Below are 225398 nucleotides of genomic sequence, written 5' to 3'. Positions count from 1 at the left end.
GCCGAGGGCATCGGCCGCGGGCGCAGCGGCAGCACGTCCGGGTTGTCGCGCCGCTCGGCCACCTGGCGCAGCGCGTCCTCGACGTCGATCTCCATCGCCGACGCGACGGCGAGCCGGTCGAGCGCGCCGTCGAGCGTGCGGAGGAGCGCCGCATCCCCGGGATGCGCGTCGAGCCACGCCCGGACGCGCGCCGCCTCGTCGTCCGGGCTCTCCCCGGCGAGATAGCGGGCGAGCGTCTCCCACTCGGGGGGAGACGAGTGGTCGCCGATGGTGGTGGGACCGCGCATGCCCCTATATACACCGCATCCGGGGAACTACCCTATGCCGAACCCGGAGCCCGATCGCGGAGTATCAGAGCCCGTCGCGCCGTCCATTCAGTGGCGCGATCCCGCGCCCTCACCGCGCTTCATGTCCGCTGCCGCGCCGGCCGCACCCGAGCAAGACGACCGAAGCCTCCTCGAGCGGCTGCGGCGCGACGACACGACCGCGTTCGACGAGATCTTCCGGACGTGGTACGCGCCGCTGGTGCGCATGGCGGACGCGATGGTGCACAGCCGGGCGATCGCCGAGGAGCTCGTGCAGGACGTGATGCTCGAGCTGTGGCGCCGCCGCGCGCACCTCGCCCCCGACGGCTCGCCGCAGGCGTACCTGTTCCAGTCGACGCGCAACCGGGCGCTGAACCACCTCCGCCACGGCCGCATCGTCGAGCGCACCGCGCCGCTCGTCGCGCGCGAGTCCGAGCGCTTCCCGACCGCCGACGGGCGCGTCGCCGAGGCGGAGATCCAGGCCGCGCTCCGCGAGGCGGTCGACGCGCTCCCCACGCGCTGCCGTCAGGTGTTCGAGATGAGCCGCGTGCAGGGGCTCAAGTACGGCGAGATCGCGCAGCTCCTCGGCGTCTCCGTGAAGGCCGTCGAGGCGCAGATGGGCAAGGCGCTCCGCACGCTGCGCGAGCGGCTCGCGCCGTGGATGCCGAACGGCGACGCGCTCTGACCGCCTAACGGTTCGGCCCGACGCGTCGGCCTAACGCTTCGACGGCGGCCGGCGCGCCTCGACGATCGCCGCGACGCGCGCCTCGCCCTCCGCGCGCAGCCCGTCGATCACGCCGGCGATGTCGGCCGCGGGGCGGTTCTGGCTCATCTTCCACTTCCCCTCGAGCCGCGCGATCTCGAGCTCCATGCCGACGATGTCGCGCGCCTGCTTCTCGACGTAGCCCGGCGGCGTGTCGTCGATCGACCAGGGGTGCGCACGCGACGCCTCGTGCCGCGCCGTCAGCTCGGCCACGTGCCGGCGCACGGCGTCCAGGTCGTCGACGAGCCGCAGCGTGCCGGTGGCGTGCACCGCGACGTAGTTCCACGTCGGCACCACGCGCCCGTGCTCCCGCTTCGACGCGTACCACTCCGGCGTCACGTACGCGTGCGGCCCGGCGAAGATGACCAGCGCCTCGGTGTCGGGGCCGAGCGACGCGTGCGGGTTCGCGCGGGCGACGTGGCCGCGCAGCGTGCCGAGCGGGCCGCGCGTGCGGTCGAGGACGAGCGGCAGGTGCGTCGCGAACAGCGACGGCGCCGCGGTCACGAGCACACCGAACGGGTGCGCGTCGACGAAGTCGAGCAGCACCTCGGAACTGTCCTCGGCGAACGCGGGCGGGACGTACATGGAGGGATGATACCTGCTTCCGCGGTTTCCGGCTCCTACTCTCCCCACAGCTCCCGCGTGAGCGTCGTCCCGTCCGGCTGATGCACCACGATCGTGAGCGGGCGCTGGATCGGCGGGTCGACGTGCAGCGGCTCGCCGTACAGCGCGACGATCGCCTGCGTGCAGGCGATGCCGGCGCCCGTCGTCCGCTCGCCGATCGCGGTGACGTCCATGCGTGCGCCCGCGCGCGCGACCTCGAACCGCACGAAGCGGTGGCACCCGTTCGGGCCGACGTGGGCCCAGACGAGCTGCTCCGCCGCGAGCGCTCCCGGGAACGCGGTGTAGCCGGTGAGCGAGTCCACGCGGATGACGAACGACTCGGTCCGCGGCCCGGTGACGAGCGAGCAGCCGGCGGCCGCCGCGCTGGCGACGGCGGCGGCGAGGAGGGCGAGGAGCGTGAGGCGGCGCGGCATTCTACGTTGCTCATACTACCTCGACACCGAATCGTGCCGTCACTCCGCGCCCGCTGCATGTCGGCCGCCGTGCGCCTCCTCGTCCGCACCCGCGACTGGGGTGACGAGCGCGCGCTCGCGCGCCGCGCCCGGCGGCTGTTCGGCACGCCCCCCGCCGTGGCGTGGATGGCGACGCCCGGCCTGCGCCGCGAGCGGGTGCGCGCCGCGGGCGTCCGCGGCGAGTGGATCGTCCCGCCCCGCGCGGAGCCGGGGGTCGTGCTGTACCTGCACGGCGGCGGCTACGTCGCGTGCTCGCCGGCCACCCACCGGCCGATCACCGCCGCCCTCGCGCGGCGTACCGGCCGGCGCGTGCTCGCCGTCGACTACCGGCTGGCGCCGGAGCACCGCTTCCCGGCGGCGGTGAACGACGTGACGGCGGCCTACCGATGGCTGCTCGACGCGGGCACGCCGCCGCACGCCATCGCGCTCGCCGGGGACTCGGCCGGCGGCGGGCTCGTGCTCGCGCTCCTCGCCCGGTGCCGCGCCGCCGGCGTGCCGATGCCCGCCTGCGCCGTGTGCATCTCGCCGTGGACCGACCTCACGGGCAGCGGCGACTCCGTGCGCGCGAACGCGGGACGCGACGCGATGTTCGAGCCCGAGAACCTCGACGCGTTCGCCCGCGCGTACCTCGGCGACGCGTCGCCGATCGACGCCGAGGCGTCGCCGCTGTTCGCCGAGCCGGCGGGGCTGCCGCCGCTGCTCCTGCAGGTCGGCTCGACGGAGCTCCTGCTCGACGACGCGCGGCGCGTGCACGAGCGGGTGCGCGCCGCGGGCGGCGTTAGTCACCTTGAGGTCTACGACGACGTGCCGCACGGCTGGCAGATGCTCGTCGGCTTCGTGCCCGAGGCCACGGCGGCGCTGCGCAGCGCCGCGGCGTTCGTGTGCGAGCACCTGGCGGCCGCTCGGACATGACGCACGACGTGTGACGCGTCATCTTTCGACCGTGCGCACACGTCTCCTCGCTCTCGTCGTCGCGGTGATCGCGGCGCCGTCGTCGCTCGCCGCGCAGCAGGCGCCCGCGCCCGCCGGCGCGACCGGCGGGCCGCTCGTGCGGTTGTCCACGCCGACCATCGTCGAGCGGCCGCGCGTCGTCGGCACGCTCCTCGACGTCAGCGCCGACGCGCTCTCCGTGCGCACCGGGACGGGCGAGACGGTGGTGGTGCCGCGGCCGCTCGTGCGCCGCTACGAGGTGAGCCGCGGCCGCCTGCCGCGCGGCCCCGCCGTGCGCCGCGCCGTGCTCGTCGGGCTTGCGCTAGGCGCCGTGGCGGGCGCGGTGTTCACTCCCGACCACGCCGAGGGCGAGTCGAGCCGCGTGATGCCCTACACCCTCACCGGCGCGGCGATCGGCGGCGCGGTGGGCGGCGTGTTCGGGAGCGTGAACCGGCCGGAGCGCTGGGAGCGCACGGAGCTGCCGACGGCGCCCTGAGACGACGCGGCGTCGTTCGATCACCCGATCCGATCGTACAGCTTGGCCCCGAGAAGCCCGACGGCCGTCCCCACGCCCGCCCCCGCCACGACGTCGACGCCATAGTGCAGGCTCCCGTACACCGCGCCTAAGGCCAGCGCCAGCGTGCATACCGCGCACGCCGCGCCGAGCGGGCGCGAGGCACGGAGCACGGCGAGCGTCTGCGCGAGCGACACCGCGACGTGCGACGACGGGAACGCGGTGCCGCGCGACGAGCCGGCGCGCAGCAGCCGCTCCACCGCGCGCCGCACCGGGCCGTCGGGGATCGTCGTCGGCACGGGCCACTCGAACCACGGGCCCTGGACCGGGAAGCACACGAACACCGCGTAGCAGCACACGAACGCGAGCATGACGGTGAAGGCGGACACGGCGAACGCGCGCCGGCGGCCGCGCGCGAACAGCAGCAGCGGCGGGCCGAAGATCAGCGCGTAGTACGAGAGGTAGCCCGCGTGCAGCGTCTCGCTGAGCCAGCGCCACGGCGCCGCCGCGCTGAACGTGCGCGCCGGGCTCGCGCCGAACAGGCCGTGCTCCCAGCCGAGGACCCGCGCGTCGTGCATCGCCGTGCCGAACCCCGCGGCGACGTGCGGCAGCTCGTTGTAGAGCGCCGGCACGAGGAGCAGCGGGATCCAGGGCAGCCATGCCGCGATGCGCGAGTGCCCGTGCCGCGGCCGTGCCCCCCAGCCGGTCAGCAGCAGCATCGTCGCGTGCGCCCCGAGCCGGGTCGCCGAGGTACGGTCGAGCGCCACGGCGACCACGAGCGGCACCAGGGTGACCGCGAGGTAGGCCGCGACGAGCGCGTTCGCCGGCTCCCAGCTGGGATCCCACGCGGTCGGGGGGTACGGCGCGACGTGCGCGCGGCGGGCGGGGTGCGACGGCGGGGCCGCGGCCGGAGGTGGGGGAGGGGGGGCCGCGACGCCGCGGGAGGGGACCGCGGTCATGCCCGAATCTACATCCGTTAGCGTGCTTGTCCCAACACACCCTTCTCCCCTAATGTACGCGGGACGTTTCCCCCACCCGAGTTTCATGCCTCTCGAGATCGTGCCGGTCGAGACGGCGCGCGATCTTCGCCGCTTCATCGACGTTCCCTGGCACGTGTACGACCCGAAAGAGCACCCGCAGTGGGTGCCGCCGCTGCGACTCGGGGTCCGTGACACGCTGGACGATCGGAAACACCCCTTCTATCGACAGGGGGCGCGGGCGCTGTTCATCGCCCGCCGCGACGGCAAGCCGGTGGGGCGCATCGCCGCGATCGAGAACCGGGCGCACAACGCGTACTACGGCGACCGCACCGGGTTCTTCGGGTTCTTCGAGGCGAAGGACGACCAGGAGGCGGCCAGCGCCCTGTTCGACCGGGCGGCCGAGTGGCTCCGCGCGCGGGGGCTGACGTCGATGCGCGGGCCGTTCAACCCGTCGATCAACTACGAGTGCGGGGTCCTCGTCGGCGGCTACGAGCATCACCCGATGCTCATGACGATCTGGAACCCGCCGTACTACGACTGCCTGCTGAAGCGCGCCGGCTTCAAAGGGGTGAAGGAGCTGCTCGGCTGGTGGTTCCCGGCGACGGAGCTGGACTACAAGCTCCCCGAGGGCTACGCCCGCCATGCCGAGCGGGCGCGCGAGAAGACGAACGTCGTCTTCCGCGACCTCGAGCCGAAGCAGTTCGCGCGCGACATCAAGGTCTGCTGGGACGTCTACAATTCGGCGTGGGAGGAGAACTGGGGCTTCGTCCCGATGTCGAAGCCGGAGTTCGACCACCTCGGCAGGGACCTGAAGCAGATCGTCGATCCCCACTTCGCGTTCGCCGCGGAGGTGGACGGCGAGCCGGCGGGGATCGCGATCGCGGTCCCCGACTACAACGAGATCTTCAAGCGCATCCCGAGCGGGCGGCTCTTCCCGACGGGGATCTTCAAGCTGCTCACGGGGGCGAAGCGACTGCACACCGCGCGCATCATCGTGCTCGGCGTGAAGAAGGAGCATCGCACGCGCGGCATCTTCGCGCTGTTCCTCGACGAGTTCATGCGACGCGGGAAGAAGTACGGGATGACGGGTGGTGAGGCGTCGTGGGTGCTCGAGGACAACATCCTGATGTCCCGTCCGCTCGAATCGATCGGCGCGCGGCCCTATCGCCGCTGGCGGATCTACGAGCGACCGTTGGGCGCACCCGACGCACCGGTTTCTGGAGGCAACGCATGACCCTCGCGCACAAGCTCGTCGACGACTCGTACGGGCCCCCGACGGCCGCACCGCGCAAGACGCTGTTCGACAAGGCGGCGTCGTACACCGCCGCGCGCGAGGTGCAGGCGGCCGGCGTCTACCCGTACTACGCCCCGATCGAGGAGTCGACGACCTCCGAGGTGCGCATCGGGGGGCAGTGGAAGGTCATGCTCGGGTCGAACAACTACCTCGGGCTGACGCACCACCCGGAGGTGCTCGCGGCGTGCGAGCGGGCGCTGCACAAGTACGGCTCGGGCTCCACCGGCAGCCGGCTGCTGAACGGCACGCTCGACCTGCACGGAGAGCTCGAGCACCGGCTCGCGAAGCTGTTCCGCAAGGAGGCGGCGCTCGTCTTCACGACCGGCTTCCAGGTGAGCCTCGGCGTCATCGCGACGCTCGTCGGCCGCGGTGACCACGCGTTCCTCGACAAGCTCGATCACGCGTGCATCGTGGACGGCGCGCGGCTCGCGTTAGGCGAGGTGCACCGCTACGCGCACAACGACATCGCGCAGCTCGAGCGGCAGCTCGCCGCGGCGCCGGAGGAGGCGGGGAAGCTCGTCGTCACCGACGGCGTGTTCTCGATGGAGGGCACGATCGCCGACCTGCCGGGGCTCTGCGAGGTGACGCGCCGCCACGGCGCCGCGCTCCTCGTCGACGACGCGCACGCGTTAGGCGTCCTCGGCGAGGACGGCTCGGGCACGGCGCGCCACTTCGGCCTCGACGACCAGGTCGACATGGTGATGGCCACGTTCTCGAAGTCGCTCGCCTCGGTCGGCGGCGTCGTCGCGGGGCCGGAGGACGCGCTGCACTATCTGCGGCACCACGCGCGCGCGCTGATCTTCACCGCGAGCATGCCGCCCGCGTCGGTCGCGGGCACCCTCGCCGCGCTCGACATCATGGCGAAGGAGCCGGAGCGCCGCACGCGGCTGTGGGCGAACACGCGCCGCATGTCGGAGGGGCTCCGCGCGGCGGGGCTCGACGCGGGCCCGGGCGAGACGCCGATCATCCCGGTGGTCGTCGGCGCGCTGCCGCGCACGCTGAAGATCTGGCGCTTCCTGTTCGACGCCGGCGTGTTCGTGCACCCGGTGGTGCCCCCCGCCGTGCCGCCGAACGAGTGCAAGATCCGGCTGTCGATGACCGCCGAGCACACGTTCGAGCAGATCGACCGCGTCGTCGAGGCGTTCGCCGAGGCCGTCAAGCGCGTTCCGGCCTGACCGGTGCGGCGGTGTCGATGCGTCGGCGCTGGTGCGGCGGCTCTGAAGCGGCGGCCCTGATCCCGCGCGCGCTCAGCGCCGCCGTATCGGCGCCGCCGTATCAGCGCCGACGCATCGGCGCCGCCTAACGGACCAGCGGTGCGCATCGCGCTCGTCTCCGACATGTACCTGCCGCGCCGCGGCGGGATCGAGCTGCACCTCGCCGACCTCGCCGCGCGCCTGCGCGGCGCGGGCCACGCGGTGGACGTCCTCACGCCGACGCCGGGGCCCATGGATCTGGGCGTGCGGCGGCTCGCGCTGCCGCTGCTGCCCGGGACCGGCGTGACGATCGACCCGCGGCTGGTCGGCGCGCTCGGGCGCGCGCTCGACGCGGGGCGCTACGACGTGGCGCACTGCCACGCGAGCGTGTTCTCGCCCGCGGCGTGGGCGGCGATGTGGGCGGCGCGGCGCCGCGGCGTGCCCGCGGTGCTCACGTTCCACTCGGTGCTGCGCACGTCGGCCCACTACCTCGGCGCCGCGTACCGAGCGTTAGGCGCCGCCCGCTGGCCGCTCGCCGTCACCGGCGTGAGCGAGATCGTCGCCGGCCAGGCGCGTCGCGTCGCGCCGGGCGCGCCGGTGGGCGTGCTGCCCAACGCGGTCGACCTCGCGTGGTGGCGCGCCGGTACGGTGGCCGACGGGCGCGCGGGTGCGCTGCGCCTCGCGTGCGCCATGCGCCTGACGCGCAAGAAGCGGCCGGCCGCGCTGCTCCGCGCCGTCGCGGCGGTCAGCCGCGCACTCCCCGACGTGCGGCTCCGCCTCACGCTCGCCGGCGAGGGCTCGGCGCGCCCGGCGCTCGAGCGCCTCGTCGCGCGGCTCGGGCTCGGCGACGTCGTGCGGCTGCCGGGGTGGCTCTCGCGTCCCGCGCTGCGCGAGCTGTACCACGCCTCGGACGCGTTCGTGCTGCCGACGGTGGACGAGTCGTTCGGCATCGCCGCGCTCGAGGCGCGCGCCGCGGGGCTGCCCGTGCTCGCCCGCCGCGGCACGGGCGTCGGCGACTTCGTGCGCGATGGTGCGCACGGCTACCTCGTCGCGTCGGACGACGAGACGGTCGACCGTCTCATCGCGCTGGGCCGCGACCCGCTCCGCCTCGCGGCGCTCGCCGCGCGCTCGCGGGCCGAGCCCGTCGCCGCGTACGACTGGAGCGCCGTCGTCGCGCGGCACGAGGCGGTGTACGCGTCGGTGAGCGATCGCGGGGCAGCGAAGCGCGTCGCGCCGCGACGCGCCGCGGCGCGTTAGGCATGTCCGACGTCGCGGCGCCATCCGGCGCGACGCGCGCGCTCGCCGTCGACAGCCCGGTCGGGCGGCTGCTCCTCACCGCCGACGACGCGGGGCTCGTCGGCGTGTGGTTCGAGGAGAACCGCCACGGCGCGCCGCCATCGGATCTCGCCGCGCCCGCGCTCGGGCACGACGCCGCGTCGCGCACGCTCGACGCCGCGCGCGTGCAGCTCGCCGAGTACTTCGCCGGCGCACGCACGACGTTCGAACTCCCGCTCGCGCCGCGTGGCACGCCGTTCCAGCGCCGCGTGTGGATGGCGCTCCGCGACATCCCGTACGGGCGGACGATCAGCTACCTCGACCTCGCGCGCCGCGTCGGCGACGTGCGGGCGACGCGCGCCGTGGGCGCGGCGAACGGCCGCAACCCGCTGCCGATCGTCGTACCGTGCCACCGCGTGATCGGCACCGACGGGTCGCTCACCGGCTTCGGCGGCGGCATCGCGCGCAAGCAGTGGCTGCTCGCGCACGAAGGGGCGCTGTTGCTCTGACGGTTCAAGTCCACGCGGCCCGCAGCCGATACCTCCCGGCATGCGCCTGCGTCGTTCTCTGCTCCTCGTCCTCGCCGCGGCCGTGGCGTGCACCGACACGACGCTTGGCCCGGCCTCGGGCGGCGGCAGCGCCGTCGAGATGCCCGTCGAGCTCCTTCCCGCGGTCGCTGACCCGACGCCGCCGGCGCCGGAGGCCGCCGCTCGCACGCTCGTCATGCTCGACGAGGAGGGCACCGAGCCGGTGCTCGCGGTCGCGCGCGCGCTGCTCGCCGACCATGCCCCCGACGCCGGCGCGCGGGCCGACTCGATCGAGCCGCTGCTCGCGTCGCGTGGCTTCGTCGCACCGCTCACGCCGACGGAGGCCGCGGCGGTGGCGGGCGACGCGCGCGTGGCGTACTCGGAGCCGCCGCGCACGGTGACGCTGGACGACGTCGCGGCGTGGACCGCGCCGGTGGGACGAGGCGTGTTCGGTCAGCACACCGCGCTGCTCGGCCTCTCCGCGCCCCCGTGGGCGCTCGACCGCATCACGCAGCGCGCGCTGCCGCTCGACGGCGCGGCGACGTTCACCGGCGACGGCGACGGCGTCACGATCTACGTCGTCGACACCGGCGTCCGCGCGTCGCACGCCGAGTACGCGGGACGCGTGACGTACGGGCCGGACTACATCGACGGCGGCACGACGAGCGGCGACTGCAACGGGCACGGCACCAAGGTCGCCTCCGACGCCGCCGGCGCGACGATGGGCACCGCGCGCCAGGCCGACATCGTCGCCGTGCGCGTGCTGGACTGCGCGGGGAGCGGATCGTCGGTCGGCATCGTGCAGGCGATCGACTGGGTGATCGATCAGGTGCGCCGGCACCCGGGTCCGGCGGTGATCAACATGTCGTTAGGCATCACCGGCGTGTGCGTGCCGGTGAACCAGGCGGTCGCGCAGGCGACGCAGGCGGGCATCGCCGTCGTCGTCGCGGCGGGCAACAGCGACGCGAACGCGTGCGGCTTCAGCCCCGCCGGCGAGCCGACCGCGATCACCGTCGGCGCGACCGACGTGTCCGACAATCGCGCGAGCTTCTCGAACTGGGGCAGCTGCGTGGATCTGTGGGCGCCGGGCGCGAACGTCGACGGCGCCGACGCGTCGGGCGACCACGCCTACGCGCCGTGGAGCGGGACGTCGGCCGCCTCGCCGTACGCCGCCGGCGTGGCCACGCTGTACCTCGCGCAGTTCCCCGCGGCGACGCCGGCGCAGGTGAGCGCGGCACTCGGCGCGGGCGCGACGTCCGGCGCGATCCGCGGCGCGAACGTGACGAACAACCGGCTGCTCTATCTCCCCGCCAGCGGGAGCGCGCCGAACCCCGGCACGGCGGGCGGCACCCCGGGCACGTTCGTCTCGCCGCCGACGGCGCGCGCGTCGATCACCTGCGCGCGGCGCTCGTGCACGTTCGACGGCCGCGCATCGACCGACGCGGAGCGCATCGCGAAATGGGCGTGGACGTACGGCGAGACGGGGACGGGCTCGACGGCGACGACGACGCACAAGTACCAGGTGGACGGCACCTACATCGCGCGCCTGACGGTGACGAACGCGCGCGGCCTCACCGCCTCGCGCCAGGACACCGTACGCGTGACCGACGGTGCGCCGACCGCGCGCGCGACGGTGACGTGCACCGGCTGGACGTGCCGGTTCGATGCGTCGCGCAGCACCGACGACGGGAAGGTGACGCGCTACGCGTGGACCTACGGCGACGGCAGCGCCAGCGCGGGCACTGCGACGTCGCACGCCTACCGCACCGCCGGCACGTACGCCGCCACGCTCACCGTCACCGACGACGTGGGACAGTCGTCGCAGGTGCAGATCTCCGCCGCCACGACGCCGCGCCCGCCGACGGCGACGGCGCGCGTCACGTGCACCGGCCGCACCTGCACGTTCGACGCGTCCGCGTCGCGCGACGACATCGGGATCGCGTCGTATACGTGGGACTTCCTCGACGGGTCGCTGCAGACCGGCGGACGCGTGACGCGGAGCTACTCGACCGCGGGGACGAAGCAGTTCCGGCTCACGGTGCTCAACACGTCGAACATCGCGACGACGGTGACGGGGAAGTTCACGCTGCGGTGAGGGCGCGGACGGGATCGACAGGATCCGCGGCTCCTTGTTGGACAGGATGACACGACGGACAGGATGAACACCAACAACGAAGCAGTTGTTGTTGGTGTTCATCCTGTCCGTCATGTCATCCTGTCACTGCAACGGAATCGCCCCGCATGCAATGAAAAGGACGCGTCTGTGACCATGGACGTGGCGAGAATCGAGACTGTCCCTGGCTGAGATGGTCTCCTCCTGTCCTGCGATCATGGAGCACGAGGCGCAGACGCGTGTGATCATCGGTTGCGCGATGACCGTCCACCGGGCACTGGGGCCCGGTTTTCTCGAGTCGGTATACAAGAACGCGCTCACGTACGAGCTGCGTCTCGCCGGCATGAGCGTGGAGCGTGAGAAGCCGCTCGAGGTACGCTACCGCGGCGTCATGATCGGCGCCTTCAACGCCGACATCCTCGTCGACGAGCGTCTGCTGGTCGAGGCCAAAGCCGTGCGCGCGCTCGCCCCGTCGCACGAGGTCCAGACCGTCAATTACCTCACCGCGGCCGGCCTCGACACCGGGCTTCTGCTCAACTTCGGTGCGCCGCGGCTCGAGTTCCGGCGGAAATGGCGCGAGTACCGGAAGCGCGCGTCGACAGGATGAGAGACGAGCCTAACAAAAGGCAGACAGGATGATAACAGGACGGACAGGAGAAGAACCCAACACCAAGAGCAGCGCGCTTGTTGGTTCTCCTCTCCGTCCTGTCATCCTGTCCGACAAAGAGCCCTGGGCTCCTGTCCATCCTGTCGACTCACCGCACGGCGCCCGCCGCCCCCGCGCGCCGCGGGTCGGCCCCCGCCGTCACCGTGCCGCGCCCGAACGTGATCGCCGCGCCGTAGCCCTCGCGCAGCTCGCCGGGGAGCGACACGAACTGCAGCCGGTAGCCTAACGCCTGCAGCCGGCGCATCGCGGCGGGGGCGAAGCCGTCCTCGAGCTGCACGGCCGGCCCGTCCGGCCCGCGCCCGCTCGGCAGGAAGCGCGGCAGCTCGAGCGCGCGCTGCGCGTCGAGCTTTCCGTCCACCGCGCCGACGAGCGTCTGGTACACCGCCGATCCGATCCACGCGTTGCCCGCCGCGCCGACCGCGAGCACCGGGCGCGCGTCGGGCCCCGCGCCGTCGAGCACGATCGTCGGCGCGAGCGTCGAGCCGTGCCGCGCGTTCGGCAGGCGTGCGCCGTACTCCGCCGGGTCGGTGCCGTACGACGTGAGCTTGTCGTTGTACAGGAAGCCGAGCCCCGGCGAGACGTAGAAGTTGCCGCCCCACGTGCCTAACGTCTGCGTCACCGCGACGACGTTGCCCTCTGCGTCGGCCACGGTGAACGCGGTCGTGCCGGCAGAGTGGCAGGCGGTGACCTCGCGCGCGTGCTCCGGGCCGCACGGTGACTCGGCAACGGCATCGACCGCAGAGGACGCAGAGGACGCAGAGGAAACCATCGAATTGGTTCTCCTCTGCGTCCTCTGCGTCCTCTGCGGTTCAATTGTCGTCTTCGCGGGCTCGCACGGCAGCGTCACCGCGCGCGACGGATCGAAGCAGCGCGCGCGCGCCCGCGCCGTGTCGCGGCTCGTGAACGGCGTCACGTCCACCGGCCACAGCCCGGGGTCGGCGATGCGCCCGCGCGTGCTCGGCACGAGCTGCCACGCGGCGAGCATCGCGTGCAGCGTCGCGGCGTCGTCGGGGTACGGGCGCGGCGTCGGCGCGAGCTGCTCGAGGATCTGGAGCTGCGAGACGAGCGACGCGCCCCCGGACACCGGCGGTGCGCTCGACCACACCGTCAGGCCGCGGTACGTGCCGCCCACCGGCTCGCGCTCCGCCGCGTAGTAGCGCGCGAGGTCCGTCAGGCGCATCGCGTTCCCCTGGCCGCGCAGGTCCTGCACGAGCCGGCGCGCCACCTCGCCGCGATAGAAGCCGTCCGCGCCGCGCGCCGCGATCTGCTCGAGCACCCACGCGAGGTCGGGGTTGCGCACCGTGTCGCCGACGCCCAACGGACGACCCTCGCGAAAGAACAGCGCGCGGCTGCCGGCGTATTTCATGAAGTGCGCGCGCTCGGTGGCGAGCGTCGTCGCGAGGCCCTCGCTCACGGCGTAGCCGCCGCGCGCGGCGCGGATCGCCGGCGCGAGCAGCTCGGCCCACGGGATCTTGCCGCTGCCGAACCGCTTCCACGCGGTGTGCATCCCCGCGACGGTGCCCGGCACCACGGGCAGCACGGGGCCGTCGTCCGGATAGCGGCCGTTCACGAGCAGCGCGCCGTCGTCGAGCGTCGCCTCCTCGGGCACGCGTCCCATGAACTCGACGAGCGCCGGTCGCGCCATCCCGCGCTGCCGGACGAGCATCTCGCCGTAGCCGCCGACGCCGCTCGCGTCCGGCTCCACGACGCCTAACGCGAACGACACCGCGACGGCCGCGTCGACGACGTTGCCGCCGCGCCGCAGGATCTCCAGCCCGGCCGCCGTCGCCACCGGATGCGCGCTCGACACCGCGGCACGCCCCGTCGCGCTCGCGCGGAGCGGGGGCCGCTCCAGCATCGCGCGGTGGATCACGTCCTCCAGCGTGGAGTCGCTCGCCGCGGCGAGCGCCGCGGGGCGCAGCCGGTCGCGCACCGCCTCCCACGCGCGGCGTCGGTCGCGCGCCGAGTCGCCCGCGAAGTAGAGCGCGGCCGTGCGCGTCCACGCGCGGTCGAACGCCTCCGCGTTGCGCTCCGCGCGCGGCCGGTCGAGCGCGATCGCGCGCGGGGCGAGCGAGGCGTCCACCGCGGCCGGCGCGTCGATGGTCCACAGCCCCGCGGTGTCGCGCGCGTCGCGCAGCCGCTCGCCGACGTCGCGTGCGGGGTCGCGCAGCCGATCCGGGTCGCCGTTGTAGCCCGGCGCGTCGTCGCCTAACGGCGCGAGCGCGATCGTGCGGCCGTCGGGCGACCACGCGGGCGCGGCGCGGCGCGCGCTCACGAGGTTCACGTAGCGGCCGTCGAGCGGCGTCACGAACACGCCGCGCGTGCCGCCCGACACGCCGGCGAACGCGAGCCGGTCCCCCGCCGGTGCCCACGCCGGGCGCTCGGCCGGCTGGCCGGTCAGCACCGTGCTGTCGGAGAGCACGCTGTCGCCGCCGGCGAGACGACGCACGCGGATCCGTGCGCCACGCTCGTCGGGCGCGATCGACACGAGCCGCGCGCCGTCGGGAGAGAACGCCGGCCACCGCTCCGGCGCGTCGCCGCGCCCGAGGCGCCGCTCCTCGCCGTTAGGCAGCCGGATCCAGAGCCGCGCCGCGGCGCCCTGGCCGCGCACGAACGCGACGCGCCCGTCCGGCGCCACGCTCGGCTCGCCCTCCGGCTCCGGCGCCGTCGTGAGCCGCTCCGGCGCGCCCGCCGCGCCGTCGGCGCCCACGCGCACGCGCCACAGATCGAATCCGCCGGCGCGGTCGGACGCGAAGACGAGCGCCGCGCCGTCGCGCGTCCATGCCGGCTCGCGGTCCCACGCGGCGCCCGACGTGACGCGGATCCAGCGCACCGCGTTAGGCGCCGTCGTCACCGGCGCGGCGCTCACCCACAGGTCGCCGTCGACGGCGATCGCGAGCCGGCCGTCGGGCGCGTAGGCGGGGGTGCGGGCGGTGCCGGGAAGCGTGGGTTGCAGGGCGAGGGCGGCGAGAACGGCGAGCGAGTGCATCACAGAGCGGTGCGAGTGAAGGCGGTGGCGCGGTCGGAATTGGCGGAGGTGCGCAGGGGAGGGCAAGCGGCGTTGCAGGCTCCGAAAGCACGCGGTATCATGAAAATGGGTCACTATTTCATGAGGATGCAACGTGCCGCCGCGACGCGTGAGCGAAGCCAGTCCCGTGCAGGTCTACCTCGGCCCCGAGGAGCAGGCACGGCTCGCGGAGCTGGCGGAGCACCTGAAGGCGACGAAGTCCGAGGTGCTGCGTCGCGGGCTGCTGGCGCTGGAGCGTGAGTTGGGCGATCCCCGGGACCACCCCGCGCTGAGGCTGATCGGAATGATCAAGGACGGGGCGCCGTACCCTGATCCCTCCGGGCTCGATCCCGCCCGCGATCACGATCGGTACCTCGCCGACATGGAGGAGCGGAGTTGGCACACGTCGAGAACGCTGCCGCGCGCGGAGCCCGACAAGCCCGGGAGACGTCGCCGTGCCCGGTGAGCTCTTCGTCGACACGAGTGCGTGGTATCCGATCCTCGACCAGAAGAATCCCGCGCACGACGCCGTGGTCGGGCCGTATCGCGCGCTGCTCGGTCAGCGGCGTCGTCTCGTGACCACGAACCTCGTGGTGGTGGAGAGCCACGCGCTGCTGCTGCGACGCGAAGGACGTCGGACAGCACTCGCCGCCCTGCGCGGAATCGATCGTTCGACGGATGTCGTCGTCCACAGCACGCGCGAGCTCGAAGTCGCCGCCCGCCGAGACTGGCTCGAGCGCTACGCCGACCAGGACCTCTCGCTCACCGACGCGGTAAGCTTCGCCGTGATGCGACAGCGCGGGATCGAGGAGGCGCTGACGCTCGATCACCACTTCGCGATCGCGGGATTCCGCGTGCTCCCGGCGTGAGCGCCTGACCGCCCGTCCCCGCTCACTTGCGCGCCCTCCACGCCCGGGCGCATCGTCTTGGGGAGGTCCGCCGCCCGACCGCACTTCGTGGAGTCGCGTATGAGAGTCGCCGCGCCGTTCACCACCGCCGACGCCACCGGCACGTTCGACCAGCGCCCGCGCGACGAGGAGCTCGATCTCCACGGCCTCACGCACCCCGGGCGCGTGCGGTCGGAGAACCAGGACCAGTTCCTCCTGTGCACCGTGCACCCGCAGGTCGTGGTGCACGGCACGAGCCTCCCCGATCCACGCGCGCTCTCGCTGCGCGGCCAGCGGCTCGCCACGATCATGCTCGTCGCGGACGGCGTGGCGGGGAGCGCGGCGGGGCGCCTCGCGAGCCAGCTCACGACCGAGGCCGTGACGCGGTACGTGTCGCACAGCCTGCGGCGCTACCACACCGCGGGCTCGCCCACGGAGGGCGAGTTCGTCGCCGAGCTGCGCGACGCGGCGATCGAGGCGCACGAGGTCGTGCGCGCCGAGGCGCAGAACGCGCTCGACGGGCAGGAGATGGCGACGACACTCTCGTTAGGCGTCGTCGTGTGGCCGTGGCTCTACGTCGTGCAGGTCGGCGACAGCCGGTGCTACCTCTTCCAGGACGGCGCGCTGCGCCAGGTCACGCGCGACCAGACGCTCGCGCAGGACCTCGTCGACCGCGGCGTGCTCCCCGCCGAGCGCGCGCAGCAGTCGCCGCTGAGCCACGTGCTGTCGAGCGCGATCGGCGCCGCGGAGGCGGCGCCCGAGGTCACACGCGTCGACATCCGCCAGCGCGGCAGCGTCGTCCTCGTCTGCAGCGACGGCCTCACGAAGCACGTCCGCGACGACGAGATCGCCGCCCACCTCGAACGCATGACCTCCGCCGAGCAGGCGTGCCGCGACCTGCTCCAGCTCGCGCTCGACCGCGGCGGGACCGACAACGTCACGCTCGTCATCGGTCGCGCGCTGCGGCAGCCGAACGACCCCTGAGCGTCAGCGCTGCTCGGACGTCGCGGCGCGGCGGTCGGCGGCGCGGTTCGCCTCGTCCTCCACGGTCTTCAGCACGTCGCGCCACGCGAACCGCTTCCCGCTGCCGCGCACCCAGTAGTCCATCCACGCCATCTCCACCGTGGACTTGAAGAGCTGGTTGCGCGGGTCCGGGATGCCGTGCGTGCTCCCCGGGTAGACGTAGAACTCGGTGGGAACGCCGAGCCGCTTGAGCGCCATGTGCAGCTCCTCGCTCTGCGGCCGCGGCACGCGCGGGTCCCCCTCGACGACGTGGATCATCGTCGGCGTCTTCGCGTTCTTGATGTACTTCAGCGGCGATTGGTTCCAGTACGCGTCGAAATCCTCGTACGGCAGCTTGTCGCCGAGGTAGAACTGCCGCACGCGCTGCATGTCGCTCTCGGCGAACATCGAGATCCAGTTCGCCGTGCCGGCGCCGGTGCTGATCGCCTTGAACCGGTCGGTGTGCGTGAGGATCCAGTTGGACCAGTGGCCGCCCGCGCTCCAGCCGAGCACCCCCATCCGGTCCGCGTCGACGACGCCGGCGGCGATGAGCGAGTCGACACCGGCCATGATGTCCTGGTAGCCGGGGTCGAAGTAGTTGCCGACGATCCCGGTCTTGAACGCCTGCCCGTAGTTCGTCGACCCGCGGTAGTTCGGGCAGAGCACCGCGTATCCGGCGCCGGCGTAGACCTGCGCGCCGTAGCACGGGTTGAACGACAGGACGTCGGCGCCGGCCGGGCCGCCGTGGATCGCGACGATGAGCGGGTAGCGCGTGCCCGGCTGGTAGCCCACCGGCGTGACGAGCAGCCCGCCGACGTGCGTGCCGTCCTTCGACCGCCACCCGATCTCGCGCTCCTCGCCTAACGCGAAGCCCCGCACCTGCGGGTTCGCGTCCGTGAGCTGCTTCCACGCCGCGCGGTTGCCGATCTGGTCGAGCGGCGGGACGGCGAACAGCACGTTCGGCGTCGACGGGTCGGCGTAGGTGACGAGTACGCGCTTCGAGTCCTCGTCGCGCGTGACGCGGACGGAGGCGCTCTCGCGCGTGACCTGGCGCACCGTCCCCTTCGCGACGTCGAGCGCGAGGAGCTGGTTCGTCGCCCGCACGCCGTCGTTGAAGTAGATCGTCTTCGAGTCGGGCGCCCAGAAGTCGACGCTCACGTCGCCGTCGTAGTCGGTGCCGAGCTTGCGCCACTGCCCGCCGCGGTCGTCGACGCGGCGCAGGTACACGCGCGTGTCGTTCAGCGAGTAGCGCGTGAGGTCGTCGGGCGCGGCGAACGCCACCCACTGCCCGTCGGGGGAGAAGCTCGGCGCGCTCTCGCCGACCTCGCGATTGTTCGTGAGGCGCTCCATGCGGCCCGTCGCGACCTCGAGCAGCCAGTTGTCGGCGTAGTCGTTCTCCTCGGTGATGTTGCGCTCGTAGCGGTTCGCCGACGCGCCGCGGAAGCCGACCCACTTGCCGTCGTCGGAGATCGTGAACGACGCCACCGAGAACGTCGTGTCGCGCGTGAGCCGCGTGACGCGCGACGGGTCGAGGTCGATCGCCCACAGGCTCGACGGCGGCACCGCCATGTTGCGCACGCTCACCGTGAACCGCTTCTCGCGGCGCAGCTTCTCGTCGAGGTCCACCGTGTCGGCGGTGACGAAGTAGATGCGCTTCGAGTCCGGCGCCCACCGCCACAGCCCGACTCCCGCCGGCTGGCGCGTGAGCTGCTCGGCGCGCAGCGAGTCGACCACCGCGCCGCCCCCCGACACGAGCGCGGCAACCGGGAGCCGGTAGAGCTGCTCCTCGCCCGCGCGCCCGCTGCGGTAGGCGAGCCAGCGGCCGTCCTTGCTGAACGCGAACGTCGACACGCCGTCGCGCGCGTCGGTGATCCGTCGGGCCTCGCCGCCGTCGGGGTGCATGAGGTAGAGCTGGTTGCGGCCGCCGGCCGCGCCGGGGCCGGGCGTGGGTGCCGCGTTCGGTGTCGCGTTAGGCGTCGCGGCCGGCGCGTCCCGGTCGGACGCGAAGACGAAGAACGAGCCGTCGCGCGACCAGGTCGGGTTCGTCTCGTTCTTGTCCTTCGTGAACGTGAGCTGCCGCGTCGACGACAGCCCCTGCTCGGCGCTCACCACGAACACGTCGCTCTGCCGCCGCGCGTTCTGCCAGTCCGGGAACGACACCGTGTAGAGCACCCAGCGGCCGTCGGGGCTCGGCGCGGCGCCGCCCACCTGGCGGATCTGCTGCACGTCGAGCCAGGTCATCGGGCGCTTGGCCTGCGCGCCTAACGACGACGCGGCGACGGCGAGGAGGAGCGGGATGCGGAGCTGCATGGGTGTTCTCGAAGAGGGGATGACGTTCCCGGACTCCGAGAAGCTACGGGCGCGCACGGGCGCCTTCCAGCAGGGCGGCGGCGCGCGCTCAGCGCCGCCCGAACCAGAGACCGAGCGCGAGGCCGAGCGCGAGCGTCGCGACACACAGCGCGACGACCAGCCACGGCCCGACGCCCCCGGCCGCCGCGCGCTCCGGCGCGGTGGCCGCACTCGGCGCGGCGGCCGACGCGGCGGGGGCTTCCTGCGTCGCGCCGAGCGGGATCGCGTCGAGCGCCTGGATCACCTCCGCCGCCGACTGCGGGCGATCGGTCGGGCGCTTCTCGAGGAGCCGGCCGACGAGCGCGGCGAGCGCGTTAGGCAGATCCGCGCGACGCCGCGCGACCGGCTCCGGCTTCTCGGTGACGTGCGCGGCGAGCATCGCCTGCGGCGCCCGGCCGGCGAACGGGTGGCGGCCGGCGAGGATCTCGTAGGCGAGCACGCCGAGCGCGTAGAGATCCGCGCGGTGGTCCACGCTCGGGTCCGCGGCCGCCTGCTCGGGCGACATGTACGACGGGGTGCCCAACGCCACGCCCGCCGACGTGAACGGCCGCCCCTCCGACGCGCCGCCGTCGTGCGACGCGGCGACGGCCTTCGCGATGCCGAAGTCCACGACGTGCGCGTGCCCGTCGGCGATGAGGATGTTGTCCGGCTTGAGGTCGCGGTGCACGATGCCGCGGCCGTGCGCGTACGCGAGCGCGTCGGCGATCTCGCGCAGCAGCTTCACGGCCGGCGTCAGCGGGAACGCCCCCTCGCGGTCGATGCGCGCGCGCAGCGACTCGCCCTCGACGAGCGGCATCGTGTAGTAGAGCAGCCGCCGGTGCTCGCCGGCCGTGAGCAGCGGCACGACGTGCGGGTGGCGCAGCTGGGCGATGAGCTGCACCTCGCGGCGGAAGCGCGCGCCGCTCAGCCCTCCGCTCATCTCCGGCGGCAGCACCTTCACGACGACGGAGCGGCCGAGCGTCGTCTCGGTGGCGACGAACACGCGCGACATCCCCGCGCCGCGCAGCTCGCGGTCGACCGTGTAGCGCTCGCCGAGCGCCTCCTGCAAGCGGTCGCGCAGCTGCGCGCGGAAGCTCGTCACGCGCCCTCCACGGTGCCTAACGCGCGCGGCACGCGAAGCTCGCTTCCGCGTCCGTGCTGCCCGAGCCCGTGTACACGGCGCGCTGCGGGTAGGCGCACAGCGGCCGCGAGCGCGTCACGCGGCCCGTGGTGTCGCGCTTGACCGCCACGATGCGCTCCGGCGCGCGCCCGTGCTCCACCCAGTCCACGACGGTGCGCAGCCACGGCGCCTGGTCGGGCCCCGCGCCGCCGGCGCAGTGGAGCACGCCCGGCATGAGGAACAGCCGCGCGTAGTCCGGCGCCGCCGGGTCGCGCGCGCGCACCTGGTCGTAGTAGTCGATCGTGGCGAGCGGGTTGAGCGCGGGATCGGCCCATCCGTGGTAGAGCAGCAGCTTCCCCTTCCGCGCGGCGAAGCGCGACAGGTCGGGATCCACCGCGTCGAGGAACGACGCCGTGCGACGCGTGTCGGCGAGCATGCGCGCGCGGTCGTAGCGGCTGTAGTCCCACGTCGAGTCGCCGAACGTGAGGTAGCGCGCGCCCTGGATCGCGAACATCGCCTGCGCGTTCGGCGCGCCGAGCGACCGGATCAGCGCGGTGTCGCTGCCCGTGATCCACGCCGGCCATCCCTCGGCGAACGCCTCGCCGCCGAACGGCTGTCCGGGATAGATCACGGCGCCGCGCGCGTCGGTGGTCGGCGCGTAGATCGTGACGATCGCCGCGCGCTGTGCCCGCGTGAGGCAGTCGGGCGCCGCGCGGTCCGACGGGCAGGCCTTGATCGACGCGACCGCGAAGTGGCAGTCGCGCGGATCGTCGATGACGCCGTCGGTGACGCCGTCGATCGCGTCGCACGCGTCGAGCACCTTGCGCGACAGCAGGTCGAGGCTCGCCTGCGTCACGACCGGCGTGCGGAACGTGCGCGGCGTGGGATACGTCGCCTGGAGGTTCTTCACGAACGAGATCCCGATGCGCGTGAACTGCGCGGCGGGCGCGCCGGCGATGACGCCGTCGAAGTCGTCCGGGTAGCGCTGTACCTCCATGAGCGCCTGCCGCCCGCCGTTGGAGCAGCCGGCGAAGTAGGCGTAGCGCGGCTCCACGCCGTAGTACGCCTTCGCGAGCACCTTCGCGACCTCCACGGTGCGGTGCACGCCGACGTACGCGTAGTCGAGCTGCCGCTCCACGTCGTTCAGCGCCCATCGCGCGCTGCCGCCGTCGTCGTCGTGGCCGGTGTCGGTCGTGACCGCGACGTAGCCCTGGTTCGCGGTCGCGAGCGCGCCGCGGTTGAGCGAGCCGGCGAATCCACCGTTGCCGCCCATGTACAGTCGCCCCGTCCACGCGTCCGGGAGCACGACGACGAACCGGATCGCCTTGCCGACGACGCCGGCGACCCGGCAGTGCGGCACGCGCGCGTCGTCGTCGCGGCTCGGCGCGCGCACGTCGTCGACCGCGGTGAGGCGCACGTCGGGGAGGCGGAGCGCGCGCAGGCCGGTGCAGCCGCCGGCCGGCGCGCGCAGCGTGTCCGCGCCCCCCTGTGCCTGCTGCGCGGCGGAGGGTGCGGCGAGCGCCGCGGTGAGAGCGAGTCCGATGAGAGGCGTGACGGTCAGGCGCATGCGGACGCGGGCTTGGCCGCGCGCCTAACGATCGCCGAGGGGCGCGCTCGCGCCGAAGGTACTGCGAGCGAGGGCAGGAGGGCAGGAGGGCGAATCGAAGGGCAAGAGGCCAGGAGGGCAGGAGGGCACGAGAGGCGAATGCTCCTGCCCTCCTGCCCTCCTGCCCTCCTGCCCTGGCTCGTTCCGTGCGGCGCTCGATCGGGCTCCGCCGCTAGCGCTCGGGGGATCCCTCCGATAGGGTAAGAGCTTCACCCGCCGTCGCCCGCCATCGACGTGAACGACGCCCCGCCGCAGTCCGCCGACCCGAACGCCTCCGGCGAGAAGAACGCGCCCGGCGGGCTCTCCGCGACCCCGTCGGGGCTGTCGGACCTCTATCGGCTCCTCGTCGAGAGCGTCCGCGACTACGCCATCTTCGCGCTCGACCCGCAGGGGCACGTCCTGAGCTGGAACCCCGGCGCGGAGCGGTTCAAAGGCTACAAGGCGCACGAGATCCTCGGCAAGCACTTCTCGATCTTCTATCCCCAGGAGAAGATCGACGAGCGGTTCCCGTGGAAGGAGCTCGAGGTCGCGGGCCGCGAGGGGCGGTTCGAGGACGAAGGATGGCGCGTGCGGAAGGACGGCACGCAGTTCTGGGCGAACGTCGTCATCACCGCGCTGCGCGACGCGACGGGGCAGCTGGTCGGCTTCGCGAAGGTCACGCGCGACCTGACCGATCGGCGCCGGGCGGAGGAGGCGCTGCGCGTCAGCGAGGAGCACTTCCGGCTCCTCGTCGAGGCGGTGCGCGATTACGGCATCATCATGCTCGACCCGGACGGCCGCATCGCGAGCTGGAACGAGGGGGCCGAGCGCGTCATGGGCTACACGGCGGCGGAGATCGTCGGCCAGCCGCTCGCCACGCTCTACCCGGCCGAGGACGTCGCCGCCGGCAAGCCGGAGCGCGAGCTCGAGATCGCGGCGCGCGAGCGGCGATTCGAGGAGGAAGCGTGGCGGCTTCGCAAGGACGGCTCGCGCTTCTGGGCGAGCGTCGTCGTCACGCCGGTGGAGAACCACGAGGGAGCGCTCATCGGCTTCGCGAAGGTGACGCGCGACCTCACGGAGCGGCGCGAGGCCGGCGAGCGCGCGCTCGCCGCCGCGCGCCGCATCGCCGCCGAGGAGGCGGCGCGCAGCGCGGCGGAGGCCCAGGCGTCGGAGCTGCGCACGCTCGCCGACCGGCTGCGCGAGCAGACCGAGGAGCTCGAGCGCCGCAACCGCGAGGCGGAGGAGGCGAACCGCGCGAAGCTCGACTTCCTGCGCGCGATGAGCCACGAGCTGCGCACGCCGCTGAACGCCATCGGCGGCTACGCGGAGCTCCTCGCGCTCGGCGTGCGGGGCGCGCTGAACGGCGCGCAGACCGACGACGTGGAGCGGATCCGCCGCAGCCAGCGCCACCTGTTAGGCATCATCAACGACATCCTGAACTTCGCGCGGCTCGACGCCGGGCAGCTGACGTACGACCTCGTCGACGTGCCGGTGGCGGACATGCTCGACGACGTGGTGCCGATGATCGAGCCGCAGGCGAGCCTGAAGGCGATCCACTTCGGCCTCGAGCCGTGCCCGCGCACGCTGCGCGTGCATGCCGACCGCGCGAAGGTGGAGCAGATCCTCCTCAACCTGCTGTCGAACGCCGTGAAGTTCACGCTGCCCGACGGCAACGTATCGGTCGGCTGCGAGGCGCACGACGGCGTGGTGACGATCGCCGTGCGCGACACCGGCGTCGGCATCCCGGCGGACAAGCTCGAGGCCATCTTCGAGCCGTTCGTGCAGGTCGGCCGCAGCCTCGCCCGCCCCACCGAGGGCACGGGGCTCGGCCTCGCCATCAGCCGCGAGCTCGCGCGCGCCATGCGCGGCGATCTCACCGTGCGCTCCGTGGAAGGGCGGGGCTCGGCGTTCGAGCTCACGCTGCCGCGCGCCTAACGAACAGGGCAGGAGGGCAGGAGGGCGAGAGGGCAGGAGAGCCGATAGCTCTCCTGCCCTCGCGTTTCGCGCGCCCTCCTGCCCTCCTGCCCTGTCACTTCGGGATGCGGTCCCGGTACGAGCGGCTCAGCTTCAGGCGGACGCCGCCGGTGAGCACCACGACGTGGTCGCCCGTGCGGCGCGGCACCACCTCGCGCACCCGGTCGAGGTTCACGATCGCCGAGCGGTGCACGCGCGCGAAGCCGTGCGGGGCCAGCCGCTGCTCGAGCACCGCCATCTTCTCGCGCAGCATGTGGCGGCTCCCCGCTGCGTGGATGCGCGCGTAGTTGCCGAGCGCCTCGACGTAGTCGATGTCGGGGATGCGCACGAAGATCCCCTTGCCGCGGTCCTTCACGTAGATGCGGTCGGCCATCGGGTCCGCGGCGGGCGGCGCGTCGGCGCCCGGCGCGAGCGACGTCGCGAGCGCGAGCAGCCGCACGTGCGCGTCGGCGAGCGCCGCGGTGCGTCGCGTCTCGCGGGCGCGCTCCACCGCCGCGACGAGCCGCGCGGGGTCGACCGGCTTCAGCACGTAGTCCACCGCGTGCACCTCGAACGCGCGCACCGCGTACTCGTCGAACGCCGTCACGAACACGACGAGCGGCGGCGCGACGTTGGGCGCCTGCCGCGCCACGTCGGCCAGCCGCGCCAAGACCCCGAAGCCGTCGAGCTCCGGCATCTGCACGTCGAGCAGCAGCAGGTCGGGCGCGAGCCGCGGCACGAGATCGAGCGCCTCGCCGCCGGAGCTGGCTTCGGCGATCACGGTGACGCCCGGCACGGCGCCGAGCAGACGGCGCAGCCGCTGGCGCGCGAGGCGCTCGTCGTCGACCACGAGCACGCGCAGCGCCGCGTGCGTCCGCGCGGCGGTCGCCGCCGCGGGCACGCTGGCCGTGACGTCCACGGGAGCCGAGATCATCAGGACACCGTCGGTGAGAAGGGAAGACGCACCGCCGCGACCGCGCCGCGCCGGCCGCCGTCGGCGCTCGCCGCGCGCAGCTCGAACGCCTGCGCGTCGCCGTAGAGGTGCCGCAGCCGCTCGCGCGTCGTGCGGAGCCCCACGCCGCCCGGGCGCGCGCCGTTCGGGCCGTTAGGCCCGTTAGGCCCGTTGGACGTGTGCCGCAGCCCCGCGCCGTCGTCGCGCACCTCGACGCGCAGCCACTCGCCGTCGCGCCACGCGGCGATCTCCACGCGGCCGCCGTCGGCCGTCCGCTCGACGCCGTGGCGCACCGCGTTCTCCACGAGCGGCTGCAGCAGGAACGACGGCACCTTCGCGTCGAGCACGTCCGGCGCGATCGCGGTCGACACCGTCAGACGCTCGTCGAGCCGCGTGGCGACGATCGCGAGGTACTCGTCCACGCACGCCAGCTCCTCGCGCAGCGGCACCTCCTGCCGGTCGCCGGCGGCGAGCGAGCGGCGGAGCAGCCCGCCGAGCGCCGTCACCGTGCGGTCCGCCGCCTGCGCGTCGACGTGCACGAGCTCCGCGATCGCGTTCAGCGTGTTGAACAGGAAGTGCGGGCGCAGCTGTGCGTTGAGCGCGGCGAGCTTCGCGTCGGCGAGCTCCGTGGCGAGCGCCGCCGCGGCGAGCTGCCGGTCGCGCGCCTCCTCCGCGTGGCGCGCGGCGATGCCGATCGCCACGAGCACCAGATAGCTCGCCTCGTTCGCGAACAGCCGCCGCGCGAACTCGGTGGCGAGGCCGAGCTGCGGCGCGCTCCCGCCGAGGTACGGCTGGAGGCTCCACATCAGCACGGCGTCGAGCAGCGCGAACGCCAGCGCCGACGCCACGTGCAGCAGCCCCCGGCTCACCCACCGCGCGCGGTCCACCGGGTAGTCGCGTCCGAGGTCCATGATGGCGGGCGTGAACAGCGCCCAGATCCACATGTCCACGAACATCTTGATCACCCATCCCGCCTCCTGCCCGCCGCCGGTGAGGCGTGCCTGCTGCATGAGCACCACGCCGGCGAGCGTCCACCCCGCGAAGGCGAGCCCGTACCGCCGCCACCCCCGCCCGAACGCGGGACGCGCCGCCTGCGCCGCGCGGCTCGCGGCGGCCACGGCGGCGAGCTGCCGGGGCGGGGAAGCGGCGAGGGTCGTGGACGCGGGGTGGGACATCGTGAAGCGAGACGCGGGCGGGGGAGCGGCGACATCGAACGACGATCACCATGCCGTGGCGCGGCGACGGTCGGCGGCGCAAGATGCTACGGTACGACGTGGCGTGCACGGGTGATGCGCCGCGTCGGGTGACGAGACGCCGGCGCGCGGTGACGAGCGGTTTCCTCTCCTTTCCCCGCAGTTCCCTTCGCAGCCTCGGGCGACCGCTGCGCGTCGCCGCGCTCTGCGCGTTCGCCGCGTGCTGCGGGTACGTGGGCGCCGCGCGCATCGCGCTCGGACAGGACGCGCCGCCCCGGCCCGCCGCCACGCTGACCTGCCGTGTAGACCCGGCGGTCGAGCTGCTGTCGGTGCTCACGACGCTCGCCGGTCCGCGCGGCGACCGCCCGCCGCTCGCCCACGCGTACGCGCGCGAGGCGCTGGACCGGTTCGGGCCGTACGCCGACCACCTCGCGGTGCGCCGCGCCGCCGCCATCGCCGACCGCGGCCTCGAGGACTTCGTGGCGCAGGTCGCGGCGCGCGTCGGCCCGCCGCCAGGGCTCGTCGAGCGGCCGCCGATCTACGCCGTCGGCGACGGCCCGGTATCGGTCTCGGCGGACACGATCCGCGCGCTCGTCGCGGCGGCCCGCGACTTCGCGCGCCGCACGAGCTTCATGGACTTCTACCGGGAGCACGCGGCGCTGTATCGCACGCTGTGCGACCGGGTGCTCGCCGACAGCGTGCTCGCCACGGCGCCGACGCGCGTGGCGCGGTTCTTCGGTCTGTCGTCGGCCGCGTACGAGCTGGTGCTCATGCCGCTCGTGCCGCGGCTCGGCGTCGCGCCCCCCGGCGTGCGCGCGGGGCCGCGCGCGACGCTCACGGCGTACGTCGGCCCCGCGGGCGGGCGCGACGGCGGTGATCCGGTGTTCCGCACCGGGTGGTCGATCGAGCGCGTGGTGCTGCACGAGTTCGCGCACCAGCACGTGAACTCCGCGGTGTACGGCGCGGCGTCGTCGCTGGCGCGGTCGCGCACGTTGCTCGCCCCGGTGCGCGCGCGACTCTGGCGCGCCGACCACGTCGCGTCGTGGCCCGGTGCGGTGACGGAGACCGTCGTGCGCGCCGCGGTGGCCGAGATGCGCGGCGACGCGGCGGGCGACGCGGCCGAGCGCGACGAGCTGCGCGAGCAACGCACGCTCGGCTTCTCCTTCGTCGACTCGGTGGCGGCGACGCTGCGGACCGCGCGGCGCCCCGACGCGCCGCCTAACGGGACCGCGCCTAACGTCTCGGCGCACGACGCGCGGTGGTGGCCCGGCGCGATGCGCCGCGTCGTCGCCATGCTCGACCGCGCGGCCGCGTCGCCGCATCGGGACGAGCTGAGCGACCCGCCGTTCGACGCGGGCATGGCGCACGCGCTCATCGCGGCGGCGCCGGACTCGGTGCTCATCATCCTGCCGACGGAGGAACGCGACGCCGCGCTGCAGGACTCGCTGCGCGCGCACGTGGAGCGCATGCGCGACCGCTTCGTGCGACACGCGACGATCGTCACCGACCGCGAGGCGCTCGCGCGCGACTTCCGCGGCTGGACGCTGTGGGCGATCGGCACGCTCGACGGCAACGCGTGGCTGCGCGCGCACGCCGCGGAGCTGCCGGTCGCCGTGGACCGCGAGCGGATCGTCACCGACTCGGCGTACCGCGGCGAGGGACTCGTCTTCGTCGGCGCGCAGCCGAGCCCCCTCGATGCCCGGCGCGCGCTGATCGTGACCGTGGGGCAGCGCGTGGACGAGCTGGCGCGGGGATGGTGGATCTTCAGCTCCGACTATGCGGTGGTGGACGGGACGCGCGTGCTGACGCGCGGCACGTACACGGTGGAGGGGGGGCGGCGGCGGTTCGTGCCGACGATGGGGGTGGATACGAGTGGGGTGGTGGGGCGGCAGCCGTAGCGCGGAACGGCGGGACGACCGACGGCGGGACGACCGACGGCGGGACGAGCGACGGCGGGACGATCCACTGCGGGACGATTCACTGCGGGACGATCCACTGCGGGACGATCCACTGCCGGCGCGTACCTAGGTCCCAGGGGGGCTCCCCCCCCTTCGCCCAAGGTGCTATGCGCGCGAAGGACCGCCGTACCAATCGAACGCCGATCGGATCCCTTCTGAACGCACGCCGATCCCGCGGTCGACCGTCCCGCCGTATCAATTCCTCATGCCCCTCCCGTCCCGCCTCCGCGCCGCCGCGCTCGCCCTCCTCCTCGCCGCCCCCGCCGCTGCCCAGCCGCGTTCGACGCTCGACGCGCTCGTCGACGCCGAGGACGCGCGCGCCGCGACGCCCGCGCAGCTCGCGCTGCTGCGTGCCGGGCTGCGCGACGCGTCGCCTGTCGTACGACGCGTCGCCGCGCGCGCGCTCGGACGCTTGGAGCGCGACGCGCTCGTCCCCGATCTCGTCGCCGCGCTCGACGACCGCGACGCCGGCGTGCGCGCGGCGGCGGCCGAGGCGCTGATCGCGGCCACCGCGCACGGCGACGCGCCCGCGGCGCGCGCGGCCGTGCTCGCGCATCTCGCCGCCGAGCGCGACCCCAGCGCATCGGCGTCGCTCGCCGAGGCCGCGGGATGGATCGCGGTCGCCGACACGGCCAGCGTGCGCGCCGCGGCCGACGCGCTGGCCGCGCGCTCCGACGAGCGCGCGGCGCACGGCGCGGCGCGCGGACTGTACGGGCTCGCGCGGCAGCCGGCGGCGCGCGGCGCGCTTCCCGCGTCCGCCGTCGCGCGGCTGTCGGCGCTCGTCTCGCGGCGCCGCGCCAGCAGTGGCCGCGACGACGTCGAGACCCGCGAGCTCGCGGCGCTGGCGCTCGTCGCCGCGCAGCAGGCGCCGGAGTCGGTGCTGGCGACCGCGCTCGACGACGACGCGCCCGCGGTCCGCACCGTCGCGGCGCGCGCGGTCGCGACGATGCGCGACAGCACCGCCGCGGAGCGGATCGCACGTCGCGCGCTCGCCGATCCGGCGGCGCCGGTGCGCACGTTCGCCGTCGGCGCGTTCGCGCGGCGATTCGCCGGGCGACGCGGCTGCGCGCCCTACCTCGCCGCGGCGGCCGACCTCGACCTCACGGTGCGGCTGCAGGCCCTCGATGCGTTAGGCACCGCGTGCGCCGGCGTCGACTCGGCCGTCGCGCTGCTCGACCGGGTGGCCGGATCGCTCGGTGGGTCTGGCTCGTGGCACGCGCCGGCACACGCGCTCGTCGCGCTCGCGGCGCTCGATCCCGTGCGCGCCCGCGCGCGACTCGGCGCGTTCGAGCGGAGCACGGACTTCTTCGTGCGCGACTATGCGGCGCGCGCGGCGGCGCGGGTGCGCGACACCACCGCGCTGCGCCGCCTGGCCGCCGATGCGCACGCGAACGTGCGCACCGCCGCGCTCGCCGGGCTCTCCGAGACGCTGGGCCACGCGGCCGACGACGTCTACGTCGCCGCGCTCGGCGGCGCCGACTCACAGCAGCTGCAGACCGCGGCGAAGGCGCTGGAGCGGAGCCGCGACCCGCGCGCGCTGCCGGCGCTGCTCGACGCGCTCGACCGCGTGAGCGCGGCGCGCAGCGAGACGTCGCGCGATGCGCGGGTCGCGCTGCTCGAGCGCGCGCGTGAGCTCGGCGACTCGTCGACCGTTAGGCGCATCGCGCGCTACGTCGCCGACTTCGACACGCTCGTCGCGGCGCGCGCGGCCGACGCGATCGGTGCGTGGACCGGCCGCCGTCCCACACCGGCGCCCGTGCCGCTCGCCCGCGCGCCGGTGCCCGACGCCGCCGAGCGGGCCGCGCTCGCCCGGGCGCGCGTGACGCTGGAGATGGCGGACGGCGGGACGATCGTGATCCGCCTCTTCCCCGACGACGCGCCGACGAACACGGCGCGGTTCGCGCGCCTCGCCCGCGACGGCCGGCTCGACGGCCTGACGTTCCACCGCGTCGTCGCGCCGCGCTTCGTGCAGGGGCTCAGCCCCGGCGCGAACGAGTACGCCGGCTGGGGCCCGTACACGCGCGACGAGCTCGCGCGCCCCAACCGCCGCGGTGCCGTCGGCCTCTCCACGCGCGGCCGCGACACCGGCGACGGCCAGATCTTCATCGACGTCGGCGACGTCTTCGAGCTGGATCACAACTACACGATCCTCGGCGAGGTCGTCTCCGGCATGGAGATCCTCGACCGCATGCAGGAAGGCGCGCGCGTCCGACGCGCGACGGTGCGTTAGGCCGTTCGTTAGGCGCGCAGCGTCGCGAACTTCTGGCGGAACTTCGCCAGCTTCGGCGCGATCACCACCTGGCAGTACGGCTGCCGGCCGTTGCGCGCGTAGTAGTCCTGGTGGTACCGCTCCGCCGCGTAGAACCGGTCGAGCGGCTCCAGCGTCGTGACGACCGGGTCCCGGAACGCGCCGTCGCGCTGCAGCTCCGCGATGACCTCCTCGGCCACGCGCCGTTGCGCCTCGTCGCGGTACAGCACCGTCGACCGGTACTGCGTGCCCACGTCGGCGCCCTGCCGGTTCAGCGTCGTCGGGTCGTGCGTCGCGAAGAACACCTCCAGCAGGTCGCGATACGACACCACGCTCGGGTCGTACGTCACCTGCACCACCTCGGCGTGCCCCGTACGCCCGCTGCACACCGCCTCGTAGCTCGGGTCGGGCACCGTGCCGCCGGCGTACCCCGATTCCACCTTCTCCACGCCGCGCAGCTCCTTGAACACCGCCTCGGTGCACCAGAAGCAGCCGCCGCCGAACGTGGCGACCTCTCTCGCGTTCGTCTCGGTCTCCATCACTCCTCCTCCCCGTCCTCCCACTGAATGTCGTCCCCCACCCGGATGGTTCCGTCGTCGAGCACCTCGGCGAACGCGCCGCCGCGCCATTCCGGGAACATCGTCGCGCGCAGCCCCGGAAGCGCCTCCTCCATCCGCTCGCACGGCTTCGTCTCCCCATAGACGCGGAGACGACAGCCGCCGACGCGGAGCACCCGGCCGCGCGACCGCGCGAGCGGGAAGCCGCTCACCATCACGTTCGCGCGGCGCGTCGTCGGCGGCAGCGCGGCGCCGAGCTCGCGCATCATCGCGTCCCAGGCCTCGCGCTCGATGAGCGTGACCTGCCGCTTGCCGCCCTGGTTCGCGTTCCCGACGAGCCCGCGCCCGGCCACCAGACTGGCCTCGGCCACCGCATCCATCGGCCCGCGGCGCATCCGCTTGAGCCAGATGCCCTCGACGCGGCCACTCATACCCCGATCGCGTCGTCGCGGATCAACCCCTCGCGCGTCGCCCGCTCGATCGCCGCGCAGACCCACGGCCAGAGGTTCGGGCAGCCGCGCTCGATCGGACCCATGCGCCGCTCCACGCGGCTCCGCGTCACCCCCGCCGCCTGCCAGCTCCCGCCCCCCGTCGCGAGGTTCGCGAGCAACGGCTGCAGCCGGTCGAGCGCGTTCGCGAACCGCGCCGTCGGCGTCTCCCCCTCCTCGAACTCGTCCCACAGCGCCCGCAGCGCGATCCCCTGGTCGGTCGGCAGGAGGCCGAACACCCGCGCGGCGGCGGCCTGCTCCCGCTCCGCCTTGTCGACGTAGCCCGCGGTGTCGTACGCGAACGTGTCGCCCGCGTCGATCTCCACGACGTCGTGCACCAGACACATCTGCACGGCGCGCGACACCTCCGCGCCCGACGGCGCGTACTCGCTGAGCACGAGCGCCATCGCCGCGAGGTGCCACGAGTGCTCGGCGCTGTTCTCCGGGCGCGAGCCGTCGTGGAGCGTGGTGCGGCGCAGCACCCCCTTCAGCCGGTCGATCTCGCGGACGAAGGCGAGCTGCCGCTCCAGGCGCTGGCCGGCCTCGTGCGGGGTAAGAACGGTAGTCATGGGAGAGGTCGCTCGGCAGGCGCTTCCGGCGCCCGTCCAGAGAGGGCAAGATAGAGCGCCCGCCGAGAGGTCGTCAGTCGCCACGCCAGTACGAGGAGCACTGCTTGAGACGGAACCGCCCGCTGCGCGTGGCGCTCGTGTGCGACTGGTATCTCCCCCGCGTCGGCGGCATCGAGACCCACGTCTCGGACCTCGCGCGCCAGCTCGCGAGCGCCGGCCACGCGGTGGACATCGTCACGACGGCGGCCGGACGGCGCACCGGCTCCCGCGTCGACGTGCGCGGGGGTGCGGCGCTCCGCTCGCCGGCCGGCGTCCGCGTGGTGCGGCTCGACGTGCCCCTGCTCCCGCGCGTCGAGATCGCCTGCGGACCCGGGATCCGCGACGCGGTCGGCGCCGCGCTCGCCGCCGGCGGCTACGACGTGGTGCATTGCCACACGAGTGTCCTCTCCCCACTCGCGTTCGCCGCCGCGTACCGCGCCCAGGCGCTGGGGCTTCCCTGCGTCGTCACCCACCACTCGGTGCTCGCGCGCTCGGCCCGCGTGCTCTCGGCCGTCGACCGGTTCGTCGGATGGTCGCGCTGGCCGGTACTGTACTCGGCCGTCAGCCCGCTCGTCGCGGACGAGATCCGCGAGCTCGCCCCCGCGCTCGACGTGCGGGTGCTGCCGAACGCCATCCGGCCGCAGGTCTGGGCGGTGCCGCCGCGGAGCCCGTCGCCGGCGGATCGCGAGCCCGGCGTGGTCCACGTCGCGTCGGTCATGCGCCTCGCCCACCGGAAGCGCCCGCGCGCGCTCGTCGGCATCGCCGAGCGAGTGGTGGCCGAGCTCCCGCCGGGGCTGCGGGTGCGGTTCCGCATCGCCGGCGACGGGCCGGCGCGATCGATCGTCGAGCGGCAGATCCGCCGCGCGGGGCTGGAGAACGTGGTGGAGCTGCTGGGGTGGCGCCCTCGTGCCGCGTTACGGGCGCTGTACGCCGCGAGCGATCTGTTCGTGCTGCCGTCGGTGCTGGAATCGTTCGGCATCGCCGCGCTCGAGGCGCGGTGCGCCGGGCTGCCCGTCGTGGCCATGCGGCGCGCCGGGGTCGCGGGATTCGTGCGCCACGAGCGCGAGGGCCTGCTCGCGGAGGACGACGCGGACATGGCCGCGCAGATCGTCCGACTCGCGACGGACGAGCAGCTGCGCCGCGCCATCACGCGCCACAATCGCAGCACCATCCCGGCGGAGACGTGGGACGCCGTCCTCGCCCGCCACGAGGCCCTGTACGCCGAGGCGATCGCGATGCGCGGGCTGCCGATTCCCCAGGTGCGACCCGCGCCGCGTCGGGCTCGGGCAGCGGGTCGCCTGGGCTGAGTCTCAGGCCGCCCCGGCGGGCGCCGGCTTGGCGCGCGCGAGCTGGTCGCGGAGGTCGAGGACGGTGGCGTCGTGCGACTCGTGCTCCCCGAACTCGTAGCGCCGCTCCTCGCCCGCCTCGTTGATGAACAGCCGGTAGCCGGGGCCCGCGCGAGCGGGGGACATGTCCTTGTGCCGCCACCGCTCGCCCTGCTCGGTGTGGAACGCCACGAAGCCGTCGGCGAGCGGCTCCAATCGATTGTGGGACATGCGAAGCCTCCCTGCGGTTGGTGGGTCTTCGGTGACGCGCGACGCGAACCTCAGGCGATGCGACCCCCGTGCCTGCCGACTCGCGGCTCGGTTCGTGCCTTTTTGCTGGCCCCGGCCCGTGGCCGGGCTCACACACCGAGACACGAGAGGGAGCGACATATGCGCTGGAGCGCCGGCGGACGGAGCTCGAACCTGGAAGACCGGCGCGGCATGAGCGCCGGCGGCGGCGGATTCGGATTCGGCCGCGGGATGGGCATCGGCGGCACCGTGATCCTGCTGATCCTGAGCCTCATCTTCGGCCGCGACTTCATCGGCGGCTCGGACGGCGGGGGCGCCGCGTACCCCGACCAGACCACGGCCTCCGGCGGGGAGGTCGGACCGGTCCGGTCCACCCCCGAAGAGGAGCGCGCCGTGGACTTCACCTCGGCCGTGCTCGACAGCGTCCAGAACACGTGGCACCGCATCCTGCCGCAGGAGACCGGACGCCAGTACCAGGACGCGAAGCTCGTGCTGTACCGCGACGCCGTGCGCACGGGCTGCGGCACCGCGCCGTCGTCGGTCGGTCCATTCTACTGCCCGATGGACCAGAAGGTCTACATCGATCTGAGCTTCTACGACGAGCTCCGGCAGCGCTTCGGCGCGCCCGGCGACTTCGCGCAGGCGTACGTGATCGCGCACGAGTTGGGGCACCACGTGCAGCATCTGTTAGGCACCGACGAGAAGGTGCAGCAGCTCCAGCAGTCGCGCCCCGATCTGAAGAACGCGGCCTCGGTGCGCCTCGAGCTGCAGGCGGACTGCTACGCCGGCGTGTGGGCGAAGTCCGACCAGAACGTGATCGAGCCCGGCGACATCGACGAAGCGCTCGCCGCCGCCTCCGCCGTCGGCGACGACCGGCTGCAGCGCGCGGCGCGCGGCTCGGTGAACCCCGACACGTTCACGCACGGCACCGCGGCGCAGCGCTCGGCGTGGTTCAAGCGCGGCTTCGACTCCGGCGACGTGAAGTCGTGCGACACGTTCTCCGGAACCTGAACTGCCGCTGCGTGGCTGCGTGGCTGCGTGACGGACAGTCCACGCAGCTACGCAGCTACGCAGCTACGCAGCTACGCAGCCGCCGACGAGCGCCGCCTGACGAGGAGCCCCCGGATCTCCTCCCACGACAGCAGCAGCCATCCGCAGCCGGCGAGCGGCAGCAGGTAGCACAGGTGCCCCGCGACACTGAGCGCGAACGCGACGTCGCGCGGCACGTGCAGGTAGGTGTAGACGAAGAACCCGGCCGCCTCGTACACGCCGAGGTTGCCCGGCGACGCGCTCGCCGCCGAGGCGATGTTCACCGCGGCGAGCGCCAGGAACGGGCTCCCGGCCGCCGGCGACACGCCGAACGCGCGCTCGACCGCGAACCAGCCACCGGCCTCGGCGAGCTTCATCAGGAGCGCGATCAGCAGGCCTAACGCGAAGCGCCCCGGCGAGCGAAGCGACACGAGGCTCGCCGCCCAGTTCTCGAGGAACGTGCGCAGCCGCGCCAGGCGGTTGGCCCGCGGCCTCACGCGCCGCTCGTGCTCCGGCGCCCCGTGCGTCTCCGACACGACCGTGCGCGCGCGCATGCGCCGCGACGAGCTCACCGCCGAGACGACGAGCACCACGATCAGCACCACGACGCCGATCGTCATGCCGACGAGCGCGTCGTGCATCCACCGCGGCAGCGGCGCCACGTGCGCGGCGACGAACAGCATCGCGAGCTTGGCGATCCCCTCGACCATCTGATGCTGCGCGAGCACGGAGAGCGCGACCGCCATCCCGACGCCGCCGCGCTCGGCCAGCAGCCCCACTCCCGCCGCCTGGCCGAGGAATGCGGGCGCCGTGTTCGTCGCCGTCGTCGTGAGCGCGGTGACCTCGAACATGCGGCCGAACGACACGCGGCAGTCGTCGGGGAGGAACACGAGCGACTGCCACGCCCACAGGACGAGGATCGAGAGATTGGAGAGGGCCGCGGCGGCGAGCCACGGCACGCTCGCCTGCCGCAGCGCGTGCACCGTGCGCTGCCAGCCGATGGCGTGGAACGCCACGGCGATGAGCGCTGTGGCGACGACCCACGTGCCGAGCGCGATCCACCGCTTCGCCGCCGGCGAGAGCCGCTGCAGCAGGTTCCCGCGCGGTGGCGGCGCGGGGGTCGGGGCCGGGGCGGCGGCGACGGTCATGCCGCCTCGGCGAGCGCCCGCATGGTCGTGAACCGCGCGCCGCGCCCGGCGAGGAAGCGCAGCACGGCGCGCACCCGGCGGAGCGCGGTCTCGCCCGTCGCGAAGCGGCAGTCGAGCCGCAGATCGGTGTGACGGAGGTCCACGAACTCCCACGGGTGCACGAACAGCACCAGCGGCCCGTCGAGCGCACGGAGGTAGGCCTCGCGGAGCGGCCGCGGCAGTCGAAGCACCGACGACGTCACCGACGCCGGGACGCGCGTGAGCGGAGGGGGCGGCACGGCGCGGCGGTCGCGCCGCCAGTACGCCGCCTTGTACCGCGCCTGCGACGAGTCGAGCGTGAACCCGGCGTCGGCGAGGAAGCGGAGGTAGCCGTCGGGGAAGACGAGGTTCGGGGCGCGGAACGACGTCACCGGCGCGTGCCGGCGGAGCACCGCGGCCGACGTCTCGATCTCCTCACGTGCCTCGTCCGGCCGCAGGTCCGGGAACTTGCGATGCGTGTGGCCGTGGCAGCCGAGCTCGTGGCCGCCGGCGACGATCGCGTCGATGCGATCGGGGTACCGTTCCGCGACGACGCCGGTGCTGAAGAACGTCGCCGGCACCCCCTCCTCGCGGAGCAGGGCAAGCAACGGCCCGGTCGCCTCCTCGACGCCGCGGAACGTGTCCGTCATGTACGGCGGGCAGTCCGGCTCGTAGTCGACGGTGAAGCAGACATCCGGAGCGCGCCGCATGGCCGGGGGGTGCCGCGTGGGGTGCCGCGTGGGTTGACGCATTCGTATGAAGCGTGAATCATCGCGCACCGCCGGGTTCGCAGGAAGCCGCCCGCGGCGCGGGTTGCAGATTGCTGTTGTAACAGATATATTTCATGCCATGACCAGTCGCCTCCAAGTCGAGCTGAAGCAGACCAAGCCGTTCCCGTCGCGCGCGAGCGAGGCGACGCTGGGGCTGCTGCGCACGGCGGCCATCATCGAGCACGCGCAGCAGGAAGCGCTGCGACCGTTCGGGATCACCGGCACGCAGTACAACGTGCTGCGCATCCTGCGCGGCGCCGGCGACGCGGGGCTGTGCGGCCGCGAGGTCGGGGAGCGCATGATCACCCGGGTGCCCGACATCCCGCGCCTGCTGGAGCGCATGGAGGAGGCGGGGCTCATCAACCGCACGCGCGACTCCGACGACCGCCGGCACGTCATCGCCCGCATCACCGCGGCGGGGCTGCGGGTGATCGACGACGTGGCCCCGGTGCTCGACGCGCTCGAGCGGCGCTTCTTCGGCGACGTCGCCCCGGAGCTGGTCGACGGGCTGATCGACGCGCTCGACGAGGTGCGGGCGCGCTGAGCGCGCCCTTTTTTTGCCCATATATCTGTTGCAACACATACAGCCGAGCACGGAGTCAATGGAGCATCGGATGACGGAGACGACCGGCGCCGCGGCGCCGCTGCGGATCGTGGCGATCGCGGGAAGCCTGAGGCACGGCTCGTGGAACCGCCGGCTGCTGGAGGCGGCGCAGGCGCTCGCCCCATCCGGTGTGCGCATCGACATCGTGGACCTGGCCGACGTGCCGCTCTACGACGGCGACCAGGACACGGACGAGACGCGTCCGGCCGCCGTGGGCCGCCTGAAGCAGCTCGTCGCCGACGCGGACGGCGTGCTGTTCTCGACGCCGGAGTTCAATCACAGCGTCCCCGGCGTGCTCCAGAACGCGATCGATTGGGTGTCGCGTCCCGCGATGCGGTCGCCGCTCGCCGGCAAGCCGGTCGCGATCATGGGCGCCTCCCCCGGCGCGCTCGGCGCCGCCCGCGCGCAGCAGCAGCTGAAGCTCGTGCTGATGTCGACGCTCGCCCACGTCCTCCCGCACCCCGGCGTGTCGGTGGCGATGGTGGCCGAGAAGTTCGACGCGGCGGGAGAGCTCGTGCACGAGCCGACGCGCCAGTTCCTGGCGGCGTTCCTCGCCCAGTTCTCGACGTGGATCCGGCAGGTCGGGCGACCGGCGTCAGCGGCGGCGTGACGCGCTACACTTCGAGGCGTTCGATCACACGCCTCGAATCGACGTCCCATGCCTAACGTTCATCCGGTCATCACCGGGCTCGCGTCATCGCTCGTGCTCGCGACGCTCGCCGCCTGCCACGTCAGCGTGAACGTCGGCAACACGACCGGCGACGTGCCCGGCATGAGTGCCATCACGGAATCGGATCTCCGGCGCGACCTGTTCGCGATGGCGTCCGACTCGATGCGCGGCCGCGAGGCGGGGACGCCCGACGAGCTGCGCGCCGCGGCGTGGGTGGCCGAGCGCGCCCGCGAGGCCGGGCTGCGGCCGGCCGGCGACGACGGCACGTACTTCCAGTGGTGGCCGATGCGCCGCGTGCGCCCGTCCGACGAGTCGCGCGTGCTGCTCGACGGAGCGCCGCTCGTGCTCTGGCGCGACGTGTCGATCACCGCCGCCGTCGACACGACGCTCGACCTGTCGCTCGTCTGGGTCGGCACCGCCGGCGCCGACTCGCTCCGCCGGCTCGACCTGCGCGGCAAGGCGGTGGCGGCGATGATCGTCCCGCCGGCGCGGCCGCCGGTGTCGTGGATCAGCCTCCGTCCGTGGCGCTACGGCGGGCTCGCGATCCGCGAGCGCGCGGCCGCGCTCACCGCCGCGGGCGCCGCCGCGGTGCTGCTCGTCGCCGACGACTCGGCGAACGACGTCTTCCCGACGCTCGCCGTGCAGAACCGGCGCGGGACGTTCAACGTCGACACGACGGGCGCCGCCCGCGTGCCCGCGCGTGCACCGGTGCTGTGGGCGCCTAACGCGATGCGCGACCGCGTCGCCCGCGCCGGCCGGCTCGCGCTCACGCTGCGCGCGGAGAGCTTCGTCTACCCGTCGGCGAACGTGGTCGCGGTGGCGCCGGGGCGCGACAACCGGCTCGGCGGCGAGTACGTGCTGTTCAGCGGCCACCACGACCACGACGGCGTGCGCAACACGATCGCCGGCGACTCGATCTGGAACGGCGCCGACGACAACGCCACGGTGAGCGTCGCGATGCTCGCGATCGGGCGCGCGTTCGTGAAGGCGCCCGGACGGCGCGCTGCGCTGTTCGTGTGGCACGGCGCCGAGGAGCGCGGGCTGCTCGGCTCCCGCTGGTACGCCGCGCACCCCACGGTGCCGCGCGAGCGCATCGTCGCGGTGCTGAACGGCGACATGATCGGCCGCAACGCCCCCGACAGCGCCGCGCTGCTCGGTGTGCAGCCGCCGCACCGCAACTCCGCCGAGCTGGCGCAGATCGCGCTGGACGCGAACGCCCGCGTCACCGGATTCAAGCTGGACACGATCTGGGACCGCCCGACGCATCCCGAGGGATGGTACTTCCGCAGCGACCACCTGCCGTACGCGCGCGCCGGGATCCCGTCACTGATGTTCAGCACCCTGCTGCACGCCGACTATCACACGCCGCGCGACGAGCCGTCGCGCATCGACGTGCCGAAGCTCGCGCGGATGACGCGGTGGATGTACGCCACGGGGTGGGCGGTGGCGGAGCGCGGAGCGCGGCCGGCGGTGGACCCGGGGTTCCGGCTGGAGCGGTAAGGAGAGGGCAGGAGGGCAGGAGGGCAGGAGGGCAGGAGGGCAAGAGGGCAAGAGGGCAAGAGGGCAAGAGGGCAAGAGGGCACGAGGGCAGGAGAGAATCGGAATCTCTCCTGCCCTCGTGCCCTCCTGCCCTCTTGCCCTGCTGTCCTCGTCAGCTCCCCGACCGGGCGGGATCCTTCGAGCCGACCGCCTCGTTGCGGACGCGGGCCATGATCATGGCGAGCTCCCGCTCGTACTGCGTGCGCTCCTCGGACGTCCAGAGGTTGCCCTGCGTCGCGTGGCGGATGGACGCCATCATCTCATCGATCAGCTCACGCAGGGCGAGGTTCTGACGGCGCTCGCTCGCCGGGCGCTCGGAGCCGTCGGGACCTGGCGAATTGGATCGGTCGGCCATGGCTTGGGGGGAGGTGGGGGGATGGGACCGTCAAGGTAACCCTCTACACCGCCTGGTGAAACGTTTGCGTGCTCAAGATCCCTGCCGCGAGCGACGACATTCACGAGCGATGGACCCCGCCGCCGGACGGGGCCCCGCTCGTCCCCGTCTTTCTCATGTCGCCGTCATCGTTGCACGTCTACGCCGCCCTCGCACGCTGGGCCCGCCCCCTCGGTTTCCGCGGCAAGCTGATGCTCGCCGCCGCCCTGGGTGCGGTGCTCCCCGTGGCCGCCCTCGTCGCGCTGTTCGCGACGCGGTCGGGCGGCGCGGACGCGTCGCCGGCGATGGCGCTGCTCGTGGTGGCGCTCGGCGCCACGCTCGGGGGCCTCGTCGCCGGGCGGCTCGTGACCGGGCTGGCGGAGCCGGTGCTCCTGACGGCGGCGGCGCTGCGCGCGTACCTCGTCCAGTTCGTCCGCCCGCAGCTCCCGACGGAGCACACCGGCGACGAGGCGGGGACCCTGATGGCGGACGTGCAGCACGCCGTGGAGCGCCTCGACGACATCGTCGTGCACGTCGCGACCTACGACCGGCTCACGGGGCTCCCGAACCGCGCGCTGTTCCGCGACCAGGTGCGCCACGCGCTCGCCCAGTCGCGCCGCGACGGCCGGCCGGTGGCGGTGCTCGTGCTCGACGTCGACGGCTTCCAGAACGTGAACCTCGCGCTCGGCCACGCCGGCGGCGACGCGCTGCTCACGGCGGCGGCGCAGCGGCTGAGCGCCGTGCTCCGCGAGACCGACGTGCTGGCGCGGATGGACGGCGACGAGTTCGCGATCCTCTGCACCGGTCCGGCGACCGTGGAGGGGATCGACATGCTGGCCCGCCGCATCGTGGAGGCACTCGGCCGGCCGTTCGAGATCATGGAGCGCGAGGTCGCCGTCGGGGCGAGCATCGGCATCACCATCTTCCCGACCGACAACGGTTCGGTGGAGCAGCTCATCGGCAACGCGACGAGCGCGCTGAAGACGGTGCAGCGCGCCGGCGGCAGCGGGCACCGGTTCTTCTCGCTGGAGCTGAACACGCGCCTCCACCTGCGGCTCGCGCTGGAGGCCGACCTGCGCCACGCGCTCGACCGCGGCCAGCTGCTGCTCCACTACCAGCCGAAGGTCGACGTCGTCTCCGGGCGAGTGCTCGGCTTCGAGGCGCTGCTCCGCTGGCAGCATCCGGAGCGCGGCCTGATCTCGCCGGCGGAGTTCATCCCGGTGGCGGAGGAGACCGGCCTCATCGTGCCGATCGGCGCGTGGGTGCTGCACGAGGCGTGTCGCCAGGCGCGCGCATGGCAGCACGCGGGGATGCCGCCGGTGTCGGTGTCGGTGAATCTCTCGGCGCGGCAGTTCAAGCAGCAGGACCTCGTCGCCGTGGTGCGCGCGGCGCTCGACGCGACGGGGCTCGACCCGGCGCGGCTCGAGCTCGAGGTGACCGAGAGCATCCTGATGGACGACACGAAGCGCACGGTGCAGATGCTCCAGGCGCTGCGCGAGGAAGGCATCACGATCTCGCTCGACGACTTCGGCACGGGTTACTCGTCGCTCGGCTACCTGAAGCACTTCCCGATCGACTGCATCAAGCTCGACAAGAGCTTCGTGCGCGACGCGGTGACGGACGCGCAGAGCGGCGCGATCACGTCGGCGGTCATCGCGCTCGGCCACTCGCTCGGGCTCACGGTGGTGGCGGAGGGCGTCGAGACGGTGGAGCAACTCGAGTATCTCGCCGAACGGTCGTGCGACGTGGTGCAGGGCTTCCTGTTCGGCCGCCCGATGGAGGGGACGCGGATCGCCGAGGTCGTCGGGGACCTGGGGTGCCTCGCCGCCTGATACGGCGGGATGTCTGCGGCGGGACGTCTACGGCGGGACGTCTACGGCGGGACGTCTACGGCGGGACGTCTACGGCGGGACGTCTACGGCGGGACGTCTACGGCGGGACGTCTACGGCGGGACGTCTACGGCGGGACGTCTACGGCGGGACGTCTACGGCGGGACGTCTACGGCGGGACGTCTACGGCGGGACGTCTACGGCGGGACGTCTACGGCGGGACGTCTACGGCGGGGAACTTCCCGCGGTGGATCGTCCCGCCGTTTTTCGTCCCGCCGTCGATCGTCCCGCCGTCGATCGTCCCGCCGTCGATCGTCCCGCCGTCGATCGTCCCGCCGTTAGGTCGCCGTTTCGTCCCAAGTGTCTGGACGCTCGGGAGAGCCTGGGCCAAGATGGTCCGCATCTCACCCGGATCAGGAGGCCCCATGCGTTCCCGACTTCTCGCGGCGGCGGCGCTCGGCGTGGTCGCGGTGGCGAGCCCGCTCGTCGGCCAGCCGCCTAACGCCGTCCGCGGGCTGCAGGTGCCCGTGGAGTACCACAAGCTGCCGAACGGCCTGCGGGTCGTGCTCTCTCCCGACCGCACGATCCCGACGACCGTGGTCGGCGTGTACTACGGCGTGGGGTTCCGCAACGAGCCGAAGGACCGCACCGGCTTCGCGCACCTGTTCGAGCACCTCATGTTCCAGGGCTCGCGGAACCTCGGGAAGATGGAGTTCATCAAGCTCGTGGAATCGAGCGGCGGGATCCTGAACGGGTCGACGCGCTTCGACTTCACGAACTACTTCGAGGTGGTACCGTCGAACACGCTCGAGCGCGCGCTGTGGGCCGAGGCCGACCGCATGCGCGGGCTGGCGATCACGCAGGACAACCTCGTGAACCAGCAGGGCGTGGTGAAGAACGAGGTGCGCGTGAACGTGCTGAACCAGCCGTACGGCGGGTTCCCGTGGCTCGACATGCCGCAGCACGCGAACACGAACTGGCAGAACGCGCACAACTTCTACGGCGACCTCACGGATCTCGACGCCGCGACGCTGACCGACGCGCAGGCGTTCTTCAAGACGTACTACGCGCCGAACAACGCCGCGCTCGTCGTCACCGGCGACTTCGATCCGTCGCAGGCGCTCGCGTGGGTGCGGAAGTACTTCGCCGAGATCCCGTCGCAGCCGCAGCCGCCGGCGCCGGATCTCTCCGAGCCGCGGCAGACGGCGGAGAAGCGCGCCACGCGCCCCGATCCGCTCGCGAAGCGGCCCGCGTTAGGCATCGCGTACCACGTGCCGGAGCGCTGGACGCCGGAGTGGTTCGCGTTCGGGCTGCTCGACCAGATCCTCGCGCAGGGGCGCGACTCGCGGCTCTACGACGCGGTGGTGCGCAAGCGCGCGCTCGCCGGCGGCGTGGGTGCGGGGATCAACGTGGGCCTCGGCAACATGTTCAACTACAAGGGGCCGATGCTCTACATCCTCAGCGCGATCCACGATCCCGACAAGAGCGCCGACACGCTCGTCGCCGTGATCGACTCGACGATCGGCACGCTGCGCGACGCCCCGGTGGACCGCGCGACGCTCGACCGCGCGCTCGTGAAGATGCGCTCCAACCTGTACGCGCAGATGGAGGCGCTCGCCGGCTTCGGCAAGGCGGACATGCTCGCGTCGTTCGCGCTGTTCGACGACGACCCCGCGCGCATCAACCGTCTGGAGGCCGGGTTCGCCGCGGTGACGCCGGAGCTGCTGCAGCGCACGGCCCAGGAGTACCTGCGGCCGACGAACCGCACGATCCTCACCGTCGTGCCCGCGCCGGCCGCGGGCGCGAAGTCGAGCCAGTGAGCGGAGGCCTAACGATGCGTACGATCATCCATGCGACCACGCTCACCGTGCTGGCATCGGTCGCGGCCGCGCAGCAACCCGTCACGAAGGACGCGCCGGCCGGCCCGCGCGAGCAGCCGCCCGCGCTCGCGCCCGCGCGGGACTTCAAGCTCCCCGCGCCGACGCGGCTCACGCTGCCCAACGGCATGCGCGTCGCGCTCGTCCCGTTCGGCACGATCCCGAAGGCCACCGTGCGGCTGTACGTGCGCACGGGCAACATCGACGAGCGGTCGGACCAGACGTGGCTCGCCGATCTCACTGGCGACCTGATGGTCGAGGGCACGGCGACCCGCACCGCGCGGCAGATCGCCGAGGAGACCGCGGCGATGGGCGGCTCGCTCGGCATCGGCGTCGGCACCGACCAGACCAACATCGGCGGCGAGGTGCTCGGCGAGCGCGCGCCGGACATGGTGCGCCTCGTGGCCGACGTCGTGCGGCATCCGGCGTTCCCGGCGAGCGAGCTGCCGCGCCTGAAGGCGAACCGGCTGCGCAGCCTCGCCGTGCAGCGCAGCCAGGCGCAGACGCTCGCCTCCGAGCGGTTCGCGCAGGTGATGTACGGCGACCACCCGTACGGCCGCTTCTACCCGACCGAGGCGCAGCTCCAGGGCTACACGGTGGACGAGGTGAAGGCGTTCCACGCGGCGAACTACGGCGCCGCGCGCGCCACGCTGTACGTCGTGGGCGTGTACGACCGCGCGGCGGTGGAGCGCGCGGTGCGCGAGGCGTTCGGCGACTGGGCGGCGGGCGCGCCGCCGACGAAGAATCCGCCGACGCCGGTGGCGAAGCGCTCCGTCGCGCTCATCGATCGGCCGGACGCGGTGCAGTCGACGATCATCGTCGGGCTGCCGGTCCCCGACCCGTCGAACCCCGACTACACGAAGCTCGTCGTCACCGACGCGCTGCTCGGCGGCGCGTTCGGGTCGCGCATCACGAGCAACATCCGCGAGCAGAAGGGCTACACGTACTCGCCGTTCAGCTTCATCAACACGCACGTCGGCGACGCGTACTGGGCGGAGCAGGCGGACGTGACGACGAACGTCACGGGCGCCTCGCTCACGGAGATCTTCAAGGAGGTCGACCGCCTGCAGGCCGAGGCGCCGCCGGCCCAGGAGCTTGGCGGGATCAAGAACAACCTCGCCGGCGTGTTCGTGCTGCAGAACGGCTCGCGCGCGGGGATCACGTCGCAGCTCCAGTTCGTGAACCTGAACGGCCTCGGCGAGGACTACCTCACCGGGTACGTGAAACGCGTGCTCGCGGTGACGCCGGAGGACGTGCAGCAGACCGCGCGGAAGTATCTCGACAAGAGCAAGATGACGCTCGTCGTGGTGGGCGATAAGAAGACGGTGGAGGCGCAGCTCGCGCCGTTCGTGCCCACCGTGCCGTGAAGCCAACTCGTTAGGCATCCGCGCGCCACCTCAGGCCCTCGCTCGAGAGACGGCTCCCCGTGTTCGGATGGCGGATCGAACGATCCACCGATCCGCCGACCCGCCATCCAAACCTGGGAGCCATCTCTCGCGAGGAGACGTGAGCCGGCGCACGGCACGATGCGCGTCTACGGGATCGCCGCGTCGTCGATCAGCCGCAGCATGACCTGGTAGCGCGGCCACTCGCGCGCCTCCTGCGGCTCGTCGTCGTCGGGCTCCGGCGGATCCGGTAGATCCGGGATCTCGTCGAGCAGCGCGTCGACTTCGGGATCCCAGGCGTCGGCCTCGAGATCGTCCATCCATTCCGGCTCCGGCTCGTCGGGAAGCGGCGTCTCGTGCGCCACCGCGAGCAGATGCTCGGAATCCTGCACCCAGAGGTCCTCGGTGGGCACGACCTCTCCATCGGGGCCGCGCAGCTCGAGCGAGAGCTCGGCGTGCGAGTCGTGCGCCGCCGGCAGCAGCGTCTCGCCGAGTGGCGTGGGCTGCAGGTCGCCGGCGCGGTGGCGCGGCAGGGCGCGGGCCCAGGCGAGGTCCGTCGTGCCGAGCAGACGGCCGTGGCTCCAGAGCGTGTACATCGAGCGAGACCTCCGACGAGTGTGCGTGTAGAATCCGAAGACCACCCGGATCGACCGGATCCGGGCGTCGCACGCCGTGTCGAAACCGCTGCACCCGGAGCCCGATGCTCGCCGCCGCCCGTCACCTGACCGTCGCCGCACTCGTCACGCTCGCCGCCTGTTCGTCGGACGCCGTCGTCGCGCCGCCGATCGACGGAGGGTCGACGGGACTGACCGTCACCGTGCCCGCCGCGCCCGCGCCGAACCTCGCCGGGCGGGGCGATCTCGTGTCGAGCAGCGCGGGGCCCCGCACGCCGCGGGTCCTCGTCGCGACGACGCTCGCGCTCACCGGCGCGTCGCGCGCGTTCTCGGCGCGCTACGACGCGCAGCCGTACGTCGTGCGCTACCGCACGCCGAACGTCGAGGGGCAGCTCGTGACGGCGAGCGGCGCGGTGTGGATCCCGGTCGGCGCGACGGGTGCGCTGCCGCTGGTCGTGTACACGCACGGCACGGAGACGAGCAAGAGCGAGGCGCCGTCCAATCTGTTAGGCACCGCGGAGGGGGACGTGTTCGGCGCGCTCTACGCGTCGGACGGCTCGGTGGTGGCGGAGCCGGACTACCTCGGACTCGGCGTCGCGGGAGCGGGGCAGTACCACCCGTACCTGCACGTGCAGAGCGAGGCGTCGGCGGCGGTGGATCTGCTGCGCGCGGCCCGCGCGCTGGCGACGCAGCTGGGGACTCCGCTCGCCGCGGGGAGCCTGTTCGTCACCGGCTACTCGCAGGGCGGCGGCGCGGCGATGGGGCTGTTCCGCGAGCTGGAGAGGAACTACGCGACGGAGTTTCCCGTGCTCGGCGCGGCGCCGATGTCGGGGCCCTACGACCTCGAGTCCACCGCGCGCACGATGCTCGAGCGGAACGAGGACTATCACGTCACGGCGGTGTACACGGCGTATCTCACGGCGACGCTCGACACGGTGTATCGCATGGCGCCGAAGCTCTCCGACCTCATCGCGCCGCCGTACGACGTGATCGCCGCCCACCTGCGCGACGGCGTGGCGACGAGCGGCGAGCTCGCGCAGCTGCCGTCGCACGCGCGTGACGTGCTGCGCGCCGACGTGGTGCAGGCGATGCTCGCGAACAAGGACCACCCGTTCTGGGCCGCGACGCGCGACAACAACACGTACGACTGGACGCCCCGCGCGCCGCTGCGTATCTACTACGGCGGCGCCGACAAGGACGTCTACCCGGCGAACGCGCTCACCGCGGAGACGCGGATGCGCGCGAACGGAGCGCGCAACGTCGCCGCCGTGAACGTCGGCGCGAACCTCGACCACGCCGGCGCGGTGCTGCCGGCGACGATCGCGGGGCGGATCTTTCTCGACTCGCTGCGGCGCGGGCTGATCGCTCGGTAATCTGCGGACTACTGCCGTAGCCCGAGCTGCCTAACGCGGATATCCGCGCCAGAGCCACTCCAGCGCCTCGGGCAGCGTCTGCGCCTTCACGGCACGGTCGCAGTGCCCGGCGTCGCGCGCGAACACGAACTGGTAGCGGTAGCCCTTCGCCGCGAGCGCGGCGGCCATGCGCTCGTTCGCGTCGACCCAGTCGTGCATGCCGTCGCGCATGACGTTCGGGTTGTACAGGTCGCGGTCGCCGACGTGCATCCAGACGCGGATCGGCTTCGGCGGCGACTGCGGGACGAGGCGCTCGTGGAGCGTCCACGCCCCGTGCGGCATCGCCGAGTCGTGCGGCCACTGCTGGTTCACGAACGTGCCCGAGTACGACAGCACGCGGTGGTACCACTCGGGGTGATACCACGCCATGATGAACGCCGCCGCGGCGCCGGAGCTGCACCCCATCGTCGCACGCCCGTCGGGGTCTCGCGTCAGGCGTACGCCGTACTGCCGCTCGACGAGCGGCAGCACCTCGCGCTCCACGAACTCCGCGTAGCGCCCCGACATCGTGTCGTACTCGAGCCCGCGCTCGCTTCCCTGCGCGTCGCCGCCGCCGTTGCCGATCGACACGGCGATCATCGGCGGCACGCGGTGCTCGGCGATGAGGTTGTCGAGCGTCGCGAACAGCAGCGGGTCGGGGCCGTCGGCGCCGACGAGGAGCGGCGCGGCGCTGCCGGGGACGTACTGCGCGGGCACGTAGACGTCGACGCGACGCGTCCACGGCGCGGCGCGGCTCGTCGTGACGACGAGCGACGCCGGATCGTTCGGGTCGGGCGTGCCGAACGTGCCCGAGTCGCGCGCGACGCCGGGGAAGAGGCGGCTCTCCTCGGAGCGCATGGTGAAGGTGTGCACCGTGCCGCGCGGCACGCCGTCGCGCGCGAGCGTCTCCGGCGCCGGCGCGTGTGTGGGGCCGAGCACGAAGTTGCCATCGCGATCGACCGGTGGCAGCGCGCCGTCGGGGAGGTCGGTCGACGGCACGTAGCCCGGCGCGTGCGGGTCGCGCGTCGGCGGCGTGGGACGCGGCGTCTGCGCGGCAGCCGTCCACGCGGTCGCCGTCGTCACGATCACCAGAGTCGCGAAGGTTCTCATCTCTCGCGGGTTGGCTCCACGTACGAAACTCTGTAGGACTGAAGAAGGACTGAAGGAGGACTGAAGCAGGACACTTGAAAGGTTCCTTCTTCAGTCCTCCTTCAGTCCTTCTTCAGTCCCACGGAAACACGTACGTGGAGCCCAGGAGGCGCGCCGAGCCACGCGTCACCCGGCGGCGTTGTCGACGATCCACATCGTGCGCTCCCGCCCGCGCACGCGCGCCGCCGGCAGCTCGGTGTCTCCCGCGCGCACCGCGTCGACGATGTACTTCTTCTCCGCGCCGGTGGCGAGGACGAGGATCTCCGTGGCGCCGGTGAGCGCGGGGAAGGTGAGCGTCACGCGCGGGACGAGCGGCTTCGCGGTCGGCGGCGCGGGGTCCACGGGCACGGCCCACCGGTCGGTCACGTCGAGCGCGGGGTGTCCGGGGAAGAGCGACGCCGTGTGCCCCTCCGTGCCGACGCCGAGCAGCACGAGGTCGAAGCCCTCGCCGCCCGTGCCCAACGCGCCGAACGCGTCGCGCAGCATCGCGTCGTACGCCTCGGCCGCGGCGGCGGCGCCGAGCTCTCCGGGGATGCGGCGCACGTTCTCGGGCGGGATCGGCACGCGCGAGAGCAGCGCGTCGTGCGCCATGCGGTAGTTGCTCGCCGCGTCGTCGGGCGGCACGCACCGCTCGTCGCCGAACCACACGTCGACGAGGTTCCACGGCAGTCGCGCCGCGTCGGAGGCGGCGAGGCGCGCGTAGAGCGCGCGCGGCGTGCTGCCGCCCGCGAGCGCGACGGCGCAGCGGCCGTGCCGCTCGACCGCATGCAGCACCGCGTCGCCGACGAGCGCCTCGGCGGCCTGCGTGAGCGCGTCGGCGTCGGCCACCACGCGCACGACCGGCGCGGCGCCCGCAAGGTCGTTAGGCGCCGTCATCGCGCGGCCCGCGTGCCGCGCGGCGCCGCGCTCCCGTCACCGGGGAGCGGCGCGCGCGACGAGATGAGCTCCGCCTCGATCGGGCCCCACGTGCCCGCGGGGTACGGGTACACCGCGCGCCGCCCGTCGAGCAGCGGCGCGTAGAGCGCCCAGCTCGTCTCCACCTCGTCGGCGTGCACGAACAGCGTCTGGTCGCCCAACAGCAGGTCGAGGATCAGCGTCTGGTACGCCTCGGGAAGCACGGCGAACTCCTCGTCGTAGCTGAAGTGCAGCGGCAGGCGGCGCAGCCGGAACGGCTCGCCGGGCGCCTTCACGTCGAAGAACAGCGAGAACCCCTCGTTCGGCTGCAGCGTGACGAGCAGCGTGTTGCGATGGAGCTCGTCGGCGACGACGGAGCGGAACATCCACACCGGCGCGCGACGGAACTTGATCTCGATCTCGGTCAGCCGGCGCGGCATGCGCTTGCCGGTGCGCAGGTAGAACGGCACGCCCTGCCACCGCCAGTTCTCGAGGTGCAGCGTGAGCGCGGCGAACGTCTCGGTGCGCGAGTCGGGGGCGACGCCGGGCTCCTCGCGATACCCGGCGACGTCCTTGCCGTCGATCTGTCCCGGCTCGTACTGCCCGAGCACCGCGTCCTCCGGCGAGATCGGCCGGATGGAGCGCAGCACCTTGATCTTCTCGGCGCGGATGGCGGCGGCGTCGAGCCCCGACGGCACGTCCATCGCCACGAGCGTGAGGAGCTGCGTGAGGTGGCTCTGCACCATGTCGCGCAGCGCGCCCGCCGACTCGTAGTAGCCGGCGCGCTTCTCGACGCCGAGCTCCTCGGCCACGGTGATGGTGACGCTCTCGATGCGGTCGCGGTCCCACAGCGACTCGAACATCGCGTTGGCGAACCGGAAGACGATCAGGTTCTGGACCGTCTCTTTGCCGAGGTAGTGGTCGATGCGGTAGATCTGCGACTCGTCGAAGCAGCGGTGCACGAGGTCGTTCAGCGCGCGCGCGGAGGCGAGATCGCGGCCGAACGGCTTCTCGATGACGAGGCGCGTCCAGCCGGGGCCGTGGTTCAGCCCCACGGCGCCGAGCTTCTCGACGGTGGGCGGGAAGGCGCCGGGCGGCAGCGACAGGTAGAACGTGCGGTTCCCCGGCAGCGAGTGCTCCTGCTCCAGCGCGGTGATGCGCTCGACGAGCGGCGCGTAGTCCTCGTCGACGTCCTGGAAGTACACGTACTTCGACACCCACTCCTGCAGCGCGGCGGCGTCCGCGTTCGGATCGGCGCCGCGCACCGCTTCGAGCGTGATCTGGCGGAACGCGTCGTCCTCGATGTTGTCGTCGCGCGTGACGCCGAGGACGTAGAGGCCCTGCTTCGTGAAGCCCTGCGCGTGGAGCTGCCAGAGCGCCGGGAGGATCTTGCGACGCGACAGATCGCCGGTGGCGCCGAAGATGACGAACAGGCTCGGATCCGGCTCGTGGTGCGGCAACTCGCCGGTGGAGTAGTCGCCGTCGCCGCGGGCGGACTGGTTAGGCAGCGGCATCGCTCAGCCCTCGCGCTTGATGGCGTGACCGCCGAACTGGTTGCGCATCGCGGCCAGCAGCTTGTCGGTGAACGACTCGGCGTCGCGCGAGCGCAGGCGGGCGATGAGCGAGTGCGTGATGACCGGCGCCGGCACGTCGAGATCGATCGCCTCGGCCACCGTCCAGCGTCCCTCGCCGGAGTCGCTGACGTACGGCGCGATGCCGTCCATCGTCGGGTTCTCGGCCAGCGCGCGCGCGGTGAGATCGAGGAGCCACGAGCGCACCACGCTGCCCTCGCGCCAGATCTCGGCGACCTGCGCGAGGTCGAGAGCGAACTCCTTCTTGTGCTGCATGATGCTGAACCCTTCGGCGAACGCCTGCATCATGCCGTACTCGATGCCGTTGTGCACCATCTTCGTGAAGTGGCCGCTGCCGACGGGACCGACGTGGCCCCAGCCGGTGTTAGGCCCCGGCGCGAGCGTCTCGAAGAGGGGGCGCAGCCGCCCGACGGCCGCGTCGTCGCCGCCGACCATGAGGCTGTAGCCGTTGGCGAGCCCCCACACGCCGCCGCTCGTGCCGCAGTCGATGAAACTCACGCCGCGCTCGGCGCACTTCGCGCCGCGTCGCATGGAGTCCTTGTAGTTGCTGTTGCCGCCGTCGATGATGGCGTCGCCCTGCTGCAGCATGCCGAGCAGCGTGTCGACCATCTGCTCGGTGGGGTCGCCGGCGGGGATCATGATCCACACGGCGCGCGGCGCGTCGAGCGATCGGACCAGCGCCTCGAGCGACTCGGCGCCGGTGATCCCGGACTGGCCGGCCGCGGTCTTCTGCGTGGCCTCGGGCGAGCGGTCCCACGCCGCCACCTGGTGTCCACCCCGCGCCAGCCGCGTCGCCATGTTGGCGCCCATGCGGCCGAGTCCCACCATCGCGATCTGCATGTGTTCTCCGGGATGACTTGCCGCGCGGGAGCACTGATTCGGAACCGATGCCCGCGCCTCGTGGATTCTGCGTGCGGCGGAGGCCGGGCGGTAGACGTTGCGAGGCGGACTCGAGCCCCGGGGCTCTGGTCGGACGGCGAGAGGCGGTGCAATCTCACGCGGGGACGCGGGGACGCGGAGAAACACCTTCGCTGGGTGTGTTGACCGCAGAGGACGCAGCGGGCCGCAGAGGTCTGCCCTTTTGAATTGAACCACGGAGGACACGGAGGACACGGAGGAAGCCAATCGAAGTGGTTCTCCTCTGTGTCCTCTGTGCCCTCCGTGGTTCAAGGTTTTGGGGTGCTCTGCGGCCCTCTGCGCCCTCTGCGGTTCGAACTCGAAGAGCCCGGAGCCGACCATGTCCGAGTCGTGGAACCGCATCGCGCATCTCGCCGATCTGCCGGGCGACGGACCGTTCGCGCTGTCGGCGGACGGCGTGGATCTCGTGGTCGTACGCGTGCGCGGCGAGCACCACGCGTACGCCGGCCGGTGCCCGCACCAGGGCGCGCTGCTCGGCGAGGGAGAGCTCGACGGCGACGCGCTGGTGTGCCGCAACCACCGGTGGCGATTCGACGCGGCGACGGGGGCGCGGCAGGGCGGGCCGGAGTGCCTCGCGCGATGCCCGCTGGCGCGGCGCGGGGACGAGCTGTGGGCCGACACGTCGGCGCTGCGCGAGACGGCGGCGAGCGCCGCTCCGGCGCGCGCGCATCGCCGGCTCGAAGACCTGCCGGGACCTCGACCGCTGCCGATCGTCGGCAACCTGCACCAGATCGACATCTCGCGCGTGCACGAGACGGTGGAGCGGTGGGCGGCGGAGTACGGCCCGCTGTTCCTCTACCGCGTGGGGCCGAACCGCATCCTCACCGTGTCGCGCCCCGAGCTGATCGAGCCGATCCTGCGCGACCGGCCGGAGACGTTCCGGCGCTCGCCGAACATCGCGCCGGTGTTCCGCGAGCTCGGCGTGGCGGGCCTGTTCTCGGCCGAAGGCGACGCATGGCGCCCGCAGCGACGGCTCGCGATGCAGGCGCTGTCGCACCGCAACCTGCGCGGCTTCTACGCGACGCTCGCCGACGTGACGGCGCGGCTGCGGCGCCGCTGGGAGGCGAAGGCCGACGCCGGCGCCACGCTCGACGTCGCGGAGGAGATGAAGCGGTTCACCGTCGACGTCACGAGCATGCTCGTGTTCGGGCGCGACGTCGACACGATCGGCCGCGACGACGACGCGATCCAGCGGCACCTCGGGCAGGTGTTCCCGGCGTTCAACCGGCGGCTGTTCGCGCTGCTCCCGACGTGGCGGTGGGTGCGCCTGCCGGCGGACCGACGCGTGGACCGCGCCGTCGCGGAGCTGCGCGTGTGGCTGCGCGACCTGGTGGCGGAGACGCGCGCGCGGCTCGCCGCCGAGCCGTCGCGCGCCGAGGCGCCGCAGAACTTCCTCGAGTCGATGCTCGCGGCGCGCGACGCGGACGGGAACCCGTTCCCCGACGAGGTGATCTTCGGCAACGCGATGACGATGCTGCTCGCCGGCGAGGACACGACGGCGTACACGCTCGCGTGGGCCGTGCACCAGCTGTGCGACGCGCCCGACGTGGTGGAGCGGCTGCGCGCCGAGGCCGACGCGGCGGGCATCGGGTCGGGCGCAGCGCCGCCGGACATCGAGGCGGCGGATCGGCTCGCGTACGCGGGCGCGGTGGCGAACGAGACGATGCGCCTGCGTCCGGTCGCGCCCGTGGTGCTGCTCGCGGCGACGCGCGACGTGGTGATCGGCGACGTCGCCGTGCCGAAGGGAACGTGGGTGGCGCTGCTCACGCGGCCGCCAGCGGTGGACGCGCGGCACTTCGGCGACCCGGCCGCGTTCCGGCCGGAGCGGTGGCTGCCTAACGGGCAGCTGCCTAACGGCTCGCTGCCTAACGGAGGACCGCTGGCGCACGATCCGTCGGTGTTCCTGCCGTTCGGGTCGGGGCCGCGGATCTGCCCGGGGCGGTCGCTCGCGCTGCTCGAGATGCGGCTCGTGCTCGCGACGCTCTACTCGGCGTTCGACGTGGAGCGCGCGGACGGGGCGAGCGACGTGCGCGAGGCGTTCGCGTTCACGATGCACCCGGTGGGGCTGCGGGTGCGGCTGCGTCGCCGGGCGGCTCTCACGGCGCCCGGGCTGCCGTCGCTCAGGGGCGCTCGTCCGGACGCGGCGGCCACTTCACGCGGTCGAGCGCCTTGACGAGCGCGGCGCCGACGTCGGCGGCCATCGAGTCGGGCGACGTGCTCGCCGGCGTGCGCGCGGTGCGGACGCTGAACGGGAAGCCGCGCGCGGCGTCGTGGATGACGGCGACGACGCCGACGGTGGAGTCGCGCTGCACGGTGACGAGGCCGCCGAGGACCGCGCCGCTGTGCGTGACGGCGGCGAGCGCGCCCTCGGGGAGCCCCATGCGCTGCACGTCCTTCACCGTCGACGGGTCGATCGCCTCGTAGCCGTCGCGCTGGGAGATCGCGCGTCGGGTCGCGGCCGTCACCGCGCCGGCGAGGCCGCGCAGGTCCGGGCGCCCGGTGCCGTCGCCGAGGTCGAGCACGAGCACGCGGCGCACGCCCGGCTTCGGCGGCGGGAGCCGCTCGCCGAGCTTCGCGATCCACGCCGCGGCCTCGCTGCGCAGCGCGTCCTCGCGCGCCACGCGCGGGTCGACGCGCATCTCGAAGCGGGAACCGACGCCGGCCACCGCGCCCGCGGCGCCCGAGGCACCCGCCCGGGCGAGCGCGGACATGGTGGCGGAGTCGGGGACCATGCGCCGCAGGTCGGGCATGCCGACGATGACGCGACCCGGCCCCGGGCCATGGCCGCGCGCGAGCCCCATGGCCGCATCGCGGAGCGAGTCGGCGAAGTGCTGCCACGACACGGCGCGCAGCGACTCGGCCTGCTGCGGGGCCATGGGCTTCGCGTCCTTCGCGCGGCGCGCCCGCTCCTCGCCGGCGAGCCGGCGCTCGACGGCGGCGGCGATCGCGAGCGAGTCGTCGCGGGTGAGGCGCGGCGTGACGACGGGCACGGCGGGCGCGGGCACCGCGGGCGCGGATACGGCGGGCGCGACCACCCCGGCGGGTGCGGCCGGCGCGTTAGGCACCTTCGGCGTCGCGGCGCCGCGGTCGCCGAGGCCGCGCACGACCGCCCATCCGCCGAGGAGGACGAGCGCCATGCCGAGCAGCGCGCCGCCGAGGACCGCGGTGGGGCGGCGGTGCGACGCCGAAGGCGCCGGAAGTCGGGTCGTCGTCGCCTCGGCGGCACCGGCCGGCAGGGGCGCCGTGAGCACGTTAGGCACGGTGCCTAACGGTGCGGTGACGGGCGCGGTCTCCGGCGGCGTGATGCCGCCGAGCACCGCGTCGGCCGGCGTGCCGCCGCCCGGCGTGACGTGGTACGCCGCCGCCTCGAGCGCGCCGAGCAGATCCTCCGCCGACGCGGGGCGCTGCGCAGGCTCCTTCGCGAGGCACCGCTCGATGACCGCGGAGAGCGCGGCCGGCACGTCGGGGCGCAGCGTGTGGAGCGCGGTCGGCACGCGCGTGAGCTGCGCGGCGAGCGTCGCCTGCGGCGAGTCGGCGGTGAACGGCGACTGGCCGACGAGCAGCTCGTAGGCGAGCAGCCCGGCGGCGTACAGGTCCACCCGATGATCGGCCGCGGGGTCGGCGGCGAGCTGCTCGGGGGCCATGTAGGCCGGCGTGCCGATCGCGAGCCCGGTGGACGTGGTGCCGGCGGCGAACACCCCGCCGGTGCTCTGGCGCGCCGCGCTGAGCGCCTTCGCCACGCCGAAGTCGGTGACGAGGGCGTGGTTGCCGAGCATGAGGACGTTGCCCGGCTTCACGTCGCGGTGGATGACGCCGCGCGCGTGGGCGTGGGCGAGCGCCTCGACGACGTCGTGCAGGATGCGCACGACCTCGCGCACGGTGAAGCGGCGCCCCCGGGCAAGGGCGGCGCGCACCGACTCGCCCTCGATGAACGGCATCGTGTAGTACATCGACCCGGCGACCTCGCCGGCGGCGAGCAGCGGGACGATGTGCGGATGCTGGAGCCGCGCGGCGAGCTGGATCTCGCGGAGGAACCGGTCGCGGTTCATGCCGGCGGCCCACTCGAGCGGCAGCACCTTCACGACGACGGTGCGGCCGAGGGCGGGCTCCTCGGCCACGAACACGCGGCTCATGCCGCCGCCATGGAGCTCCCGTCCGAGGACGTAGGCCGGCGCGAGGGCGGCGGCGAGGGCGTCGCGGAAGCTGTCGTCGGCGCCGGGCGCGCCGCCGGAGGGCGCGCTCAGCGCGTCACCGGAATCGGTCACGTCGGCGGTCCGGCGAGGGGGGGCATGGGGACGATAGTACACGGTCCGCGCAGGGCGGGGTAGCGGCGGCATGGCCGTTCGACACCGGGCGGGAGGGGAGCGTTGCAGGGCTTCCCGCACGGCGGCGCTCCAGCACGGCGGTTCCTCACCGGCGGTTCCGATACCACGGGAGGGGCCGATAGTTCGGGGCGGTGCGGCGGGGTGGGTGCTGCGGGGCCGCACCGGCGGGCCGGTCGCTGTATCGATCGCGCGGTGTCCGCCCCGCACCGGAACCGGCGGTGAGGAACCACCCTATCGAAACCGCCCGATCGGACCGGCGGGATCAGGTCGGAGGCCGTAGCCGCCCGAGAATCCTCCGCCGCACCCCCGGGATGAGCACGCCGCCGAGTCCCGTCGCCACGAGCACCAGCGTGCGCGGCTCGGGCACCACGGCGCCCGGCGGCGGCCCGTCGGCGACGAGCGCGAGCTGCTCGCAGTCGCCGCGCGATGCGGTGCCGCCGACGAGGCACTCGTAGCTCGCGCCGCCCGGACCGTTCCGTCCCTTGAAGAACACCGCGACGTCGTCGCCGCGCGGGTCCCAGGTCTCGACCGTCGTGAAGCTCGTCTCGAACCACCCGTCGTTCGCCGCGCGGTCGGTGATCGCGTACCCGTCGCAGCCGTCGACGGGGGTCATCCAGAGGCGGTTGCTGCCGCCGGGCAGGGTGCCGATCCGCGCGCAGCTGCTGGCGATGCCGCCCGAGATGCCCCTGCCGTTGTCGACGCCGAAATCGACGTCGACCCCGCCGCCGTTCTGCCTGTCATCGAAGCGCTGCCACGACGCTGGCGCGACGCTGGTAGCGCTCGGCTGCCACCACGAGCCCGTCGTCGCGCCCGTCGTCCGGGTGAACGTCCCCGCCGCCGCGGCGATGCCGTCGAAGCCGACCGTCGTCAGCACCCACGAGCCAGCGCTCGCGGTGCCGTCGTGGGCGAGCGACGGATCGCCCGACACGTTGCGCACCCGGACGACGGTGCTCGTACCAATGACCTCGACCTGGATGCTCGCGCACATGAGGGTCGTCGCGGTCGGCCCGCCGCACGCGTCCCAGGTGCGCGTCAGTGCCACCGCCCCCGGCGTGACGATCGTCGTCGGGATGGTCGCGATGACACCGCCCGTCGTCGTGCCGACCGTCGTGGGAGCGCTGGTCGCGCTCGCCGTACCGGTCGTCGCCGTCGGGATCGACGCCGTCGGGGCCGTCGCCGTCGGGGTCGTCGGGGTCGTCGGGGTCGTCACCGATGCGGCGGCCACGGCGCTCTGCGCCGACGCCTGCACGACCGCGGTGCTCGACGCGTTCGAGGCGTTCGAGGCGCTCTTCTTCGCGCCGCCGCTGCGGCTCGACCGGCTCGACTGCGCGCCGAGGATCGCCGGGGGGACCACGGCGATCGCGAGCAGCACGGGGAGCGGAAGGAGGCGGGAGAGGCGCATGCTGGTGGGGACGGAGCCGCGCGCCGACGACGTGCGGCCCGCACACCAGTGAGTCTCGACCGCTGGGTGCCGCTACTTGAGGGAGAGGATCCACCGAGGACGCCGTACCGGGGAGAACGTCACGACGACGCCCGCCGCGGGCGCCGTCAGCGCATCGTCAGCGGCGCGGTCGCGTCGAGCAGGATGCGCCAGCCGCCGTCGGGCTGCCGCTCCCACACGCGCACGTAGTTCCCCTCCTCGGTGAGCGCGCCGGCCGCCGTCCGCCGCTCGTACGCCCCGTACGCCACCCCGAAGTCCCCCGACCGCGCCATCCGCAGGTCGGTGATCTGCGACGCGAAGCGGGCGTCCGCGTCGCGCGCCGCCAGCACGGTGCGCACCGAGTCCACGCCGACGAACGGCAGCGCGCCGGTGCGCAGGAGATGTATGTCGGGCAGCGCCACTCTCGCCACCGCCGCGGCCTGTCCGTCGGCGCGGGCGGCCGCCGCCAGCCCGCGGTCCGCGATGAACAGCGTCGCTCGGCTCGCGTCCACCGCGCCGGGGCCGCCGCGCGGCCGGCCGTCGCCGGTCGGCTGGTGCGGGGCGAACGTCACCTCCGGCGCCTGCGGCCCGGGGACGGTGAGCTGGAGCAGCATCCTCCACGGCGCCGTCGCCGCGGTGCGCGTCCACACGGTGACGTACTGCCCGGTGGCCGAGGAGTCGGGCCCCGTGGAGTGGAACGCGATCGGTCCCGTCGTCACGCCCAGGCTGCCGTCGGCGGAGACGGCGCCCCACGCCGGTGCCCAGGTGAACTCCCCCGGCGGGAACGTCGACGCGGCGACCCACGCGCGGGCGCCGACCGGGCGCGGGCGGAACAGGATCGCGTCGTCGGCGAGCGTGGCGAGCAGCGCGTCCTTCCACCCGCGGTCGTGGCCGAGCCGCGCGAACGCGACGTCGGCGTCGGCGAGCGCGCGCACGGCGGCGACGGCGGTCGTGGGGCGTGGTGCCGCGGCGGTCGACGGCACGGGACGACGCGTGGCACCACCGGCCGGCTTCGGCGCCGGCACGGGATCCTTCGTGACGCGGACCTGGGCGTGCGCGGCCGACGCGCCGAGCACCGAGACGACCGTGGCGAGGAGGACGGAGCGGGACATCGGGTTCGTCAATCGGGTGAGGCGGGGGCGAGCGTCAGCGCGCCGCGGTGCTCGCGCAGCGATCGGCGCCACTCCACGTGGCCCGCAATCGCGAGGCCGAGGAAGATCACGTACAGCACGGCGAACTCGTAGAGATGCTTGTACGCGAGCAGCGGCACGTAGACGATGTCCACGGCGATCCACACGGCCCAGTTCTCGAGCAGCTTGCGCGTCATCATCCACTGCGCGACGAGGCTCGCCGCGGTGAGCGATGCATCGAGATAGGGCCAGCTCGCGTTCGTCAGCCGCGCGGCGATGGTGCCGAGGATCGCCGCGGTCACCACACCGACGAGGACGAGCAGCGGCACCTGCTGCCGCGGCGTGCGCGAGACCGGCAGCTCGGTGCGGTTCTCGCCGCCGTGCAGCCACTCGTACCACCCGTAGACCGACAGCGCGGCGTAGACGACCTGCAGCCCCATGTCGGAGTACAGCCGCGCCGCGAAGTAGACGGGCACCGAGAGGAGCACGTTCACGAGCGCGGTCGGCCAGCTCCAGATGTTCTCGCGCGTGCTGAGCCACACGCTGACGATGCCGAACAGCGTGGCGACGATCTCCAGCGCGCGGGCGCGGACGATCTCCAGCAGGGGGCCGAGTTCCATGCCGAATGATACCCAGCCCCCCGCCGGTCACGACCCCCGCTTCAGCGCGTCGAGCGCGCGCTCCAGGTTCGGCTGGTTCGCGCGCTGGTCGGGCGGCACGTTGCGCAGCGCGGTCTCCCAGCTCGCGATCGCGCGCTTCCGGTCGCCTAACGCGGCGTAGCCCCGCGCGAGCCCGGCGTAGGTCCAGAACCGCTCGTCGGGGTGGAGCTGCCGGTTCGCGAGGAAGACGGCCATCGCCCGATCGGTGCGGCCGGCGGCGAGCGTGCGCATGCCGTACTGGTGCACCGCGCGCACGTCCGTGTCGGGGAGGCGGATCGCGCGATCCATCAGCGTGTCGGCGTCCGCGATGCGCCCCATCGCGGTGAGCACCGCCGCCTTCGTCTGCAGCGTCGAGAAGTCCGCGCGGCCGGCCGCCGCGTTGCGGAACGGCTCGGCGATCGCGCGGTTGGCCCACACGAGCGCCTCGTCGAGGTGCACCCGGTGGTCGGCGGCGAACTGCGCGGCCGCCTGCCAGCTGCGGTAGTCGAAGCCCGGCCACCCGCGCAGGTCGCGCCCCATCTGCGCGGCGTACAGCTCGTTCACGTTCGGCACGTCGATGCGGAGCGGGACGCGCTTGGTCTCCCACTGCAGGTACGCCGTCGCGGCGTTAGGCAGCCGGTCGTCGAACCCGTAGGTGAGGAACTCGGTGAACGGCGCGTCCTGCGGCGGCGCGGGGACGCGGAGCACGACGTCGCTCGAGTCGTACTGGAACGCGCCCCAGCCCGGCGCGCTCGAGACGATCCACGTCCACGGGCCGGTCCGCGCGAGCTCGAGGAACAGCGCGTACGTCCCCGCCTTCAGCACGTGGTCGCCGACGGTGACGTCGTGCGACACGGTGAGCGTCGTGCTCTCGTTCGCTCCGGCGCGCCACGGCGCGGCGCGCGACGGGCCGAACCCCTCGTCGTACAGCCCATACGGGATCAGCTCTCCCCAGATGTGTCCCGTGCGCTCGCGCCCCTGGAAGTGCACGCGCGGGCTGTGGTAGGCGATGGTGACCTTCACGAGCCCGATCCACTGCGACACTTCGGCGCGCTGGTTGTCGCCGTTCGGCGGCGTCGCGAGCTCGCTGCGCTCCTGTGCGCCGCCGCGCGACGCGAGCGTGCAGGCGACGACGAGCGTGGCCAGGATCCGTCTCATCGGGGCACCTCCGGTTCGGGACGCCGAGCGTAGCGTCGAGGGCGCGGCGATGGCGAGCCGGCGGGGACGAGGCGTCGTCGCGCGGGCCGAGACGCTGGCCGTGCCCTGGCCGTCGACGTTAGCGTAGCGGCGTCCACCCGCATCCTGCCTCGTGTCCCACGCCGAAAGCGACACGTTCGCGCTCGTCGACACGTTCCCCGCGTCGCTCGTGTGGGGGCTCGCGATCGCGGCGGCGGTGGAGACGGTCGGCCTGCACCTCTGGCTCGCGCCGCGGCACCCCGTGGCGGCGTGGGTGCTCGTCGCGCTCACGGTGCTCTCGGTGGTGTGGGTCGCGGCCGAGCGGCGCGCGGTCGCGCGGCGGCCGATCGTGGTGGACGGGCGCACGCTCGTGCTGCGCGCGGGGAGCCGCCTGCACGCGCGGCTCGATCTCGCCGCCGACGTCGCATCGGTGGAGCGCCTCACGTGGCGCACGCTACCGCCGCCGACGGGCGACTACCTGAACACGGCGAAGCCCGGGGAGCCCAACGTGCTCGTCACGCTCCGCCGGCCGACGGCCGTGCGCCTCGCGTTAGGCATCACGAGGACCGTGACGCGCGTCGGCGTCGCCGTCGCGGAGCCGGATCGCTTCGTGGCGGTGGTGCGCCCCCTCGAAGCTCCACGTACGAGTTCGTGTGGGACTGAAGAGGGACTGAAGGAGGACTGAAGAAGGACCAACAACAAAGACGTTGTGGTTGGTCCTTCTTCAGTCTCCCTTCAGTCCTTCTTCAGTCCTGGAGAAGCACGTACGTGGAGTCCTGAAGGGCGCACCGCCTAACGCACGCCGGCGAGCGACAGCACGAGCAGCGCCGCCCACTGCGGCCCGAGCCACCCGCTGGGGCCGTCCTCGTACGACTCGCCGAGCGAGTGCGAGCCGAGCCCCCGCCCGCCGCCGTCGAGCGTCACGGCAGGCCCGCCCAGTGACATGGCGATGTTCGCGTCGGTGCTCGACGCGTCGAGCTCCGGCGTGAAGCCCACGGTGCGGCCGGCGGCGAGCGCGGCCCGCACGATCGGCGCGTCGTCCCCCTGCGCCGACGCCGGACGGAGCCCGAGGTCGGTGAACGTCGCCGCGAGCGGCACGGTGGAGCGCGGCCAGCGCGCCTTCTCCGCGGCGACCGCGGAGTCCACCGCCGCGTGCAGCATCCGGTCGAGGCGCGACAGCTCCTGCGGCGACTCGCTCCGCAGATCCACCTCCATCGACACCTCGGCGGGGATGGAGTTCACCGTCTGGCCGCCGCTCACGATCCCGACGTTGAACGTCGCCTTCGGCTTCGTGGGCACCGGGAAGTCGGCGATGCGCGCCATCGCGCGTCCCATGGCGTGCGCGGGGTTCGGCATGCCGAACGCGCCGTAGCTGTGGCCACCCGGTCCCTTGAACGCGACCCGGTAGCGCACGCTCCCCACCGCGCGGCTCGTGAGCGTGTTGCCGCCGCCGTCGACGGAGATGAAGTAGTCGATGGAGTCCTTCAGCGGCGACGCGAAGATCCGTCGCACGCCGCGCAGGTTGCCGGGGCCCTCCTCGCCGACGGTGGCGACGAACAGGATGCGCCCCGCGGTCTGCACGCGCGCGGCGTCGAGCGCGCGGCCGACGGCGAGGATGACGGCGAGCCCGCGGCAGTCGTCGCCGATGCCGGGCCCGGTGAGCTTCACGCCGGTCGCCGCGCTCGAGTCGCGCTTCACGTGCACGTCGGTGCCGTCGGGGAACACGGTGTCGAGGTGCGCGGAGAGCAGCACGGTCGGGCCGGCGCCGCTCCCCGGCCGCTCGCCGATCACGTTCCCCTCGGCGTCGACGCGCACGTTGCGGAGCCCCATCGCCTCGAAGCGCCGCTTCAGCTCCGCGCCGCGCGCCGCCTCCTTGAACGGCGGCGCGGGGATCTCGCACACGGCGGTCTGCTGGGCGAGCGTCCACGCGTTCGTCGCGCGGAGCGTGTCGAGCGCGCGCCTAACGGCGGGCAGGGTGGCGAGGCGCGCGGGATCCGACGGCGCGGTCGGCGCGTCCTTCTTCACGGGCTGCGCGGCGAGCGGCGCGGCGAGCAGGGCGAGGGGGAGCAGGGTTCGCATGCCCTACACGAAACACGGCGGCTCGGCGAACTGCAATCTCACGCGGAGGCGCGGAGGACGCGGAGAGCGGCTCCTCGAATTGAACCGCAGAGGGCCGCAGAGAACGGCAACTACTTCAACGGCTTTTTACCACGGAGGACACAGAGGACACGGAGGAAACCAACTCTCTTTGAAGGGTTCTCCTCTGTGTCCTCCGTGTCCTCTGTGGTTCAATACGAAGCGGCAGTCCTCTGCGGCCCTCTGCGGCCCTCTGCGGCTCAAACGTGTTCCCCGCGACTTCGCACGCGGTCACTGCATCGCGCGGCTCTTCGCGAACTTCACGTCCACGCCGAGGTTCTTCGCCGCGAACGCCCACAGGTCCGCCTGCTCGGCGATCGTGCGGTCGAGCGGGCGGTAGCCGTGGCTTCCCTGCGCCTCGATGCGGATCAGCGTCGGGCGGTCGCAGCCCTGCGCGGCCTGCAGCGCCGACGCGTACTTGAACGAGTGGCCCGGCACCACGCGGTCGTCGTGGTCGGCGGTGGTGACGAGCGTCGCCGGGTAGCAGGTGCCCGGCTTCAGGTTGTGCAGCGGCGAGTACTTCGCGAGCGTCTGGAACTGCTGCGGGTCGTCGGCGGAGCCGTACTCCGGCACCCAGAACACGCCGGCCGAGAATTTGTGGTAGCGCAGCATGTCCATCACACCCACCTGCGGGATGGCGACGGCGAACAGATCCGGACGCTGGTTCATCACCGCGCCGACGAGCAGCCCGCCGTTCGACCCGCCGCGGATCGCGAGCTTCGCGGGCGACGTGTACTTCCGGTCGACGAGGTACTCGGCGGCGGCGATGAAGTCGTCGAACACGTTCTGCTTGCGATCGAGCTTGCCGGCCTGGTGCCACGCCTCGCCGTACTCGCCGCCGCCGCGGAGGTTCGCGCTCGCGTACACGCCGCCCATCTCCAGCCACGCGATGACCGAGGCCGAGAACGCCGGCGCCTGCACGACGTTGAAGCCGCCGTACGCGTAGAGCATCGTCGGGTTCTGCCCGTCGAGCGCGAGCCCCTTCTTGTGCACGACGAACATCGGCACGCGCGTGCCGTCCTTCGACGTGTAGAACACCTGCTCGGTCTCGTACGGCGACGGGTCGAACGGGACGTTCGGCGCGAAGAACGTCTCCTGCTTGCCGGTGCCGAGGTCGTAGCGGAAGACCGTGTTGGGCACGAGGAACGACGTGAAGCCGTAGTACAGCTCCGGCGAGTCCTCGCGTCCCGACAGCCCGGCGAGCGTGCCCATGCCCGGCAGTGGCAGCGTGCCGACCTGCCTGCCCGACAGCTCGTGGATGGTGACCTCGCTCTTCACGTCGACGAGCCACTGCGCGACGAGCTTCCCGCCGACGAGGGACACGTTCTCCAGCGTGTTGCGCGACTCGGGGATGACGGTCTTCCACCCCGTGCGCGCGGGCTTCCGCAGATCGATCGCGACGACCTTGTAGCGCGGCGCGTCGAGGTTCGTGAGCACGTACGCCGTCGTGCCGACGACGCCGATCGGCGTGAACGACGCCGCGAGCGTGGTGTCGATGGGGACCAGCTTCGCGCCGACGTTGGGCTTCTTCGGGTCGCCCATGTCCGCGGCGTAGAGCTGGTTCTCCGGATCCGTGCCGCGGCCGACGGACGTGAACAGCCAGCGGCCGTCCTCGCTCACGTAGCCGTTGACGCCCCACGTCGGCTCCGCGGGATAGCGAAACACCGCGACGTCGGCGGTCTGCGGGGTGCCTAACTTGTGGTAGTGCACCACCGGGTCGCGCGACGCGTTCGACAGCGTCTTCCCGCCCGCGGTCGGCGGCTCCGGATAGCGCGTGTAGAAGAATCCCTCGCCGTCCTTCGTCCAGCTCGGGCTCGAGTAGCGCACCCATCGCACGACGTCGTCGAGGTCCGTGCCGCTGGCGAGGTTCTTCACGTGCAGCGTGACCCAGTCTGCGCCGCCCTCGGAGAGCCCGTAAGCGAGCCAGCGTCCGCTCGGGTCGGGGTTGAACCGCGAGAGCGCGACGGATCCGTCGGCGGAGATCGCGTTCGGGTCGAGCACGAGCGCCGCGCCGTCCGACGAGCGGCCGGTCGTCATGTAGTACGGCGACTGCCGCTGCAGCCCCGCGTTCTTCGTGAAGAACAGCCGCCCGCCCTCGCGGAAGGGGAGGGAGACGCGCGGGTAGTTCCACATCTCGGTGAGCCGCGCCTTGATCGCGTCGCGTCCGGGGATGCCCGCGAGGTACGCGAACGTGACGGCGTTCTGCGCCTTCACCCAGTCGGCCGTCGCCGGCGCGTCGAGGTCCTCGAGCCAGCGGTACGGGTCCGCGACGCGGGTGCCGTGGTAGTCGTCGACCTGGTCGACGGTCTTGGTCTGCGGATACTGCACGCGCGTGCCGGTGGTCGTGTTGGCGGTGGACGTGACGGTCGGCTGCGCGGTGGCGTCCGGCGCGACGGCGAGAGCGGCGGCGAGCGCCGCCGGGACGAGCGTCCAGCGGTGTGACATGGGAGTCCGCGATGGGTACCGCGTTCGAGGACGGCGCGCGGCGGTGCCTGTCGTGACACCGACCCGCCGGTCTAGTATAGCCGGCGGGCAGGACGCGGCGAGAGGCGATGAGGGCTAAGGTGTGAGGCGAGTACTCCTGGGGATCCAACGGCGATCGAATGGATCTTCGGATAGGCTCGAGCCTGCAGACGTGAGCCCATCCGAAGATCCCGACGATCGCTCTTGGATCCCCGTCTGTACTCGTCTGGACCCTACGACCTATCGAGCCGACGCGATCGACATGGACCGCCGCCACTTCCTCGAATCGCTCGCCGCGCAGGTCGCGTTAGGCACGATCGCCTCGGGCCCGCGCGCGTCGAGCGACGCGATCGACCGCCGCGCCCGCGTCGACCGGCACGCGCCGGTGGTTCGCGGCATCGATCCGCTCGCGCCGCTCAGCGTGGGGAACGGCCGCTTCGCGTTCACGGTCGACGTGACGGGCGTCCAGTCGCTGACCGACGCGTACCGCGAGATCCCGCTCGCCACGCAGGCCGAGTGGGCGTGGCACACGTTCGCGAACCCGAACGGCTACACGCTCGACGCCGCGCTCGTGTCGTACGACGCCCACGGGCGCCCCGTGCCGTACGCGAGCGCGCAGAACGGCGACGCCGGCACGTGGCTGCGCGCGAACCCGCACCGGCTGTCGCTCGCCCGCGTCGCCCTCGCGCTCCGCGACCGCGCGCTGCGCCCCGACGACGTGCGCGACGTCGTGCAGCGGCTGGACCTGTGGACGGGAACGATCGAGAGTCGCTTCACCGTGGACGGCGCGCCGGTGCGGGTGCTGACGGCCGCGCACCCCGAGCGCGACCTGATCGCCGTGCGCGTCGAGGGGAACGTGGCGCGGCTCGCGGTGCGCATCGCGTTCCCGTACGCGTCGGCGGTGCACACCGGCGACCCCGCGGACTGGACGCACCCCGAGCGGCACCGCACCGACCTTTCTCGGCGCGACCGTGCCGCCGCGACGTGGCGCCACACGCTCGACGCCGACGGCTACTGGGCGCGCGCGGCGTGGTCGGGCGGATCGTTAGGCGACGACGGCCCGCACGCGTGGCGCGTGACGCCGGACGACGGCGCGGCGGCGCTCGACGTCGTGCTCGCGTTCGCCCCCGACGACTCGCCGTCGCCGCTCCCCGACCCCGCGGCCGTGCGCCGCGCGAGCGCCGAGCACTGGGCGCGCTTCTGGACCGACGGCGCGGCCGTGGACCTCTCCGGCAGCGCGGACCCGCGCGCGCCGGAGCTCGAGCGGCGCATCGTGCTCTCGGAGTACCTCACCGCGATCCAGTGCGCGGGCACGCTGCCGCCGCAGGAGACGGGCGAGACGTTCGACTCCTGGTACGGCAAGTTCCACCTCGAGATGCACCCGTGGCACGCGGCGCACTTCGCGCTGTGGAACCGCGTCGCGCTGCTGGAGCGGAGCCTCCCGTGGTACGGCCGCATCCTGCCTAACGCGCGCGCCACGGCGCGCCGGCAGGGGTATGGCGGCGCGCGGTGGCCGAAGATGGTGGGGCCCGACGGCCGCGAGAGCCCGTCGAGCATCGGGCCGTTCCTGGTCTGGCAGCAGCCGCACCCGATCCTGCTCGCGGAGCTGGTGTACCGCGCGCGGCCCGACGACGCGCGCCGCGTGCTCGACGCGCACCGCGACGTGGTGTTCGCGACGGCGGAGTTCATGGCGTCGTACCCGTTCTTCGACGGGCGTCGCTACGTCTTGGGCCCGCCGCTCATCCCGGCGCAGGAGAGCCACCCGCCGCGCACGACGTTCAACCCGACGTTCGAGCTCGCGTACTGGGCGTTCGCGCTCGAGACGGCGCAGCGGTGGCGCGCGCGGCTCGGCCTGCGCCGCGAGCCGACGTGGGACCGGGTGCTCGGCGCGCTCTCGCCGCTCCCGACGCGCGATGGGCTGTACGTGAACGCGGAGTCGGCGCCGACGACGTTCACCGACGCGGACCAGCGTCGGGACCACCCGTCGCTGCTCGGCGCGTTGGGCTTCGTGCCCGCGTCGCGCCGCGCCGACCGCGAGACGATGCGCCGCACGCTGCGCCGCGTGCTCGACACGTGGCAGTGGCCGGAGACGTGGGGGTGGGACTACCCGCTCGTCGCGATGACCGCGGCGCGACTCGGCGAGCCGGAGGCGGCGGTCGACGCGCTGCTCATGGACACGCCGAAGAACCGCTACCTGCCCAACGGCCACAACTACCAGCGTCCCGGTCTCACCATCTACTTGCCGGGCAACGGCGGCGTGCTGTGGGCGACGGCGCTGATGGCGGCGGGGTGGGCGGGGGGCCTAACGTGAACGCGCCCGGCTTCCCGCGCCGCGGATGGACGGTGCGGTCGGAGCGGCTGCTGGCACTCCCCTGAGCGCGCCGCCGTAAGGACCGTCGTCGGGCCGTCGGAACCTTCACCGGACGAGGCGCATGCTCATGCTGATCCGCCACCTCCTGTCGATCGTGCTGCTGCCCGTGATGATGGCGGGCCTGGTGCCGCAATGGCTGCTGCGCGCGAACCGGGAGGTCGACACGCGCTGGCCCCCCGGCGCCCTCGGTGTCGGCGGGCGCGTGCTCGGCGCGCTGCTGCTCGTCGCCGGATTCGCGCTGTTCGCCTGGTGCGTGACGCTGTTCGCGCGCGTCGGCAAGGGAACGCTCGCGCCGTGGGACCCGACGACGCGGCTCGTCGCGGTGGGTCCGTACCGCTACGTGCGCAACCCGATGATCACGAGCGTGTGCACGATGCTCGCCGGGCAGGCGCTGCTCGTCGGGTCGCGCGTGCTCGGGTTGTGGTTCGCGACGTTCCTCGTGCTGAACCACCTCTTCTTCCTGGCGATCGAGGAGCCGGGGCTGGAGGAGCGGTTCGGGGAGCCGTACCGCGAGTATCGGCGGCGGGTGCCGCGCTGGATTCCGAGACTCCGATAGGAACGACTATGGCGCGGGCGATACTGCGCGGACGAGACGGCGCGATGAAGCGCGAGCGACGCTCACACCGCGCGACTGCGCGGCACAGCGCCGTACCGCGCGGTTCAGCGGTGCGAGCGTCGTTTGCGCAGCATAGCGCCCCAGCGTCCGCGCCGTACCGCAGCCGCCGTGCGCGGCGCCGTGAGCGCCGTTAGCTTGGCCCCATGGAACCCATGCGTGTCGCCCTCATCGGCTACGGCCTCGCCGGCCGCGTCTTCCACGCGCCGCACATCTCCGTCACGCCGGGGTTGCGGCTCGACGCGATCGTGACGAGCGATCGCGAGCGGCAAGCGCAGGCCCGCGCGCGCTACCCGCACGCGCGCTTGATCGACCGCGCCGAGCAGCTGTGGGCGCAGGCCGACGCGTTCGACCTCGTGGTGATCGGCGCGCCGAACGGGACGCACGTGCCGCTCGCGCTGGCCGCGCTCGAGGCGGGTCTACACGTCGTCGTCGACAAGCCGTTCGCGCCTAACGCGGCGGAGGGGCGGCGCGTGCTCGACGAAGCGCGGCGGCGCGGGAAGCACGTGATCCCGTTCCACAACCGCCGCTGGGACGGCGACCTGCTCACCGTGCGGCGGCTGATCGCCGAGGGCGCGCTCGGCGACGTGTTCCGGTTCGAGTCGCGGTTCGAGCGGTGGCGTGGGACGCCGAAGCCGCGATGGCAGGCGCCGGAGGCGGAGGCGCGCGCGAATGGCGAGGGGATGTTGATGGACATCGGCACGCACCTCGTCGACCAGGCGCTGCTGCTGTTCGGCCCCGCGTCGCGGGTGTACGCGGAGACCGACCGCCGCTATCCGGGCGTGACGACCGAGGACGACTTCACGATCCTCCTCACGCACGCGTCGGGCGTGCGCTCGCACCTCATCGCGAGCGCGATCGCCGCGCAGTCGGGGCCGCGGTTCGCCGTGTACGGCTCGAAGGCCGGCTACATGAAGTTCGGCCTCGACCCGCAGGAGGCGGCGCTGAACGCGGGCGGTGGCCCGCCGGGCGGCCCGGGGTGGGGCGAGGAGCCGGAGGCGCGCTGGGGCACGCTCGGCGTCGCCGACGACCGCCGGCCGGTCCGCACCGAGCCGGGGAACTACGCCGCCTACTACGCCGGCGTCGCCGCCACGCTGCGCGACGGCGCGCCGCCGCCGGTGTCGCCGGAGGACGCGATCGCCGGGCTCGCGATCCTCGACGCCGCGGTGCGGTCCGCGGAGACGGGATGCGCGGTGGCCGTGTAGCGCAGAGCGCCGAGCGCGGAGCGCAGAGAGGGCGGCAGCGACTCCGCGTTCTGCGCTCGGCGCTCTGCGCTCTATCGTTGGGCTGCCGGACCGCGCGCGGCATCGTCGAGGACGCGCCGCCGGAGCGCGACGCGCCGGCACGCGGCGACGCGGCGGCGCGCGCGGCGCTCACGCGCGACGACGAGCTGGCGATCGACGCGGTGATCGTGACGCGCTTCTTCCGGCCGTCCGGCGGCCAGGCGCGATGGATCGACCCGCGTCCGTTGGGCGATGTGCGCGACTCGGTCGCCGACGCGCGCATCGACCCCGACGACGCGTGGGCCGACGCGCTACGCGCCGCGACGGGGCACCCGCGCGTGTGCGTGTACGACGCCGACGCCGACGAGGCGTGTGCGGGGCGCGAGGGGGGCGTGCTGCGCTTCTCGCATCCCTACGCTGCCGGCGACGGTGCGCGCACGTTCGTGCGCTGGTGGCCGGCGCGTCGCGCGGGCGCCGAGGGCCCCCTGCCGGCGCGCGGCCAGCCGACGTTCGAGATGGTGTTCACGATGGCGCGCGCCGGCGGTGGCGGGTGGCGCATCGTGTCGCAGCGGGCGATCACGCCGTAGTCACGAACTGCCGGTAGTGGTCGAACCGGTCGAGGATCACGGTGACGTACGCGACCGGCTCCATGCCGCGGCAGAAGCCGTACTTCACGACCGGGTCGTCGTAGTACTCGGTCTTCGAGAGCTGCAGCAGCCAGTACGACACCTGCGCCCACTTCAGCGGGTCGTCGCCGTGCTTCTCGGCGAGGCGCTGCGCGTCCTCCACGTGTCCCGTGCCGGCGTTGAACGACGCGAGCACGAACTTGAGCCGCTCCGTGGAGTCGGCGACGTTCTTCGCCCAGTGCCGCTCGAGGTCCTGCAGGTACTTCACCGCGCCGCGCACGTTCTGCTCCGGGTCGGTGAGCACGCGCACGCCGAGCGATCGCGCGGTGGACGGCATGAGCTGCAGCAGCCCCGTCGCGCCGGCCCACGACCGCGCGCGCGGGTTGAACCGCGACTCCTGGTACGCCTGCGAGCCTAACAGCCGCCAGTCCCACCCGATCTGCGGCGCGTAGCGGCGGAGCAGCTCGTCGTACGGCGACAGCGTGCCGGTCGTGGAGGTGAGGTAGCGGCTCTCGAGCCGCGTCTGGAAGCCCCGCGCGTCGATGAAGTACTTCTTGTACAGCCGGTCGAGCACCCCGCGCGTCTTCTCGTCGCCGATCCACCGGTTCAACGAGTCGCGGAGCTGCCGCGCCTCGCGCCTAACGGCCCACGCCACCGGCTTCGACGCGCCGATCACGGGGCGGATCACGAGGTTCTTGTACACGGAGCCCTGCAGCTCGGCGACGTTCCCCTCGGCCACCGTGTACTGGATCGCGCCGCGCGCCACGCCGCGGATGAGCGCCTCGGCCGACGAGTCCACCTCCACGACCTGCAGGTCGCCGGTGAGGCTGTCGGCGAGCTCGATGAGCGTCGGCACGTACGGCGCCTTCTTCTGCACGGTGACGCGCTGGCCCGCGAGCTCCGACGGCCGCTGCACGAGCCGCGCGCGCACGTTGATCGTCGGCGTCGGCGGCTCCGCGGGACCGGCCTTCAGCGCCGTGTCGACGGACTTCGGCAGCGCGCGCTCGGCGACGGCGGGCGGCGCGCCGCGCTGCACGAGCACGGGCTCCGTGTGGTACAGCGGGCGCGTGAACGCGACGCGTCCCGTGTCCTCCTCCATCGGGATCAGCCGCGCCGCCACGAGATCGCCGCGCCCGGCGAGCAGGAACCTCATGAGCGAGTCGCGCTTCTGGATCGCGACGACCTTCAGCACCACGTGATGCGCCTGCGCGAACGCCTTCAGCAGCTCGTACTCGTATCCCATCGGCTCGCCCTTGTACAGGAAGTACGTGGTCGAGTTGTAGGGCATGAGCACCGTGAGCGTGTCGCGCCACTTGATCTCCGGCAGGTCGTGGCCCGCGACCTCGCCGGCATGTGCGGCATCGGTGCGGGCGAGCCCCGGCGTGGGCTGTAGGACGCCGGTCGAGTCGTCACCCGACGGCGCCTTGCTCCGGCTGCACGCGAGGGCAGCGGCGGCGATCGCCGCCAGAACGGTGACGCGGGGCACGAGAACACGCATGAGCGGCTTCGGGGCGTGGGGCGCGCCACCCGTGCAGGGATCGGACCGTGGGGACGGCGCGCCGCGAAAAACTGCCCTGCCGGCTCGTGTTCTCACGCGGAGCCGCGGAGGACGCGGAGAACACCACCGACTGAGCGCCGGTGTTCTCCGCGTCCTCCGCGGCTCCGCGTCAGCCGTCCGTTAGACACCCGTTAGGCACCCGCGAGCCACGCCGGCAGCTCGCGGATGCTCGCGAGCCGCGCGAACTCCTTGCCGACGAGCGCATCGTCTGGCACGCGCTCGTGCGCCCACGTCACGTGATACGGGATGTGCACCGCGGCGCCTCCCGCCTCGAGCACGGGGAGCACGTCGGAGCGGAGCGAGTTGCCGACCATCACGAAGCGCGGCGGGTCGACGCGCTGCCGCGCCATCACCGCGGCGTACGTGCGCGCGTCCTTCTCGGAGACGATCTCCACGGCCGAGAACGATTCCCCCAGTCGCGAGCGCGCGAGCTTCGACTCCTGGTCGAACAGGTCGCCCTTCGTGAGCAGCACCAGCCGGTGGTCGGCGGCGAGCATCTCCACGGTCTCGGCGACCCCGTCGAGCAGCTCCACCGGTGCCTGCAGCATCTCGCGTCCGAGGTCGATGAGGCGCTGCACCTCGGCGCCGGCGATGCGCCCCTCCGTGAGCTCGATCGCCGTCTCGATCATCGAGAGCGTGAAGCCCTTCACGCCGTAGCCGAAGTGGCGAAGGTTGCGCGTCTCGGTCTCGTACAGCCGCTGGTCGATCACCGCGGCATCCTGGTGCCGCGCGAGCAGGGCGCGGAACTGCGTCTGCGTCGCGGTGAACAGCGTCTCGTTGTGCCACAGCGTGTCGTCGGCGTCCAGCGCGACGACGTCGAAGCGGGGCATGGCGGTGGAGCGGGCGGAAACGGTGCCTAACGGCGTGCGGGAGCGGTCGATGCGTCCGGCGCGCACCGGACGCGTTGGAATGGTACCGCGACGCGATCGGCGGCGTGGAACCTTGGGCGAAGGGGGGGAGCCCCCCTGGGACCTAGGGACCGCGCGCGCCGTTGCGGCGTCGCTCCCACACCATCGTCTCGCGCGGCTCGCCCGTCGGCTCGGCGTCGCCGGTCAGCGTCGCGACGTGCCGGAACCCCGCGCGGCGCGCCACCGCCGCGCTCCTCGCGTTGCGCGGATCGCAGCGGATCTCGATGCGCGCCACGTCGCACGCCGCGAACACCGCATCGACCATCGCCCGCACGGCCTCGGTGACGTAGCCGAGCCCCGTGAGGTCGCGGCGGATCCAGTAGCCCAGCTCGAGCGTGTCCGGCCCGCCGCGGGCGTGCACGCCGAGCCCGCCGACGAGGAAGCCGGCGTCGCGGTCGGTCATGACGTACATCCACTCGCGCCCGGCGGCGAACTCCTCGCCGAAGCCCGCGAGCCGCGCCGCGACCTCGTCCAGGTGCTCGTGTGCCTCGGCCGTCGCCCACGGCATCCACGCGCCGAGGTGGTCGATGTTGTCGAGCACGACGCGCTGCAGGGCCGGCGCGTCGTCCGCCGTCCACGATCGCAGCACGAGCCGCGGCGTGTCGACGCGGGAGGGTGGGGGCAGGAAGGATCCGTCGGGCACGCGAGGAAAGTTGGTCGGGCGTGTCGATTCCCGGGGGCGTCGTTCGTCGCGGATGTGGAGACCGACGTGACCCCCAACACCGACGGAGCCCCGACGATGCGCACCACGACCCGGAACGTGACGCTGTGGACCGTGCAGGTCCTGCTCGCCGCGCTGTTCCTGTTCGCCGGCACGATGAAGTTCGTGATGCCCGACGCCGCGCTCGCCGCGCAGAGCCCGTTCTCCGTGTCGTTCATCCACTTCATCGGCGTCTGCGAGATCCTCGGCGCGGCCGGCCTCGTGCTGCCGTGGGCGACCCGCGTCGCTCGGTGGCTCACCCCGCTCGCCGCGGCGGGGCTCGTGATCATCATGGTGGGCGCGGTCGCGACGACGCTCGCGATCGGCGGTGGCGCGGGCGCGGCGGTCCCGTTCGTCGTCGGCGCGCTCTCGCTCTACGTCGCCCGCGGTCGGTGGCGTATTCCGACGGCCGTCACGCCGCTGCCCGCTCGGCGGGCGCATGCGAAGGCTGCCTAACGCGGGGCGGCGCTCACGCGGAGCCGCGGAGCGCGCGGAGAGCCGTCTTTGCGGTGCGATCGAACCGCAGAGGACGCAGAGGGCCGCAGAGGAGAACCCATTGCTGTTGGTTTCCTCTGCGGCCCTCCGCGTCCTCCGCGGTTCATTCATACAGCAAGGCAGCTCCCGGCGTCTCCGCGCCTTGACCCTCGCGGCGCCCGGCCGTACAAGAGCGCCATGCCTCTCCTCCGCAGGTGTACGGCCGCCCTCCTGGTGACGGCGTGCGGCGTCTCGACGCCGCAGGGTCCCGCGCCGCGCTCGCCGAACCCCGACCCGGCCCGCGGCGCGCTGCGCGTCGAGACGGTCGCGCGCGGCCTCGCGCACCCGTGGGCGCTCGCCGAGTTCCCCGATGGCCGCTGGCTCGTGACGGAGCGCCCGGGGCGGCTGCGCATCGTGGCCCGCGACGGCACCCTGTCGCGCCCGATCGCGAACGTCCCCGAGGTGCACGCGCGCGGCCAGGGCGGGCTGCTCGACGTCGCGCTCGATCCCGCGTTCGCGCGCAACCGCCGCATCTATCTCTCGTTCGCCGAGCCCGCGCCGGACGGCAGCGCGGGGACCGCGGTCGCGCGGGCGCAGCTCTCCGACACGGCGCTCACGTACGTCGAGGTCATCTACCGTCAGGATCCGAAGGTGTTCAGCGACGCGCACTTCGGCTCGCGCATCGTCTTCGCGCGCGACGGCACGCTGTTCGTCACGCAGGGGGAGCGCTTCGCGTTCCGCGCGCAGGCCCAGGACCTCGGCTCGGACCTCGGCAAGATCGTCCACATCACCACCGACGGTGCGCCGGCGCCGGGCAACCCGTTCCTCGGCCGCACCGACGCGCGTCCGGAGATCTGGTCGTACGGCCACCGCAACGTGCAGGCGGCGGCGCTCGACCCGGCGACGGGGCAGTTGTGGACCGCGGAGCACGGCGCGCGCGGCGGCGATGAGCTGAATCACCCCGAGGCGGGGAAGAACTACGGCTGGCCGGTGATCACCTACGGCCGCGACTACAACGGCAGCCGCATCGGCGAGGGGGCCGTGAAGGCGGGGATGGAGCAGCCGGTCTACTACTGGGATCCCATCATCGCGCCGTCGGGGATGACGTTCTACACGGGCGATGCGTTCCCCGGCTGGAAGGGCAGCCTGCTCGTCGGCGGCCTCGCGTCGAAGGCGCTCGTGCGGCTGGTGCTGCAGAACGGCGCGGTGGTGCGCGAGGAGCGCTACCTCGGCGAGGTGGGGGAGCGCATCCGCGACGTGGCGCAGGGGGCGGACGGGCTGCTGTACGTCGTGACCGACGAGGAGGACGGGAAGCTGCTGCGGCTGCGGCCCGGCGGCTAACGTTGCGGTTCTCGAATTGAACCTCAGAGGACGCAGAGGGCCGCAGAGGACCACCAACGACGAGAGTTGGTTTCCTCTGCGGCCCTCTGCGTCCTCTGCGGTCAACTCGCACAGCCAGGGCAGTCCTCCGCGTTCTCCGCGTCTCCGCGTGAGGGTGCAGTTCCCCGACCCATTGACCGCCGCGGCCAACGGAACCCCGGCGCCCGTCGTACTCAGGACGGCGCAGTCCCGCCCCGGCCGGCGGGCCACCGTTCCCGCCGCGCCCCGTCGTCCACCCGGAGATCCACCCCCATGGTGTCAGTCCCCCGCCTCGCCCGCGTGGTCGGGGCGGCCGGCGGCACGTGCAGCGCCCTCGCGCTGCTCGCCGTGCCGCTCGCCGCCCAACCCGCCAGCCAGCGCGCCGTTCCCTCCACGTACGCCATCACGAACGCCCGGCTCGTCCCCGTCTCCGGTCCGGTGATCGAGAAGGGGACCATCGTCGTCCGCGACGGGCTGATCGCCGCCGTCGGCGCCGCCGTGAAGCCGCCCGCCGACGCCCGCGTCATCGACGGCACCGGCCTCACCGTCTACCCCGGCCTGATCGACGCTTACAGCTCGATCGGGCTCCCCGCCCAGTCGACCGGCGGCGCGACCGGTGGACGGGGCGGGGCCGGCGTCGCCGCGTTCGCCGCGAACCAGCAGGCGCAGAGCGCACAGAGCGCGGGGCCGAGCATCTCGCCGCACCCGCTCGGCCTGCGCCCCGAAGTGACCGCCGTCGAGCTGCTGAAGCCCGACGCCGAAGCGTTCGCCGGCCCGCAGTCGGCGGGGATCACCGCCGCGCTCACCGCGCCGGGGAGCGGGATCTTCCAGGGGCAGAGCGCGTTCATCACGTTAGGCACCGGCGACGCCGTGTCGCTCGTCGTGAAGACGCCGGTGACGCAGAACGTCGGCTTCACGCCGCTCCGCACCGGCGGCTACCCGAACTCGCTGCTCGGCGTGTTCTCCTCGCTGCGGCAGATGCTGCTCGACACGCAGCACTACCGCGACGAGCAGGCGGCCTACGCGCGCAACGCGCGCGGCATGCGCCGTCCCGAGGCCGATCCGTCGCTCGAGGCGCTCGTGCCGGTGATCGAGGGACGCCAGCCGGTGATCATGCAGGCGTCGACGCAGCGCGAGATCGAGCGCGCGCTCGGCCTCGCGAAGGAGTTCAAGCTGAAGGCGATCGTCGCCGGCGGCAGCGAGGCGTATCTCGTGGCCGACCAGCTGAAGGCGGCCGACGTGCCGGTGCTGCTGTCGCTCAACTTCCCGCATCGCACCGCGGCGCCGTCGGCCGACGCCGATCCGGATCCGATCCGCGTGCTGAAGGAGCGCGTGCAGGCGCCGAAGACGGCGGCGCAGCTCGCGAAGGCGGGCGTCAAGTTCGCGTTCGAGTCGGGCGGCATCACGGCGTGGACCGACTTCCTCGGCAACGCGCAGAAGGCCGTCGAGGCGGGGCTCCCCGCCGACCAGGCGCTGCGCGCGCTCACGTTGGGCCCGGCCGAGATCCTCGGCGTCGCCGACCGCGTCGGCTCGCTCGACGCGGGGAAGATCGCGAACCTCACGATCGTGCGCGGCGACCTCACGGCGCGCGGCGCGCGCGTGACGCAGCTGTTCGTCGACGGCAAGCCGGTGACGCCGCGTGCGCCGGCCGCGGACGCGGCGACGGCGGTGACGGCGAGCGGCGCGTGGACGACGTCGGTCTCGCTCGAGGGGACGCAGTACGCGGTGACGCTGTCGCTGCGCCAGGACGGCGAGAAGCTCGGCGGGTCGCTGCAGGGCGACCTCGGCTCGGGCGAGATCTCGAACGGCTCGATCGGCGCCGACGGCGCGTTCCGCTTCACCGCGACGGTGACGTACAAGGGCGGCACCGAGGAGGCGACGTTCGTCGGGAACCTCGAGGGGAACGCGATCCGCGGCCGCGTGCAGGTCGTCGGCAACAACCCCGGGAACTTCTCCGGCACGCGCCCCGAGCGGGGAACGGGCCGTCCGCAGCGCACGCCGCAGGAGTGACCTCCCATGCCTAACACCATGAAGCGACTCGGCATCCTTGCCTCGCTGCTCCCGTCGCTCGCGTTCGCGCAGGCGCAGACGGCGCAGACGGCCGCGGGCAACATGCTCATCAAGAACGCGACGGTCCTCACCGTCACGAAGGGCACGCTCCAGAACACGGACATCCTCGTCCGCAACGGCAAGATCGCGCAGATCGGCCCGAACCTCACGGCGCCCGCCGGTGCGCAGGTCGTCGACGCGACCGGCAAGTACGTCATGCCCGGCATCATCGACCCGCACTCGCACGCGATGAGCGACGCGACGAACGAGGGCTCGCTCTCGGTCACGTCGATGGTGCGCATCGCCGACGTGCTGAACCCGACCGACGTCGCGATCTACCGCGCGCTCGCCGGCGGCGTGACGACGATCAACGTGCTCCACGGCTCGGCGAACACGATCGGCGGCCAGAACGCCGTCGTGAAGCTCAAGTGGGGGCGCGACGTCGACCAGATGATGTTCCCGGGCGCCACGCCGGGGATCAAGTTCGCGTTGGGCGAGAACGTCACGCGCAAGAACAGCCAGCAGATCAGCATCCCGGGCCTCACCACCGCGCGTCCGGTGCGCTACCCGACGACGCGCATGGGGCAGGAGGAGGTGATCCGCGACGCGTTCACCCGCGCGCGCGACTACAAGGCGCAGTGGGACGACTACCGCGCGCGCGTCGCGAAGGGCGACAAGACCGCGCTCGCCCCGCGCCGCGACCTCGAGCTCGAGCCGCTGGTCGAGGTGCTCGAGGGCAAGCGCTTCGTGCACTCGCACGGCTATCGCGCCGACGAGCTGCTCATGCTGCTCAACGTCGCGAAGGAGTTCGGCTTCACGGTGAAGACGCTGCAGCACGGCCTCGAGGGGTACAAGATCGCCTCCGAGATCGCGCAGGCGGGCACCGGGCTGTCGAGCTTCGCCGACGAGTGGTCGTACAAGATCGAGGCGTACGACGCGATCCCGTACAACGTCGCGATCCTCACGCGCCACGGCGTCACGACGACGATCAACTCCGACTCCGACGAGCGCATGCGGCGGCTCAACATCGACGCCGCGAAGCTGATGCGTTACGGCGGGCTGACGGAGGACGAGGCGCTGAAGACGATCACGTACAACGGCGCCGTGCAGCTCGGCGTGCAGGACAAGGTCGGCTCGATCGAGGTCGGCAAGGACGCGGACCTCGCGATCTTCACCGCCCACCCGCTGTCCGTATACGCGAGCGTCGACAAGACGATCATCGACGGCGAGGTGTTCTTCGACCGTCAGAAGGATCTCGCCGACCGCGACCGGCTGGCGAAGGAGCGCGCCGATCTCGAGAAGGCGCCCGAGAACCAGGCGCCGAACGCCGGCCGCCGTCCGCCCTTCATCCCCTGAGGCCATGAACCGCTTCGCACTCGCGGCCGTCGTGGCCGCGCTCGCACCCGCTCTCGCGCCCGTCGCGGCGCGGGCCCAGTTGGGCAGCTACAACCCGCCGCCGGGCCCGCAGGGCACGTTCGCGATCACGCACGCCCGCATCGTCCCCGTGTCGGGCGCCGAGATCCCGAACGGCACCGTCGTCATCAGCGGCGGCAAGATCCAGGCGGTCGGCGCGAACGTCGCCGTGCCTAACGGCGCCCAGGTCATCGACGCGACCGGCCTCTCGGTCTATCCCGGCATGATGGACGCCGGCACGTCGATCGGTCTGCAGGAGATCCCGCAGGGCGCCGCGTCGACCGTCGACATCGCCGAGACGGGCAACTTCAACCCGAACGCGCAGGCGTTCTTCGGCATCAACCCGCACAGCGCGCACGTCGGCGTGGCGCGCGTCGTCGGCATCACGCACGTGCTGTCGCACCCGACGGGCGGCGTGATCTCCGGCCAGGCGGCGCTCATCAACCTCGCCGGCTCCACCGTGCCGCAGATGGCCGTCGAGCCGCGCGCGGCGATGGTGATCGAGCTGCCGCGCGCCGGCTTCGGCGGCGGCCGCCGAGGCGGCTTCGCGGCGTTCGCCGGCGCGCAGAACCAGCAGGAAGTCGCCCGCACGCGCCAGCTCCAGCTCGACTCGCTGAAGTCGATGCTGAAGGACGCCGCCGCGTACGGCGACGTGCAGGACGCGTACGCGAAGGACAAGTCGATCCCGCGCCCGAAGCAGGACGTCGTGCTGGCGTCGCTCGTGCCCGCGGTGCGCGGCCAGATGTCGGTGCTGTTCGTCGCCGACCGCGCGAACGACATCCGCGAGGCGGTGGCGTTCGCCGAGGAGAACAAGCTCAAGCCGGTGATCCTCGGCGGCCGCGACGCGGTGCAGGTGGCGGCGTTCCTCAAGCAGCACGACGTGCCGGTGCTGCTCGGCGGCGTGATGGACCTGCCGTCGCGCGAGGACGACCCGTACGACGTGAACTACGCCGCGCCCGCGAAGCTCGCCGCGGCCGGCGTGCGCTTCGCGATCACGTCGGGCGACCTCGGCTCGGAGGTGCGCAACCTCCCGTACACGGCCGGCATGGCGGCCGCGTTCGGCCTCTCGAAGGACAACGCGCTGAAGTCCGTGACCCTCTGGCCGGCGCAGATCCTCGGCGTCGGCGATCGGTTAGGCAGCCTGGAGCCGGGCAAGATCGCGAACGTCGTCGTCACGACGGGCGACATCCTCGAGGCGCGGACCGACACGAAGTACCTCTTCATCGACGGCCGCCCGGTGCCGCTCGACACGAAGCACTCGGAGCTCTACAAGCAGTTCAAGGACCGCCCGTAGGCTCGTCATCGCACGCGGAGACGCGGAGAACGTGGAGGACTGCCCCATCATGGGTGCGGTTCTCCGCGTTCTCCGCGTCTCCGCGTGCGGCGGCTATGGTTTCCTCAGCGTGTCAAGGATGCGCCCTGCCTGCGGATCGTTAGGCGCGATCTCCAGCGCCCGCTCGAGGCTCGCGCGTGCGGCCGTGGTGTCGCCCGCGGCGAGCTGCGCGTCGGCGGCCATGCGGAACGCGAAGCCGGACGTGGGCACCATCCGCGTGTTCAGCAGATAGAAGCGGAGAGCGTCCGGCAGATTCCCGCGCGCCCGCAGCGCGGCGCCGACGTCGGCCAGCGCCACCTCGCCGAAGTCGTACGCCGCGCGTGCGTAGTACCGCTCGCGCAGCGCGTTGTACGTCGACTCCGCCGAGTCCGCGCCGCCGGCGTCGTAGGCGCTGAGCAGCATCTGCTGGAGCGTGCGCGGCACCGTGACGCCGCGGTGGCACGTCGCGCACGCCACACCCACCGCCGGCTCGCGCCGCGTCGCGAGCTTCGTGAGATGGTCGCCGTTGATCCCCGCGACCATGCGCAGCATCACGCGCGCCTTCTCCTTCTCCGGCTTCTCGTCTGCCTTGAAGTCGTAGCTCGCGAGCGGCTCGCCCTCCTTGCCGACGTGGCAGTACGTGCAGCGGACGCCGAGCGCGCGGGTGAAGCCGGCCATCGTATCGATGAGCGCGCGCACCGGGATGTCCTTCGGCAGCACCTTCAGGTTCTCGAGCCGCTGCGGCGGGAACGTCCCCTGCGCGGCGGCAGGGCCGGCGAGGGCGGCGGCGATCGCGAGCGGGGCGGCGAGGCGGCGCATGGCGGTAGGGCCCGGGGAAGGGGTGGACCTCCGACCACGCTAGCCGCGGAGGCGTCGGCCGGCGAGCCGCCGGGGCCGATGCGTGGCCGAGCGACGCGAGTCGCGCGGCGCCGGCAGCCGCCGTGGCGCGCCGCCTGCCTATACATGGGACACCACCGTTTCACCGGAGATCCCATGCATCACCGCACGCTCACCGTCTGCGTCGCCGTCGCGGTCGCGGCGGGCACGCTCGGCGCGCAGCAGAAGGCCATCGAGGGGCACGCCAACTGGGCCCGCACGACGGAGACGCACCAGAACTCGTGGGGCGGCGGGGCGCAGTTCCAGCTCACCTGGGGACAGAAGACGGACCCCGTGCAGCTCGGGACGTCGCTCGCCGCCGACTACCAGAAGCAGGAGAACGGGGGACCGAGCCAGACGAGCGGCTCGCTCGACGTCACCCTGCAGCCGGGCGGCGGCGGCGCGGTCACCCCGTACGCGGGCGGCTCCGTGAGCGAGAACTGGCTGTCCGGCGGGGGTGCGCCGAGTGGGGCGAAGCTCGGACTGCAGTACGTCGTCGGCGCGCAGATCAAGCCGGAGTCGAAGGGACCGCTCGCGCTGCGCCTCGAGGTACGCCCCGGCTACGTGCGCACGCAGGAGCACTCGATCACGTACTCCCTCGGCCTCAGCGCGTCGCTCGGCGGATCGTAGTCACCAGGGGGGGCTCCCCCCCTTCGCCCAGGATCGCGCACGCCGAACCTGCCGACGTAACCCTCACGACGCACGACCGCGCCCCCGCGACGCGATCACGATCCGATCGCCGTGCACCGTCACCTCGACCGCGGCGAGGTTCGGCACGACGAGATCCGCGCCCGCCATCGCCGCCGCGTCGTGCGTCGTCGTGAGTGCGAGGAGCCCCATCCCCGCCGCGCGCGCCGCCGCGGCCCCCGGCGGCGCGTCCTCCACCACGACGCAGTCGGTGGGAGCCACGCCGAGCCGATCGGCCCCACGCAGGTAGCCCTCGGGGTCCGGCTTGCCGCGCGTGATCTCGCCCGCGGCCACCATGTGCCGCGGGATCGGCAGCCCCGCGGCGCGCAGCCGCGCCTCCGCCACCGGCCGCGTGCCCGACGTCACGACCGTCCACCGATCGGGGGGCAGCACGTGGAGCACCTCCGCCGCGCCCGGAAGCGCGACGACGTCGCTCGTGTCGCCGGCCTCCATCGCCTCGAGCCACGCGATCTCCGCATCGACGTCGGCGTGCGGCGCGATCGCCCGCACGCTGTCGACGGCGCGGCGGCCGTGCACGCGCGTGACGATGTCGTCGCCGTCGAGCGCGTGGCGGTCGGCGAATGCGCGCCACGCGCGTTCCACGGCGGCGATGGAATCGGCGAGCACGCCGTCGAGGTCGAACAGGATCGCGCGGCAGGTGAGCATGGGCGAAACGTAACCGCGCACCGCGCTGGGTCGCGCCGGGCAGGGCTCCACGTACGTGCTTCAGTCCCACGCGCACTCGTACGTGGAGCCGTCCAAACCCCGACTCGCCGCGCGACGGCCTGCGGTCTGCTACGCCCTCGGGGCGTTCGACCACCCGAGGGATCGCATGAACGTCTTCGGAGTCCGCCTGCTCGGCCTCGGCGCCGACACCGGCCGCAAGCTGCTGCTGACGGTCGCGCTCATCGTCGCGCTGTTCGTGCTGCGCACGGTGATCGGCTGGGCGGTCGGATGGGCGGGGCATCGCCGGCGAACGAACGAGCACACCGAGCGCACGCGCTTCTGGACGCGGCAGGTCGTCAGCCTCGCGACGGTCGCGCTGCTGCTGTTCGGCGTCGTGTCGATCTGGTTCGATGAGCCCGGGCGGCTGGCGACGGCGGCGGGGCTCGTGACGGCGGGGATCGCGGTCGCGCTGCAGCGCGTCATCACGTCGTTCGCCGCGTACTTCATCATCCTGCGGGGCCGCGTCTTCACGGTCGGCGACCGCATCACGATGGGCGGCGTTCGCGGCGACGTCGTGCAGCTGGGCTTCATGCAGACGGCCGTCATGGAGATGGGCGAGCCGCCGGGCGAGCAGGGAGATCCGCCGTCGGTGTGGGTGAGCGCGCGCCAGTACACGGGGCGGATCGTCCGCGTGACCAACGACAAGATCTTCGACACGCCGGTCTACAACTACACGCGCGAGTTCCCGTTCCTGTTCGAGGAGATCCACATCCCGATCCGCTACGACGCCGACCGCGCGCGGGCCGAGTCGATCCTGCTCGACGTGGCCCGCCGGCACACGGACGACATCGCGCGCGATGCGAAGGGTGCGCTCGAGCGGCTGCGCGAGCGCTACTTCCTCCCCGACGAGGTGTCGCTGGGGCCCGCGGTCTACTGGCGGCTCACCGACAACTGGATCGACATGTCGGTCCGCTTCACGACACGCGAGCGGGGCGCGCGCGGCGTGAAGGACCGCATGAGCCGAGACATCATCGCCGAGTTCGACGCGGCGGGGCTGGGGCTCGCGTCGGGGACGTACGAGATCGTCGGCATGCCGCCGCTGCGCGTGCAGCTCGACGAGGCGCGCGACACGCGCGGTCCCTAGGTCCCAGGGGGGCTCCCCCCCCTTCGCCCAAGGTGCTACGCGCTCGAGACGCTGCGGTACCGAATCGACGCACGACCGCACTCGGCGAACGCGGGCCCGCCCCTTGCCCGCGGCCGGCGCATGGACTCCAAGGCATTCGCCCGCGCGCTGCTCGCCTGCGGCGCCCTCGCGTGCAGCCTGCCGCGCGACGCCGACGGCACGCTCGACCGCGCGCGGCACGGCACCCTGCGCGTCGGCGCGTTCGCGAATCCGCCGTGGGTGATCGACACGCTCGGGACGCTCGATGGGGTCGAGGTGCGGCTCGTCACCGACCTCGCGCGCGGACTCGGCGCACGCGTGACGTGGATCCGGAAGCCCGAGGCGGAGCTGATGGAGGCGCTGCACGAGCGCGAGCTCGACCTCGTGGTCGGCGGCCTAACGGCGGCCGAGCCGTGGGCGAAGCAGGTGGCGTTCACGCACCCGTACCACGTCGACACCGTCGGCGTCGGCGTCATGCCGGGCGCCGTCACACGGACCGTCGTGCGGCAGCACGTGCTCGCCGTGGCGAAGGGCGAGAACGCGTGGCTCGTGCACGTCGAGCGGTTCCTGCGCGCGCGCCGGCCGACGATCCCCGCGGAGATGCGGAGCGCGGGGTCGTGAGGATCGGTCACGTCTTCGAGTACCCGCCCGCGCAGGCGGGGCAGCGCGAGAAGGCGAGGAAGCTCGCCTGGCTCAGCATCGTGCTGCTCTCCGTCGGCACGGTCCTCCTCGCGATCACGCTCGGACAGTCGGAGGCGATGAAGACCGCGTGGGTGAGCGAGGTGCTGGCGATGATCCCGCCCGCGTCGCTGCTCGTCGCCATGCGCTTCGAGCTGCGGCCGCCGAGCGTGCGCTTCCCGTACGGCTACTATCGCGCGATCGCCGTCGTCTTCCTGATCACGGCGACCATGCTGTCGCTCATCGGCCTGTCGCTCTTCTTCGACTCGGCGATGAAGCTCCTGAAGCAGGAGCGCCCGCCGATCGGCACGTTCGCGCTGTTCGGCCACCAGTACGACCTGTGGGCCGGCTGGCCGATGGTCGCCGTGCTCGCGTTCAGCCTCGGTGCGGGGATGCTCATCGGCCTCCTCAAGCAGCCCGTGTCGAAGGCGCTGCACGACAAGGAGCTCGAGGCCGAGTCGCAGATGAATCGCGACGAGTGGATGTCGGAGGGTGTGGCGATCGTCGGGCTGCTGCTCGTCGCGTTCGGCAAGTGGTGGGGCGACGCGCTCGCCGCGCTGCTCATCTCCATCGGCATCGTCCGCGACGGCTGGCACAACATGCGGCAGGTGATCGCGGACCTCATGGACGAGACGCCCACGCAGATGGGCGGCCACGAGCTCGAGGATCTCCCGGCCCGCCTACGCGACGCGGCCGAGCGGATGCCGTGGGTGACGCGCGCGATGGTGCGGCTGCGCGAGCACGGCCGCGTGCTGACGGGCGAGGTGTTCGTCGTGCCGCGCGACGACACGCCCGACCTCGTGGGCGCACTGAGCGACGCCGCCCTCGACCTCCAGCGCCTCGACTGGCGACTGCACGAGCTCACCGTCGTGCCCGTGCGACATCTCGAGGCGCATCCGCCGCCGAAGACCTAGGGCAGGAGGGCAGGAGGGCAGGAGGGCAGGAGGGCAGGAGGGCAGGAGGGCAGGAGGGCAGGATCTATCCCTCTCTCGCCCTCCTGCCCTCCTGCCCTCCTGCCCTCCTGCCCTGGACTTACCGGAACGGCGCTTCCCGGTCGTCGCGGCCGGGGTCGCGGTCGCGGCTGTTCGGGCCGGGGCGCGCGCGCTCGTTGCGCTTCGTGGCCTTGGAGCCGCCGGCCTTGCCCTCGTGCTTGAGGTCCATCTTCTCCTGGTGGGACGCGCTCGCCGGCGCCTCCTTGCGCTGCTTGCTCGCGCCCGTCGTCGCGCTCGTCTCGCTCGGCCGCTTCCCCTGCTCGCGCGCCTCCCGCGCGGCGGCCTGCTTCTGCTCCTCGCTCCCTTCCATGCGGCGCTGCTGAGCCATCGCGATCCTCCTCGTCGCTGTGGAAGGGCCGGAGGATCAACAAGCGTACCCGAGGACGCCGCGGCGATCGAGTCGCGCGACGAGTCGGGTCACGTCCGCTCCAGCAGCGCGTACCCGGAGAACCGCCGCCACCGCTCGCGCTTCTCCGCCGAGGCGAACGTGCCTAACAGCCGCCAGAACCACATCATCCGCATCTCGCGCCGCCGCCGACGTGCCTCCTCCACCGTCGACCGGAACTCGGCCTCCCGCCATCCGTGCGGCGCGAAGAACGCCGTCCCCTCCGCCGGTGCGAACTGGAACGACGCGGCGCCGGGCTGCACCGAGCGCTCCCACTGGCGCTTCATCATCCGCAGCAGCTCGGGGCTCGCGATGTCGAACAGCCACCACCGCGCGCCGAGCACGTCGTGGAGGTCGCGCGCGAGCGCCGCGGCAGCGTCCGCGGTGAGGTAGATCAGCAGCCCTTCGGAGACGACCAGCGTGGTCGTCGACGGGTCGCGCAGACGCTCGAACAGCCCGCGACGCACGGCGTCGTCGGCGAGGTCGGCGACCACCGCCTCGTAGCGGCACGCCGGCCGCTCGCCGCGCATCGCGTCGCGCTTGTACGCCGTGATCTCCGGCAGGTCGACGTCGATCCACGCGAGCGTCGGCGGGAGCGGCAGTCGCCACGGCCGCGTGTCGAGCCCCGCCGCCAGGTTGACGACGCGGTCCACGCCGTGCTCCCGCACCCGATCGAGGACGATCTCGTCGAACACCGCGGTGCGCACGATCATCGCCCACGCCATCTGCCGCCCGCGGTGCATCCGGTCGACGATCGCCGCGCCCCGCGCTCCGGCGAGCCGCTCCGCATACGGGTCGCGGAAGATGGCGTCGGGGCGTGCGGTCTCCATCGCACGGTAGACGGCCACCCAGCGGGCAGTATCCGAGACGTGCTCGATCGTCGACATGGCGGCGTGGCGTGGCGGGAGGACGAGGAGGGCGTGTGACGACACGCACGCGCGCGTGACGAGCGCGCTACGCCCGGGGCGCACGGTCCGCGCTATTGTATGGCGTGCCGCCCCTTCCTGCCTCCCGCTTCGTGCTCCGTCGCCGGGCGTTGCGGGCCGCCGCGGTGTTCGGCGTCTGGACGCTGTTCGGGCTGCTCATCGCCGAGCAGACGTCGCTCCAGCTCCGGCTGCGCGGCGAGACGCGTCCGCTCGTCTCCGTGCTCGCGCCGCCGCTCGGCGGGGCGTGGTTCTGGGCGCTGTACACGCCGATCGTCGTCGCCGCGACGCGCCGGCTGCGGCGGCTCCGCGCGCGCGGGCCCGCGGGGTGGGCGGCGTGCGTCGCGGGCCACGTCGCGCTCGCCGGCACGCTCATGGTCGTCGGCACGACCGCGTGGGCGTGGATCCGGCCGCTCATCGACGGCGTCGTGTCCGGCTGGACGACGGTGTTCGCGTACTCGATCCTCATGGACACGACCTCGTACGCGGCCGTCGTGTTCCTCACCGAGGCCGCGACGTTCGCGGCGGCGTACCGCGAGCGCGATCGCGAGGCCGCGTCGCTCGCGCGCACCGCGGCGGAGCTGCAGGAGCGGCTCGACGAGGCGCGGCTGCACGCGCTCGAGGCGCAGCTCCGGCCGCACTTCCTGTACAACACGCTGAACCTCGTGGCGGAGCTCGTGCACGCGGAGCCCGACGCGGCCGACGCGATGCTCACCCGACTCGGCCTGCTGCTGCGGCGGTCGTACCGGGCGAGCGCGCACGTCGTACCGTTAGGCGACGAGCTCGCGTTCGTGCGCGCGTACGCCGAGATCCTGGCGCGCCGCTACCGCGACCGCGTCGCGCTCACGGTCGACGTTCCCGACGCGCTGCACGCGGTGCCGGTGCCCGCGTTCGCCCTGCAGCCGCTCGTCGAGAACGCGTTCCGGCATGGCGTGGAGCGGCGCGAGTCGCGCACGGCGGTGGAGATCGCGGGGACGGTGCGCGACGGCGCGCTCGTGCTGCGCGTGACCGACCGTGCCACCGGGGCCGGACGCTGGGAGACGCCGCCGCGTCGACGACGCGCGCCGAGCGACGGCGGCGACGGCGTGGGGCTGCGCAACACGCGCGAGCGGCTGCGCGCGCTGTACGGTGGCGCGGCGTCGCTCACGCTCGACCACGACGTCGGCGAGACGACGGCCGTGCTGCGCGTACCGACGACCGCCCCGGCCGACCTCCCGACGATCCCCGCGACCCGCGAGCTCGCGGAGGTGAGGCCGTGATCGCGCCGCTGCGCGTGATGGTGGTGGACGACGAGCCGACGGCGCGGCAGCGCATCGTGCGGCTGCTCGGCGAGATGACCGACGTCGCGGTGGTTGCGGAGTGCGGGTCCGGGCGCGAGGCGCTCGCCGCGGCGGCCGCGCGGCGTCCCGACGTCGTGTTCCTCGACATCGCGATGCCGGGCCTCGACGGGCTCGACGTCGCGCGTCGGTTAGGCACCCCGGATGCGCGGCCGGTCGTGGTGTTCGTCACCGCGTACGACGAGCACGCGCTCGCCGCGTTCCGCGTCCACGCCGCCGACTACGTGCTGAAGCCGGTGGACCGCGAGCGGATGCGCGACGCGGTGGAGCACGCGCGCCGCTCGGCGCGCCCCGATCCGGGCCCGCGGTTCGCCGTGCGCGACGGACGCCGTGCGCACTTCGTGCCGATCGCCGACATCCTGTGGGTGGAGAGCTTCGGCAACTACGCGCGCCTCCATACCACGGCCGCGCGCTTCATCCACCGCGCGACGATGGAGGGGATCGCCGAGCAGCTCGCGCCGCACGGCTTCGTGCGCATCCACCGCACCGCGATCGTGAACGGCGCCCGCGTCGTGCGGCTGCGCCCCGCGGGGAGTGGCCAGTACGAGGCGCTGCTCGACACCGGGCTGCGGCTGCGCGTGAGCCGTACGTTCCGGCACGCGCTGGGCGCGCTGCGACGTTAGGCATCGGTGCTCGGCGGATCTCACGCGGAGACGCGGAGCACGCGGAGAACGGCTTTGGCTCGGTGAATGAGCCGGAGGACGCAGAGGGCCGCACAGAACATCAACAGCAAAGATGTGGGGATGAAAGGATGAACGGATCTCGAGATCCTCAGGATCCTTTCATCCCCAGGTCTTCGCTGTTCGAAGAGGCAATCCTGTGAAGAGGCAGTGCTCCGCGCTCTCCGCGCCTCCGCGTGACCCGAAACGGCCACCCACACGTCCATGACCACGACCGTTCTCCCGCTCTCGCCCACCGCACGACTCGGCGCCCGCCGCGTGCTCGCCGCCGCGGCGGCGGTGTGGGTGCTCGACGGCCTGTTCGCGACCGGCCTGTGCCTCTCGGTGAGCCCGACGTGCACGGTGATGCGCACGTGGCAGGGCGTCGCCGGCGCGCTCGTGGGGCGGCCGGCGACGTTCGACGGTGGCGTGGCGACGTTCCTCCTCGGCCTCGCGATGCACTTCGCGGTCGCGCTCACCTGGGCGGCGCTCTACGGCGCGCTCGTGTCGCGGTGGGACGCGCTCGCGCGACTCGGCGCGCGCCCCGCCGGCGCGGTGCTCGCCGGCGTCGCGCTCGGCGCCGTCGTGTGGTGCGTCATGGACTTCGTCGTCGTGCCCATGACGCGCAACGCCGCGACGCCGTTCGGCACGCGCATCTGGTGGATCGTGCTCGCGGGCCACCTCGTGGTGGTCGGGCCGCCGATCGCGCTGCTGGTGCGGCCGGGCGTGCGGCGTTAGGCGCGCCGCCGCGGTCTTGCCCCGTTTGGCGCTGCTCGTAGGTTGTGGAGCCCCCCACGACCTTCAAGCCGGCAGGAGCCGAAGCGATGAGCGAGATCCGTTTCTCCGACAACTACCAGGACCATTCGACCGACAACGGGTTCCAGTTCGAGTTCCGCTGCGAGCGGTGCTACGAGGGCTGGCGCTCGCCGTTCGACCGCTACGCCGCGGGCACGCTCGGCAACGTGCTCGGCATGGCCGAGGGGCTGTTCGGCGGCGTGTTCGGCTCGGCGCGGGGCGCCGTGGATCGCGTGAAGAGCGCCGGTTGGCAGTCGGCGCGCGACGAGGCGTTCAAGCGCGCCGTCGGGCAGGCGCAGGCGCACTTCCACCGCTGCCCGCGCTGCTCCAACCACTTCTGCGACGACTGCTGGAACGGTGACGAAGGGACGTGCATCGGCTGCGTGCCGCGGCTCGACGCCGAGCTGGCGCACATCGCGCGCGAGGCGAAGCTGCAGAAGGCCCGCGAGCGCGCGTACGAGTCGGCGACGGTGTCGAACGACGACCTGCAGGCGCGCGTCGTGAGCTGCCCGAACTGTCAGGCCGCGGTGGGACGCGCGAAGTTCTGCCCCGAGTGCGGCACCGCGGTGTCGCTCAAGCGCTCGTGCGGCGCATGCAGCGCGGAGATCCCGGGCTCGTCGAAGTTCTGCCCGGAGTGCGGCGCGAAGGCCTAACGATCGAGCGCGCGCGCTAGGGGGCGCGCTAGCGCGCGATCGGCGCGGTGCGCGCCGCCGTGAGCCGCACGAGGTCCGCCGGATCGAGCGCGAGCTCCAGGCCGCGCCGCCCCGCGCTCACGTGGATCGTCGGCAGCGCGAGCGCGTCGGCGTGCACCACCGTCGGCAGCCGACGCCGCTGGCCGAGTGGGCTGATGCCGCCGAGCACGTAGCCCGTCGCGCGCTGCGCCGCGTCGGCCGCCGCCATCTCGGCCCGCTTGCCGCCGAGCGCCGCGGCGAGCGCCTTGAGGTCGAGCGAGCGGTCCACCGGCACGAGCGCCACCGCGAGCGCGCCGTCGACGGACGCGACGAGCGTCTTGTACACCGACGCCGGCTCCACGCCCAACGCCTCCGCCGCCTCGAGCCCGTACGACTCGGCGGCGGGGTCGTGCGCGTAGCTCAGGAGCTCGAACGGGATGCCCGCCTTTCGCGCGGCGTCGACTGCAGGAGTCATGTCTTGGAACAGCGGCGCTGGTACGTCGGCGCTGATGCTGCGGCGCTGATACTGCGGCGCTGAAAACGCGTGGTATCAGGCCCGCCGTTCCAGCGCCGATTCATCAGTGCCGAGGCTTCAGCGCCGCCTCATCAGATTCCCACCGCCTTCCGCCACAGCTCCGCGATCAGCGCATGCCCCGCCGGCGTCGGGTGCACGCCGTCGCCGAGCCAGTACGCGGGGCCCGTGCGCGCGGCCGCGGCGTCGAGCGGCTCCTGCAGCGCGACCCACGTCGCGCCGGCGCGGTCCGCGACGCGTCGCGCCGCCGCGCGGCGGGCGTCGAAGTCCGGGTGCCACGACGCGTCGACCGAGCCGGTGACGAGCACGAACGGCTCCATGATCACGAGCCGCGTCGACGGCAGCGCGGTGCGCGTCGCGGCGAGCAGCGCGGCGTACTGCGACTCGTAGTCGGCGAGCGTGCCGTTGTACCGGCCGTTGCGCATGTGCCAGTAGTCGTTCACGCCGATCAGGATGCTCAGCACGTCCGGCTTCAGCGCGATCGTGTCGGCGTCCCACCGCGCCTGCAGGTCGGGCACGCGGTTGCCGCTGATGCCGCGGTTGAAGAAGCGCCACGCCGGGTCGGGCACGTCGCGCAGCACGCCGGCGGCGACGAGCAGCGGGTAGCCGCCGCCTAACGCGGGCGTCGCGTTCGCCGCGGCGTTCGTCTTGTTGCGCCCGACGTCGGTGATCGAGTCGCCCTGGAAGAGCACCGTGCCCGGCGTCACGCGGCCGCCGGCGGCCCGGCTGGCGACGCGCGACGTGCCGCCCGGCACGGTCTGCGACGCGGACGTGCACGCGCCGACGACCGACGCGGCGGTCGCGAGCGCGGAGAGGCGGAGGAACTCGCGGCGGGAGGTCTCGTTAGGCATGGGCCCGGGGTGAGAGGCGGCCGAAAGGTGACCTCGGCCCGCGCGGCGGGCAATTCCGCCGACTCACCCGCGCGTGGGAACGCCGCCTGCGATGCGGCCCTCCGTCTCTCGCAGCGGAGGAGCACATGGCACGAGCACGGGGCAGGGGCGACGAGCACGCGCCGCGGCGCGACGGGCCCGCCGGCGCCGGAGCCGGCGCGTCACTCGGCGCGCGCGACCCGCACGGACACGCGACGGGGCAGCAGTCGGGCGGCAAGCGCCCCGCCGTGAAGACCGGCGCCGCGAAGAAGGCGCCGAAGAAAGGAGAGAAAGGGTAGCGCCGTCAGAACTCGCGGCGCTTCATCTCCTTGAAGAACGCCGCGCGCTCGATGTCCTGCTCGTCGCTCGCTGCCGCGTCCGGGCGCTGCGTCGCCTTCAGCGTGGGGTCGTACACCTTCGCCTTCTTCGTCTGCGCCTTCTCGACCTTCGCGACGTTCTTCTTGATGAGCTTCGCGAGCTGGTTGTCCTTCATCGGAGTCGGGGGCGTGGGGGTGGGGGAGTGACGAAAGGTGCGACCGTCGCGCGCGTCCGGACAAGGACGATCGGCGTCACGGGATCGTCAGCGGCTCGCCCGGCGCACGCACATCGCGGCGAGACGGATGCGCAGCGTGTCGGTCACGCCGGGGCGCACGGCGACCGTGAACCGGCGCGGCTGGTAGCCGGTGCCCGTCGCCTCGACGACGTAGCGGCCCGCGGGGAGCTGTCCGGTGCGCGCTTCCTGGTGCGCCATCGCCAGCGCGGTCGCCGCGCCGGAGGACCGGCCCACGCGCACCGGTCCCTCGGGCGGCGTCAGCTTCTCGTCGGCCGGCAGCACGCGCACGACGAGCGCGCCGGTGCGGGTGGCGGGTCGGCGCGGCGCCTGGCCGCGGTAGACGGCGACGCTCGGCCGCGCGCCGCAGAAGCCGGCGACCGGCACGACGCGCGAGGAACGGGACGGACCGTTGTGGCAGGCGGCGACGAGCACGAGGCTCGTCGCCGCCGCGGAGGTTGCGAGACGACGGATCAGGGAAGTCGAGAACGGCACGCCGGGCATACCCAACCGTCCGCGACGGGGTTCCCGCGGGCCGTGACGAGAGTCACCGGGTCACTTCGGCAGCTCGAGCGGCCGCGGGCCCTCGGCGAACAGCTTGGTCACGAAGCGCTGTCCCTCGCCGATGCGCTCCACCTCCACCGCCACCGACTCCACCGCCTGCTCGATGCGCGACATCCGGTCGAGCAACTCGGGCGGGATGGGCGCCGGGAGCGCGACGGGCTTCTTCCACAGCCGCCGCGCCCACGCGATGGCGAGCGGGAACAGCACGAAGATCGTGAAGACGATCGGGATGATGAACACCTCGTCGGGCGGGCCGTTGCGCACCGGCGGCCTCTCCGGCTGGATCGCCCCCGGGATCCCCGCCGCCTGCGCGATCGCCTCGTCCGTCGACGCGATCTGCTTGTTCACCGACGCGATGCGCTGATCCACGTCGGCGAGCTGCGAGCGCAGCCCGGCGCGGTCCGCATCGTCGAGTGGCGCCCCCTCCTGCTGCTGCAGCCGCTGGGCGAGCTCGCCGCGGCGGTCCTGCAGCCCCTCGAGCTGGTTCGCGAGCTCGCGTCCGCGCGCCTTCAGCGCCTCGTACACCGCGGTCGGGCTCCCGGCGGCCCCTTCCACGGTGATGCGGCCGCCCTGCACCGTGACGGTGGGGACGGGCGGCGTGGGCGGGGTCGGCGGCGTCGGTGGCGTGGGCGGTACGGGTTCCTGCATCGGCGCGTCTCCGGGGTCGTGGGCAGTGCGGGAGTAAAGATACTGCCCCGCGCCACTACGCCACGCCGGCGCGCGGGGGTTTCATCCCGTTAGGCGAGCGCCTCAGTCGCGCAACGAGAGCACCAGAGATACTTTCTCGCATCCCGTCTCCGTGCCCCCGGCGGGGCGGTCCTCACCGGAGGCCCATGGTCCGCTACCTCTTCAGGCTCTTCGTCGCCGGCCGCTCGTCGCGGTCGCTCCAGGCGATCGCGAACCTGCGCCGCATCGGCGAGGAGCGGCTGCAGGGACGCTACGAGCTCGTCGTGGTGGACGTGCTGGTGGACCCGGAGAGCGCGGAGGCGGCGCGCGTCCTCACCACGCCCACCGTCGTGAAGGAGGCTCCCGGCCCGATGCGCCGAGCGACCGGCGACCTCTCCGACGCCGAGCGGGTGCTGTACGCGCTCGACCTCATCGAAGGACCGACCAGCGAGCTCGCATGACGTCATCGTCCCCCACGAATCGCTCCGGGGAGGTGACGCGTCTCCCGACCGGCATCCCCGGCTTCGACATCATCGCCGGCGGCGGCCTCCCGCGGCAGCGCGCGACGCTCGTCGCCGGCACCGCGGGGAGCGCGAAGACCATCTTCGCGACGCACTTCCTCGCCGGCGGGATCACCACCGCCGGCGAGGCCGGGGTGTTCGTGACGTTCGAGGACGCCCCCGAGGACGTGCGCCGCAACGTCGTCAGCTTCGGCTGGGACATCCCGGCGTGGGAGCGCGCGGGGAAGTGGACGTTCATCGACGCCACGCCGGACCCGAGCGAGCCGCTCACCGTCGTCGGCGCCTACGACCTCGGCGCGCTCGTCGCGCGCATCGAGCACGCGGTGAAGCGCACGCAGGCGACGCGCGTCGTGCTCGACTCGCTGAACGCGCTGTTCCTCCAGCACCCCGACCGCGCGATGCTCCGCTCCGAGCTGCTGCGCCTCACCACGGGGCTCAAGCAGCTCGGCGTGACGCTCGTGTTTACCGGCGAGCGCACCGCGGACTACGGCGAGATCACGCGCTTCGGCATCGAGGAGTTCGTCGCCGATAACGTCGTCATCCTGCGCAACGTGCTCGCCGACGAGCGGCGCCGTCGCACGATGGAGATCCTGAAGTTCCGCGGCGCGCACCACGAGCGCGGCGAGGTGCCGTTCACGATCCAGGACGAGGGCATCGTCGTCATCCCGCTCACGGCGCAGGAGCTCACGCAGACGTCGAGCACCACGCGCATCAGCTCGGGCATCCCGGAGCTCGACGCGATGTGCGGCGGGGGATTCTTCCGCGACTCGATCATCCTCTGCTCGGGCGCCACGGGCACCGGCAAGACGCTCCTCGTCACGCAGTTCCTCGCCGGCGGCTTCGCGCGTGGGGAACGATGCCTGCTATTCGCGTTCGAGGAGAGCCGGGACCAGCTCTATCGCAACGCCGAGGCGTGGGGAATGGACTTCCAGAGCGCGGAACGCGACGGGCTGCTGCGGGTGGAGAACACGTACCCGCACGCGATGCCGATGGAGGACCACCTCGTCCGCATGCGGCGCCTCGTCGACGAGTTCCGGCCGAGCCGCGTCGCGGTCGACTCGCTGTCGGCGCTCGAGCGCGTGTTCACGCTGCGCTCGTTCCGCGAGTTCGTCATCAGCTTCACGTCGTTCCTGAAGCAGAAGGAGACGGCGGGGCTGCTGACCTCCACGACACCGAACCTGCTCGGCGGCGGCAGCGTGACCGAGAAGCACATCTCCACGCTCACCGACTCGATCATCCTGCTGCGCTACGTGGAGCTCGACGGTCAGCTGCGGCGCAGCATCGCGATGCTGAAGATGCGCGGCTCGCTGCACGACCACGACATCCGCGAGTACGAGATCGACGGCACGGGGATGCACATCCGGTCGCAGTTCCGCGGCGTGCACGGCATCCTCTCCGGCATGCACACGCCGATGGCCGACGCCGCGGCGAACGAGGGGGCGGACGCGGGAACGTGAGCGGCGTCATGCGCCCCGAGTCGCCGCCGTCGGACGGCGCCGCACCGCAGCCGCCCGCGCAGGACGTGCTGCGCGGGATCGTGGAGCATCTCGCCGACGGCATCGTCGTCGTCGACCGCGCGGGGACGATCCGGTTCGTGAACCCGGCGGCGGAGGCGCTGTTCCAGCGGTCGGCGGACACGCTCGCCGGCGCGCCGTTCGGCTTCCCGCTCGTCGCCGGCGGGACGACGGAGATCGAGGTCGTGCGCCGCGGGGACGTCGTGACGGCGGAGCTGCGCGCCGTCGACATCGTGTGGGACGGCGTGCAGGCGTCGCTCGTCTCGCTGCGCGACGTCACCGACCGCAAGCTGGCCGAGGAGCGCGAGCGGCTGCTCGGCGAGGAGCGCTCGGCTCGCCTGCAGGCGGAGGCGGCGAGCCAGGCGAAGAGCCAGTTCCTCACGATGATGAGCCACGAGCTGCGCACGCCGCTGAACGCGGTGCTCGGCTACGCGGACCTGCTGTCGCTCGGCATCGGCGGGCCGCTCACCGACGCCCAGCGGCAGCAGCTCGAGCGCATCGTGGCGAGCGGCCGGCACCTGCTGGAGCTCGTGAACGAGATCCTCGATCTCGCGCGCGTCGAGGCGGGACGGCTCACGGTGACGCGCGTGCCGATCGCCGTCATCCCGGCGGTGGACGCGGCGCTCGTGCTCGTGCAGCCGATGGCGGAGGCGCACGGCCTCACGCTCTCCGCGCGGGTGGACCGCGACGCGCGGCTCGTGGTGCTCGCCGACGAGCACCGCGTGCGGCAGATCCTCGTGAACCTCCTGTCGAACGCGGTGAAGTTCACGCCGGCCGGCGGGTCGGTGACGGTGGTCGTGGAGACGACGGCGCGGCCGGACGCGGAGGCGAAGCTGCACGGCGCTCGGCCGTGGATCGCGCTGCGCGTGCAGGACACGGGGAAGGGCATCGCGCCCGATCAGCTCGAGCGGGTCTTCGCGCCGTTCGTGCAGGGGGACCACGGGCTCACGCGCGGGCGCGACGGCTCGGGGCTCGGGCTCGCGATCAGCCGGCGGCTGGCGCGGCTCATGAGCGGCGACGTGACGGCGCGCAGCACCCTCGGGGAGGGGTCGACGTTCACGGTGTGGCTGCCCGCGGCCGACGCGCCGCCCGCGCCCGGGCGGCTCGCGTCGCTCAGCGGACGCGATCCGGTGGTGCGCGGCATGGGCGAGGTGGGCGACGCGCTGCTCCGCGAGGTCGAGACGATCGTCGACACGTTCGTGGAGCGGTTGCGCGTGGAGCCGGTGGCGGACGCGGCGCGCGACCTCCGCTTCTCGCAGCTCGCCGACCACGCCGCCACGCTCGTCGCCGACATCGCCGGCGCGCTGATGGTGCTCGAGGACTCGGCCGGCCAGCCGTCGTCGATCCTCGACGATGGGGCCGACATTCGCCGGCTCGTGGCGGAGCGCCATGGGCAGCAGCGCGCGCGGCTCGGGTGGACCGAGGACGAGCTGCGGCGCGAGTACGTGGTGCTGCGCGAGGAGCTGCTGCGCGCCTGCCGCCGCTGCTTTCCGCGCGACGACGACGAGCGCGTCTTCGAGGCGACGGTGGTGCTCGGCCGGTTGCTCGAGGACGCCGAGCGGTGGAGCCTGCGGGCGCTGGCGCAGGCGAGCAGCGAGGGGCCCGTCCGCTGACGCTCAGCTCAGCAGGCGCTTGCTCACGACCGCCTGATCGAGCCGCGCCGCGAGCTCCGCCTCGCTGAGCGACTCCCACTGCGGCGGGATGGGTGCGAGCCGCCGCGTCTCGTGTCCGGTGCCGCTGACGTCCTCGTAGACGAGCCACCCGTCGCGCCACCGATCGGGGAGCAGGTCGCCGGGGCGCATGCGCGGCCGGGTGCCGCCCGGCGTGCGGCGGTCGGCGCTATGCCGCCGCTCGAGCACGGGCGGGTCGTCGAGCGACTCGATGGGCGTCACCCGGCGATCGGACCGCCGCCGCTCGGCGGCCTCCTCGTTCGGGCGCACGTCCCACACGCGCCACTGTCGGCCATCGGGTGCTCGGAACTCGCGGACGGACATCGCGTCGCCGGTCGGTCTGGAGAGGGAGTCGGTGTAAATCAGCGCCGTTCGAGACGTGGCGCTCATGAAAGCCCCGGGCCAGCGTGACGGCACTCACGAAATGCTTCCCTTCTCGACCCAACTCCGGACGAGCGTCCACACCTCGTCGTCGACCGCCACGCCGTCGCGCAGACTGACCTCGCGCGTGCGGAGCGCCCGCTCGCCGGGATAGCGCGCGCCGGTCGCGTGGTGCAGGTCGTCGACGACCGCGTCCACGATCGTCGAGCCGGGTCCGTCGCCGAGCGCGGGGTCGATCGCGAGGAAGAGCTGGGAGAGCCCGCTCTCGCGCGCCGGGTCGGTGGGGATCTCGTGGGTCGCCCGCCCGCCGGCGAGCAGCGCGGCGACGAGGTCGAGCACGAGCGACAGCCCGCTCCCCTTCCAGTAGCCGATCGGCAGGACGCGCCCCGACCGCTCGATGCCCGCAGGGTCGGTGGTGAGCGCGCCGGCCTCGTCGAAGCCGCCCGGCACGGGGAGCGGCTCGCCGCGCCGGCGGTGCGAGGCGAGCGCGCCGTAGGAGAACTGCGACATGGCCATGTCGAGCACCACGTGTCCGTCCGCGCGCGGCACGGCGACGACGAGCGGGTTGTTGCCGAGCCTCGGCACGGCCGAGCCCCAGGGCGGCATGTTGGGGAGCGTGTTCGTCCAGCAGAGCCCGACCACGCCGGCGTCCGCGGCCTGCCAGCCGTAGGTGCCGCCGCGCATCCAGTGGTTCGTGTTGCCGAGCGCGACGCAGCCGACGCCGTGCGCGCGGGCGAGCGCGATCGCGCGGTCCATCGCGCGGCCCGCGTTCAGCGGCCCGGCGCCGCGCCGACCGTCCCACCGCTCCAGCGCGCCGTGCGTGGCCAGGGTGACCGGTCGCGCCGCGGGATCGACGACGCCGTCGCGCACCATGCCGACGAACCGCGGGACCCGGTCGAGCCCGTGCGACGCGACGCCGTCGCGGCTCGCGTCCGCGAACACGCGCGCGCACTCGGCCGCGTCGTCGGCGGGGAAGCCTAACGACGTTAGGAGCGTGGCGAGCGTGTCGCGGAGCGTGTCGTATGGGATGCGCATCGGGGGCTTACGGCGGGGCGAGCTGACGGCTGACGGCGGGACGCCTGACGGCGGGACGATCGACTGCGGGACGACCGACTGCGGGACGATCGACTGCGGGACGATCGACTGCGGGACGATCGACTGCGGGACGATCGACTGCGGGCGCCGACGCGTTGTACGAGATCCGTGGCGCGCCGGTTTGGTACCGGTGCGCGTTCAGCGCATAGCACCTTGGGCGAAGGGGGGGGAGCCCCCCTGGTAACTACGATCCCGCGCGCGCTCCCGCCGTAGACATCCCGCCGTAGACATCCCGCCGTAGACATCCCGCCGTTCGTCGTCCCGCCGTTCGTCGTCCCGCCGTCAATCGTCCCGCCGTCGAATTTCCTCACGCCTCCGGGTCGGGATTCCACCAGCACGGCCCCTTGTCGCGCCGCGCGTCGATCGCCCGGCGGCGCACGTCGTCCATCTCGTCGGGCGAGAGCGGGCGGAACGAGCGCGCGGCGGCGAACGCGGCGTCCTGCTCGTTCGTGAAGCTCATGCCCAGCAGCGCGACGTCGGGGTCGAGCGTGAGCGTGTAGTGCAGGCATTCGGCGACGCCGAGCCGCGGGAGCGTCGCGACGCCGGCGTCGGCGCCGCCGGAGGAGAGCTTGCCCCGCGGGCGCTCGGACAGCGGCTGGTTGTACCCTACGGAGTCGCCGAGCAGCTTGCCCGCGCCGAACGTCTTGAAGCACACCGTGCCGACGTCGCGCGCGCGGGCGAGCGGGAGGATCTCCTCCACGTAGCGCGGGTCGACGAACGGCCCGACGGGGAACATCGCGACGTCGCACAGGTCCGCGTCGAGCGCGGCGCGCAGCACGTCGGGGCTGTGCGACGAAATCCCGCGGAAGCGGGTCTTCCCCGCGGCGATGCACTCCGCGAGCTGGTCGAACCCGCCGCCGGGCGCGGCGAGCCGGTCGAACGTCGCCATCGACGACAGGTTGTGGAACACGAACGCGTCGGCGAACGGGAGTCCGAGCCGCGCGAGCGACGCGTCCACCTGCGGGCCGACGGGTGCATCGAGCTCGTCGATCTTGTCGATGACGAACACGTCCGCGCGCGCGTACCGCTCGTCGCGCAGCGCGAGGCCGACGATCTGCTCGGAGTAGCCGTCCTCGTAGTTCGGTGCGGTGTCGATCACGTTGAGCCCCGCGTCGAGCGCGCGGCGCGCGGTGGCGACGCACGCATCGAGCGGCACGTTGGGATCGGCGACGTCGCCGATGCCGAGCGCGGTGGCGCGGAAGCCGGTGCGGCCGAGAGGGCGGCGGGGAGAGAAGCGAGGGGTGGTCATGTGCGGAGTCGGTGGAGCAGCGTGCGCGCGTTCGTCCACGCGGCGCCGAGCGCGGTGTTGTCGAAGATGCACCACGCGTCGCCGGCATGCGCGCGCAGCCGCGCGGCGAGCGCATCGAGGTACGCGTCGTCGTAGTTCGAGTAGTAGATCCGCGGCGCGCCGTGCAGCCGATAGTACGCGAACCCGTCGAACCCGCCCGGTTCGCCGTCGCCCGCCGCCCGTGGCGGATCGGCGGCGACGCGCGCGATCCGCGCGTCGCGCAGCATCGACTCGGCCGCGGGGGTGAACCAGGTGGCGTGTCGCGGCTCGATCGCGACGGGGCCGTCGTGGCGCGCGCGCAGATCGGCGAGGAACCGCGTCGCGACTCGGGGGTCGAGCGCGAGGCTCGGCGGGAGCTGCACGAGCAGGCATCCGAGCGTCTCGCCGAGCGCGGCGGGGCCCGGGAGGAACGCGTCGAGGAGGTCGGCCGCGTCGGCGAGCTTGCGCTCGTGCGTGATCGTGCGTGGGATCTTCACCGCGAAGCGGAACGATGCCGGCACGCTCGCCGCCCACCGCGCGTAGCTCGACGGGCGGTGCGGCCGGTAGAACGACGAGTTGATCTCGACCGCGGGGAGCACCGCCGCGTAGCGCGTGAGGTGCGTGCCGGCCTCCGGCGGCGGGAAGTGCGGCTGCTCCTCCTTCGGCAGCGACCATCCCGCGGTGCCGACGAGATACCGCGTGGTGTTAGGCACCCGTCAGGCGCGGAGCAGGTGGCGGAGCGTGGCGGCGTTGCGCACGGCGTGGCCGAATCCGTCGTTGTTGAAGTAGGCGAACACGTCGCGCCCCTGCGCGTCCCATTCGCGGACGCGGTCCGCCCACCACCGCAGGTCGTCGTCGGAGTACGAGCCCGCGTAGAGGTGCTCGCGGTCGGGACCGTGCAGCCGCACGTACACGAACCGCGCCGTGGCGCGCAGCACGCACGGCAGGTGCGCCCCGCTCATGACGCAGTACGCGGCGTCGTGGCGCTCGAGCAGGTCGAGCACGCGCCCGGTGTGCCAGCTCGGGTGCCGGAGCTCGACGGCGACGCGGAGTCCGGCGGGCAGGCCGGCGAGGAAGTACGCGAGGCGCGGCTCGTCGATCGGCTGGTGCGGCGAGAGCTGCACGAGCAGCGGCCCGACGCGGTCGCCGAGCCGCGCGAGGTCGCGCGCGATGCGCGCCGTCCACCGCTCGGGACCGTACAGCCGCCTAACGTGCGTGAGTAGTCCGGGCGCCTTCACGCTCATCGAGAACCCCGCCGGCAGCCGCCGTCGCCACGACGCGAACGCGCTCGCCCGCGGCCACCGGTAGTAGCTCGCGTTCAGCTCGACCGTGGCGAAGTGGCGCGCGTAGACGTCGAGCCGCTGCCGCGGGAGGAGCCCCTCCGGATACAGCACGTTCGTCCAGTGGGCGTACGACCATCCGGAGGTGCCGACGTGGATCATGTCTCGGTGGGGCGGCGCTGGTACTGCGGCGCTGGTACTGCGGCTCCGATACTTCGGCGCTGGTACTGCGTGGTATCAGCGCCGCAGTACAGAGCCGCCTCACCAGCGCCGACGTATCAGCGCCGCCTCAATGCCGTTTCCCGTCGTCGGGGTGACACGCGAGATCGATCACGACGGCGCTCGCGAGGACCAGCACGTCGTCCTCGCCATCGGCGACGTCGATGCCGTACGTGTCGGCCCACGTGAACCACCGCTTGGAGACGACGGCCGCGACGCGTTCGCCGCGGCGCAGCTCGTACTCGTGGTCGACGAGGTCTCCCTCGGCCTCGAGGTCGTCCGGGCCGGGGACGTCGACGGTGAAGCGGTGGTGGAAGAACGAGAACAGCTCCCGCTTGACGACCGCGGCGAGGCGGCCGTCGCGCCAGATCTCGTACGTCGGGCTCCAGTTGAAGACCTTCTGCTTGATGAACGCGAGCTCGTTGCCCGCCATGTCGCGGAACGCGAGCTGGTCGCCGAAGCTGAACGCCTTGCCGTCGACGAGGAAGACGTCGTTCCCCGCCTCGTCGCGGACGGTGAAGTCGTCGCCCCAGCTCAAGAGCTTCTGTCGGAGGACGTAGCGCATGAGTTCTGGTGAGGCGGCGCTGATACGGCGGCGCTGATGCCTCGGCGCTGGAACTGCGGCGCTGGTACCACGCGTTACCAGCGCCGAAGCATCAGAGCCGTAGCATCAGCGCCGACGCTTCGGCGCCGCGGTCTTGGGTCAAGTCCCGAACGTCGCGCCGCGCCGCTCCTTGCCGAGCGCCGCCACGATCGCGCCTAACGAGAACACCGTCACGGCGGTGAGCGCCATCGCGTTCGCGTACGTCGTGCGGCCGCCGAAGATCGCCTCGATGTACGCGACGCCGCTGGCGAGCATCACGCCGACCTGGTACGCGAAGCCGGGAAGGAACCCGCGCACCGAGTCGGGCGAGAGCTCCGTGATGTGCGCGGGGATGATCCCCCACGCGCCCTGCACCATGAACTGGAGCAGGAACGCGCCGAGCGCGAGCAGCGGCACCGTCGGCGCGTACGCCCACAGCGGGATGCAGAGGATCGCGAGCACGAGCGCGGTCACGATCGTGCGCCGACGGCCGAAGCGGTCGGAGAGTCGCCCGAACGCGAGCCCACCGAGGATCGCGCCCACCATCGACAGCGCGGTGAGCGCCGAGCGCTCCTTCGGCGCGAAGCCCCAGTCGCGCTGCAGGAACGTCGGGTACATGTCCTGGGTGCCGTGCGAGACGAAGTTCATCATCGTCATCAGCACCACGAGGTACAGGAACAGCTTCCACTGCGCCGCGATGCCGCGACCGAGGCTCGACCAGGAGTCGTGCTTCGTGCGCTGCCACACCTCCGACTCCTGCACGCGCATGCGCACGAAGATCGCCAGCAGCGCGGGGAGCCCGCCGATGAAGAACAGCGGCCGCCATCCCCAGCGCGGGAAGACGAAGAAGTACACGATCGCGGCGAGGAGATAGCCGGTCGCGTACCCCTCCTGCAGCAGTCCGGAGAACAGCCCGCGCAGCCGTGGCGGCACCTTCTCCATCGCGAGCGACGCGCCGACGCCCCACTCGCCGCCCATCCCGATGCCGAACAGCGCGCGCAGCACGAGGAAGCTCGCGTACGTCGGCGCGAGGCCGGAGAGCACCTCGATCACCGAGAAGAACACGAGGTTGATCATCAGCGGCAGCCGGCGGCCGTAGCGGTCGGCCATGAGCCCGAAGATCAGCGCGCCGACCGGGCGGAATGCGAGCGTGAGCGTGATCGACAGGGCGATCGCCGCGTCGCTCTTGCCGAACTCGCGCGCGATCGCCGTGAGCGACATCCCCACGAGAAAGAAGTCGAACGCGTCGAGCGTCCAGCCGAGGAAGCTGGCCAGCACCGCGGCGCCGTGCCCCTGGCCGCCGGGCGTCGCGGGGGCCGTGTAGGGCGCTCGTGCCGTCGCCGAGGGAAGCGTCGTCGACATGTCCGTGGATCGGGGTGGGGAGGAGAGTGCGCGGAAGGTGGCGTCGTGCCACGCCGCCCACCAGTCGTCACCTCTCCCCGCGCCGCCTCAGTCCACGCGGACCGTGAACGCGTTCGATCGACCGTCGAGCCGCGCGCTCGGGCACGCGCCGTCGCCGCGGCACTCCTGCACGTGGTAGACGAGCCGCATCGCACCGTCCATCGCGCCGAACACCTCGCCGGTGCGCCCGTCCCACCCGTTCGGGCCGCGCAGGAGCAGCGTGTCGACGCGCGTCTCGCCCGCGGCGACGGCGATCTGCTCGTCGTGGCCGACGCATGCCCACGCGGGCCCGAACGCCGACCCCCACGAGCTGCGCGACGCGTCGACGAGCTCCACACCGTAGATCGGGTGCGGCGAATCCGGGTAGCAGCGGCCGAGGTAGAGCGTCCCCGCCGTGTGGTTCGTGAACCGGGCGACGACCGTGAACGCGAACTGCCGGTACGGGCCCTGGCCGGACTCGTAGCGCGCGACGTACGACGCGCGATCGGTCGCCAGCCCGGTCCGCGCCGGGTCGGTGAGGTCGAGCGTGCACGCGCCGAGCAGGAGCGCGGTCACGCGGGTGATGGGAAGCGACCAGGGCACTCGACGACTCCGGCCGGTGAGGGACGACGCGCTCTCCCCGTGAATACCAGGCGACCCCCGCCCGGGGTCACCACCGGCGTTAGGCGCGTCTATCTTCCGGCATGGACCTGACCTACACGGGTGGGCGGCTCGACCGCGCGGGGGCCCGGCGGAAGGACGAGGCGTGGGTGACCGCGCTGTGCGGACGCCCGGATCTGCGCGTGGTGCCGTCGTGGCGCGACCGGACGTTCGTGCGCCGGAACGGCGACGATGCTCCGGCGCCGGTGCTGCTCACTCCGGCGCTCGCCCGCGCCGCGGTCGCGTCGCCGCCGTCGGACTGGACGCTGCTCGGCCTCGACGACGACATGCCGGTGTTCGCGGCGGAGGTGGAGGAGCCCGCCGCGGCGGCGATCGCGGCGGCGGTGCCGGGCACCGAGATCGTGGAGCTGCGCCGCGTCGCGTCGACGCTCGCGCCGGCCGAGGCGGCGATGCTGGCGTACGCGCGCGGCATGCTGATCTGGCACCGCCGCCACCGGCACTGCGGCGTGTGCGGCGCCCCGACCGAGAGCCGACAGGCCGGGCACGTGCGCGTGTGCTCGGCGTGCGGCGCGGAGACGTATCCGCGCACCGACCCGGCGGTCATCATGCTCGTCGAGCGCCGGGTGCCCGGCGAGCCGGCGACGTGCCTGCTCGCGCACCACGGCCGGCTGGCGGCGGGGATGTTCTCCACGCTGGCCGGCTTCGTGGAGCCCGGCGAGAGCCTGGAGGAGGCGGTCGCCCGCGAGGTGCTCGAGGAGACCGGCGTGCAGGTGGGCGCGGTGCGCTACGTCGCGTCGCAGCCGTGGCCGTTCCCGGCGTCGCTCATGATCGGCTTCCGCGCCGTGGCGACGACGTTCGACCTCGTGATCGACCCCGACGAGCTGACGGAGGCGCGGTGGTTCACCGCCGCCGAGCTGCGCGGCGCGGGGGAGTGGGGGGACGAGGGGGCGGATCTGAAGCTGCCGCGGCGCGATTCGATCGCGCGGCGGCTCGTGGAGGGGTGGTTGGCGGAAAACTGAAACGGCGGGAAGAACTAGGGCGGGACGAACTACGGCGGGACGTCGAACGGCGGGACGAACTACGGCGGGACGTCTACGGCGGGATCGGGATGCGTTCAGTGGGATCCGGTGCGCGTCGGATTGGTGCCGCGACTCGTTCGGCGCATAGCACCTTGGGCGAAGGGGGGGAGCCCCCCCTGGGACCTAGGTACCCGCGCCCGCCGTTGGACGTCCCGCAGTCGATCGTCCCGCAGTCGATCGTCCCGCAGTCGATCGTCCCGCCGTTGATCGTCTCGTCCCGCGGTCGATCGTCCCGCCGTCCCGCCCCGCCCCCCGTCTCAGTCCCCGCGCCGGCCGTCCTCGATCGACAGCGGAATCGGCACCTCGCTGTCGACCAGCAGCGCGCACTCCTCCGGGATCGACGCCCCGCGGCAGCTCCGGGTGACCGCCGGGGCGTCGAACCCGGCCGCGGTGGCGGCGAGCGCGCCGTCGCTCAGGTAGAGGGCCACGCCGCCGGCGGTGGGGCTCGCGTCGGACCAGACCTCGACGTCGAGGTGGCTCGGTGGGCGGTGCCAGCGGGGCGAGTCGAGGAACCGCGACAGCGCGGCCACGAAGCCGGCCGCCTCGACGCCGTCGGCGAAGTGGACGACGTGGTACGTGCCCTGGGCGGCAGGGGTGCGCATCGGATCCTCCGTCGCTGGAGCGGCTCGGACGCCCGGAAGGGCGATCGGCCGTAGTCTAGGCGGTCGCGCGCGGGGGGCAACCCGCCGGCCGCGCCATCTGTCCAAGAGCGAAACCCGTCCCGCGCGCCAGCCGTAGCGACAGCACCAGGCCCCCTCCCTGTACGCTCCTGCCACACCCCCGGACGAGCCATGGTCAGCCTCAAGTACGCCACGCGTACCCTTCTGAAGACCCCGTTCGTGACGGCCGTCGCCGTCCTCTCGCTCGCCCTCGGCATCGGCGCGAACGCGGCGATCTTCTCGCTGTTCGACCAGATCCTCCTCCGGCCGCTCCCGGTGCCGCACCCCGAGCAGCTCGTGAACCTCACCGCGCCCGGCCCGAAGCCGGGGTCGCAGTCGTGCGGGCAGGCCGGCGACTGCGACGCGGTGTTCAGCTACGCGATGTTCCGCGACCTCGAGAAGGCGCAGACCGGCGTCTCGCTCGCCGCGCACGTGCGCTTCGGGGCGAACCTCGCGTACAAGGGGCAGACGCTGAACACGCGCGGCATGCTCGTGTCGGGATCGTACTTCCCGGTGCTCGGCCTCTCCCCCGCGCTCGGGCGGCTGCTCGGGCCGGGCGACGACCAGGCGGTGGGCGCGAACTTCGTCACGGTGCTGAGCTACCAGTACTGGGACACGAAGCTCGGCCACGACCCCGGAGTGTTGAACCAGGCGATCGTGATCAACGGCCGGCCGATGACGATCGTCGGCGTCGCGCCGCAGGGCTTCTCGGGCACGACGTTAGGCATCGAGCCGAACGTCTACGTGCCGATCTCGATGCGCGAGCAGATCGTGCCGGGCTGGAAGGGGCTCGACAACCGGCAGAGCTACTGGGCGTACCTGTTCGGGCGCCTGAAGCCGGGCGTGTCGCTGGCGCAGGCGAAGCGCGGGCTGAACGCGGCCTACCGGCCCGTCATCAACGAGGTCGAGGCGCCGCTCCAGAAGGGGATGAGCGAGCCGACGATGAAGCAGTTCCGCGCGAAGCAGGTCGGCGTCGAGCCGGGAGAGCGCGGGCAGAGCTCGATCCATCGTGAGGCGAGCACGCCGCTCATGCTCCTGTTCGCGATCACCGGCATCGTGCTGCTGATCGCGTGCGCGAACATCGCGAACCTGCTGCTCGCGCGCGGCGCGAACCGCGCCGGCGAGATGGCGGTGAAGCTGTCGTTAGGCGCGGGGCGCGCGCAGCTCATGGGACAGCTGCTCGTGGAGTCGATGCTGCTGGGCATCGTGGGCGGCGTGGTGAGCCTCGTCGTCGCGCGCTTCACGCTCGTCGGCATCATGGGGCTGCTGCCGCCCGACGCGCTGCAGACGGTGCACGCGACGCTCGATCCGGCGGTGATCCTGTTCGCCGGCGGCGTGTCGATCGTGACCGGCGTGCTGTTCGGCATGTTCCCCGCGCTCCACAGCACGCGGCCGGGGCTCATCGGCACCATCCGGTCGAGCGCGGGGCAGGTGGCCGGCGGCGCGCGCTCGGCGTCGCGCTTCCGCACGTCGCTCGTCACGGCGCAGATCGCGCTGTCGATGACGCTGCTCATCTGCGCGGGGCTGTTCATCCGCAGCCTCGTGAACGTGAGCCGCGTGGATCTCGGCATCAAGACCGAGCGCGTCGTGCAGTTCGGCATCTCGCCGGAGCTCAATGGCTACTCCAACGCGCGCTCGGCGGCGCTGTTCGAGCGGCTCGAGCAGGAGCTCTCGTCGATCCCCGGCGTCAACGGCGTGACGGGCGCGATGGTGCCGCTCATCGCCGGCGACAACTGGGGGAACGACGTCTCGGTCGAGGGCTTCAAGAAGGGACCCGACACCGACGCGAACGCACGCTTCAACCAGGTGGGCCCGGGCTACTTCCGCACGCTGGGCGTGCCGCTGCTCGCGGGGCGCGAGTTCACGCAGGCCGACATCGTCGGCGCGCCGAAGGTGGCGATCGTGAACGAGGCCTTCGCGAAGAAGTTCGGGCTCGGCCGCCAGGCGGTGGGCCGGCACATGGGCACCGGCGGGCGCGACGACCAGTCGAAGATGGAGATCGAGATCGTCGGCCTGATGCACGACGCGAAGTACAGCTCCGTGAAGGACGACATCCCGCCGCTGTTCTTCCTGCCGTACAAGCAGGACAGCACGGTGGGCTTCATGAACTTCTACGTGCGCACGTCGCTCGCGCCGGATCAGCTGCTGCGCACGATCCCGGCGGTCGTGAAGCGCCTCGACCCGAACCTGCCGCTGGAGGATCTGAAGACGCTGCCGCAGCAGGTGAAGGAGAACACGTTCATGGACCGCATGATCAGCATCCTCGCCGTGTCGTTCGCCGTCGTCGCGACGCTGCTCGCCGCGGTGGGCCTCTACGGCGTGCTCGCGTACACGGTCGCGCAGCGCACGCGCGAGATCGGCGTCCGCATGGCGTTAGGCGCCGACGGCCGCCAGGTGCGCGCCATGGTGCTGCGCCAGGTCGCGTGGATGACGGTCCTCGGCGGCGCGGTCGGCGTGGCCGCGGCGATCGGGCTCGGCCAGGCGGCGAAGTCGCTGCTGTTCGGCCTCGCGGGCTGGGACCCGGTCGCCATCGGACTCGCGGCGCTCGTGCTCGCGGGCGTCGCGCGCGGCGCGGGCTGGGTGCCGGCGCTGCGCGCGTCGAAGGTCGAGCCGATCCGCGCGCTGCGGTACGAGTAGCCGCCTAACGGTTCGGCGGTCCCGCGGGCACGAGCACCGTGCGCGTCTCCGGACTCGGCTTGTAGCCATACCGGATCGCCTTCGCGCGCACGGTCAGCGGCCCGTCGAGCCGGAAGGGGCCCGCATACAGCTTCCACCGCGGGCTCGGGCCGCTGTCCGTCGTGTACGCGATCGACGCCCCCTGCGTAGGGTCGTAGATCTCGACCTCGGCCGGGCGGCTGAATGTCAGCGCGGTGTCACGCGTCGGGTGCTCCCAGTTCTGCGAGCCGCGGACGAGGATGAACGGGGCGGCGGTCGCCGGCTGTGCGCCGCCGGGCCACATCCGCTGGATCATCTCCGGTTCGTTGACGAGCCCCTGGTCGTCGATGAGCCGCATCCAGTGCGTCACCGCGTCCCGCATGCGCGCGAGCGTCGCCCGGTGCGCCGGGTCGCGCGACAGGTCGCGGATCTGGTGCGGGTCCGCCTCGGCGTCGTAGAGCTCCTCCGGCGGGCGCGAGTTCCGCAGCCAGAGCGCCGCCGGCCCGGCGAGCGTGCCCTCGGCGTGCATCCGCAGCAGCTCCTGCATGATCGGGCTCTGGTTCCGGAACGGGATGAACCCGACGTAGGGGAGCTCGGGCTGGAAGTTCCGGATGTACAGATACCGGGCGTCCCGCGCCGAGCGCATCATGTCGTACTCGACGTCCATGCGGTCGCGCGCCGCGAACACGTAACGAGGGGCGGGCGCGGCCCCCAGGCCGAACAGCACGCCTCCCTGCATGTGCGCCGGGACGGGCACGCCCGCGAGCGCGAGCACCGTCGGCGCGAGGTCGATGAAGCTCACCAGACGGTCGCTCACCGCGCCCGGGGCGAACGGCGGGTGGAGTGGCTTGGGCCACCGGACCATCAGGATCGACCGCAGCCCCGAGTCGTAGAGCGACCGCTTCGCGCGGGGCAGGCCGTCGCCGTGGTCGCTCCAGAAGAAGACGATGGTATTGTCCGCGAGCCCGTCCTCCTCGAGCTGCCGCAGCAGCGCGCCCACCTGCGTGTCCATCGCGGCGATGTTGTCGTACCACTGCGCGAGCGCCTCGCGCACCTTCGGCGTGTCGGGGTAGTACGGCGGCACCTGCACCTGCGACGGGTCGGTCACCGGACGCCGCCCCCGCAGCACGGCGGGGAACACCATCGACTCGTGCGTCGTCATCAGGTTGAAGACGGAGAAGAACGGCTGGCGCTTGTCGGGGCGGTTGCGCCAGTGCGCCTTGTCGCTCACGTCGTCCCAGATCGTGAACGGGGTCCCGAACTGATAGTCCGTCTTCACGTTGTTCGTCGTGTAGTAGCCGGCCGCGCGCAGGTACTCGGGAAAGGCCTTCACGTAGAACGGCGGTACCGCCTCGTACGGGCCCGGGAGGTCCTCGATCGTGTTCTCGCCGGTGCGCATGTGCTGCGCGCCGATCGCGTTCTGGTACATCCCGGTGATGATCGCGGCGCGGCTCGGCGCGCACACCGGCGCGGTCGTGAACGCGCGGGTGAAGCGCAGCCCCTCGCGGGCGAACCGGTCGAGGTTCGGCGTGCGCGCGACCCGGTCGCCGTACGCGCCGACGCGGAGGCTCAGGTCCTCCGTGGAGATCCACAGGATGTTCGGGCGCGCGGGCGTCTGCGCGGCGAGCGCGCCGGCCCTCAGGCACACGACGCAGATCGTTAGGCGGCGCCAGCTCGTCATCGGTGGTCACCGGGCTCGGGGACGTCCGCCGCAGTGCGGAAGCCCACGTGGAAGGACGCCGTCTCGGGCGTGGCGTGCGACCGTGCCGAGACGCGGTAGCCGTGGCAGAAGTCCGTGCTGCAGAGGAAGGAGCCGCCGCGTTGAACGCGCTCGCTCGCCGGCGTCGGCACGTAGGGCGCGTCGCGGTCGGCGTACGGGCGGTACCAGCTGTCGGTCCACTCCCACACGTTGCCGCCCATGTCGGAGAGGCGGAGCCGCGTCTCGCCGTACGCCCCGACGGGTGAGGTCATCAGGTGGCCGTCATCCGCCGAAGGGTGCTGGCGCGCGGCGCGGCGTGCGGGATCCGGCTCGCCCATGTGCACGGTGTCGCGCGTGGCGGCGAGCTCCCCGGTGTTGGCCATGTACCGTCCGGCGACGACGAGCCGATCGCCCCACGCGTACGGCGCGCGGCTGTCGACGGCGCCGCGCGCGGCGTGCTCCCACTCGACCTCGGTAGGCAGCCGGCGCCCCGCCCACCGCGCGTACGCGGCGGCGTCGCGCCATGACACCTGCGTCACCGGGTGGTCGTCGGGCGCGGGCGGCGTGCCGGGGCCTAACGGGTGGTGCCACGTGGCGCCGGACACGAGCACCCACTCGCCGGTGTCCGGATCCATCACGCCCGCGTCGCCGAATCGCTCGGCGTCGGTCACGTAGTGGGTCGACTCGACGAAGCGGCGGAACTGCGCGACGGCGACGAGGCGCCGGTCGAGGAAGAACGGGCGCACCCGCGCCGCGAACACGGGTCGCTCGTCGGGCCCGCCCCGCGTCGAGCCGACGTGCACCACGCCGCCCGGGACGTAGACCATCCCCTCCGGCGCGGCGGGCGGTGACGGCGCCCGCTCGGGGCGGCAGCCGGCCGCGACCAACGACGCGACCGCACACGCGGCGCGTGCGCGCCGGAGGAGAAAGCGGGGCGGTGCCACGAGGGCGGACGATGCTCGCCGCTCGTCACGCGCGCCAGGGTGCTCCGGGCGAGTCAGCCGGTCGCGGCGTCGCGCAGGAACCGCTCGACGTCGCGCCGCGAACGAAGGATGACGACGCGCTTCTCGGCGGCGACGGCGGCGAGCTTGCGCAGGACGCCCGGGCGGCGCGTGCGCGGGTAGTCCCAGATCCACCGCAGGAACTCCCACGTTAGGCGCTCCGGGCATCCGGGCGCCATGTCGGGACGCGTGCGGCCGGCGTAGCGCGCCGCGCGCCGCACCGCGCGCCACACGCAGAGCAGGCGCGGCAGGTCGAGGAACACGACGGTGTCGCACAGGGCGAGGCGGCGGTCGAGCGTGCCGCCGTAGTTGCCGTCCATGATCCACGCGTCGCCCGCCGCGAGCGCGTCGACCGTCCGCGTCCACTCGTCGGCCGGTGTGGGATCCCATCCCGCGCGCCAGTAGCACGCGTCGAGATGCACCACCGGCAGCCCCGTCGCCGCGCCGAGCCGCGTCGCGAACGTCGACTTGCCGGCGCCGCCGGATCCGATGACGAGCACGCGGCGCACGACGCGCCTAACGGCTCCAGTCGGGGCCGAGCACCTGCCGCAGGTGGTGCTCGAGGTGGTCGACGTAGTCGGCCATGAGGTGGTCGAGCGTCGCCGGCACGTCGGCGGGGACGGCGCGCCACCCGATCTCGTCCAGGTTGTGGCGGGCCCGCGGTCGCATGCGTGCCGCCTCGGGGGCGAGCGTCATGACGCGCGCGAGGTGACGGTTGTACGCGGCCCACAGCGCGACGAGATCCGTCCACGGCGCGCTCCGGTAGCCCTGCGCGTCCACCCACGCCTCCTGCGCGTAGCCGGGGAATGCGAGGTCGTCCTGCGCCTGCGCGCGCACGAAGCGGCCGTGGTTGTTCGCCGCCGAGTCGACGAGATGGCCGACGATCTCGCGCGGCGACCACTTGTCGGGTGCGGGACGGCGCGCGCTCGCCGCGTCGTCGATCGCGCCGAGCGCGCGCGTTGCGGCATCGACGACCTCGCGCAGACGGGCCGCGTACGGCGGCTCGGCGAACCGCTCCACGGCCCACCGGTGGCTCGGCGGCGTGAGCGCGTCGAGCGCGCGCGCGACGGGGAGCCAGAGCAGCTCGTGGTCGTGCTCGACCGCGGCGGCGCGCTCGGCGACGCGGGCGGCGAGGAACGCGCTCACCTTCCGGTACCACGCGTCCTCGTCGAGCGCGCGCGTGAACTCCACGGCGCGGCACACGGTGCCGATGATGTCGACGACGAGCCCCGTCTCCTCGCGCGCCTCGCGCGCCGCGGCCGTCTCCGCGCTCTCGCCGGCCTCGATGCCGCCGCCGGGAAGGAAGTGTCCCTTCGGCGTGCGCACGACGGCGAGGTCGCCGGCATCGTCGCGCACGAGGACGTAGGCGCTCGGGCGCTCGACGTAGTGGACACCGTCGAGCGTCGTGCCGAAGACCGGGACGTGGGTCATGGGACGCAATCTGCTAGAAGTACCCGCTGCAGTACCACCGCTGCGTCCGCGACGAGTACTCGCAGCCGCTGTACCTCGGCGGCGCCTCGCGCACCCGCAGCATGAATGCGTCGCCGCGCGTCCGGAACTCGAACGGGTGCGCGAGCGGCGACCGCGTCGGCGCGTCCAGCGCCGTCTCGGGCAGGTAGCGCGGCACGAGCTCGGCCAGGCTCGGCGGATACGCGCCATGCTCGGTGCGATAGCGCCCGAGCGCCGCGACGACCGGGGCGCCGAGCGCGCGCGCCACGCGGCCGCGCGCGGGCCCCACCGCGCGCCGCCCCCATTCCCCGGCGAGGCTCGCCCCATACACGCCGTACGCGAGCGCGGTGAGCGAGCCGACCGTGCGCAGCGTCGCGCGGACCGCGCGCCCGCCGGGCGGCCGCCAGCGCGCGAGCAGGGCGATCGCGGTGAGCGGCACGACCACCGCCGACAGCGCGACGCCGGCGCCGAGGAGGCGCGTGCGGGACAGCGCGTCGAGCGCGAGGCGGAGCGAGTCGGTGCCGAGCGCCGCGTCCATTCAGGTGCCTAACGCCGGTGGCGGCGCCGCGCGGCGGCGGGGGCGGTGCGTGCGCATGTTCACGTCCGGGCCGGTCCGTCGCGGAAGATGCATCCCGCCGCCGGCCGCCGCACGGGCGCGGTCCCCGCTCGTACATTTCGCGCATGACGCCCGATGACGCGCGCCGAGAGCTGGCCGCCGCCCCGCCCGATCCCGCCGAGGCGATCGCGCACGCGCGCGCGCGCAGCTGCAGCAGATCCGCACCGCCCTCACCGGCACGACCGGCGGCGCGCCGCCGCGCGCCGTGCTCGCCGAGCTGGCGCAGGGGCTCGCCGCCGAGCTGGCGACGCACTTCGACGACCTGCCGATGCACCCGTTCACGGGCCGCGTGCCGCGCGCGCCCGGCACGTGGGGCTGGCTCGTGCCGCCGCGCGCGGTGCCGCACCGTGTGGTGCTCGGCCGCTACCTGTCGCTCACCGTGCCGCAGAACGCGGGAAGCGGCTACACGGTCTGCGGGGCGCGCATCGCCGTCGTGGGACTCGGCGCCGACGGCGTGCTGCGCCGGGGCGAGCTGTGGGAGATGATCACGCTCCCCGAGGGCGTGGAATCGACGACCGACGCGCTGCCGTGGGACGACATGCGACTGCGCCGCGTGCCGTCGCGCGCGATCCGGCTCGTGCGATGGGGCGGCGACGCGCAGGCGGGCCGCATCGCGAGCCCGGCCGAGGTGATCGACGCGCTGACCCGCGTCGCATCGGCGGTCGCCGACGTGGCGGCGCGGGATCTCGCGCTGCTCGACCGATTGATGGGGGGTGCTGCCCGTTAGGCAGCGAGTCCTCGCGCTGGGACCGCGGAGGGCGGCCTCCTCGAGATGAACCGCCGAGGGCCGCAGAGGGCCGCAGAGAACGGCAACTGCTTTCTTACCACAGAGGACACAGAGGACACGGAGGAGAACCCTTCAAGAGAACGGGTTCCCTCTGTGTCCTCCGTGTCCTCTGTGGTTCGATACAAAGAGGCAGTCCTCTGCGGCCCTCTGCGGCCCTGTGCGGTTCAATTCAAAGGCGCAGCCCCCTGCGGCTCTCCACGGTCTCCGCGCCTCCGCGTGAGACACGCCGAGCCCGCATCCCTCAACGCGACGCCGGCACCCCGGCCACGATGCGCGTCACGAGCTCGCTCGACCGCTCGGCGGCGCGGCGCACGAACTGGGCGAACGTCTCGCGCGCCTTCGCGCCCGCGCCGTCGCTGATGCTGCGCACCACGAGCAGCGGCACGCGGCCCTGCTGCCAGCACACCTGCGCGACCGCGGCGCCCTCCATCTCCACGGCGAGCGCGTCGGGGAAGCGGCGCCGCAGGTCGCGGCGCACGGAGTCGTTCGCGAGGAACACGTCGCCCGTGAGCACGCCGCCCTCGCGCACGTGCCACCCGGTGCGCGCGCCGGCCACCGTGCGCGCGACGCGGAGCAGCAGCGTGTCGCCCGGGAAGCGCACGGGGTTGCTCGTGATCGCCGTGGCCGAGTCGTTCGTGGCGTTCGTCATGCCGCGCGCGTCCCACGCGCCGAGGTCGTGCTGTGCGGCGTAGCTGCCGAGCACCAGGTCGCCCGGCGCGAGCGTGGTGTCGAGCGCGCCGGCGACGCCGGTGAAGATCACGCGCCGCGGACGGTAGTGCTCGAGGAGCAGCGTCGTCGTCATCGCCGCGTTCACCTTGCCGACGCCGACGCGCGCCACGACGACGCGGCGGCCGGCGAGCAGCCCCTCGGCGAACTCGATCCCGCCGATCGTGCGCACGACCGGGTGCTGGAGCCGCGCGCGCAGCAGCTCCACCTCCACCGGGATGGCGCCGAGCACGGCGACCGTGGCCCGGCGCTCCTGGGCGCCGGACGCGACGGGGGCGCCTAACGAGAGCAGGAGCAGCCGCGCGCGGCGCGTCATCGCGGCGGCGTCAGCTCGTAGACGGCGATCGCCCGCGGCGCGCGCTCCTCGCCGACGCGCCACCTGCTGAACGTGATCGTCCAGCCGTCGGCGTCGAGCGACTCGAGGAAGCGGTAGCTGAACGGCCGGAACGGGTCGGACAGCAGCACGCGTCCGCCGGGGGCGAGGTTCGTCTCGAAGATCTGCCGCAGGTGCGGATGCATCGCGTCGCCGTAGGTGACGTCCGCGCCGAGGATGACGTCGTAGCGCGCGGCGTCGTCCCACGCGGCCCAATCGGCGGTGCGGTACTCGATTCCCGCGGCGCCGTTGCGCGCGCCGTTGTCGCGGCAGACCGAGAGCGCGACCGACTGCTTGTCGGTCTGCACGACGCGCGCGCCGAGCGACGCGGCGACGATCCCCGGCAGCCCCGTGCCCGCGCCGAGCTCCAGCACCCGCGCGCCGCGCATCGCGTCGCCGCGCGACGCTACCTCGTGCGCGAGCGCGATCGCGGCGGGCCACAGCACGACGCCGTACGGGACACGCGCGCGCTCCTCGCCGAGGAACCGCTGCTCGTCCTCGAACGACAGCACCTGGCCGGTGTGGAGCACGCGCCACTCGCGGCCGTTCAGCCGCAGCCGGTACTCGTCGAGGGGGATGTCGCCGGCGGTGGTGTGAAGCGTCTGCGGCATTCGATCGGGCGGAGGTTCGCCCGTAACCTAGCCGCTCATCGCCCCCGGATCGCGATCGTCGGATGGATCGCCGCGGCGCGCCGCGCCGGCAGCCAGCACGCCGCGACACCGACCGCGGCCATCACCACCGCGACGACGGAGAGCGTCACCGGATCGTACGGCGACACGCCGAACAGCAGCCCCGCCATCAGCCGCGTGACGACGAGCGCGCCGACGACGCCGAGCACGAGGCCGACGACGAGCAGCACGCCGCCCTCGCCGAGCACCATGCGATGCACCGCGGAGCGCGTGGCGCCGAGGCTCATGCGGATGCCGATCTCCGTGGTGCGCGCGCTCACCGAGAACGCGAGCACGCCCGCGATGCCGACCGCCGCGATGATGACGGCGAGGATGCCGAACGACGACACGAGCGCCGCGTTGAGCCGCCGCGGCGCGACGCTCTCCTCGCGGATCTGCCCGACAGTGAGCACGTGCTCGATCGGCTCGCGCGGCGCGACGGCGCGGACGACGCGCATCACGTTGGGCGCGAGGTTCGCCGCGACGCTGCCGGTGCGCACCACGAGGCCGCCGCCCTGAAAGACCGGCGTCTGCGCGAACGGCTGGAAGACGACGTTGCGCGGCTCGGCGTCGAGACCACCGTCACGCGTGTCGGCCACCACGCCGACCACCGTCATCCACTGGTCCTCCTTCATGCCGATGAACTGCAGCACCGGTCCCGTCCACGCGACGCGCTGCCCGATCGGGTCGCGGCCGGGCCAGAACTTCTCGGCCAGCGTCTTGTTCACCACGACGACGCGCGCCGCGCTGTCGCGGTCCGTCGCCACGAAGTCGCGGCCGGCGACCAGCGGGATCCCCGCCGCGCGGAAGTAGCCCGGGTCGGCGGAGCGGAGCTCGGCGTGCGGCTGCGCCTCGCCGGCGGCGAGCGCGCGCCCCTCGGCCTTCACGTCGAGTTGGAACTGCGTGGAGCGGAGCGGCATCGTCGAGCCCACGCCCACGGCCTGCACGCCGGGAAGTCCCTGCACCTCGTCGCTGATGCGCTGATACAGCGCGCGCGAGTCGGCGTCGCTGCGCTCGCCCATGATGAGCGGCACCTCCATCGTCAGCACCTCGCCGCGCTTCAAGCCGTCGTCGACGCTCGCGAGGCGCATCATCGTGCGCGTGAGCAGCCCCGCGCCGGCGAGCAGCACGACGGACACCGCGATCTGCGCGACGACGAGCGAGCGCTGCATGCGCTGCTTGCGCAGGCTGCCGCTGACGCGCGACACGCCGGCGGCGACCCACCCGCCGAGCGTGCCCTCCTTCGGCAGCCGCGGCGCGTACGACAGCAGCAGCGCGACGCCCAACGTCACGGCGACGGTGAAGCCGAGCACCATGCCGTCGATGCGGATCTCGTCGGCGCGCGGCGAGTAGCGCTCGGCGAAGCTCGTGAGCAGGCCGACGCCGCCGAACGCGAGCACGAGGCCCAGCAGCGCACCGGCGCTGGCGAGCAGCAGGTTCTCGGCGAGCATGAGGCGGCGGAGCGGCGCGGTGCCGGCACCGACCGCGGCGCGCACCACGAGCTCGTGCTCGCGCCGGACGCCGCGCATCAGCGTGAGGTTCGTGACGTTCGCGCACGAGATGATCATGACGAACACCGCCGCCGCCATGAGCAGCCCGAGCGTGAGGCGCGCCTTCTCGCCGAGCACCTCGCGGAACGGCAGCACGTCCACCTTGTAGCCCGAGCCCGGGTCGTAGTCCTGGACGAACTGCGCCTGCACCCGCCGGCGGATCGTCGCCACCTCGGTGCGCGCCTGCTCGACCGACACGCCGGGCGCGAGCCGCGCGATCATCTCGGTCATGCGGTGCGAGCGGCCCTGCACCATCGTCGCGCTCACGTGGTGCTCGCTGATCACCATGTTCATGAGCGCGTCGTAGCGGCCGGGGAAGAACGGCGCCGGCTGCGCCACGCCGACGATCGTCGCCGGCTTCCCCTCCACGCGCACCACCTGGCCGATCACCTTCGGGTCGCCGCCGAAGTGCGACTTCCAGTAGTCGTAGGTCAGCACCATCACCGGGGGTGGCTTCGGGCCGTCGTCGGCGTCGTTCGTCTGCCGGCCGAGAATCGTGTGCAGCCCCATGACCTGGAAGAAGTTGCCGGTCACGAGGCCGACGTTGATCCGCACCGGGTCGGTGCCGTCGGCGCGCAGCATGGTCAGCGTGAGCGGCGAGTACTCGGCCACCCCCTGGAGCGACTTCGCGCCCTGGCGGAAGTCGTTGATCTCGGGAACCGAGAACGCGATGTTCTCGCCCCCGGGTCCCTTGATGGACTGCCGCAGGTAGATCAGGCGGTCGCCGTCCCGGTGCGGCAGCGGCTTCAGGAGCACGCCGCGCACGACGCTGAAGATGGCGGTGTTGGCACCGATGCCGAGTCCGAGCGTGAGGACGACGGCGAGGGTGAAACCCCGGGCGCGCGTCAGGGAGCGGGCCGCGTAGCGGAGGTCGTGGAGGAGCATGGCGGGGCGGGGGGAGGACGGGATCGCCAACCTACGGTTCGGCGGAGCCCGGCGAAACGACTCACCGGCCGCCTTCACAGCTTCATGACATCGACGATCGACCGGCGCCGGAATCGACACGACGCGCGTCATCTCCTGTCGGCGTCCGCTCCGGACGGCGGACGGGGCCGTGCGAACCCGCAGGCGTCTCTCACACGGAGACGCCGAGGGCTCGGCGAACGGCACGGACCTGGGGTCCGGCTTCGTCGCACCGGGCACGTCGAGTGCGCCGGGCACGGCTCGTCGAAGGGGAGACGCGGATCTCGCGGATGACGCGGATCACGCGGAGAGCTACCAAGAATGTGTCGGTGTTCTCCGCGCGAATCCGCGTCATCCGCGCCATCCGCGTCTCCATGCGAGGAGCCGTGCCCCACGAAAGGCGCCGCGCTCCGCGTGAGACGGCTAGGCCGTCGCCCGGGCCCGCTCCAGCGCCGCGATGTCGAGCTTGCCCATGCCGAGCATCGCCTGCATCGCCCTGCCGGACGCGGCGGGGTCGGAGCCGCCGAGGAGGGAGCCGAGGGCACGGGGGACGATCTGCCAGGAGACCCCGTACCGGTCGGTGAGCCAGCCGCACCTCCCCTCGGCGCCGCCGTCGCGGGTGAGGGCGTCCCAGTACCGGTCGATGTCCGCCTGCGTCTCGCAGGTGACGACGAACGAGCTGGCGTCGGTGAAGCCGTTCTGAGGCCGACCGTTCAGGGCGAGGACCGGTTTGCCGTCGATCACGAGCTCCACCGCGATCGGCGGGGCGTCCGGGGCGCCGCGCATCACCGAGCCGACGCGGGAGTTCGGGAAGACGGAGACGTAGAAGCTCGCGGCGTCCTCGGCCTGGGACTGGAACCAGAGGCAGGGCTTGATGTCGAGCATGGGGCGGATCCTCGGAATGAAGTGGGTTCGGTATCGGGGCCTTCACTCCCGAGTCGGAGCCGAGGCTCGCAGCTCGACATGGCTGTGACGGGAGCCTACGGCAGCCAGACCGTGTGCTCGGCCGCGGGTGTGCGCGGCTTCGGCGGGGGCACCTCGGCCGGCTCGCCGACGTTGATCAGGGCGACGATCCGCTCGCCGTCGCGGACGCCGATCGCGGCCCGGGCCGCCGGGTCGTCCATCACCGCGCCGGACTTGATGTGGGTGCCGAGGCCGAGCTCCACGGCGGTGAGCGCGATGGTCTGCACGGCCATCATCGCCGCGGCATAGTCCTCCTCCCGGATCTCGGGGTTCTCGTTCTGCACCACGGCCACGGCGATCATCGCCGGGAGCGCGCGGTGCTCGCCGGCGACGGTCTCGCGGGTGGCGCGGGCCTTCTCGGGGTCCTCGATCTTGCGCGCCTTGCGGTCGCCGAGCGCGACGCCGTACGCGTGGCGCGCCTCGGGGCCGAGGACGTAGAAGCGCCACGGGTTCGTGAGCCGATGGTTCGGCGCCTGCGTCGCGGCGGCGAGGAGCGTCTCGATCTCCCCGCGCGTGACGGGGCGGTCGGTGAAGCGCTTGATGGAGCGGCGGGACTGGATGGCGTCTGAGGTTCGCATGCGGTCGAAGATACGCGCGAAGACAATCGAACCGCAGAGGACATCAAACGGCTTTTGACCACAGAGGACACAGAGGACACAGAGGAGAAACCTCTCTTGTTGGGTTTCCTCCGTGTCCTCTGTGTCCTCTGTGGTTCATACAAGAAAGGGGCGGTCCTCTGCGACCCTCTGCGGTTCGATGTCTCTAGCGGCGCTCGAATAGCAGATGGACCACGTCCGGCGTCGCGACGGTGCGGGCGAGGGTGAGGCCGTGGAGGTCGTCGCCGAGTCCGTCGAACGGGCGCTCGCCGGCGCCGAGGAGGATGGGGACGAGGCTGACGAGCATCTCGTCGACGAGGCCCGCCGCGAGGTACTGACGCGCCGCGCTCGCGCCGCCGCCGAGCGAGACGTCCCTGCCGCCGGCCGCCGCGCGGGCCTGGTCGAGCGCCGACTCGATGCCGTCGGTCACGAAGTGGAACGTGGTGCCACCCTGCAGCGCGAGCGGCTCGCGCGGGTGGTGCGTGAGCACGAACACCGGGTGATGGAACGGCGGGTCGTCGCCCCACCAGCCGTTCCACGGGGCGTCCGCGCGCCAGGGGCCGGGGTGCCCGCCGAACATGTTGCGTCCCATGATCGTGGCACCGACGTTCGCGTTCGAGTCCGCCACGATGCGCGAGCTCTCGTTGTCGATCCCACCCGTCATGCCATGCGCCTCGCGCCATACGGCGAGCGCGACGACCCACTCGTGCAGCCGCTCTCCGCCGGCGCCTAACGGTTCGGACACGCTCTGGTTCGGGCCGGCGAGGTAGCCGTCGAGCGACATGGAGAAGCGGAGGCGGAGCTTGGACATGGCGGAGATCACTCGGGCTCGTAGGTGAGCCGGCCGCGAACGACGCGGGCCGGCGCGGTGAGACGGTGCAGCTCGCTCACGCGTGCGTCGCGGATGTGCACGACCCGGATGCCGAGCCACGTGAGCACGTCGGCGACGAGTCGACGATGGCAGCGCCACCACAGCACCTCGGCGCACATCACGGCGGTGCGGAGACCACCCGAGAGCATCAGCAGCTCGAACAGCCCGTCGGCGAACGGCTCGGTGGCGACGTAGTCGGCGTAGGCGCGGAACGCGGCGTGGCGCCAGCCGGTGTTCGGCGAGTCGGGATCCGGACGACGCCGGCCGCCTAACGCTTCCATCCATCGGTACGCGACGCCGCGCTCGGCGAGCGCCGCCTCCAGCGCGGGGCCGGCGAACTGCGGCAGGCGTCGCGAGCCTGGGAAGCGGCGCACGTCGGCGACGAGCTCGATGTCGTATGCGGCGAGCGCGTCGCGGAACTCCTCGATCGGGCGCGTGGAGTGGCCGATCGTCCACACCGTCGCCGGCGCGGCGGCGAGCTCCGTGCCGTGCACGCCTAACGATCCATCACCGGCAGATACGCGCGCCACGGACCGACCGCTTCCCGGTACTGCTTCGCCATCACGCGCGCCGTCTGCGCGATGTGTCCCAGGTCGTGCGCCACCCACGTCGCGAGGAGCTGGCGCAGCGTCACGGTGCCGAACGCGGGGTGCTCGCCCTCGAGCGCGAGCTGCGCGTCGTCGAGGCGCCAGCCGGCGAGCGTGCGCAGGCTCTCGGCGCGCAGGCTCGCGAACTCGTCGAGCAGCTGGGCGAGCGACTTCCCCTCGCTCTCGCGGAACTGCGCGAGCCGATCGAACGGCACGAAGCGGCGGTCGGCACCCTGCGCGAGGATGATCTGCGCACGCGGGATCCAGTCGGCGCGCTCGCCGTGGATGAGATGGCCGAGGATGACGTACGGGCTCCACGTCTCGGGGCCCTCGGTCGCATCGGTCCACGCAGCGGGGAGCCCGGCGAGCATCGTGCGCAGCGCGGCGGGCGTCCGCTCGAGGACCGCCACGCCGTCGGTGAGGTCGAAGTCCATGCCGGTACACTATACTCCGGCACATGCGCTCCCGCTTCCGCCTCGGCCACGCGCTCGACCGCTACGTGCTCGGCGAGTTCGCGCGCGTCTTCGTGCCGACCGCGCTCGGCTTTCCGGTGCTCGTCTTCGTCATGGACCTGCTCCAGAACCTGGACAAGTACCTCGGCCGCCGCATCCCGAAGGCCGACCTCGCGCTGAGCTACGTGTACTGGCTGCCGGACACGATGTTCAACGTACTGCCGGCGGCGGTGCTGTTCGCGACGGTGTTCACGATCGGCGCCGTCACGCGCCACTCCGAGATCACTGCGGCGAAGGCGAGCGGCATCAGCTTCTACCGCTTCATCCTGCCGATCTTCGCCGGCGCGTCGTTCGCCATGGCGCTCGACCTCGGACTCGGCGAGATCGCGCCGCGGTGGAACGAGACGCGGCTCGCGCTCATCAAGGAGACGCGCTCCTCCGAGGGCAACGTGCGCACGCGGTTCGCGTACGCGGGCGAGAACGGGCGCGTGTACAAGGCCGCGCAGCTGGTCGTCGACTCGGGCTCCATGATCGTCGTCGAGATCGAGCGCAAGGGCACGGGCCCCGACTACCCGACGGCGCTCGTCGCGGCGAACGACGCGCGCTGGCGCGTGCCCCGCGGGTGGATGCTGCGCCGCGGCACGCTGCACCTGATGCCGAGCGACACCGTCGACGCGGCGTTCGCGTTCGACTCGCTCGTCGATCGGCAGATGCGCGAGCGGCCGCGCGACCTGATGCTGACGCCGAAGGCGCCGGAGGACATGGACTACGCGGAGCTGGGCCGCTTCATCGCCGCCCAGGCCCGCTCCGGCGCCGACGTGAATGCGCTGCGCGTCAGCCGGATGCTGAAGATCACCATCCCGGTGACCTGCGTGATCATCCTGCTCTTCGGCGCCCCCCTCGCCACGAGCACCCAGCGCGGCGGCGCGGCGTTCGGCGTCGGGCTCTCGCTCGGCACCACGGTCATCTTCCTCGTCCTCATCCAGCTCACCCGCGCCATCGGCGGCAAGGGCCTCGTCGTCCCCGAAGTCGCCGCCTGGATCCCCAGCGCCATCTTCGGATTCACCGGGTTGATCCTCCTCGCGCGGACGCGAACGTGACCACGACGCGAACGACGCTCGGGCCGACGCGGGCGGTACTGCGTCGACGATACGGCGCGATGAGGCGCAAACCTCGTCTCACACCGCGGCACTGCGCCGTATTGCGCGGTTCAGCGGTGTGAGCGCCGCGTGCGCTTCACAGCGCCGCATCCGTCAGCGCCGTACCGCCCGCGCCGTGCACGGCGCATTGGCGCAGCTCACGCCGTCGGAGGCCACTCTGCCGCCAGGATGCCGTACACCGCGACGTCCTCGAACCGCTCCCATCGCAGGTACGCCTCGCGGTGGACGCCCTCGAGGCGCATGCCGAGCTTCTGCATCACGCGACCCGACGCCGGGTTGCGGGTGAAGTGCCGCGCCTGCACGCGGTGCAGGCGAAGCGTGTCGAACGCGTACGCCGTCATGGCACGCGCCGCCTCCGTCGCGTAGCCGCGCCCCCACGCGTGCGCGCCGATCCAGTACCCGAGCTCTCCCCGTGCGTGCTCGCGCACGATCGAGATGCCCATCGTGCCGAGCAGCGCGTCGGGCGCCTCGCGCGCGACGATGGCGAGCGTGAGGCCGGCGCCCTCCTCCCATGCGGACGCGTGCGTGCCGATCCACCACGCGCCGCCGCCGGCCGGGTACGGGTGCGGGATGTGGAGCGTCGTGTCGGCCACCTCGCGCGCGCCCGCCAGCCGCTCCACCGCGGCCGCGTCGGACTCGACGAACGGACGCAGGAGCAGGCGCTCGGTGCCGAGCGTGGGCAGCGTCATGGGACGGTCACGAGGATGGATCCGCAGGTCACGCCGCCTTCCGCCTTCGCCAGCTCCTCCGCGGGCACCGGGACCACGCGCACGCCCGCCGCTTCGAGCCGGCGCCGCGTGCGCGCGAAGTGCGCGCCGTGCAGCACGCGTCCGCTCACGAGCAGCGCGTTCGCCGCGAACGGCTCGGCGGGATCGACGGCGAGCGTGCGCAGGCCGAAGACGTCGGCGTCGACCCAGTCGGGATTGACGAGCAGCAGATCGTCGGCGACCGCGGTGACGGCGCTCTTGAGGTGCAGGCAGCCGCGCGTCGCCACGGCGCGTACGTCGTAGCCGAGCGGCGCCGCGTGCGCGCGAAGCTGCGCGGCGCCCTCGGCGCTCGTGCGTCCGCCGACACCGACCCAGATCCGGCGCCCCACGCGCAGCACGTCGCCGCCGTCGAGCGTGGCCGGCGCGTCGATGCGCGCGAGCGGGCGGAGCGTGCCCAACGCGTCGGCCACGGTGTCGATCTCGCCGCGCCGCGACGCCGCACCAGGGCGGGCGAGCACCGCGAGCTCGTCGAGCACCACCGCGGTGTCCTCGACGAACACCGCGTCCGGATGATCGTCGTCGTCCGCCAGGCGGCGCACCTCGCACCGCGCGTCCGCGAGCGCGCGCTCGTACGCCGCGTGCTCGGCTCGCGCGGCCGCGACGTCGATCGGCTCGCGCGCGACGTGCGTCAGCTCGCACTCGGCGATCGTGCGCGGCACCTCGCGCGTGAAGGCGACGACGCGCGCGCTCACGGCCGGCGCCGCACGACCCACGTCGTCATCGACCGCCGGCCGTGGACGAGCGTCGTCTTCAGCGGGTCGAGCAGCTCGCCGCCTAACGCCTCGGTGGCGTCGCGCAGCATGCGCTCGTCCGTGAGGAACCGCTCGCTGCCGTCGGGGAGCGCGAACCGCCCACCGCCGAGCGGACGAAGCTGCCCGTCGAGCCCCGCCCGTCCGGCGACGCGGCAGAACAGCGTGCCGCCCGGCCGCAGCACGCGCCACGTGCCGCGCAGCATGTCGTGGAAGTGCGCCTCGTCGCGCGCGAAGTGCAGCACCGCGCTGCTGATCACGAAGTCGGCGGCGTCGTCGTCGAAGCTCATCGCCTCCACCGGCTCGACGCGGAACGCCCGCTCCGGCGCGAGGTCGGCGTCCGGGGCGAGTCGCGCGGCGAGCCGCCGCACCGCGTCGACCGCGTCCGGGTCGACGTCGGCGCCCGACACGCGGTAGCCCTCGCGCAAGAAGTACACGACGTTGCGCCCCGACCCGCACCCGGCGTCGAGCACCGTCGCGCCGGAGGGCACGCGGCCGCGCAGGAGCTGGTCGAACAGGTAGATGTCGATGTCGCCGAACTGGGCGCGGAGGTCGGTCACGGGGGATCACCGTTCTTCTCTGCGTGCTCTGCGGCCGACGGCGCCTCCAGCGCGAACAGCTTCACCTCGTGCGCGTCGTCGGAGAGCTTCGTCACGCGCTCGAAACGGAAGCCGAGCTTCTCGAGCACGCGGATCGACGCGTCGTTGTCCGGCGACGTGATCGCGAGCAGCCGACCGAGCCCGAGGTCGCGCCGCGCGTGCGCCACCACGGCGGCGGCCGACTCGCGCGCGTAGCCGAGCCCGCGGTGCGCGGGGAGGAACGCGTAGCCGAGGTCCGCGTGCTCCAGCGCGTCGCGCTTCAGCAGACCGCACATTCCCACCGGCATGTCGTCCTCGCGCCGGGCGACGCGATAGAGCCCGAAGCCGTGCTGCTCGTAGCTCGCCGCGGGGCCGCGCTCGACGTAGGCGCGCGCATCGTCGAGCGTGCGCACGCCGCGATCGCCGATGAAGCGCAGGAACGCCGGGTCGTTCAGCAGCTCGAGCAGGAACGGCGCGTCGTCCGCCGTGAGCCGTCGCAGCGCGAGCCGCTCGGTCTCCAGCACGGTCACGCGTCCCCCTCGGCGACGGGCCGCAGCAGCGGCGTGCTCGACTCCGTCGCCCGGGCCGCCTCGCTCGCGCCACGCGCCATGAGCGTCGCGATCGCCATGTCGGCGGTGACGTTCGCCGTCGTGAGGAACATGTCGGGCACGAGATCCACCGCGAGCAGCAGCCCGACGCCCTCGACCGGCAGGCCGAACGCGGAGTAGACCGGCGCGAGCGTGAACAGGCTCGCGCTCGGGATCCCCGGCGTGTACAGGCTGAGCGCCGTGATCGCCGCGGCGACGAGCGCCATCTCCGTCGCGCCGAGCTCCACGCCGTACAGCCGTGCGACGAAGAACGTGCCCGTGATGCGCGCGGTGGGCGTGCCGTACTTGAACATCGATGCCGCCACGGGAAGCACGAGCCCCGCGACGTGCGACGGCACGCCGAGCCCGCGCTGCGCCGTGTCGATCATCACCGGCAGCGCGGCGAACGACGAGCGCGTGCTGAATCCCACCGCCTGCGACGCCGCGCACACGCGCGCGAAGCGGGCGATCGACGTGCCGCCGAGCGCGACGACCGGGTAGAGCGCGACGATGCTCGCGACGAGCAGCGCGCACACGACGACGACGAAGTGTCCGAGCGCACTGGCGAGCCCCACGCCGCCGCGCGCCGCGAGGCCGAGCGCGAGCGCGAACACGCCGATCGGCGCCGCCGCGATGACCCAGCCGACGAGCACGAACATCGCCTCGCCCACCGCCTCGAACAGCCGCGTCGCTCCCTCGCGCGTCGCGTCGGGGAGGCGGCTCAACGCGAGCGCGAACAGCGCCGTGAACACGAGCAGCGGCAGCAGCGCGCCGTCGGCGGCGGCCTTGATCGGGTTCGGCGGCGCGAGCCCCGTGAGCCAGTCGCGGAACGGCGGCAGCGCGGCGGGCGTCGCGGCGGCGCGGTCGCGGATGGCGGCGAGCGCATCGGCGTCGAGGCGCACGCCGGCGAGCAGCGGCGGCGCGGCGAGCAGCGCGAACAGCCCCGCCGCGACGGAGAACAGCGCGAACATGCCTAACGCGCGTCCGCTCGTGCGGCCCACCGCGCCCGACGGCGTTGCCGCGATGCGCGTGATGAGCAGCGACACCACGAGCGGCACGACCGTCATGCGGATCGCGTTCACCCACAGCGTGCCGAGCGGCTCGAGCGCGGCGGCGGCGCGGAGCAGCGTCGGCTCGCGGGCCTGCGCGATGGCGATGCCGATGGCGAGGCCGGCGAGGAGCGCGAGGAGGACGCGCGTGGTGGGCGAGCGGCGGGGCACGCGGGGAAGGTGCGGCGCGGACCGGTCGACGACCAGACGTCGGGTGCGAGGCGAGGACCTCATGGGGGTGAAAGGATCGAAGAGGATCTCGCGATCAGCGAGAGGCGCTCGCTCGCCTCCGATCTCGGGACAGGACTCCGCCCAGTCCGCCCATTAGCTTCGATCGTTGGACCTCACACCCGCATCGTCGTGTCACGCATCGACATACTGACGCTCGCCGCCACGCTCACGGTCGCCGCCCCGCTCGCCGCCCAACCGCGCGCCACAAAGCCCGTGTGGCCCGACGAGGGACCGAGCACGTGGACGCGCCGCTCCACGTCCCCCGACATCTCGGCGAACGATCTCCGCACCCGCCTCTATCAGTTCGCCGACGACTCCATGCTCGGCCGCCGCATCGGCGAGCCGGGGAACTACAAGGGGACCGAGTACATCGCGCGCGAGTTCGCGCGGCTCGGCCTGAAGCCAGCGGGGGAGGGCGGGACGTACTTCCAGGTGCTGCCGTTCGGGCCGGGCGGCTTCGACGTCGCGGCATCGCGGCTCGAGGCGGGCGGCGCGCCGCTCGCGCCGCGCACCGACTGGATCCCGACGGTGCCGACGTCGGCGAACGGTGCCGCGCTCTCGGCCAGCCTCACCGACGTGCCCACCGTGTTCGCGGGCCGGTGGGGCGACACGACGGCGCTCGATCCCGCGCTCGTGCGCGGCAAGGTCGCCGTGTTCCTCGCCGGCAGCACCGAGCGCCCGGCGGCGTCGCCGACGCTCCGCTGCGACTCGGTGGTCGACAAGTTCGGCGCGCAGGCCGCGATCGACGCCGAAGTCGGCGAGGCGCGGCGCGGCGTCGGGCGGTTCGCGCGCACGACGCCGTCGCGCGACCGGCGCGCGCAGGCGGCCGGCGCGGCGGCGGTGCTGCTCGTGAACCTCGACGCGACGTCGCGCGCCACCGTGCGCGGCGCGTTCGCGGACCGCATGGTGATGCGCCCCGAGCCCGGAACGGGCGCCGTGCCGAGCGCGTCGATCTCGCGCGCGGCGGCGGCGCGGCTGTTCGACCGGCCGCTCGACGGCCTAACGGTCGGCACGGCGGGCAAGCCGGTATCGGGGAGCTGGAGCTACGCGTGGAAGATCTCGCCGACGCCGGCGCGCAACGTGATCGCCGTGCTCCCGGGCACCGATCCAGCGCGCGCGGGCGAGTACGTGCTCGTGAGCGCCCACAACGACCACGTCGGCGTGAACGACTTCGCCGTCGACCACGACTCGCTGCGCGCGGTGAACACCGTGACGCGCCGGCAGGGGCAGAACGATCCGGTGTGCCGCCCGACCATGGAGCAGCAGCGGCGCATCGACTCGCTCATCGCGCGCGCGCGGAGGATCCGACCGGCGCGGCGCGACTCCATCAACAACGGCGCCGACGACGACGGCTCGGGCACGGTGGTGCTGCTCGAGATCGCGGAGCGGTTCGCGACCGAGCGGCCGGCGCGCTCCATCGTCTTCGTGTCGCACAACGGCGAGGAGGGCGGGCTGCTCGGCTCGAAGTACTTCACCGATCATCCCACCGTGCCGCTCGCGCAGGTCGTCGCCGCGCACAACATGGACATGGTGGGGAAGGGGCGCGTGGAGCAGGTGAAGTTCGGCGGCCCGAACTCGCTGCAGATGCTCGGCGCGCGCCGCCTGTCGCGCGAGTTCGGCGACATCATCGACTCGGTGAACGCGGTGCGCGCGGAGCCGATGGCGATCGACCGCAGCTGGGAGGTGCCGGCGAACCCGCTGAACCGCTTCTGCCGCAGCGACCAGGTGAACTACGTCAACCACGACGTGCCGGTGACGTACTTCTCGTTAGGCTACGCGCAGGACTACCATCAGGTGACCGACGAGCCGCGGTACATCGACTACGACCACGCGGCGAAGGTGGGCCGCTTCATCCACGACGTGATGCTCGCCATCGCCGACCGCCGCGACCGGCCGGCCATCTCGGGGGCGGATCCGACGATGCCGATGTGCTCCCGGTGAGGACCGCTTTCTTTGCAAGGACCACTGGGGATCCAGCGGCGATGGAAGCGATCTCGAGATCCGTTCCATCGCCGCTGGATCCCCAGTGGTCGCTGCAAAGAAGGGAATCCTCCGCGCCCTCCGCGCCTCCGCGTGAGACCGCTAAGTTCCCCCGTATGGCTACCTCCTCCCCGTACCGATCGCTTCCCGTCGAGCGCCGCGTCGCGCTCGTCGCGCACATGCTGAAGGCGAGCCGCGAGATGCGCGCCGTGTACGTCGACCGCATCGTCTCCAAGGGGCGCGGGTTCCGCGCCGTCACGCTCATGTCGTGGCCCGCCGACAAGCTCGCGCGCGAGGTCGTGCGGCTCGGTGCCGAGAGCGCGCAGGACGAGCTCGACCTGCTGCACCTGCTCTACGTCGAGGTCGAGCCGGCGATCCAGGCGACGTTCCTCGACGCCGCCGGCGTGAAGCACGAGAACGGCCGCATGGCCGAGGAGCTGGAGCCGCCGTACGCCGACGCCGAGGCCGTTCGACGCGGCGCGGCGGCGGTGCGCGAGCGGCACGGCGAGGAGGGCGCGCGCTACCTGCGCACGCTCGCCCGCTATGCGCGCGAGGGGTGGCCCGGGATCGAGGACGTCGTCACCGAGCTGGACGCGCCCGCGGGCGCGTGAGGAGCGCGCATGAGCGTGGCGGCCGGCCGCGAAGCGTTCGAGCGGGGCGCATGGGCCACCGCGTACGGCGCGTTCACGGCCGCCGACCGCGACACGCCGCTCGCGCCTAACGACATCGAGCGGCTCGCCGTCGCCGCGCGCCTCGTCGAGCGCGACGCCGAGGCGGTGGCGCTCATGGAGCGCGCGCACGGCGAGTACCTGAGCGCCGGCGACGTGGAGGGCGCGGCGCGCACGGCGTTCTGGATCGGTTTCACCCTCCTGTTCCAGGGCGAGGGCGCGCGCAGCAGCGGATGGCTCGGCCGCGCCGCGCGGCTGCTCGACGACGCGGCGCTCGACTCGGTCGTGCGCGGCCATCTGCGTATGGCGGCGGCGATCCGCTGCATCGGCGCGCGCCAGCTCGATGACGCGCTCGCCGCGTTCCGGGAGGCCGCGGCGATCGGCGCGCGGTTCGGCGATTCCACGCTCGTGTCGTTCTCGCGCATGGGCGAGGGACGCGTGCTGATCAAGCAGGGACAGATCCCGTTCGGCGTCGCGCTACTCGACGAGGTCATGGTCGGCGCGACGGCGGGCGAGATCGCGCCGCCGTCGATGGGCGACCTGTACTGCGCGGTGCTCGACGCCTGCCACGAGATCGTCGACCTGCGCCGCGCGCAGGAGTGGACCGACGCGCTCGACGCGTGGTGCGCGTCGCATCCCGAGCTCGTCGCGCACCGCGGCGAGTGTCTCGTGCATCGCGCCGAGGTGCTGCAGATCCACGGCGCGTGGCCGGTCGCGCTCGAGGAGGCCCGGCGCGCGTGCGCGCGGCTCGCCGACCGTCCGGGACGCCGCCTCGCCGGCAGCGCGTACTACCGGCGCGCGGAGCTGCACCGGCTGCGCGGCGAGTTCGCGGAGGCGGAGGCGGCCTACCGCGAGGCGAGCACGTTCGGCGTGAGCCCGCAGCCGGGGTTCGCGCTGCTCCGTCTCATGCAGGGGCAGCCCGACGCCGCCGCGGCCGCCATCCGCGGCACGATGACCGAGGCGCGCCCGAATCCGACCCGCGCGCGCGTGCTCGCGGCGTGCGTGGAGATCCTGCTCGCCACGCACGACGTCGACGCGGCGCGTGGCGCGGCGTCGGAGCTCGCGGAGCTCGCGTGCCGGCTCGACGCGCCGTACCTCCTCGCGCTCGCCGACCAGGCGGCTGGCGCGGTGTGCCTCGCCGACGGCGACGCGGAGGCCGCGCTCGCCGCGCTCCGGCGGGCGCGCGCACGGTGGCGCGAGCTCGATGCCCCGTACGACGCGGCGCGCGCCGCCGAGCTGCTCGCCACCGCGCTCGCCACCCTCGGCGACGACGACACCGCGGCGCTCGAGCGGGACGCGGCCCGCGCGCTCTTCCGCCAGCTCGGCGCGACGGCCGACCTCGCGCGGCTGGATCAACGGCAGCCGGGGGTGCCGCTCACGTCGCGTGAGCTGGAGGTGCTGCGGCTCGTGGCCACGGGGAAGACGAACCGCGCGATCGCCGAGGCGCTCGCCATCAGCGAGAAGACCGTCGCCCGGCACGTGGCGAACATCTTCCTCAAGCTCTCGCTCTCCACGCGCGCCGCCGCCACGGCGTACGCGTACACGCACGCGCTGCTGTAGCCCCGTAGCCGCCCTACACAGAATTACCCACGCCGCGCCGTGGGTGCCGTGCACACTTCGGTCGACGCGCGTCCCGGCCGCCGGCCGTACCATGTTCCTCGTCGTGTGTCGTCGAACTCTTCGTGGAGGTCGCCACATGCAGGACATACCGGGAGTGCAGGGCATCCAGGCGTCGCAGCGCGTCCAAACCGTGATCATCGGCGCCGGACAGGCGGGGCTGTCGGTCGGTCATCACCTCGCGCGGCGCGGGCGCGAGTTCGTGATCCTGGACGCGGGCGCGCGCGTGGGGGACGCGTGGCGCAACCGCTGGGACTCGCTGCGGCTGTTCACCCCCGCGAAGTACACGTCGCTCGACGGGCTGCCGTTCCCGCTGCCGCCTAACGTCTTCCCGACGAAGGACGAGATGGCGGACTACCTCGAGGGCTACGCCGCGCACTTCCGCCTGCCCGTGCGCACCGGCGCGCGCGTCGACCGCGTGGAGCGCGACGGCGCGACGTATCGCGTGTGGACCGGCGGGCAGTGCATCGAGGCGGCGCACGTCGTGGTGGCGACGGCGAGCTACCAGCGTCCCCGCGTGCCGGCGTTCGCCGCGGAGCTGGATGCGTCGCTCATGCAGCTGCACTCCTCCGACTACCGCAATCCGTCGCAGCTCGCCGACGGCGGCGTGCTCGTCGTCGGCGCGGGGAACTCGGGAGCGGAGATCGCGCTCGAGGCGGCGCGCGCCGGGCACCCGACGTGGCTCGCCGGACGCCACCCGGGGCACGTGCCGTGGCGCATCGACGGCCGGCTCGCGCTCACGCTGCTCTCGCCGCTGCTGCTGCGCGTGTTCTTCCACCGCGTGCTCACCGAGCGCACGCCGATGGGACGCCGCATGCGCGCGTCGACGCACGGCCGCGGCACGCCGCTCGTGCGCACGAAGCCGCGCGACCTCGACGCCGTCGGCGTGCAGCGCGTGCCGCGCGTGGCCGGCGCGCGCGACGGACGGCCCGTGCTCGGCGACGGCCGCGCGCTCGACGTGCGCACCGTGGTGTGGTCCACCGGCTTCGAGCCGAGCTTCGCGTGGCTGCACCTGCCGGTGTTCGACGAGGACGGGGAACCGGTGCACGCGCGGGGCGTGGCCGTGGGCGAGCCGGGGCTCTACTTCGTCGGCATGCACTTCCAGTACGCCGTGTCGTCGTCGATGGTGCACGGCGTGGGTCGCGACGCGGCGTACGTGGCGGACGTGATCGCGAGCCGGGCCGGCGAGACGCGGTACGTGGCGCCGCCGTTGGCGGAGGCGATGTCGGCTTGAATCGACCGCAGAGGACGCAGAGGGCCGCAGAGAACACCATTCTCTCTTCTTTTTAACCACAGCGGACACGGAGGACACGGAGGAGATCCCTTCAGTTGGGGTCCTCTGTGTCCTCTGCGCCCTCTGTGGTTCAAACCAAGAAGAGGCAGTCCTCTGCGGCCCTCTGCGTCCTCTGCGGTTCGATTTAGAGGCATGGCACGATGCTGGCGACCCGGCCGGCCATGACCGACAACGGCCAGTCCGGCTTCGTGCACGTGCGCGGGGCCCGCGTGCACAATCTCAAGAGCGTCGACGTCGAGATCCCGCGCGACGCGCTCGTCGTGTTCACCGGCGTGTCCGGCTCGGGGAAGTCGTCGCTCGCGTTCGGCACGCTCTACGCCGAGGCCCAGCGGCGGTACCTCGAGTCGGTGGCGCCGTACGCGCGGCGGCTGTTCGACCAGATGGGCGTCCCCGAGGTCGACGCGATCGACGGGCTGCCGCCGGCCGTCGCGCTCCAGCAGCAGCGCGGCGCGCCGACGTCGCGCTCCAGCGTGGGGAGCGTCACCACGCTGTCGAACCTGCTCCGCATGCTGTACTCGCGCGGCGGCGACTACCCGCCCGGGCAGGACATCGTCTACGCCGAAGGGTTCTCGCCGAACACGCCGCAGGGCGCATGCCCGAACTGCCACGGGCTCGGGCGCGTGTACGAGGTCACGGAGCAGTCGATGGTGCCCGACGACTCGCTCACCATCCGCGATCGCGCGATCGCCGCGTGGCCGCCGGCGTGGCACGGCCAGAACCTGCGCGACATCCTCATCACGCTGGGCTACGACGTGGACACGCCGTGGCGCGACCTGCCGAAGAAGGATCGCCAGTGGATCCTCTTCACCGATGAGCAGCCGCAGGTGCCCGTGTACCCCGGGTACACCCACGACGAGGTCCGGCGCGCGATCCGCAAGAAGGAGCCGCCGGCGTACATGGGGACGTTCACGAGCGCGAAGCGCTTCGTGCTGCACACGTTCGCGACGACGGAGAGCGCGATGGTGCGTCGCCGCGTGGCGCGCTACATGGTGAGCACCGAGTGCCCGGTGTGCGGCGGCAAGCGGCTCAAGCGCGAGGCGCTGTCGGTGACGTTCGCGGGGCTCGACATCGCGGAGATGTCGCGGCTGCCGATGAAGCGGCTGGCCGAGATCATGAAGCCCGTCGCGGACGGCAAATCGTTAGGCAAGCGCGCGACCGCCGAGCATCCCGAGCAGGCCATGGTGCGGCAGCGCATCGCACAGGACCTCTGCGGGCGCCTGCACGTCCTGCTCGATCTCGGACTCGGCTACCTCGCACTCGACCGCAGCACGCCGACGATGTCGCCGGGCGAGCTGCAGCGGCTGCGGCTCGCGACGCAGGTCCGCTCGAACCTGTTCGGCGTGGTCTACGTGCTCGACGAGCCGAGCGCGGGGCTGCACCCCGCCGACACCGAGGCGCTGCTGCGCGCGCTGGACAGGCTGAAGGCGAGCGGCAACACGCTGTTCGTCGTCGAGCACGAGCTCGACGTCGTGCGTCGCGCGGACTGGATCGTCGACGTCGGCCCGGCCGCGGGGGAGCTCGGCGGCCGCGTGCTGTACAGCGGGCCGCCGGCGGGGCTCGAGCGGGTGAGGGAGTCGCACACGCGCCGCTGGCTGTTCGACGGCGGACGCCCCGCGCCGCGCACGCCGCGGGTGCCTAACGGATGGCTGAGGCTCGCCGACGTCACCCGCAACAACCTGCACGGCCTCGACGTCGCGTTCCCGGTGGGCGCGCTGACGACGGTCACCGGCGTGTCCGGCTCCGGCAAGTCGACGCTCGTGTCGCAGGCGCTCGTCGAGCTCGTGGCGGAGGAGCTGGGCCACGAGATCGCCGACGAGGCCGAGGGCGAGCCGCCGTCGCTCGAGGACGTGGCACCCGCGCCGTTGGGCGGCCACGTCGTCGGCGGCACGGCCGGCGTGCGGCGCCTCGTGCCGGTGGACCAGAAGCCGATCGGCCGCACGCCGCGCTCGAACCTCGCGACCTACACCGGGCTGTTCGACCACGTGCGCAAGCTGTTCGCGGCGACGAAGACGGCGCGGGCGCGCAAGTACGACGCGGGCCGCTTCTCGTTCAACGTCGCGAAGGGGCGCTGCGAGAACTGCGAGGGCGAGGGCTTCGTGTCGGTGGAGCTGCTGTTCCTGCCGAGCGTGTACGCGCCCTGCCCGGTGTGCCACGGCGCGCGCTACAACGCGAAGACGCTCGAGATCACGTACCGCGGCAGGAACGTCGCGGAGGTGCTCGGCATGACGGTCGACGCGGCCCGCGACTTCTTCGCCGACGACCCACCGGTGTGCCGCTCGCTCGACGTGCTCCGCGAGGTGGGGCTTGGTTACCTGCGGTTGGGCCAGCCCGCGACCGAGCTGTCCGGCGGCGAGGCGCAGCGCATCAAGCTGGCGACCGAGCTGCAGCGCGCCACGCGCGGCAACACGCTCTACGTCCTCGACGAGCCGACCACCGGGCTGCACCCGTCCGACGTCGAGAAGCTGCTCACACAGCTCGAGCGGCTCGTCGACGCGGGGAACACCGTGATCGTCGTCGAGCACGACATGCACGTCATCGCGCGCTCCGACTGGGTGATCGACATCGGCCCAGGCGCCGGCGACGAAGGCGGCCGCGTCGTCGCCGCGGGCCCGCCGGCCGAGGTGGCACGGTCGAAGGCGAGTCGCACGGCGCCCTATCTCGCGCGCGAGCTGGGCTGAGCTCACGCGGAGGCGCGGAGAACGCGGAGAAACCAACACGAGTGTGTTGCAGTTCTCCGCGTTCTCCGCGCCTCCGTGTGAGAATGCAGTCCCCTACGACCCGCCTAACGCACGGTACACCGTCACCAGCTTCGTCGACGCATCCGCGAGGCCGACCGCGCGCCGGTTCTGCGCCTCCAGCAGCGTGCGCTCGGCGTCGAGGACCTGCAGGAAGTCGGACGCGCCCTCGGTGAAGCGCAGGCGCGCCAGCTCGGCGGCCTTCGCGCTCGCCGTCGCGGCGGCGTCGAGCTGCGCGAGCCGCTCGCGCGCCTTGCGGTACGCGGTGAGCGCGGTCTCCACCTCGCCGGTCGCGCGCAGCACGGCGCCCTCGTACTCCGCCTTCGCCTCCTCCTCGTCCGCCCGCGCCGCGTCGACGCCCGCGCGCACGCGGCCGAGGTCGAGCGCCGGCCACGAGATCACCGGGCCGATCGCGAACCGCGGCGTGCCGGTGTTTCCGAGCGTGCCCAACCCGGAGCTGGTGTAGCCGCTCGCGCCCCCGATCGACAGACGCGGCAGGTACTCGGCACGCGCGGCGCCGACGAACGCAGACCGCGCGGCCACCTGCTGCTCGGCGCTTCGCACGTCCGGCCGCCGATTCACGACCGCACGCACGAGCGAGTCCGTGCGCTCGACGCCGACGTTCGCCGGCAGCGTCACCGATGCCGTGGCGTCGCCGATCGCGAGCGTCGACGCGTCGCGCGCCGTCAGCACGCCGAGTCGATAGCGCGCCGCGTCGACCGCCGCCTCGAGCGTCGGGACCTCGGCCAGCGTCGTCGCGAGCTGCGCGCGTGCGCGCTCGGTGTCGAGCTCCGTGCCGCGGCCGCCCTCCAGTCGCTGCACCGTGAGATCGAGCGTGCCGCGCTGGTTCTCCGCGTTGCGCCGCGCGACCGCGAGCCGGTCCTGCGCGCCGCGCAGGTCGAAGTACGCGTCGGCCACCTCCGCGGTGAGCAGCACGCGCACGTCGCGCAGGTCTTCACCGGCCGCGTCGGCGAGCGCGGTGCGCGCACGCACCGCGCGCCGCACGCGGCCGAACACGTCCACCTCCCAGCTCATGCGCAGTCCGGCGTCCCACAGCTCCTGCTCGGGGAGCGAGCCGCGCGAGCCGGGGAACGACGGGCTGGCGAGCCGCTGCCGCGTGTAGCCGGCGCTCGCCGTCACCGTCGGCGCGAAGTCGAACGTCGCGGCGGTGCGGGCGGCGCGCGCGCCGCGCACACGGGCGGCAGCGGCGCGCACGTCGCGGCTCGCGGCGAGCGCGTCGTTCATCAGCCGCTCGAGCGTCGTGTCGCGCACGGAAGTCCAGAACGCGATCGGCGAGCGCTCGGCGCCCCCCGTGGGGGCCTGTGCCGGGGCGACGGCGGCGCCCAGCAGCAGGGCGCCGCCTAACAGAAGTCGGATGCGGGGTGTCATGACAGCGCCACCTCGGGCGCGAACGGCTGCGGCGTGGGAACGGCCACGGGCGCGAGCGCCTCCGCGCGCCGATGGTCCGCGGCGATGAGCGAGTAGAACACCGGGACGACGAACAGCGTGAACACCGTGCCGACCACCATGCCCGTCACGAGCACCATGCCGATGCTGTTACGCGCCTGCGAGCCGGGACCCGTCACGAACACCAGCGGCAGGTGCCCGAACACCGTGGCGACGGTCGTCATGAGCACGGGCCGGAGCCGCGTGAGCGACGCCTCGCGAAGCGCGGCGAGCTTCTCCGCGCCCTGCGCCTGCAGCTTGTTCGCGAACTCCACGATGAGGATGCCGTTCTTCGCGATCAGCCCGACGAGCGTGATCAGCCCCACCTGCGAGTAGATGTTGATCGTCGTCAGACCGAGATAGCTGAACACGAGCGCACCGGAGATCGCGAGCGGCACGGAGCCCAGGAGCACGATCAGCGGATCACGGAAGCTCTGGAACTGCGCCGCGAGCACCAGGTAGATCAGCACGACCGCGAAGCCGAGCGACGCGGTGAGCGCGGCACTCTCGCGGCGGATCTGCCGCGACTCGCCGGCGTAGTCGAGGATGACGCCGCCGTTAGGCCCGCTGGCCTTGCGCGCCGCGTCCTCCAGCACGCGCAGCCCTTCCTCCTTCGTCACGCCGGGCTTCACGCCGCCGAACACGCGCACGGCGTTGCGCTGCTGGAACCGCTCCAGCGTGCGCGGCGCGGCCGCCGTCTCGATGCGCGTGAAGCTCGACACCGGCACGAGCCGCCCGTCGGGCGTCTTGATCTTGAGGTCGAGCAGCGGGGCGACGGTCGCGCGGTTCTCCTCGCCGAGCTGCGGGATGACCTTGTAGCTCCGCTCGAAGAAGTTGAAGCGATTCACGTAGCCGCCGCCGAGCATCGTGCCGAGCTCCCGGCCCACCGACGCGAGGTCGAGGCCGAGGTCCGCCACCGCGTCGCGGTCGATGACGACGCGCGCCTCCGGCAGGTCGATCTTCAGGTCCGTGTCGACGTACAGGAACTTGCCACTCTGCCAGCCGGCACCGACCACCGCGCCCACCGTCTCCAGCATCTGCTCCGGCGGCGCGTCGCTCTGCAGCACCAGCTCCACGTCGTACTGCCCGGGCGTCGGCAGCGGCGGATCGAGGCGCGGGAAGACGCGCAGCCCCGGCACCTGCGACACCGCGCCGTACACCTGCCCGTACAGCTCCGCCGTCGTGCGGCTCCGCTCCTTCCAGTTCTTCGCCTTCATGCCGCCGAACGCGCCCCAGTTCGCGGTCAGCGACCACATGAACTCCGTCTCCGGGAACTTCGTGATCGCGTCGACCACCTGCAGCGACGCGCGGTTGCTCGCGGCGAGCGACGCGTCGGGCGACGCCTGCATGAACAGGCTGATGTGGCTCTGGTCCTCCACCGGCGCGAGCTCGCGCTTGGAGTACGTGTAGAGCGGCACCGCCGCGGCCATCACCAGCACCGCCGCGGCCACCACCGCGGGACGGATCTGCAGCGCCGCGTCGAGCGCGCGCGCGTAGCGGTCACGCACCGCGTCGAACGCGCGGTTCACGAGACGCGTGAGCCGCCCCTCCTCGCCGTGCTCGTGCACGAAGCGCGAGCTCATGACCGGCGACAGCGTCACCGCGACGATGCCCGACAGCACGACGGCCGCGGCGAGCGTGATCGCGAACTCGAGGAACAGCGAGCCCGTGAGGCCGCCCTGGAAGCCGATCGGCGTGTACACCGCGGCGAGCGTGATCGTCATGGCGATGATCGGGCCCACCAGCTCGCGCGCGCCGATCAGCGCCGCCTCGATGCGCGTCTTCCCGAGCCGCACGTGTCGCTCGACGTTCTCCACCACCACGATCGCGTCGTCGACGACGAGGCCCACCGACAGCACGATCGCGAGGATCGTCAGCAGGTTGAGGCTGAAGCCGAACGCGTACATCACCGCCGCGGATCCGACGAGCGAGATCGGCATCGCGACGAGCGGCACGAGCGCCGTGCGGATCGATCCCATGAACAGGAACACCACCAGGCCGACGATGAGCACCGTCTCGGTCAGCGTCTTCGTGATCTCCTCGAGCGCGTCCTCCATGAACGTCGTCGCGTCGTACGCGAGGTGCATGTCGATGTCCGGCGGCAGCGTCGGACGCAGCCGGTCCATCTCGGCGCGCAGCCGGTGCGCGACCTCGATCTCGTTCACGCCGACGAGCGGCCACACGCCGAGGTACACGGCCTCCTTGCCGTTGTACTTCGCGACCATGTCGGCCTCCTCGGCTCCGAGCTCGACGCGCGCCACGTCGCGCAGCCGCACGACGGCGCCGCCGCGATCGGCGACGATGAGGTCCTTGAACTCCTCGGCCGAGCGCAGGTCGGTGTTCGCGAGCAGGTTCACCTGCACCAGGTCGCCCTTCGTCTGGCCGACCGCGGCGAGGTAGTTGTTGCGGCGCAGCGCGGCCTGCACGTCGCCCGGCGCGAGGTTCAGCGCGGCGAGCTTGTCGGGGTCGATCCACACGCGCATCGCGATCTGCCGGCCGCCCTCGACCGTCACGCGCTGGATGCCGGGCAGCGTGGAGAGCTGCGGCTGCAGCGTGCGGGTGAGCCAGTCGGTGATCGCGGGGATGTCGCGCTTGCTCGACGAGAAGCTGAGATAGAACGACGCGTACGGCCGGTCGGCGCGCTGCACCTCCACGGCCGGCGGCTCCGCGTCGCCCGGCAGCTCCGAGCGCACCTGCTGCAGGCGCGCCGTCACCTCGGCCAGCGCGGCGGTGCTGCTGTGGTTCAGCTTGAGGTGCACGGTGATCGTGCTGATGCCGGCGCGGCTCGTCGACTCGATGTGGTCGACGCCCGCGATGGCGGACACCGCGCGCTCGATCGGCGTCGTGAGGAAGCCGCGCACGGTCTCGGCGCTCGCGCCGTAATAGACCGTGCGGATGACGACGGACGAGCTCTCGATCTTCGGGTACTGCTGCACCGCCAGCGTCGTCACGGCCCGCCAGCCCACGAGGGCGATGACGAGGTTCACGACGATCGCGAGGACGGGGTGCTTGATGAAGACGTCGGTGAAGGAGCGCATGAGTGGTCTCCGGCTCACCGCGCGGCGGTGTGGTTGCCGTTAGGCGTCGACGGCGCGAGCGCGACGAGCGCCGCCTCGCGCAGCTTGAAGGAGCCCGACGCCGCCACGCGCTCGCCGGCCTGCAGCCCGTCGACGATGACGATCTCGTCGCCGAGCACCGGACCGCTCGTGACCTGGCGGACGTGGGCGCGAGTCTTCCCGTCCTTCTCCTGCGTGAGCACGAAGACGTGGTCGCCCGCGGGGCCCTTGCGGAGCGCGCTCGCCGGCACGACGACCGCGCGCTCGGAGGCGCCGACCGGCACCTCGACGCGCACCGACGCGCCGGGCGCGATCGCCTGACGCGGATCCGCGATGCGCGCGCGCACCATCGCGGTGCGCGTGGCCGGATCGACGCGCGCGTCGACGGCGACGATGGTGGCGCCTAACGGTGCCGAGTCGGCGGCGACGATGCGCACCGCCTGACCGGCGTGGAGCCCGGCGGCGACGGCTTGCGCGACGGAGAAGTCGACGTTCTCCGCCTCGTCGACGCCCTGGAGCGTGGTGAGCGGCGTGCCGGCCTCGAGGAACTGGCCGATGTGCACGTCGGCGATGCCGACGCGCGCGCGGAACGGCGCGCGGATCGTCTTGCGGGCGATGATCGCCTTCGTGCGCGCGATCTGGGCGAGCGCGACGTCACGCTCGGCCCGCGCGTTGTCGACCTCGATGGCCGACGCGGCCCTGCGCTCGGCCATGCGCTGCATGCGGTCGAGCGTGGTCTGGGCGAGCTGCGCCTGCGCTTCCTGGGCGCGCAGCTCGGCCTCCTCGACGGAGACGTCGAGCGCGACGAGCACCGTGCCCGGCCCCACGATGCGGCCCGGCGTGAGCTGCTCGTAGCGGACCGTGCCCGCGAGCTCGTTGCGGAGGCTGATGGAGCGGAGGGCGAGCACGGTGCCGATCGCGGTGGTGGTCGGGCGGTGCTCGCGCTCCCCGGCGACCGCGGCGGCGACGACTTCGGCGGGCTCGGGCTGTTGGGCGGCGGCGGCGTTCGCCTCGCGGGCGGCGGCGCTCTTCCACGCGGCGAGGAGCGCCCCGGTGCCGGCGACGGTCGCGAGCAGGGCCACGGATCCGACCAGTCGGCGGCGCGCGTGGTGACGAGGGGCGGGAGAATCGGGAGCTGCCATGGGGTCCTCCGCGGCGCGCGGCGCCGGGCGTGGAGATTCAGATGATTACACCGTCATACAACCATCGAACGACCGGATGGTACGATCGGCCGAACGGGGCGGCATGAGTCGAATGAACCATACGACGGTCATACAACCATCAAACATCCGGCCCGACCACTCGGCCGAACGGGTGATGGCGTGCGCCTGCGGCTGCTGCTCCTCTCCCTCTCCCTGCGTCGCTACGCGCCCGCCGCGGACACCGCCACGCGCCGCAGCAGCTCGGCCGAGTAGGCCTGGACGACTTCGCGGCAGACGCGGTAGCTGACGTACTGCCCCTCGCGCTCCGGCTCCACCAGCCCGGCCTGCACCAGCTCCTTCAGGTGGTGCGAGATGGTCGCCTTCGAGACCGGGAACCGCTGGCAGAGCGCCTGGTTCGGGCACTCCCCCCCGCCGATCGTCTCGAGCATCGCGAAGCGCCGCGGGTCGGCGAGCGCCTTCGCGATGCGCTCGAACTGCCCGGGCGCGAGCTGGCCGGTGGTGGTCTGCGGCGTGTACATGGTTTTATGACTATCGAACTGTCGACGGGACGTCAATGGGGTCGGAGGCGGTCGCATCGACCGGCTCCGACCCCATCGTACCCCATCGCGACGCGTCACTGCCCCGGATGGTACGTCCGCTCCGTGTGCCCGACGAGCTGGTTCGGGTAGAAGTACACGGGCCGCAGGTTGCCGGTCGCGTAGCGCACGGCCTGGTCGGTGAAGTGCGGCGACTTCGGATCGCCGCTCTCGCCCCCGGCGCTCACGGCGCGCGCGCGCACGCTGTCCTTCCCGAACTCGATCGCCGCCACGAAGCTGTTGCCGGAGTAGCCGTACTCGCGCTTCGTGTCCGGACCGCGGCGCGCGCGGAACGACGCCAGCGATCCCCACAGCGCCGACGTGAATCCCACCGGCACGCTCGGCTGCGCGTCGTCGTAGTGCGCCACGAGATCGCCCGTCAGCCGCTGGAAGCGGTTGAACTCTCCCCACGGCGTGCGCCACGACCCGAAGTCGGTCGTCAGCCGCGCGACCGCCGCGTCGAGCGCCGCGAGCTTGTCGGCCGCCGACGTGCGCGCGAACAGCGCGTCGTCGCCCACGACGGAGCCGAGGCCGCGCCCCTGGCTGCGGCGGAACAGCTCCTCCGCCCAGAACACCGCGACGGTCGTCGGCACCGACTGCACGCCCCAGCGATAGTCCCACGCGCGCAGCGCCGCGATCGGGTCGGCGAGCTTCGGCTTCAGCGGATCCGTCGCCGGCGCGGCGTCGTACGCCGCGACGAGCTGCGGCACGAACCGCGCGAAGAACGGCTGCCACGAGTCGTACGCGATCGCGAGCACCGAGTCGAGCGTGACGTGCTTCGCGTTAGGCAGCAGCTGCAGCGCGTGCAGGCCGCGCTCGTTCTCGCCCGCGGTGTCCATGTAGCGCGGGAACGCCGACTGCTTCGGGCTCTCGGGCCCCGCCGCCGTGTACGGCCAGTTGTTCGAGTTGTACAGCCACCCGGTCGCCGGATCGACGAGATGCGGCATGCTCTCGGTGTCGTGCACGCCGCGCCAGTCGGTCGCCGGATCGCTGCCGTCCACGGGCTTCGTCCAGTCGAAGCGATCGTCGCGCTTCGGCACGAACTGCGGATGGAAGTACGCGATGTGCCCGTCCGCGTCGGCGTAGATGGTGTTGTTCGACGAGTTCGCCTTGTACGCGAACACTTTCTCGTACTCGGCGAGCGACCGCGCCTTCGTGCGCAGGTACGACTGGCTCAGGGCGGCCACGGGCGTGTTCATCAGGCTGACGGTGATCCACTTGCCGTCCGCCTCGCGCACGACGGGACCGTGATGCGTGCGGTACACGGTGAACGCGCGCTCGGCCATCGTCCCGTCGGGCGCGCGGTACGGCACGCGCACGGTCTGCGTCACGACGGGGCGCTCCCCGGTGCCGTACTTGTACGCGAACCGCCCCCCGTGGTCGACGATGGTCTCCGCGTACTCGTCGATGACGTCCACCGCGCTCGACGTGTGCATCCAGCCGAGTCGGTCGTTGAAGCCCTGGTAGAGGAAGAACTGTCCCCACGTCGCCGCGCCGTACGCGTTCAGCCCCTCGTCGCTCGTCATCTGCAGCTCGGAGCGGAAGAAGAACGTCGTATGCGGGTTGATGAGGAGGAACGCGTGCCCGTTCGCGGAGTTCTTCGGCCCGATCGCGATGCCGTTCGAGCCGGTGGGCTCCGGCGGCAGGATGTCGTCGATGTCCTGCTCGCGCTCCGGGCGCCCCTTCCGCGCCGCCCCCGGCCCGGCGTCGCCCTCCGGCGTGGACGTTGCGCCCGCGCGCTTGCCGTAGAACGCCTCGAGGTCGCGCAGCGACACGCTCTCGATGTCGCCGCCGATGCTCCCCTCGCTGAACGACAGCGCCATCCACGGCTCGAAGCGCGTGATGACGCGCGGCTTCACCTGTGGATGCGTGGCGAGGTAGTAGTTCAACCCGTCGGCCCATGCGGTCATGAGCGACTTGAGCCACGCCGGGCTCGCGGCGTACTGCGCCTTCAGCGTGTCGGGGTCGATGAAGAGCTTCATGCGCAGGTCCTGCCAGATCGCGCGCTCGCCCTCCGCCTCGGCGAGCCGCCCCTGCGAGTTGATGAAGTTCGTCTCGACGCGGTTGAAGTCGTCCTCGGCCTGGGCGTACACCATGCCGAACACGGCGTCGGCGTCGGTGCGGCCGCGGACGTGGGCGATGCCGTGGTCGTCGCGCGTGATGGTGACGGCCTGGGCCTGCTTCTGCCAGCGCGTGACGTCGGCGGTGGCGTCCTTCGAGACGCGCTGGGCGGAAGCCAGCGCGGGGGCGAGGATGGCGAGCGTGAGAAGCCTTCTCATCGGGAACTCGACGGAGAGAACGGGCGGGAGCGGAACCTCCCGAGAGCAACGCTGGCGACCGCTCGAACGTTGCCCGACGGGCGGAGCCACGTACAGTACCGGCACATGAACCTCTGGACCGACGACGCACCCGCGGCCTGGCGCCGCGCGCTGGACCGCTACGACGAGGTGATCGCCGCGCAGGGTGTCGCGCGCCTGCCGGAGCTCGAGCGCTGGTACCGCGACGAGCTGCCGCCGGCGATCGCGACGCGCGTGCGGCCGCACGTGACGCACGCGGAGCTCGTGCGCGTGACGGAGTGGAAGATGGCGCGCGGCGTGTGGCGCGCGCCGAACCTCGTGCTCGTGCGCGGCAACGACGCGGCGCTCGTCGCGCGCACGAGCGGCGACGCGCTGGCGCTCGTGCCGCGCCCGTCGGAGCCGGTGGCGACGCTCGCCACGCTCGCCGGCGTGGGTCCCGCGACCGCGTCCGCCGTGCTCGCGGCGGCGGCGCCCGACGTCTACCCGTTCTTCGACGAGCTGGTGTCGGCCCAGGTGCCCTCGTTAGGCCCCGTGAAGTACACCGTCCCGTACTACGCCCGGTACGCCGAGGCGCTGCGCGCGCGCGCGGCGCGTCGCTCGGCCTCACGCCGGCGGACGTGGAGCGCGCGCTGTGGGCCCACGCGGGCGGGAAGGCGGGTCGGCGGTGATGGGCGCGCCGGGCATGGCTCCACGTACGAGTTCGTGTGGGACTGAAGGAGGACTGAAGGAGGACTGAAGAAGGACCAACAACACCTTCTTTTGTGTTTGGTCCTTCTTCAGTCTCTCTTCAGTCCTTCTTCAGTCCAATGAAACCACGTACGTGGAGCCCCGACTGGCGGCGCCTAACGCAGCGGCGGTCCCTCGTACCGCGCCCGCGGCCGGATGAGCTGTCCCGTGGCCGCCTGCTCCATCGCGTGCGCCGCCCATCCCACGCTGCGGCCGAGCGCGAACAGGCGGAACGGCGCGTCGGGCGGCATGCCGTGCGCGCGCGCGAGGGCGAGCAGCGCGAAGTCGACGTTCGGCCGCTCGCCGCGCGCCGCCGCGGCGTCGCGCAGCTCGGCCAGCGCGTCGTCGAGCGGCGCGTGCGCGAGGAGCGCCGCCGCGCGCGAGTCGCCGTCGGGGTACAGCGGGTGGCCGAAGCCGGGGAGCGCGCCGCGCGTGCGCGCGTCGGCCAGCGCGGCGACGGGGCCGTGCCGGGCGGCGTGGTGCACGAGCGCGGCGACCGCGTCGGCGGCCCCGCCGTGGCGCGGGCCGGAGAGCGTGGCGAGGCCGGCGAGCAGGCACGCGGCGATCGACGCGCCGGTCGACGCCGCGACGCGCGCCGCGAACGTCGAGGCGTTCAGCTCGTGGTCGGCGAGCACGACGAGCGCGCGGCGCACCGCGTCGGCGCCGGCGTCGTCGAGCGACCAGCCGCGCCCGAGCCGAGCGTGCGCCGGTGCGGCGCCTCCGGCGGCGCCTAACGCGCGGACCAGCGCCGCCACCGCGCGCGCGGCGTCCCCGCGCAGCGCATCGACCGGCCGCCCCGTACTCGGCGGCGCGCGATCGGCGAGCGCGGCGAGCGCGGCGAGCGGCGAAGTCGCCGTCGTGCGCGCGGAGAGCCGCACCGGCCCGTCCGCCTCCCACAGCAGCGCCGCGACCGCCTCGAGCGTCGCGTGCTCGGCGAGCGCGATCGCGTCCGCGCCGCGATAGATCGGCCGTCCGTGGCGCACCGTGGAGATCGACGTCGCGACGGCGGGCTCGCCCCACGCGATGGCGCTCGCCGCGATGACCGATGCGCGCCGCCCGCGCGCACGACGCGCCGCGAGCGCGTCGACGTCCGCCGCGCTGTACAGGCTCCGCCGCGGATCGACGGGATCGGGCCGCACGGCGACGCGGCCTCGGCTCACGTACGCGTAGAGCGTCTGCGCGCGCACGCCGAGTCGCGCGAGGGCTGCGCGGCGCTCCAGCCAGCCCGCGGCGACGACGGCGTCGATGTTGATCGTGTCGGTCAAGATTGAGCCCCTCCGGGCGGACGATCATGCTCCGGTAAACCGGGGTCAAGGAGCGACGGATGACGAGCGGGCTGGAGGACGTGGTGGCGGCGGAGACGGTGCTCTCCGACGTCGACGGCGCGGCGGGGCGCCTAACGATTCGCGGGCACGCGCTCGACGAGCTGGCCGGCGCGTGGCGGTTCGAGGCGGTGGCGCGGCTGCTGCTCGACGGGCTCGTCGACGACCTGCCGCGAAGCGACGACGCGCTCGCCGCGGCGCTCGGCGCGGCGCGGCGCGAGGTGTTCGCGCGCTGCGCGCCGCTGCTCCCCGCGCTCGCGGCGCTCGACCCGTACGACGGCGTGCGGGCCGGCGTGGCGCTGCTCCCCGACGGCGATGCGGCGGCGGACGCGCTGCGCCTCGTCGCCGCGCCGGCGGTGCTCGCGCCGGCGCTGGTGCGCGCGCGGCGCGGGTGCGAGGCGATCGCGCCCGACGAGGCGCGCGGTCACGCCGCCGACGTCGTGCGCATGCTGCGCGGCACGCCCGACGCCGATCTCGCGGCGGCGCTCGACGCGTATCTCGTGACCGTGAGCGACCACGGGCTCAACGCGTCGACGTTCGCCGCGCGCGTCGTGGCGTCGACGCGGGCGGGGCTCGCGTCGGCCGTGCTCGCGGGGCTCGCCGCGCTCAAGGGGCCGCTGCACGGCGGCGCGCCGGGCCCCGTGATCGCGATGCTCGACGCGATCGCCGCGAGCGGCGATGCGCGGGGCTGGCTGGAAGACTCGGTGGCGCGCGGCGAGCGGCTCATGGGCTTCGGCCACCGCGTGTACCGGGTGCGCGATCCGCGCGCCGACGCGCTGAAGGGCGCCGTGCGTCGGCTCGCCGCGGCGCGCGGCGGCGGCTCCCGCCTCGCGCTCGCCGAGTCGGTGGAGCGCGCGGCGCTCGACGTGCTGCGCGAGAGGAAGCCCGACCGCGCGCTCGACACCAACGTCGAGTTCTACACCGCGCTCCTGCTGGAGGCGCTGGGCTTCCCCCCGGAGGCGTTCACGTGCGTGTTCGCGATGGGCCGCGTGGCCGGATGGATCGCCCACGCCCGCGAGCAGCGCGCGACGGGTCGCTTGATCCGGCCGCAGTCGCGGTACGTCGGGCCGGTGGCGTAGCTGCGTGGCTGCGTGGCTGCGTGGCTGCGTTCGGTCGTCACGCAGCCACGCAGCCACGCAGCACCGTCAGATCCCCAGATTCTTCTTCAGGAACGCCACCGTCCGCGGCCACCCGTCCTTCGTCGCCGCGAGGTTCGCCTGCTCCTCGGCCTCGTCGCGCTGCGGCTTCGGGTCGTCCTGCGCGCGGAGGAAGCCGTGGATCGCGCCCGGGTAGTTGATCCCGACGTAGCTCTTGCCTAACGCCTTCATCGTCGAGTCGACGGCCGGCATGGCCGAGCCGATGCGCGCGTCCTTCGAGCCGCTGAGGAGCATCACCGGCTTCGTGATCTTGCGAAGCGAGTCGGCGGTGGGCACCGCGCCGGTCATGTACGGCAGCCCGTAGAACGCGACGCCGCCGGAGAAGCCGCTGATGCCGCCGTTCACGGCGTGCTGCCACACCGTCGATCCGCCCCAGCAGTAGCCGATGACCGCGTAGCGCGGCGCCGCCGACGCCTGCGACATCGCCCAGCGCGCGACGGCGTCGATGCCGCGGTTCTTCTCGGCCGGCTCGACGCCCTGGATCAGCTTCCGCGCCGAGTCGCCGGAGAGCTCCACGGTGGTCGGTCCGCCGCGGACGCGTGACAGCAGATCCGGTGCGACGGCGATGAACCCCTCGGCCGCGACCTGGTCGGCGACGCCGCGCACCCACGTCGACAGGCCGAAGATCTCGTGCACGACGACGACGACCGGCGACTTCGCGCGGTTCGTCGACGGGTAGACGACCCACGCCATGAGCGAGTCGCGCGATCCGGGCTCCCACGCGACCTTCACCCACTCGCCGTGCCGCGGGCTGGCCGAGAGCCGTGCCGGGGCCGCGTTGTTGCTCGGCGGCAGCCCGGCGATGCCCTGCGAGCCACCGCCGTTCGCGTTAGGCGCGGCCATGTCGGCGGCGGACATGTGCGCCGAGTGCTCGTCCATCGGCGCGTTGCGGTGGCAGGCGGCCAATGTCATCCCCGCGACGGCGGGGACGGCGAGGACACGAAGGATGGACACGGTGCGCTCCGATCGGTTGGTCGTTGGGCGGTCTCCCGCCGGAAGATACTACCCGCGCGCGGCCTCCCACGCCGTGGTCTGCAGCAGCGTCGCCGCGTCGGGCTCGAGGCCGCGGACGTGGACGGGCGCGCCCGTCGGATTCTTCCCGAGCAGCGCGGCGAGGAACGTGCACGCCGCGAGGTACGACCCGGCCGGCGACGGGTGGCTGCCATCGGTGTCGTACAGCGACGGCGCGTCGGGGCGCGCGAGCACCCGCTCCCACGCCACGCCCACCGGCACGACGAGCGCGCCGAGCTCCGCGCCGATCGCCTCGTACGCGTCGGTGAGCGTGCGCTGCGTCTCCGGCGCGTGACGGCGCGCCCACGTCATGTACAGCGCCAGGCGCGCGCCGCTCGCGCGAACGGCCTCGTCGAACAGCCGCACGTTCTCGTGGAAGCGCTTCGCGTTCTTGACCGGGAGCGTGCTCTGCTCCTGCAGCACGACGACGTCGTACGCGCCCGTCGCGATGCGCTCGGCCGCGACGCCCTTGTTCCAGTGCATCTTCAGCGACGCGCCGCCGGCCCAGATCAGGTCGTGCGTCACGCGCTCGCCGGCCCACTCGGCGAGCGACGCGAGCAGCGCGGGGACGTCGTTGCGGGCGGTGAAGCTGTTGCCGACGAAGAGGACGTTCATGTTGTGCTCGGTCGGGTCACGCGGAGCCGCGGAGCACGCGGAGAACACCAACGGCTTTGGGTGGTCTCCGCGTCCTCCGCGGCTCCGCGTGAGATCACATGGCCGCCTTCGCGAGATCCCCGACCGCGTACGCGAGCTTGTGCGCGCGGGCCGCGTCGGACGACGAGCGGGCGTCGCCGTGCAGCTGGGTGGAGAGGCTCGTGAGCGCGTCCGTGCGCGTCTGGCCGGACAGCCCCTCGGCACGCGCGAGCTCCTGCCTAACGGCGGCGATGCGCTCGCGCGACAGGCCGCCGTCGCGCTCGAGCTGATCGACGTAGGCGCGGGCGAGCGCGAACGACGGCGGCCACACGAGCTTCGGCTGCTCCTGCGCGTTGAAGTGGTCGAACACCACCGTCTTCGCGGCGTCGATCTCGTTCTGCGAGAGGTACGCGCTCGGCGCGAGGTCGAAGATGTCGAGGCCGCGCGCGATCTCGGACGCCACGATGTGGCCGTTGTACCAGTACGACGACCAGTAGCCCGCGCCGACGAGCTTCGTCGCGTCCATCGGGCCGCGGTCGAAGTACGCGATCTCCGTCGGGTGCTTCGGGTCGGTCCAGTCGAACACCGAGATGCCGCCCTGGTACCACGACTGCACCATGACGTCGCGCCCGGGGATCGGGATGAGCGTGCCGTTGTGCGCGACGCAGTTCTCCTGCGGCGTCTGCGGCGCGGGCATCTTGTAGTAGCTCTGGAACTCCATCTGGTTGTTCCGGAGCGTGAAGATCGCGTCGGCGCCCCACTCCGGCTTGTCGGTCACGCGGCAGCGCGGCGCGGTGCCGCCGCCCCACTCGTCGCTGAACAGGATCTTGTCGCCGTCGTTGCTGAACGTGGCGGAGTGCCAGAACGAGAAGTTCGAGTCGGCCACCGCGCCGATGCGCGTCGGGTGCGCGACGTCGTGGATGTCGAGCAGGAGCCCGTAGCCCGCGCACGCGCCGCCCGCGAGCCCGATCGCCGGGTACGCCGTGATGTCGTGGCACTGCGTGGGGCCGGTGCGCGGGCCGCGCGTGCGGCCCGCACCGCCGCCGCCCGCCGTCGCGCGCGCCGCGCGCCGCTGCGCCGCCGCCGCGCTGTCCGCCGGCGTCTCGTGATGGACCGGCGGCGCGGCGAGGTTCGAGAAGATGCGCGGGCTGCTCACGATGTGCGCCTGCTCGGGGTGCGCGACCGGCACCTGGATCACCTCGATGCGGAACAGCGCGGAGTTCGGGTCCTCCTCGAGCGTCGCGCCGGAGCAGCCCGCGAGCTCGGCGGACGAGCGCACGGTGGCCGAGCCGGAGACGTAGATGTAGACGTTCTCCGGATCCTTCGGGTCGGTGACGAGCGTGTTCGTGTGCGACCCGCGGCACGTCTGCACGATCGTGATCGGCTTCGGGTGCGCGACGTCGCTGATGTCGATGATGCGGATGCCGCGCGCGCGCTCGCGGCTCACGGTGTCCTGCACGCCCTGCAGCCCGCAGTCGGTGCGCCCCGAGAGCGCCTCGGCGGAGACGAACAGCAGGTTCTTGTACACCGTCACGTCGCTCTGCGAGCCGGGGCACACGAACGCCGTGCGCAGCGTCGGCGCCGCCGGGTTCGTGATGTCCCACACCTGCCAGCCGCTGTAGTTGCCCTGGAAGACGAGGTTCCCGGTGAACGCGAGGTCGGAGTTCGTGAGCCGGTTGTCGCCCGGCGTGCTGAGGTTGAGGAAGTCCGCCGACGGCTTCGTGCTGGAGACGAGCTTGAGGTTCCAGATCGCCTGGCCGGCGTCGAACCACCCCGCCTTGAGCCCGACGCGCGGATCGGGCCGCGGCGCCGCGGCCGTCGTCGCGTTAGGCATCCCCGGGACGGAGGCGGTGGAGTGGGCGCAGGCGGCGACGGCGGCGGCGGCGGCCGCGAGGAACGCGAACGGGGTGGGTCTCACGGGTGAAGCCTCTGGGGGTGAGGAACGCTGCGTGGCTGCGTAGCTGCGTGGCTGCGTGGATGTCGGATCGCACGCAGCCACGCAGCGCCGTTCAAGGTTTCATGCTCTCCAGCATGGAGGTCATCCGGTCGATCTCCGTCGACTGATCGGCGCTGACGTCGGAGACGAACTTGTAGACGGCGTCGTCGTTCGCCGCTCCGGGCGCGGCGAGGAGCTGGTCCACCATGGTGAGCGCGCCCTGGTGGTGCTTGATCATCAGCGTGAGGAAGAGCCGGTCGAACTCGGCGCCGCGCGCGTGGTCGAGCCGCTGCAGCTCCTCGGCGGTCGCCATCCCCGGCATCATCTCGTGGTGCATCCCTTCCATGCCGGGCATGCCGGCGACGTGGGCCGGGTCGGGCACGTCGAGCGCGCGGTCCCCGAGCCACCGCTGCATGAACGCGATCTCGTCGCGCTGCGCGACGACGATCCGCTCGGCGAGCACGCTCACCGCGCGGCTCGCGCCGTGCGTCGGGGCCCAGCCGGCCATGAGCACGGCCTGCGCGTGGTGGCCGATCATGCCGGACATGAACCGCACGTCGGCCGGGGTGAACGGGGGCCGGCCGTTGTCCGCGCGCGCCTTCGCGGCCGGCGAGGCGGCGGGCGGGGCGGCGGGCTGGGCGTGCGCGGCAGCGGCGCCGAGCAGCGTCGCGGCGGCGAGCGTGAGCAGGGGGCGCGAGAGTGTGAGCATCGTCACGTTGGCGAGTCCCGCGCGCCGGGGAAGACTCCACGTTCGCTCGTTCGCAATTCAGGGAATGGAAGGCAATTCGCCGAATTGCCGTGCATGGCTTGAATTGAAAACACCCACCGTGGAGCTCCGCCGGGCGCGCGCCGAGCCGGCGTCGCGAGCGACCCGGCCCGCCAGGAATACGCCGCACCGGCTGGCGGCGTTGTCGATCGGGGCCACCGCCGTTCGTCGAACGTGAGAGGCACGTTGCCGCGGCGACGTGCGCGCTGCACCTTGCCCGTCCCTCCCAACCCCCCGCCCATGCCCACCGCTCCCCAGGCCGGCGACGTCCTCCTGCTCGTCGGCACCGTGAAAGGCGCCTTCATCCTCCGCGCCGACGCCGAGCGCGGCGCGTGGACGATCGACGGCCCGCACTTCCCGGGCGAGTCGGTCTACGCGATGGCGTACGACGGGCGGGGAGGCCGGAACCGCCTGCTCGCCGCGACGCGGAGCTTCCACTGGGGAAGCGCGATCCGCACGAGCGACGACTTCGGCGCGACGTGGTCGGGGCCGGAGCGGCAGAACGTGCGCTTCCCGGAGGACTCGGGGCTCGCGCTCGTGCAGGTGTGGCAGATCGTCCCCGGCCCGGCGGACGAGCCGGACCGGCTGTGGGCGGGCGTCGAGCCGGCGGCGCTGTTCGAGTCGCGCGACGGCGGCGAGAGCTGGGCGGCGGTGGACGGGCTGCTGCGGCACGAGCACCGCCCGCGCTGGCAGCCCGGCGGCGGCGGCCTCTGTCTGCACACGATCGTCCCCGACCCGACGCGCGCGGAGCGGATGCTCGTCGCGATCTCCACCGCCGGCGTGTACCGCACCGACGACGGCGGCGCGACGTGGCGGCCGCGCAACGAGGGCGTGCGCGCGGAGTTCCTGCCGAACAAGTACCCGGAGTTCGGCCAGTGCGTGCACAAGGTGGTGCACCATCCCGCGCGCCCCGAGCGGCTGTTTCTGCAGAACCACTGGGGGCTCTACCGCAGCGACGACTGGGGCGACTCGTGGACCGACGTCGCGAACGGCGTCCCGTCCGACTTCGGCTTCGCGATGGCGATGCACCCGCGCGACGTCGACACGGTGTACATCGTGCCGATCCAGTCGGACGAGTTCCGCATCACGCCCGACGCGAAGCTGCGCGTCTACCGCACGCGCAACGCCGGCGCGTCGTGGGAGCCGCTGACCGCGGGGCTGCCCCAGGAGGACGCGTACGAGACGGTGCTGCGCGACGCGCTCGCCACCGACGCGCACGACCCGGCGGGCGTCTACTTCGGCACGCGCAGCGGCAAGGTGTACGCCTCGGCCGACGGCGGCGACTCGTGGACCTGCCTGGCGGACGCGCTGCCGTCGATCTGCTGCGTGAAAGTGGGAGTGGTCGGGACGCCTGCTGCGTAGCTGCGTCGGTGCGTAACTTCAGACCCACACGCAGCCACGCAGCTACGCAGCCACGCCGCGAATGTCCCTCACCGTCCTCCTCCCTCGTGCCCTGTACCCGTACGCCCGCGGCAGCGCCACGCTGCGGCTGGACGAGCGGTGCCTAACGGTGGGCGATGCGCTGTCGGTGGTGAAGGCGCGGTGGCCCGGCGTGGCGGACCGCGTGATGACGGAGCGCGGCGACGTGCGCGAGCACGTGAACATCTTCGTCGGCGAGGAGAACGTGCGGTTCGCCGAGGGGCTCGCGACGCGCGTCGACGACGGCGACACGATCATGATCGTCGCCGCGGTGAGCGGCGGCTGAGTCGCGTGACGGATCTCTCGCGCGAGGAGGCGCGCCGCTACGCGCGCCAGATCACGCTGCCCAACGTCGGGGCCGAGGGGCAGCGGCGGCTGAAGCACGCGCGCGTGCTGCTCGTCGGCGCGGGCGGGCTCGGGTCGCCGGCGGCGCTGTACCTCGCCGCGGCGGGCGTCGGCACGCTGGGGCTCGTGGACTTCGACGTCGTCGACGCGTCGAACCTGCACCGCCAGATCCTGCACGGCACCGCCGCCATCGGCACGCCGAAGCTCGACTCGGCGCGCGCGCGACTGGCCGACGTGAACCCGCACGTGTGCGTGGAGACGCACGAGACGCGGCTCACGTCGGCGAACGCGATGGAGATCCTCCGCGACTACGACGTCGTCGTCGACGGCACCGACAACTTCGCCACGCGCTACCTCGTGAACGACGCGTGCGTGCTGCTCGGGAAGCCGAACGTGCACGGCGCCATCTTCCAGTTCGAGGGGCAGGCGTCGGTGTTCTGCACGCCCGATGGGCCGTGCTACCGGTGCCTGTTCCCCGAGCCGCCGCCGCCGGGGCTCGTGCCGAGCTGCGCGGAGGGCGGGGTGCTCGGCGTGCTGCCGGGACTCGTCGGGACGATCCAGGCCACCGAGACGCTGAAGCTCGTGCTGGGGCTCGGCGATCCGCTCGTCGGCCGCCTGCTGCTCGTCGACGCGCTCGGCATGAGCTTCCGCACCGTGCGCGTGCCGCGCGACCCGGCGTGCCGCGCGTGCGGGACGCGCGAGATCACGACGCTCATCGACTACGACGCCTACTGCGGGACACCGATGCCCAACCAGGACGACGACGCGCTGGAGATCACGCCGCAGGAGCTCGCGGCCCGACGGGCCGCCGGCGCGGACCTCGACCTCATCGACGTGCGCGAGCCGCACGAGTGGGCCGAGGGCCGCATCGCCGGCGCGCGCCACATCCCGTTAGGCACGCTCGCCGGCGCGATCCCGTCGATCGACGGCTCGCGCGAGGTCGTCGTCTACTGCCGCTCGGGCGTGCGCAGCCTCCACGCCGTGCACCAGCTCCGCGCGGCGGGCATTCCCGCGGTGTCGCTCGCCGGTGGGATCCTGCGGTGGGAGGACGACGTCGGGGTCGGGTGATCTCGAGCGGGGAGGGCCTTCTGCCGTGCATTTGAACCGCAGAGGACGCAGAGGGCCGCAGAGAACGTCAACTGCTTCTTCAACCACAGAGGACACAGAGGACACGGAGGAGAACCCTTTCAAGAGAGTGGGTTTCCTCTGTGTCCTCCGTGTCCTCCGTGGTCCAATCGAAGAGGGCAGTCCTCTGCGACCCTCTGCGTCCTCTGCGGTTCGTTCATTCATATGGCGACGGCAGCTCTCCGCGCCCTCCGGGGCTCCGGGTGATCAGAACACGCGCCGCTGCAGTCGACTCACGGTGAACCGCGCCGTCTCGGCGATCGCCATCACGGTCATCACGCCGGCCTGCACCGGATCGGTGACGACGAGATCCGCCGCGTCGGGGACGCTGCCGGCCATGTTGAGGCTCACGACGAGCAGCCCCTGCGCGCGCACCTCGCGCACCGCGCGCTCGATGTCGCCGCCCATGAGCGAGCCCGCGAGCACGAGCGCGGCGGCGCGCGGCAGCCGCGCGACCGCGCGCACCGCGTCGGCCAGCGGCTGCTCGCCGACGAGCGGGATCGTGTCCACCGAGATGCGCTCGCCGCGGATGTTGTGGCGATCGGCCTCGGAGATGGCGCCGATCGCGACCTGCCCGACCTGCGCGCCGCCGCCCATGATGATCACGCGCTTGCCGTAGATCGCGCGCATCGACTCCACGCGCTCCACCGCGCGCACGACGCGGAGCGCGCGCAGCTCGTCGAGCAGCGGCGCGGGATCGTCGGGGAGATCGATCTCGAAGTACACCTGGTCCTCGCCGCCGCCGCGGCTCGAAATCTCCACCGACGCGATGTCGCCGCGGTGCCGCGCGATGACGCCCGTGAGCTGGTGCAGGATGCCGGGGCCGGCGTCGGTGCGCACCAGCACGCCGATGCGGTCGCTCATGCGCCCGTCCCGCCGTCGGGCGACATCGTGTAGCACCACGCCTCTCCCTCGAGCACCGTCTCGCCGGTCTGCCGCGTGACGACGATGCGCAGCTGCGTCACCGGCTTCGTGGCGTGCACGCTCACGACCTCCGCCTCGGCGGTGATCGTGTCGTCGACGTAGACGGGCGCGGTGAACTTCCAGCTCTGGCTCAGGAACACCGAGCCGGGACCGGGCAGATCCATCGCGACGAGCGCGTGCAGCAGCCCGGTCGTGAGGCCGCCCTGCACGACGAGCGCGCCGAACCGCGTGCGCGCGGCGAAGTCGGCGTCGAAGTGCAGCGGGTTGTAGTCGCCGGTCAGCTCGGCGAACGTCTCGACGTGCCGACGCGTGAGCGTGAGCGAGCGGCGCGCGCGGTCTCCGACGCGAGGTCTCATGGGTGGTCTCGGGCCGTGCCGTTCATGTCACGCGGAGCCGCGGAGCACGCGGGGAACGCCGACGACACGAGTGGCGTTCTCCGCGCGCTCCGCGGCTCCGCGTGAGACAAGATAAGCACGAGCTGCCGCCGAACGGTCGCGCATCACGTCACGGCCGTACGTTCGTGAACACGTCCGTCAGAATGAGCTTGCCGTCCTGATAGCACGTCTTCACCTGGGGCATCTTGATCCCCTCGACCTCGATCTCGCCCTCGAAGTAGCACGTGTAGTCGCGCTGCGTGTCGTGGACCGGAGCGGAAGCACTCCTTCTCCCGTACGCCTTTCACGAGGTGCCGGTCGTCCACCGCGCGCGCTGCCCGGTAGAAGCCGTCGGACTTGCCGATCTCGAAATCCTCTGCGCGGTCGCGTCGTGGGGACGGGCATCACGGCGCTCGGCCCGCCCCGCGGCCGAATATCCGCCGCCCTTCATGACCTCACAAGCTCCCGGCGGAACGCATCCGGGGATCCAATGGCGAAAGAAGGGATCTCGAAATCCTTCCCATCGCCGTTGGATCCCCAGGGTACTCGCCTGTCACCTCGCCCCATCACTCCGCGCGCAGCGCCACGAGCGGGCTCACGCGCCCCGCGCGCCACGCCGGCACCGCCGCCGCGACGACGGTCACGAGCACGAGCACCGCGCCCGACGCCGCGAGCACGAGGGCGTCGCGGGCCGAGGTGCGGAACAGCATCGGCTGCACGAGCGGCGCGAGCGCGAGCGCGGCGACGATGCCGCCGGCGACGCCGGCCGCGGTCATGCGCGCCGCGTCCACGACGACCGCGCCGCCCACCCGCGTGCGCGAGCCGCCTAACGCGAGCCGCACCCCCATCTCCCGCGTGCGCCGCGCGGCGAGGTACGACACGACGCCGAACAGCCCCACCGCGGCGATCGCGAGCGCCAGCGCGCCCAACGCGGTGAACAGCGTCGCGCCGAGCCGCCACGGGCGCAGCTGCGGATCGAGCAGGTCGGCGTACGGGCGCACGCGCGCGTACACGGGACGCGGGCTCGCGCCCTGCAGCAGCCGCTGCACCGCGGGCGCGAGCCGCGCCGGGTCGCCGGCCGCGCCGACGAGGATCCCGAACACCTCCGGGAAGTCGCCGGCGACCGGCGCGGGCGGCGGCAGCTGCTCGAACGGCACGTAGTACTGCATGAGCGTCGCCTCGCGTCCGTCGGGGCGCAGCGACCGCGCGCGCGAGTCGGCGACCACGCCGACCACCTCGCGGCACGGCAGCGTCGTCGGCGCCGCGGGCGACGGCGGCAGCGCGGGATCGAAGCCGATGCGCACGCACTGGCCCACCGCGCGCTGCCCGGGCCACACCTCGCGCGCCATCGTCTCGTTCACGATCACGACGAGCGGCGCGCCGCGGCGGTCGCCGGGCCCGAACAGCCGGCCGTCGCGCAGCCGCGCGCCTAACAGCTTCAGGTACGCGGGCGTCGCGCCGTACATCAGCGGCAGCTGCTCCCCGGCCATCGGCGGCTCGGCGCGCCCCGGGACGCTGATCGGCGGAATGTGATGCGGCCCGAACGGCACCGCCTGCACGACCGTCGCGCCGGTGACCCCCGCCAGCCGCGTCAGGCGCTCGGCCAGCGCGACGTGCAGCGCGTCCCGCTCGCGTGGTGGCAGCGGGTCGCGCACGTCGAGCGTCGCGAGCAGCAGCCGGTCGGGGGAGAAGCCGAGGTCCTGCACGCGCACGCGGTGCAGGCTGCGCACGAACAGTCCGGCGCCCGCGGCGAGCAGCGTGCACAGCGCCACCTGCAGCACGACGAGCGCGCGCTGCGTGGCGGGGCGGCGCGCGGCGACGCGCTCGCCGCCGGCATGCAGCGCGGGAGCGATCGCGCGCGCCGCGGCCAGTGGCGAGAGCCCCGCGAGCAGCCCGGCCACGCACGCCGCGAGCACCGTCGCGAGCACGACGCGCGCGTCGAACGCGCCCGCCGGCGCGAGCCCCGGCAGCAGGGTCACGCGCACGACGTCGGCGATCCATCGCGACGCAACGAGCCCGCACGCCGCGCCCGCCGCCGCGAGCAGCAGACTCTCCACGAGCAGCATGCGCGCGAGCCGCCCGCGCCCGGCGCCCAACGCCACGCGCACCGCCACCTCGCGCCGACGGCGCTCGCCGCGCAGCAGCAGCAGCGTCGCGACGTTCGCCGTGGCGACGAGCAGCACGACGAGCGCCACGCCGGAGAGCCACAGCGCGACCCGCGCCTGCGCCGACTCGCGCGCCGCGCCGAGTCCCGGCGCGAGCGGCTCGAGCCGCGCCTCGATCGACGCGTCGGGCCGCGCGGTCACCTCGCGCAGCGCCGCGGTGGCCGCCTGCGTCGCGACGTTAGGCGCCACGCCCGCGCGCACCTTCGCGAGCACCGAGACGACGTTCATCCCCGGCTCGCTCCTCCACGCCGCGGGCCGGTCGCGCATCGCGGCGGAGAGCGGCACGAACACGTCCACCGCCGCGGCGCCGTCGCCCCGGAAGTCGGGCGCCGCCACGCCGACGACGGTGAACGGCGCGCCGTCCACGACGAGCGTGCGCCCGAGCACGGCCGGGTCGCCGTCGAGCCGGTGCTTCCAGAACGCGTGTCCCAGCACGACGACGGACCTCCCCGCCGGCGGCGCGTCGTCGGCCGCGTCGAAGAACCGACCGAGCGCGGGGCGCGCGCCGAGCAGCGTGAAGTAGCGCCCCGTCGCCTCGACCGCGGTGACCGTCGTCGTCGCCGCGCCGGCGCCGAACGTGAGCGTGTCGGTGCGCACCGCGGCCGCCGCATCGAACGCCGACGTCGCGCCGGCGAGCGCGCGGAACGCCGGGTACGACGTCGTCGTCACCGCGTACGCGTCGCCGTCCGCGGTCGTGACGCGCAGCGCGACGCGGGATACGCGCGCCGCGTCGGACACGCCCGGCGGCGGCGCGAGCATGAGCTGGCGCACGAGGCCGAGCATCGCGGCGTTCGCGCCGATGGCGAGCGCGAAGCTCGCCACGACACCGGCGACGAGCGTCGGCTCCCGGCGGAGCGAGCGAAGGGCGTGGCGCACGTCGGCGAACATCGGTGGCTCCTGGTGGAGGGTGGCGAGGCACGACGTTCGTTCGTCACGCCGGCTCCGTCAAACGTTGCGGGACGAAGCGGCGCCGCCGCCGGACGAACTCGGGCTCGCTCGCGTCCGCCCCGCGCCTCGAGCGGTCGCACCGTGGCCTCGCTCAGGAAGCTCGTGTGCTCGAACCGCCGCCCCCACGAAAGCGGCGTGACGCGCGGTTAATTACCAGCGATGCCCGACCAACTCGACATCTTCGGCGCCGCCCCACTGCCGCCGCTCCCCGACGGCTTCCTCTATCGCGAGGAAGTGATCACGCCCGACGTCGAGCGCGACGTGATCGCGCGCATGCGCGAGCTGCCGTTCCGCGAGTTCGAGTTCCACGGCTACACGGGCAAGCGCCGCGTCGTGTCGTTCGGCTGGAAGTACGACTTCGAGGCGCGCGTGCTGCACGAGGCGGACGACATGCCGCCGTTTCTCGTCGCGCTGCGCGAGACCGCGGCCTCCGTCGCCGGGCTGGCGCCGGCCGCGCTGCAGCACGTGCTCGTCACGGAGTACGGTCCCGGCGCGGCCATCGGCTGGCACCGCGACAAGGACGTCTTCGGCGAGGTGGTGGGGATCTCGCTGCTCTCGCCGTGCACGTTCCGCCTGCGCCGCGCGGTGGGCGAGCGGTGGGAGCGCGTGAATCTCGTCGCCGAGCCGCGCTCCGCGTACGTGCTGCGCGGGCCGTCGCGCACCGAGTGGGAGCACAGCATCCCGGCGGTGGAGGCGCTGCGGTACTCCGTCACGTACCGGAATCTCCGCGGCGCGTGAACGGCAGGATCGGGTGCGCGCTGCACGGCTCCACGTACGAGTGTTCGTGGGACTGAAGAAGGACTGAAGGAGGACAGTCCCTCTTCAGTCCTCCTTCAGTCCTCCACGAACACGTACGTGGAGCCCTGCAAGGCGCGTCAGATCGCTGGCCGCTTGAGATGGATGTCCGTGTTCTTCTGGAACTGGTGCGCCACGGAGAGAATGAGGTCGTCGTTGTAGAGATTCCCCGTGATCACCCCACCGATCGGCTGCGGCTTGAGCTCCGGCGCGGGCTGCGCGGGCGCGGTCGCGCCGCGCCCGCCGCCGACCTGCTGCGGGACGTCGAACTTGTACGGCACCACCGCGCACGGATGCCCCGTCTGTGCGTTCGGCGCGATGTCCGCCCCGGGCGCGCCGATGAACAGGTCGAGGTCCTTCATGAACTCCGCCCACCGCTGCACGAGCACGTAGCGGCGCCGCTGGTTCTGCACGAAGTCGTAGGCCTTCATGATGCGCCCCTGCACGAAGCGGGGGTCCCAGTCGGCCGCGGCCATCGGCGTGCCGGCGGTTGCCGTGGGCGAGGTGCCCGGGTAGGGTGCGTTCCGCGGGTTCGGCATGGCCACCACGGTGTTCAGGTCGAGGCCGATCTCCTTCGCCTTGCGCACCACGTAGTCGTCGAATGCCGCCGCCCCCTCCACGTCCAGCCCCTCTCCGCGAATCCCCGGCACGGTGGGGCGCGGGCCGATGTCGCGCGGCGCCATGCCTAACGCCTTCAGCTTGTCGACGAGCTCCTTCGGCGCCTGCGGGTCCACGCCGACGCGCAGCGACGCGAGCTTGATGCTCGGGTCGAACTTGAACGGCGTCGTCACCGTGGATGGATCCTTCTCGTCGACGCCGTGGATGACGTTGAACACCATCGCCGCGTCCTCTACCGTCCGCGTGATGGGGCCGACGCGGTCCTGGGTCCACGCGAGCACCATCCCGCCGTAGCGGCTCACGCGCCCGAACGTCGGACGCAGCGCGCTCGTCCCACAGCGCAGCGACGGCGACACGATGGAGCCCTGCGTCTCCGTGCCGATGCCGAACGCGACGCACCCCGCCGCCGTCGCCGACGCGGGGCCGGCCGACGAGCCGCTCGATCCCTGCGACAGGTTCCACGGGTTGTTCGTGCGTCCGCCGAACCACTGGTCGTTCTGCGCGAAGAGACCCGTGGAGAGCTTCGCGAGCAGCACGGCGCCCGCGTCGCGCAGCCGCCTCACGACTTCCGCGTCGTCGTCGATGACGCGCGTCTCGAAGTCCTTCGCGCCCCACGTCGTGGCGATGCCCTTCGTGGCGAAGAGATCCTTCACGCCGTACGGCACGCCGTGCAGCGGCCCGCGCCACGTGCCCGCCGCGATCTCGCGGTCGCGCTCCGCCGCCTCGGCCATCGCCTGGTCGCGCAGGATCGTCACGGCGAAGAGCAGCGTCGGGTTCAGCCGCTCCAGCCGGTCGAGGTAGATCTTCGTGATGCGCGCCGACGTGAGCTTCTTCGCCTTGATGAGCGCCGAGATGCGGTGCGCGGGGAGAAACGCGAGGTCCTCGTCGCTCGTCGGCACCGGGCCGCTCCACGGCGCGAGCGGGAACGTCGCGCGCTGGAACGCGGCGGGACCCTTCTCGCGCACGAGCTTCTCCATCAGCGCGCCGGTGCCGCCGGGATACGGCATGAACTGCTCGGCCGGCGGCTCGCCGTTGCCTAACGGATAGGGCGGCACCTGCGGCTGCGCGGGGGGCTGGCCGGCCGTCGCGGCGGGCGGCTGGGCGCGCCCCGTGTGCGCGCCGAAGGTCGTCGCCGCCGCGGCGGCGATCGATGCGAACAGGAAGGCGCGCCGGTCGACGCCGGTCGTGTCCGCGGCCTCCTCGGCGCGGCGCTCGAGCTCGGGGAATGCGGCTTCCAGGAGATCTTCGGGCCTGTCCACGGGAATGCTCTCCATCGGTGGGTGGTGCGGGGAACGCTGGCACTCCCAAGGTAACACGCGCACTCGTCAATCGACTCCGACCCCAGTGATCGCGCGCAGCCGCGCGAGCAGCACCGCACCGGCGACGAGGCACAGCGCCGCCGTGTAGAGTCCCGGGAAGTAGCCGCCCGCGCGCAGTGCGAGCGCGAGGTGCGCGACCCCGTTCCCGACGCCGCCGCCGAGCGCGAGGAACGTCGCGCCGAGCGCGCCTAACGAGGCGGCGCGGCCGCGGCGGCGCATCGCCCACAGGCTCGCCGCGAACACCGCGAGCCACGCCGCGTTCACCGCGAGGAAGCGCGCGTCGCGCCACGCGTACCCGAACAGCGCCGGCAGCGCGCGCTGGAAGCCGGCCCGGTCGCTCGCACGCGACGCGGGCTAGGGGACGGCGCGGAACGCGTCCACCACGAAGCCGTTCTCCTCGTCGGCCACGTTCACCACGTAGTCGACGAACACGTTCGACGGATAGCCGAACCGCGCGTCGTACCGGGTCGTGATCTGCGCCGCGCGCCGCCGGATCGCGTCGTCGACGAACGCGAACAGCGCCTCCACCGTCGGGAACGACTCGTCGAACCGCGCGTCGACCGGCGTGCCGGTGAGATAGCGCCGGCTCTCGACGCGCCCGCCGCGCACCGTCACGACGACCGGCCCGACGACCTCCTGCGGGCAGAAGCAGGTACGCCGCAGCGTGATCTCGTACGCCGACGGCGCCGCACCTGCCCACCGACGCAGCGCGGCCGAGAGATCCGACTCCGCGTCGGTGGGTGCGCGGCACGCGAGCCCGGACAGGAGCGCGAGCACGATCGCCGTTAGGCGCCAGCGGCGGAACGTCCCGACAGGATGACAGGACGGACAGGATGAGAACCTCCCAAAGAGTGCAACTGCGACAGCCGTCTTGGTGACTGTCATCCTGTCCGTCCTGTCATCCTGTCCAGAAAGACGAGCCAGTGGTCCTGTCCATCCCGTCACGCGATGGATCGGATCGCGTCGCGCAGCACGTCGGCCGAGCGCTCGAGGGCAGCGCGCTCCTCGGGCGCCAGCTCCGGCGCCACCACCTCCACCGCGCCGCCCGTGTCGACGATCGTCGGCAGCGACAGCGCGACGTCGTGCAGCCCGAGCGCGCCGCGCTGCACGCGGGACACCGTCTGCACGCGCCGCTCGCCGCGCGCGCTGGACCGGAGCAGCGCCGCGGTCACGAGACCGATCGCGTGGTTCGTCGCGCCTTTGCGCCGGATGATCTCGTACGCCGCCCGCCGCACCTGCTCGGCCATCGGCGCCTCGCGCTCGCGCGTCCATCCCGGCCACTGCCGCAGCGGACGCCCGCCGACCCACGCGCTCGACCAGAGCACCACCTCGGAGTCGCCGTGCTCGCCGACGACGTGCGCGTGCACCGAGTGCGGCGCGACGTGCAGCGCCTCGCCGATCGCCTGCCGCAGCCGGGCGCTGTCGAGCATCGTGCCCGTGCCGATCACGCGCTCCACCGGCAGCCCAGACGACTCGGCCACGACGTACGTCAGCACGTCCACCGGGTTCGTGACGACGACGACCAGGCCACGGTAATCGCGCAGGCGCGCGCCGACGTCGCGCATGACGCGCGCGTTGTCGCGCAGCAGGTCGAGGCGCGACTCGCCCGGCTTGCCGCCACGGCCGGCGGCGATCACGAGCGCGTTCGTGGCGAGCAGCTCGTCGAACGGCGCGGCGCGCACGGTCGCGGCGGGGTAGAACGCGGCGCCGTGCGCGAGGTCCATCGCCTCTCCCTCTGCGAGCTCGGCGCGCAGGTCGGAGAGCAGCAGCTCGCCCGCGAACCCCGCGTGCAGCACGGACATCGCCACGCTGGCGCCGACCCAGCCGGTGCCGAGGATGCCGACGGAGAAGCGGACGGTGGCGTCAGGCACGGTCGCGTTAGGCACGGTGGTGGGTCAGGGCACGGCGGCCGCGCCGTCCGGGCCGGTCCAGTCGTAGACGTGCGCCGCGCCGCCCACCCGCCAGCGTGTGGGCCACGCGGTGTGCTGCCAGTCGAGCGGCTCGGCCAGCGGCTGCGGGCGCGCGGCGAGCGCGAGCGCCGCACGTAGATCGCGGCGCCGCGTCTCGTCCAACGCGTCCGGCGCGAGCGACACGAACGTCGGCGTGCCGCTCCGCGCGAGCAGGTCGAGCCACTGTCGGTCGTACTCCCACGGGATCGCGTTGGTCACACCGACGCAATCGGCGTCGGTGGCGTAGAACGTACCGTGCTGCGGCGCGCGGAAGGCGAGCGTGTTCACACCCATCTTCCGCGTGCGCGACCATTCCGTCCCGCTGGTGTCGTCGCCGATGCGACAGAGCTCGAACCGGCCCGCCGAGAGGTGGCTCACCGTGTTGCAGCCGATGACGAGCGCGTCGCCCGCGGCGTCGCGGATGGTGCGATACAGCTCGTCGATCACCTCCGCCGTCGTGCGGACGGGGCCCTCGGCGAACGTCCACCCGTCGCGCGTGAGGCCCGGTCCCATCTGGAAGCCCCACCGGCCGAAGACGTCGAACGTCGTGTAGTCGTGCTTCATCAACTCGTAGCCCCAGCCGCGCGCCCGAGCGAGATCGTCGGCGACCTTGCGACGCACCTCGGCCACGGTGGGGTCGAGCACCGTGCGCTCGCGCGACAGTCGCCACGCGTCGGGCGCGTCGGCGGGCGCCTGCAGCGGGCGGATCCAGAGTCCCGGCCGCGCGCCCGCGCGCCCGATCTCGGCGGCGAGCCCCGGCATGTCGGGGAACTTGTCGTTGCCGCGGTCCCACGTGCCCACGCCGGCCTTCTCCGCACCGCGCCCGGGCTGCCAGCCGTCGTCGATGACCGCGTACGGCCGGTTCGCGCCGGTCGGCGACAGCTCGACGACGTGCCGCGCGTCGGCGAGGACGGTGGCCGCGCTGTTCCTGCCGTACGCCCAGTACCAGTCGTTGCTGCCGTAGACGGGGTGGGCAGGGAGCCGCGGTGCGGCGCACAGTCGCCGACACAGCGCGCGCACGGCGGCGAACGGCGTCTCGTTAGGCAATCCGGCGCGGCCGACGACGTCGCACACGGCGAGCGCGCGCTCGCCGAGCCGTACGCCCACGCCGCCGCTGCGCACGTCGGCGAGCAGGCTGAGGCCGCGCGGGTCGCCCTGCCACGCGCAGAACGCGCGCGCGCCCGTGCGCACGCCCCACCCGTGCGTGACGCGTCCGTCCCATGCCGCGACGTACCACGGCATCACGCGGTCGGGGACGAAGCCGCGCCACTCGAGGTCCCCGTAGCCTCGCTCCCACGCGTCGCCGAGCAGCAGGCGCGTGCCGGCGAGGTCGCCGCGCCAGCGGAGGTGCAGGCGCGTCACCGCGGCGTCGGGCGCCGTGAGCTCCACGCGCATGCCGCCTGCGGCGTCGCCGGGCACCTCCCGCACCGTGACCGTGATGCCGTCGCCCTCCCACCGCCCGCCCGCCGCGCGCAGCCGCTGCTCGCCATCGGCGGTGCGGACGAGCACCGCGTCCGGCGCGCGCCGCACGTCGACGAAGCCGCTCGGCGCGTCGTCGGTGCGGAACGTTAGGCGGCCGACCGACAGCGCGGCGGCAGCGGCGGCGCTCTGGTGGAGGAAGTCGCGGCGCGTGGGCATGCCGGAATCTGGCGCGAAGGGCGCGAGGTGTGAACGGCCGAGGAGGACTCGCCTGGGACGACTCCACGTACGTGTTTGACCAGGACTGAAGAAGGACTGAAGAGCGACTGAAGAAGGACCAAACACAACGTCTTCGTTGTTGGTCCTTCTTCAGTCCTCCTTTCAGTCCTTCTTCAGTCCTACACGAACTCGTACGTGGAGCCCTGCACACGACGAAGACGTCGTCACGGCGAAGCGTCGACGCACAGCCGCTCCATGCCGAGGCCGCTGATCACGAGCCGCTCCTTGTCGTCGCTCAGCAGGCGCCGCGTCCACGGCACGGGACCGCCGTCGGCGAGCTCGATCTCGCCCGCCGCGCCGTCCGTCGCGTAGACCTTGAAGCACGCGCCCTCGTAGTAGCCGCGCCCCGCCGTGCGCGTCGGGTCGAACGCGATCCGCGCCTCGGGAAACCGCGCCGCCAGCGGCTCGAGCACGCGGTCCGTCAGCGTCGACGTGAGCGCGCCATCGGTCACGTCGGTGATCGCGACGTGCGGCGCGGTGAACGGCTTGCCGAGCGACGCCATCGCGCCGACGAGCCGGAGGTAGAACTCGACGTGCTCGCGCAGGCGGTCGGCCTCGAACCGGAACGCGCCCGCGTCGCGCCCCGCCGTGCACAGCGCGAGCACGCGGAAGTGCGCGAACGAGCGGGCGCCGTGGTAGAGCGGCGTGCGCACGAGCCGGTGCGACGTGGCGAGCAGCACGGGCTCGCGGCGCGACCCCGGGTCGCGACGGCGCGCCGCGCACTCCAGCGCGAGCACGTTCGTGCAGTCGGAGACGACCTCCGTGCTGCGGTCGGTGGCGACGATCTTGTTCTGACTCACCGTGGCGAGCGCGGAGCAGGCGCCGAGCGGCGCGAGCGGCGACAGCTCCATCGGCGCGTAGCCCGCCGGCAGCAGCGACCACGCGAGCCGCTCCGCCTCGCCGAACCGCCGCGGGTCCACCGGCGACGGGCGCACGAAGCGGTTCGCCGCGTACTGCGCCACGAGACGGCGCGGCGTCACCGCGGCGGCGTGCCGCTCGTGGACGGCGATGAGCAGCGACTGCAGGTCGGTGGGCGCGAGGCGGGCGAGCGCGTCGAGCAGGTTAGGCACCCCGGTCTCGCGCGCGAGGCGCTCGATCAGGCCGTCGGGCATGTGGGCTCTCTCTCGTCGGGCGTGCTTGACAGGATGCGCCGCGCGGCGAGGATGGGGGAAGACCCCGACGGATCTCAGGAGGACCTCATGAGCGACGACGCACGCGGCACCGGGCCCGATCGCGCCCGCGGCTACGCGCCCGGCAACAACCCGGCGGATCCGAACGAGCATCGGCACGGCGACGTGGTGCACTCGCACCCGCACAAGGGCCCGCACGAGCACGGCGACGACTACGAGTACGACGAGTCGCACGACCCCGACGACCCGCGCGCGCCCGACCGGCGCTGACGCCGGCGGTTTCGCGCTCCCCTTGCAGATCTATGGCGCGCGCCGTATGCTGACCCTTGTCAGATCCAGGGGAGAGCACGCGTGCCGACCGAGCTGCCGTTCAAGCGGGGCGCCATCGAGCTGTTGATCCTCAAGACGCTGTCGTGGGGGCCGATGCACGGCTACGCGATCGCGAAATGGATCCAGGACACGGCCGACGACGCGCTGCGCGTCGAGGAAGGGTCGCTGTACCCCGCGCTCCATCGGCTGGAGAACAAGGGGCTCGTCACGACGTCGTGGGGCCTCTCCGAGAACAACCGGCAGGCCAAGTACTACGCGCTCACCCCCGCCGGCCGCCGGTCGCTGCGCGAGGAGATCGAGACGTGGGTGCAGTACGCCGCCGCGATCACGAAGGTCGTCACCGCGACGCGCCAGCCCGCCTGAGGCGACCGTGCGCCTGTCCACCGTGCGCCTGCCGATGCTCCGCCGCTTCTGGGGTGCCGACCCCGCGCGCGACGTCGACGAGGAGCTCGCGTTCCACATCGAGATGCGCGTCGCGGAGCTCGTGCGCTCCGGCGTGAGCGAGGCCGACGCGCGAGAGGCCACCATGCGACGCTTCGGCAGCTACGCGCCCGTGCGCGACGAGTGCGAGAGCCTGAGCCGCGAGCGGGTCGAGCGGGCGCGCCGAGTCGAATGGTGGGACGCGCTGCGGCGCGACCTCGCCGTCGGCGTGCGCGGGCTCCGCGCGAACCCCGGCTTCGCGCTCGTCGTCGCGCTCACGCTCGCCGTCGGCATCGGCGCGACGACGGCGGTCTACAGCGTCGCATACGGCGTGCTCCTGCGCCCGCTCCCGTACCGCGACCCGGACGCGCTCGTCCGCCTCTGGTCGCGCAACCTGGCGCACAACCTCGAGTTCTTCTCCGTGTCGGCGCCGGACTTCCTCGCCTGGCGCGAGGAGCGGGGCGCGTTCCTGCGGATGGGCGCGTTCATGCGGCAGCGCGAGGTCACGCTCTCGCGCGGCGGCCGCGCCGGCGCGCCGGAGCTCGTCGACGCCGCGGCGGTCATGCCGGACGTGTTCGATCTGTTAGGCACCCCGGTCGCGCTCGGCCGCCGCTTCCGCGCCGACGACGCGCGGCCCGGCGCGGCGCCCGTCGCGCTCCTCGCGAACGATCTGTGGCGCTCGCGCTTCGGCGCCGACTCCGCGGTGCTCGGCGCCGACATCGTGCTCGACGGCCGCAAGGTCACGGTCGTCGGCGTGATGCCGCCGCGCTTCTTCGTCCCCGGCACGCCGGCCGAGGTGTGGACGCCGCTGTCGATGGTCGGCGCGAGCGACGATCCGGGGAACCGCGAGCTGCGGGTGCTCGCGCGGCTCGCGCCGGGGATGACGCGCGAGCGCGCGGTGGCGCGGCTGAACGTCGTCGCGGCGCAGCTCGCGCGCGCGACGCCGGGGACGCGCCGCGGCTGGGACGTCAACTCGCGGCCGATCATGGAGGTCGTCATCGGCCCCACGTTCGGCAAGGCGATGCGCGTGCTGCTCGGGGTCGTCGGGTTCGTGCTGCTCGTGGCGTGCGTGAACGCGGCGAACCTCCAGCTCGCGCGCGCCACGGCGCGCCGCCGCGAGATGGCGCTGCGCGCGTCGTTGGGCGCGTCGCGCGGACGGCTCGCGCGGCAGCTCGTGACGGAGAGCGCGCTGCTCGCCGCGTTAGGCGCCGCGGCCGGCGTGGGGCTCGCCGCGGCAGGGCTCGCGCTGCTCCGTGCCGTCGGCGACACGACGGTGCCGCGCCTCGAGGACGTGAAGCTGGACGCGCCGGTGCTCGCCGTCGTCGCGCTCGTCGCGCTGGGCAGCGTGGTGCTGTTCGGGCTCCTCCCGGCGCTGCACGCGGCGCGCGCCGACGCGGGCGCGGTGCTGAAGGAGGGCGCGCGCGGCGGCACCGAGGGCGCCTCGACGGCGCGCGCGGCGCTCGTCGTCGCGGAGGTGGCGCTCACGCTCGTGCTCCTCGTCGGCGCGGGGCTGCTCGGGCGGAGCTTCGTGCGGCTGCAGCGCGTGCCGTTAGGCTTCGACCCGGCGGGCGTGTCGGTCGTGTCAGTGCGTGTGCCGGACGGGGCGCGCGACGACTCGGTGCGCGCGGCCGCGTTCCGCGCCGCGATGCTCGAGGCGGTCGGGCGCCTCCCCGGCGTGACGGCGGTCGCCGGGGCGAGCTCCGTCCCGTTCGGCGGGCCGAACACCGGCCGCGCCTACGCGCGCGCCGACCGCCCCGCGACGCAGGGCGACTCCCCCGACGCCGACTACCGCGTCGTCACGCCCGGATACTTCCGCACGATGGGCATCCGCCTCGTGCGCGGCCGCGACCTCGCCGCGACCGACGACGCGACCGGTCCGGGCGTGGCCGTCGTGAGCGAGACGCTCGCCCGGCGCACGTGGCCGAACGAGGATCCGATCGGGCGCACGATCCGATTCGGCGACGTCGTCGCGGGGCCGGTGTTCACGGTCGTCGGCGTGGTCGGCGACGCCCGCTACATGTCGCTCGAGCAGACGGAGGTGCGGCCGATGCTGTACTTCTCGGCCGCCGCGTTCCCGCGCCCGCCGCTCACGCTCGTCGTGCGCGGTGCGGACGCGGCGTCGCTCGCGCCCGCGGTGCGCCGCGCGATCGCCGCGCTCGACGCGTCGCTCCCGGCGCCGACGGTGCAGCCGCTCGCGGATCTCGTGCGCGAGGCGACGACCACGGCGCGGTTCGCGGCCACGCTGTTCGGCGTGTTCGCGGCGACGGCGCTCGCGCTCGCGCTGATCGGCATCTACGGCGTGACGTCGTACGTGGTGCGTCTCCGCACGCGCGAGATGGGCATCCGTGCCGCGCTCGGCGCCCCGCGCCGCGCGATGCTCGGCAGCGTCGTCGGTGGCGCCGCACGGCTCGCCGTCGCGGGGATCGCCATCGGCCTGCTCGGCGCGGCGTGGCTCTCGGGCGCGCTCGCGTCGCTGCTGTTCGAGACGAACGCGCGCGACGCGCTCACGTACGCCACCGTTGCATTCCTGCTGCTGCTCGTCGCGCTGCTCGCGAGCCTCGTCCCGGCGCGCCGCGCCATGCGCGCGGATCCGTTGCTCGCGCTGCGGGCCGAGAACTGAGGAGGACGTGGGGCGAGGCTGCTCGAATTTGAACCGCAGAGGGCCGCAGAGGGCCGCAGAGGTGCCGCTTTTTGTTGAACCACAGAGGACACGGAGGACACGGAGGAGAACCACTTCTCGTTGGTTTCCTCCGTGTCCTCTGCGTCCTCTGTGGTAAAAGAGCCGTTGTCGTTCTCTGCGGCCTCTGCGGCCCTCTGCGGTTCGATGCAAAGCGCCAGTGCTCCGCGGGATGGACGCGACGCCACCGGGTCGCCTGACCCATGCCTCGTGACTCGCGACACGGCATCCTCCAGGCGTCACCTCACGCCATCACGCCACCGAGGAAGCCGTCCATGTCCAGCACCGCGACCGCCGCCGTCATCGTGCCGCCTAACGGCGGCCGCGCCGTCAAAGCGTTCGGCAACGAGATCCAGTTCAAGCTCACGAGCGAGGCGACCGCGGGAGCGCTCGTGCTCGGCCTCGCCACCATTCCCGCGGGCTCGGCCGGTCCGCCGATGCACGTGCACGATCACGAGGACGAGCTGTTCATCATCGTCGAGGGCGACTACCGCGTCTGCGTCGAGGGGAACTGGAGCGAGGCCGGGCCGGGAAGCGTCGTGTTCCTGCCGCGCGGGCTCGCGCACACGTTCCACGTGGCCGGTGACCGCGCCGGCAAGCACTGGGTGCTCACGAACGCGGCCGGCTTCGACCGCTTCTACGCGCACAGCGCCGAAGCGCTCGCCCAGCCCGGCGCGCCCGACTTCGCGGTGCTCGGCGCGATCGCGGCGGCGCACGGCTACCGCTACGTGCGCGCCGCGGGGGCCGTCTGAATTGAACCGCAGAGGACGCAGAGGGCCGCAGAGGAAAACCATTCGTTGTTGGTTTCCTCTGCGGCCCTCTGCGTCCTCTGCGGTTCAATGATTCGCGCTAACGCTCACCCGCCAGGAACCGCTCCACCGCCGGCCACACGACGTCCGGCCGCTCGGCGTAGGCGAAGTGTGCCGCGCCCGGAACCCGCAGCAGCGTCGCGTTAGGCAGCGACGTCGCCCACTCGGCCACGAGGTCCATCGGGATCGCGTCCGCCTCGCCGTGCACGACGAGCGTCGGCACGGCGAGATGCCGCAGCGCCGGGCGCAGGTCCCAGTCGCCGTACGACGCCATCACGACGCGGTTCGTCGTCTGCAGACCGTACCGGATGCCGCGCGCGTCGGACGCGCAGAGATCCGAGCGCAGGGTCGTGCGCGCGTCGGCCAGCCGCGGGGGAAGTGCGGCGCCCCAGTACTCGCGGCACGCCCGACGGATCGCCGCGTCGTCCGCGTTCGCGTCGGCGAGCACGCGCCCCGCGGCGGCGAGTCGCGCGCGCGCGGCGCCGTCGAGCCGCGACGCCATCGCGTCGCCGAACCGCTTCCAGAAGTCGCCGCGCGCCGGCGGCACGGGGCCGAAGAACACCATGCGCTTCACGCGGTCCGGGTGCGCGATCGCGTAGCTCGCCGCGAGCAGCGGCCCGTACGAGTGCGCGACGAGCGTCGCGCGTGCGAGCCCGAAGTGATCGCGCACCGCGTCGAGGTCGTCGATCTGCTGCTGCGCGCCGAGTCGGGTCGTGTCCGTGGGCAGCTCCGAGCGGCCGGCGCCGCGCTGGTCGTAGAAGATCACCGTGTGTCGCGCGGCGAGCGGCGCGAAGTCGCCGGCGATGCTCTCGAGGTCCACGCCCGGACCGCCGTGGATCGCGATCACCGTGTCGGCCGCGGTGCCCACCACACGGTAGTGCAGCCGCGCGCCGTCGGCGGTCGTGAAGTCGCCGTCCCGGGACGGCTGCGCGAGCGCGGCCACGGCCGCGGCACGCGCGACGAGGCGCCAGATCATCTCGGAGATCCTCCCGCGAGCCGCGCGGCCCGCATCGCCAGGTAGTCGCGCTCGGGAACGCTGGCCGTGCGCGCCGCCGCGGCCCGGTAGTGTGCCGCCGCGCGCTCGGCGTCGCCCGCCATCTCGTGCAGATGCGCGCGCACCGCGTCGAGCCGGTAGTGCCCCGCGATGCGCGCGTCGGCGTCGAGCGCCGCGAGCCGCTCGAGCCCCGCGGCGGGACCGCGCACCATCGCCGTCGCGACGGCGCGGTTCAGCGCGACCATGGGGTTGTCGCCTAACCGTTCCAGCAGCTCGTAGAGCCACTCGATGCGCGTCCAGTTCGTCTCCGTCACGCTCGGCGCCGCGTCGTGCTCCGCGGCGACGGCGGCCTGCAGCACGTACGGGCCGATCACGCCGCCGGCCATCGCGCGGCCGACGAGCGCGGTCCCCTCGTCGACCTGTGCGCGGTTCCACAGCGCGCGGTCCTGCTCGTCGAGCGGGATCACCTCGCCGTCGGGGCCGGTGCGCGCGTCGCGGCGCGCGTCGGTGAGCAGCATGAGCGCGAGCAGCCCCGTGGCCTCGGGATCGTCGGGGAGCAGCGCGTGCAGCATGCGCGCGAGCCGGATCGCCTCGTCGGCGAGATCGTCGCGGTGCACGGCGGGGCCCGAGGAGCTCGCGTAGCCCTCGTTGAAGATCAGGTACAGCACGTGGAGCACGGCGCCGAGCCGCTCGTCGCGCTCGGCGTCGTTAGGCAGCGCGAACGGGACGCGCGACGCGCGGATGGTCGCCTTCGCTCGACTGATGCGCTGCGCCGTCGTCGCCTCGGGGACGAGGAACGCGCTCGCGATCTCCGCCGTCGTCAGGCCGCCGACGGCGCGCAGCGTGAGCGCGATCGCCGACGGCGGCGTGAGCGAGGGGTGACAGCACATGAACAGCAGCACGAGCGCGTCGTCGTGCTCCACGTCGATCGTCGCGTCGGGCGGCGGCACGAACGCGAACTCCGCCCACGGCGCGCCCGCCACCGCGTCCTCGCGCCGGCGACGCGCCATCTCGCTCCGCACCTGGTCGGTGAGCCGCCGGACGGCGACGTGATAGAGCCAGCCGCGCGGGTTCGCCGGGACGCCCTGCGTCGGCCACTGCGCCGCCGCGGCGATGAGCGCTTCCTGCACCGCGTCCTCCGCCGCCGCGAAGTCGTGGTGCCGGCGCGCCACGGCGCCGAGCACCTGCGGTGCGAGATCGCGCAGCAGGCGCCCGAGCGTGGGGTCGAACGCGTCCGTCACGTTGGTCGGCCGTCAGAGGTCCGTCGGGGGCGCGCTCATGATCTGCCGCACCTCGATCGGCAGGATGAGCGGCTCGCCGCCCGGCCCCGGCGCGGTGGAGGCCTTCGCCGCGATCTCGTAGGCGCGCTCCGGGCGGTCGACCTCCACCATCCAGTAGCCGACGAGGAACTCCTTCGACTCGGGAAACGGCCCGTCGGTGACGGGGACGCCGTTCTTGCCGGCGCGCACGATCTTCGCCTCGCCCGGCGGCGCGAGCCCCTCGGCGCCGAGCAGCTCCCCGGACGCCGTGAGCTCCTGGTTGAGCCGGCGCATGAAGTCGATGTGGGCGCGGAGGTCCTCGGGGGCCCAGGAGGTGATCTGGTAGTCGCCCGTGCCGCGCGGCGCGTTCATCATGAGCATGTAGCGCATCGTGGTCTCCTGAGAGGTTCGACAGGAAGTCGGAGCCGACCGCGCGCGCTCGACATCCGTGCGAGAGTAACTTCTCCGGCGTTCCGCGTCCGGGAAACCGTCGGTTCCGCCAGCCCGTAGGTCCGCCATGCAGCAGCCCACCCCCGCCCCCACACCGACGCCGGCCCCCTCCCCGGACGTCGTCCCCGCCATCGCGCCCCCGGCGCCCCCGCCTGCGCCGCGCGCCGCGAGGCCGTCCGCGGTGGCCCTGCCGGACGGGCCGCTCCCGCTGGACGGGCTCCCGAAGAACGCGCAGGAGCTGCGTGGGCTGCGCGAGCGGCGCGAGATCCTGCGCGACCAGCTCGAGCGGGCCACGAACCGCCGCGGGCAGCTCGTGCGCACGCTCGACGCCCAGGGCGACCAGGCGCTCCCGCAGGAGGCGCGCACCGGCGTCCAGCAGCGCCTGGATCTGCTCGACGCCCGCATCCTCCAGCTCGAGCGCGACCAGGCGGTCACCGAGCGGCTGATCGCGAACGCGCCGCCGGGCGTCATCGCCCAGACGAGCTTCGAGGACAACCGCGAGGGGCAGCGCGTGAGCGAGGACGACGCGGCCGGGATGGCCGTCGGCACGTTCACGCTCGGCGTCTTCCTCACGCTCGCGTTCGTGGGCCTGCGTCGTCGCCGCGCCCGCAAGCGCGCCCGCGCGGCCGGTGGCGCGCCGCTCGCCGCCACGCCCGCCGACGACCAGCGCATCGCGCGGCTCACGCAGGCCGTGGAGGCGATCGCCGAGGAGGTGGAGCGGATCGGCGAGGGTCAGCGCTTCGTGACGAACCTCCTCGCGTCGCGCCCCGACCCGATGGTGACGGCGCCGATGGAGGCCGATCGCCGCTGACCGAGCCCGATGTCCGGCGGGACGGAGCTCGCGCGTCGTAGATCCGACGGCAGCTTCCACCGACTCCCCCGACATCGCGAGGTCCGCCACGATGAGCCAGTTCGTCTTCCTCTATCGCTCCACGCCGGAGGGCCAGCAGGAAGCGCTCGGCACCCCTGAGCGCGCCCAGCGCAGCCTGCAGGCGTACATGGCGTGGATCCACGAGCTGGAGGCGGGCGGCCATCTCGCGGCGCGCGGCCAGCCGCTCGAGCGCACGGGCGCCGTCGTGCGCGGCAGCGCGGTCATCGACGGTCCGTACGTCGAGGCGAAGGACATCGTCCTCGGCTTCATCGTCGTCGAGGCGACCGATCTCGCGCAGGCCACCGAGCTCGCGGCGCGGTGCCCGATCGCCCAGGGCGGCGGGTCGGTGGAGGTTCGGCCGGTGATGCCGTTGGCGATGTGAGCTGCGTGGCTGCCGACGACAGACCAACCCTCCGAGGACCCCCTCATGCGCAAGATCATCGCGTTCGACCGCGTCTCCGCCGACGGCTACTTCTCCACGCCGGACGGGAAGCTCGACTGGACCGTGAACGACGAGCAGCTCGACCGCGACACCGGCGGCCGCGCCGGCGAGCCGGGCGCTGGGACGATGCTGTTCGGGCGGCGCACGTACGAGATGTTCGAGGCGTTCTGGCCGCACGTGCTCGACGCGCCGACCGACCCGCACCACGCCGGCCGCAGCTCGCCGGCGATCCGCGCGATGGCCGAGTACATCGACGCGGCGACGAAGATCGTGTTCTCGAAGACGCGCGCCGACGTGACGTGGACCAACTCGCGCCTGCTGCGCGACGTCGACCCCGCCGAGGTCGAGGCGATCAAGAACGGGCCGGGGAAGGACATCATGATCTTCGGCAGCGGGTCCGTGGTGTCGCAGCTCAGCGCGCACGGGCTCGTGGACGAGTACCACTTCGTGGTGGGCCCGCTGCTGCTCGGCGACGGACGGCCGCTCGTGCGCGACGTGGGCAAGCAGGTGCGGCTCGAGCTGCTCGAGGCGAAGCCGTACCCGTCGGGCAACGTCGTGCTGCGCTACGCGCTCGCTCGTTAGGCGGCGGCCGTGCTCGACGAGCACCTCTTCCGGCACGAGTCGGGACGGATGATCGCGGCGCTCACGCGCGTGTTCGGCGTGCACAACCTCGCGCTCGCCGAGGACGTGGTGCAGGACGCGTTCTGCCGCGCGCTGGAGGTGTGGAAGGCGCGCGGCGTGCCCGAGAATCCGGCGGCGTGGCTCATGGCGACCGCGCGCCACCGGGCGCTCGACGTGCTGCGGCGCGAGCGCACCGCGCGCGCGGCCGCGCCGGAGCTGTCTCGGCGGGCGGACGAGGCGTGGAGCGGCGTGGACGAGGCGTTCGAGCCGCACGCGATACGCGACGAGCAGCTGCGCATGATGTTCTCGTGCTGCCATCCGCGGCTGTCGCAGGACGCGCAGGTCGCGCTCGTGCTGAACGTGCTGTGCGGCTTCGGCGCCGCGGAGATCGCGAGCGCGTTCCTCGTCGGCCGCGCGGCGATGGAGAAGCGGCTCGCACGCGGCAAGAACGCGCTCGCCGCGCAGCGGCGGCTGTTCGACCTCGCCAACGCCGACTTCGCGCCGCGGCTCGACGCGGTGCGGCGCGCGCTCTATCTGCTGTTCAACGAGGGGTACCACGGCGCGGGCGAGCGCGCGGTGCGCGCGGATCTCTGCGGCGAGGCGCTGCGCCTCACGACGCTGCTGCTGGAGCACGCGTCCGCCGCGACGCCGACGACGCACGCGCTCGCGGCGCTCATGTGCCTCCACGCCGCGCGCCTCCCCGCACGCACCGACGCCGCCGGCGATCTGGACGCGTCGGCCATCCGCGACCGTGCCGCGTGGGACGCGCGCCTCGTGGCCGAGGGACTCGCGCATCTGGACCGCGCGGCGGCCGGCACGGAGGTGTCGGCCTATCACGTGGAGGCGGCGATCGCCGCCGCGCACGCGAGCGCGCCCGACGCCGCGTCGACCGACTGGGCGACGATCGTCGCGCTGTACGACCGACTGATGGTGATCGCGCCGTCGCCCGTCGTCGCGCTGAACCGCGCCATCGCCGTGGCCGAGCGCGACGGCGCGGCATGCGGGCTGGCGGCGCTGCACGCGATCACTGACCGCGAGCGGCTCGCCGGCTACCCGTTCTACGCCGCGGCGCTCGGCGAGCTGGAGCTGCGCGCGGGGAATCGCGCCGCCGCGCGCGAGCACTTCACCGCGGCGTTAGGCACCGCGCGCAACGAGGCGGAGCGACGGTTTCTCGAGCGGCGGATCGCGGACTGCGCGTGAGTCGAGCCGCAGAGGGCCGCAGAGGGCCGCGGAGGCTGGCCTTTCGAATCGAACCACAGAGGACACGGAGGACACGGAGGAAACCAACTTCTCTTGAAAGGTTTCTCCTCTGTGTCCTCCGTGTCCTCTGTGGTAAAAATCAGTCGACGTTCGCCGCTCGACCTGCTCGTCAGGGAATGATGCCGCCCGGCGGCTTCGCGCCGGCGCCGCTCAACGACACCACGCTCGGGCTCCCGGCGGCGTTGTGCGCGATGGTGATCGTCGCCGTGCGCGTGCCGATGCGAAGCGGCTCGAAGGTCACGTAGAGGGTGCACGAGGTACCCGGGGCGAGCGTGGCCCCGCTGCACCCGTCGTTCCAGATCCCGAAGTCGCCCGGGTTCGCGCCGCCGAGCGTCGCCGACGCGATGACGAGCGGCACGTTGCCGGTGCTCGTGATCTTCACCGGACGTCCCGAGGTGGCGGTGCCGAGGTACAGCGTGCCGAAGCCCATGCTCGTCGGGGTCAGGCTGAGCGCGGGGGTGGGGACGTAGCCGGTCCCGGTGAGCGTCACCCCGTAGGGACCCACCGGCGCGTTGCTCGAGATGGACAGCCACCCGTACTGCGTGCCGCTGGCGGTCGGCGTGTACCAGACGGTGATGGTGCAGCTGTCGTACCCCGCGAGGACGTAGGGGCAGTTGTTCGTCTGCGCGAACGGCGCATTGGCGATGATCGGGCCGAGGTAGAGCAGCCCGCCCCCGTTGTTGGCGACGACGACGGTCTGCGCCGCGCTGGAGGTGCCTAACGCCTGGGGCGCGAACGTCAGGTTGTCGGTCGAGAGATAGACGACCGGCTGCACCGACGAGGGGGCGTAGTCGGCCGACGCGCGCGCGGCCGGCGTACGATGCGGCGCGGTGGCGCCGTCGTCGGCGCACGCGGCGGCGACGAGCAGGGCGAGCGAGAGCGGCGCGCGGGCGCGCCGACGAATGGGGCCGGCGAATCGATCGAGCCACGACATGAGAGAGCTTCCGCGTTGGACGGTGATCGGGTTGTGGGGGGCTAGCGGTTTCACGCGCCCACGCCCCGATCCGTCTCACGGCGTCACCCGTCCCAGAGCGCCCCGCGGTCCACCTCGTCGAGCGTCCGGCGCCCCGTGAGCTGCATCGCCATCTCCAGCTCCGCGCGCAGGATCTCGACGACGCGCGTCACGCCGTCGGCGCCGAACAGCGCGAGGGCGTAGCAGTATGGCCGGCCGACGAGCACCGCGCGCGCGCCGGACGCGAGCGCCTTCAGCACGTCGGTGCCGCGGCGCACGCCGCCGTCGACGAGCACCGGCACGCGGTCGCCGACGGCGGCGACGACCTCGGGGAGCGCGTCGATCGTCGCCGGGAGCGTGTCGAGGTTGCGGCCGCCGTGGTTCGACACGATCACGCCGTCGGCGCCCGCGTCCACCGCGAGCGCGGCGTCGTCGGCGGTGAGAATGCCCTTCAGCAGCAGCGGCACGCGCGCGACGGAGCGGAGCCACGCGACGTCGTCCCACGTCACCGACACCGCGCGGTGGATGTCGGTGATCGGCCGTCCGCCGCGCTGCGCCATGTACGGCGCCGTCACGCCCTCCGGGAGCCCGAAGCGCGCGCGCGTCTGGCGGTCGCGCGCGCCGAGCACCGGCGTGTCCACCGTGACGCAGAGCGCGGTGCAGCCGGCGCCCTCCGCGGTCGCCACGATGTCGCGGTTCGCGTCGCGCGTGGGCTGCACGTAGAGCTGGAACCAGAGCGGGGCGCGCGCCACGGCGGCGATCGCCTCCAGCGGTGTGGTGGTGGCGCCGCTCACGACCCACGCCGCGCCCGCCGCGCCCGCGCCGGCCGCGGTGGCGAGCTCCCCCTCGGGGTGCATCGCGCGGTGGTACGCGGTCGGCGCGAGGAGGATGGGGAAGGGGAGCGCGGTGCCCAACAGCGTTAGGCGCGTGTCCACCGCGGCGACGTCGCGCAGCACGCGCGGGCGGAGGCGCAGGCGGTCGTACGCCTCGCGGTTCCAGCGCACGGTGTGCTCGTCGGCGGCACCGGACGCGAGATACTCGTACGTCGTGGCGGGCAGGCGGCGGCGCGCGAGCTCCTCGAGCTCGGGGAGGCTCAGGACGTCGTGCGCCGTCGGACCGCCGGTCATCCCTGCGGCTTCAGCTCGCAGTTGAACATCCAGTTCACGCCGAAGCGGTCGACGAGCATGCCGAACCGCGCGCCCCAGAACGTGTCCTGCAGCGGCATGGTGACGGTCGCGCCCTCGCTCATCGCCGCGAAGATCCGCTCGATCTCGTCGACGCTGTCGCAGTCGACGTTGACGTGCACGTTGTTGCCCGGCGTGAACGCGTGGCCGGGCATGGTGTCCGAGGCCATGAGCACCGCGGCGCCGCTCGCGAGGCGCGCGTGCATCACGCGCTGCTCGGAGCCCGGCGGGCCGGGGACGTGCGCGTCGGCGAACGTCTGCATCTGCAGCTCGCCGCCGAGGCACCGGTGATAGAACGTCATCGCCTCGCGGGTGCCGCCGTCGAAGTTGAGGTAGGGCTGGAACGCCTTCATCCGCGGTCCTCCGGGTGTGGGGTGACGAGTCGGGAAAGGTACACGCGAGGCGTGGCTCGTCACGCTTCTCTTGACTTCCGACAGGAGCGGCCGCACGTTCCTGTCGAAACCCGACAACAGAGCCCATGACCCCGCTCCCGCCGTCGCCGCCGTCCGACGTCCTCCGCGGCACGCTCGACCTGCTCGTGCTGAAGACGCTCACGCTCGAGCCGATGCACGGCTGGGGGATCAGCCAGCGCATCCAGCAGTTCTCCGAGGGCGTGCTCGACGTGAACCAGGGGTCGCTCTACCCGGCGCTCCAGCGGCTGGAGCAGAAGGGCTGGATCGACAGCCGCTGGCACACGACGGAGAACAACCGCCGCGCGAAGTACTACTCGCTCACCGCCGCCGGCCGTCGGGCGCTCGGCGCGGAGACCGACAGCTGGCGACGCTACGTCGCGGCCGTCGACATGATCCTGCGCATCGTGTGACCGCCATGAGCCGCCTGAAGGGAATCGCCGCGCGTGCCCGCGCGCTTCTCCACCCGCGCGACGTCGGCCGGGAGCTCGACGAGGAGATCCGCCACCACCTCGCGCTCGAGACGGAGAAGAACGTGCGCCTCGGCATGGCGCCCGACGAGGCGCGCCGGCGCGCGCGCCGCGACTTCGGCTACGTCGAGCGCGTGCGCGAGGACCACCGCGCCGTGCGCGGCGGACGCGCGCTGCACGACGCGGCGGCGGACGTGCGGCTCGCGCTGCGCGCGCTGCGGCGCCGCCCGGGGCTCGCGCTCGCCGCGACGTTCATCCTCGCGTTAGGCATCGGCGCGAACGCGGCGATCTTCTCCGCGGTGAACGCGGTCATCCTGCGGCCGCTACCGTTCGCCGCGCCGGGACGGCTCGTGATGCTGTGGGAGGAGAACCCGGAGAAGGGGTGGTACCGGCAGGTCGACGCGCCGGCGAACATCCTCGACTGGCGCGAGGGGGTGCCGGCGTTCGCCGACGTCGCCGCGTACGGGGACGGCGCGTCGTCGGTCACGCTCACGGGGCAGGGGGAGCCGACGCTGCTGCGCGCCGGCACGGTGACGGGCAACTTCTTCGCGCTCCTCGGCGCGCGCGCGCGCGCCTCGGCCGCACGTTCGTCGACGCCGAGACGTGGGAGACCGGCACGCGCGTCGCGGTGCTCGGCGAGCGCGCGTGGCGCGAGCGCTTCGGCGCCGACCCGCGCATCGTCGGCCGCACGCTGGTGCTCGACGGCCAGCCGACGCAGATCGTCGGCGTCGTGCCGTCGAGCGTCGTGCTGCCCGACGAGTCGACCGACCTGTGGCTTCCGTCAGCGTGGAAGCCGAGCGATCGCGCCGACGAGTCGTTCCGCCGCGCCCACTACGCCCGGGCGATCGCGCGGCTCAAGCCCAGCGTGACGCTCGAGCAGGCGCGCGCGCAGCTCCAGGTCGTCGTCGAGCGGCTGAAGCGGCAGTACCCACGCACGAACCGCTACATGGGCGCGGGGATGACGCCGCTGCAGGAGTTCCTCGTCGGCGACACGCGCGTGCCGCTGCTCTTCCTGCTCGCCGCGGTCGCGCTGCTGCTGCTCATCTCGTGCGCGAACGTCGGCAACCTGCTGCTCGTGCGCGCGGCGGGGCAGGAGCGGGAGCTGTCGGTGCGCCTCGCGTTGGGCGCGACGCGCGGCCGCGTCGTGCGGCAGGCGATCACCGACAGCCTCGTGCTGTCGGCCATCGGCGGCGCGGCGGGGCTCGCGGTGGGATGGGCCGCGACGCGCGCGCTCGTCGCGCTCCAGCCGGCGGGGCTGCTGCGCGTGCGCGACTTCGGCCTCGACTGGTCGGTGCTCGTCTACGTCGTCGCGATCACCGCGGCGAGCGGGGTGCTGTTCGGTGTCGCGCCCGCGCTGTGGGCCGGGCGGCGCCGTCCCGCCGCGACGCTGCGCGAGGGCGGCCGCGCGGCGAGCGCCGGCCCGCGCGCCTCGCGGTGGGCGAGCGCGCTCGTCGTCGCCGAGGTCGCGATGTCGCTCCTGCTCGCCGTGGGCGCCGGGCTGCTCGTGCGCAGCGTGCGCGCGCTCGACCGCGTGCCGGCCGGGTTCGACGGCGCCGGCGTGCTGGCCGTCACGCTCGCGCTGCCGAGCGTGCGCTACGACACGCCGCAGAAGGTGCGCGCGTTCTACGACGAGCTGACGACGCGCGCCCGCGCGCTTCCCGGCGTCGAGCGCGTCGCGCTCACGCTCGTGCCGCCGCTCGCCGGCACGGGGTGGACGAGCGACTTCGTGGTCGCGGGGCGTCCGGCCGGAGACTACGGCACCGAGGTGGCGCACGGCATCGCGTCGCCCGACTACTTCCGCACGCTGCGCATCCCGGTGCTGCGCGGCCGCGCGTTCACCGCGGCGGACGCCGACGGCGCGCCGAAGGTGGTGGTGATCAACGACGCGCTCGCGCGCTCGTACTTCCGCGGCCAGGATCCGGTGGGGCAGCGCATCGCGTTCGACAAGGTGCCCGACTCCACCACGACGTGGTACACGATCGTCGGCGTCGTGGGGGACCAGCACCAGCACGCGCTCGCCGAGGCGCCGCAGATCCAGGTGCTCTACCCATTCGCGCAGGCGCCGAACGAGTACATGACGCTGCTCGTGCGGGCCGGCTGCCGGGAGTGCGATCCCACGCGGCTCGCCGCGCCGGTGCGGCGGCTCGTGGCGCAGCTGGACCGCGACCTCCCGATCCGCGAGCTGCGCACGGTGGCCGAGATCCGTGCGGCGTCGCTCGCGCGGCAGCGGTTCCTCATGACGCTGCTCGTCGCGTTCGCCGCGGTGGGGCTCGTGCTCGCGGTGGTCGGCGAGTACGGCGTGGTCGCGCAGCTCACGCGCCGGCGCATCCGGGAGATGGGGATCCGCGTCGCGTTAGGCGCCCGGCCGACGCAGGTGCAGTGGCTCGTGGTGCGCGCCGGGCTGCGGCTCACGGCGGCCGGCGCCGCGCTCGGCGTCGCGGCCGCGCTGCTCGTCGCGGGCGCCCTGCGCGGGCTGCTCTTCGGCGTGCCGCCGCGCGACCCGGTGACGTTCGGCGGCGTGCTGCTGCTGCTCGTGGCGACGGGCGTCGCGGCGTCGTGGGTGCCGGCGCGGGCGGCGAGCCGCGCGCAGCCGGTGGACACGCTGCGCGCGCAGTGAGTCGTGGCCGTGCCGGACTCCACGTACGTGTTTCTGTAGGACTGAAGAAGGACTGAAGGAGGACTGAAGAAGGAACCTTTCAAGTGTCCTGCTTCAGTCCTTCTTCAGTCCTTCTTCAGTCCTTCTTCAGTCCTATTGAAGCTCGTACGTGGAGTCCAGGACTGCCACGATGATCACCGTGGCGCGGTGAGCTTCTGGATATCGCGCCATTTCACGAGCACGACGTGGTTCTCGTCGAGCGCGCGCCGGAACTCGGGGCTCGTGACGACGTCGTAGTCGCGCTGCCGCCACGCGGAGCCGTACGGCTCGTGGTTCACCATGACGGCCTGCAGCTCGGCGTCGTCGTGGCCGAGGTGCACGATCATCTCGGTGAGGCCCGGCTTCAGCGACTTCACGGCGTCGACGTAGAACTGCTTCCACCGGTCGCGCGGTACGTTCTCGTCGGCCATCACGACCGCATCGGGGATGACGTCGCGCTCCGCGAGTCCCGCCGCCGTGAACGCGGGGACGCGCAGGCCGAGGAACGGCAGGCCGTACTCGTGGCCCAGGCGCACGATCACGGCGATCATCTCCGGCGTCGTGAACAGGGAGCCCATGTGGCTGTCGATGTGCGTCGGGCGGATGCCGACGCGCAGCGCGGCCTCGATCTGCGCGCGCACCTCGCGCTCGGCCTCGGCGGGCGTGGCGTGCGCGGTCACGAGCGGCGTGTCCTTCCACAGCGTGCCGGCGGAGTCGACGAGGCCGCGCACCGCGTCGCGCGAGGCGAGCGGGCCCCAGCGATACGTCTCCCACTCGCTCGTGAGCGTGAGGTGCAGCCCGATGTCCGCGTCGGGATGCGCGCGCGCGTACGCGGCGACCTCGGTGACCCACGGCGTCGGCATCATCACGCTCGCCGACGACACCGCGCCGCGGTCGAGCGCATCGAAGCTCGCCGCGTTCACCGAGTGCGCGACCCCGAGGTCGTCGGCGTGCAGGATGAGGAGCTTCGCGTCGCGCGGGTAGCCGAGGCGCTCGGCGACGGTGGGCTGTGCCGACGCCGCCGCGGCGAGCAGCATCGATGCGAGGGCGATCGAGAGTGGGCGCGATGTCATCGAGTCTCCCGGGAACGGCGCGCTACCGGCCTCGCAGCGCGGCGTCGATGTGCGGCACGATGCGGTCGTACGCGGCGAGCAGTTCGGGCTCCATCACCACGAGGTCCGAGAAGTACACCTCGGCGGCGCTCGCGAGCCCGTCGAAGTTGTCCCAGCGGGGGAGCAGGTACATGGACTGCGTGACGCCCTGCGAGAGCTGCGCGTACGCCTGCTGCTTGTTGTACACGCGCGACAGCTCGACGGCCACGTCGGGCGGCACGTACGACAGCGCCTGCGCGCTCATGGCGAGATCCCACGCAGTGTGCTCGAACGGCACCCCGCGCAGCCCGCGAAGGTGCACGTCGGCCACGTTGCGCGTCGCGTGGCTGGTCGACAGGTACTTCCGCAGGTCGCGCAGGGTGGTGACGTGGTAGTCGCGCACCGCGGCGACCGCGGCGCGGTTGGCCGCGATCTCCGCGCGGAACCGCCGCAGCGTCTCGCGCGCGAGCGCGCGATGGCTCGCATTCTCGCGCCACTGGTCCCCCGCGAGGCCGAGGAACACGCCGGCGGCGATGAGCAGGACCTCGAGCGCGAGACGGAGCAGCGGCCGTGCGTGCTGCCGGTCCGCGAGGGGAGCGGTGTCGTCCGACATGCGACGCCTAATGCCCGCGCGCCTAACGCGTCTCGGGACGCACCACCTGCTCGCGGCCGTCCTCGTTGCGAAGCTTGAGCGAGGTCGCCGTCCCCTTCGCCTGCAGGATGACGTACGTGTCGCGCGTCCCCGTGGGGCCGGCGAAGCTCAGCCCCGCGGTCTCCTCCGACGCGCCGATCTTGACCGAGGGGCGGCCGCGCTCGGTGATGAGTCGGAGCAGCACCGTCTCCGCGGATCCCGGCGCGCTCGGCGGCAGCACACCGAGGCTCGCGCGCACGCGTCCCTGCGCGTCGACGATCTCGAGCGCGCGGGCGCGCACGACGGGCGCGACGTCCTGCGCGGCGCGGGCCGCGGCCGGGCGCGCCGTCAGCACGAGGTTGAGCGCGAGCAGTGCCAGGTTCGCGAGCGTGAGCGCCGCGAGCAGACGCCGTGTCTCCATGAGAGCCTCCGTCTGGCCGGTGTCGGACCGCGCCGCTACGTTAGCGCCGCTCGCCGCCCACCGTGAGCCTCGCGCCCCTCGCCGATGTCCACCCCGCGGCAGCGCGCGTGCGTCCTCGGCGCGGGCGGATGGCGACCGTGTACCTGGCGGGAGCGGATGCGCGGGGCCGAGAAGCGTTAGGCAGCCGTCGGGCGTTCATGCCTCGTACGTCGTCTCCCCGCCGACCACCGTCCGGACGATCGCGACGTCCTTGATCTTCTCCGCCGGGACGGCGTGCGGGTCGTCCGCGAGCACCACGAAGTCGGCGAGCTTGCCCGCGGCGATCGATCCCTTGAGCGCTTCCTCCTTCGACGCCCACGCGCCGTGGAGCGTGTTGATGCGGATCGCCTCGTCGACCGTCACGCGCTGGTTCGCGCCCCACGTCGTGCCGTCCCACCCGGTGCGCATCACCATCCCCTGGATCCCCATGAGCGGCGCGAACGGCCCGGGCGAGAAGTCCGAGCCGGCGGCGGCCCTGATGCCGGCGTCGAGCATCGTCCGAAAGGCCATGCACCGCGTCATGAGCTCCGCACCGTAGAACGGGAACTTGTCGGTGTTGTAGTACGCGTACGTCGTGAACATCGCCGGGACGGCGCCGAGCGCTTTCATGCGGCGTACGAGGTCGGCGTTCACGAGCGTGCAGTGCGTGATCTTGGGGCGCGCGTCGGCGCGCGGGAACGCCCGCTGCGCGCGCTCGAACGCGGTGAGGTACATGTCGATCGCCACGTCGCCGTTCGCGTGGCAGTTCACCTGGATGCCGGCGCGGTGCACGCGCTCCACCCACGCGTCGAGCTCGGCCTGCGTCTCGGTGACGTTTCCCTTGTACGTCGTCCCCGCGTACGGCACGCTCATCGCCATCGTGCGCTCGGAGAACGAGCCGTCGACCGTGTGCTCCGACGTCGCGCCGAACCGGATCCACTCGTCGCCGAAGCCGGTCAGGATGCCGCTCGCGAGCATCGCGTCGAGCACGCGGCCGCTCGCCTCGTAGCTCACGCGGTGGTGCAGGTCGCCGCGCGCGCGCACGTCCTGCAGCGCGGCGAGGTCGCCCCCTTCGTGGTGCACGCTGGTGAGGCCGTAGCGCGCGAACTGCTTGGAGATGTGCGCGAGCCCGTCGCGCTCGCGGCGCGCGGCCTCGGCGGGGCCGTACGTGGGGCGTCGGCCGACGTTGGCGAACACGGCGCGTGCGCGGTCGGTGACACGCCCGTTCAGCGCGCCGCTCGCGTCGCGGTCGAACGTGCCGCCGGGCGGGTTCGGCGTGTCGCGCCCGACGTGCGCGAGCTCGAACGCCGTCGTGTTGTAGAACGACGTGTGCCCGCCGCGGTGGTTCACGACGACCGGGTGCTCGGTGGACACGCGGTCGAGGTCGCGCACGGTGAGCGGTCGGCCGTCCTTCAGCTTCGTGTCGTCGTGGAAGTAGCCCGCCACCCAGGTGCCCGGCGGCGTCTCGCGCGCGCGGGCGCGCAGCTTCTCCACGATGCTGTCGATGGTGACGAACTCCACCTCGAACGGATTGCCGACGAGCACCTCGTAGAGCAGCGTCGTGCCGCCGGCGTGGTTGTGGCAGTCGATGAACCCGGGCACCACGGTCATGCCCTTCGCGTCGATCGCGCGCGTGCGCGGTCCGGCGAGCGAGCGCACGTCGGCCGAGCGTCCCACGGCGACGAAGCGGCCGCCGCGCACCGCGAACGCCTCCGCCGTCGGCAGCGCCGCGTCCATCGTGTGGACCTTCGCGTTGAACAGCACGAGGTCCGGATCGATGCTGCGGTCGACGAACGCGGCCGGTGCCGCGCGGAGCGCGCGAGGCGATCCGACGGCGGCGAGCGCGGTGAGGCCGAGGAACTCTCTGCGGGTCCGTCGGTCGGTCATGATGGTCGCTCCTTCAGTCCTCCTTCAGTCCCACGACCACTCGTGCGTGGAGTCGTCCATGGCGTCAGTCCTCGCGTCGCGCGACGCGGTCGCACAGCGGGAGCCACCGGTCGTGCGGCCGCCACTCCCACGTGATGGTCTGCGTGCGTCCGTCGTCGCTCAGCTCCACGCGCGCGCGCTCGCGCAGCCCGGTGAACGTCCACACGCGCCCGTCGACGGTGACGTCGTAGTGGCGGTGAAAGCCGTGGTTCTCGAAGGTGCGCGCGAAGTGGTGGCCCGTCGCCTGGTCGACGCCGAGCACGCTCAGCGTGTCGAACGGCGCGCCGCCGACGACCGCGCGCTCGTCCTGCACGACGAAGAACTCGCCGGTGTGCCAGCGCGCCGTGTGCGTGCTGACCCACGGCGCGACCGCCCCCCTCGGATCGTCGGGCGACTGGGAGGGTCCGCCGTACGAGTCGCCCTCGGCGCGCCACCGGCCGAGGAAGACGGCGAGCGCGTCGTGCTGCGGACCGCGGATCGGTGGGGTCTCGCTCTCGTCGATCGCCATGGTACCTCGCGGGTCCGGGGGAAGGCTGGCCTAACGTGCGCTCAGGCGACGATCTCCACCAGGTTCCCGTCGGGATCGCGCACCACCGCCTCGTAGTAGCCGTCGCCGGTCGTGCGCGGCGCCGAGACCACCGGCACCCCGGCCGCCGCCATCCGCGCGGCGAGCGCATCGACCGCCTCGCGCGAGCCGAGCGACAGCGCGACGTGCGCCCAGCCGACCGCCGGCGCGCCTGCCGCGTCCGCGAGCTCGGGCACGGTCATGAGCTCGAGCCGTGCGCCGCCGTCGGGGAACGTGACGAAGTACGATCGGAAGCCGCGCGTCGTGGCGCTCGCGTACGGCGCGCCGGCCGTCGCGCCGAACCACCGCTCGTAGAACGCGCGCGCCCGCTCGAGGTCGCGCGTCCAGAGTGCCGTGTGTTCCAGGCGTGTCATTCAGAACTGGCTGTTCGAATTGAACCGCGGAGGACGCAGAGGGCCGCAGAGAACGACGATAGGGCGAGGTGGTAGGCGAGTACCCTGGGGATCCAACGGCGATGGCAAGGATCTCGAGATCCCTTTGTTCGCCGTTGGATCCCCAGTGGTCGTTGCCGTTCGACATGAAGAGGGCAGCCCTCTGCGGCCCTCTGCGTCCTCGGCGGTTCGGTGGTGTGCTCCGTGTCAGGGTCTCCGACGCGAGCCTGTGTTCTCGAGCACGAGGAGCGTCGGCGCGTCCGGCCGGCGCCAGCGCGCGGCGACGCCGCGCTCGTCGCCCAGCGCGTCGAGCTGCGCGAACGAGCCGAGCACGAGATCCACGTCGCCGTCGCCGTCGACGTCGCCGGCGTCCATCGTGAGCCACCGCCCGCGGTCGGCGTCGGGGAAGGTGTGGGCGGTGAAGTGCAGGCCGCCGGTGTTCTCGAGGTAGACGAACGACAGCGGATGGCCCGACGCGTAGTCGGGGTAGAACGCGATCGCCGCGACGTCCACGTCGCCGTCGCCATCGAAGTCGCGCGCGATGGCCTTGAACGCCCCCGGCATCGGGAAAAAGTATCGCTCGGCGAATTTCCCGGCGCCGTCGTTCAGGAAGATGCGCACGCCGTGGTACGGCTTGACGGGCGCGGGATAGTCGCCGGCGTCGCCGTTCGTGAGCACGATGTCCGGGCTGCCGTCGCCGTTCACGTCGGTGACCTGCATCGACGTCACGCCGTACGCCGGCGGGAAGCGGAGCACCGTCTCGCGGGCGAACGCGCCGCGCGCGCGCCGCCGCGGAACAGCACGATCCCCTCGTCGCCCTGCGCCATGAGCGCGAGCACGTCGAGATGCCCGTCGCCGTCGAAGTCGCGCACGACCGTGGTGATCGCGCCCGGCTGCGGGGCGAGCACGTGGCGCACGTTCACGCCGGCCGGCGTGCGCTCGTACCACGCGAGCCGTCCCGTGAGATTCCCGAACTCGCTCACGACCGCGTCCTGCACGCCGTCGCCGTTCAGGTCCGCGTACGACGCGTGCACCGGCCGCTGCAGCGTGTCCACCTCCCACGCGATCGACGGGGAGCTGCCGGGGCGCCAGGCGGTGATCACGGCCAGCGCGCCGCGCGGCACGTCGGACGGATGGAGCTTGCCCATGAACACCAGCTTCATCGTGTCGCCGTCGAGCTGCAGGTGCGACACCGGCGACGGCAGCGGATAGGACGCCGTCACGCGCCCCGCGGCGTCGAGCACCGTGAGCGCGGGGCCCGTCGGCGTCGCATCGCCGACGAAGATGCGATGCCGCACGCTGTCCACGTGCACGAGCGTCACCATCGGGCTCGCGATGCGGAACGTCGGCACGCGCACCTCGAACCCGGGCACCCCGATCGCCACCGGCGGCGTGGGCGGCGCGCCTAACGCCGCGGGCGCCGCGCGCAGGTAGTAGTCGGCGAGCCGCTGCCACGCCGCGCGCGTGATGCGCGCCGAGTCGGGGAACACACCGGCGGCGCGCACCCGCTCTCCGGCGATGCCGCCCTCGACGCGCTCCTCCGCGTCGGCGTCGCCGACGCCGCGCAGGCCGAGCCGGCGGGCCATGCGCGGCAGCACCCATCGCCGCCAGCTCGCCTGGTCGAGCAGCGCGGGCTCGGGGAGCAGGTGGCACGACGCGCAGTAGCGCTCCGCGAGCTGCCGCCCCGAGAGGTCGGCGGTCGGGTCGGCGGAACGGCCGCAGGCGAGGGCGCCCAACAGTGCGGCGGCGAGCGCCGGATGGCGATGCGAACGAGAGGTCACGGACAGGGAAGCTGCCTGAGCGGTCGCCGCAGCGTCAACGACACACTGCCGCCGCGATGTCCGCTCGCCGCGCGTTTCGCGTACTCTCTTGGAGGGCCGCTGTCGGACGCGCCCGGCCGCCCGCAGATTGACTCGTCCTCCCGGGGAGAGCCCCATGCCGCCGACCGGGCCGTCGTCCGAGACGCCGCGCACGACGCACGGCCACCGCACGGCGCTCGACCGCGCCGCGATCGAGTCCGTGTTCGAGGACGCGCTCGACGTGCCCACGCACCGCCGCGCGGCATGGCTGCGCGCGCGCTGCGACGCCGACGACGCGCTGCGCCGCGAGGTGTCGCTGCTGCTCGCCGCGCACCAGCGCTCGGAGAGCGTGCTCGACGTCCCCGCGGCCAGCCGGGTGGTGGCCGTGCTCGACGACGACCGCCGCGGCCGGCACATCGGCCCCTATCGCGTGCTGCGCGAGCTGGGCCGCGGCGGCATGGGCGTCGTCTATCTCGCCGAGCGCGCCGACGGCCAGTTCCGCCGCCGCGTCGCCGTGAAGCTCCTGCGTGCGAGCGCCGACGCCGAGGAGCTGCACCGCCGCTTCCTGGCCGAGCGCCAGATCCTCGCGTCGCTCTCGCACCCGAACATCGCCACGCTGCTCGACGGCGGCGTCGCCGACGGCGCGCTGCCGTACCTGGTCATCGAGTACGTCGACGGGGTGCCGATCACGGAGTACTGCGACCGGCACCGGCTGGACGTCGCGACGCGGCTGCGCTTGTTCCGCGACGTGTGCGCGGCGGTGCAGCACGCGCATCAGAACCTGGTGCTGCACCGCGACCTGAAGCCGGGGAACGTGCTCGTCACGCGCAGCGGCGAGGTGAAGCTGCTGGACTTCGGGATCGCGAAGCTGCTGAATCCGACGCTGACGGACGTCGCGGCGCCGGTGACGCGGACGGCGTTCCGGCTGATGACGCCGGCGTACGCGAGCCCGGAGCAGGTGCGCGGCGACTCGCTGACGACGACGAGCGACGTCTATGCGTTAGGCCTCCTGCTCTACGAGCTGCTCGCCGGCGCGCAGGCGCACCGCGTGGACTCGGACGCGCCGCAGGCCGTCTACGACGCGGTCTGCGAGCGCGAGCCGGAGCGGCCGAGCGTACGCGTCGCGCACGATCCGGTCGCCGCGGCAGCGCGCGACACCACGCCCGAGCGGCTGCGGCGGCTCCTGCGCGGAGACCTCGACGCGATCGTGGCGATGGCGCTGCGCAAGGAGCCCGGCCGCCGCTACGGATCCGCGGAGCTCCTCGCCGCCGACGTCGCCCGCGTGCTCGACGGCAACCCCGTGGTCGCGCGCCGCGCCGGCCGATGGTACCGCCTCGGCAAGCTGCTGCGCCGGCACCGCGCGGCCGCGGCGTTCGCGGCGGCCAGCGCGCTGCTGCTCGTGGGCGGCGCCGCGCTCGCGCTGCGCCTCGCCTCGCTCGCCGCGCGCGAGCGCGACCGCGCGCGGTCCGCGCTCACGGAGTCGGAGCGCGCGCGGCGCGAGTCCGACGCGGTGTCGAGCTTCCTCGTGGGATTGTTCGAGGCGAGCGATCCCACCGAGGGGCGGCTCGACACGCTGACCGCCGCGAACCTGCTGCGTCGCGGCGTCGCGCGCGCCGACCGGCTCGGCGACCAGCCCGTCGCCGAGGCACGCATGCTCGAGACGCTCGGCCGGGTGCAGGCGAGCCTCGGCGACCTGCCGCTCGCCGAGCGGCTGCTGCGGCGTGCGCTCGCGCTGCGCCTGACGCATCTCGGTCCCGAGCACGCGCAGACGGCGGCGGGCGAGGCGGCGCTCGCGCTCGTGCTGCGGCAGCGCGGCGAGTATGCGGCGGCCGACACGCTCGCCCGCGAGGCGCTCCGCGTGCGGCGGCTCGCGTTAGGCGACGCGCACCCCGACGTCGCGGCGAGTCTGCGGCAGCTCGGCGCGCTCGCGGTGTACTTCGCCGATCTTCCCGCGGCGGAGGCGTATCACCGCCAGGCGGTCGCGGTCGACCGTCGCGGCGGGCACCGTGCCGACTCCGCGCTCGCGATGGACCTGCGCGAGCTCGGCGCGGTGCTCGGGCGGCGCGGCCGGTCGGACGCCGCGGAGGCGGCGCTGCGCGAGGCGCGCGCGGCGGCCGGGCGTGCGTTTCCCGGCCCGCATCGCGACCACGTCGAGGTCACGCTGCGACTCGCGGATCTGCTCGACCAGCGACTGGCGACGCGCGCCGAGGCGGAGTCGCTCTACCTCGCGGCGCTGGCCGAGAGTCGCGCGGCGTTCGGCGACTCGCACCCGGAGACGGCCACGGCGCTGGGGCAGGTCGGCGAGATGCTCGCGCGCCACGGCCGCACGGCGGAAGGGGTGCGCCTGCTCCGCGAGGCGGTCGCGCTCCAGCAGCGCACACTGGGGTCGACGCACGTCGACGTGGCGACGACGATGACCGACCTCGCGCGGGTGCTCGGCCGCGACGGCTACTCGGCGGAGGGCGAGCGGCTCACGCGCCAGGCGGCCGCGATGTACGCGGCGTCGTTAGGCACCGGCCACTCCGCGTACGCCGGCGCGCTCGGCTACCTCGGCGACGTGCTCGCGCGCCGCGGCGCGCTCGATTCGGCCGAGGCGCTGTATCGCCGCGCGCTCGCCATCCGCACGAAGCGGGGGAACGCCAGGCACGGCATCGTGGCGCTCACGAACGGTGGGCTCGCCGGCGTGCTCACGAAGCGCCGCCGGTTCGCGGAGGCCGACTCGCTGTACCGGTGGTCGCTCGGCGTGCTGCGGAGTTACACCTCCGACGGCAACGTCGACGTGCGCCGCACGTACGCGGGGATGGCGACGCTGTACCAGGCGTGGGGCAAACCCGACTCGGCGGCGCGCTACCGGCGGCTGGCGCAGCCGCCGGGGTTCGCGCCACCGTGAGCGGGCGTCGGCGTCCTTGGACGGAGCGAGACATGAACGTGCACACGCAGATCAGCGACTACCTGGCCGCGCAGCCCGAGCGCAAGCGCGGCGACATGCAGACGTTGCACGCCATGATGCTGCGGCTGATGCCCGACTGCCGGTTGTGGTTCCTGGACGGCAAGGACGAAAGCGGTCGCACGGTGTCCAACCCGAACATCGGGTATGGACGCTTCACCATGGCCTACGCCGATGGGCGCACCCGCGAGTTCTATCAGATCGGCCTGAGCGCCAACACGACGGGCATCTCCGTCTACATCATGGGCCTCGACGACAGGACCTACCTGGCCGAGACCTACGGCGGTGCGCTGGGCAAGGCGACCGTGACCGGCTACTGCATCAAGTTCGGCACACTTCGCAACATCGACCTCTCGGTGCTCGAAGCGGCGATCCGAGACGGGATCGCGCGGACCAGCACGTGAGGGTGCCGACCATGACATGACGCGGTCGCCCCGTAGATCGCTACCGGAGCGCGGCCGCGAGCGCCGACGGCGCCACGGCGCGGAAGATCGTCGCGTGCGTGAGGCTGGGCCGCGGCGAGTGGACCCACGTCAGCCCGCTCGGCGTGGCGGCGCGCAGCATGGACTCGAGGCGCGTGCTCCGCTCGTCGATGCCGTCGCGGGAGCTGGCGATGAACAGCGTGCGGCGGCCGGCGGGCATCGCGGCCAGCCGCGCCGACGCGGAGTCGACGAGCGCGCCGCCGTTCCACCACAGGCTCGGGTCGAACGCGACGTAGTGATCGAAGGAGGTCGGGTCGAGTAGGAACGTCTCGACGACGAACAGCCCGGCGAGCGACTCGCCGACGATCGCGCGCTCGCTCGTCGTGCGGTATCGCGCGTCGATCGCCGGGCGCAGCTCGTCGCGCACGAACGCGCGGAACCGTGCCGAGCCGCCGACGTGCGGCGCGATCGTGCTGTCGCGCGCGACGCGGGTGGGGCCGGTGAGGTCGCGCCGCCGCTCGGTGTTCGGGATGCCGACGACGATCACCGGCCGGATCGCGCCGGCCGCGGCGAGCGAGTCGACGGTGTTCACGACGTGCGGGAAGTCCTCGTCCACGCCGCCGTCGGGCATGTACAGCACCGGGAAGCGCGCGGCGGACCCGGCGTACCCCGGCGGCACGTGCACGTTGATGCGCCGGGGCTCGCCGAGGGCGCGCGACGTCACGGTGAGCGTGTCGTGCGCGGGGACCGGGTCGGCGGGCGCGTCGCCCTGCGCGCGGAGCGCGGCGGGGCAGGCGAGGAGGGCGAGGGCGAGAAGGCGTCGGGTCATCGACAACGCTCGCACGCGGCCTCGGCCGCGTCAACGCGGGACGAGGGCCGCGTGGCGCCGTCCGGTGACGCATGTCCGCGCGCGGGACGGATCGACGCAGATCCACTCTGTCGCCCCCGTCCGGCCGCGCTCACATTCTCCGTACCTCGTCCGGGAGTCCCATGCCGATGTCTGCGTCGATCCCAGACTCGTCGGCCGGCGCAGTCGCCGGCGATCGCGCGGCGCTCGACCTCGCGCTGCCGCTGCTCTACGACGAGCTGCGCCAGCTCGCGCGTCGTCAGCTCGCGCGCGAGCGGAGCGTGCGTCCGGTGCAGCCGACGACGCTCGTCCACGAGGCCTGGCTCAAGCTCGCCGCGCGCGTGCCGCACGCCGCCGACCGCTCGCACCTGCTCGCGATCGCCGCGCACGCCATGCGCCAGGTGCTCGTGGAGCACGCTCGCGAGCGCCACGCGGCGAAGCGGGGCCCGGCGTGGGTGCGGACGACGCTCACCGACAGCGTGTCGTCGACCGACCTCGATCCGGCCACGCTGCTCGCGATCGACGACGCGCTGGAGCGGCTCGATCCGCGCCAGCGCCAGGTGGTGGAGTGCCGCTACTTCGCGGGCCTCGACGACGAGGAGATCGCCGCCGCGCTCGGCGTGACGACGCGCACCGTGCGGCGCGACTGGGTGAAGGCGCGCGCGTGGCTCAACCGGTGGCTCAGCGAGGAGCCGCCACCGCCGTGAGCGGGCTCGCGCCGTCGCGCGCGGCGATCGAGGCGCTGTTCGACGATGCGCTCGACGTCGCGCCGGAGGAGCGCGCGGCGTGGCTGCACGCGCGGTGCGGCGGCGACGAGGCGCTCGAGCGTGAGGTGTCGCTGCTGCTCGCCGCGCACCAGCGCTCGGAGAGCGTGCTCGACGTCCCCGCGGCCGGCCGCGTGGTGGCCGTGCTCGACGACGACCGCCGCGGCCGGCACATCGGCCCCTATCGCGTGCTGCGCGAGCTGGGGCGCGGCGGCATGGGCGTCGTCTATCTCGCCGAGCGCGCCGACGGCCAGTTCCGCCGCCGCGTCGCCGTGAAGCTCCTGCGCGCGAGCGCCGACGCCGAGGAGCTGCACCGCCGCTTCCTGGCCGAGCGCCAGATCCTCGCGTCGCTCTCGCACCCGAACATCGCCACGCTGCTCGACGGCGGCGTCGCCGACGGCGCGCTGCCGTACCTGGTCATCGAGTACGTCGACGGGGTGCCGATCACGGAGTACTGCGACCGGCACCGGCTGGACGTCGCGACGCGGCTGCGCTTGTTCCGCGACGTGTGCGCGGCGGTGCAGCACGCGCATCAGAACCTGGTGCTGCACCGCGACCTGAAGCCGGGGAACGTGCTCGTCACGCGCAGCGGCGAGGTGAAGCTGCTGGACTTCGGGATCGCCAAGCTGCTGAATCCGACGCTGACGGACGTCGCGGCGCCGGTGACGCGGACGGCGTTCCGGCTGATGACGCCGGCGTATGCGAGCCCGGAGCAGGTGCGCGGCGACTCGCTGACGACGACGAGCGACGTCTACGCGTTAGGCCTCCTGCTCTACGAGCTGCTCGCCGGCAGCCCGGCGCATCAGCTCACCACGGACGCGCCGCGCGCGGTGTACGAGGTGGTGTGCGAGCGCGAGGTGGAGCGCCCGAGCGCGCGGGTGGTGGACGACGAGGCGATCGCCGCGTCGCGCGGCACGACGTCGGAGCGGCTGCGGCGTCGGCTGCGTGGAGACCTGGACGCGATCGTGGCGATGGCGCTGCGCAAGGAGCCCGGCCGCCGCTACGGCTCGGCCGAGCTGCTCGCGTCGGACGTGGCGCGGTACCTGGAGGGGCTGCCGGTGCTCGCGCACCGCGGCAGCGGATTCTACCGATTCGAGAAGCTGCTGCGGCGGCACCGCGCCGCGGCCGTCGCCGCCGCGGCGAGCGTGCTGCTGCTCGTGGCCAGCGCCGCCGTGGCGCTCCGGCTCGCGTCGATGGCCGCGCGCGAGCGGGACCGCGCCGCGGGCGCGCTCGCGCAGACGGAGCGCACGCTCGACGAGTCGGAGGCCGTGACGTCGCTGCTCGTCGGTCTGTTCGAGGCGAGCGATCCCACCGAGGGCCGCCCCGACACGCTGACGCCCGCGAACCTGCTGCGCCGCGGCGTCGCGCGCGTGGACCGACTCGCGTCGCAGCCGCTCGCGCAGGCGCGCATGCTCGAGTCGCTCGGCCGCGTGTACGCGAGCCGGGGCGACTTCGCCACCGCCGGCGACCTGCTGCAGCGCGCGCTCGTCGTCCGGCGCGCGGAGCTCGGCGCCGGCAACCCGACCACGGCGACGACCGAGGCCGCGCTCGCCGACGTGCTCCGTCGGCGCGGACAGTACTCGGCGTGGGACTCGCTCGCGCGCGACGCGCTCCGCGTGCGGCGGCTCGCGTTAGGCGACGCCCACCCCGACGTCGCGGCGAGCCTGGCCCAGGTCGCCGACGTCGCGTACATGCGCGAGGACCTCGCGTCGGCCGAAGCGTACATGCGACAGGGGATCGCGGTGCGCCGGCGCGGCGTCGGCCAGGATTCGATGCTGGCGCGCGATCTCGCGACGCTCGGCACGTTCCTGTGCGCGCGCGGCCGGAACGCGGAGTGCGAGCGCGAGCTGCGCGAGGCCGTCGCCGTGGCGCGGCGCGCGTTCCCCGCTCCGCACCGCGAGCGCGCGCGGGCGATGCTGCGGCTCGCCGACGCGCTCGACGACCGGCCGGGCGGAAGCGCCGAGGCGGAGTCGCTCTACGTCGCCGCGCTGGCGGACACGCGCGCCGCGCTGGGCGACGACCATGCCGAGACCGCACAGGTCATGAAGCAGGTGGGCCTGATGCTCGCGCGTCACGGCCGGAAGACGGACGCGGAGCGCCTGATCCGCCGAGCGCTCGCCGTCCAGGAGCGCACGTTAGGCCCGTCGCACCTCGAGGTCGCACGGACGATGATGTCGCTCGGCGAGGTGCTCCGCGACGGCGGCTACTCGGCCGAAGCGGAGCGCGTCTTCACCGACGCGGCGACGCGGATCGGCGGCTCGCTCGGGACGGATCACCCCGCGTACTCGGCGGCGCTGGAGCACATCGCGGAGAGCCTCGCGCAGCGCGGTGCGCTCGACTCCGCGGCCGCGCTGTACCGGCGCATGATCACCATCTGGGCGTCGACGTTCGGACCGGAGGCGGGGATCACGCGGGAGATCAAGGCGGGGCTCGCGGGCGTGCTCGCGCGGCAGCGGCGCTTCGCGGAGGCGGACACGCTCTACCGGGACGCGCTCACGTCGCTGCACGCCGTGACCGCCGACTCGCACCGGGCCGTGCGCCGCACGTACGCCGGCATGGCGACGCTGTACGCGGCGTGGGGCAAGCCCGACTCGGCGGCGGTCTACCGGCGCCGCGCGGGGGACGTGGACCTCCGCGACCTGTGGCCATGAGCGCCGCGACGGGCGACGAGAGCGTGCGCCGCATCGGGCCGTACCGCGTGCTGCGCGAGCTCGGGCGAGGCGGCATGGGCGTCGTGTATCTCGCCGAGCGCGACGACGGGCAGTACCGGCAGCGAGTGGCCGTGAAGCTGCTGCGCGCGAGCCCCGACGCCGACGAGCTGCAGCGCCGCTTCCTCGCCGAGCGACAGATCCTCGCGTCGCTGTCGCACGCGAACGTCGCGCAGCTGCTCGACGGCGGCGTGTCCGACGGCCAGCTCCCGTATCTCGTGATCGAGCACGTCGACGGGCTGCCGATCACCGAGTACTGCGACCGCCACCGGCTCAGCATCGACTCGCGGCTGCGGCTGTTCCAGGACGTGTGCGCCGCCGTGCACCACGCGCACCAGAAGCTCGTCCTGCACCGCGACCTCAAGCCGGGAAACGTGTTCGTCACGCCCGCGGGGCAGGTGAAGCTGCTCGACTTCGGCATCGCCAAGCTGCTCGACCCCACGATGGAGGCGCAGCCGGTCACGCGCACCGCGTTCCGGTTCATGACGCCGGCGTACGCGAGCCCGGAGCAGGTGCGTGGCGACTCGCCGACGACGGCGAGCGACGTGTACGCGTTAGGCCTGCTGCTGTACGAGCTGCTCGCGGGGCGCCCGGCGCAGCGCATCGACACCGACGCGCCGCAGGCGGTGTACGCGGCGGTCTGCGAGCGGGAGCCCGAGCGGCCGAGCGCCGCCGCCACGCGCGATCCCGCCGCCGCCACCGCGCGCGACCTGACGACGGAGAAGCTCGGCCGCGTGCTGCGCGGGGATCTCGATGCGATCGTCGCGATGGCGCTGCGCAAGGAGCCGGGGCGCCGCTATGGCTCGGCGGAGCTGCTGGCCGACGACGTCGGGCGATACCTCGACGGGCTGCCGGTGCTCGCGCATCGCGGCAGCGGATTCTATCGGTTCGAGAAGCTGATGCGGCGACATCGCGCGGTGGCGGCGGTGGCGGTGACGGGTGCGTGCCTGCTCGTCGTCGGCAGCGCGGTCGCGCTGCGGCAGGCCGCGGTGGCGGCGCGCGAGCGCGACCGCGCCGCGGCGGCACTGCAGCAGACGCGTCGCGCGTTGGGCGAGTCGGAGGCGGTGACGGCGTTCCTGGCGAGCCTGTTCGAGGCGAGCGACCCGATGGAGGCGCGGTCCGACACGCTGACCACGGCGGACCTGCTGCGGCGCGGCCTCGCGCGCGCCGACCAGCTCGGGGACGAGCCGCTCGCGCAGGCGCGCATGTTCGAGGCGCTCGGCCGCGTGTACGCGAGCCTCGAGGATCTGCCGCGCGCCGACGGGCTGCTGCGCCGTGCGCTCGCGCTGCGGCGCGCGCAGCTCGGCGCGGAGCACGTGCAGACGGCCGCCCTCGAGGCGAGGCTCGCGGGCGTGCTCCGGGAGAAGGGCGAGTACGCGGCCGCGGACACGCTCGCGCGCGAGGCGCTCCGCGTCAGGCGGCTGACGCTGGGCGACGCACACCCCGACGTCGCGGCGAGCCTCCGGCAGCTTGGCTCGCTCGCCGTCGCGTTCGGCGATTTCGCGGCCGGGGAGGACTACAAGCGCCGAGCGATCGTCGTGGACCGCGGCAGGGGCGCCGACTCCGCGCTGGCGCACGACCTCATGGAGCTCGGCAGCCTGCTGTTGTGGCGTGGCGATTTCGGCGGCGCCGAGCGGGCGCGCCGCGAGGCGCTCGCGGCGACGCGTCGAGCGTTCCCGGGTCCGCACACCGAGCGCATCGGCGCGGCGTTCGCGCTCGCGGACGTGCTCGACGAGCGGACGGCCACGTTCGCCGAGGCGGAGTCGCTCGCCCGCGAGGGGCTCGCCGAATCCCGCGCGGCGTTCGGGGACGCGCACGTGGCGACGGCGGGGGCGATGCAGGCGCTCGGCAACATCCTCGCACGTCACGGCAAGGTGGCGGAGTCGGAGTCGCTCGTGCGGCAGGCGCTGGCGATGGAGCGGCGCACGCTCGGACCCTCGAACCTCGGCGTGGCGTCGGGGATGCTCGACGTCGGCCTGACGCTCACGCACGACGGCTATTCGACCGAGGCGGAGCGGCTCACGCGCGACGCCGTCGCGATGTTCGGCGCGACGTACGGCACGAACCACGCGATGTATGCCGGTGCGCTCGGCTACCTCGCCGACGTCGTCGCGAAGCGCGGCGCGCTCGATTCCGCCGAGGCGCTGCTGCGGCGCAACATCGCCATCCGCGAACGCGTGCCCGCCAGTCAGCAGGCCGCCATCGCGGTGACCGACATCAAGCTCGCCGGGGTGCTGACGCGGCAGCGTCGGTTCGCCGAGGCGGACTCGCTGTACCGTTGGGCGGTGGCCGAGCTCCGTCGCACCGCCGCCGCCGAGACGAACATCAACGTGCGTCTCGCGTACGCGGGCATGGCGTCGCTCTACGCGGCGTGGGGCAAGCCCGACTCGGCGGCGCTGTTCCGGCGACGCGCGCAGCCCCCAGGCTTCACCGCGCCCTGGCAGCGCTGAGGCGGCGCGCGCGCTGTCCGCGTTAGGCGGATCCGCGCGCAGTACCTGATCGAGCCCCACTCGACCAGGAGACCGCCATGACCCGCTGGACGCCGGACCCCACGTTCTATCCCTCGCCCGCGCTCGCCGCGGACGCGCCCGCCGAGGACCTCGCGTACGTCGCGCTGCTCGCGCCCGAAGGCAACGGGCAGCGCGACGGCATCGGCGTGGTCGACACGAACGCCGCGTCGCCGACGTTCGGGCGGCTCGTCGGCAGGGTCGACTTCCCGCACGCGGGGAACGAGCTGCACCACTTCGGCTGGAACGCATGCAGCTCGCACCTGTGCCCGTACGCGCCGAACGCGCACCTCGAGCGCCGGTATCTGGTGGTACCCGGCACGGGCTCCACGCGCATCCACGTCGTCGACACGCAGCCCGACCCGCGCCGCCCGCGGCTCGTGAAGGTCATCGAGCCCGAGGAGGTGATGCGGAAGACCGGCTACGCCGCGCCGCACACCGTGCATTGCGGGCCGGAGGGCATCTACGTGAACGCGTTAGGCGCGCCCGACGGCGACGGCCCGGGCGGCATCTTCACGCTCGACCACGAGACGTTCGAGGTGCAGGGTCGGTGGGAGGTGGAGCGGGGGCCGCAGCACCTCGCGTACGACTTCTTCTGGCACCTCGGGCACGACACGATGATCACGAGCGAGTGGGGCACGCCGAACATGGTGAAGGACGGCGTGAACCCGGAGCTGCTGCTCGCCGGCAAGTACGGGCACGCGCTGCACGTGTGGAACCTGCGCACGCGCAAGCACGAGCAGACGATCGACCTCGGCGCCGAGCAGCAGATGGTGCTCGAGCTGCGGCCGGCACACAATCCGCGACGCGCGTACGGCTTCGTCGGCGTCGTGCTGTCGCTCGCCGATCTGTCGGCGTCGGTGTTCCTCTGGTACCTCGATCGCGAGGCGCGCGGCGGGGCGGGCGAGTGGAAGGCGCGCAAGGTGATCACGATCCCGGCCGAGCCGGCGGATCCCGACGTGCTGCCGCCGCTGCTGAAGGGCTTCGGCGCCGTGCCGCCGCTCGTCACCGACATCAATCTCTCGCTCGACGATCGCTGGCTGTACGTGTCGTGCTGGGGCACCGGCGAGCTGCGGCGCTACGACGTCAGCGATCCGTTCAACCCCGTGCTCACGGGCTCCGTGCGCATCGGCGGCATCGTGGAGCGCGCGTCGCACCCGAGCGATCCGGAGCGTCCGCTGAACGGCGGTCCGCAGATGGTGGAGGTGAGCCGCGACGGCAAGCGCGTCTACCTCACGAACTCGCTCTACTCGCCGTGGGACGCGCAGTTCTATCCCGACGGCATCCGCGGCTGGATGGTGAAGCTCGACACGCGCGCCGACGGCCGTCTCGCGCTCGACCGTCGCTTCCTCGTGGAATTCGACGGGGGCGTGCGTGCGCATCAGGTGCGTCTCGCCGGAGGGGACGCGTCGTCGGACTCGTTCTGCTTCGCGTGAGCGGCGCGGCGTCGGCCGCGTGGCCGTGGGCGGCGCTCGCGCTGCTCGGCGCCGTGCACGGGCTCAACCCCGGCATGGGGTGGCTGTTCGCGGTCGCGTTGGGCATGCAGCGCGGGGAGGCGCGCGCCGTCTGGCACGCGCTGCTCCCGCTGGGGCTCGGCCACGCGCTGGCCATCGCGGCGGCGCTCGCCGTCGCGACCGCGGCGGGGCTCGTCGTGCCGCCGCACGTGCTGCGCTGGGTCGTCGCCGCGGCGCTGCTCGCGTTAGGCGTGCGGCAATTGCGGCGGCACGCGCATCCCCGCGGCGGCGGCATGCGCGTCGGCGCGCGCGATCTCGTGGCGTGGTCGTTCCTCGTCGCGACGGCGCACGGCGCGGGGCTCATGGCGCTGCCGTTCGCCGCGGGTGCGCGCGCACACGCGCATGGCGTTCACGCGCACGGCGTTCACGCGCACGTCGCGGATCCGACGTGGAGCGCGGCGGCGGCGACGCTGGTGCACGCCGCGAGCTTCCTGCTCGTGACGGGCGCGCTCGCCGTGCTCGTCTACCGGCACTCCGCGCTCGGCCTGCTGCGGCGCGCGTGGGTGAACCTCGACGTGCTGTGGGCCGCCGCGCTCGTCGTGACCGCGGCCGCGACGCTCGCGCTCTGAGGTGTCCGCGAGCGGGCTCGCGCGGCGCAGTTCTCGAGTGGCGGGACGTGCACGGTCGCGCAGCCTCCGCCGAATCTCCACGGAATCTCCGTCCCGTCTCCAAGCATCGCCGCCCGTGCGATCGCACCGTATACCACCCACCACACTCGAGGAGCCGAACATGACGAGCACCATGCATCACACGATCGCGCGGTCGCTGTACGCCGCGGCCGCCGCGCTGTCGATCGCCGCGTGCGCCGGGGACGCACCCGTCGCCCCCGCGACGAGCCGCGTGCCCGCGACGCCGCAGCTCTCGGCCGGCGTGCGCGCCGAGGCCACGGTCGCGGCGACGCTGCGCAGGGTGACGGACCGGTACCGCAACATCGAGACGGCGAAGGCCGAGGGCTTCGTGCTGCTGCACGACTGCGAGAGCCGTCCGGGCGAGGGGCCCGTCGGCACCGTGTACGTGCACGTCGGCCGCCTGCTCGACGGGAAGATCAGCGCCGAGCGGCCGGACGCGCTGATCTACGAGCCGCGGCGCGAGGGCAAGTTCACGCTCGTCGGCGTGGAGCTGGCGATCCCGTACGCGATGGCCCCGAACCAGCAGGCGCCGTCGCTGCTCGGCCACACGTTCCAGGACGAGCCGGAGTTCGGCGTGTTCGCGCTGCACGCGTGGGTGTGGCGCGACAATCCCGACGGCATGTTCGCCGAGACGAATCCGAAGGTGTCCTGCCTGAACTGAGCGCGACAACGGCATCTCGCGCCGAGGCGCGGAGCACGCGGAGAACACGACGGCTTTGGTAGCTCTCCGCGTGCTCCGCGGCTCCGCGTGACAACGCACAGCGATCGGAGGTCGACCGATGCAAGGGACACGGATGCTGGAGCGGCTCGTCGTGCTGGCGATGACCGGCGCGGCGTTAGGCGCGTGCACGGACGTCGGACCGGAGCGCGTCGTCGTGCCGGCGGCGGCCCCGCGCGCCGATCGCGCCGCGGCGCCGGACGACGTCGACGCCGTGCTGCGCGGCTATCTCGCGGCGCAGGGCTACACCGGCCGCGTCGCGCAGACGCTCGAGGCGCGGCTCGGCCGCCCGGTCGATCGACGGCTCGCGGACCTCGGCCGGCTGCTCTGGTTCGATCCCATCCATGGGCTGAACGACGACAACACCTGCGGCGGCTGCCACTCGCCGACGAACGGCTTCGGCGACACGCAGCCGATCGCGATCGGCGTCGACAACAACCGCGTCGTCGGGCCCGGCCGCATGGGGCCGCGCAACCAGCGCCGCACGCCGATGGCGATCAACACGGCGTTCTACCCGACGCTGATGTGGAACTCGCGCTTCCGCTCGCTCTCGGGCGATCCGTTCGACAACCGGCAGGGGCTCGAGTTCCCCGCGCCCGAGGGGCGGACGCTGTCGTACCTGCCGCAGCTGCTCGTCGCGCAGGCGTTCATCCCGCCCACCGAGCGCGTGGAGGCCGCGGGGTTCCACTTCCCCGGCGGCAACGCCGACATCCGCGCTGAAGTCATACGCCGTATCAACGCGACGCCGCGCTACCGCGAGCTGTTCGGCGGTGTGTTCCCCGAGGTGCGCGGCGGCGCGCCGATCGTCTACGACGAGTTCGCGCGCGCGATCGCGGAGTTCGAGTTCACGCTCGTGTTCGCGAACGCGCCGATCGACCGCTACGCGCGCGGCGAGCCGGGCGCGCTGACCGCGCAGCAGAAGCGCGGCGCGACGCTGTTCTTCGGCCGCGCCGGATGCGTGACGTGCCACGCCGTGTCGGGGCCGTCGAACGAGATGTTCAGCGACTTCCGGCAGCACGTCGCCGGGATCCCGCAGATCGCGCCGACGCGGTCGAACATGACGTTCGACGGGCCCGCCGCGAACGAGGACTTCGGGCTGGAGCAGGTGACCGGGAAGCGGGACAATCGCTACGCGTTCCGCACCTCGCCGCTGCGCAACCTGGCGCTGCAGCCGGCGTTCATGCACGACGGCGCGTTCGTGCGGCTGGAGGACGCGGTGCGGTACCACCTCGACGCGTTAGGCAGCGCCGCGGGCTACACCACGGCCGCGCTGCCGCCCGATCTGCGCGGCCCCACGGGCCCGATCGCGCCCGTGCTCACGCGCCTCGACCCGCTGCTGCGCCGTCCCGTGGCGCTGACGCCGGACGAGCTGGACGCGATGATCGCGTTCCTGCGCGACGGACTGCTCGACCCCGCGGCGCGCCCCGAGCGGCTGCGGCATCTCATCCCCGACAGGCTGCCGAGTGGGCGGACGCCGCTCAGTTTCCAGTGATGCCTCGCCTCACTCCGTGGAAAGCCACAGCCGCGCCTGCGTCTCGACGAAGCCGCACCGCGCGTAGAACGCGCGCGCACCCTCGTTGAACGACCACACGTTGAGCCGCACTTCCGTGGCGCCGGCGGCCGCGGCGGCGGTGCGCACGGCGTCCACGAGCTTCGCGCCGGCGCCGCACCCGCGACGGTGTTCCGCGACGCCCATCTGGTCGAGCGTGCACACCGTCGCGGCGTGCTTCCACGGCGACTCGGGCTCGTGCTGCACCGTGGCGGCGACGTAGCCGACGACGGCTCCATCCTCCACCGCGACCCAGAAGCGGTGGCCCGGCGTCGTCATGCGCGCCTCGATCACCGGGGGCGGGAACGTGTCCGGACCGGCCGGCTTGAAGACGGACGGCAGCGCGGCGGCGTGCAGCCGCTGCACCTCGAGCGCGATGCGCGAGATCGCGGGCGCGTCCGCGGGCACGGCGTCGCGGATCTCGATCACTCGCCGTGCCTAACGACGCGCCCGCAGCACGAAGCCGTGCTCCACGCCGTCGGGGGTCGTGAACGGGCCCACGATGTCGCCGCGGTCGTTGATGCCGCGGGCCGCGGTCCGGATCGAGCCCGGGTAGCGCACGAGCTGGAACGTGCGCCCGCGTCGCAGGAAGCCCACCGCGCTGCTGTCCGGCAGGATCGCGCGGCCGACGACGTGGCCGCGGTTGTTGATCGCGTCGGGGAGCGTCTCGACCGCGCCCGGCACGTCGAGCGGCATGAACGTGCCGCGCGACCAGAGGAAGCCGCGGTCGCGCCCGTCGGCGCGCTGCCAGTGTCCCACCACCTCGCCGAAGTCGTTGATCCCCGTCGCGAACGTGAGCGCGGCGCCGGGCGCGTCGAGCAGCACCGTCTCGCCGTTCGCGCGGCGCAGGAAGCCGTGCGTGCCGCTCGCCGTCTCGTACGCGCCGACGACGTCGCCGAGCACGTTCGCCTGGAACGCCGTCGTGCCGCGCGCGCCGCCGACGTCGACGTACGTCAGCTGCCCGCCGAACAGCACGTACCCGCGGCTCGGCGCGCCGGCGACGTGCGTGGCGCCGACGATGTGCCCGCGGTTGCTGATGCCGCGCGCGACCGTGCCCGCGGTCCCCGGGACGTCGATCGGCGTGAAGCGGCCGTCGCTGAGCAGGAAGCCGTGCGCGGCGCCGGTGCCGTCGACGTAGCGGCCCACGACGTCGCCGCGCTCGTTGATCGCGCTCGCGATCGTCGACGCCGCGCCGGGGAAGTCGATGCGATGGTAGCCGGGCGCGCGCGCGTCGTCGATCGCGGTCGCCGGTGCGCGCGTCCGCGGCGCGCACGCGACGAGCGCCGCGGCGCCGAGCATCGTGAGGGGGAGTCGCCTAACGGCGGGCACGGGCGGGCGCGCCCCTGCTCGGCGCGGCCTTGCGCGGCGTCGGCGCGACGAGGCGCCAGAACTGCGCCTCGCCGATCACCCGCACGGGCTGCCCCTGCGCGGCGAGTCGGCGCACCTCGAGCAGCTTCGATCCGCCGGCCGCGCCGGCGATCTGCTGCACGTTCGGCCGGCCGCGCACGAGCACGTCGGTCGTGTGCCCCGGCTTCGACTGCACCGTCGCGCCGGCCTCACGCGCGGCTTGCATCGCCTCGCTGCGCGGCCGGCTGAGAAAGCCGGTGAACGCGACCCGGCAGCCCGCGAGCGTCGTCACGCGTCCGAGCTTCGGCGACTCCGCGGGTCGCTGCCGCAGCGCCGCGATGAGCTCCCCCGCCGACTCGTAGCGCTTGCCGCGCACGCCGAGGCAGCGGTAGATGACCTCCTTGAGGTGATCGCTGCACGGCAGGTTGCGCACGTCCTTGCTGCGCATCGGGCTCGTCGTGTCGCCCCGCAGCAGCATCGCCGCGATCATGCCGATCTGATAGACGTCGTCGCGCTGCTGCCACCGCCGCACCTTGCCCCACGCGATCTCCGCGGGCGCGTCGAACGGGTTGAACGCGTCGGCCGTCACGCCGCGGCGGCTGAGCTGGTGCGTCGCGATGCCGAAGTCGCCGAGCTTCAGCTGCTCGTCCTTGCAGACGAAGATGTTGAACGCCGTGAGGTCGCGGTGCAGCCCGTTGCCGCGGTGCAGCGCGTCGAGCGCGCGCAGGATCCCCGCGATCTCGCGCCGCACCAGCCGCTCCGACTGCGCGCCCTTCCGCGCGAGCCACGCGCCGAGGTCCCCGTGCTCCGCGTACTCCATGGCGAGGCAGTAGCGCATCTGCGTGCCGTCGACGTGCGCGAAGCGGTCGAACACCTTCAGTGCGCGCGGCTCCCGGCCGAGCAGCTCCGCGAAGTACGCCTCGCGCAGCCACGCCGAGAAGCGGTCGCTCACCTTCACGCACACGCGCTCCGGCATCGCGCCGCGCGGCTCCGCGGTGGCGAGGTACACCTCGCCGAAACCGCCCTTGCCGATGAGCCGCTCGAGCCGGTAGCTGCGCCCGCTCTCGAAGCTGTGGACCATCGGCGCGTGCTCGGGCGGGCGGTACGGCTCGAAGCGGGGAGCGGGGGTCGCGGCGGTCTGGCGAGTCGACATGCGCGGGGGACTGTGGGGGGGCGGCTACTACATGGTGGCGCGCGGCACGGACCGTCAAGCGTCCCCGCGGTCGACCGGCTCAGGCATCGCCGAGCAATCGCGCGCCCGCGACGACGCCGAGCGCCACGGCGAGCCCCGCGACGCCGGCCCGCGCGATCGCCCGCCGCGGCACGCCGTCGCGCGCCGCGCCCACGAGCGCCCCCGACGAGAACGGCACGTACAGCAGGGCGGCGGTATACACGCCCGGCGACACGCGCCCCTGCAGCAGCGTCGGCACGATGTGGAACAGCAGCGCGTTCGCCAGCGTCGCCACCGGTACCACGAGGCTGAGCGTCGGGCGTCGCCATCCCACGCGCGCGAACGAGAGGGCGGCCGCGACGAGCGCCGCGTTCGCGACGACGAACACGCTCGTCGGCACCGCGATGCCGAGCGTCGCGCGCGCCCACGGCTGCCAGCCGGTGAGCAACTCCTCGGTCGCGTGGAGCGCGCACGAGATGGCGACGACCCACAGCGTCCACTCGTGCGTGCCGCGTCGGGTCGTCGTCACGCGGTCACGATCGGCCGCGCAGCGCCCGCGGCCGTCGCCCGCCAAGCCGGCGTCTCGCGGCCGGGACCGGCGGCAGCAGGTGCACCGGCCACTCCACCGTGAGCGTGCCGCCGATCGGCAGCGCGAGCCATCGCGCGTACATCACGTCGAGCGACGCGCCGACCGGGGTGGACGCGCCGCCGCGCCACGCGGCGAAGTGCGTGTTCACGATGCCCTCGGTCGCGAGCAGCGCGTCGTGATGTGCGCGCACGAGCCGTAGTCCGGGCTGCGTCGCGCGCCGTCCGGGCACGCTCTTGAACGACGCGCCGTTCGCGAGCAGGCCCCAGAATCCCTCGCGCAGGTCGAGCGCCGACTCGATCACGAACTGCGCGAGGTCGTGCGGCAGGTCGCGGCCGGCGGCCATGGTGGTGCCCTCGAACGCGCGGCGGCCGGGCGGCGTCGCGACCCACCAGCAGAGGCGGCCCTCGTCGCCCTTGTAGAAGTCGATCCGCATGTCCATCGCCGTCTCCGCCTAACGGTTCGGAGTTACCTGACTCGCGTCGGGATCCCGTGGCGGCGCAGCACCGCGAGCCCCGAGTCGCCGACGACGCGGAAGCCGCTGCCGAGCGTCATCACGGCCGGCGCCTGGTCCTTCGCGGGATAGTACCAGCCGCGCTGGTTCGCCTGCTCCGGCCGGAGCGCACGCACGCTCGCCGGGGCACCCGCGGTGGCCTTCCACTGCCATCCCCAGAACAGCGCGAGCTCGAGCCCGCGGCGTTCACCGCCCCGCGCCGTGCCCGGCGGCAGCACCGTCTCCGGGCCGAGCGACGCGAGCAGCTTCTGGTTCTCCTCCCAGCTCACGAGCGCGCGCCGCTCCGGCAGCAGGTTGCCGTAGACGAGCACGATCCACGGCGCCGCCCGGCGGCTCGACGTGGCGCCGATGGCGGCGAGGGCGAGCGACGCGGCGAGCATCACACGACGCAACATGGCCGACCTCCCGTGCGTTAGGCGCTGGACCCATCTCCCACCCCACAAGACGATGGCGTGCGACGGGGCGTCCCGCTACTGGGTCCGCCAGTTCTGGCGCAGTCGGCGCACACGGGTGTGTCTTTGTGGTCGCGGATCGGCCGATTCGCGGATCGGCCGATCCGACATCGAGAACTCTTGGAGGGTGGCCATGTCACGGAGCACGGTCCGGCGCGCCACGAAGCCGATCGTTCGCATCGTCGCGAGCGTCGTCGTACTGGCGGCCGCTTGCGCCCATCCCGCGCGCCGGCCCGCGCCCGAGTTCCGCGTCGTCGCGTTCTTCACCGCGAAGCAGGACCCGGCGCACATCAGCTTCGTGCACGAGGCCGTGCGCTGGTTCCCGACGATCGCGGCCTCGCACGGCTTCCGCTTCGACACGACGTCCGACTGGCGCAACCTCAACGCCGAGTTCCTCTCGCACGTCGACGTCGTGGTCTTCCTCGACACGCGCCCCGAGGACCCGGCGCAGCGCTCGGCGTTCCAGACCTACATGGAGCACGGCGGCGCGTGGATGGGCTTTCACTTCGCGGGGTTCGCGCTCACGCCGTCCGCCGTCCCGGCGAACTGGGACTGGTACCACGACACGTTCCTCGGCGCCGGCTCCTATCGCAGCAACACGTGGCGGCCGACGTCGGCGGTGCTGCGCGTCGAGGACCGCGATCACCCCGCGACACGCGACCTGCCCGCGACGTTCCGCTCCGCGCCGAACGAGTGGTACCGCTGGGAGCGCGATCTCCGCCGCAACCCCGACATCCGCGTGCTGCTCTCCATCGACCCGAGCAGCTTCCCGCTCGGCACTGGCCCGAAGCCGTCGGAGATCTGGCACGAGGGCGACTATCCCGTCGTGTGGACGAACCGGAACTACCGGATGCTCTACCTCAACGTGGGCCACAACGACATGGACTACGAGCACCGCTACTCGACGACCGAGACGCGGACGCTGTCGTACACGTTGACGAACGCGGTGCAGGACCGGCTGATCGTCGACGGGCTGCTGTGGTTGGGCGGCCGGCGATGAGGATCCGCCGGCCGCCCGCGCCTCACTTCGTGTAGACCGACGTGCTGGTCGGCGCGACGAGCGTGAGCGTGTTGCCGCTCATCGTCGCCGTCGCGGTGGTGCCCGAGTTGAAGTGGAACGTCGTCGCCGAGCCGGAGGAGCCGAACGTGCCGGCGTCGGTGAGCGTGTTCGTGGTGACCGCGCCGGCCGTCGTGGTGTTCCGACGGTTCGTCGTCACGGTGAACGTGCCGTTCGCGTTCACGACGATCCGCTCGCTCACGAGCTCGATCTTCGGGTTCGACGCCTGCACCATCATCGGCAGGCCGGAGCCGTTCACCGTCATCAGGTCGTACGTGCCGGCCAGATTCGAGAGCGTGGTGCCGGTGATGTCGCTGGAGTAGCTCGAGCCGCACGCGGCGAGCATCGTCAGCGCCATCAGGGTGGTCAGTTTCCGCATGGTGTGTCCCTCGACTTCGACGTCTACGTCGTCTGCTTTCCGCCTGGGCCCGCAGGCCGTGCGGTCGCGCAGGAGGGCATTTGCCATACCTCGCCGCCGCGCGTGCGTCGGCTGCTTCGCGCGCGCGTCGTGACGCGCCAGAGGCTGTAATGCTTCGTGTCAGCGACGATGCGCGGCGGCGAGCTTCACACGCGTCTCCGCGAGGAGCGTCGAGTCCTCGCGCGACAGCGGCCCGCGCGCGCGCAGCTCGCCGAGCACGCCCTCGGCCTCGGCGTACGACACGGCGGCGCGCGCGCGGTGCGCGCTCGCGCCGGCAGCGTCGGTCGACCGTGCGGCGAGCGTCGCGTGCACGCGGCTCGCGAACAGCAGCGCGTGCGCGAGATCGCGGCGCGCGGGCACGTTGTCGCGCTGCGATCGCAGCAGCGCGCGCGACAGCTCCGCGCTCCGGTCGAGCTGCGCGAGCGCCTCGGCGAGCGCGCCGCGCGCGGCGAGCACCTTGTGCATCGACTGCAGGCCCAACGCGAGGTCGCGCGCGCTCTGCGCGTTGCGCGGGTCGGCCGCGCGGAGCGACTCGTACAGGGCCAGCCCGCGCTCGCACCGCGCGAGCGCGCCGGTGTCGTCGCCGCCCGCGAGCTGCGCCTCGCACAGCAGCTGGTGCACGACCGCGAGATCGCGACGCGCGTCCACGCTGGCCGCGCGCTCCTTCACGAGGCCGTCGCGGATGGCGAGCGCCTGCTCCAGCTCCGCGATCGCCGCCGCGTGGCGACCGTCCGCGGCGAGCATCGCGCCGAGCCGCTCGTGCAGCAGCGCGAGCAGCCGCCGCGTGCTCCACTCGGCGAGGCTGTCCGGCGGTGCGGCGTGCATGAGCGCGAGCCCTTCGCGATACTGCGCCGTGGCGCCCGCGCGATCGCCGACGTTGGGCAGGTTCGGGTTGCCGAGGAAGTCGCCGAGCTTCACGCGGCTCATCGCGACGGCGTAGCGTGCACGCACGCGCGACGTGTCCGCCGCGGCGAGCACGCGCCACTGGTCCACCGCCGCGCGCGCGTGCGACACGCCCTGCGGCAGATCGCCACGCCACGCGTCGGCGTCGCTCATCGCCTCGTGCGCCAGCGCGAGCGTGCGGCGCGATGCCGCGTCGGTGGAGTCGGCCGCGACGAGCGACCGCGCGAGCGCGAGCGCGCGACGGAAGCTCTCGCGCGCCGCACCGAGGTCGCCGAGGTTCGCGCCGGTCGGACTGCCCTGCACGTGGCCGAGCTTCAGGTACGCCTCGGCGATCTCGCGCCGCAGCACCGGGTCGTCGCTCGTCTCGCGCTCGAGCCGCTGCAGATGCTCCAGCGCGCGGCCGGCGAGCGTGGCGCGCACCGGCAGCGTGCCGGGCAGGTCGTGAATCGCGTCGTACACGTCCGACACGAGCGCGCCGGCGAGCGCGCGCATGTCGCGGAAGCGCTCCTCGGCCACGGCCCGCTCGGCGTCCGCGCGCCGCGCCTGCACCGTGGTGGTCACCACGCCGCCGGCCAGCGCGAGCACCACGAGCACCACCGCCGCGACGGCCGCGGTGTGTCGGCGCACGAACTTCCGCGAGCGGTAGCCGAGCGAGTCGCCACGCGCGCGCACCGGCCGACCCGAGAGGTACCGATCGACGTCCTCGCGCAGCGCCTGCACCGACTGATAGCGCCGCTCCGGCTCCTTGCGCAGCGCCTGCAGCACGATCGTGTCGAGGTCGCCCGCGAGCCGACGCGCGAGCCGCGCCGGCTTCGCCACCCGCGACGGCAGCGCCGGCTCCTCGTCGCGCACGGCGAGCAGCAGCTCCGGTGTGGAGCGCGACGGCCGTCGGAACGGGCGGCTGCCGGTGAGCAGCTCGTACAGCAGCAGGCCGAGCGCGTACACGTCGCTCGCCATCGTCACCGGATCGCCGCGCACCTGCTCGGGGCTCGCGTACTCCGGCGTGAGCACGACGAGTCCCGTGCCCGTGATCCGTCCGTCCGCGTCGCTGCCCTCCTCGAGCAGCGTGGCGATGCCGAAGTCGAGCAGCTTCACCGCATCGGTCGCCGTGACGAGGATGTTCGACGGCTTGAGGTCGCGGTGCACGACGAGGTGGCGGTGCGCATACTGCACCGCGTCGCACACCTGAACGAACAGCGCGAGGCGCTGCTCGATCGTCAGGCCGCGCGCGTCGCAGTACCGATCGATCGGCTCGCCCGCCACGTACTCCATCGCGAGGTACGGCAGCCCCGCATCGGTCACGCCGACGTCGAGCAGCCGCGCGATGTTGGGGTGCTCCAACCGCGCCAGCACGCGCTGCTCGAGACGGAAGCGCCGCAGGTGGTCGGGCGACGCGAGCCAGCCGTATCGCACGAGCTTCAGCGCGACGGTCTTCGCCACGTCCTCGCGCGTCGCCTCGTAGACCACGCCCATACCGCCGGAGCCGATCTCGCGGCGGAGCACGTACGGCCCGATGCGATCGCCGATCGCCACCGCGCCGGCATCGACGCGCGTCAGCCGCGCCGAGACGCGGTCCGTGCTCGCGCCCTCGAACGACGCGAGCAGCGCCTGCACCTCGCGCAGCGCCTCGGGGTCGTCGGCGCACGCGTCGCGCAGGAACGCGGTGCGCGCGTCGGCGTCGAGGTCGAGCGCGATGTCGACGAGGTCGCGCACTCGGCGCGTCGCGTCAGGCAATCGATCGGGGGATAGGGTTGGATGCGCGGCGAGTACCCTGGGGATCCGGCGGCGATCTTGGAGGATCTCGCGACGAGTGTCAGGCTCGAGTCTCGTGCCGGAACCCTATCTCGAGATCCCTGGAGATCGCCGTCGGATCCCCATTGGTCCGCGCCTGCGTCCCGGCCAACGCTAGATCGCCGTACCACGCCCGCAAGGGTCGCGACGCGCCCGGGACGTCTCCACGTACGTATGTTGGTGGGACTGAAGAAGGACTGAAGGAGGACTGAAGAAGGACCAACAAGAATGTTGTTGTCTCCTTCTTCAGTCCCTCTTCAGTCCTTCTTCAGTCCTCCAGAAGCACGTACGTGGGGCCGGGACCCGCCACCGAGATGCCGGCGTTCGACGACCCCTGTCACATTCCGCGCGCGTCATCCGTCAACGGAGGGAAATCACGAATGGAGCGACGATGACGGACCACGACTGGCTGTCGGCGGAGTTCGAGGCGAATCGGGAGCGCCTGCGCGGCGTCGCCTACCGCCTGCTCGGCTCATTGAGCGACGCGGACGACGCGGTGCAGGAGGCGTGGCTGCGCGTGAGCCGCTCGGACACGGCGGTCGAGAACCCCGGCGGCTGGCTCACGACCGTCGTCTCGCGCGTCTGCCTCGACATGCTGCGCTCGCGCGAGTCGCGGCGCGAGCACTCGCTTGACGTCGCCGCACCGATCGCCGCGCACGACCGGCGCGCCGACCCGGAGCACGAGGCCGTGCTCGCCGACGCCGTCGGCGTCGCGCTGCTCGTCGTGCTCGATGCGCTCTCACCGGTGGAGCGCACGGTGTTCGTGCTGCACGAGATGTTCGCCGTGCCGTTCGACGACATCGCGCGCATCGTCGGCAAGACCTCGCCGGCGGCGCGGCAGATCGCGAGTCGCGCGCGGCGGCGCGTGCGCGGCTCCGTTCGCGGCGACGACGACGAAGGCGACGTCGGTGCGCAGCGCGCCGTCGTCGATGCGTTCCTCGCCGCGCTGCGCGCCGGCGACCTGGAAGCGCTGCTGCGCGTGCTCGATCCGGACTTCGTCATCCGCGCCGACGCCGCGGTGGCCGGCGCGCCGATGGAGGTGCGCGGCGCGGCCGCGTGGGCGCCGCAGGCGATGGGGTTCGCCCGATCGCTGCGCGCGGGCGGTGCGCTCGCCGCCGTGCAGCCCGCACTCGTCGACGGCGTGCCGGGGCTCGTCCTCGCGCCGCGCGGACGCCTCGTGCGCGTGCTGAAGTTCACGATCGCGCGCGACCGGGTACTCTCGGTCGACGTGATCGGCGATCCGGAGCGCCTGCGCGCGCTCGCGCTGTCCGTCCCACCCCTTCACACACCCGAGAGGTGAGCCCGATGAAGCTGAAGATCATGACGCTGTACGTCGACGACCAGGAGAAGGCGCTGCAGTTCTACACCGAGAAGCTCGGCTTCCAGAAGAAGAACGATTTCGGCAACGGCTCGTACCGCTGGCTCACCGTGTCGTCGCCCGAGGATCCGAACGGCCCGGAGCTGCACCTGGAGCTGAACGGCAGCCCGGTGGCGAGCGCGTATCAGCAGGGCCTGCGCGCGCAGGGCACGCCGGCGGCGATGTTCTTCGTGAGCGACATCGAGGGCGAGTACGATCGCCTGTCGAAGTCGGGCGTGCGCTTCACCATGCCGGTCACGAAGACGACCGGCTCGCGCATCGCGCAGCTCGACGACACGTGCGGCAATCTGATCCAGCTCACGCAGCTGGAGTGGGGCTGATCACGGTCGCCGTACCGCGCGCACCGTGCCGCTCGCCCCGCCACCGCAGAAGAACCGATCGCCGCCGTCGGACTCGAGGCCGGACACACCCACGCCGGGCGGCATCACGAGCCGCTCCACGACGTCGCCCGTGCGTGGATCGAGTCGCCGCAGATCGCTCTCGTCGCCCTCCCACGTGCCGTGCCACAGCTCTCCGTCCACCCACGTGACGCCGGTGACGAACCGGTTGGACTCGATGGTGCGCAGGATCGCGCCCGTGTCGGGATCGATCTCATGGATCTTCCGGTCGCGATACTGCCCCACCCACAGCGTGCCCTCGGCCCACGCGAGCCCCGACGCGCCGTCGCCCGGCGCGGGAATCGTGGCGAGCACGCGGCCGCTCGCCGGATCGATCTTCTGGATGCGGTCCTCGGCGAGCTGGAACAGGTGCCGGCCGTCGAACGCGGTGCCGGCGTGCGCGGCGACGTCGATCGAGCGCTGCGGCTCGCCGCTCGCCGGATCGAAGGCGTGCAAGCTCTCACCGGCGGCGAACCACACGCGCTGGCCGTCGTACGTGACGCCGTGCACGTGGTCCACTCCGGGAAACGGTCCGTACTCGCGGACGATCTGCGCGGCGGCGGTGGCTGGTCGGGTCATGCCGCCACGTTAGTCGGTCGGCAGCGGGGCAGGGAGTAACAAAGTCGTCGTGAATCCGGGCAGCGGCGGCGTGATCCACCGACGCGCGCGCCCCCGGCCGAACGACTGCGCCCGGCCGGCCGCCGCGAGCGCGTCGAGCGCGCGCTGCACGCTGCGCTGGCTCGTGCCGAGCGCGAGGCCGAGCGCGGAGCTCGACCACGACTCGCCGTCGGCGAGGAGCGCGAGCACCGTCGCGTGCTCGTGCTCCACCGGCCGCGCGAGCACCACGACCTCGCGCGCGCGCCGCGGCGTCAGCGCGAACCCGCGGCGCGTCGCGCGCACGTCGGCCATCGACCGCACCGCCGTGCGCAGACGCGCCACCTCGACGCGCAGCCGCGCGCGATGCGACTCGTCGGTGAACCGCGACCCGAACGCGCGCGCGATCAGCACGTCGCGCGGCGCGTCGTGCGGCCACGCCTCGCCGAGCGCGCGGGCGAGCGCGAACAGCACTGGACGCCGCGCGAGCGACACCGACTCGCGCTCGTCGCGCACGACGTAGCGGCACGCGTCGACGACGAGCGCCGGCGACGCGAGCAGCGCCTCCACGTCCTCGAGCCGAAGCTGCCGCTCCTCGCCGCCCGCGACGAGACGCGCGGCGGGCGTGTCGAGCACGAGCCGCGCGCTCTCCACCTCCGCCGAGAGCGCCGGGATGCGTGCATCGCGTGCCGCACGCTCGGCGCGGGCGAGGGCGGCGCGCGCGTCCGACGTGCGCAGGCGGCGCATCGCGATCCCCGCCACCAGCAGATCGTGCGACGCGCGCGACGCGGGAGGCAGCGGCAGCGGATCGACGTCGGCGAGCGCGCGCTCCGCGTCGTCGAGGCGGCCGAGCAGCAGCAGGCGTCGCACCGCGAGATGGCGCGCGTGCGCGGCGTTCACACGGTCGCCGTGCGCGTCGAGCGTCGCGCGCGCCGCGTCGAGCGCCTTCGTCGACCAGCCCAGCTCCCGCGCCGCGAACGCGACCTCCGCCTCGGCCACGACGCACCGGGCGCGCGACACGACCTCCCGCGGGCCGAACGCGCGTGCCGCGCGCCGCAGCAGCGTCTTCGCGCGCGCGAGATCGCCGAGCTGCGCCATCGCGATGCCGCGCAGCGCGAGCGCGGACGCGTCGTCGCGCAGCGCGACCCGCTTCAGCGCGCCGAGCGGATCGCCGACCGCGAGCGCGCGCGCCGCGGCCGTGATCAGCGAGTCCATGCGAATCCCGCCACACTTGTAACTCTCATCGCCTCGGCGTGCGGCGTTAGATCGGAGGCGCGACGAACGAGTCGCATCGAATGCGAGACACCAGACACGAGGGGACACGAGCGATGACGACGCACACGACCGGCACCCGCGACGAGTGGCTCACCGCACGGCTCGCGCTGCTCGACGAGGAGAAGGAGCTCACGCGCCGCAGCGACGAGCTGTCGCGCCGGCGGCAGGAGCTGCCGTGGGTGCGGATCGACAAGGAATATCGATTCGACACCGACGAGGGGAGCGCCTCGCTCGCCGATCTGTTCCGCGGGCGATCCCAGCTCCTCGTCTACCACTTCATGTTCGGCCCCGACTACACGGCCGGCTGCCCGTCGTGCTCCGCGATCGCGGACGGCTTCGACGGCTTCGCCGTGCACCTCGCGAACCACGACGTGACGCTCGGCGCGGTGTCGCGCGCGCCGCTCGCGAAGCTGCAGGCGTACAGGCAGCGGATGGGATGGCGCTTCCCGTGGGCGTCGTCGTTCGGCGGCGACTTCAACGCCGACTTCAGCGTCGGGTTCACCGCGCAGCAGCAGCGCGACGGCGGCATCGCGTACAACTATCGCAGCGAGCCGCCGATGCACGACGCGTCGCCGCGCGAGCCGCTCGCCGGCGCGACCGTGCGGGAGTGGCAGCTGCTCGGCAGCGCGCCGCCCGTCGCCCAGATCGCGGCGATGACGGGGACCGACGTCGCCACGTACACGCGCGAGCGGCCGGGCGTGAGCGCGTTCGTGCTCGAGGACGGCGTGGTGTACCACACCTACTCCGCCTACGCGCGCGGGCTCGACGCGCTGTGGGGCATGTACCAGTGGCTCGACCGCGCGCCGCGGGGACGCAACGAGCACGGCGTGTGGTGGCGTCGTCACGACGAGTACGCGCGATGACGCCGATGCCGATGCCCGCGCACGCGATGGCGGCGATGATGGCGGCGATGATGCTGCCGTCGTCGATGCTCATGCTGTGGCGGCATCATCGCGCGGGCGGCCGGCTCACGGCCGTCGTGGGCATCGGGTACTTCGCGGCCTGGTCCGCGCTCGGCGCGGCGACGGTGCCGTTGGGCATCGCGACGACGGCGATGGCGCGCGCGGTCCCGACGATGGTCGGCGTGGTCGTGGCGATCGCCGGTGCGCTGCAGCTCACGAGGTGGAAGACGCGCCGCCTCGCGTGCTGTCGACACCATGATGCGCGGCCCAGACACTTCGGCGCGGCGCTGCGACTCGGCGTGCGGCTCGGCCTGCAGTGCGCGGGCTGCTGCGCGAACCTGATGGCCGTCGTCCTGGTGCTCGGCGTCGCGGACGTGCGCGCGATGGCCGTCGCCTCGGTGGTGATCGCCGCGGAGCGGTTAGGCACGGCGGGCGAGCGGGTGGCACGCGTCACCGGCGCGGTGCTCGTCGGGCTGGGGCTGATCGTGATTCGACCTTGAGGCGGGTACGTGGGGGGATCCGACGGCGATCGGCGGGATCTCGGGATCCCCTCCATCGTCATTGAATCCCCATGCGGACGTGCCTAACGCGGCCTCGCGTAGCGACGGTACGCGAGCCACGCCAACGCGAGCAGCACGCCGACGATCGGGCCGACCACGGCGCCGGCCACCATGCCGGCGGCCGGCACGATCACGACCCCCCCGAGGGCGGCCATTTCGTGCGGAGCCGCCATCAGGAGCCAGAGCACCGCCAGCCCCAGCCCCGTGACGGGGCCCACGATGTATCCGATCCCCAGGCCGCTGAGCACGACCACGTACGCTCGCATGCGCGGCATGTGCGGCACCCTGTGTCCGGCGGACGCCGAGAATGTGGTGCGTGCGCCCGCGGGTCGCAACGCGCCGTTAGGCAGCGCCGAGGATCGTCCCGGCCTCTTGATCCATCGCCTCCCGTCCAGGTACTTTACGGCGTAAAGTACATCGGAGGCTCGTGGTGACGACGTGGCGTAGACGCATCCGCGGTGCGATCGGGATCGGCCTGACGTGGGCGGCGGCATGGTTCGCGGCGGGTATGATCCTGCTCGCCATCGTCGGCCTCGACGCCGCCGACGTCCCGTTCCCGCTCTTCTTCGGCTTCCTCGGCTTCCTCGCCGGCGCCACGTTCTCGGTCATACTCGGCCTCGTCGCGGGCCGGCGGCGATTCGACGAGCTGTCGCTGCCGAAGTTCGCCGGGTGGGGCGCGCTCGGCGGGCTGCTCCTCTCCGTGATCGTCGCGCTGGCCGCGGGCCCCGGCGGCGAGCTCCTCGTGGTGGGCCCCGTCTTCGCGCTCGCGGGCGCGATCTCCGCCACGGGCACGCTCGCGCTGGCGCGCAGGGCGGAGCGGCGGGAGCTGTTAGGCACCGGTCAGGCCGACGCGCTGGAGCTGCCCGGCGGCGAGCGCTGAGCGCAGCATCCCGCGCCGGCGCCCGCGAGCTGCACGGGCGGGCAGGGCGCGGAGCCGTACGAGCAGAACACGCAGCAGTCGCCCGCTCTCGGCCGGAGCACGACGCCGCAGCCGGTGCACGCGTGGAAGAACACGCACGCGTCCGTCGGCATGTCGAGCGATTCCTCGTGGCCGCACGCGGGGCAGCGGAGGAGCGAGGTGAGCACGGGCGCAGTCATGGGGTGCAATCTGCCGGTGGATGCCGCCCGCGCAAACTCGTGCGACGTTCGCGTGCGAGCGTCCGCCGCCGGACGGCGCATTCCGGAATCGGACAGCGCGCCGCGTCGCGCGACAGCCGCCCACGTGCCTAACTCCTTGCCGCCGAGCGAGATCCGCGCGTGACGCGTGGGGCACGGGAATTCCCTTGGGACTCGGCGTCGGCTCACTCGCTGTTCCTCTCGTTCCGCGAGGCCCGTCATGCACGCCGTGCTCCACGACCTGCGCTACGCCGCGCGTCTGCTGCGTCGCGCGCCGGGGTTCGCCGCAGTCGTCATCGCCACGCTCACCGTCGGCATCGGCGCGGTCACGGCGATCTTCACCGTCGTCAACGCGGTGCTGCTCCGACCGCTCCCGTTTCACGAGCCCGAACGCGTCGTGCAGGTCTGGTCGGGGAGCGGTGCACGTGCGCACGGTCCCACCTCGCCGGCGAACTTCCTCGACTGGCGCGCCGCCACGAGCGCGTTCGACGCCGTCGCGGCCGAGGACTTCCGCTGGGTGAATCTGCCGGCGGGCGCGATGGACGGGGCGCCGCCGCAGCGCCTGTACGCGGGGCTCGTGTCGCCGGCGTTCTTCCGCGCGGTGGGCGTGGGTCCCGTCGTGGGCCGCGGGTTCGCGCCCGACGAGGAGCGTACCGACGCGCGCGTCGCGGTCCTCGGCCACGCGGTGTGGGTCGGACGATTCGGCGGAGACCGCGGCGTCGTCGGCCGCACGATCACGCTCGACGGCGAGGCGTACCAGATCGTCGGCGTCATGCCGCGCGGCTTCGACTTCCCGGGGCCGCTCGTCGGCACGCCGGTGGAGCTGTGGCTCCCGCTCGCGTGGGCGCCCGGGCAGGCCGACCGCGGGATCCGGCGGCTCGGCATCACCGCGCGGCTGCGTCCGGGCGTGTCGCTCGCGCAGGCGCAGCGCGAGGTCGACGCGGTGGCCGCGCGCCTCGCCGCGCTCTACCCGCGCGTGAACGCCGACGTGCGCATCCGGCTCGTGCCGCTGCGCGAGGAGCTGGTGGGATCGAGCGAGCGCCCGCTGCTCGTGCTGTTGGGCGCCGTGGGGCTCGTGCTGCTCATCGCGTGCGCGAACGTCGCGAACCTGCTGCTCGCCCGCGCGCACGCCCGCGACCGCGAGGTGGCGCTGCGCGCGGCGCTCGGCGCGCGGCGACGGCGCATCGTGCGGCAGCTGCTCGCCGAGAGCGTGGTGCTCGCGCTGGCCGGCGGTGCGTTAGGCACCCTCGCGGCGACGTGGCTCACGAAGGCGCTCGTCGTGCTCGCGGCGGACGCGCTCCCGCGCGCGGCGGAGGTGAGCGTCGACGGCCGCGCGCTGCTCTTCGCGCTCGCCACCGCCGTCGTCACCGGGCTGCTGTTCGGCGCCGCGCCGGCGCTCCGCCTGAGCGGTGGATCGGCGGACGCCGCGCTGCGCCAGGGACGCACGCTCACCGCGGGGCCGCGGTGGCAGCGGCTGCGCGGCGCGCTCGTCGTCGCCGAGGTCGCGATGGCGCTCGTGCTGCTCGTCGGCGCGGGGCTGCTCGTGCGGAGCCTCGACCGGCTGCTGCGCGTCGATCCGGGGTTCGACCCGACGCACGTGCTGGCGGCGCGCGTCGACCTGCCGGAGCCGGCGTACGCGGCGCCCGAGCGGCAGACGCGCTTCGTGATCGATGCGCTCGACCGCCTCGCCGCCGCCGACGGCGCGACCGCGGCGGCGATCGACTACCTGCCGTTCTCGGGCGGCGACGCGTACCTCGACGTCACGATCGACGGACGTCCAGCGGCCACGCCCGCCGAGCAGCCGGCGGCGCACTACCGCGCGGTCGGCGGCGACTACTTCGCGGCGATGCGGATCCCGGTGCTCGCCGGGCGCGCGCTCGGTGCGGCCGATCGCGCCGGTGCGCCGCCGGTGGCCGTGGTGAACGCGGCGTTCGTGCGCGCGTACTGGCGCGGTGTCGATCCGCCGTCGGTGCTCGGACGGCGCGTGCGCGCCGGGAGCTCGGCGTCGGACGGGCCATGGCTCACGGTGGTGGGCGTCGTGGCCGACGTGAAGCACTGGGGGCTCGACGACCACGCGTCGCCGGAGCTCTACCGACCGCTGCTCCAGGCGCCGAGCGCACACGTCACGTTCGTGCTGCGCGGTCCCGACGCGGCGACGCAGGCGGCGTCCATGAAGCGCGCGCTCCGCGCCGTGGACCCCGATCAGCCGGTGACGATCGCGCCGCTGTCGTCGCTCGTGAGCGCGTCGACGATCGCGCAGCGGTTCCGGAGCGCGCTGCTCGGCGCGTTCGCCGCGGTGGCGCTCGTCCTCGCGCTCGGCGGCATCTACGGCGTCATCTCGTACGGCGTCGCGCGCCGCACGCGCGAGATCGGCGTCCGGATCGCGTTAGGCGCCCAGCGCGTGGAGGTCGTGGGGCTCGTGCTGCGCGAAGGGATGCGCCTCACCGCGCTCGGGCTCGCGCTCGGCGTGGTGAGCGCGCTGTGGCTCACGCGGCTGCTGCGCGGGATGTTGTTCGAGGTGACACCGACCGATGCGGCGACGTTCGCCGGCGTGTCGGTGCTGCTCGCCGCCGCGGCGCTCGCCGCGAACTACGTCCCGGCGCGTCGCGCGTCGCGCGTCGATCCGCTGGCGGCGATCCGGAGCGAGTAGCGGGCGCCCGGAGGCCCGCGGCCCGCGCTTGAATCCCGGCTCGCCGCTCCGTACTTTGCAGCGCAAAGGGCTTGACGCTCCACCTACCGAGCATCGGAGGCGATCATGGGCACGTGGCTGCGACGCCTGCGCGGTGCGATCGGGATGGGCGTCACGTGGGCGGTCCCGTGGAGCGCCGTGGGCATCGTGCCGCGGTTGGTGCTCGGCTACAACCCCGATGCCCCGTTCCCGATCATCCTCGGCGTGTTCGGCTTCCTCGCCGGGTTCATCTTCGCGGTGCTCCTCGCGCTGAGCGAGCGCCGCCGCCGGTTCGATCAGATGTCGCTGCCGCGCTTCGCGGCGTGGGGGGCCGTGGGTGGCCTGCTGCTGGCGGCGCTCTTCGCCAGGGCCGTGTCGTTCGGCTGGGGCGAGGTGCTGGTGATCGCCCCCACGTTCGCCGTCGCCTGCGCCGTGAGCGCGTCCGGCTCGCTCGCGCTCGCGCGGCGAGCGGAGCGGCGACAGCTGTCCGACGGCCGCGGGGAGACCGCCGAGCTGACGGGACCGCGTTAGGCCGACTTGCGGCGGCGCGGGCGCGCCGGCGCGGCGCCCTTCTTCGCCGCGGCCGCTCTGCCCTTCGCCGGCTTCTTCGCCAGGCTCGCCTGCAGCCGCGACATCAGGTCGAGCACGTCGGCATCGCCGGCCCGCTCGTCCTCGGCCGGCGCGACGATCTTCTTACCGGCCATCTTCGCCTTGATGACCTTCATCAGGCTGGCCCGGTACTCGTCGGTGTACTTCCCCGGGTCGAACGGCTCGGCGAGGTTCGCCACGAGCTGCTCGGCCATCGCGAGCTCCTGCGGGCGCACCAGATTCGCCGCGGGGAACGTGTACTCGTCGGCGTCCACCAGCTCGGTCGCGAAGCGCATGATCTCCAGCACGAGCGCGTCGCCGACCACCTTCACGCCGGCGAGGTGCTGCGTCTGCCGCATCACGATCTTGCCGATGCCGACGGCGCCCGCCTTGCGGACCGCCTCGCGCAGCAGCGCGTACGCCTTCTCGCCCCCTTTGCCGGGCACGAGATAGTACGGCGTCTCGAAGTAGCGCGGGTCGATCTCGGTGGCCTGCACGAAGTCGAGGATGTCGATGGTCTTCGACGACTCGAGCGCGATCGCCTTGAAGTCCTCGTCGGTGAGCACGACGTACTTGCCCTTCGCGTACTCGTAGCCCTTCACGATCTCGCGCCACGGCACCGGCTTGCCCGTCTTCCGCGAGACGCGCTCGAACTTCACGGGTGTGAGATCGGCCGCGTGGAGCAGCCGGAAGCTGACGTGGTCGGCGCGCACCGCGGGGCGCAGCTCGACCGGGATGTTCACGAGTCCGAAGGTGAGCGCGCCCTTCCAGATGGTGGCCATGCCGACTGTGAAAGCAAGCAAGATGCCCGCTCCGGGCGCGAGCGCCGGACGCGCGCCCTCAGCCGTAGAACTCCGCCAGCGCCTTGCCGAGCCGACCGGCGCGGAGCCGGGCGAGCGCCTTCTCCTTGAGCTGACGCACCCGCTCGCGGGAGACGCCGAGCCTGGCGCCGATCCGCTCGAGGTTCATCGGCTCGGTGCCGTCGAGACCGAAGTACAGGTTCAGGACGAGCGCCTCGCGCTCCTTCAGCGACGACAGGCTCTCCCGCACGAGGTCGGCGAGCGCCCGCTCGAGCGGAAGCTCGTCGGGGGCTGGCATGGCGACGTCGGCCAGGTGGTCCGCGAGTCGGGTGTCGTCGGGCCCGTGCGGCGTATCGAGCGACAGGGGAGTCCGGGCGACGGCCAGGGCGGCCGCCACGTCCGTCTCTCGCATCCCCAGATGCTCGGCGAGCTCGGCCGCCGAGGGCTCGCGACCCAGCTCCCGCCGCAGCGACCGGGCGCGCTTCGCGACGCGGTGGAACTCGAGGGCCTGGCTCATGGGCACGCGCGCGAGCTGGCCCTGCTCCGCCAGCGCCTGGAAGATGGCCTGGCGGATCCACCAGATGGCGTAGGACACGAACCTGATGCCGCGCGTCGGGTCGAACCGGTGCGCCGCGCGGATCAACCCGAGATTCCCCTCGTTGATCAGGTCCGCCAGCGCCACCCCGTAGTGCTGGTACTTCTTCGCGACGACGATCACGAAGCGCAGGTTGGCGAGGACGAGCCGGTCGAGCGCGTCCCGATCCCCCTCCTTCACGCGACGACCGAGCGCGATCTCCTCGTCGCGCGAGATCAGTGGGTACGCGGCGATGTCCCGGATGTACTGCTCGACGAGGGTCTCCCGCGCGGCGACGGCGCGATGCACCGTCCTTTCCGACCCGGCCGATCCGGTATGCTGCTCGTTCACGAGGCGTATCCCCATGCGCGGCCCTGGTTCTGGGATCTCGGTGCCCGCGCGACCAGCTCCGGTCGCATCGGCGAGCCTCGTGATACGCATGTTTACGGCCCGTGATCCGGGGTCGGGCTCGAAACGTATCTCCTTACATTGCCGTAGTTTAGGGAGCGCCCGTCGGCTCCGCGGGGAAAGCGGACAGCCAAGTGTCCTCCACCGAGCACGATCGGCCGACGCACCGTAAAGACACTCGCGGATCCATGAGCATCGACATCGCCACGTTGCGGCCGAAGCTCGAGGCGGCGCTCGGGGAGCAGCTCCAGCTCGGCGATCTGCTGGGGCAGGGAGGGTTCGCCGCGGTGTTCCGCGCGCACGATCCCTTCCTCGAGCGCGACGTGGCGATCAAGGTCCTCGACCCGTCGCTCGCCGTCGACGCCGCGCTCGAGGAGCAGTTCCTCCACGAAGCCCGGACGATCGCCGCGGCCGAGCATCCGCACATCGTGCCGCTGTACTCCGCGGAATCGCACGGCGGACTGCTGTACCTCGTCATGCGGCTCGTGCCCGGCCGCTCGCTCGCGGACCGGATCGCCGAGGGCAAGCTCCCGCCGGCGGAGGCGGCGCGGATCGCGCGAGAGTGCGCGGGCGCGCTGGCCGCCGCGCACGCCGTCGGCGTCGTGCACCGCGACATCAAGCCCGCGAACATCCTGCTCGATACGGCCGGCAACGCGAGCGTCTCCGACTTCGGGATCGCGCTCGTCACGTCGCGGCCGGCGCACGAGCTCCCCGGATCGACCACCGGCACGCCGCACTACATGAGCCCCGAGCAGTCGCTCGGCGAGCGCGTCGACGGACGCGCGGACGTCTACGCGCTGGGCGTCGTGCTCTACGAGATGCTCACGGGCACACCGCCGTACCCGGGGCGCAACGCGACGGAGGTCATCGCGAAGCACATCTCGGCGCCCATCCCCAGGCTGTCGGACCGCGAGCCCGAGACGCCGGCGGCGCTCGTCCGGCTGGTGGACCGCATGCTCGCCAAGGACCCGGCCGATCGGCCGACGGCCGCGGAGCTCGTGAACGAGCTCGCCGCGGCGAGCACGCCGGACGGGCTACTGACACCGTCGCAGGTGCGACGCCGGCGCTGGCGGCGACGCGGCATCTACCTGACGATCGCCGCGGTGAGCGCGGGCGCGGTGCTCGTCGTCGCCGTGCGCATCGCGGTGCAGGCGATGGCGTTCTTCGCGGGCCGGGGCGGCGGCGCCGATCCCGCGCTGCTCGAGTCGGGCGGCGCGGTGCCGGATTCGATCGTGCGCCTGGCGCGCGCGGCCGGGAGCGTGGGCGCGAACGAGCGCGTGGACCTCGTCTTCATCCAGGCCAACCACACGTTCGCCGACGCGCTGCTGCTCACCGACTCGTCGATCATCCGCGTGAGGCCCGGAGGCAGCATCCGCCGCTCGATCGAGGCGAGCGACGTAAACCTCCAGCCGCTCAAGCGCGGCCACTCGGCGGGCGGGCTCCTCATCGTGAAGCAGCGAGGGGCCGCGCCCGACACGTTCTACCAGGATCTCAGCACGCGCGAGGCGTTCCGGCTGGCCACCGAGTTCTCGACCTGGCAGCGTGCGAAGAGAGCGCGCCGTTAGGCCGGCCTCGCCGAGCCGCGGAGCGGCGCTGCCCTACTGTGAGGTCATCACCGAATAGTGATTGGCCACCAGCTGCCACCGCCCGGCCTTCATGACCCAGACACGCGTGAAACGATTCTCGCGCGGAACCGCCTTGCCCCTGTCCCGGCCGACCATCGTGGAGCGGCCGGTCTCCACCGCGGTACTTCCATACACGCGGACACGCACCTCGGCGGTGGTGATGGACTGGTACGTGAGAGCGTGTGACGTGAAGTCGGCGATGACGTCCGCCTTGCCGCGCACGACGCCGGTCGGTCCGATGCCGAGAAAGTCATCGGCATAGATCCGCCGGAGCGCGACGGTGTCGGCGGTGATCTGCGCGCGGATCCGTCGCTCGTCCTGCTGCCGGACCGCCTGCTCGGTGCTCGTCGCGGCGCGTGGCTGTACGGTCTGGGGCTGCGCGGTGGCGCCCGAGACGGTCGACAGCGCGAGCGCAGCGATCATCGGCGTTCGTTTCATCGGGACCTCCGATCGGGCCTGGATCCTGGGCTGCAGCGGGTAGGATGGTTGCCGCCGAACCGTCCGTGACCTCGCTTCAAGGTACGCCGAGTCCACGCGAGCGGGCGTCCACGCGACACGTCGCGGCGCGAAGGTCGAACAGAGGGAACACGGCCCGCGACCCCGTCAGCGATTCGTGAAGTCGAAGCCGCGCACGAGCGCGCCGCGCGCGGCCAGCGTGTCGATCCACGCGACGTCGTGCGCCGCGACGACGACGACGCCCGCCGCCTCGGCGTCGCGCAGCCAGCGAAGCTCCTTCGCGATGGCGTCGCGATCCTCGCCGCCGAAGCCCCGCGTGCTCGCCTCGGGTTTCTGCCGCTGCATCCTGACGTTCGCCATGTTCCACGCGACGTCGCCGACCAGCAGCAGCTCCCGACCGGACTGCAGACGGACGTACACCATCTGTGAGCCGGGCGTGTGGCCGGGGGCCTTGATGAGCACCACGCCCGGCGCGATCGGCATGATCGGGTCGTAGTCGACGACGAGATATCGCGCGGCCGTCGCCGAGTCGACGCGGATCTGCGGGAGGTTCGGGCGCTCCTGGAGGGTACGCACCTGCGCTCGCGTCAGCAGGGTGTGCGATTGTATCTGCGCCAGGTGGGGCGACTTCAGCGCGCCGCCCACATGATCGTGGTGCTCGTGGGTCACGACGACGAGTCGCGCGTCGCGCAGCGCCTCCTGAATCTGGCCGTAGGTCTCGTCGGAGAACGTCGCTCGCTTGCTCTCGGGAACGAGCGAGCGGTCCAGCGCGGCATCGACGACGGCCCACCCGCGCGGAAAGCGGATCTGGAACACGGAGTATGCGGCGCCGACGCTGTCGGGCGGGACGCCCTCGACGGCCGTCGACAGCACGTCGCGCCATGGGCCCAGCAGGAGGAACCGCACGGACGTCGGCGCATCGCCGACCGGGAGCGCGGCGGCGCGGCGGACCATGGGCAGGAGGTCGCTCGTGTAGTGGTCGGCCTGGGCGTTCAGCGCGTGCGGAGCGAGCAGCGCGACGGTGATGGCGGCGCGCAGCGCGACGGCCCGACACGGTCCGATCATGGGTGGGGATCGAGAGGGTGAGGTCGGACGTTCGCCTGGCGGGCGTAACGCTGGAGTTCAGCTGCGGAGCCGCGGGGTTGGGGCCATGAACGCGGTTGGGACGATGCGCGGCGTCGTCACCTGCAACGACTCGTTAGGCCGTCCCAGAAGTACCTCCCTCGTGCATCTCCATGTGCGCCTCACTCCGAAACATTCGAGCGGTCACCTTCCTCACCTTCTGCATGGGAAGCAGAAGTAGCAGGAAGAGCACAACCGCGAGCACCGCTATACCAGTGCCGCCACGGACGAGACCGAAGTGCGCGAGCAAAACTGCCGCGCCCACTGCTACCGACAAGTACGCGACGCTGACCGCTGACTCAAGCAGCCGGGCGCTCATTACGGCTCGCTGACGTTCTGCTCGGTGACTCGCTATCTGTTCTTTGAGCTCCTTGTTCTCATGCTCAAGACGCCTTGTCTGCGCTTTCAGCGCTGCGACCTCGTTTTGGAGTTCTGCCGTCGCATTGGCCGAGATTAGGGGGTGCTCGACCGAAAGCGCTCGCTTAATACGCTGCAAGAGATGCGTGTACTTGGTCGGCTTGGGTACATGATCGCACGCTCCCGCCCGCATCAGACGCACGACGTGCTCCGCTGACTTCTCGTGCGCCGAATGGACGATTACGCGGGTGTCGATCCGTCGACGCTTTAGCTGCGCAAGTACCTCATGGCCGTCGAGCGCGGGTAGCCTCACATCCAGAAGGACCAGGTCAGGATGTCGTTCTGTCGCGATCTCAAGCCCCTCGGCGCCGTCGTGAGCCACCAAGACGCCGTATCCTTCGTCCTGGAGCAAGGTCGCCGTTGCGACGGCGGCGTTCTCGTCATCCTCAATGATGAGGATGAGCTGGCTTTGGACTGTAGCCACGTCGGTATCCGTCAGAGACGCTGCTTGATCGCGACGCGGGACCGGATACTTCGGCGCATCCGGCAAGTCCGGCAACGATGTGATGGCGAAGAGGGCCCACACATCGTTGAGAAGCAAGCGGACTCAGCCTTCAGCTTCGGTTGGAATCTTCGTGGAGGCGGCCTAACGCCAGAGTTCCGCTGCGGAGCCGCAAGGTCGGATCTGTGCATGCGGCCGGAGCGAAGCGCGGCTCCGTCAGCTGCAACGACTCGTTGGGCAGCGGCTCGCCACGCGCGATTCGCTTGTCCTCAGCTCGCAGCTGGGTTCTGCAACTCCTCCGTGTACCCGGTGTACGTTCGCGGGGCTGGAAGGTCGATAGTCGC

The 225398-nt window shown here is 73.1% G+C and carries 209 protein-coding genes and 2 pseudogenes (2 of these 211 cut by a window edge); 91 read left to right on the top strand and 120 right to left on the bottom strand.

Annotation, left to right across the window (positions count from 1 at the left end; translation table 11 throughout):
* A protein-coding gene (locus tag J421_RS04010) for a FecR domain-containing protein (RefSeq protein ID WP_025409882.1) crosses the window boundary here: on the bottom strand, positions 1-287 show its 5' end (the start). Its footprint begins 784 nt before the window's first position; 287 of the gene's 1071 nt are visible here — the first part of the coding sequence; it begins with the start codon at positions 285-287; its stop codon lies off the left edge, out of view.
* 121 nt (positions 288-408) lie between these two features.
* On the opposite strand from J421_RS04010, the gene J421_RS04005 reads away from it, so the two are divergent.
* Positions 409-990: an RNA polymerase sigma-70 factor gene (locus J421_RS04005; RefSeq protein ID WP_025409881.1), complete on the top strand. Its 582-nt coding sequence runs from the start codon at positions 409-411 to the stop codon at positions 988-990.
* Between the two features lie 30 nt (positions 991-1020).
* Here J421_RS04005 and J421_RS04000 read toward each other — a convergent pair whose 3' ends face one another.
* Entirely contained in the window at positions 1021-1653 is a 633-nt protein-coding gene (locus J421_RS04000; protein WP_025409880.1) for an FMN-binding negative transcriptional regulator, read from the bottom strand.
* Between the two features lie 35 nt (positions 1654-1688).
* Positions 1689-2105: a hypothetical protein gene (locus J421_RS03995; protein ID WP_025409879.1), complete on the bottom strand. Its 417-nt coding sequence runs from the start codon at positions 2103-2105 to the stop codon at positions 1689-1691.
* A gap of 33 nt (positions 2106-2138) precedes the next feature.
* Between J421_RS03995 and J421_RS03990 the strand changes: the two genes are divergently transcribed.
* Both J421_RS03990 and J421_RS03985 read left to right on the top strand, forming a co-directional pair.
* Positions 2139-3056, top strand: a complete 918-nt coding sequence (locus tag J421_RS03990) for an alpha/beta hydrolase (protein WP_201773093.1) — start codon at positions 2139-2141, stop codon at positions 3054-3056.
* Between the two features lie 31 nt (positions 3057-3087).
* On the top strand, positions 3088-3570 hold the full coding sequence (locus J421_RS03985) for a hypothetical protein (protein ID WP_104022229.1): 483 nt from the start codon (positions 3088-3090) through the stop codon (positions 3568-3570).
* Between the two features lie 20 nt (positions 3571-3590).
* Here the strand turns inward: J421_RS03985 and J421_RS03980 are convergent, their stop codons facing one another.
* Positions 3591-4547: a phosphatase PAP2 family protein gene (locus J421_RS03980; RefSeq protein WP_158508649.1), complete on the bottom strand. Its 957-nt coding sequence runs from the start codon at positions 4545-4547 to the stop codon at positions 3591-3593.
* Positions 4548-4632: 85 nt separating this feature from the next.
* Here J421_RS03980 and J421_RS03975 point away from each other — a divergent pair, with 85 nt between their 5' ends.
* The 6 genes from J421_RS03975 to J421_RS03950 all read left to right on the top strand — a co-directional run bounded on the left by J421_RS03975 (position 4633) and on the right by J421_RS03950 (position 11577).
* Positions 4633-5802 (top strand): GNAT family N-acetyltransferase, encoded by a 1170-nt coding sequence (locus J421_RS03975; RefSeq protein WP_025409877.1) that lies wholly within the window; start codon positions 4633-4635, stop codon positions 5800-5802.
* Positions 5799-7037, top strand: a complete 1239-nt coding sequence (locus J421_RS03970) for an aminotransferase class I/II-fold pyridoxal phosphate-dependent enzyme (protein WP_104022226.1) — start codon at positions 5799-5801, stop codon at positions 7035-7037. The genes J421_RS03975 and J421_RS03970 overlap by 4 nt, the downstream gene beginning before the upstream one ends.
* A gap of 138 nt (positions 7038-7175) precedes the next feature.
* Entirely contained in the window at positions 7176-8312 is a 1137-nt protein-coding gene (locus J421_RS03965; protein ID WP_025409875.1) for a glycosyltransferase family 4 protein, read from the top strand.
* 2 nt (positions 8313-8314) lie between these two features.
* Complete coding sequence (locus tag J421_RS34280) at positions 8315-8839, top strand: methylated-DNA--[protein]-cysteine S-methyltransferase (protein WP_104022225.1); 525 nt, start codon at positions 8315-8317, stop codon at positions 8837-8839.
* A 40-nt stretch (positions 8840-8879) separates the two neighbouring features.
* Complete coding sequence (locus J421_RS03955; protein WP_104022224.1) at positions 8880-10952, top strand: PKD domain-containing protein; 2073 nt, start codon at positions 8880-8882, stop codon at positions 10950-10952.
* Between the two features lie 211 nt (positions 10953-11163).
* A complete protein-coding gene (locus tag J421_RS03950; RefSeq protein WP_312845231.1) occupies positions 11164-11577 on the top strand; it encodes a GxxExxY protein in 414 nt (137 codons plus the stop codon).
* 148 nt (positions 11578-11725) lie between these two features.
* Here J421_RS03950 and J421_RS03945 read toward each other — a convergent pair whose 3' ends face one another.
* Positions 11726-14626, bottom strand: coding sequence for a gamma-glutamyltransferase (locus J421_RS03945; RefSeq protein WP_025409872.1), 2901 nt, complete (start codon positions 14624-14626; stop codon positions 11726-11728).
* Between the two features lie 166 nt (positions 14627-14792).
* Here J421_RS03945 and J421_RS32575 point away from each other — a divergent pair, with 166 nt between their 5' ends.
* The 3 genes from J421_RS32575 to J421_RS03935 all read left to right on the top strand — a co-directional run bounded on the left by J421_RS32575 (position 14793) and on the right by J421_RS03935 (position 16515).
* Positions 14793-15110: a hypothetical protein gene (locus tag J421_RS32575; protein ID WP_025409871.1), complete on the top strand. Its 318-nt coding sequence runs from the start codon at positions 14793-14795 to the stop codon at positions 15108-15110.
* Positions 15100-15513, top strand: coding sequence for a type II toxin-antitoxin system VapC family toxin (locus tag J421_RS03940; protein ID WP_025409870.1), 414 nt, complete (start codon positions 15100-15102; stop codon positions 15511-15513). Before J421_RS32575 ends, J421_RS03940 begins: the two co-directional genes overlap by 11 nt.
* Before the next feature lie 99 nt (positions 15514-15612).
* Entirely contained in the window at positions 15613-16515 is a 903-nt protein-coding gene (locus J421_RS03935) for a PP2C family protein-serine/threonine phosphatase (protein ID WP_025409869.1), read from the top strand.
* A 3-nt stretch (positions 16516-16518) separates the two neighbouring features.
* On the opposite strand, the gene J421_RS03930 is transcribed toward J421_RS03935, so the two are convergent.
* The 3 genes from J421_RS03930 to J421_RS03920 all read right to left on the bottom strand — a co-directional run bounded on the left by J421_RS03930 (position 16519) and on the right by J421_RS03920 (position 21548).
* Positions 16519-18843 (bottom strand): S9 family peptidase, encoded by a 2325-nt coding sequence (locus tag J421_RS03930; protein ID WP_025409868.1) that lies wholly within the window; start codon positions 18841-18843, stop codon positions 16519-16521.
* Between the two features lie 88 nt (positions 18844-18931).
* A complete protein-coding gene (locus J421_RS03925) occupies positions 18932-19963 on the bottom strand; it encodes a serine/threonine-protein kinase (protein ID WP_025409867.1) in 1032 nt (343 codons plus the stop codon).
* Between the two features lie 16 nt (positions 19964-19979).
* Positions 19980-21548: a tannase/feruloyl esterase family alpha/beta hydrolase gene (locus J421_RS03920; RefSeq protein WP_025409866.1), complete on the bottom strand. Its 1569-nt coding sequence runs from the start codon at positions 21546-21548 to the stop codon at positions 19980-19982.
* Positions 21549-21908: 360 nt separating this feature from the next.
* On the opposite strand from J421_RS03920, the pseudogene J421_RS03915 reads away from it, so the two are divergent.
* Positions 21909-23483: pseudogene (locus J421_RS03915) on the top strand (PAS domain-containing sensor histidine kinase); the annotation flags it as partial.
* 112 nt (positions 23484-23595) lie between these two features.
* Here J421_RS03915 and J421_RS03910 read toward each other — a convergent pair.
* Both J421_RS03910 and J421_RS03905 read right to left on the bottom strand, forming a co-directional pair.
* Positions 23596-24453, bottom strand: coding sequence for a LytR/AlgR family response regulator transcription factor (locus tag J421_RS03910; RefSeq protein ID WP_025409864.1), 858 nt, complete (start codon positions 24451-24453; stop codon positions 23596-23598).
* Positions 24453-25646 carry a sensor histidine kinase gene (locus J421_RS03905; protein WP_104022222.1) on the bottom strand — a complete coding sequence of 398 codons (1194 nt, stop codon included), beginning with the start codon at positions 25644-25646 and terminating at the stop codon, positions 24453-24455. The genes J421_RS03910 and J421_RS03905 overlap by 1 nt, the downstream gene beginning before the upstream one ends.
* 128 nt (positions 25647-25774) lie before the next feature.
* On the opposite strand from J421_RS03905, the gene J421_RS03900 reads away from it, so the two are divergent.
* Together J421_RS03900 and J421_RS03895 are read left to right on the top strand one after the other, a co-directional pair.
* On the top strand, positions 25775-27562 hold the full coding sequence (locus tag J421_RS03900) for a DUF4932 domain-containing protein (protein WP_158508648.1): 1788 nt from the start codon (positions 25775-25777) through the stop codon (positions 27560-27562).
* Between the two features lie 265 nt (positions 27563-27827).
* Positions 27828-29852, top strand: a complete 2025-nt coding sequence (locus tag J421_RS03895) for a peptidylprolyl isomerase (protein WP_025409861.1) — start codon at positions 27828-27830, stop codon at positions 29850-29852.
* Between the two features lie 8 nt (positions 29853-29860).
* Here the strand turns inward: J421_RS03895 and msrA are convergent, their stop codons facing one another.
* Genes msrA through J421_RS03880 form a run of 3 tightly spaced genes read right to left on the bottom strand, consistent with a single transcriptional unit; the run spans position 29861 to position 31484 of the window.
* A complete protein-coding gene (gene msrA, locus J421_RS03890; RefSeq protein ID WP_025409860.1) occupies positions 29861-30409 on the bottom strand; it encodes a peptide-methionine (S)-S-oxide reductase MsrA in 549 nt (182 codons plus the stop codon).
* The gene (locus J421_RS03885; protein WP_025409859.1) at positions 30409-30858 is read right to left on the bottom strand and encodes an MOSC domain-containing protein; all 450 of its coding nucleotides are present in this window, start codon (positions 30856-30858) and stop codon (positions 30409-30411) included. The genes msrA and J421_RS03885 overlap by 1 nt, the downstream gene beginning before the upstream one ends.
* Positions 30855-31484: an HD domain-containing protein gene (locus J421_RS03880; protein WP_025409858.1), complete on the bottom strand. Its 630-nt coding sequence runs from the start codon at positions 31482-31484 to the stop codon at positions 30855-30857. The genes J421_RS03885 and J421_RS03880 overlap by 4 nt, the downstream gene beginning before the upstream one ends.
* A 104-nt stretch (positions 31485-31588) precedes the next feature.
* Between J421_RS03880 and J421_RS03875 the strand changes: the two genes are divergently transcribed.
* Positions 31589-32830 (top strand): glycosyltransferase family 4 protein, encoded by a 1242-nt coding sequence (locus tag J421_RS03875; protein WP_104022221.1) that lies wholly within the window; start codon positions 31589-31591, stop codon positions 32828-32830.
* Positions 32831-32833: 3 nt separating this feature from the next.
* Here J421_RS03875 and J421_RS03870 read toward each other — a convergent pair whose 3' ends face one another.
* On the bottom strand, positions 32834-33079 hold the full coding sequence (locus J421_RS03870; protein ID WP_148306142.1) for a hypothetical protein: 246 nt from the start codon (positions 33077-33079) through the stop codon (positions 32834-32836).
* A 159-nt stretch (positions 33080-33238) separates the two neighbouring features.
* On the opposite strand from J421_RS03870, the gene ypfJ reads away from it, so the two are divergent.
* Complete coding sequence (gene ypfJ / locus J421_RS03865) at positions 33239-34108, top strand: KPN_02809 family neutral zinc metallopeptidase (RefSeq protein ID WP_025409855.1); 870 nt, start codon at positions 33239-33241, stop codon at positions 34106-34108.
* A gap of 71 nt (positions 34109-34179) precedes the next feature.
* Here ypfJ and J421_RS03860 read toward each other — a convergent pair whose 3' ends face one another.
* Positions 34180-35274 (bottom strand): lysylphosphatidylglycerol synthase transmembrane domain-containing protein, encoded by a 1095-nt coding sequence (locus J421_RS03860; RefSeq protein ID WP_025409854.1) that lies wholly within the window; start codon positions 35272-35274, stop codon positions 34180-34182.
* Positions 35271-36002, bottom strand: coding sequence for a polysaccharide deacetylase family protein (locus J421_RS03855; RefSeq protein ID WP_025409853.1), 732 nt, complete (start codon positions 36000-36002; stop codon positions 35271-35273). The genes J421_RS03860 and J421_RS03855 overlap by 4 nt, the downstream gene beginning before the upstream one ends.
* Positions 36003-36141: 139 nt before the next feature.
* Between J421_RS03855 and J421_RS03850 the strand changes: the two genes are divergently transcribed.
* The 3 genes from J421_RS03850 to J421_RS03840 all read left to right on the top strand — a co-directional run bounded on the left by J421_RS03850 (position 36142) and on the right by J421_RS03840 (position 38836).
* Positions 36142-36606 carry a MarR family winged helix-turn-helix transcriptional regulator gene (locus J421_RS03850; protein ID WP_025409852.1) on the top strand — a complete coding sequence of 155 codons (465 nt, stop codon included), beginning with the start codon at positions 36142-36144 and terminating at the stop codon, positions 36604-36606.
* Positions 36607-36676: 70 nt separating this feature from the next.
* Complete coding sequence (locus tag J421_RS03845) at positions 36677-37276, top strand: NADPH-dependent FMN reductase (RefSeq protein ID WP_025409851.1); 600 nt, start codon at positions 36677-36679, stop codon at positions 37274-37276.
* A 48-nt stretch (positions 37277-37324) separates the two neighbouring features.
* Positions 37325-38836, top strand: a complete 1512-nt coding sequence (locus tag J421_RS03840; protein ID WP_025409850.1) for a M28 family metallopeptidase — start codon at positions 37325-37327, stop codon at positions 38834-38836.
* Positions 38837-38987: 151 nt separating this feature from the next.
* On the opposite strand, the gene J421_RS31970 is transcribed toward J421_RS03840, so the two are convergent.
* The gene (locus tag J421_RS31970) at positions 38988-39230 is read right to left on the bottom strand and encodes a hypothetical protein (protein WP_025409849.1); all 243 of its coding nucleotides are present in this window, start codon (positions 39228-39230) and stop codon (positions 38988-38990) included.
* Positions 39231-39298: 68 nt separating this feature from the next.
* Here J421_RS31970 and J421_RS03835 point away from each other — a divergent pair, with 68 nt between their 5' ends.
* The 3 genes from J421_RS03835 to J421_RS03820 all read left to right on the top strand — a co-directional run bounded on the left by J421_RS03835 (position 39299) and on the right by J421_RS03820 (position 44322).
* Positions 39299-41080: a putative bifunctional diguanylate cyclase/phosphodiesterase gene (locus J421_RS03835; RefSeq protein ID WP_104022218.1), complete on the top strand. Its 1782-nt coding sequence runs from the start codon at positions 39299-39301 to the stop codon at positions 41078-41080.
* Between the two features lie 423 nt (positions 41081-41503).
* Complete coding sequence (locus J421_RS03825) at positions 41504-42898, top strand: M16 family metallopeptidase (protein ID WP_104022217.1); 1395 nt, start codon at positions 41504-41506, stop codon at positions 42896-42898.
* Positions 42899-42912: 14 nt separating this feature from the next.
* Complete coding sequence (locus J421_RS03820) at positions 42913-44322, top strand: M16 family metallopeptidase (RefSeq protein ID WP_025409845.1); 1410 nt, start codon at positions 42913-42915, stop codon at positions 44320-44322.
* 167 nt (positions 44323-44489) lie between these two features.
* Here the strand turns inward: J421_RS03820 and J421_RS03815 are convergent, their stop codons facing one another.
* Complete coding sequence (locus J421_RS03815; protein ID WP_025409844.1) at positions 44490-44936, bottom strand: hypothetical protein; 447 nt, start codon at positions 44934-44936, stop codon at positions 44490-44492.
* A gap of 104 nt (positions 44937-45040) precedes the next feature.
* Here J421_RS03815 and J421_RS03810 point away from each other — a divergent pair, with 104 nt between their 5' ends.
* Positions 45041-46327, top strand: a complete 1287-nt coding sequence (locus J421_RS03810) for an alpha/beta hydrolase family protein (RefSeq protein WP_025409843.1) — start codon at positions 45041-45043, stop codon at positions 46325-46327.
* A 30-nt stretch (positions 46328-46357) separates the two neighbouring features.
* On the opposite strand, the gene J421_RS03805 is transcribed toward J421_RS03810, so the two are convergent.
* The 4 genes from J421_RS03805 to gnd form a co-directional block, all read right to left on the bottom strand.
* Entirely contained in the window at positions 46358-47455 is a 1098-nt protein-coding gene (locus tag J421_RS03805; protein ID WP_025409842.1) for an alpha/beta hydrolase, read from the bottom strand.
* A gap of 165 nt (positions 47456-47620) precedes the next feature.
* Positions 47621-48370: a 6-phosphogluconolactonase gene (gene pgl, locus J421_RS03800; RefSeq protein ID WP_025409841.1), complete on the bottom strand. Its 750-nt coding sequence runs from the start codon at positions 48368-48370 to the stop codon at positions 47621-47623.
* On the bottom strand, positions 48367-49902 hold the full coding sequence (gene zwf, locus J421_RS03795; protein WP_025409840.1) for a glucose-6-phosphate dehydrogenase: 1536 nt from the start codon (positions 49900-49902) through the stop codon (positions 48367-48369). The genes pgl and zwf overlap by 4 nt, the downstream gene beginning before the upstream one ends.
* Before the next feature lie 3 nt (positions 49903-49905).
* Positions 49906-51219 carry a phosphogluconate dehydrogenase (NAD(+)-dependent, decarboxylating) gene (gene gnd, locus J421_RS03790; protein WP_104022216.1) on the bottom strand — a complete coding sequence of 438 codons (1314 nt, stop codon included), beginning with the start codon at positions 51217-51219 and terminating at the stop codon, positions 49906-49908.
* Here gnd and J421_RS03785 point away from each other — a divergent pair.
* Complete coding sequence (locus tag J421_RS03785) at positions 51218-53071, top strand: cytochrome P450 (RefSeq protein ID WP_104022215.1); 1854 nt, start codon at positions 51218-51220, stop codon at positions 53069-53071. The two genes, gnd and J421_RS03785, sit on opposite strands and share 2 nt — an antisense overlap.
* Here the strand turns inward: J421_RS03785 and J421_RS03780 are convergent.
* The 5 genes from J421_RS03780 to J421_RS03755 form a co-directional block, all read right to left on the bottom strand.
* Positions 53019-55163, bottom strand: coding sequence for a serine/threonine-protein kinase (locus J421_RS03780; protein ID WP_025409837.1), 2145 nt, complete (start codon positions 55161-55163; stop codon positions 53019-53021). The two genes, J421_RS03785 and J421_RS03780, sit on opposite strands and share 53 nt — an antisense overlap.
* A 322-nt stretch (positions 55164-55485) precedes the next feature.
* A complete protein-coding gene (locus J421_RS31965) occupies positions 55486-56625 on the bottom strand; it encodes a hypothetical protein (protein ID WP_148306140.1) in 1140 nt (379 codons plus the stop codon).
* A gap of 146 nt (positions 56626-56771) precedes the next feature.
* Positions 56772-57755 carry a DUF4440 domain-containing protein gene (locus J421_RS03765; protein WP_025409834.1) on the bottom strand — a complete coding sequence of 328 codons (984 nt, stop codon included), beginning with the start codon at positions 57753-57755 and terminating at the stop codon, positions 56772-56774.
* A gap of 8 nt (positions 57756-57763) precedes the next feature.
* A complete protein-coding gene (gene pnuC / locus J421_RS03760; RefSeq protein WP_025409833.1) occupies positions 57764-58393 on the bottom strand; it encodes a nicotinamide riboside transporter PnuC in 630 nt (209 codons plus the stop codon).
* A gap of 27 nt (positions 58394-58420) precedes the next feature.
* Complete coding sequence (locus J421_RS03755) at positions 58421-59569, bottom strand: DUF2911 domain-containing protein (RefSeq protein ID WP_025409832.1); 1149 nt, start codon at positions 59567-59569, stop codon at positions 58421-58423.
* Positions 59570-59720: 151 nt separating this feature from the next.
* On the opposite strand from J421_RS03755, the gene J421_RS03750 reads away from it, so the two are divergent.
* The gene (locus tag J421_RS03750; RefSeq protein ID WP_025409831.1) at positions 59721-60272 is read left to right on the top strand and encodes a hypothetical protein; all 552 of its coding nucleotides are present in this window, start codon (positions 59721-59723) and stop codon (positions 60270-60272) included.
* 107 nt (positions 60273-60379) lie between these two features.
* On the opposite strand, the gene J421_RS03745 is transcribed toward J421_RS03750, so the two are convergent.
* A complete protein-coding gene (locus J421_RS03745; protein WP_025409830.1) occupies positions 60380-61666 on the bottom strand; it encodes a M20/M25/M40 family metallo-hydrolase in 1287 nt (428 codons plus the stop codon).
* 288 nt (positions 61667-61954) lie between these two features.
* A complete protein-coding gene (locus tag J421_RS03740; RefSeq protein WP_025409829.1) occupies positions 61955-64168 on the bottom strand; it encodes a prolyl oligopeptidase family serine peptidase in 2214 nt (737 codons plus the stop codon).
* Positions 64169-64448: 280 nt separating this feature from the next.
* Between J421_RS03740 and J421_RS03735 the strand changes: the two genes are divergently transcribed.
* From J421_RS03735 to J421_RS03720, 4 genes are all read left to right on the top strand, one after another.
* Complete coding sequence (locus J421_RS03735) at positions 64449-66497, top strand: hypothetical protein (RefSeq protein ID WP_201773091.1); 2049 nt, start codon at positions 64449-64451, stop codon at positions 66495-66497.
* Positions 66498-66618: 121 nt separating this feature from the next.
* On the top strand, positions 66619-67113 hold the full coding sequence (locus tag J421_RS03730) for a methyltransferase family protein (protein ID WP_025409828.1): 495 nt from the start codon (positions 66619-66621) through the stop codon (positions 67111-67113).
* Between the two features lie 203 nt (positions 67114-67316).
* Complete coding sequence (locus J421_RS03725; RefSeq protein WP_104022214.1) at positions 67317-68375, top strand: Gfo/Idh/MocA family protein; 1059 nt, start codon at positions 67317-67319, stop codon at positions 68373-68375.
* Positions 68376-68452: 77 nt separating this feature from the next.
* Complete coding sequence (locus tag J421_RS03720; protein WP_025409826.1) at positions 68453-68980, top strand: hypothetical protein; 528 nt, start codon at positions 68453-68455, stop codon at positions 68978-68980.
* Here J421_RS03720 and J421_RS03715 read toward each other — a convergent pair.
* The 3 genes from J421_RS03715 to J421_RS03705 form a co-directional block, all read right to left on the bottom strand.
* Positions 68970-70517 (bottom strand): MltF family protein, encoded by a 1548-nt coding sequence (locus tag J421_RS03715; RefSeq protein WP_025409825.1) that lies wholly within the window; start codon positions 70515-70517, stop codon positions 68970-68972. The two genes, J421_RS03720 and J421_RS03715, sit on opposite strands and share 11 nt — an antisense overlap.
* Before the next feature lie 191 nt (positions 70518-70708).
* Entirely contained in the window at positions 70709-71473 is a 765-nt protein-coding gene (locus tag J421_RS03710; protein WP_104022213.1) for an HAD family hydrolase, read from the bottom strand.
* Positions 71474-71549: 76 nt separating this feature from the next.
* Positions 71550-72128 carry a GNAT family N-acetyltransferase gene (locus tag J421_RS03705; protein WP_025409823.1) on the bottom strand — a complete coding sequence of 193 codons (579 nt, stop codon included), beginning with the start codon at positions 72126-72128 and terminating at the stop codon, positions 71550-71552.
* Positions 72129-72224: 96 nt separating this feature from the next.
* Here J421_RS03705 and J421_RS03700 point away from each other — a divergent pair, with 96 nt between their 5' ends.
* From J421_RS03700 to J421_RS03680, 5 genes are all read left to right on the top strand, one after another.
* Positions 72225-72641: a DoxX family protein gene (locus J421_RS03700; protein ID WP_104023011.1), complete on the top strand. Its 417-nt coding sequence runs from the start codon at positions 72225-72227 to the stop codon at positions 72639-72641.
* Positions 72642-72857: 216 nt separating this feature from the next.
* Positions 72858-74000: a PQQ-dependent sugar dehydrogenase gene (locus tag J421_RS03695; RefSeq protein WP_104022212.1), complete on the top strand. Its 1143-nt coding sequence runs from the start codon at positions 72858-72860 to the stop codon at positions 73998-74000.
* 291 nt (positions 74001-74291) lie between these two features.
* On the top strand, positions 74292-76028 hold the full coding sequence (locus tag J421_RS03690) for an amidohydrolase family protein (protein ID WP_104022211.1): 1737 nt from the start codon (positions 74292-74294) through the stop codon (positions 76026-76028).
* Between the two features lie 6 nt (positions 76029-76034).
* Positions 76035-77423, top strand: coding sequence for an amidohydrolase family protein (locus tag J421_RS03685; protein WP_104022210.1), 1389 nt, complete (start codon positions 76035-76037; stop codon positions 77421-77423).
* Positions 77424-77427: 4 nt separating this feature from the next.
* On the top strand, positions 77428-78774 hold the full coding sequence (locus J421_RS03680) for an amidohydrolase family protein (RefSeq protein ID WP_025409818.1): 1347 nt from the start codon (positions 77428-77430) through the stop codon (positions 78772-78774).
* 93 nt (positions 78775-78867) lie between these two features.
* On the opposite strand, the gene J421_RS03675 is transcribed toward J421_RS03680, so the two are convergent.
* Entirely contained in the window at positions 78868-79611 is a 744-nt protein-coding gene (locus tag J421_RS03675) for a c-type cytochrome (RefSeq protein ID WP_025409817.1), read from the bottom strand.
* Between the two features lie 174 nt (positions 79612-79785).
* Between J421_RS03675 and J421_RS03670 the strand changes: the two genes are divergently transcribed.
* A complete protein-coding gene (locus J421_RS03670; protein WP_025409816.1) occupies positions 79786-80298 on the top strand; it encodes a hypothetical protein in 513 nt (170 codons plus the stop codon).
* A 63-nt stretch (positions 80299-80361) separates the two neighbouring features.
* Here J421_RS03670 and J421_RS03665 read toward each other — a convergent pair whose 3' ends face one another.
* Entirely contained in the window at positions 80362-81021 is a 660-nt protein-coding gene (locus J421_RS03665) for an HAD-IA family hydrolase (protein ID WP_025409815.1), read from the bottom strand.
* Positions 81022-81187: 166 nt separating this feature from the next.
* Here J421_RS03665 and J421_RS03660 point away from each other — a divergent pair, with 166 nt between their 5' ends.
* The 3 genes from J421_RS03660 (at position 81188) to J421_RS03650 (ending at position 83775) form a co-directional block, all read left to right on the top strand.
* Entirely contained in the window at positions 81188-82165 is a 978-nt protein-coding gene (locus J421_RS03660) for a mechanosensitive ion channel family protein (protein WP_025409814.1), read from the top strand.
* A 120-nt stretch (positions 82166-82285) separates the two neighbouring features.
* Positions 82286-82804 carry a substrate-binding periplasmic protein gene (locus J421_RS03655; protein WP_025409813.1) on the top strand — a complete coding sequence of 173 codons (519 nt, stop codon included), beginning with the start codon at positions 82286-82288 and terminating at the stop codon, positions 82802-82804.
* Positions 82801-83775, top strand: coding sequence for a cation diffusion facilitator family transporter (locus J421_RS03650; protein WP_025409812.1), 975 nt, complete (start codon positions 82801-82803; stop codon positions 83773-83775). Before J421_RS03655 ends, J421_RS03650 begins: the two co-directional genes overlap by 4 nt.
* Positions 83776-83893: 118 nt before the next feature.
* Here J421_RS03650 and J421_RS03645 read toward each other — a convergent pair whose 3' ends face one another.
* Both J421_RS03645 and J421_RS03640 read right to left on the bottom strand, forming a co-directional pair.
* On the bottom strand, positions 83894-84181 hold the full coding sequence (locus tag J421_RS03645; RefSeq protein ID WP_025409811.1) for a hypothetical protein: 288 nt from the start codon (positions 84179-84181) through the stop codon (positions 83894-83896).
* Positions 84182-84270: 89 nt separating this feature from the next.
* The gene (locus J421_RS03640) at positions 84271-85125 is read right to left on the bottom strand and encodes a class I SAM-dependent methyltransferase (RefSeq protein WP_025409810.1); all 855 of its coding nucleotides are present in this window, start codon (positions 85123-85125) and stop codon (positions 84271-84273) included.
* A gap of 131 nt (positions 85126-85256) precedes the next feature.
* On the opposite strand from J421_RS03640, the gene J421_RS03635 reads away from it, so the two are divergent.
* From J421_RS03635 to J421_RS03620, 4 genes are all read left to right on the top strand, one after another.
* Positions 85257-86420, top strand: a complete 1164-nt coding sequence (locus tag J421_RS03635; RefSeq protein WP_148306138.1) for a sensor histidine kinase — start codon at positions 85257-85259, stop codon at positions 86418-86420.
* A complete protein-coding gene (locus J421_RS03630) occupies positions 86417-87121 on the top strand; it encodes a LytR/AlgR family response regulator transcription factor (RefSeq protein ID WP_025409808.1) in 705 nt (234 codons plus the stop codon). Before J421_RS03635 ends, J421_RS03630 begins: the two co-directional genes overlap by 4 nt.
* Before the next feature lie 261 nt (positions 87122-87382).
* Positions 87383-87895 carry a hypothetical protein gene (locus J421_RS03625; protein WP_025409807.1) on the top strand — a complete coding sequence of 171 codons (513 nt, stop codon included), beginning with the start codon at positions 87383-87385 and terminating at the stop codon, positions 87893-87895.
* 86 nt (positions 87896-87981) lie between these two features.
* Positions 87982-88605 (top strand): zinc ribbon domain-containing protein, encoded by a 624-nt coding sequence (locus tag J421_RS03620; protein WP_025409806.1) that lies wholly within the window; start codon positions 87982-87984, stop codon positions 88603-88605.
* Between the two features lie 28 nt (positions 88606-88633).
* On the opposite strand, the gene ybaK is transcribed toward J421_RS03620, so the two are convergent.
* Together ybaK and J421_RS03610 are read right to left on the bottom strand one after the other, a co-directional pair.
* A complete protein-coding gene (gene ybaK, locus J421_RS03615; RefSeq protein WP_025409805.1) occupies positions 88634-89098 on the bottom strand; it encodes a Cys-tRNA(Pro) deacylase in 465 nt (154 codons plus the stop codon).
* 131 nt (positions 89099-89229) lie between these two features.
* Complete coding sequence (locus J421_RS03610) at positions 89230-90006, bottom strand: GDSL-type esterase/lipase family protein (protein ID WP_025409804.1); 777 nt, start codon at positions 90004-90006, stop codon at positions 89230-89232.
* Positions 90007-90131: 125 nt separating this feature from the next.
* On the opposite strand from J421_RS03610, the gene J421_RS03605 reads away from it, so the two are divergent.
* A complete protein-coding gene (locus J421_RS03605; protein ID WP_025409803.1) occupies positions 90132-90323 on the top strand; it encodes a hypothetical protein in 192 nt (63 codons plus the stop codon).
* Positions 90324-90328: 5 nt separating this feature from the next.
* On the opposite strand, the gene J421_RS03600 is transcribed toward J421_RS03605, so the two are convergent.
* The 3 genes from J421_RS03600 to J421_RS03590 all read right to left on the bottom strand — a co-directional run bounded on the left by J421_RS03600 (position 90329) and on the right by J421_RS03590 (position 91786).
* Positions 90329-90517, bottom strand: coding sequence for a hypothetical protein (locus tag J421_RS03600; RefSeq protein ID WP_025409802.1), 189 nt, complete (start codon positions 90515-90517; stop codon positions 90329-90331).
* Positions 90518-90604: 87 nt separating this feature from the next.
* A complete protein-coding gene (locus J421_RS03595; protein WP_025409801.1) occupies positions 90605-91078 on the bottom strand; it encodes a hypothetical protein in 474 nt (157 codons plus the stop codon).
* Between the two features lie 51 nt (positions 91079-91129).
* Positions 91130-91786: a hypothetical protein gene (locus tag J421_RS03590; RefSeq protein WP_158508647.1), complete on the bottom strand. Its 657-nt coding sequence runs from the start codon at positions 91784-91786 to the stop codon at positions 91130-91132.
* A gap of 185 nt (positions 91787-91971) precedes the next feature.
* Here J421_RS03590 and J421_RS03585 point away from each other — a divergent pair, with 185 nt between their 5' ends.
* The 3 genes from J421_RS03585 to J421_RS03575 are packed head-to-tail and all read left to right on the top strand — an operon-like array spanning position 91972 to position 95452.
* Positions 91972-92265, top strand: a complete 294-nt coding sequence (locus J421_RS03585; protein ID WP_025409799.1) for a circadian clock KaiB family protein — start codon at positions 91972-91974, stop codon at positions 92263-92265.
* Entirely contained in the window at positions 92262-93782 is a 1521-nt protein-coding gene (kaiC, locus tag J421_RS03580) for a circadian clock protein KaiC (protein WP_025409798.1), read from the top strand. The genes J421_RS03585 and kaiC overlap by 4 nt, the downstream gene beginning before the upstream one ends.
* The gene (locus tag J421_RS03575; RefSeq protein WP_025409797.1) at positions 93779-95452 is read left to right on the top strand and encodes a sensor histidine kinase; all 1674 of its coding nucleotides are present in this window, start codon (positions 93779-93781) and stop codon (positions 95450-95452) included. The genes kaiC and J421_RS03575 overlap by 4 nt, the downstream gene beginning before the upstream one ends.
* Positions 95453-95455: 3 nt before the next feature.
* On the opposite strand, the gene J421_RS03570 is transcribed toward J421_RS03575, so the two are convergent.
* The 8 genes from J421_RS03570 to J421_RS03535 form a co-directional block, all read right to left on the bottom strand.
* Positions 95456-95833 carry a hypothetical protein gene (locus tag J421_RS03570; protein WP_025409796.1) on the bottom strand — a complete coding sequence of 126 codons (378 nt, stop codon included), beginning with the start codon at positions 95831-95833 and terminating at the stop codon, positions 95456-95458.
* Positions 95834-95926: 93 nt separating this feature from the next.
* Positions 95927-96925 (bottom strand): 3-dehydro-L-gulonate 2-dehydrogenase, encoded by a 999-nt coding sequence (gene yiaK / locus J421_RS03565; RefSeq protein ID WP_025409795.1) that lies wholly within the window; start codon positions 96923-96925, stop codon positions 95927-95929.
* Between the two features lie 367 nt (positions 96926-97292).
* Positions 97293-98234, bottom strand: coding sequence for an aldo/keto reductase (locus J421_RS03560; protein ID WP_025409794.1), 942 nt, complete (start codon positions 98232-98234; stop codon positions 97293-97295).
* Positions 98231-98965: a DUF72 domain-containing protein gene (locus tag J421_RS03555; RefSeq protein ID WP_025409793.1), complete on the bottom strand. Its 735-nt coding sequence runs from the start codon at positions 98963-98965 to the stop codon at positions 98231-98233. Before J421_RS03555 ends, J421_RS03560 begins: the two co-directional genes overlap by 4 nt.
* Before the next feature lie 3 nt (positions 98966-98968).
* Positions 98969-99694, bottom strand: coding sequence for a DUF72 domain-containing protein (locus tag J421_RS03550; RefSeq protein WP_104022206.1), 726 nt, complete (start codon positions 99692-99694; stop codon positions 98969-98971).
* A gap of 127 nt (positions 99695-99821) precedes the next feature.
* Positions 99822-100316 (bottom strand): LURP-one-related/scramblase family protein, encoded by a 495-nt coding sequence (locus tag J421_RS03545; RefSeq protein WP_025409791.1) that lies wholly within the window; start codon positions 100314-100316, stop codon positions 99822-99824.
* A 138-nt stretch (positions 100317-100454) separates the two neighbouring features.
* Entirely contained in the window at positions 100455-101696 is a 1242-nt protein-coding gene (locus J421_RS03540) for an MFS transporter (protein WP_025409790.1), read from the bottom strand.
* A gap of 87 nt (positions 101697-101783) precedes the next feature.
* The gene (locus J421_RS03535; RefSeq protein WP_158508646.1) at positions 101784-102317 is read right to left on the bottom strand and encodes a hypothetical protein; all 534 of its coding nucleotides are present in this window, start codon (positions 102315-102317) and stop codon (positions 101784-101786) included.
* A gap of 101 nt (positions 102318-102418) precedes the next feature.
* Between J421_RS03535 and nudC the strand changes: the two genes are divergently transcribed.
* Positions 102419-103354, top strand: coding sequence for an NAD(+) diphosphatase (gene nudC / locus J421_RS03530; RefSeq protein ID WP_025409788.1), 936 nt, complete (start codon positions 102419-102421; stop codon positions 103352-103354).
* Between the two features lie 317 nt (positions 103355-103671).
* Here nudC and J421_RS03525 read toward each other — a convergent pair whose 3' ends face one another.
* Positions 103672-104016 carry a hypothetical protein gene (locus tag J421_RS03525; protein WP_025409787.1) on the bottom strand — a complete coding sequence of 115 codons (345 nt, stop codon included), beginning with the start codon at positions 104014-104016 and terminating at the stop codon, positions 103672-103674.
* A gap of 189 nt (positions 104017-104205) precedes the next feature.
* On the opposite strand from J421_RS03525, the gene J421_RS03520 reads away from it, so the two are divergent.
* Positions 104206-106710 carry an ABC transporter permease gene (locus tag J421_RS03520; RefSeq protein ID WP_025409786.1) on the top strand — a complete coding sequence of 835 codons (2505 nt, stop codon included), beginning with the start codon at positions 104206-104208 and terminating at the stop codon, positions 106708-106710.
* A 4-nt stretch (positions 106711-106714) separates the two neighbouring features.
* Here J421_RS03520 and J421_RS03515 read toward each other — a convergent pair whose 3' ends face one another.
* The 5 genes from J421_RS03515 to J421_RS32570 are packed head-to-tail and all read right to left on the bottom strand — an operon-like array spanning position 106715 to position 111415.
* Positions 106715-108409 carry a sulfatase family protein gene (locus tag J421_RS03515; RefSeq protein WP_104022205.1) on the bottom strand — a complete coding sequence of 565 codons (1695 nt, stop codon included), beginning with the start codon at positions 108407-108409 and terminating at the stop codon, positions 106715-106717.
* A complete protein-coding gene (locus J421_RS03510) occupies positions 108406-109371 on the bottom strand; it encodes a formylglycine-generating enzyme family protein (protein WP_148306137.1) in 966 nt (321 codons plus the stop codon). Before J421_RS03510 ends, J421_RS03515 begins: the two co-directional genes overlap by 4 nt.
* A 53-nt stretch (positions 109372-109424) precedes the next feature.
* Positions 109425-109937, bottom strand: coding sequence for a DNA topology modulation protein (locus J421_RS03505; protein WP_025409783.1), 513 nt, complete (start codon positions 109935-109937; stop codon positions 109425-109427).
* Between the two features lie 7 nt (positions 109938-109944).
* Positions 109945-110859, bottom strand: coding sequence for an NUDIX domain-containing protein (locus J421_RS33540; RefSeq protein WP_025409782.1), 915 nt, complete (start codon positions 110857-110859; stop codon positions 109945-109947).
* Between the two features lie 13 nt (positions 110860-110872).
* Positions 110873-111415 carry a hypothetical protein gene (locus J421_RS32570; protein WP_025409781.1) on the bottom strand — a complete coding sequence of 181 codons (543 nt, stop codon included), beginning with the start codon at positions 111413-111415 and terminating at the stop codon, positions 110873-110875.
* 283 nt (positions 111416-111698) lie between these two features.
* Here J421_RS32570 and J421_RS03490 point away from each other — a divergent pair, with 283 nt between their 5' ends.
* Positions 111699-112220 (top strand): hypothetical protein, encoded by a 522-nt coding sequence (locus J421_RS03490; protein ID WP_025409780.1) that lies wholly within the window; start codon positions 111699-111701, stop codon positions 112218-112220.
* A gap of 301 nt (positions 112221-112521) precedes the next feature.
* Here the strand turns inward: J421_RS03490 and J421_RS03485 are convergent, their stop codons facing one another.
* From J421_RS03485 to J421_RS03450, 8 genes are all read right to left on the bottom strand, one after another.
* Entirely contained in the window at positions 112522-113322 is an 801-nt protein-coding gene (locus J421_RS03485; RefSeq protein WP_025409779.1) for a 5'-methylthioadenosine/adenosylhomocysteine nucleosidase, read from the bottom strand.
* On the bottom strand, positions 113319-113990 hold the full coding sequence (locus J421_RS03480) for a class I SAM-dependent methyltransferase (protein WP_025409778.1): 672 nt from the start codon (positions 113988-113990) through the stop codon (positions 113319-113321). The genes J421_RS03485 and J421_RS03480 overlap by 4 nt, the downstream gene beginning before the upstream one ends.
* A 35-nt stretch (positions 113991-114025) precedes the next feature.
* Positions 114026-116482 carry an ABC transporter permease gene (locus tag J421_RS03475; RefSeq protein WP_025409777.1) on the bottom strand — a complete coding sequence of 819 codons (2457 nt, stop codon included), beginning with the start codon at positions 116480-116482 and terminating at the stop codon, positions 114026-114028.
* Between the two features lie 441 nt (positions 116483-116923).
* Entirely contained in the window at positions 116924-117385 is a 462-nt protein-coding gene (locus J421_RS03470; RefSeq protein WP_025409776.1) for a VOC family protein, read from the bottom strand.
* A 95-nt stretch (positions 117386-117480) separates the two neighbouring features.
* Positions 117481-118041: a nitroreductase family protein gene (locus J421_RS03465; RefSeq protein ID WP_025409775.1), complete on the bottom strand. Its 561-nt coding sequence runs from the start codon at positions 118039-118041 to the stop codon at positions 117481-117483.
* A 184-nt stretch (positions 118042-118225) separates the two neighbouring features.
* A complete protein-coding gene (locus J421_RS03460; protein WP_025409774.1) occupies positions 118226-118870 on the bottom strand; it encodes a dihydrofolate reductase family protein in 645 nt (214 codons plus the stop codon).
* 8 nt (positions 118871-118878) lie between these two features.
* A complete protein-coding gene (locus J421_RS03455) occupies positions 118879-119460 on the bottom strand; it encodes a DUF488 domain-containing protein (protein ID WP_201773090.1) in 582 nt (193 codons plus the stop codon).
* Positions 119427-119951: a DinB family protein gene (locus J421_RS03450; RefSeq protein ID WP_025409772.1), complete on the bottom strand. Its 525-nt coding sequence runs from the start codon at positions 119949-119951 to the stop codon at positions 119427-119429. Before J421_RS03450 ends, J421_RS03455 begins: the two co-directional genes overlap by 34 nt.
* Before the next feature lie 23 nt (positions 119952-119974).
* On the opposite strand from J421_RS03450, the gene J421_RS03445 reads away from it, so the two are divergent.
* Positions 119975-121069, top strand: a complete 1095-nt coding sequence (locus J421_RS03445) for an LptF/LptG family permease (RefSeq protein WP_025409771.1) — start codon at positions 119975-119977, stop codon at positions 121067-121069.
* Positions 121070-121266: 197 nt separating this feature from the next.
* Here the strand turns inward: J421_RS03445 and J421_RS03440 are convergent, their stop codons facing one another.
* Genes J421_RS03440 through J421_RS03420 form a run of 5 tightly spaced genes read right to left on the bottom strand, consistent with a single transcriptional unit; the run spans position 121267 to position 125030 of the window.
* Positions 121267-121818, bottom strand: a complete 552-nt coding sequence (locus J421_RS03440; RefSeq protein ID WP_025409770.1) for a GNAT family N-acetyltransferase — start codon at positions 121816-121818, stop codon at positions 121267-121269.
* The gene (locus J421_RS03435; RefSeq protein WP_104023010.1) at positions 121815-122588 is read right to left on the bottom strand and encodes a dimethylarginine dimethylaminohydrolase family protein; all 774 of its coding nucleotides are present in this window, start codon (positions 122586-122588) and stop codon (positions 121815-121817) included. Before J421_RS03435 ends, J421_RS03440 begins: the two co-directional genes overlap by 4 nt.
* Positions 122585-123205 carry a class I SAM-dependent methyltransferase gene (locus tag J421_RS03430; protein WP_025409768.1) on the bottom strand — a complete coding sequence of 207 codons (621 nt, stop codon included), beginning with the start codon at positions 123203-123205 and terminating at the stop codon, positions 122585-122587. The genes J421_RS03435 and J421_RS03430 overlap by 4 nt, the downstream gene beginning before the upstream one ends.
* Positions 123202-123753, bottom strand: coding sequence for a GNAT family N-acetyltransferase (locus J421_RS03425; RefSeq protein ID WP_025409767.1), 552 nt, complete (start codon positions 123751-123753; stop codon positions 123202-123204). The genes J421_RS03430 and J421_RS03425 overlap by 4 nt, the downstream gene beginning before the upstream one ends.
* Entirely contained in the window at positions 123750-125030 is a 1281-nt protein-coding gene (locus J421_RS03420) for a dicarboxylate/amino acid:cation symporter (protein ID WP_025409766.1), read from the bottom strand. Before J421_RS03420 ends, J421_RS03425 begins: the two co-directional genes overlap by 4 nt.
* Before the next feature lie 189 nt (positions 125031-125219).
* Between J421_RS03420 and J421_RS03415 the strand changes: the two genes are divergently transcribed.
* From J421_RS03415 to J421_RS03395, 5 genes are all read left to right on the top strand, one after another.
* Positions 125220-127031, top strand: a complete 1812-nt coding sequence (locus J421_RS03415; RefSeq protein WP_025409765.1) for a M28 family metallopeptidase — start codon at positions 125220-125222, stop codon at positions 127029-127031.
* A gap of 155 nt (positions 127032-127186) precedes the next feature.
* Complete coding sequence (locus J421_RS03410; RefSeq protein ID WP_025409764.1) at positions 127187-127681, top strand: hypothetical protein; 495 nt, start codon at positions 127187-127189, stop codon at positions 127679-127681.
* A gap of 9 nt (positions 127682-127690) precedes the next feature.
* Complete coding sequence (locus J421_RS33805) at positions 127691-129298, top strand: helix-turn-helix transcriptional regulator (RefSeq protein WP_104022200.1); 1608 nt, start codon at positions 127691-127693, stop codon at positions 129296-129298.
* Positions 129299-129434: 136 nt separating this feature from the next.
* Positions 129435-130589, top strand: coding sequence for a flavin-containing monooxygenase (locus tag J421_RS03400; RefSeq protein WP_104022199.1), 1155 nt, complete (start codon positions 129435-129437; stop codon positions 130587-130589).
* Positions 130590-130789: 200 nt separating this feature from the next.
* Complete coding sequence (locus tag J421_RS03395; RefSeq protein ID WP_025409761.1) at positions 130790-133327, top strand: excinuclease ABC subunit UvrA; 2538 nt, start codon at positions 130790-130792, stop codon at positions 133325-133327.
* Positions 133328-133420: 93 nt separating this feature from the next.
* Here J421_RS03395 and J421_RS03390 read toward each other — a convergent pair whose 3' ends face one another.
* The 5 genes from J421_RS03390 to J421_RS03370 all read right to left on the bottom strand — a co-directional run bounded on the left by J421_RS03390 (position 133421) and on the right by J421_RS03370 (position 141903).
* Positions 133421-134773, bottom strand: coding sequence for an efflux transporter outer membrane subunit (locus tag J421_RS03390; protein WP_025409760.1), 1353 nt, complete (start codon positions 134771-134773; stop codon positions 133421-133423).
* The gene (locus J421_RS03385; protein WP_025409759.1) at positions 134770-137868 is read right to left on the bottom strand and encodes an efflux RND transporter permease subunit; all 3099 of its coding nucleotides are present in this window, start codon (positions 137866-137868) and stop codon (positions 134770-134772) included. Before J421_RS03385 ends, J421_RS03390 begins: the two co-directional genes overlap by 4 nt.
* A gap of 14 nt (positions 137869-137882) precedes the next feature.
* On the bottom strand, positions 137883-138968 hold the full coding sequence (locus J421_RS03380) for an efflux RND transporter periplasmic adaptor subunit (protein ID WP_025409758.1): 1086 nt from the start codon (positions 138966-138968) through the stop codon (positions 137883-137885).
* Positions 138969-139249: 281 nt separating this feature from the next.
* Positions 139250-139567 (bottom strand): ArsR/SmtB family transcription factor, encoded by a 318-nt coding sequence (locus J421_RS03375; protein ID WP_025409757.1) that lies wholly within the window; start codon positions 139565-139567, stop codon positions 139250-139252.
* 95 nt (positions 139568-139662) lie between these two features.
* Positions 139663-141903, bottom strand: coding sequence for a penicillin acylase family protein (locus J421_RS03370; RefSeq protein ID WP_025409756.1), 2241 nt, complete (start codon positions 141901-141903; stop codon positions 139663-139665).
* Positions 141904-142008: 105 nt separating this feature from the next.
* On the opposite strand from J421_RS03370, the gene J421_RS03365 reads away from it, so the two are divergent.
* Positions 142009-142635, top strand: coding sequence for a hypothetical protein (locus J421_RS03365; RefSeq protein WP_025409755.1), 627 nt, complete (start codon positions 142009-142011; stop codon positions 142633-142635).
* 128 nt (positions 142636-142763) lie between these two features.
* Here the strand turns inward: J421_RS03365 and J421_RS03360 are convergent, their stop codons facing one another.
* Complete coding sequence (locus J421_RS03360; protein ID WP_025409754.1) at positions 142764-143912, bottom strand: citrate synthase; 1149 nt, start codon at positions 143910-143912, stop codon at positions 142764-142766.
* A gap of 59 nt (positions 143913-143971) precedes the next feature.
* Between J421_RS03360 and J421_RS03355 the strand changes: the two genes are divergently transcribed.
* The gene (locus J421_RS03355) at positions 143972-145048 is read left to right on the top strand and encodes a citrate synthase (RefSeq protein ID WP_025409753.1); all 1077 of its coding nucleotides are present in this window, start codon (positions 143972-143974) and stop codon (positions 145046-145048) included.
* A gap of 66 nt (positions 145049-145114) precedes the next feature.
* Here J421_RS03355 and J421_RS03350 read toward each other — a convergent pair whose 3' ends face one another.
* From J421_RS03350 to J421_RS03335, 4 genes are all read right to left on the bottom strand, one after another.
* The gene (locus tag J421_RS03350; RefSeq protein ID WP_148306136.1) at positions 145115-146080 is read right to left on the bottom strand and encodes a dienelactone hydrolase family protein; all 966 of its coding nucleotides are present in this window, start codon (positions 146078-146080) and stop codon (positions 145115-145117) included.
* Positions 146081-146128: 48 nt separating this feature from the next.
* Positions 146129-146752: an SGNH/GDSL hydrolase family protein gene (locus J421_RS03345; RefSeq protein WP_025409751.1), complete on the bottom strand. Its 624-nt coding sequence runs from the start codon at positions 146750-146752 to the stop codon at positions 146129-146131.
* 94 nt (positions 146753-146846) lie between these two features.
* Positions 146847-148688 (bottom strand): LVIVD repeat-containing protein, encoded by a 1842-nt coding sequence (locus J421_RS03340; protein WP_104022195.1) that lies wholly within the window; start codon positions 148686-148688, stop codon positions 146847-146849.
* A gap of 91 nt (positions 148689-148779) precedes the next feature.
* On the bottom strand, positions 148780-149415 hold the full coding sequence (locus J421_RS03335; RefSeq protein ID WP_148306135.1) for a DUF305 domain-containing protein: 636 nt from the start codon (positions 149413-149415) through the stop codon (positions 148780-148782).
* 297 nt (positions 149416-149712) lie between these two features.
* Here J421_RS03335 and J421_RS03330 point away from each other — a divergent pair, with 297 nt between their 5' ends.
* The 3 genes from J421_RS03330 (at position 149713) to moeB (ending at position 152304) form a co-directional block, all read left to right on the top strand.
* The gene (locus J421_RS03330) at positions 149713-150834 is read left to right on the top strand and encodes a WD40/YVTN/BNR-like repeat-containing protein (protein WP_025409748.1); all 1122 of its coding nucleotides are present in this window, start codon (positions 149713-149715) and stop codon (positions 150832-150834) included.
* 61 nt (positions 150835-150895) lie between these two features.
* Positions 150896-151177 (top strand): MoaD/ThiS family protein, encoded by a 282-nt coding sequence (locus J421_RS03325; RefSeq protein ID WP_025409747.1) that lies wholly within the window; start codon positions 150896-150898, stop codon positions 151175-151177.
* Positions 151174-152304: a molybdopterin-synthase adenylyltransferase MoeB gene (gene moeB, locus J421_RS03320; RefSeq protein WP_025409746.1), complete on the top strand. Its 1131-nt coding sequence runs from the start codon at positions 151174-151176 to the stop codon at positions 152302-152304. Before J421_RS03325 ends, moeB begins: the two co-directional genes overlap by 4 nt.
* 264 nt (positions 152305-152568) lie before the next feature.
* Here moeB and J421_RS03315 read toward each other — a convergent pair whose 3' ends face one another.
* The 3 genes from J421_RS03315 to J421_RS03305 form a co-directional block, all read right to left on the bottom strand.
* Complete coding sequence (locus J421_RS03315; RefSeq protein WP_104022194.1) at positions 152569-153225, bottom strand: DUF5612 domain-containing protein; 657 nt, start codon at positions 153223-153225, stop codon at positions 152569-152571.
* Entirely contained in the window at positions 153222-153641 is a 420-nt protein-coding gene (locus J421_RS03310) for a MaoC family dehydratase (protein WP_025409744.1), read from the bottom strand. The genes J421_RS03315 and J421_RS03310 overlap by 4 nt, the downstream gene beginning before the upstream one ends.
* Before the next feature lie 584 nt (positions 153642-154225).
* Positions 154226-156712 carry an ADOP family duplicated permease gene (locus tag J421_RS03305; RefSeq protein WP_025409743.1) on the bottom strand — a complete coding sequence of 829 codons (2487 nt, stop codon included), beginning with the start codon at positions 156710-156712 and terminating at the stop codon, positions 154226-154228.
* Between the two features lie 219 nt (positions 156713-156931).
* On the opposite strand from J421_RS03305, the gene J421_RS03300 reads away from it, so the two are divergent.
* Entirely contained in the window at positions 156932-157510 is a 579-nt protein-coding gene (locus tag J421_RS03300) for an alpha-ketoglutarate-dependent dioxygenase AlkB (protein WP_025409742.1), read from the top strand.
* A 137-nt stretch (positions 157511-157647) separates the two neighbouring features.
* On the opposite strand, the gene J421_RS03295 is transcribed toward J421_RS03300, so the two are convergent.
* From J421_RS03295 to J421_RS03270, 6 genes are all read right to left on the bottom strand, one after another.
* Entirely contained in the window at positions 157648-159459 is a 1812-nt protein-coding gene (locus J421_RS03295) for an amidase (protein WP_025409741.1), read from the bottom strand.
* 51 nt (positions 159460-159510) lie between these two features.
* A complete protein-coding gene (locus J421_RS03290) occupies positions 159511-159768 on the bottom strand; it encodes an HXXEE domain-containing protein (protein WP_025409740.1) in 258 nt (85 codons plus the stop codon).
* A 90-nt stretch (positions 159769-159858) separates the two neighbouring features.
* Positions 159859-160281, bottom strand: coding sequence for a DUF6174 domain-containing protein (locus J421_RS03285; protein WP_025409739.1), 423 nt, complete (start codon positions 160279-160281; stop codon positions 159859-159861).
* Positions 160282-160445: 164 nt separating this feature from the next.
* Complete coding sequence (locus J421_RS03280; RefSeq protein ID WP_025409738.1) at positions 160446-161390, bottom strand: lactate/malate family dehydrogenase; 945 nt, start codon at positions 161388-161390, stop codon at positions 160446-160448.
* A gap of 9 nt (positions 161391-161399) precedes the next feature.
* Positions 161400-163091 carry a twin-arginine translocation signal domain-containing protein gene (locus tag J421_RS03275; RefSeq protein ID WP_025409737.1) on the bottom strand — a complete coding sequence of 564 codons (1692 nt, stop codon included), beginning with the start codon at positions 163089-163091 and terminating at the stop codon, positions 161400-161402.
* 224 nt (positions 163092-163315) lie between these two features.
* Positions 163316-164263 (bottom strand): hypothetical protein, encoded by a 948-nt coding sequence (locus tag J421_RS03270; RefSeq protein ID WP_025409736.1) that lies wholly within the window; start codon positions 164261-164263, stop codon positions 163316-163318.
* Between the two features lie 87 nt (positions 164264-164350).
* Between J421_RS03270 and J421_RS03265 the strand changes: the two genes are divergently transcribed.
* From J421_RS03265 to J421_RS03250, 4 genes are all read left to right on the top strand, one after another.
* Positions 164351-164551: a hypothetical protein gene (locus tag J421_RS03265; protein ID WP_025409735.1), complete on the top strand. Its 201-nt coding sequence runs from the start codon at positions 164351-164353 to the stop codon at positions 164549-164551.
* An 81-nt stretch (positions 164552-164632) separates the two neighbouring features.
* Positions 164633-164974, top strand: coding sequence for a PadR family transcriptional regulator (locus J421_RS03260; protein ID WP_025409734.1), 342 nt, complete (start codon positions 164633-164635; stop codon positions 164972-164974).
* Between the two features lie 7 nt (positions 164975-164981).
* The gene (locus tag J421_RS03255) at positions 164982-167651 is read left to right on the top strand and encodes an ABC transporter permease (protein WP_025409733.1); all 2670 of its coding nucleotides are present in this window, start codon (positions 164982-164984) and stop codon (positions 167649-167651) included.
* A gap of 332 nt (positions 167652-167983) precedes the next feature.
* Positions 167984-168460 carry a cupin domain-containing protein gene (locus J421_RS03250; protein WP_025409732.1) on the top strand — a complete coding sequence of 159 codons (477 nt, stop codon included), beginning with the start codon at positions 167984-167986 and terminating at the stop codon, positions 168458-168460.
* Between the two features lie 97 nt (positions 168461-168557).
* On the opposite strand, the gene J421_RS03245 is transcribed toward J421_RS03250, so the two are convergent.
* From J421_RS03245 to J421_RS03235, 3 genes are read right to left on the bottom strand one after another with little or no spacing between them, the layout of a single operon-like run.
* The gene (locus tag J421_RS03245; RefSeq protein WP_025409731.1) at positions 168558-169493 is read right to left on the bottom strand and encodes an alpha/beta fold hydrolase; all 936 of its coding nucleotides are present in this window, start codon (positions 169491-169493) and stop codon (positions 168558-168560) included.
* Positions 169490-170752 (bottom strand): RNA polymerase sigma factor, encoded by a 1263-nt coding sequence (locus tag J421_RS03240; protein WP_025409730.1) that lies wholly within the window; start codon positions 170750-170752, stop codon positions 169490-169492. The genes J421_RS03245 and J421_RS03240 overlap by 4 nt, the downstream gene beginning before the upstream one ends.
* A 12-nt stretch (positions 170753-170764) precedes the next feature.
* Positions 170765-171160, bottom strand: a complete 396-nt coding sequence (locus tag J421_RS03235) for a YciI family protein (RefSeq protein ID WP_025409729.1) — start codon at positions 171158-171160, stop codon at positions 170765-170767.
* A gap of 241 nt (positions 171161-171401) precedes the next feature.
* Between J421_RS03235 and J421_RS03230 the strand changes: the two genes are divergently transcribed.
* From J421_RS03230 to J421_RS03215, 4 genes are all read left to right on the top strand, one after another.
* Positions 171402-172031, top strand: a complete 630-nt coding sequence (locus tag J421_RS03230) for a hypothetical protein (protein WP_025409728.1) — start codon at positions 171402-171404, stop codon at positions 172029-172031.
* 91 nt (positions 172032-172122) lie between these two features.
* Entirely contained in the window at positions 172123-172473 is a 351-nt protein-coding gene (locus tag J421_RS03225; RefSeq protein WP_025409727.1) for a YciI family protein, read from the top strand.
* Positions 172474-172518: 45 nt separating this feature from the next.
* Positions 172519-173115 (top strand): dihydrofolate reductase family protein, encoded by a 597-nt coding sequence (locus J421_RS03220; RefSeq protein ID WP_025409726.1) that lies wholly within the window; start codon positions 172519-172521, stop codon positions 173113-173115.
* Between the two features lie 9 nt (positions 173116-173124).
* A complete protein-coding gene (locus J421_RS03215) occupies positions 173125-174354 on the top strand; it encodes an RNA polymerase sigma factor (protein ID WP_104022192.1) in 1230 nt (409 codons plus the stop codon).
* 169 nt (positions 174355-174523) lie between these two features.
* Here J421_RS03215 and J421_RS03210 read toward each other — a convergent pair whose 3' ends face one another.
* The 3 genes from J421_RS03210 to J421_RS03200 all read right to left on the bottom strand — a co-directional run bounded on the left by J421_RS03210 (position 174524) and on the right by J421_RS03200 (position 176903).
* Positions 174524-175348 (bottom strand): choice-of-anchor D domain-containing protein, encoded by an 825-nt coding sequence (locus J421_RS03210; protein ID WP_025409725.1) that lies wholly within the window; start codon positions 175346-175348, stop codon positions 174524-174526.
* 83 nt (positions 175349-175431) lie between these two features.
* A complete protein-coding gene (locus tag J421_RS03205) occupies positions 175432-176493 on the bottom strand; it encodes an alpha-hydroxy acid oxidase (RefSeq protein WP_025409724.1) in 1062 nt (353 codons plus the stop codon).
* Complete coding sequence (locus J421_RS03200; RefSeq protein WP_025409723.1) at positions 176490-176903, bottom strand: VOC family protein; 414 nt, start codon at positions 176901-176903, stop codon at positions 176490-176492. Before J421_RS03200 ends, J421_RS03205 begins: the two co-directional genes overlap by 4 nt.
* Positions 176904-177028: 125 nt before the next feature.
* Here J421_RS03200 and J421_RS03195 point away from each other — a divergent pair, with 125 nt between their 5' ends.
* The 3 genes and pseudogenes from J421_RS03195 (at position 177029) to J421_RS03180 (ending at position 180047) form a co-directional block, all read left to right on the top strand.
* Positions 177029-177373, top strand: coding sequence for a PadR family transcriptional regulator (locus tag J421_RS03195; protein WP_025409722.1), 345 nt, complete (start codon positions 177029-177031; stop codon positions 177371-177373).
* A gap of 5 nt (positions 177374-177378) precedes the next feature.
* Positions 177379-177567: pseudogene (locus tag J421_RS33800) on the top strand (permease prefix domain 1-containing protein); the annotation flags it as partial.
* Positions 177568-177788: 221 nt separating this feature from the next.
* The gene (locus tag J421_RS03180) at positions 177789-180047 is read left to right on the top strand and encodes an ABC transporter permease (protein ID WP_104022189.1); all 2259 of its coding nucleotides are present in this window, start codon (positions 177789-177791) and stop codon (positions 180045-180047) included.
* A gap of 173 nt (positions 180048-180220) precedes the next feature.
* On the opposite strand, the gene J421_RS03175 is transcribed toward J421_RS03180, so the two are convergent.
* The 8 genes from J421_RS03175 to J421_RS03140 all read right to left on the bottom strand — a co-directional run bounded on the left by J421_RS03175 (position 180221) and on the right by J421_RS03140 (position 186890).
* The gene (locus J421_RS03175; protein ID WP_201773089.1) at positions 180221-181138 is read right to left on the bottom strand and encodes a polysaccharide deacetylase family protein; all 918 of its coding nucleotides are present in this window, start codon (positions 181136-181138) and stop codon (positions 180221-180223) included.
* A gap of 22 nt (positions 181139-181160) precedes the next feature.
* Positions 181161-181769, bottom strand: coding sequence for a hypothetical protein (locus tag J421_RS03170; protein WP_025409718.1), 609 nt, complete (start codon positions 181767-181769; stop codon positions 181161-181163).
* Between the two features lie 22 nt (positions 181770-181791).
* Entirely contained in the window at positions 181792-182208 is a 417-nt protein-coding gene (locus tag J421_RS03165; RefSeq protein ID WP_025409717.1) for a hypothetical protein, read from the bottom strand.
* Between the two features lie 195 nt (positions 182209-182403).
* Positions 182404-184113, bottom strand: coding sequence for an amidohydrolase (locus J421_RS03160; RefSeq protein WP_025409716.1), 1710 nt, complete (start codon positions 184111-184113; stop codon positions 182404-182406).
* Positions 184114-184177: 64 nt separating this feature from the next.
* Entirely contained in the window at positions 184178-184660 is a 483-nt protein-coding gene (locus J421_RS03155; RefSeq protein WP_025409715.1) for a DUF1579 family protein, read from the bottom strand.
* 41 nt (positions 184661-184701) lie between these two features.
* On the bottom strand, positions 184702-185091 hold the full coding sequence (locus J421_RS03150; protein WP_025409714.1) for a VOC family protein: 390 nt from the start codon (positions 185089-185091) through the stop codon (positions 184702-184704).
* Between the two features lie 225 nt (positions 185092-185316).
* Positions 185317-185865, bottom strand: a complete 549-nt coding sequence (locus J421_RS03145) for an FG-GAP repeat domain-containing protein (RefSeq protein WP_104022188.1) — start codon at positions 185863-185865, stop codon at positions 185317-185319.
* The gene (locus tag J421_RS03140) at positions 185835-186890 is read right to left on the bottom strand and encodes an FG-GAP repeat domain-containing protein (RefSeq protein ID WP_158508644.1); all 1056 of its coding nucleotides are present in this window, start codon (positions 186888-186890) and stop codon (positions 185835-185837) included. Before J421_RS03140 ends, J421_RS03145 begins: the two co-directional genes overlap by 31 nt.
* A gap of 154 nt (positions 186891-187044) precedes the next feature.
* Here J421_RS03140 and J421_RS03135 point away from each other — a divergent pair, with 154 nt between their 5' ends.
* A complete protein-coding gene (locus J421_RS03135) occupies positions 187045-189798 on the top strand; it encodes a serine/threonine-protein kinase (protein ID WP_025409713.1) in 2754 nt (917 codons plus the stop codon).
* Positions 189799-189830: 32 nt separating this feature from the next.
* Positions 189831-190259 (top strand): DUF1801 domain-containing protein, encoded by a 429-nt coding sequence (locus tag J421_RS03130; protein ID WP_025409712.1) that lies wholly within the window; start codon positions 189831-189833, stop codon positions 190257-190259.
* Positions 190260-190299: 40 nt separating this feature from the next.
* Here J421_RS03130 and J421_RS03125 read toward each other — a convergent pair whose 3' ends face one another.
* On the bottom strand, positions 190300-191106 hold the full coding sequence (locus J421_RS03125; protein WP_104023005.1) for an alpha/beta hydrolase: 807 nt from the start codon (positions 191104-191106) through the stop codon (positions 190300-190302).
* A 161-nt stretch (positions 191107-191267) separates the two neighbouring features.
* Between J421_RS03125 and J421_RS03120 the strand changes: the two genes are divergently transcribed.
* From J421_RS03120 to J421_RS03090, 7 genes are all read left to right on the top strand, one after another.
* A complete protein-coding gene (locus tag J421_RS03120) occupies positions 191268-191831 on the top strand; it encodes an ECF-type sigma factor (protein ID WP_158508643.1) in 564 nt (187 codons plus the stop codon).
* Positions 191828-194539 carry a serine/threonine-protein kinase gene (locus J421_RS03115; protein ID WP_025409709.1) on the top strand — a complete coding sequence of 904 codons (2712 nt, stop codon included), beginning with the start codon at positions 191828-191830 and terminating at the stop codon, positions 194537-194539. Before J421_RS03120 ends, J421_RS03115 begins: the two co-directional genes overlap by 4 nt.
* Positions 194536-197046, top strand: a complete 2511-nt coding sequence (locus J421_RS03110; RefSeq protein ID WP_104022186.1) for a serine/threonine-protein kinase — start codon at positions 194536-194538, stop codon at positions 197044-197046. Before J421_RS03115 ends, J421_RS03110 begins: the two co-directional genes overlap by 4 nt.
* A 77-nt stretch (positions 197047-197123) precedes the next feature.
* Complete coding sequence (locus J421_RS03105) at positions 197124-198539, top strand: selenium-binding protein SBP56-related protein (RefSeq protein WP_025409707.1); 1416 nt, start codon at positions 197124-197126, stop codon at positions 198537-198539.
* Positions 198536-199186 carry a hypothetical protein gene (locus J421_RS03100; protein WP_025409706.1) on the top strand — a complete coding sequence of 217 codons (651 nt, stop codon included), beginning with the start codon at positions 198536-198538 and terminating at the stop codon, positions 199184-199186. Before J421_RS03105 ends, J421_RS03100 begins: the two co-directional genes overlap by 4 nt.
* A 160-nt stretch (positions 199187-199346) precedes the next feature.
* A complete protein-coding gene (locus tag J421_RS03095) occupies positions 199347-199907 on the top strand; it encodes a hypothetical protein (protein WP_025409705.1) in 561 nt (186 codons plus the stop codon).
* Positions 199908-200025: 118 nt separating this feature from the next.
* Positions 200026-201456: a cytochrome-c peroxidase gene (locus J421_RS03090; protein WP_201773088.1), complete on the top strand. Its 1431-nt coding sequence runs from the start codon at positions 200026-200028 to the stop codon at positions 201454-201456.
* Between the two features lie 9 nt (positions 201457-201465).
* Here the strand turns inward: J421_RS03090 and J421_RS03085 are convergent, their stop codons facing one another.
* From J421_RS03085 to J421_RS03060, 6 genes are all read right to left on the bottom strand, one after another.
* Positions 201466-201942 carry a GNAT family N-acetyltransferase gene (locus J421_RS03085; RefSeq protein WP_025409703.1) on the bottom strand — a complete coding sequence of 159 codons (477 nt, stop codon included), beginning with the start codon at positions 201940-201942 and terminating at the stop codon, positions 201466-201468.
* A gap of 9 nt (positions 201943-201951) precedes the next feature.
* On the bottom strand, positions 201952-202812 hold the full coding sequence (locus tag J421_RS03080) for a hypothetical protein (protein ID WP_025409702.1): 861 nt from the start codon (positions 202810-202812) through the stop codon (positions 201952-201954).
* Between the two features lie 16 nt (positions 202813-202828).
* Positions 202829-204013 (bottom strand): serine/threonine protein kinase, encoded by a 1185-nt coding sequence (locus J421_RS03075; protein ID WP_104022185.1) that lies wholly within the window; start codon positions 204011-204013, stop codon positions 202829-202831.
* 79 nt (positions 204014-204092) lie between these two features.
* Positions 204093-204560: an HXXEE domain-containing protein gene (locus tag J421_RS03070; RefSeq protein ID WP_158508642.1), complete on the bottom strand. Its 468-nt coding sequence runs from the start codon at positions 204558-204560 to the stop codon at positions 204093-204095.
* A 4-nt stretch (positions 204561-204564) separates the two neighbouring features.
* Entirely contained in the window at positions 204565-205059 is a 495-nt protein-coding gene (locus J421_RS03065; protein ID WP_025409699.1) for a hypothetical protein, read from the bottom strand.
* 26 nt (positions 205060-205085) lie between these two features.
* Positions 205086-205526: a hypothetical protein gene (locus J421_RS03060; protein WP_148306133.1), complete on the bottom strand. Its 441-nt coding sequence runs from the start codon at positions 205524-205526 to the stop codon at positions 205086-205088.
* Positions 205527-205716: 190 nt separating this feature from the next.
* Between J421_RS03060 and J421_RS03055 the strand changes: the two genes are divergently transcribed.
* Positions 205717-206583: a ThuA domain-containing protein gene (locus J421_RS03055; protein WP_025409697.1), complete on the top strand. Its 867-nt coding sequence runs from the start codon at positions 205717-205719 to the stop codon at positions 206581-206583.
* 22 nt (positions 206584-206605) lie between these two features.
* Here the strand turns inward: J421_RS03055 and J421_RS03050 are convergent, their stop codons facing one another.
* Together J421_RS03050 and J421_RS03045 are read right to left on the bottom strand one after the other, a co-directional pair.
* Positions 206606-207019 (bottom strand): hypothetical protein, encoded by a 414-nt coding sequence (locus tag J421_RS03050; protein WP_148306132.1) that lies wholly within the window; start codon positions 207017-207019, stop codon positions 206606-206608.
* Between the two features lie 159 nt (positions 207020-207178).
* The gene (locus J421_RS03045) at positions 207179-209695 is read right to left on the bottom strand and encodes a serine/threonine-protein kinase (RefSeq protein ID WP_148306131.1); all 2517 of its coding nucleotides are present in this window, start codon (positions 209693-209695) and stop codon (positions 207179-207181) included.
* Positions 209696-210143: 448 nt separating this feature from the next.
* Between J421_RS03045 and J421_RS03040 the strand changes: the two genes are divergently transcribed.
* Positions 210144-211052 (top strand): sigma-70 family RNA polymerase sigma factor, encoded by a 909-nt coding sequence (locus J421_RS03040; RefSeq protein ID WP_025409694.1) that lies wholly within the window; start codon positions 210144-210146, stop codon positions 211050-211052.
* 5 nt (positions 211053-211057) lie between these two features.
* Positions 211058-211450 (top strand): VOC family protein, encoded by a 393-nt coding sequence (locus J421_RS03035; protein WP_025409693.1) that lies wholly within the window; start codon positions 211058-211060, stop codon positions 211448-211450.
* On the opposite strand, the gene J421_RS03030 is transcribed toward J421_RS03035, so the two are convergent.
* Both J421_RS03030 and J421_RS03025 read right to left on the bottom strand, forming a co-directional pair.
* Positions 211451-212086 (bottom strand): Vgb family protein, encoded by a 636-nt coding sequence (locus tag J421_RS03030; protein ID WP_104022184.1) that lies wholly within the window; start codon positions 212084-212086, stop codon positions 211451-211453.
* Between the two features lie 9 nt (positions 212087-212095).
* Positions 212096-213316, bottom strand: coding sequence for a hypothetical protein (locus J421_RS03025; protein ID WP_025409691.1), 1221 nt, complete (start codon positions 213314-213316; stop codon positions 212096-212098).
* Between the two features lie 113 nt (positions 213317-213429).
* Here J421_RS03025 and J421_RS03020 point away from each other — a divergent pair, with 113 nt between their 5' ends.
* Complete coding sequence (locus J421_RS03020; RefSeq protein ID WP_025409690.1) at positions 213430-214239, top strand: DUF899 domain-containing protein; 810 nt, start codon at positions 213430-213432, stop codon at positions 214237-214239.
* Positions 214236-214778: a DUF2182 domain-containing protein gene (locus J421_RS03015; RefSeq protein ID WP_104022183.1), complete on the top strand. Its 543-nt coding sequence runs from the start codon at positions 214236-214238 to the stop codon at positions 214776-214778. The genes J421_RS03020 and J421_RS03015 overlap by 4 nt, the downstream gene beginning before the upstream one ends.
* A gap of 83 nt (positions 214779-214861) precedes the next feature.
* Here the strand turns inward: J421_RS03015 and J421_RS03010 are convergent, their stop codons facing one another.
* Positions 214862-215113 (bottom strand): hypothetical protein, encoded by a 252-nt coding sequence (locus J421_RS03010; protein WP_025409687.1) that lies wholly within the window; start codon positions 215111-215113, stop codon positions 214862-214864.
* A 155-nt stretch (positions 215114-215268) separates the two neighbouring features.
* Between J421_RS03010 and J421_RS03005 the strand changes: the two genes are divergently transcribed.
* Entirely contained in the window at positions 215269-215718 is a 450-nt protein-coding gene (locus J421_RS03005; RefSeq protein WP_025409686.1) for a hypothetical protein, read from the top strand.
* Here J421_RS03005 and J421_RS03000 read toward each other — a convergent pair.
* The gene (locus tag J421_RS03000) at positions 215679-215936 is read right to left on the bottom strand and encodes a GDCCVxC domain-containing (seleno)protein (protein ID WP_025409685.1); all 258 of its coding nucleotides are present in this window, start codon (positions 215934-215936) and stop codon (positions 215679-215681) included. The two genes, J421_RS03005 and J421_RS03000, sit on opposite strands and share 40 nt — an antisense overlap.
* 238 nt (positions 215937-216174) lie before the next feature.
* Between J421_RS03000 and J421_RS02995 the strand changes: the two genes are divergently transcribed.
* Positions 216175-218604, top strand: a complete 2430-nt coding sequence (locus J421_RS02995) for an ABC transporter permease (RefSeq protein ID WP_025409684.1) — start codon at positions 216175-216177, stop codon at positions 218602-218604.
* 105 nt (positions 218605-218709) lie between these two features.
* A complete protein-coding gene (locus tag J421_RS02990) occupies positions 218710-219153 on the top strand; it encodes a hypothetical protein (RefSeq protein WP_025409683.1) in 444 nt (147 codons plus the stop codon).
* On the opposite strand, the gene ku is transcribed toward J421_RS02990, so the two are convergent.
* A complete protein-coding gene (ku, locus tag J421_RS02985; protein ID WP_025409682.1) occupies positions 219150-219992 on the bottom strand; it encodes a non-homologous end joining protein Ku in 843 nt (280 codons plus the stop codon). The genes J421_RS02990 and ku overlap by 4 nt on opposite strands.
* A gap of 58 nt (positions 219993-220050) precedes the next feature.
* The gene (locus J421_RS02980; protein WP_025409681.1) at positions 220051-220893 is read right to left on the bottom strand and encodes a sigma-70 family RNA polymerase sigma factor; all 843 of its coding nucleotides are present in this window, start codon (positions 220891-220893) and stop codon (positions 220051-220053) included.
* Between the two features lie 287 nt (positions 220894-221180).
* On the opposite strand from J421_RS02980, the gene J421_RS02975 reads away from it, so the two are divergent.
* Positions 221181-222557 (top strand): serine/threonine-protein kinase, encoded by a 1377-nt coding sequence (locus J421_RS02975; RefSeq protein ID WP_025409680.1) that lies wholly within the window; start codon positions 221181-221183, stop codon positions 222555-222557.
* Between the two features lie 33 nt (positions 222558-222590).
* Here the strand turns inward: J421_RS02975 and J421_RS02970 are convergent, their stop codons facing one another.
* From J421_RS02970 to J421_RS02955, 4 genes are all read right to left on the bottom strand, one after another.
* The gene (locus tag J421_RS02970; protein WP_104022181.1) at positions 222591-223055 is read right to left on the bottom strand and encodes a nuclear transport factor 2 family protein; all 465 of its coding nucleotides are present in this window, start codon (positions 223053-223055) and stop codon (positions 222591-222593) included.
* Between the two features lie 165 nt (positions 223056-223220).
* Positions 223221-224138: an MBL fold metallo-hydrolase gene (locus tag J421_RS02965; RefSeq protein ID WP_025409678.1), complete on the bottom strand. Its 918-nt coding sequence runs from the start codon at positions 224136-224138 to the stop codon at positions 223221-223223.
* A 133-nt stretch (positions 224139-224271) separates the two neighbouring features.
* Positions 224272-225153, bottom strand: a complete 882-nt coding sequence (locus tag J421_RS02960; RefSeq protein WP_104022180.1) for a response regulator — start codon at positions 225151-225153, stop codon at positions 224272-224274.
* A gap of 170 nt (positions 225154-225323) precedes the next feature.
* Positions 225324-225398, bottom strand: partial view of a hypothetical protein gene (locus J421_RS02955; protein ID WP_148306130.1) — the final stretch only. It continues 462 nt past the right edge of the window; only the last 75 of its 537 coding nucleotides appear in the window; its start codon lies beyond the right edge, outside the window — the gene reads right to left on this strand; the stop codon is at positions 225324-225326.

Source organism: Gemmatirosa kalamazoonensis, from assembly GCF_000522985.1.
GTDB lineage: Bacteria > Gemmatimonadota > Gemmatimonadetes > Gemmatimonadales > Gemmatimonadaceae > Gemmatirosa > Gemmatirosa kalamazoonensis.
The sequence above is the reverse complement of the archived record's forward strand: the minus strand, read 5'-3'. Positions and strand labels throughout refer to the sequence as shown.

Bases quoted from the DNA above. Each gene is read 5' to 3' on its own strand.
- J421_RS04005 (WP_025409881.1), top strand. From the start codon at position 409: ATGTCCGCTGCCGCGCCGGCCGCACCCGAGCAAGACGACCGAAGCCTC.
- J421_RS04000 (WP_025409880.1), bottom strand. From the start codon at position 1,653: ATGTACGTCCCGCCCGCGTTCGCCGAGGACAGTTCCGAGGTGCTGCTC.
- J421_RS03995 (WP_025409879.1), bottom strand. From the start codon at position 2,105: ATGCCGCGCCGCCTCACGCTCCTCGCCCTCCTCGCCGCCGCCGTCGCC.
- J421_RS03980 (WP_158508649.1), bottom strand. From the start codon at position 4,547: ATGACCGCGGTCCCCTCCCGCGGCGTCGCGGCCCCCCCTCCCCCACCT.
- J421_RS03975 (WP_025409877.1), top strand. From the start codon at position 4,633: ATGCCTCTCGAGATCGTGCCGGTCGAGACGGCGCGCGATCTTCGCCGC.
- J421_RS03970 (WP_104022226.1), top strand. From the start codon at position 5,799: ATGACCCTCGCGCACAAGCTCGTCGACGACTCGTACGGGCCCCCGACG.
- J421_RS34280 (WP_104022225.1), top strand. From the start codon at position 8,315: ATGTCCGACGTCGCGGCGCCATCCGGCGCGACGCGCGCGCTCGCCGTC.
- J421_RS03955 (WP_104022224.1), top strand. From the start codon at position 8,880: ATGCGCCTGCGTCGTTCTCTGCTCCTCGTCCTCGCCGCGGCCGTGGCG.
- J421_RS03950 (WP_312845231.1), top strand. From the start codon at position 11,164: ATGGTCTCCTCCTGTCCTGCGATCATGGAGCACGAGGCGCAGACGCGT.
- J421_RS03945 (WP_025409872.1), bottom strand. From the start codon at position 14,626: ATGCACTCGCTCGCCGTTCTCGCCGCCCTCGCCCTGCAACCCACGCTT.
- J421_RS03935 (WP_025409869.1), top strand. From the start codon at position 15,613: ATGAGAGTCGCCGCGCCGTTCACCACCGCCGACGCCACCGGCACGTTC.
- J421_RS03930 (WP_025409868.1), bottom strand. From the start codon at position 18,843: ATGCAGCTCCGCATCCCGCTCCTCCTCGCCGTCGCCGCGTCGTCGTTA.
- J421_RS03920 (WP_025409866.1), bottom strand. From the start codon at position 21,548: ATGCGCCTGACCGTCACGCCTCTCATCGGACTCGCTCTCACCGCGGCG.
- J421_RS03910 (WP_025409864.1), bottom strand. From the start codon at position 24,453: ATGATCTCGGCTCCCGTGGACGTCACGGCCAGCGTGCCCGCGGCGGCG.
- J421_RS03905 (WP_104022222.1), bottom strand. From the start codon at position 25,646: ATGTCCCACCCCGCGTCCACGACCCTCGCCGCTTCCCCGCCCCGGCAG.
- J421_RS03895 (WP_025409861.1), top strand. From the start codon at position 27,828: ATGCCCCTCCCGTCCCGCCTCCGCGCCGCCGCGCTCGCCCTCCTCCTC.
- msrA (WP_025409860.1), bottom strand. From the start codon at position 30,409: ATGGAGACCGAGACGAACGCGAGAGAGGTCGCCACGTTCGGCGGCGGC.
- J421_RS03885 (WP_025409859.1), bottom strand. From the start codon at position 30,858: ATGAGTGGCCGCGTCGAGGGCATCTGGCTCAAGCGGATGCGCCGCGGG.
- J421_RS03880 (WP_025409858.1), bottom strand. From the start codon at position 31,484: ATGACTACCGTTCTTACCCCGCACGAGGCCGGCCAGCGCCTGGAGCGG.
- J421_RS03870 (WP_148306142.1), bottom strand. From the start codon at position 33,079: ATGTCCCACAATCGATTGGAGCCGCTCGCCGACGGCTTCGTGGCGTTC.
- ypfJ (WP_025409855.1), top strand. From the start codon at position 33,239: ATGCGCTGGAGCGCCGGCGGACGGAGCTCGAACCTGGAAGACCGGCGC.
- J421_RS03860 (WP_025409854.1), bottom strand. From the start codon at position 35,274: ATGACCGTCGCCGCCGCCCCGGCCCCGACCCCCGCGCCGCCACCGCGC.
- J421_RS03855 (WP_025409853.1), bottom strand. From the start codon at position 36,002: ATGCGGCGCGCTCCGGATGTCTGCTTCACCGTCGACTACGAGCCGGAC.
- J421_RS03850 (WP_025409852.1), top strand. From the start codon at position 36,142: ATGACCAGTCGCCTCCAAGTCGAGCTGAAGCAGACCAAGCCGTTCCCG.
- J421_RS03845 (WP_025409851.1), top strand. From the start codon at position 36,677: ATGACGGAGACGACCGGCGCCGCGGCGCCGCTGCGGATCGTGGCGATC.
- J421_RS03840 (WP_025409850.1), top strand. From the start codon at position 37,325: ATGCCTAACGTTCATCCGGTCATCACCGGGCTCGCGTCATCGCTCGTG.
- J421_RS31970 (WP_025409849.1), bottom strand. From the start codon at position 39,230: ATGGCCGACCGATCCAATTCGCCAGGTCCCGACGGCTCCGAGCGCCCG.
- J421_RS03825 (WP_104022217.1), top strand. From the start codon at position 41,504: ATGCGTTCCCGACTTCTCGCGGCGGCGGCGCTCGGCGTGGTCGCGGTG.
- J421_RS03820 (WP_025409845.1), top strand. From the start codon at position 42,913: ATGCGTACGATCATCCATGCGACCACGCTCACCGTGCTGGCATCGGTC.
- J421_RS03815 (WP_025409844.1), bottom strand. From the start codon at position 44,936: ATGTACACGCTCTGGAGCCACGGCCGTCTGCTCGGCACGACGGACCTC.
- J421_RS03810 (WP_025409843.1), top strand. From the start codon at position 45,041: ATGCTCGCCGCCGCCCGTCACCTGACCGTCGCCGCACTCGTCACGCTC.
- J421_RS03805 (WP_025409842.1), bottom strand. From the start codon at position 47,455: ATGAGAACCTTCGCGACTCTGGTGATCGTGACGACGGCGACCGCGTGG.
- pgl (WP_025409841.1), bottom strand. From the start codon at position 48,370: ATGACGGCGCCTAACGACCTTGCGGGCGCCGCGCCGGTCGTGCGCGTG.
- zwf (WP_025409840.1), bottom strand. From the start codon at position 49,902: ATGCCGCTGCCTAACCAGTCCGCCCGCGGCGACGGCGACTACTCCACC.
- J421_RS03785 (WP_104022215.1), top strand. From the start codon at position 51,218: ATGTCCGAGTCGTGGAACCGCATCGCGCATCTCGCCGATCTGCCGGGC.
- gnd (WP_104022216.1), bottom strand. From the start codon at position 51,219: ATGGTCGGCTCCGGGCTCTTCGAGTTCGAACCGCAGAGGGCGCAGAGG.
- J421_RS31965 (WP_148306140.1), bottom strand. From the start codon at position 56,625: ATGCGCCTCTCCCGCCTCCTTCCGCTCCCCGTGCTGCTCGCGATCGCC.
- J421_RS03765 (WP_025409834.1), bottom strand. From the start codon at position 57,755: ATGTCCCGCTCCGTCCTCCTCGCCACGGTCGTCTCGGTGCTCGGCGCG.
- pnuC (WP_025409833.1), bottom strand. From the start codon at position 58,393: ATGGAACTCGGCCCCCTGCTGGAGATCGTCCGCGCCCGCGCGCTGGAG.
- J421_RS03755 (WP_025409832.1), bottom strand. From the start codon at position 59,569: ATGAGACGGATCCTGGCCACGCTCGTCGTCGCCTGCACGCTCGCGTCG.
- J421_RS03745 (WP_025409830.1), bottom strand. From the start codon at position 61,666: ATGCGAACCCTGCTCCCCCTCGCCCTGCTCGCCGCGCCGCTCGCCGCG.
- J421_RS03740 (WP_025409829.1), bottom strand. From the start codon at position 64,168: ATGTCACACCGCTGGACGCTCGTCCCGGCGGCGCTCGCCGCCGCTCTC.
- J421_RS03735 (WP_201773091.1), top strand. From the start codon at position 64,449: ATGGACCGCCGCCACTTCCTCGAATCGCTCGCCGCGCAGGTCGCGTTA.
- J421_RS03730 (WP_025409828.1), top strand. From the start codon at position 66,619: ATGCTCATGCTGATCCGCCACCTCCTGTCGATCGTGCTGCTGCCCGTG.
- J421_RS03725 (WP_104022214.1), top strand. From the start codon at position 67,317: ATGGAACCCATGCGTGTCGCCCTCATCGGCTACGGCCTCGCCGGCCGC.
- J421_RS03715 (WP_025409825.1), bottom strand. From the start codon at position 70,517: ATGCGTGTTCTCGTGCCCCGCGTCACCGTTCTGGCGGCGATCGCCGCC.
- J421_RS03700 (WP_104023011.1), top strand. From the start codon at position 72,225: ATGCGCACCACGACCCGGAACGTGACGCTGTGGACCGTGCAGGTCCTG.
- J421_RS03695 (WP_104022212.1), top strand. From the start codon at position 72,858: ATGCCTCTCCTCCGCAGGTGTACGGCCGCCCTCCTGGTGACGGCGTGC.
- J421_RS03690 (WP_104022211.1), top strand. From the start codon at position 74,292: ATGGTGTCAGTCCCCCGCCTCGCCCGCGTGGTCGGGGCGGCCGGCGGC.
- J421_RS03685 (WP_104022210.1), top strand. From the start codon at position 76,035: ATGCCTAACACCATGAAGCGACTCGGCATCCTTGCCTCGCTGCTCCCG.
- J421_RS03680 (WP_025409818.1), top strand. From the start codon at position 77,428: ATGAACCGCTTCGCACTCGCGGCCGTCGTGGCCGCGCTCGCACCCGCT.
- J421_RS03675 (WP_025409817.1), bottom strand. From the start codon at position 79,611: ATGCGCCGCCTCGCCGCCCCGCTCGCGATCGCCGCCGCCCTCGCCGGC.
- J421_RS03670 (WP_025409816.1), top strand. From the start codon at position 79,786: ATGCATCACCGCACGCTCACCGTCTGCGTCGCCGTCGCGGTCGCGGCG.
- J421_RS03665 (WP_025409815.1), bottom strand. From the start codon at position 81,021: ATGCTCACCTGCCGCGCGATCCTGTTCGACCTCGACGGCGTGCTCGCC.
- J421_RS03660 (WP_025409814.1), top strand. From the start codon at position 81,188: ATGAACGTCTTCGGAGTCCGCCTGCTCGGCCTCGGCGCCGACACCGGC.
- J421_RS03655 (WP_025409813.1), top strand. From the start codon at position 82,286: ATGGACTCCAAGGCATTCGCCCGCGCGCTGCTCGCCTGCGGCGCCCTC.
- J421_RS03645 (WP_025409811.1), bottom strand. From the start codon at position 84,181: ATGGCTCAGCAGCGCCGCATGGAAGGGAGCGAGGAGCAGAAGCAGGCC.
- J421_RS03640 (WP_025409810.1), bottom strand. From the start codon at position 85,125: ATGTCGACGATCGAGCACGTCTCGGATACTGCCCGCTGGGTGGCCGTC.
- J421_RS03625 (WP_025409807.1), top strand. From the start codon at position 87,383: ATGACCACGACCGTTCTCCCGCTCTCGCCCACCGCACGACTCGGCGCC.
- J421_RS03620 (WP_025409806.1), top strand. From the start codon at position 87,982: ATGAGCGAGATCCGTTTCTCCGACAACTACCAGGACCATTCGACCGAC.
- ybaK (WP_025409805.1), bottom strand. From the start codon at position 89,098: ATGACTCCTGCAGTCGACGCCGCGCGAAAGGCGGGCATCCCGTTCGAG.
- J421_RS03610 (WP_025409804.1), bottom strand. From the start codon at position 90,006: ATGCCTAACGAGACCTCCCGCCGCGAGTTCCTCCGCCTCTCCGCGCTC.
- J421_RS03605 (WP_025409803.1), top strand. From the start codon at position 90,132: ATGGCACGAGCACGGGGCAGGGGCGACGAGCACGCGCCGCGGCGCGAC.
- J421_RS03600 (WP_025409802.1), bottom strand. From the start codon at position 90,517: ATGAAGGACAACCAGCTCGCGAAGCTCATCAAGAAGAACGTCGCGAAG.
- J421_RS03595 (WP_025409801.1), bottom strand. From the start codon at position 91,078: ATGCCCGGCGTGCCGTTCTCGACTTCCCTGATCCGTCGTCTCGCAACC.
- J421_RS03590 (WP_158508647.1), bottom strand. From the start codon at position 91,786: ATGCAGGAACCCGTACCGCCCACGCCACCGACGCCGCCGACCCCGCCC.
- J421_RS03585 (WP_025409799.1), top strand. From the start codon at position 91,972: ATGGTCCGCTACCTCTTCAGGCTCTTCGTCGCCGGCCGCTCGTCGCGG.
- kaiC (WP_025409798.1), top strand. From the start codon at position 92,262: ATGACGTCATCGTCCCCCACGAATCGCTCCGGGGAGGTGACGCGTCTC.
- J421_RS03570 (WP_025409796.1), bottom strand. From the start codon at position 95,833: ATGTCCGTCCGCGAGTTCCGAGCACCCGATGGCCGACAGTGGCGCGTG.
- yiaK (WP_025409795.1), bottom strand. From the start codon at position 96,925: ATGCGCATCCCATACGACACGCTCCGCGACACGCTCGCCACGCTCCTA.
- J421_RS03560 (WP_025409794.1), bottom strand. From the start codon at position 98,234: ATGACCACCCCTCGCTTCTCTCCCCGCCGCCCTCTCGGCCGCACCGGC.
- J421_RS03550 (WP_104022206.1), bottom strand. From the start codon at position 99,694: ATGATCCACGTCGGCACCTCCGGATGGTCGTACGCCCACTGGACGAAC.
- J421_RS03545 (WP_025409791.1), bottom strand. From the start codon at position 100,316: ATGCGCTACGTCCTCCGACAGAAGCTCTTGAGCTGGGGCGACGACTTC.
- J421_RS03540 (WP_025409790.1), bottom strand. From the start codon at position 101,696: ATGTCGACGACGCTTCCCTCGGCGACGGCACGAGCGCCCTACACGGCC.
- nudC (WP_025409788.1), top strand. From the start codon at position 102,419: ATGGACCTGACCTACACGGGTGGGCGGCTCGACCGCGCGGGGGCCCGG.
- J421_RS03525 (WP_025409787.1), bottom strand. From the start codon at position 104,016: ATGCGCACCCCTGCCGCCCAGGGCACGTACCACGTCGTCCACTTCGCC.
- J421_RS03520 (WP_025409786.1), top strand. From the start codon at position 104,206: ATGGTCAGCCTCAAGTACGCCACGCGTACCCTTCTGAAGACCCCGTTC.
- J421_RS03515 (WP_104022205.1), bottom strand. From the start codon at position 108,409: ATGACGAGCTGGCGCCGCCTAACGATCTGCGTCGTGTGCCTGAGGGCC.
- J421_RS33540 (WP_025409782.1), bottom strand. From the start codon at position 110,859: ATGACCCACGTCCCGGTCTTCGGCACGACGCTCGACGGTGTCCACTAC.
- J421_RS32570 (WP_025409781.1), bottom strand. From the start codon at position 111,415: ATGGACGCGGCGCTCGGCACCGACTCGCTCCGCCTCGCGCTCGACGCG.
- J421_RS03485 (WP_025409779.1), bottom strand. From the start codon at position 113,322: ATGACGCGCCGCGCGCGGCTGCTCCTGCTCTCGTTAGGCGCCCCCGTC.
- J421_RS03480 (WP_025409778.1), bottom strand. From the start codon at position 113,990: ATGCCGCAGACGCTTCACACCACCGCCGGCGACATCCCCCTCGACGAG.
- J421_RS03475 (WP_025409777.1), bottom strand. From the start codon at position 116,482: ATGCTCCTCCACGACCTCCGCTACGCGGCCCGCTCCCTGACGCGCGCC.
- J421_RS03470 (WP_025409776.1), bottom strand. From the start codon at position 117,385: ATGCTCGACATCAAGCCCTGCCTCTGGTTCCAGTCCCAGGCCGAGGAC.
- J421_RS03465 (WP_025409775.1), bottom strand. From the start codon at position 118,041: ATGCGAACCTCAGACGCCATCCAGTCCCGCCGCTCCATCAAGCGCTTC.
- J421_RS03460 (WP_025409774.1), bottom strand. From the start codon at position 118,870: ATGTCCAAGCTCCGCCTCCGCTTCTCCATGTCGCTCGACGGCTACCTC.
- J421_RS03450 (WP_025409772.1), bottom strand. From the start codon at position 119,951: ATGGACTTCGACCTCACCGACGGCGTGGCGGTCCTCGAGCGGACGCCC.
- J421_RS03445 (WP_025409771.1), top strand. From the start codon at position 119,975: ATGCGCTCCCGCTTCCGCCTCGGCCACGCGCTCGACCGCTACGTGCTC.
- J421_RS03440 (WP_025409770.1), bottom strand. From the start codon at position 121,818: ATGACGCTGCCCACGCTCGGCACCGAGCGCCTGCTCCTGCGTCCGTTC.
- J421_RS03410 (WP_025409764.1), top strand. From the start codon at position 127,187: ATGGCTACCTCCTCCCCGTACCGATCGCTTCCCGTCGAGCGCCGCGTC.
- J421_RS33805 (WP_104022200.1), top strand. From the start codon at position 127,691: ATGAGCGTGGCGGCCGGCCGCGAAGCGTTCGAGCGGGGCGCATGGGCC.
- J421_RS03400 (WP_104022199.1), top strand. From the start codon at position 129,435: ATGCAGGACATACCGGGAGTGCAGGGCATCCAGGCGTCGCAGCGCGTC.
- J421_RS03395 (WP_025409761.1), top strand. From the start codon at position 130,790: ATGCTGGCGACCCGGCCGGCCATGACCGACAACGGCCAGTCCGGCTTC.
- J421_RS03390 (WP_025409760.1), bottom strand. From the start codon at position 134,773: ATGACACCCCGCATCCGACTTCTGTTAGGCGGCGCCCTGCTGCTGGGC.
- J421_RS03385 (WP_025409759.1), bottom strand. From the start codon at position 137,868: ATGCGCTCCTTCACCGACGTCTTCATCAAGCACCCCGTCCTCGCGATC.
- J421_RS03375 (WP_025409757.1), bottom strand. From the start codon at position 139,567: ATGTACACGCCGCAGACCACCACCGGCCAGCTCGCGCCCGGGCAGTTC.
- J421_RS03370 (WP_025409756.1), bottom strand. From the start codon at position 141,903: ATGAGAAGGCTTCTCACGCTCGCCATCCTCGCCCCCGCGCTGGCTTCC.
- J421_RS03365 (WP_025409755.1), top strand. From the start codon at position 142,009: ATGAACCTCTGGACCGACGACGCACCCGCGGCCTGGCGCCGCGCGCTG.
- J421_RS03355 (WP_025409753.1), top strand. From the start codon at position 143,972: ATGACGAGCGGGCTGGAGGACGTGGTGGCGGCGGAGACGGTGCTCTCC.
- J421_RS03345 (WP_025409751.1), bottom strand. From the start codon at position 146,752: ATGAACGTCCTCTTCGTCGGCAACAGCTTCACCGCCCGCAACGACGTC.
- J421_RS03335 (WP_148306135.1), bottom strand. From the start codon at position 149,415: ATGCTCACACTCTCGCGCCCCCTGCTCACGCTCGCCGCCGCGACGCTG.
- J421_RS03330 (WP_025409748.1), top strand. From the start codon at position 149,713: ATGCCCACCGCTCCCCAGGCCGGCGACGTCCTCCTGCTCGTCGGCACC.
- J421_RS03325 (WP_025409747.1), top strand. From the start codon at position 150,896: ATGTCCCTCACCGTCCTCCTCCCTCGTGCCCTGTACCCGTACGCCCGC.
- J421_RS03315 (WP_104022194.1), bottom strand. From the start codon at position 153,225: ATGAGCGACCGCATCGGCGTGCTGGTGCGCACCGACGCCGGCCCCGGC.
- J421_RS03310 (WP_025409744.1), bottom strand. From the start codon at position 153,641: ATGAGACCTCGCGTCGGAGACCGCGCGCGCCGCTCGCTCACGCTCACG.
- J421_RS03305 (WP_025409743.1), bottom strand. From the start codon at position 156,712: ATGTTCGCCGACGTGCGCCACGCCCTTCGCTCGCTCCGCCGGGAGCCG.
- J421_RS03300 (WP_025409742.1), top strand. From the start codon at position 156,932: ATGCCCGACCAACTCGACATCTTCGGCGCCGCCCCACTGCCGCCGCTC.
- J421_RS03295 (WP_025409741.1), bottom strand. From the start codon at position 159,459: ATGGAGAGCATTCCCGTGGACAGGCCCGAAGATCTCCTGGAAGCCGCA.
- J421_RS03275 (WP_025409737.1), bottom strand. From the start codon at position 163,091: ATGCCCACGCGCCGCGACTTCCTCCACCAGAGCGCCGCCGCTGCCGCC.
- J421_RS03270 (WP_025409736.1), bottom strand. From the start codon at position 164,263: ATGCCCGACGGCCTGATCGAGCGCCTCGCGCGCGAGACCGGGGTGCCT.
- J421_RS03265 (WP_025409735.1), top strand. From the start codon at position 164,351: ATGAGCGACGACGCACGCGGCACCGGGCCCGATCGCGCCCGCGGCTAC.
- J421_RS03250 (WP_025409732.1), top strand. From the start codon at position 167,984: ATGTCCAGCACCGCGACCGCCGCCGTCATCGTGCCGCCTAACGGCGGC.
- J421_RS03245 (WP_025409731.1), bottom strand. From the start codon at position 169,493: ATGATCTGGCGCCTCGTCGCGCGTGCCGCGGCCGTGGCCGCGCTCGCG.
- J421_RS03235 (WP_025409729.1), bottom strand. From the start codon at position 171,160: ATGCGCTACATGCTCATGATGAACGCGCCGCGCGGCACGGGCGACTAC.
- J421_RS03225 (WP_025409727.1), top strand. From the start codon at position 172,123: ATGAGCCAGTTCGTCTTCCTCTATCGCTCCACGCCGGAGGGCCAGCAG.
- J421_RS03220 (WP_025409726.1), top strand. From the start codon at position 172,519: ATGCGCAAGATCATCGCGTTCGACCGCGTCTCCGCCGACGGCTACTTC.
- J421_RS03210 (WP_025409725.1), bottom strand. From the start codon at position 175,348: ATGTCGTGGCTCGATCGATTCGCCGGCCCCATTCGTCGGCGCGCCCGC.
- J421_RS03205 (WP_025409724.1), bottom strand. From the start codon at position 176,493: ATGACCGGCGGTCCGACGGCGCACGACGTCCTGAGCCTCCCCGAGCTC.
- J421_RS03200 (WP_025409723.1), bottom strand. From the start codon at position 176,903: ATGAAGGCGTTCCAGCCCTACCTCAACTTCGACGGCGGCACCCGCGAG.
- J421_RS03195 (WP_025409722.1), top strand. From the start codon at position 177,029: ATGACCCCGCTCCCGCCGTCGCCGCCGTCCGACGTCCTCCGCGGCACG.
- J421_RS03175 (WP_201773089.1), bottom strand. From the start codon at position 181,138: ATGACATCGCGCCCACTCTCGATCGCCCTCGCATCGATGCTGCTCGCC.
- J421_RS03170 (WP_025409718.1), bottom strand. From the start codon at position 181,769: ATGTCGGACGACACCGCTCCCCTCGCGGACCGGCAGCACGCACGGCCG.
- J421_RS03165 (WP_025409717.1), bottom strand. From the start codon at position 182,208: ATGGAGACACGGCGTCTGCTCGCGGCGCTCACGCTCGCGAACCTGGCA.
- J421_RS03160 (WP_025409716.1), bottom strand. From the start codon at position 184,113: ATGACCGACCGACGGACCCGCAGAGAGTTCCTCGGCCTCACCGCGCTC.
- J421_RS03155 (WP_025409715.1), bottom strand. From the start codon at position 184,660: ATGGCGATCGACGAGAGCGAGACCCCACCGATCCGCGGTCCGCAGCAC.
- J421_RS03150 (WP_025409714.1), bottom strand. From the start codon at position 185,091: ATGACACGCCTGGAACACACGGCACTCTGGACGCGCGACCTCGAGCGG.
- J421_RS03135 (WP_025409713.1), top strand. From the start codon at position 187,045: ATGCCGCCGACCGGGCCGTCGTCCGAGACGCCGCGCACGACGCACGGC.
- J421_RS03130 (WP_025409712.1), top strand. From the start codon at position 189,831: ATGAACGTGCACACGCAGATCAGCGACTACCTGGCCGCGCAGCCCGAG.
- J421_RS03125 (WP_104023005.1), bottom strand. From the start codon at position 191,106: ATGACCCGACGCCTTCTCGCCCTCGCCCTCCTCGCCTGCCCCGCCGCG.
- J421_RS03120 (WP_158508643.1), top strand. From the start codon at position 191,268: ATGCCGATGTCTGCGTCGATCCCAGACTCGTCGGCCGGCGCAGTCGCC.
- J421_RS03110 (WP_104022186.1), top strand. From the start codon at position 194,536: ATGAGCGCCGCGACGGGCGACGAGAGCGTGCGCCGCATCGGGCCGTAC.
- J421_RS03105 (WP_025409707.1), top strand. From the start codon at position 197,124: ATGACCCGCTGGACGCCGGACCCCACGTTCTATCCCTCGCCCGCGCTC.
- J421_RS03095 (WP_025409705.1), top strand. From the start codon at position 199,347: ATGACGAGCACCATGCATCACACGATCGCGCGGTCGCTGTACGCCGCG.
- J421_RS03090 (WP_201773088.1), top strand. From the start codon at position 200,026: ATGCAAGGGACACGGATGCTGGAGCGGCTCGTCGTGCTGGCGATGACC.
- J421_RS03080 (WP_025409702.1), bottom strand. From the start codon at position 202,812: ATGCTCGGCGCCGCGGCGCTCGTCGCGTGCGCGCCGCGGACGCGCGCA.
- J421_RS03075 (WP_104022185.1), bottom strand. From the start codon at position 204,013: ATGTCGACTCGCCAGACCGCCGCGACCCCCGCTCCCCGCTTCGAGCCG.
- J421_RS03065 (WP_025409699.1), bottom strand. From the start codon at position 205,059: ATGGACATGCGGATCGACTTCTACAAGGGCGACGAGGGCCGCCTCTGC.
- J421_RS03060 (WP_148306133.1), bottom strand. From the start codon at position 205,526: ATGTTGCGTCGTGTGATGCTCGCCGCGTCGCTCGCCCTCGCCGCCATC.
- J421_RS03055 (WP_025409697.1), top strand. From the start codon at position 205,717: ATGTCACGGAGCACGGTCCGGCGCGCCACGAAGCCGATCGTTCGCATC.
- J421_RS03050 (WP_148306132.1), bottom strand. From the start codon at position 207,019: ATGCGGAAACTGACCACCCTGATGGCGCTGACGATGCTCGCCGCGTGC.
- J421_RS03040 (WP_025409694.1), top strand. From the start codon at position 210,144: ATGACGGACCACGACTGGCTGTCGGCGGAGTTCGAGGCGAATCGGGAG.
- J421_RS03035 (WP_025409693.1), top strand. From the start codon at position 211,058: ATGAAGCTGAAGATCATGACGCTGTACGTCGACGACCAGGAGAAGGCG.
- J421_RS03030 (WP_104022184.1), bottom strand. From the start codon at position 212,086: ATGACCCGACCAGCCACCGCCGCCGCGCAGATCGTCCGCGAGTACGGA.
- J421_RS03025 (WP_025409691.1), bottom strand. From the start codon at position 213,316: ATGGACTCGCTGATCACGGCCGCGGCGCGCGCGCTCGCGGTCGGCGAT.
- J421_RS03020 (WP_025409690.1), top strand. From the start codon at position 213,430: ATGACGACGCACACGACCGGCACCCGCGACGAGTGGCTCACCGCACGG.
- J421_RS03015 (WP_104022183.1), top strand. From the start codon at position 214,236: ATGACGCCGATGCCGATGCCCGCGCACGCGATGGCGGCGATGATGGCG.
- J421_RS03010 (WP_025409687.1), bottom strand. From the start codon at position 215,113: ATGCCGCGCATGCGAGCGTACGTGGTCGTGCTCAGCGGCCTGGGGATC.
- J421_RS03000 (WP_025409685.1), bottom strand. From the start codon at position 215,936: ATGACTGCGCCCGTGCTCACCTCGCTCCTCCGCTGCCCCGCGTGCGGC.
- J421_RS02995 (WP_025409684.1), top strand. From the start codon at position 216,175: ATGCACGCCGTGCTCCACGACCTGCGCTACGCCGCGCGTCTGCTGCGT.
- J421_RS02990 (WP_025409683.1), top strand. From the start codon at position 218,710: ATGGGCACGTGGCTGCGACGCCTGCGCGGTGCGATCGGGATGGGCGTC.
- ku (WP_025409682.1), bottom strand. From the start codon at position 219,992: ATGGCCACCATCTGGAAGGGCGCGCTCACCTTCGGACTCGTGAACATC.
- J421_RS02975 (WP_025409680.1), top strand. From the start codon at position 221,181: ATGAGCATCGACATCGCCACGTTGCGGCCGAAGCTCGAGGCGGCGCTC.
- J421_RS02970 (WP_104022181.1), bottom strand. From the start codon at position 223,055: ATGAAACGAACGCCGATGATCGCTGCGCTCGCGCTGTCGACCGTCTCG.
- J421_RS02965 (WP_025409678.1), bottom strand. From the start codon at position 224,138: ATGATCGGACCGTGTCGGGCCGTCGCGCTGCGCGCCGCCATCACCGTC.